The sequence below is a fragment of the Corynebacterium sp. sy039 genome (genome assembly GCF_007904105.1).
Classification (GTDB): Bacteria; Actinomycetota; Actinomycetes; order Mycobacteriales; family Mycobacteriaceae; genus Corynebacterium.
On the sequence record NZ_CP042325.1, the window covers coordinates 634,383 to 865,068 of the forward strand.

215 protein-coding genes, 2 tRNA genes and 3 pseudogenes (2 of these 220 only partly in view) are annotated in these 230,686 nt (G+C 47.0%); 138 read left to right on the forward strand and 82 right to left on the reverse strand.

Features of this window, described 5'->3' with window-relative positions:
- Nucleotides 1–766, forward strand: the 3' portion of a protein-coding gene (locus FQV43_RS02835) for a hypothetical protein (RefSeq protein ID WP_146338744.1). It extends 305 nt beyond the left edge of the window; 766 of the gene's 1,071 nt are visible here — the last part of the coding sequence; its start codon lies beyond the left edge, outside the window; its stop codon occupies nt 764–766.
- Here the strand turns inward: FQV43_RS02835 and FQV43_RS02840 are convergent.
- Both FQV43_RS02840 and FQV43_RS02845 read right to left on the reverse strand, forming a co-directional pair.
- Nucleotides 763–1,332: a DNA-3-methyladenine glycosylase gene (locus FQV43_RS02840; RefSeq protein WP_146338746.1), complete on the reverse strand. Its 570-nt coding sequence runs from the start codon at nt 1,330–1,332 to the stop codon at nt 763–765. The genes FQV43_RS02835 and FQV43_RS02840 overlap by 4 nt on opposite strands.
- A complete protein-coding gene (locus tag FQV43_RS02845) occupies nt 1,325–2,617 on the reverse strand; it encodes a dicarboxylate/amino acid:cation symporter (RefSeq protein ID WP_146338749.1) in 1,293 nt (430 codons plus the stop codon). Before FQV43_RS02845 ends, FQV43_RS02840 begins: the two co-directional genes overlap by 8 nt.
- Nucleotides 2,618–2,824: 207 nt before the next feature.
- On the opposite strand from FQV43_RS02845, the gene FQV43_RS02850 reads away from it, so the two are divergent.
- Nucleotides 2,825–3,523, forward strand: coding sequence for a hemolysin III family protein (locus tag FQV43_RS02850; RefSeq protein ID WP_146338751.1), 699 nt, complete (start codon nt 2,825–2,827; stop codon nt 3,521–3,523).
- Between the two features lie 86 nt (nt 3,524–3,609).
- A complete protein-coding gene (locus tag FQV43_RS02855) occupies nt 3,610–4,407 on the forward strand; it encodes an SDR family oxidoreductase (protein WP_144274275.1) in 798 nt (265 codons plus the stop codon).
- A 127-nt stretch (nt 4,408–4,534) separates the two neighbouring features.
- Here FQV43_RS02855 and pgi read toward each other — a convergent pair whose 3' ends face one another.
- Nucleotides 4,535–6,187: a glucose-6-phosphate isomerase gene (gene pgi, locus FQV43_RS02860; RefSeq protein WP_144274277.1), complete on the reverse strand. Its 1,653-nt coding sequence runs from the start codon at nt 6,185–6,187 to the stop codon at nt 4,535–4,537.
- A 61-nt stretch (nt 6,188–6,248) separates the two neighbouring features.
- On the reverse strand, nt 6,249–6,554 hold the full coding sequence (locus FQV43_RS02865) for a chorismate mutase (RefSeq protein WP_144274279.1): 306 nt from the start codon (nt 6,552–6,554) through the stop codon (nt 6,249–6,251).
- Nucleotides 6,555–6,698: 144 nt separating this feature from the next.
- Here FQV43_RS02865 and pcrA point away from each other — a divergent pair, with 144 nt between their 5' ends.
- Complete coding sequence (pcrA, locus tag FQV43_RS02870) at nt 6,699–9,131, forward strand: DNA helicase PcrA (protein WP_146338754.1); 2,433 nt, start codon at nt 6,699–6,701, stop codon at nt 9,129–9,131.
- A 78-nt stretch (nt 9,132–9,209) separates the two neighbouring features.
- Here the strand turns inward: pcrA and FQV43_RS02875 are convergent, their stop codons facing one another.
- The gene (locus FQV43_RS02875; protein ID WP_146338756.1) at nt 9,210–9,938 is read right to left on the reverse strand and encodes a M23 family metallopeptidase; all 729 of its coding nucleotides are present in this window, start codon (nt 9,936–9,938) and stop codon (nt 9,210–9,212) included.
- A 420-nt stretch (nt 9,939–10,358) separates the two neighbouring features.
- Between FQV43_RS02875 and FQV43_RS02880 the strand changes: the two genes are divergently transcribed.
- The 4 genes from FQV43_RS02880 (at nt 10,359) to FQV43_RS02895 (ending at nt 15,270) form a co-directional block, all read left to right on the forward strand.
- On the forward strand, nt 10,359–12,089 hold the full coding sequence (locus FQV43_RS02880) for a DUF6350 family protein (RefSeq protein ID WP_146338759.1): 1,731 nt from the start codon (nt 10,359–10,361) through the stop codon (nt 12,087–12,089).
- A 32-nt stretch (nt 12,090–12,121) separates the two neighbouring features.
- Nucleotides 12,122–12,757, forward strand: a complete 636-nt coding sequence (purN, locus tag FQV43_RS02885; RefSeq protein WP_146338763.1) for a phosphoribosylglycinamide formyltransferase — start codon at nt 12,122–12,124, stop codon at nt 12,755–12,757.
- Nucleotides 12,754–14,322, forward strand: a complete 1,569-nt coding sequence (purH, locus tag FQV43_RS02890) for a bifunctional phosphoribosylaminoimidazolecarboxamide formyltransferase/IMP cyclohydrolase (protein WP_144274289.1) — start codon at nt 12,754–12,756, stop codon at nt 14,320–14,322. The genes purN and purH overlap by 4 nt, the downstream gene beginning before the upstream one ends.
- A gap of 126 nt (nt 14,323–14,448) precedes the next feature.
- A complete protein-coding gene (locus FQV43_RS02895) occupies nt 14,449–15,270 on the forward strand; it encodes a CoA ester lyase (protein WP_144274291.1) in 822 nt (273 codons plus the stop codon).
- Between the two features lie 18 nt (nt 15,271–15,288).
- On the opposite strand, the gene FQV43_RS02900 is transcribed toward FQV43_RS02895, so the two are convergent.
- The 6 genes from FQV43_RS02900 to rpmB all read right to left on the reverse strand — a co-directional run bounded on the left by FQV43_RS02900 (nt 15,289) and on the right by rpmB (nt 18,170).
- Nucleotides 15,289–15,966 carry a TetR/AcrR family transcriptional regulator gene (locus FQV43_RS02900; protein WP_146338767.1) on the reverse strand — a complete coding sequence of 226 codons (678 nt, stop codon included), beginning with the start codon at nt 15,964–15,966 and terminating at the stop codon, nt 15,289–15,291.
- Between the two features lie 144 nt (nt 15,967–16,110).
- Complete coding sequence (locus tag FQV43_RS02905) at nt 16,111–17,058, reverse strand: putative nucleotidyltransferase substrate binding domain-containing protein (protein WP_246846943.1); 948 nt, start codon at nt 17,056–17,058, stop codon at nt 16,111–16,113.
- A 134-nt stretch (nt 17,059–17,192) separates the two neighbouring features.
- A complete protein-coding gene (rpsR, locus tag FQV43_RS02910; protein ID WP_144274297.1) occupies nt 17,193–17,441 on the reverse strand; it encodes a 30S ribosomal protein S18 in 249 nt (82 codons plus the stop codon).
- A gap of 16 nt (nt 17,442–17,457) precedes the next feature.
- Nucleotides 17,458–17,763, reverse strand: coding sequence for a 30S ribosomal protein S14 (gene rpsN / locus FQV43_RS02915; RefSeq protein ID WP_144274299.1), 306 nt, complete (start codon nt 17,761–17,763; stop codon nt 17,458–17,460).
- Nucleotides 17,764–17,766: 3 nt separating this feature from the next.
- A complete protein-coding gene (rpmG, locus tag FQV43_RS02920; protein WP_144274301.1) occupies nt 17,767–17,931 on the reverse strand; it encodes a 50S ribosomal protein L33 in 165 nt (54 codons plus the stop codon).
- Between the two features lie 2 nt (nt 17,932–17,933).
- Entirely contained in the window at nt 17,934–18,170 is a 237-nt protein-coding gene (rpmB, locus tag FQV43_RS02925; protein ID WP_144274303.1) for a 50S ribosomal protein L28, read from the reverse strand.
- A gap of 440 nt (nt 18,171–18,610) precedes the next feature.
- Here rpmB and FQV43_RS02930 point away from each other — a divergent pair, with 440 nt between their 5' ends.
- From FQV43_RS02930 to FQV43_RS02960, 7 genes are all read left to right on the forward strand, one after another.
- Entirely contained in the window at nt 18,611–18,883 is a 273-nt protein-coding gene (locus FQV43_RS02930; RefSeq protein WP_144274305.1) for a type B 50S ribosomal protein L31, read from the forward strand.
- Nucleotides 18,884–18,904: 21 nt separating this feature from the next.
- On the forward strand, nt 18,905–19,078 hold the full coding sequence (gene rpmF, locus FQV43_RS02935) for a 50S ribosomal protein L32 (protein ID WP_144274307.1): 174 nt from the start codon (nt 18,905–18,907) through the stop codon (nt 19,076–19,078).
- Between the two features lie 220 nt (nt 19,079–19,298).
- On the forward strand, nt 19,299–19,997 hold the full coding sequence (locus FQV43_RS02940; RefSeq protein ID WP_144274309.1) for a response regulator transcription factor: 699 nt from the start codon (nt 19,299–19,301) through the stop codon (nt 19,995–19,997).
- Complete coding sequence (locus FQV43_RS02945) at nt 19,994–21,460, forward strand: HAMP domain-containing sensor histidine kinase (protein ID WP_246846944.1); 1,467 nt, start codon at nt 19,994–19,996, stop codon at nt 21,458–21,460. The genes FQV43_RS02940 and FQV43_RS02945 overlap by 4 nt, the downstream gene beginning before the upstream one ends.
- A 102-nt stretch (nt 21,461–21,562) precedes the next feature.
- Complete coding sequence (locus FQV43_RS02950; RefSeq protein WP_146338772.1) at nt 21,563–22,984, forward strand: S1C family serine protease; 1,422 nt, start codon at nt 21,563–21,565, stop codon at nt 22,982–22,984.
- Nucleotides 22,985–23,038: 54 nt separating this feature from the next.
- Complete coding sequence (locus tag FQV43_RS02955; protein ID WP_144274313.1) at nt 23,039–23,647, forward strand: molybdenum cofactor biosynthesis protein B; 609 nt, start codon at nt 23,039–23,041, stop codon at nt 23,645–23,647.
- Nucleotides 23,648–23,671: 24 nt separating this feature from the next.
- Nucleotides 23,672–23,887 carry a hypothetical protein gene (locus FQV43_RS02960; RefSeq protein WP_144274315.1) on the forward strand — a complete coding sequence of 72 codons (216 nt, stop codon included), beginning with the start codon at nt 23,672–23,674 and terminating at the stop codon, nt 23,885–23,887.
- A 101-nt stretch (nt 23,888–23,988) separates the two neighbouring features.
- On the opposite strand, the gene FQV43_RS02965 is transcribed toward FQV43_RS02960, so the two are convergent.
- The 5 genes from FQV43_RS02965 to FQV43_RS02985 all read right to left on the reverse strand — a co-directional run bounded on the left by FQV43_RS02965 (nt 23,989) and on the right by FQV43_RS02985 (nt 29,052).
- The gene (locus FQV43_RS02965) at nt 23,989–24,924 is read right to left on the reverse strand and encodes a GDSL-type esterase/lipase family protein (RefSeq protein ID WP_146338775.1); all 936 of its coding nucleotides are present in this window, start codon (nt 24,922–24,924) and stop codon (nt 23,989–23,991) included.
- A 147-nt stretch (nt 24,925–25,071) separates the two neighbouring features.
- Nucleotides 25,072–26,928, reverse strand: a complete 1,857-nt coding sequence (locus FQV43_RS02970) for a siderophore-interacting protein (RefSeq protein ID WP_146338778.1) — start codon at nt 26,926–26,928, stop codon at nt 25,072–25,074.
- 96 nt (nt 26,929–27,024) lie between these two features.
- Nucleotides 27,025–27,432, reverse strand: a complete 408-nt coding sequence (gene mscL, locus FQV43_RS02975; RefSeq protein WP_144274321.1) for a large conductance mechanosensitive channel protein MscL — start codon at nt 27,430–27,432, stop codon at nt 27,025–27,027.
- 265 nt (nt 27,433–27,697) lie between these two features.
- The gene (locus tag FQV43_RS02980; RefSeq protein WP_146338781.1) at nt 27,698–28,426 is read right to left on the reverse strand and encodes an SAF domain-containing protein; all 729 of its coding nucleotides are present in this window, start codon (nt 28,424–28,426) and stop codon (nt 27,698–27,700) included.
- Between the two features lie 53 nt (nt 28,427–28,479).
- Entirely contained in the window at nt 28,480–29,052 is a 573-nt protein-coding gene (locus FQV43_RS02985) for a 5-formyltetrahydrofolate cyclo-ligase (RefSeq protein ID WP_146338784.1), read from the reverse strand.
- A 143-nt stretch (nt 29,053–29,195) separates the two neighbouring features.
- Here FQV43_RS02985 and FQV43_RS02990 point away from each other — a divergent pair, with 143 nt between their 5' ends.
- From FQV43_RS02990 to FQV43_RS03015, 6 genes are all read left to right on the forward strand, one after another.
- Nucleotides 29,196–30,119 (forward strand): UTP--glucose-1-phosphate uridylyltransferase, encoded by a 924-nt coding sequence (locus FQV43_RS02990; protein ID WP_146338787.1) that lies wholly within the window; start codon nt 29,196–29,198, stop codon nt 30,117–30,119.
- A 128-nt stretch (nt 30,120–30,247) separates the two neighbouring features.
- Nucleotides 30,248–31,519 carry a gephyrin-like molybdotransferase Glp gene (glp, locus tag FQV43_RS02995; RefSeq protein WP_144274330.1) on the forward strand — a complete coding sequence of 424 codons (1,272 nt, stop codon included), beginning with the start codon at nt 30,248–30,250 and terminating at the stop codon, nt 31,517–31,519.
- Between the two features lie 47 nt (nt 31,520–31,566).
- Nucleotides 31,567–32,250, forward strand: coding sequence for a GNAT family N-acetyltransferase (locus FQV43_RS03000; protein ID WP_146338790.1), 684 nt, complete (start codon nt 31,567–31,569; stop codon nt 32,248–32,250).
- Between the two features lie 94 nt (nt 32,251–32,344).
- Nucleotides 32,345–33,484, forward strand: a complete 1,140-nt coding sequence (gene glpR, locus FQV43_RS03005) for a gephyrin-like molybdotransferase receptor GlpR (RefSeq protein WP_146338793.1) — start codon at nt 32,345–32,347, stop codon at nt 33,482–33,484.
- Nucleotides 33,485–33,525: 41 nt separating this feature from the next.
- Nucleotides 33,526–33,939, forward strand: coding sequence for a DoxX family protein (locus FQV43_RS03010; protein WP_144274336.1), 414 nt, complete (start codon nt 33,526–33,528; stop codon nt 33,937–33,939).
- Entirely contained in the window at nt 33,926–34,630 is a 705-nt protein-coding gene (locus FQV43_RS03015) for a zf-HC2 domain-containing protein (RefSeq protein ID WP_168195028.1), read from the forward strand. Before FQV43_RS03010 ends, FQV43_RS03015 begins: the two co-directional genes overlap by 14 nt.
- Here the strand turns inward: FQV43_RS03015 and FQV43_RS03020 are convergent.
- Nucleotides 34,627–36,165: a dolichyl-phosphate-mannose--protein mannosyltransferase gene (locus FQV43_RS03020; protein WP_146340363.1), complete on the reverse strand. Its 1,539-nt coding sequence runs from the start codon at nt 36,163–36,165 to the stop codon at nt 34,627–34,629. The two genes, FQV43_RS03015 and FQV43_RS03020, sit on opposite strands and share 4 nt — an antisense overlap.
- 221 nt (nt 36,166–36,386) lie before the next feature.
- Between FQV43_RS03020 and rsmI the strand changes: the two genes are divergently transcribed.
- From rsmI to ppk2, 9 genes are all read left to right on the forward strand, one after another.
- A complete protein-coding gene (gene rsmI, locus FQV43_RS03025; protein WP_146338799.1) occupies nt 36,387–37,271 on the forward strand; it encodes a 16S rRNA (cytidine(1402)-2'-O)-methyltransferase in 885 nt (294 codons plus the stop codon).
- A gap of 13 nt (nt 37,272–37,284) precedes the next feature.
- Nucleotides 37,285–39,111, forward strand: a complete 1,827-nt coding sequence (gene metG / locus FQV43_RS03030) for a methionine--tRNA ligase (RefSeq protein ID WP_146338802.1) — start codon at nt 37,285–37,287, stop codon at nt 39,109–39,111.
- Nucleotides 39,112–39,119: 8 nt separating this feature from the next.
- Nucleotides 39,120–39,965, forward strand: coding sequence for a TatD family hydrolase (locus FQV43_RS03035; RefSeq protein ID WP_146338805.1), 846 nt, complete (start codon nt 39,120–39,122; stop codon nt 39,963–39,965).
- Nucleotides 39,966–40,191: 226 nt separating this feature from the next.
- Nucleotides 40,192–41,382 carry a resuscitation-promoting factor gene (locus FQV43_RS03040; RefSeq protein ID WP_146338809.1) on the forward strand — a complete coding sequence of 397 codons (1,191 nt, stop codon included), beginning with the start codon at nt 40,192–40,194 and terminating at the stop codon, nt 41,380–41,382.
- Between the two features lie 143 nt (nt 41,383–41,525).
- Entirely contained in the window at nt 41,526–42,437 is a 912-nt protein-coding gene (gene rsmA / locus FQV43_RS03045) for a 16S rRNA (adenine(1518)-N(6)/adenine(1519)-N(6))-dimethyltransferase RsmA (protein WP_144274347.1), read from the forward strand.
- Nucleotides 42,430–43,401 (forward strand): 4-(cytidine 5'-diphospho)-2-C-methyl-D-erythritol kinase, encoded by a 972-nt coding sequence (locus FQV43_RS03050; protein ID WP_146338812.1) that lies wholly within the window; start codon nt 42,430–42,432, stop codon nt 43,399–43,401. The genes rsmA and FQV43_RS03050 overlap by 8 nt, the downstream gene beginning before the upstream one ends.
- A gap of 85 nt (nt 43,402–43,486) precedes the next feature.
- Nucleotides 43,487–45,292, forward strand: coding sequence for an ABC-F family ATP-binding cassette domain-containing protein (locus tag FQV43_RS03055; RefSeq protein ID WP_146338815.1), 1,806 nt, complete (start codon nt 43,487–43,489; stop codon nt 45,290–45,292).
- Between the two features lie 56 nt (nt 45,293–45,348).
- Nucleotides 45,349–45,675 (forward strand): putative quinol monooxygenase, encoded by a 327-nt coding sequence (locus FQV43_RS03060; RefSeq protein ID WP_144274353.1) that lies wholly within the window; start codon nt 45,349–45,351, stop codon nt 45,673–45,675.
- A gap of 41 nt (nt 45,676–45,716) precedes the next feature.
- A complete protein-coding gene (ppk2, locus tag FQV43_RS03065) occupies nt 45,717–46,616 on the forward strand; it encodes a polyphosphate kinase 2 (protein WP_144274355.1) in 900 nt (299 codons plus the stop codon).
- Nucleotides 46,617–46,644: 28 nt separating this feature from the next.
- On the opposite strand, the gene FQV43_RS03070 is transcribed toward ppk2, so the two are convergent.
- Nucleotides 46,645–47,514, reverse strand: a complete 870-nt coding sequence (locus FQV43_RS03070) for a Cof-type HAD-IIB family hydrolase (protein WP_246846945.1) — start codon at nt 47,512–47,514, stop codon at nt 46,645–46,647.
- Between the two features lie 105 nt (nt 47,515–47,619).
- Here FQV43_RS03070 and FQV43_RS03075 point away from each other — a divergent pair, with 105 nt between their 5' ends.
- The gene (locus FQV43_RS03075; RefSeq protein WP_371710930.1) at nt 47,620–48,684 is read left to right on the forward strand and encodes an enoyl-CoA hydratase/isomerase family protein; all 1,065 of its coding nucleotides are present in this window, start codon (nt 47,620–47,622) and stop codon (nt 48,682–48,684) included.
- A 90-nt stretch (nt 48,685–48,774) separates the two neighbouring features.
- Here the strand turns inward: FQV43_RS03075 and FQV43_RS03080 are convergent, their stop codons facing one another.
- Together FQV43_RS03080 and FQV43_RS03085 are read right to left on the reverse strand one after the other, a co-directional pair.
- On the reverse strand, nt 48,775–50,076 hold the full coding sequence (locus FQV43_RS03080; protein WP_146338821.1) for a DUF6882 domain-containing protein: 1,302 nt from the start codon (nt 50,074–50,076) through the stop codon (nt 48,775–48,777).
- 106 nt (nt 50,077–50,182) lie between these two features.
- Nucleotides 50,183–51,610, reverse strand: coding sequence for a glyceraldehyde-3-phosphate dehydrogenase (locus FQV43_RS03085; RefSeq protein ID WP_146340367.1), 1,428 nt, complete (start codon nt 51,608–51,610; stop codon nt 50,183–50,185).
- Nucleotides 51,611–51,963: 353 nt separating this feature from the next.
- On the opposite strand from FQV43_RS03085, the gene FQV43_RS03090 reads away from it, so the two are divergent.
- The gene (locus tag FQV43_RS03090) at nt 51,964–52,617 is read left to right on the forward strand and encodes a hypothetical protein (RefSeq protein ID WP_146340369.1); all 654 of its coding nucleotides are present in this window, start codon (nt 51,964–51,966) and stop codon (nt 52,615–52,617) included.
- A 35-nt stretch (nt 52,618–52,652) separates the two neighbouring features.
- Here the strand turns inward: FQV43_RS03090 and FQV43_RS03095 are convergent, their stop codons facing one another.
- Together FQV43_RS03095 and pth (FQV43_RS03100) are read right to left on the reverse strand one after the other, a co-directional pair.
- Nucleotides 52,653–54,290, reverse strand: coding sequence for a peptide chain release factor 3 (locus FQV43_RS03095; RefSeq protein ID WP_144274363.1), 1,638 nt, complete (start codon nt 54,288–54,290; stop codon nt 52,653–52,655).
- A gap of 116 nt (nt 54,291–54,406) precedes the next feature.
- Nucleotides 54,407–55,051, reverse strand: a complete 645-nt coding sequence (gene pth / locus FQV43_RS03100; RefSeq protein WP_246846946.1) for an aminoacyl-tRNA hydrolase — start codon at nt 55,049–55,051, stop codon at nt 54,407–54,409.
- Nucleotides 55,052–55,100: 49 nt separating this feature from the next.
- On the opposite strand from pth (FQV43_RS03100), the gene FQV43_RS03105 reads away from it, so the two are divergent.
- Together FQV43_RS03105 and FQV43_RS03110 are read left to right on the forward strand one after the other, a co-directional pair.
- Nucleotides 55,101–56,204: a nitronate monooxygenase gene (locus FQV43_RS03105; protein WP_246846947.1), complete on the forward strand. Its 1,104-nt coding sequence runs from the start codon at nt 55,101–55,103 to the stop codon at nt 56,202–56,204.
- Between the two features lie 25 nt (nt 56,205–56,229).
- A complete protein-coding gene (locus FQV43_RS03110) occupies nt 56,230–56,514 on the forward strand; it encodes a hypothetical protein (protein ID WP_146338823.1) in 285 nt (94 codons plus the stop codon).
- A 6-nt stretch (nt 56,515–56,520) separates the two neighbouring features.
- On the opposite strand, the gene pth (FQV43_RS03115) is transcribed toward FQV43_RS03110, so the two are convergent.
- From pth (FQV43_RS03115) to FQV43_RS03130, 4 genes are all read right to left on the reverse strand, one after another.
- Nucleotides 56,521–57,084, reverse strand: coding sequence for an aminoacyl-tRNA hydrolase (pth, locus tag FQV43_RS03115; protein ID WP_146338825.1), 564 nt, complete (start codon nt 57,082–57,084; stop codon nt 56,521–56,523).
- Nucleotides 57,085–57,122: 38 nt separating this feature from the next.
- The gene (locus FQV43_RS03120; protein ID WP_146338827.1) at nt 57,123–58,388 is read right to left on the reverse strand and encodes an MFS transporter; all 1,266 of its coding nucleotides are present in this window, start codon (nt 58,386–58,388) and stop codon (nt 57,123–57,125) included.
- Nucleotides 58,389–58,572: 184 nt separating this feature from the next.
- Nucleotides 58,573–59,202 (reverse strand): 50S ribosomal protein L25/general stress protein Ctc, encoded by a 630-nt coding sequence (locus FQV43_RS03125; protein WP_146338829.1) that lies wholly within the window; start codon nt 59,200–59,202, stop codon nt 58,573–58,575.
- Between the two features lie 255 nt (nt 59,203–59,457).
- Nucleotides 59,458–60,126 (reverse strand): DNA alkylation repair protein, encoded by a 669-nt coding sequence (locus FQV43_RS03130; RefSeq protein WP_246846948.1) that lies wholly within the window; start codon nt 60,124–60,126, stop codon nt 59,458–59,460.
- A gap of 246 nt (nt 60,127–60,372) precedes the next feature.
- On the opposite strand from FQV43_RS03130, the gene FQV43_RS03135 reads away from it, so the two are divergent.
- On the forward strand, nt 60,373–62,049 hold the full coding sequence (locus FQV43_RS03135) for an AMP-binding protein (protein WP_146338832.1): 1,677 nt from the start codon (nt 60,373–60,375) through the stop codon (nt 62,047–62,049).
- A 92-nt stretch (nt 62,050–62,141) separates the two neighbouring features.
- On the opposite strand, the gene FQV43_RS03140 is transcribed toward FQV43_RS03135, so the two are convergent.
- The 3 genes from FQV43_RS03140 to FQV43_RS03150 all read right to left on the reverse strand — a co-directional run bounded on the left by FQV43_RS03140 (nt 62,142) and on the right by FQV43_RS03150 (nt 66,369).
- Nucleotides 62,142–63,122, reverse strand: coding sequence for a ribose-phosphate diphosphokinase (locus tag FQV43_RS03140; protein ID WP_144274375.1), 981 nt, complete (start codon nt 63,120–63,122; stop codon nt 62,142–62,144).
- Nucleotides 63,123–63,272: 150 nt separating this feature from the next.
- Nucleotides 63,273–64,748 carry a bifunctional UDP-N-acetylglucosamine diphosphorylase/glucosamine-1-phosphate N-acetyltransferase GlmU gene (glmU, locus tag FQV43_RS03145; RefSeq protein WP_146338834.1) on the reverse strand — a complete coding sequence of 492 codons (1,476 nt, stop codon included), beginning with the start codon at nt 64,746–64,748 and terminating at the stop codon, nt 63,273–63,275.
- A 118-nt stretch (nt 64,749–64,866) separates the two neighbouring features.
- Complete coding sequence (locus FQV43_RS03150; RefSeq protein ID WP_144274379.1) at nt 64,867–66,369, reverse strand: amino acid permease; 1,503 nt, start codon at nt 66,367–66,369, stop codon at nt 64,867–64,869.
- A gap of 331 nt (nt 66,370–66,700) precedes the next feature.
- Between FQV43_RS03150 and FQV43_RS03160 the strand changes: the two genes are divergently transcribed.
- The 13 genes from FQV43_RS03160 to FQV43_RS03220 all read left to right on the forward strand — a co-directional run bounded on the left by FQV43_RS03160 (nt 66,701) and on the right by FQV43_RS03220 (nt 80,667).
- Entirely contained in the window at nt 66,701–67,375 is a 675-nt protein-coding gene (locus FQV43_RS03160) for a TetR/AcrR family transcriptional regulator (RefSeq protein WP_146338836.1), read from the forward strand.
- 91 nt (nt 67,376–67,466) lie between these two features.
- On the forward strand, nt 67,467–71,168 hold the full coding sequence (gene mfd / locus FQV43_RS03165) for a transcription-repair coupling factor (RefSeq protein ID WP_146340376.1): 3,702 nt from the start codon (nt 67,467–67,469) through the stop codon (nt 71,166–71,168).
- An 83-nt stretch (nt 71,169–71,251) separates the two neighbouring features.
- Nucleotides 71,252–71,872: a MazG nucleotide pyrophosphohydrolase domain-containing protein gene (locus FQV43_RS03170; protein WP_144274381.1), complete on the forward strand. Its 621-nt coding sequence runs from the start codon at nt 71,252–71,254 to the stop codon at nt 71,870–71,872.
- A gap of 144 nt (nt 71,873–72,016) precedes the next feature.
- The gene (locus FQV43_RS03175) at nt 72,017–72,709 is read left to right on the forward strand and encodes a lytic transglycosylase domain-containing protein (protein WP_144274954.1); all 693 of its coding nucleotides are present in this window, start codon (nt 72,017–72,019) and stop codon (nt 72,707–72,709) included.
- Nucleotides 72,710–72,836: 127 nt separating this feature from the next.
- On the forward strand, nt 72,837–74,114 hold the full coding sequence (eno, locus tag FQV43_RS03180) for a phosphopyruvate hydratase (protein ID WP_144274383.1): 1,278 nt from the start codon (nt 72,837–72,839) through the stop codon (nt 74,112–74,114).
- A 169-nt stretch (nt 74,115–74,283) separates the two neighbouring features.
- Nucleotides 74,284–74,802: a septum formation initiator family protein gene (locus FQV43_RS03185; protein WP_144274385.1), complete on the forward strand. Its 519-nt coding sequence runs from the start codon at nt 74,284–74,286 to the stop codon at nt 74,800–74,802.
- A 49-nt stretch (nt 74,803–74,851) separates the two neighbouring features.
- Nucleotides 74,852–75,397 carry a DUF501 domain-containing protein gene (locus tag FQV43_RS03190; RefSeq protein ID WP_144274387.1) on the forward strand — a complete coding sequence of 182 codons (546 nt, stop codon included), beginning with the start codon at nt 74,852–74,854 and terminating at the stop codon, nt 75,395–75,397.
- Nucleotides 75,398–75,415: 18 nt separating this feature from the next.
- A complete protein-coding gene (locus FQV43_RS03195) occupies nt 75,416–76,369 on the forward strand; it encodes a Ppx/GppA phosphatase family protein (protein WP_146338838.1) in 954 nt (317 codons plus the stop codon).
- Between the two features lie 69 nt (nt 76,370–76,438).
- Nucleotides 76,439–76,515 (forward strand) — tRNA-Leu (locus tag FQV43_RS03200).
- Nucleotides 76,516–76,809: 294 nt separating this feature from the next.
- On the forward strand, nt 76,810–78,066 hold the full coding sequence (locus FQV43_RS03205; RefSeq protein ID WP_146338840.1) for a VaFE repeat-containing surface-anchored protein: 1,257 nt from the start codon (nt 76,810–76,812) through the stop codon (nt 78,064–78,066).
- Complete coding sequence (locus FQV43_RS03210) at nt 78,027–78,320, forward strand: hypothetical protein (RefSeq protein WP_146338842.1); 294 nt, start codon at nt 78,027–78,029, stop codon at nt 78,318–78,320. The genes FQV43_RS03205 and FQV43_RS03210 overlap by 40 nt, the downstream gene beginning before the upstream one ends.
- 265 nt (nt 78,321–78,585) lie before the next feature.
- Nucleotides 78,586–79,698 (forward strand): helix-turn-helix transcriptional regulator, encoded by a 1,113-nt coding sequence (locus tag FQV43_RS03215; RefSeq protein ID WP_246846949.1) that lies wholly within the window; start codon nt 78,586–78,588, stop codon nt 79,696–79,698.
- Nucleotides 79,699–79,848: 150 nt separating this feature from the next.
- On the forward strand, nt 79,849–80,667 hold the full coding sequence (locus tag FQV43_RS03220) for a Bax inhibitor-1/YccA family protein (protein WP_144274395.1): 819 nt from the start codon (nt 79,849–79,851) through the stop codon (nt 80,665–80,667).
- An 83-nt stretch (nt 80,668–80,750) separates the two neighbouring features.
- Here the strand turns inward: FQV43_RS03220 and greA are convergent, their stop codons facing one another.
- Nucleotides 80,751–81,272, reverse strand: a complete 522-nt coding sequence (gene greA, locus FQV43_RS03225) for a transcription elongation factor GreA (protein WP_144274397.1) — start codon at nt 81,270–81,272, stop codon at nt 80,751–80,753.
- 116 nt (nt 81,273–81,388) lie between these two features.
- Nucleotides 81,389–81,835: a DUF4307 domain-containing protein gene (locus tag FQV43_RS03230; RefSeq protein ID WP_246846950.1), complete on the reverse strand. Its 447-nt coding sequence runs from the start codon at nt 81,833–81,835 to the stop codon at nt 81,389–81,391.
- A 95-nt stretch (nt 81,836–81,930) separates the two neighbouring features.
- On the opposite strand from FQV43_RS03230, the gene mca reads away from it, so the two are divergent.
- The 3 genes from mca to FQV43_RS03245 all read left to right on the forward strand — a co-directional run bounded on the left by mca (nt 81,931) and on the right by FQV43_RS03245 (nt 84,022).
- Nucleotides 81,931–82,800 carry a mycothiol conjugate amidase Mca gene (mca, locus tag FQV43_RS03235; RefSeq protein ID WP_146338844.1) on the forward strand — a complete coding sequence of 290 codons (870 nt, stop codon included), beginning with the start codon at nt 81,931–81,933 and terminating at the stop codon, nt 82,798–82,800.
- Between the two features lie 77 nt (nt 82,801–82,877).
- A complete protein-coding gene (locus FQV43_RS03240) occupies nt 82,878–83,168 on the forward strand; it encodes a hypothetical protein (protein ID WP_144274403.1) in 291 nt (96 codons plus the stop codon).
- A 74-nt stretch (nt 83,169–83,242) separates the two neighbouring features.
- Nucleotides 83,243–84,022, forward strand: coding sequence for an isoprenyl transferase (locus tag FQV43_RS03245; protein ID WP_144274956.1), 780 nt, complete (start codon nt 83,243–83,245; stop codon nt 84,020–84,022).
- Between the two features lie 25 nt (nt 84,023–84,047).
- Here FQV43_RS03245 and coaA read toward each other — a convergent pair whose 3' ends face one another.
- Nucleotides 84,048–84,974 (reverse strand): type I pantothenate kinase, encoded by a 927-nt coding sequence (gene coaA, locus FQV43_RS03250; protein WP_144274405.1) that lies wholly within the window; start codon nt 84,972–84,974, stop codon nt 84,048–84,050.
- Between the two features lie 133 nt (nt 84,975–85,107).
- Here coaA and glyA point away from each other — a divergent pair, with 133 nt between their 5' ends.
- Entirely contained in the window at nt 85,108–86,397 is a 1,290-nt protein-coding gene (gene glyA, locus FQV43_RS03255) for a serine hydroxymethyltransferase (protein ID WP_146338846.1), read from the forward strand.
- A gap of 110 nt (nt 86,398–86,507) precedes the next feature.
- On the opposite strand, the gene FQV43_RS03260 is transcribed toward glyA, so the two are convergent.
- Entirely contained in the window at nt 86,508–86,888 is a 381-nt protein-coding gene (locus FQV43_RS03260; RefSeq protein WP_144274409.1) for a DUF5997 family protein, read from the reverse strand.
- Nucleotides 86,889–86,906: 18 nt separating this feature from the next.
- Between FQV43_RS03260 and FQV43_RS03265 the strand changes: the two genes are divergently transcribed.
- From FQV43_RS03265 to FQV43_RS03275, 3 genes are all read left to right on the forward strand, one after another.
- Nucleotides 86,907–87,638 (forward strand): LysR family transcriptional regulator substrate-binding protein, encoded by a 732-nt coding sequence (locus tag FQV43_RS03265; RefSeq protein ID WP_144274411.1) that lies wholly within the window; start codon nt 86,907–86,909, stop codon nt 87,636–87,638.
- 168 nt (nt 87,639–87,806) lie between these two features.
- Nucleotides 87,807–88,427, forward strand: coding sequence for a hypothetical protein (locus tag FQV43_RS03270; RefSeq protein WP_146338848.1), 621 nt, complete (start codon nt 87,807–87,809; stop codon nt 88,425–88,427).
- 128 nt (nt 88,428–88,555) lie between these two features.
- On the forward strand, nt 88,556–89,080 hold the full coding sequence (locus FQV43_RS03275; RefSeq protein ID WP_144274415.1) for a GNAT family N-acetyltransferase: 525 nt from the start codon (nt 88,556–88,558) through the stop codon (nt 89,078–89,080).
- A 54-nt stretch (nt 89,081–89,134) separates the two neighbouring features.
- Here FQV43_RS03275 and FQV43_RS03280 read toward each other — a convergent pair whose 3' ends face one another.
- The 8 genes from FQV43_RS03280 to glpX form a co-directional block, all read right to left on the reverse strand.
- The gene (locus tag FQV43_RS03280; protein ID WP_146338850.1) at nt 89,135–90,736 is read right to left on the reverse strand and encodes an MDR family MFS transporter; all 1,602 of its coding nucleotides are present in this window, start codon (nt 90,734–90,736) and stop codon (nt 89,135–89,137) included.
- On the reverse strand, nt 90,733–91,386 hold the full coding sequence (locus FQV43_RS03285) for a TetR/AcrR family transcriptional regulator (protein ID WP_168195029.1): 654 nt from the start codon (nt 91,384–91,386) through the stop codon (nt 90,733–90,735). The genes FQV43_RS03280 and FQV43_RS03285 overlap by 4 nt, the downstream gene beginning before the upstream one ends.
- 62 nt (nt 91,387–91,448) lie before the next feature.
- A complete protein-coding gene (locus FQV43_RS03290; protein ID WP_146338854.1) occupies nt 91,449–92,348 on the reverse strand; it encodes a biotin-dependent carboxyltransferase family protein in 900 nt (299 codons plus the stop codon).
- Nucleotides 92,349–93,017 carry an allophanate hydrolase subunit 1 gene (locus FQV43_RS03295; protein WP_146338856.1) on the reverse strand — a complete coding sequence of 223 codons (669 nt, stop codon included), beginning with the start codon at nt 93,015–93,017 and terminating at the stop codon, nt 92,349–92,351.
- Nucleotides 93,014–93,805, reverse strand: a complete 792-nt coding sequence (locus FQV43_RS03300) for a LamB/YcsF family protein (protein WP_146338858.1) — start codon at nt 93,803–93,805, stop codon at nt 93,014–93,016. Before FQV43_RS03300 ends, FQV43_RS03295 begins: the two co-directional genes overlap by 4 nt.
- 25 nt (nt 93,806–93,830) lie before the next feature.
- Complete coding sequence (locus tag FQV43_RS03305) at nt 93,831–95,087, reverse strand: NRAMP family divalent metal transporter (RefSeq protein ID WP_146338860.1); 1,257 nt, start codon at nt 95,085–95,087, stop codon at nt 93,831–93,833.
- A 169-nt stretch (nt 95,088–95,256) separates the two neighbouring features.
- Nucleotides 95,257–96,654, reverse strand: a complete 1,398-nt coding sequence (locus FQV43_RS03310) for a class II fumarate hydratase (protein ID WP_146338862.1) — start codon at nt 96,652–96,654, stop codon at nt 95,257–95,259.
- A gap of 181 nt (nt 96,655–96,835) precedes the next feature.
- Complete coding sequence (gene glpX / locus FQV43_RS03315) at nt 96,836–97,837, reverse strand: class II fructose-bisphosphatase (protein ID WP_144274431.1); 1,002 nt, start codon at nt 97,835–97,837, stop codon at nt 96,836–96,838.
- Between the two features lie 300 nt (nt 97,838–98,137).
- On the opposite strand from glpX, the gene FQV43_RS03320 reads away from it, so the two are divergent.
- Nucleotides 98,138–98,719 (forward strand): DUF4245 domain-containing protein, encoded by a 582-nt coding sequence (locus FQV43_RS03320; RefSeq protein ID WP_246846951.1) that lies wholly within the window; start codon nt 98,138–98,140, stop codon nt 98,717–98,719.
- Nucleotides 98,720–98,741: 22 nt separating this feature from the next.
- Here FQV43_RS03320 and FQV43_RS03325 read toward each other — a convergent pair whose 3' ends face one another.
- Together FQV43_RS03325 and xseA are read right to left on the reverse strand one after the other, a co-directional pair.
- Nucleotides 98,742–99,014 (reverse strand): exodeoxyribonuclease VII small subunit, encoded by a 273-nt coding sequence (locus FQV43_RS03325; protein ID WP_144274959.1) that lies wholly within the window; start codon nt 99,012–99,014, stop codon nt 98,742–98,744.
- A 59-nt stretch (nt 99,015–99,073) separates the two neighbouring features.
- Entirely contained in the window at nt 99,074–100,315 is a 1,242-nt protein-coding gene (gene xseA / locus FQV43_RS03330; RefSeq protein WP_146338864.1) for an exodeoxyribonuclease VII large subunit, read from the reverse strand.
- A 130-nt stretch (nt 100,316–100,445) separates the two neighbouring features.
- Between xseA and FQV43_RS03335 the strand changes: the two genes are divergently transcribed.
- Nucleotides 100,446–101,462: a 4-hydroxy-3-methylbut-2-enyl diphosphate reductase gene (locus tag FQV43_RS03335; RefSeq protein ID WP_144274435.1), complete on the forward strand. Its 1,017-nt coding sequence runs from the start codon at nt 100,446–100,448 to the stop codon at nt 101,460–101,462.
- A gap of 83 nt (nt 101,463–101,545) precedes the next feature.
- On the opposite strand, the gene FQV43_RS03340 is transcribed toward FQV43_RS03335, so the two are convergent.
- The 4 genes from FQV43_RS03340 to FQV43_RS03355 all read right to left on the reverse strand — a co-directional run bounded on the left by FQV43_RS03340 (nt 101,546) and on the right by FQV43_RS03355 (nt 105,967).
- Entirely contained in the window at nt 101,546–102,460 is a 915-nt protein-coding gene (locus FQV43_RS03340) for a DUF6542 domain-containing protein (RefSeq protein ID WP_168195030.1), read from the reverse strand.
- 92 nt (nt 102,461–102,552) lie between these two features.
- On the reverse strand, nt 102,553–103,992 hold the full coding sequence (locus tag FQV43_RS03345; protein ID WP_144274960.1) for an AI-2E family transporter: 1,440 nt from the start codon (nt 103,990–103,992) through the stop codon (nt 102,553–102,555).
- A 155-nt stretch (nt 103,993–104,147) separates the two neighbouring features.
- A complete protein-coding gene (gene metS, locus FQV43_RS03350; protein ID WP_144274439.1) occupies nt 104,148–104,315 on the reverse strand; it encodes a methionine/alanine import NSS transporter subunit MetS in 168 nt (55 codons plus the stop codon).
- Entirely contained in the window at nt 104,312–105,967 is a 1,656-nt protein-coding gene (locus FQV43_RS03355; RefSeq protein ID WP_146338868.1) for a sodium-dependent transporter, read from the reverse strand. Before FQV43_RS03355 ends, metS begins: the two co-directional genes overlap by 4 nt.
- Nucleotides 105,968–106,275: 308 nt before the next feature.
- Between FQV43_RS03355 and ychF the strand changes: the two genes are divergently transcribed.
- From ychF to FQV43_RS03370, 3 genes are all read left to right on the forward strand, one after another.
- A complete protein-coding gene (ychF, locus tag FQV43_RS03360; RefSeq protein WP_144274443.1) occupies nt 106,276–107,361 on the forward strand; it encodes a redox-regulated ATPase YchF in 1,086 nt (361 codons plus the stop codon).
- A 55-nt stretch (nt 107,362–107,416) separates the two neighbouring features.
- Nucleotides 107,417–109,372 carry a BCCT family transporter gene (locus FQV43_RS03365; protein ID WP_146338870.1) on the forward strand — a complete coding sequence of 652 codons (1,956 nt, stop codon included), beginning with the start codon at nt 107,417–107,419 and terminating at the stop codon, nt 109,370–109,372.
- A 90-nt stretch (nt 109,373–109,462) separates the two neighbouring features.
- Nucleotides 109,463–110,845 (forward strand): amidase family protein, encoded by a 1,383-nt coding sequence (locus tag FQV43_RS03370; RefSeq protein ID WP_146338872.1) that lies wholly within the window; start codon nt 109,463–109,465, stop codon nt 110,843–110,845.
- Between the two features lie 72 nt (nt 110,846–110,917).
- On the opposite strand, the gene FQV43_RS03375 is transcribed toward FQV43_RS03370, so the two are convergent.
- Nucleotides 110,918–111,349: a DUF2938 family protein gene (locus FQV43_RS03375; protein WP_210415254.1), complete on the reverse strand. Its 432-nt coding sequence runs from the start codon at nt 111,347–111,349 to the stop codon at nt 110,918–110,920.
- 231 nt (nt 111,350–111,580) lie between these two features.
- Between FQV43_RS03375 and FQV43_RS03380 the strand changes: the two genes are divergently transcribed.
- Nucleotides 111,581–112,534, forward strand: coding sequence for a hypothetical protein (locus FQV43_RS03380; RefSeq protein ID WP_144274451.1), 954 nt, complete (start codon nt 111,581–111,583; stop codon nt 112,532–112,534).
- Between the two features lie 113 nt (nt 112,535–112,647).
- Here the strand turns inward: FQV43_RS03380 and FQV43_RS03385 are convergent, their stop codons facing one another.
- The 4 genes from FQV43_RS03385 to FQV43_RS03400 all read right to left on the reverse strand — a co-directional run bounded on the left by FQV43_RS03385 (nt 112,648) and on the right by FQV43_RS03400 (nt 117,317).
- Nucleotides 112,648–113,676 carry an ornithine cyclodeaminase gene (locus FQV43_RS03385; RefSeq protein ID WP_146338874.1) on the reverse strand — a complete coding sequence of 343 codons (1,029 nt, stop codon included), beginning with the start codon at nt 113,674–113,676 and terminating at the stop codon, nt 112,648–112,650.
- Nucleotides 113,677–113,826: 150 nt separating this feature from the next.
- A complete protein-coding gene (locus FQV43_RS03390) occupies nt 113,827–115,326 on the reverse strand; it encodes an amino acid permease (RefSeq protein WP_146338876.1) in 1,500 nt (499 codons plus the stop codon).
- Between the two features lie 136 nt (nt 115,327–115,462).
- Nucleotides 115,463–116,380 carry a DUF808 domain-containing protein gene (locus FQV43_RS03395; RefSeq protein WP_144274457.1) on the reverse strand — a complete coding sequence of 306 codons (918 nt, stop codon included), beginning with the start codon at nt 116,378–116,380 and terminating at the stop codon, nt 115,463–115,465.
- Between the two features lie 64 nt (nt 116,381–116,444).
- Entirely contained in the window at nt 116,445–117,317 is an 873-nt protein-coding gene (locus tag FQV43_RS03400) for a patatin family protein (protein ID WP_146338878.1), read from the reverse strand.
- A gap of 97 nt (nt 117,318–117,414) precedes the next feature.
- On the opposite strand from FQV43_RS03400, the gene FQV43_RS03405 reads away from it, so the two are divergent.
- The 5 genes from FQV43_RS03405 (at nt 117,415) to FQV43_RS03425 (ending at nt 123,394) form a co-directional block, all read left to right on the forward strand.
- Entirely contained in the window at nt 117,415–117,846 is a 432-nt protein-coding gene (locus FQV43_RS03405; RefSeq protein ID WP_146338880.1) for an NUDIX domain-containing protein, read from the forward strand.
- 245 nt (nt 117,847–118,091) lie between these two features.
- Complete coding sequence (locus FQV43_RS03410) at nt 118,092–119,669, forward strand: ABC transporter substrate-binding protein (protein ID WP_144274463.1); 1,578 nt, start codon at nt 118,092–118,094, stop codon at nt 119,667–119,669.
- A gap of 115 nt (nt 119,670–119,784) precedes the next feature.
- Nucleotides 119,785–120,711 carry an ABC transporter permease gene (locus FQV43_RS03415; protein ID WP_146338882.1) on the forward strand — a complete coding sequence of 309 codons (927 nt, stop codon included), beginning with the start codon at nt 119,785–119,787 and terminating at the stop codon, nt 120,709–120,711.
- A complete protein-coding gene (locus FQV43_RS03420; protein ID WP_146338884.1) occupies nt 120,704–121,699 on the forward strand; it encodes an ABC transporter permease in 996 nt (331 codons plus the stop codon). Before FQV43_RS03415 ends, FQV43_RS03420 begins: the two co-directional genes overlap by 8 nt.
- A 15-nt stretch (nt 121,700–121,714) precedes the next feature.
- Nucleotides 121,715–123,394 (forward strand): ABC transporter ATP-binding protein, encoded by a 1,680-nt coding sequence (locus FQV43_RS03425; RefSeq protein WP_146338886.1) that lies wholly within the window; start codon nt 121,715–121,717, stop codon nt 123,392–123,394.
- Between the two features lie 69 nt (nt 123,395–123,463).
- Here the strand turns inward: FQV43_RS03425 and FQV43_RS03430 are convergent, their stop codons facing one another.
- Nucleotides 123,464–123,997 carry a DUF402 domain-containing protein gene (locus tag FQV43_RS03430; protein ID WP_146340382.1) on the reverse strand — a complete coding sequence of 178 codons (534 nt, stop codon included), beginning with the start codon at nt 123,995–123,997 and terminating at the stop codon, nt 123,464–123,466.
- A 221-nt stretch (nt 123,998–124,218) separates the two neighbouring features.
- Here FQV43_RS03430 and typA point away from each other — a divergent pair, with 221 nt between their 5' ends.
- The 9 genes from typA (at nt 124,219) to FQV43_RS03475 (ending at nt 132,995) form a co-directional block, all read left to right on the forward strand.
- Nucleotides 124,219–126,132, forward strand: a complete 1,914-nt coding sequence (gene typA, locus FQV43_RS03435; protein ID WP_144274472.1) for a translational GTPase TypA — start codon at nt 124,219–124,221, stop codon at nt 126,130–126,132.
- 93 nt (nt 126,133–126,225) lie between these two features.
- Entirely contained in the window at nt 126,226–127,968 is a 1,743-nt protein-coding gene (locus FQV43_RS03440) for an ABC transporter family substrate-binding protein (RefSeq protein ID WP_146338888.1), read from the forward strand.
- 37 nt (nt 127,969–128,005) lie between these two features.
- Nucleotides 128,006–128,884, forward strand: coding sequence for an N-acetyl-1-D-myo-inositol-2-amino-2-deoxy-alpha-D-glucopyranoside deacetylase (mshB, locus tag FQV43_RS03445; RefSeq protein ID WP_146340384.1), 879 nt, complete (start codon nt 128,006–128,008; stop codon nt 128,882–128,884).
- 1 nt (nt 128,885) lies between these two features.
- On the forward strand, nt 128,886–129,293 hold the full coding sequence (locus FQV43_RS03450) for a hypothetical protein (protein ID WP_144274476.1): 408 nt from the start codon (nt 128,886–128,888) through the stop codon (nt 129,291–129,293).
- A gap of 87 nt (nt 129,294–129,380) precedes the next feature.
- Nucleotides 129,381–129,698 carry a ferredoxin gene (gene fdxA / locus FQV43_RS03455; RefSeq protein ID WP_144274478.1) on the forward strand — a complete coding sequence of 106 codons (318 nt, stop codon included), beginning with the start codon at nt 129,381–129,383 and terminating at the stop codon, nt 129,696–129,698.
- A 26-nt stretch (nt 129,699–129,724) separates the two neighbouring features.
- On the forward strand, nt 129,725–130,825 hold the full coding sequence (gene dapC / locus FQV43_RS03460) for a succinyldiaminopimelate transaminase (RefSeq protein WP_146338890.1): 1,101 nt from the start codon (nt 129,725–129,727) through the stop codon (nt 130,823–130,825).
- A 99-nt stretch (nt 130,826–130,924) separates the two neighbouring features.
- Entirely contained in the window at nt 130,925–131,500 is a 576-nt protein-coding gene (locus FQV43_RS03465; protein WP_246846953.1) for a GtrA family protein, read from the forward strand.
- A 4-nt stretch (nt 131,501–131,504) separates the two neighbouring features.
- Nucleotides 131,505–132,584 carry an ACR3 family arsenite efflux transporter gene (gene arsB, locus FQV43_RS03470; RefSeq protein WP_146338894.1) on the forward strand — a complete coding sequence of 360 codons (1,080 nt, stop codon included), beginning with the start codon at nt 131,505–131,507 and terminating at the stop codon, nt 132,582–132,584.
- A gap of 3 nt (nt 132,585–132,587) precedes the next feature.
- On the forward strand, nt 132,588–132,995 hold the full coding sequence (locus FQV43_RS03475; protein ID WP_144274486.1) for a low molecular weight phosphatase family protein: 408 nt from the start codon (nt 132,588–132,590) through the stop codon (nt 132,993–132,995).
- Nucleotides 132,996–133,014: 19 nt separating this feature from the next.
- Here the strand turns inward: FQV43_RS03475 and dapD are convergent, their stop codons facing one another.
- The gene (gene dapD, locus FQV43_RS03480; RefSeq protein WP_146338896.1) at nt 133,015–133,998 is read right to left on the reverse strand and encodes a 2,3,4,5-tetrahydropyridine-2,6-dicarboxylate N-succinyltransferase; all 984 of its coding nucleotides are present in this window, start codon (nt 133,996–133,998) and stop codon (nt 133,015–133,017) included.
- 51 nt (nt 133,999–134,049) lie between these two features.
- The gene (locus tag FQV43_RS03485) at nt 134,050–135,366 is read right to left on the reverse strand and encodes an amino acid permease (protein ID WP_246846989.1); all 1,317 of its coding nucleotides are present in this window, start codon (nt 135,364–135,366) and stop codon (nt 134,050–134,052) included.
- 271 nt (nt 135,367–135,637) lie between these two features.
- On the opposite strand from FQV43_RS03485, the gene dapE reads away from it, so the two are divergent.
- From dapE to FQV43_RS03520, 7 genes are all read left to right on the forward strand, one after another.
- A complete protein-coding gene (gene dapE / locus FQV43_RS03490) occupies nt 135,638–136,756 on the forward strand; it encodes a succinyl-diaminopimelate desuccinylase (RefSeq protein ID WP_146338899.1) in 1,119 nt (372 codons plus the stop codon).
- A gap of 196 nt (nt 136,757–136,952) precedes the next feature.
- A complete protein-coding gene (locus tag FQV43_RS03495; protein ID WP_246846954.1) occupies nt 136,953–137,762 on the forward strand; it encodes a TIGR00730 family Rossman fold protein in 810 nt (269 codons plus the stop codon).
- A gap of 1 nt (nt 137,763) precedes the next feature.
- Nucleotides 137,764–138,621, forward strand: a complete 858-nt coding sequence (folP, locus tag FQV43_RS03500) for a dihydropteroate synthase (RefSeq protein WP_146338901.1) — start codon at nt 137,764–137,766, stop codon at nt 138,619–138,621.
- The gene (locus FQV43_RS03505) at nt 138,618–139,409 is read left to right on the forward strand and encodes a glucosyl-3-phosphoglycerate synthase (RefSeq protein WP_144274496.1); all 792 of its coding nucleotides are present in this window, start codon (nt 138,618–138,620) and stop codon (nt 139,407–139,409) included. The genes folP and FQV43_RS03505 overlap by 4 nt, the downstream gene beginning before the upstream one ends.
- Nucleotides 139,410–139,727, forward strand: coding sequence for a hypothetical protein (locus FQV43_RS03510; protein ID WP_146338903.1), 318 nt, complete (start codon nt 139,410–139,412; stop codon nt 139,725–139,727).
- A gap of 178 nt (nt 139,728–139,905) precedes the next feature.
- Complete coding sequence (locus tag FQV43_RS03515; RefSeq protein WP_144274500.1) at nt 139,906–140,073, forward strand: DUF3117 domain-containing protein; 168 nt, start codon at nt 139,906–139,908, stop codon at nt 140,071–140,073.
- 64 nt (nt 140,074–140,137) lie between these two features.
- Nucleotides 140,138–141,007: a methyltransferase domain-containing protein gene (locus tag FQV43_RS03520; protein ID WP_144274502.1), complete on the forward strand. Its 870-nt coding sequence runs from the start codon at nt 140,138–140,140 to the stop codon at nt 141,005–141,007.
- Here the strand turns inward: FQV43_RS03520 and glgA are convergent.
- On the reverse strand, nt 141,004–142,176 hold the full coding sequence (gene glgA / locus FQV43_RS03525; protein ID WP_146338905.1) for a glycogen synthase: 1,173 nt from the start codon (nt 142,174–142,176) through the stop codon (nt 141,004–141,006). The two genes, FQV43_RS03520 and glgA, sit on opposite strands and share 4 nt — an antisense overlap.
- Nucleotides 142,177–142,303: 127 nt before the next feature.
- Between glgA and glgC the strand changes: the two genes are divergently transcribed.
- Entirely contained in the window at nt 142,304–143,533 is a 1,230-nt protein-coding gene (glgC, locus tag FQV43_RS03530; RefSeq protein ID WP_144274506.1) for a glucose-1-phosphate adenylyltransferase, read from the forward strand.
- Nucleotides 143,534–143,591: 58 nt separating this feature from the next.
- Here the strand turns inward: glgC and FQV43_RS03535 are convergent, their stop codons facing one another.
- On the reverse strand, nt 143,592–144,227 hold the full coding sequence (locus FQV43_RS03535; RefSeq protein WP_146338907.1) for an O-methyltransferase: 636 nt from the start codon (nt 144,225–144,227) through the stop codon (nt 143,592–143,594).
- 255 nt (nt 144,228–144,482) lie between these two features.
- Between FQV43_RS03535 and sigE the strand changes: the two genes are divergently transcribed.
- From sigE to tatB, 3 genes are all read left to right on the forward strand, one after another.
- A complete protein-coding gene (gene sigE / locus FQV43_RS03540) occupies nt 144,483–145,115 on the forward strand; it encodes an RNA polymerase sigma factor SigE (protein ID WP_146340388.1) in 633 nt (210 codons plus the stop codon).
- A 143-nt stretch (nt 145,116–145,258) separates the two neighbouring features.
- Entirely contained in the window at nt 145,259–145,822 is a 564-nt protein-coding gene (locus FQV43_RS03545; protein WP_246846955.1) for an anti-sigma factor, read from the forward strand.
- Nucleotides 145,823–145,831: 9 nt separating this feature from the next.
- Nucleotides 145,832–146,275 (forward strand): twin-arginine translocase subunit TatB, encoded by a 444-nt coding sequence (tatB, locus tag FQV43_RS03550; protein WP_146338909.1) that lies wholly within the window; start codon nt 145,832–145,834, stop codon nt 146,273–146,275.
- A 6-nt stretch (nt 146,276–146,281) separates the two neighbouring features.
- On the opposite strand, the gene FQV43_RS03555 is transcribed toward tatB, so the two are convergent.
- Genes FQV43_RS03555 through FQV43_RS03565 form a run of 3 tightly spaced genes read right to left on the reverse strand, consistent with a single transcriptional unit; the run spans nt 146,282 to nt 149,355 of the window.
- Nucleotides 146,282–147,421: an Mrp/NBP35 family ATP-binding protein gene (locus tag FQV43_RS03555; protein WP_146338911.1), complete on the reverse strand. Its 1,140-nt coding sequence runs from the start codon at nt 147,419–147,421 to the stop codon at nt 146,282–146,284.
- A 17-nt stretch (nt 147,422–147,438) separates the two neighbouring features.
- Entirely contained in the window at nt 147,439–148,047 is a 609-nt protein-coding gene (locus FQV43_RS03560) for a DUF1003 domain-containing protein (protein WP_144274513.1), read from the reverse strand.
- 9 nt (nt 148,048–148,056) lie between these two features.
- The gene (locus tag FQV43_RS03565; protein ID WP_144274515.1) at nt 148,057–149,355 is read right to left on the reverse strand and encodes a magnesium transporter MgtE N-terminal domain-containing protein; all 1,299 of its coding nucleotides are present in this window, start codon (nt 149,353–149,355) and stop codon (nt 148,057–148,059) included.
- A 97-nt stretch (nt 149,356–149,452) separates the two neighbouring features.
- Between FQV43_RS03565 and FQV43_RS03570 the strand changes: the two genes are divergently transcribed.
- Nucleotides 149,453–150,007: a general stress protein gene (locus tag FQV43_RS03570; RefSeq protein ID WP_144274517.1), complete on the forward strand. Its 555-nt coding sequence runs from the start codon at nt 149,453–149,455 to the stop codon at nt 150,005–150,007.
- Between the two features lie 52 nt (nt 150,008–150,059).
- Nucleotides 150,060–150,722 carry a hypothetical protein gene (locus FQV43_RS03575; RefSeq protein WP_144274519.1) on the forward strand — a complete coding sequence of 221 codons (663 nt, stop codon included), beginning with the start codon at nt 150,060–150,062 and terminating at the stop codon, nt 150,720–150,722.
- Between the two features lie 166 nt (nt 150,723–150,888).
- On the opposite strand, the gene FQV43_RS03580 is transcribed toward FQV43_RS03575, so the two are convergent.
- Nucleotides 150,889–154,572 carry a multifunctional oxoglutarate decarboxylase/oxoglutarate dehydrogenase thiamine pyrophosphate-binding subunit/dihydrolipoyllysine-residue succinyltransferase subunit gene (locus FQV43_RS03580; protein WP_146338913.1) on the reverse strand — a complete coding sequence of 1,228 codons (3,684 nt, stop codon included), beginning with the start codon at nt 154,570–154,572 and terminating at the stop codon, nt 150,889–150,891.
- A 582-nt stretch (nt 154,573–155,154) separates the two neighbouring features.
- On the opposite strand from FQV43_RS03580, the gene FQV43_RS03585 reads away from it, so the two are divergent.
- A complete protein-coding gene (locus FQV43_RS03585; RefSeq protein ID WP_246846956.1) occupies nt 155,155–155,442 on the forward strand; it encodes a hypothetical protein in 288 nt (95 codons plus the stop codon).
- A gap of 19 nt (nt 155,443–155,461) precedes the next feature.
- Nucleotides 155,462–155,971 carry a MarR family winged helix-turn-helix transcriptional regulator gene (locus FQV43_RS03590; RefSeq protein WP_146338914.1) on the forward strand — a complete coding sequence of 170 codons (510 nt, stop codon included), beginning with the start codon at nt 155,462–155,464 and terminating at the stop codon, nt 155,969–155,971.
- Here FQV43_RS03590 and FQV43_RS03595 read toward each other — a convergent pair.
- Complete coding sequence (locus FQV43_RS03595; protein WP_371710931.1) at nt 155,960–156,757, reverse strand: hypothetical protein; 798 nt, start codon at nt 156,755–156,757, stop codon at nt 155,960–155,962. The genes FQV43_RS03590 and FQV43_RS03595 overlap by 12 nt on opposite strands.
- Nucleotides 156,758–156,772: 15 nt before the next feature.
- Nucleotides 156,773–157,589: pseudogene (locus FQV43_RS03600) on the reverse strand (shikimate 5-dehydrogenase).
- Nucleotides 157,590–157,796: 207 nt separating this feature from the next.
- On the opposite strand from FQV43_RS03600, the gene FQV43_RS03605 reads away from it, so the two are divergent.
- The 7 genes from FQV43_RS03605 (at nt 157,797) to FQV43_RS03635 (ending at nt 164,843) form a co-directional block, all read left to right on the forward strand.
- Complete coding sequence (locus FQV43_RS03605; RefSeq protein ID WP_144274527.1) at nt 157,797–159,356, forward strand: carboxylesterase/lipase family protein; 1,560 nt, start codon at nt 157,797–157,799, stop codon at nt 159,354–159,356.
- A complete protein-coding gene (locus tag FQV43_RS03610; RefSeq protein ID WP_168195031.1) occupies nt 159,353–160,153 on the forward strand; it encodes a (2Fe-2S)-binding protein in 801 nt (266 codons plus the stop codon). The genes FQV43_RS03605 and FQV43_RS03610 overlap by 4 nt, the downstream gene beginning before the upstream one ends.
- A 102-nt stretch (nt 160,154–160,255) precedes the next feature.
- Nucleotides 160,256–161,083 carry a hypothetical protein gene (locus FQV43_RS03615; RefSeq protein ID WP_144274531.1) on the forward strand — a complete coding sequence of 276 codons (828 nt, stop codon included), beginning with the start codon at nt 160,256–160,258 and terminating at the stop codon, nt 161,081–161,083.
- A gap of 6 nt (nt 161,084–161,089) precedes the next feature.
- Complete coding sequence (locus FQV43_RS03620) at nt 161,090–162,085, forward strand: nucleoside hydrolase (protein WP_246846958.1); 996 nt, start codon at nt 161,090–161,092, stop codon at nt 162,083–162,085.
- Nucleotides 162,086–162,180: 95 nt separating this feature from the next.
- Nucleotides 162,181–162,951: an ECF transporter S component gene (locus FQV43_RS03625; RefSeq protein ID WP_146338918.1), complete on the forward strand. Its 771-nt coding sequence runs from the start codon at nt 162,181–162,183 to the stop codon at nt 162,949–162,951.
- Between the two features lie 20 nt (nt 162,952–162,971).
- The gene (locus FQV43_RS03630; RefSeq protein ID WP_146338920.1) at nt 162,972–163,673 is read left to right on the forward strand and encodes an energy-coupling factor transporter transmembrane protein EcfT; all 702 of its coding nucleotides are present in this window, start codon (nt 162,972–162,974) and stop codon (nt 163,671–163,673) included.
- A gap of 3 nt (nt 163,674–163,676) precedes the next feature.
- Nucleotides 163,677–164,843, forward strand: a complete 1,167-nt coding sequence (locus FQV43_RS03635; protein ID WP_146338922.1) for an ATP-binding cassette domain-containing protein — start codon at nt 163,677–163,679, stop codon at nt 164,841–164,843.
- On the opposite strand, the gene FQV43_RS03640 is transcribed toward FQV43_RS03635, so the two are convergent.
- Complete coding sequence (locus FQV43_RS03640; protein WP_146338924.1) at nt 164,840–165,343, reverse strand: hypothetical protein; 504 nt, start codon at nt 165,341–165,343, stop codon at nt 164,840–164,842. The two genes, FQV43_RS03635 and FQV43_RS03640, sit on opposite strands and share 4 nt — an antisense overlap.
- 107 nt (nt 165,344–165,450) lie before the next feature.
- On the opposite strand from FQV43_RS03640, the gene FQV43_RS03645 reads away from it, so the two are divergent.
- On the forward strand, nt 165,451–166,362 hold the full coding sequence (locus tag FQV43_RS03645; protein ID WP_146338926.1) for an aldose 1-epimerase family protein: 912 nt from the start codon (nt 165,451–165,453) through the stop codon (nt 166,360–166,362).
- A 98-nt stretch (nt 166,363–166,460) separates the two neighbouring features.
- The gene (locus FQV43_RS03650; protein ID WP_146338928.1) at nt 166,461–168,461 is read left to right on the forward strand and encodes a DEAD/DEAH box helicase; all 2,001 of its coding nucleotides are present in this window, start codon (nt 166,461–166,463) and stop codon (nt 168,459–168,461) included.
- A 44-nt stretch (nt 168,462–168,505) separates the two neighbouring features.
- Here the strand turns inward: FQV43_RS03650 and FQV43_RS03655 are convergent, their stop codons facing one another.
- The 3 genes from FQV43_RS03655 to putP are packed head-to-tail and all read right to left on the reverse strand — an operon-like array spanning nt 168,506 to nt 171,234.
- Nucleotides 168,506–168,967: a DUF2269 domain-containing protein gene (locus tag FQV43_RS03655; protein WP_146338930.1), complete on the reverse strand. Its 462-nt coding sequence runs from the start codon at nt 168,965–168,967 to the stop codon at nt 168,506–168,508.
- 28 nt (nt 168,968–168,995) lie between these two features.
- On the reverse strand, nt 168,996–169,622 hold the full coding sequence (locus tag FQV43_RS03660) for an HNH endonuclease family protein (protein WP_146338932.1): 627 nt from the start codon (nt 169,620–169,622) through the stop codon (nt 168,996–168,998).
- A gap of 40 nt (nt 169,623–169,662) precedes the next feature.
- Nucleotides 169,663–171,234 carry a sodium/proline symporter PutP gene (gene putP, locus FQV43_RS03665; protein ID WP_144274549.1) on the reverse strand — a complete coding sequence of 524 codons (1,572 nt, stop codon included), beginning with the start codon at nt 171,232–171,234 and terminating at the stop codon, nt 169,663–169,665.
- Nucleotides 171,235–171,349: 115 nt separating this feature from the next.
- On the opposite strand from putP, the gene FQV43_RS03670 reads away from it, so the two are divergent.
- From FQV43_RS03670 to FQV43_RS03690, 5 genes are all read left to right on the forward strand, one after another.
- Nucleotides 171,350–174,436, forward strand: coding sequence for a DEAD/DEAH box helicase (locus FQV43_RS03670; protein WP_146338934.1), 3,087 nt, complete (start codon nt 171,350–171,352; stop codon nt 174,434–174,436).
- Nucleotides 174,429–175,208 (forward strand): SWIM zinc finger family protein, encoded by a 780-nt coding sequence (locus FQV43_RS03675; RefSeq protein ID WP_146338936.1) that lies wholly within the window; start codon nt 174,429–174,431, stop codon nt 175,206–175,208. Before FQV43_RS03670 ends, FQV43_RS03675 begins: the two co-directional genes overlap by 8 nt.
- A gap of 75 nt (nt 175,209–175,283) precedes the next feature.
- Nucleotides 175,284–176,522: a metallophosphoesterase gene (locus FQV43_RS03680; RefSeq protein ID WP_146338939.1), complete on the forward strand. Its 1,239-nt coding sequence runs from the start codon at nt 175,284–175,286 to the stop codon at nt 176,520–176,522.
- 8 nt (nt 176,523–176,530) lie between these two features.
- Nucleotides 176,531–179,167: an AAA family ATPase gene (locus FQV43_RS03685; protein WP_146338940.1), complete on the forward strand. Its 2,637-nt coding sequence runs from the start codon at nt 176,531–176,533 to the stop codon at nt 179,165–179,167.
- A 25-nt stretch (nt 179,168–179,192) separates the two neighbouring features.
- Complete coding sequence (locus tag FQV43_RS03690) at nt 179,193–179,663, forward strand: MarR family winged helix-turn-helix transcriptional regulator (RefSeq protein WP_144274558.1); 471 nt, start codon at nt 179,193–179,195, stop codon at nt 179,661–179,663.
- A gap of 34 nt (nt 179,664–179,697) precedes the next feature.
- Here FQV43_RS03690 and FQV43_RS03695 read toward each other — a convergent pair whose 3' ends face one another.
- The 7 genes from FQV43_RS03695 to FQV43_RS10105 all read right to left on the reverse strand — a co-directional run bounded on the left by FQV43_RS03695 (nt 179,698) and on the right by FQV43_RS10105 (nt 184,498).
- Nucleotides 179,698–180,687 (reverse strand): HNH endonuclease signature motif containing protein, encoded by a 990-nt coding sequence (locus FQV43_RS03695; protein WP_168195032.1) that lies wholly within the window; start codon nt 180,685–180,687, stop codon nt 179,698–179,700.
- 92 nt (nt 180,688–180,779) lie between these two features.
- Nucleotides 180,780–180,852: transfer RNA gene (locus FQV43_RS03700), tRNA-Arg, on the reverse strand.
- Between the two features lie 68 nt (nt 180,853–180,920).
- Complete coding sequence (locus tag FQV43_RS03705; protein ID WP_146338944.1) at nt 180,921–181,544, reverse strand: LUD domain-containing protein; 624 nt, start codon at nt 181,542–181,544, stop codon at nt 180,921–180,923.
- Nucleotides 181,544–183,046 carry a LutB/LldF family L-lactate oxidation iron-sulfur protein gene (locus FQV43_RS03710; protein ID WP_146338946.1) on the reverse strand — a complete coding sequence of 501 codons (1,503 nt, stop codon included), beginning with the start codon at nt 183,044–183,046 and terminating at the stop codon, nt 181,544–181,546. The genes FQV43_RS03705 and FQV43_RS03710 overlap by 1 nt, the downstream gene beginning before the upstream one ends.
- Nucleotides 183,043–183,828, reverse strand: a complete 786-nt coding sequence (locus FQV43_RS03715; RefSeq protein WP_146338948.1) for a (Fe-S)-binding protein — start codon at nt 183,826–183,828, stop codon at nt 183,043–183,045. The genes FQV43_RS03710 and FQV43_RS03715 overlap by 4 nt, the downstream gene beginning before the upstream one ends.
- 22 nt (nt 183,829–183,850) lie before the next feature.
- Nucleotides 183,851–184,306 (reverse strand): hypothetical protein, encoded by a 456-nt coding sequence (locus FQV43_RS03720; RefSeq protein WP_146338950.1) that lies wholly within the window; start codon nt 184,304–184,306, stop codon nt 183,851–183,853.
- Between the two features lie 21 nt (nt 184,307–184,327).
- Nucleotides 184,328–184,498: a hypothetical protein gene (locus FQV43_RS10105; protein ID WP_168195033.1), complete on the reverse strand. Its 171-nt coding sequence runs from the start codon at nt 184,496–184,498 to the stop codon at nt 184,328–184,330.
- 141 nt (nt 184,499–184,639) lie between these two features.
- Here FQV43_RS10105 and argS point away from each other — a divergent pair, with 141 nt between their 5' ends.
- The 4 genes from argS to thrB are packed head-to-tail and all read left to right on the forward strand — an operon-like array spanning nt 184,640 to nt 189,971.
- Complete coding sequence (argS, locus tag FQV43_RS03725) at nt 184,640–186,301, forward strand: arginine--tRNA ligase (protein ID WP_146338952.1); 1,662 nt, start codon at nt 184,640–184,642, stop codon at nt 186,299–186,301.
- 3 nt (nt 186,302–186,304) lie between these two features.
- Nucleotides 186,305–187,636: a diaminopimelate decarboxylase gene (gene lysA / locus FQV43_RS03730; protein ID WP_146338954.1), complete on the forward strand. Its 1,332-nt coding sequence runs from the start codon at nt 186,305–186,307 to the stop codon at nt 187,634–187,636.
- Nucleotides 187,637–187,695: 59 nt separating this feature from the next.
- Nucleotides 187,696–189,033: a homoserine dehydrogenase gene (locus tag FQV43_RS03735; RefSeq protein WP_146338956.1), complete on the forward strand. Its 1,338-nt coding sequence runs from the start codon at nt 187,696–187,698 to the stop codon at nt 189,031–189,033.
- An 11-nt stretch (nt 189,034–189,044) separates the two neighbouring features.
- The gene (gene thrB / locus FQV43_RS03740; protein WP_146338958.1) at nt 189,045–189,971 is read left to right on the forward strand and encodes a homoserine kinase; all 927 of its coding nucleotides are present in this window, start codon (nt 189,045–189,047) and stop codon (nt 189,969–189,971) included.
- On the opposite strand, the gene FQV43_RS03745 is transcribed toward thrB, so the two are convergent.
- Entirely contained in the window at nt 189,968–191,701 is a 1,734-nt protein-coding gene (locus FQV43_RS03745) for a long-chain fatty-acid--CoA ligase (protein ID WP_146338960.1), read from the reverse strand. The genes thrB and FQV43_RS03745 overlap by 4 nt on opposite strands.
- Nucleotides 191,702–192,104: 403 nt before the next feature.
- Here FQV43_RS03745 and rho point away from each other — a divergent pair, with 403 nt between their 5' ends.
- The 17 genes and pseudogenes from rho to FQV43_RS03830 all read left to right on the forward strand — a co-directional run bounded on the left by rho (nt 192,105) and on the right by FQV43_RS03830 (nt 207,667).
- On the forward strand, nt 192,105–194,003 hold the full coding sequence (rho, locus tag FQV43_RS03750; protein ID WP_146338962.1) for a transcription termination factor Rho: 1,899 nt from the start codon (nt 192,105–192,107) through the stop codon (nt 194,001–194,003).
- Nucleotides 194,004–195,077: a peptide chain release factor 1 gene (gene prfA, locus FQV43_RS03755; protein WP_144274582.1), complete on the forward strand. Its 1,074-nt coding sequence runs from the start codon at nt 194,004–194,006 to the stop codon at nt 195,075–195,077.
- A gap of 72 nt (nt 195,078–195,149) precedes the next feature.
- Nucleotides 195,150–196,013 carry a peptide chain release factor N(5)-glutamine methyltransferase gene (prmC, locus tag FQV43_RS03760; RefSeq protein ID WP_146338965.1) on the forward strand — a complete coding sequence of 288 codons (864 nt, stop codon included), beginning with the start codon at nt 195,150–195,152 and terminating at the stop codon, nt 196,011–196,013.
- 114 nt (nt 196,014–196,127) lie between these two features.
- Nucleotides 196,128–196,778, forward strand: coding sequence for an L-threonylcarbamoyladenylate synthase (locus tag FQV43_RS03765; RefSeq protein ID WP_146338967.1), 651 nt, complete (start codon nt 196,128–196,130; stop codon nt 196,776–196,778).
- Nucleotides 196,779–197,934, forward strand: a pseudogene (locus FQV43_RS03770) (MraY family glycosyltransferase).
- 24 nt (nt 197,935–197,958) lie between these two features.
- Nucleotides 197,959–198,414, forward strand: a complete 456-nt coding sequence (locus FQV43_RS03775; protein ID WP_144274590.1) for a hypothetical protein — start codon at nt 197,959–197,961, stop codon at nt 198,412–198,414.
- Between the two features lie 401 nt (nt 198,415–198,815).
- Nucleotides 198,816–199,601, forward strand: a complete 786-nt coding sequence (gene atpB / locus FQV43_RS03780; protein ID WP_144274592.1) for a F0F1 ATP synthase subunit A — start codon at nt 198,816–198,818, stop codon at nt 199,599–199,601.
- Nucleotides 199,602–199,697: 96 nt separating this feature from the next.
- On the forward strand, nt 199,698–199,940 hold the full coding sequence (atpE, locus tag FQV43_RS03785) for an ATP synthase F0 subunit C (RefSeq protein ID WP_144274594.1): 243 nt from the start codon (nt 199,698–199,700) through the stop codon (nt 199,938–199,940).
- A 27-nt stretch (nt 199,941–199,967) separates the two neighbouring features.
- Entirely contained in the window at nt 199,968–200,519 is a 552-nt protein-coding gene (locus FQV43_RS03790) for a F0F1 ATP synthase subunit B (protein ID WP_144274596.1), read from the forward strand.
- Between the two features lie 5 nt (nt 200,520–200,524).
- A complete protein-coding gene (locus FQV43_RS03795) occupies nt 200,525–201,343 on the forward strand; it encodes a F0F1 ATP synthase subunit delta (protein WP_146338970.1) in 819 nt (272 codons plus the stop codon).
- A 65-nt stretch (nt 201,344–201,408) separates the two neighbouring features.
- On the forward strand, nt 201,409–203,037 hold the full coding sequence (atpA, locus tag FQV43_RS03800) for a F0F1 ATP synthase subunit alpha (RefSeq protein WP_144274600.1): 1,629 nt from the start codon (nt 201,409–201,411) through the stop codon (nt 203,035–203,037).
- Between the two features lie 57 nt (nt 203,038–203,094).
- Complete coding sequence (locus tag FQV43_RS03805; protein WP_144274602.1) at nt 203,095–204,078, forward strand: F0F1 ATP synthase subunit gamma; 984 nt, start codon at nt 203,095–203,097, stop codon at nt 204,076–204,078.
- Nucleotides 204,079–204,081: 3 nt separating this feature from the next.
- The gene (atpD, locus tag FQV43_RS03810; protein ID WP_144274604.1) at nt 204,082–205,527 is read left to right on the forward strand and encodes a F0F1 ATP synthase subunit beta; all 1,446 of its coding nucleotides are present in this window, start codon (nt 204,082–204,084) and stop codon (nt 205,525–205,527) included.
- A 13-nt stretch (nt 205,528–205,540) separates the two neighbouring features.
- Nucleotides 205,541–205,912 carry a F0F1 ATP synthase subunit epsilon gene (locus FQV43_RS03815; protein ID WP_146338972.1) on the forward strand — a complete coding sequence of 124 codons (372 nt, stop codon included), beginning with the start codon at nt 205,541–205,543 and terminating at the stop codon, nt 205,910–205,912.
- Between the two features lie 221 nt (nt 205,913–206,133).
- A complete protein-coding gene (locus FQV43_RS03820; RefSeq protein WP_144274609.1) occupies nt 206,134–206,595 on the forward strand; it encodes a DUF2550 domain-containing protein in 462 nt (153 codons plus the stop codon).
- Between the two features lie 62 nt (nt 206,596–206,657).
- Nucleotides 206,658–207,380 carry an endonuclease NucS gene (gene nucS, locus FQV43_RS03825; RefSeq protein ID WP_146338974.1) on the forward strand — a complete coding sequence of 241 codons (723 nt, stop codon included), beginning with the start codon at nt 206,658–206,660 and terminating at the stop codon, nt 207,378–207,380.
- Nucleotides 207,381–207,382: 2 nt separating this feature from the next.
- Nucleotides 207,383–207,667 carry a hypothetical protein gene (locus tag FQV43_RS03830; RefSeq protein ID WP_144274613.1) on the forward strand — a complete coding sequence of 95 codons (285 nt, stop codon included), beginning with the start codon at nt 207,383–207,385 and terminating at the stop codon, nt 207,665–207,667.
- A gap of 9 nt (nt 207,668–207,676) precedes the next feature.
- Here the strand turns inward: FQV43_RS03830 and mce are convergent, their stop codons facing one another.
- Nucleotides 207,677–208,132 (reverse strand): methylmalonyl-CoA epimerase, encoded by a 456-nt coding sequence (gene mce / locus FQV43_RS03835; protein ID WP_146338976.1) that lies wholly within the window; start codon nt 208,130–208,132, stop codon nt 207,677–207,679.
- Between the two features lie 49 nt (nt 208,133–208,181).
- Between mce and FQV43_RS03840 the strand changes: the two genes are divergently transcribed.
- Both FQV43_RS03840 and FQV43_RS03845 read left to right on the forward strand, forming a co-directional pair.
- Nucleotides 208,182–208,487, forward strand: a complete 306-nt coding sequence (locus FQV43_RS03840; protein ID WP_144274617.1) for a thiamine-binding protein — start codon at nt 208,182–208,184, stop codon at nt 208,485–208,487.
- Nucleotides 208,488–208,504: 17 nt separating this feature from the next.
- Complete coding sequence (locus tag FQV43_RS03845; RefSeq protein WP_144274619.1) at nt 208,505–209,401, forward strand: tetratricopeptide repeat protein; 897 nt, start codon at nt 208,505–208,507, stop codon at nt 209,399–209,401.
- Nucleotides 209,402–209,423: 22 nt separating this feature from the next.
- Here FQV43_RS03845 and glgB read toward each other — a convergent pair whose 3' ends face one another.
- Both glgB and FQV43_RS03855 read right to left on the reverse strand, forming a co-directional pair.
- The gene (glgB, locus tag FQV43_RS03850; protein WP_146338978.1) at nt 209,424–211,610 is read right to left on the reverse strand and encodes a 1,4-alpha-glucan branching protein GlgB; all 2,187 of its coding nucleotides are present in this window, start codon (nt 211,608–211,610) and stop codon (nt 209,424–209,426) included.
- 37 nt (nt 211,611–211,647) lie between these two features.
- Nucleotides 211,648–213,714, reverse strand: a complete 2,067-nt coding sequence (locus tag FQV43_RS03855; protein ID WP_146338980.1) for a maltotransferase domain-containing protein — start codon at nt 213,712–213,714, stop codon at nt 211,648–211,650.
- 183 nt (nt 213,715–213,897) lie between these two features.
- On the opposite strand from FQV43_RS03855, the gene FQV43_RS03860 reads away from it, so the two are divergent.
- From FQV43_RS03860 to FQV43_RS03875, 4 genes are all read left to right on the forward strand, one after another.
- Nucleotides 213,898–214,749: an ABC transporter ATP-binding protein gene (locus FQV43_RS03860; protein ID WP_144274976.1), complete on the forward strand. Its 852-nt coding sequence runs from the start codon at nt 213,898–213,900 to the stop codon at nt 214,747–214,749.
- Nucleotides 214,750–214,780: 31 nt separating this feature from the next.
- Nucleotides 214,781–215,578, forward strand: coding sequence for an NUDIX hydrolase (locus FQV43_RS03865; protein WP_144274625.1), 798 nt, complete (start codon nt 214,781–214,783; stop codon nt 215,576–215,578).
- A gap of 96 nt (nt 215,579–215,674) precedes the next feature.
- Nucleotides 215,675–216,469, forward strand: a complete 795-nt coding sequence (locus tag FQV43_RS03870; RefSeq protein ID WP_146338982.1) for an electron transfer flavoprotein subunit beta/FixA family protein — start codon at nt 215,675–215,677, stop codon at nt 216,467–216,469.
- Nucleotides 216,470–216,514: 45 nt separating this feature from the next.
- Nucleotides 216,515–217,480 carry an electron transfer flavoprotein subunit alpha/FixB family protein gene (locus FQV43_RS03875; RefSeq protein ID WP_144274629.1) on the forward strand — a complete coding sequence of 322 codons (966 nt, stop codon included), beginning with the start codon at nt 216,515–216,517 and terminating at the stop codon, nt 217,478–217,480.
- A gap of 59 nt (nt 217,481–217,539) precedes the next feature.
- On the opposite strand, the pseudogene FQV43_RS10275 reads toward FQV43_RS03875, so the two are convergent.
- A pseudogene (locus tag FQV43_RS10275) lies at nt 217,540–219,649 on the reverse strand (prolyl oligopeptidase family protein).
- Nucleotides 219,650–219,992: 343 nt separating this feature from the next.
- Here FQV43_RS10275 and FQV43_RS03885 point away from each other — a divergent pair.
- Nucleotides 219,993–221,126 (forward strand): cysteine desulfurase family protein, encoded by a 1,134-nt coding sequence (locus FQV43_RS03885; protein WP_146338984.1) that lies wholly within the window; start codon nt 219,993–219,995, stop codon nt 221,124–221,126.
- 17 nt (nt 221,127–221,143) lie between these two features.
- Here FQV43_RS03885 and FQV43_RS03890 read toward each other — a convergent pair whose 3' ends face one another.
- Nucleotides 221,144–222,085 (reverse strand): spermidine synthase, encoded by a 942-nt coding sequence (locus FQV43_RS03890; protein WP_168195034.1) that lies wholly within the window; start codon nt 222,083–222,085, stop codon nt 221,144–221,146.
- A gap of 212 nt (nt 222,086–222,297) precedes the next feature.
- On the opposite strand from FQV43_RS03890, the gene mnmA reads away from it, so the two are divergent.
- Nucleotides 222,298–223,407, forward strand: a complete 1,110-nt coding sequence (gene mnmA, locus FQV43_RS03895; RefSeq protein ID WP_146338986.1) for a tRNA 2-thiouridine(34) synthase MnmA — start codon at nt 222,298–222,300, stop codon at nt 223,405–223,407.
- 66 nt (nt 223,408–223,473) lie between these two features.
- Nucleotides 223,474–224,469 carry a hypothetical protein gene (locus FQV43_RS03900; protein WP_144274635.1) on the forward strand — a complete coding sequence of 332 codons (996 nt, stop codon included), beginning with the start codon at nt 223,474–223,476 and terminating at the stop codon, nt 224,467–224,469.
- Between the two features lie 14 nt (nt 224,470–224,483).
- On the opposite strand, the gene FQV43_RS03905 is transcribed toward FQV43_RS03900, so the two are convergent.
- Nucleotides 224,484–225,188: a 3'-5' exonuclease gene (locus FQV43_RS03905; protein ID WP_246846962.1), complete on the reverse strand. Its 705-nt coding sequence runs from the start codon at nt 225,186–225,188 to the stop codon at nt 224,484–224,486.
- 103 nt (nt 225,189–225,291) lie between these two features.
- Between FQV43_RS03905 and ligA the strand changes: the two genes are divergently transcribed.
- Nucleotides 225,292–227,379 (forward strand): NAD-dependent DNA ligase LigA, encoded by a 2,088-nt coding sequence (ligA, locus tag FQV43_RS03910; protein ID WP_144274637.1) that lies wholly within the window; start codon nt 225,292–225,294, stop codon nt 227,377–227,379.
- A gap of 9 nt (nt 227,380–227,388) precedes the next feature.
- On the opposite strand, the gene FQV43_RS03915 is transcribed toward ligA, so the two are convergent.
- Complete coding sequence (locus FQV43_RS03915) at nt 227,389–228,054, reverse strand: amino acid-binding ACT domain protein (RefSeq protein WP_144274639.1); 666 nt, start codon at nt 228,052–228,054, stop codon at nt 227,389–227,391.
- A 257-nt stretch (nt 228,055–228,311) separates the two neighbouring features.
- Between FQV43_RS03915 and gatC the strand changes: the two genes are divergently transcribed.
- The 3 genes from gatC to FQV43_RS03930 all read left to right on the forward strand — a co-directional run.
- On the forward strand, nt 228,312–228,611 hold the full coding sequence (gene gatC / locus FQV43_RS03920) for an Asp-tRNA(Asn)/Glu-tRNA(Gln) amidotransferase subunit GatC (protein ID WP_144274981.1): 300 nt from the start codon (nt 228,312–228,314) through the stop codon (nt 228,609–228,611).
- Entirely contained in the window at nt 228,612–230,096 is a 1,485-nt protein-coding gene (gene gatA / locus FQV43_RS03925; RefSeq protein ID WP_144274641.1) for an Asp-tRNA(Asn)/Glu-tRNA(Gln) amidotransferase subunit GatA, read from the forward strand.
- A 172-nt stretch (nt 230,097–230,268) separates the two neighbouring features.
- Nucleotides 230,269–230,686: the 5' end (the start) of an MFS transporter gene (locus FQV43_RS03930; RefSeq protein WP_146338988.1), read on the forward strand. 980 nt of this gene lie beyond the right edge of the window; only the first 418 of its 1,398 coding nucleotides appear in the window; the start codon lies at nt 230,269–230,271; the stop codon falls past the right edge of the window.

Here is a 230,686-nt window from a genome sequence, read left to right on the forward strand (position 1 = left end):
AGAAGAACTTGATGTAGTAGCAGTAGAACCAGCAGTAGGTTATGGCGATTGCAATGCGCTGAACAAAGTAGAAGATGGCGGCAATCTTATTTTTCAGCATGGTGATTCAATATCACATGGTGAATCTGGTGATACGGTTGTTTCATTTTGTGATGGACAATGGGCGAAGACTGGTCTTTATGCCTCTGATTCTGGTCGGGGGTTACAGCATTGGACGGGAACCGAATGGGAGTATGTTCGTTCTGCCGGAACAACAAGTGGTATGGGCTTGGCAAGGTCATGTTGGGATAAGCAGCAGCTGATCAGCATGGGTATTCCGGGAGAATTATTAGCAGATGTTGTGACGTGCGATGCAGGTGATGTGATAAACAATGCAGCCCCTTCTGCAGGATCTAATTCTGCTGGGGTGAGTAGTTTGGCTGCGTATGAACAACCACAATGTGATGGTCACTATATTCTTATCGTCGATAATGTTATTTTCGCTGAGTCGACGCCATATGAAGCTCAAACTGTTCAAGAGCGTTTGAGTGCATATCCTGGGGCGAAAACAGCAAAACCAGGAGCGTGTCCTTCATTGCGAGCTTGGAAAGATGATTCGCAGGGGCGTTCTCTTAGTGATGCTGGATATGATGGTGGGTATATCATTCCCATTTACTATGATTACGGTTCTGACAAGAGTGCCGTATGCTCTGCTCAGCAGAATTATCCTGGTTCTTATGCTCGTGTTCTGAGTAATCAAGCAGAATACTTAACTCCATGCGGCTAGATGTGAGCTGGTGCGCTGCGCGGTGAGCTAACGGTTTTGTCTCCTGGTATCCAAAAGCGCAGAGGGGCTTCAGTATTTTTAGAAATGCCGATTCGAGGTCCACGAACCCAGTGTGGTTGTTGGGTTCTGGGCGTCAAAATAAAATCCGGACCATGTATGGATGCGCCATTATGAATAAGATCAAGTCCTAGAGCTGAGCCGAGATTTCCTGGCCCTTGTGCCAGACGTGCAAAGGGGATAGAGTTGCCACGGCGTTGACGTGCCAGTTCAACCCCTTCGACTATTTCACCTGCACGTAGGAGACAGCCTTGTCCTACTCCTTGAGGTGCGCAGACAATATTTCCTGCTCGGTGGATACCATAAGAGACGTAGACGTACATGCAGCCACCAGTAGAAAACATTGCACGATTACGTGGTGTTGGTCCGCGGTACGTATGTGAGGCAGCATCCTCAGTTCCCAGATAGGCTTCTATTTCAGTTAATCGAATAGAAACACCGGCATGATGCAGTACGCAGCCTAAAAGCTGTGGCGCTACTACATCAGCTGGTTCTGAAAAATTAATCATGGTTCCATACTTGTTCGTTGAGAATACCTGCGCGTTTAGACACTACAGCTGCTACTAAAGCCTGACCGGTGACGTTGACTGCGGTACGTCCCATATCGATGATAGGTTCAACGGCAAGTAATAAGCCTACACCTGCTAATGGCAAACCAAGTGTAGAAAGTGTCAAAGTAAGCATAACAGTGGCACCAGTGGTGCCTGCTGTGGCAGCGGAACCAATTACTGAGACGAAGATAATCAACAAATAATCTGTGAAGTCGAGTGATACACCATAGAATTGTGAAACGAAAATAGCGGCCACAGCAGGGTAAACAGCAGCACAACCATCCATTTTTGTTGTTGCACCTAGTGGAATGGCGAAAGACGCATATTCGCGAGGAACACCAAGAGCTTGTTCAGATACTCGCTGTGTTACTGGCATTACGCCCATGGAAGATCGAGTAACAAAGCCAAGCGACGTGACCGGAGCGATGCGTCGATAGAATCCAATGACTGGGATACGTGCAAAACGTAGTACAGCTGGGTAAATAATGCCGAGTACCAGCGCTAAACCAAGATAAACAGCGATAACAAATTTACCTAGTGAACCAAGTGCTTCCCAACCATAGCTAGCGATTGCGTGAGCAATGAGTGCAGCTGTGCCAACGGGGGCGAGACGGATGATCCACCATAAAACTTTCTGAATGATGGCTAGCAAAGATTCGTTAAAAGCAAAGAAAGGCTCGGCTGCCTTACCGCTTTGGATTGCGGCAATGCCAATTGCTAAAGAAAGAATGAGGATTTGTAGCACATTGAAATTTATGTTGATTGCCCCAGAATCGGTAGCGCTAGCGCTTAACCCGAGAAAGTTTACTGGCACTATGGATTCTAAAAATCCGAACCAACTTCCTACCTTGGAAGGATCGGCGGCATTACTCGGGTCGATTGTGGTATTTTCTCCTGGTTTTATGAGCAGGGCGACGATAATGCCAGCCACTACAGAGAAGAATGCCGTAATAGCAAACCACATGAGCGTCGAGACTGCTAGTCGTGCTGCATTGGTTACTTTACGCAAATTAGCGATGGAAGTGACAACGGCGGTGAAGACAAGGAGCGGAATGAGTAATTTAAGTAGCTGCACATAAGTGTCGCCGATTGCTTCGAGTGCATTGGTGAGCCAGTCATTATTTTTATTATTCTTTCGGGCAATAAAGCCGAGTACAAGACCGACAATCAGGCCGATAATGACTTGAACACCGAAGTTGCTTATCCATGTGGTGCGTTTACGGGTGGGGTGGGGTGTAGTCATGTATTTCCTTTTCTAGTTTGCTTGTTCTTCCATATGCTTGATGAATCATATTCATGCTCGTCATGGTTCAACGCATAAGTGATGATTTTATGCCGCGTGAGGGGCTATTCGACGAATAATGTGAGCAAATTAACAGACTGGTATATTTTGTATAGACAGGGCTGTCTATCTTTTCTGTATTATCTTCCTGGACTAAGCTGGATTGTTATGACCCAACAGCAACACGAAGACCTCATTGCGCGAACCCGCTATGTGTGGAATCGTGGTCCAAGACCAAGCGGGCGTGGCAAAGTGCACTTTATCGGTGCGGTACTAAGTCTTGTGTCTGGTACCGTTCTTTCTACCTATGCCTGGATGACGCTGCCGTGGTGGCAAGCTATGGGAGTATGCGTATATGCGGTGGGACTATGTGCGCTATTTGGTGTTTCTGCTGCCTATCACCTAGGACCGTGGCGTCATAAGAAAACCGTGCAATGGTGGCGTAGGGCAGATCATGCCATGATCGCTGTGTTTATTGCTGCCACCTACACGCCATTGAGTCTGATAATTTTGTCGCGGCAACAAACAATATGGTTGCTCGGTACTGTATGGGTTGGAGCAGTGCTAGGTGTTGTGCTCAACCTTGTATGGATCAATCACCCACGCTGGTTAGATGTAGTGGTGTACTTGGTTTTGGGATGGTTGATTGTGCCGTTGATGTCCCAGCTATGGGTCAAGGCCGGTGCAGCGGTGGTCTGGCTGATTCTCGCTGGTGGAATTGTCTATTCGCTTGGGGCGGTGATGTATGGTTTTCGTTGGCCAGGTAGGCAAGCGCGTCATTATGGTTTTCATGAGCATTTTCATACCGCTACAGTTGTAGCAGCTATTTTGCACCTGATAGCTATGTGGTTTGTGGTGGTTCCATAAGATTTTTAACCCCTTGATAGGGGCTATGCAAGAAAAAGATGAGAAAATGCTTTCTGAAGACTAAGTAGAAGTTCTAATATAGGTATATGGCTTCAACAGTATTTATTTCGGGCGCTGCCCGCGGAATTGGACGTTCAACAGCACTAGAGTTGGCTCGACGTGGTTGGACAGTAGGCGTATATGACATAGTTGATGATTTTGGGTGGATCGAAACCGAAGATCTTGGCTCAGGAAAAATCTATTCAGGGCATTTGGACGTGACTGATCCACAGTCATGGGAAGAAGCACTCAAAGACTTTGCTGGTCATACCGGTGGCGAAATTAAAGTCGTTGTTAATAACGCTGGTGTCCTTTATGCGGGACCTTTTATGGAAGAAGGTTCCTACGAGCGTGATGAGTTCTTAGTGAATGTCAATGTCAAAGGAGTGCTCAACGGTTCACGTGCAGCATATCCGTATCTTAAAGCAGCACATGATGCCAAGCTGGTAAACCTTGCATCTGCATCAGCTATCTATGGTACCCCTGATATGGCAGTTTATTCTGCAACAAAATTTGCGGTACGCGGTATTACTGAAGCGCTTAATCTTGAGTGGGAACAGGACGGCATCACAGTATCATCACTGTGGCCCCTCTACGTAAACACAGGAATGCTCGATGGAGTATCTACCAGTGGTACTAAAAAGATGGGTGTGCGTCTAGGACCAGATGATATTGCACAAGCTGTCGCTGACATGGTACAAAGCGAACGCGGTAAGATCGCTAAGGTACATCAGCCAGTAGGTCTGCAAACAAAAGTGATGTATGCCTTCTCTCATTTTTCTCCTGCTTGGCTTACACGCTTTATCAACGCAAAGCTCACTACAGACCGTCCGGTGCGCCCATAACATCCATTAGTTGAAGTGCCTAAAAGTGCTTCAACATCACGTATCGCTCACAAAGCGCCCCTATAGTTAACCCCGGTGTTTGGGGTTCTCCTATAGGGGCTTGTTCTATCATGTAGCTAGCTTGTGCTTAGTTGGTCTGCTCATCACGATGTTTTCGATACCATCCAATAAGCGCATCAGTAGAACTATCGCCAGATTGTGCTTTTTCTTTTCCGCTTACAGCAGCTGCTAAATCATTGGCTTGTTGTTTTCCGAGTTCGACCCCCCATTGGTCAAAGGAATTGATATCCCATATTGCGCCCTCGACGAACACAATATGCTCATATAGAGCAATTAACGTTCCCAGAGCATAAGGATTCAGTTCTGGTGCCAAAATGGTAGTGGTAGGGCGGTTACCTGGCATGACCTTGTGTGGTACTAATGCGGGATCTACGCCATCAGCAGTAATTGCTGCTGCGGTCTTACCAAAGGCAAGTACCTTTGTTTGTGCAAAAAAATTGCTCATCAGCAAATCATGCATACTGCCATCGCCTGTTGCTGTGGGGATGTCTTGTTGTGGGCGGGCGAAACCGATGAAGTCTGCTGGAATAAGTTTTGTCCCTTGGTGTAGGAGCTGGAAAAAAGCATGCTGACCATTTGTGCCAGGCTCACCCCAGAATATCTCTCCTGTTTGTAGCGTTACTGTCGTTCCATCACGATGCACAGACTTACCGTTGGACTCCATAGTTAGTTGCTGCAAATAGGCAGGGAATCGACCAAGGTCTTGGCTGTAGGGCAGCACTGCGTGGCTTTGCGCACCATAGAAGTTGTTGTACCAGACTCCCAATAGTCCCATAAGTACAGGAACATTATGCGCAAGTTCTGTGTGAGCGAAATGCTCATCCATGTCATGAAAACCATCGAGCAGGCGCATAAAATCTTGTGGACCAATGACTGCCATGAGGGATAAACCAATAGCGGAATCCATGGAATAGCGTCCACCGACCCAGTTCCAAAAACCAAACATATTAGCAGTATCAATACCGAAATCTGCTACTTTTTCGGTGTTGGTAGACACAGCAACAAAATGCTTTGCTACAGCCGCCTCATCTCCTAGTTTCTTGATCAGCCAACGCTTAGCAGCATGAGCATTTGCCAGTGTTTCTTGAGTTGTAAAGGTTTTAGAAGAAACAATAAACACAGTAGATTCAGGATTACATTGCTCAAGCACTGCACTGATGTCTGCAGGGTCGACGTTGGAGACAAAATGTGCCTTAATGCCTGCCGTGGCATAACTGCGTAGTGCTCGCGTGGCCATAGCAGGCCCCAGGTCGGAACCTCCGATGCCAATGTTGACTACTGTATCAATGCGCTGACCTGTGAAACCGCGCCAAGTGCCAGTTCTAAGCGCAGTGGCAAAGTTACGCATTTTCTCTAGCACTTCGTGCACATCAGCGACAACGTTTTGCTTATCGACGACCAACTCAGCATCTTTGGGCAGGCGCAAGGCGGTATGGAGCACTGCGCGATCTTCAGTATTGTTGATATGTTTTCCAGCAAACATATCAGCGATTTTTTGAGATAATCCTCTTGCCTCGGCTAACTCAATGAGTAATGCAATAGTCGTCTCGTTGATGAGATTTTTAGACAGATCAATATAAAGACCGGCTGCTTCATAGCTAAAGTTTTGTGTACGCTGAGCATCAGCGTCGAAAAGCGCAGATAGAGTTGTATTTTTTATGTCAGTGTAATGATCGGTGAGTCTGTGCCACTGGGGTAGAGAAGTGATGTCAGTGCTCATGTGATGCTCCTTGAGGGGGTTGAGCAAAGGTTTGTATTATCTTCTTCCAAGCTAGCGTTAATTAGCCGAGTTTGCCACGTCCCATGCGCAGTAGTAACTGTGCTAAAGCTGGTCCTTCTTCACCGATTTCTGCTCGGAATTGGTTGATGATTGCTACTTCGCGAGTGTGGACGAGTTTTGTGCCACCAGAACCTAAGCGTGTTTTGCCAATCAATTGTGATATTTCTGCGCGTCGTTTTACTGCGCTGAGGATTTCTCGGTCGAGGCGATCGATCTCTAAGCGATATTTTTGTATTTCCGCATCGGAAAGTGCATCATCAACGCCTGTAGGCATGAGTTTTTCAGATGAACTATCAGCAGTAGACATACTCATTATTGTGCCATGTGCAAGAGGAATTGTTAAAGCCGTGCAAGGTTTTTGCACTGTACTTTCTTGAAGAAAAGGCGAAAAATTCGGTAGGGGTAGGGTGAAGAACCCCCTATGTCGCTAAGACGTTGTAGGTTAGAAACGATGAATGAATACGTAAACAATAATCCTTTTCAGGCAAGAACTACTGACCATACACATCAGGGCTTACCCACTCAGGGCTTAGCAAGTTCTGCTGAGGAGCTTCTCGACGGGCTCAATGAACAGCAGAAGCAAGCGGTGACATATCACGGTGGAGCTTTGCTTATCGTCGCAGGTGCTGGTTCCGGGAAAACAGCTGTGCTTACGAGGCGGATTGCCTATTTAATGCATACAGGAGTGGCACATCCAGGTCAGATTCTTGCTATTACCTTCACTAATAAGGCTGCTGCGGAGATGAAGGAACGCGTAGAGTCTCTTGTTGGACCGATCGCTCAACGTATGTGGGTGGCTACCTTCCATTCAACGTGTGTGCGTATTCTTAGGGAGCAAGCAGGACTGATTCCACAGCTAAACAGTAATTTTACTATCTATGATTCTGATGATTCCAAGCGTCTGCTGGGAATGATTGCCAAAGATCTTGACATAGATGTCAAAAAGTATCCGCCTCGAATGCTTGCAGCGGGAATATCCAAGTATAAAAATGATCTCATCAGTGTTGCTCAAGCACAGGCAGAAGTAACGACAGGTGCGGGTTCTTATGAAGCCATGGTGGTGCAAGTATATGAGCAGTATCAACGTCGTTTAGCTGATGCTAATGCTGTAGATTTTGATGATCTCATTGCCATAACTGTGTCAATTCTGCAGAATAATCCAGATGTGGCTGCATACTACCGACGTCGTTTCCGCCATGTTTTAGTAGACGAATATCAAGATACAAATCATGCTCAGTATGTCCTATTGCGTACCTTGGTAGGGGAAGGGGAACAGGCAAGCCATCTGTGTGTCGTTGGTGATTCTGATCAGTCTATTTATGCCTTTCGTGGCGCTACGATCCGTAATATCGAAGAATTCGAGCGGGATTTCCCTAGTGCTCAGACTATTGTGTTGGAACAGAATTATCGTTCCACCCAAAATATCCTTAGCGCTGCAAATGCAGTGATTGCGAGAAATAGTCAGCGTAGAAAGAAAAATCTTTGGACTGAGGCAGGATCTGGTGAGAAGATCATTGGCTATGTTGCCGATAATGAACATGATGAGGCACGTTTCATAGCCACTGAAATAGATCACTTGTCTGATCACGGCACAAATTATAATGACATAGCGATCATGTATCGTACGAATAATTCTTCACGTGCAATTGAAGAGATATTTATTCGTTCTGGTATTCCTTATAAGGTTGTTGGTGGGACTCGCTTTTATGAGCGTAAAGAAATTCGGGATATAGTTGCCTATCTGCGCCTCATTGATAATCCCGAAGATGAAGTATCACTGCGTAGAATTATCAATACTCCACGACGCGGCATCGGTGATAAAGCCCTTGCTTTACTGAGCCTTCATGCGCAGAATAATCGCATCAGTCTTTATCAGGCTCTGCTGGATGCCTGCGCTGATAAAGTCTCATTGCTAGGTACTCGTGCGGTTCGGGCAATAAGTGGTTTTGTGGAATTACTCACTGGGATACAGCAACGAGCTACAGAGAATCTACATGAACTTACACAGCTTCCTGATATCGCTGCTATGGTTTCCGATATTCTCGACAGTACCGGCTATAAGAGCGAACTAGAGCAATCGAATGATCCACAAGATGCAGCTCGTCTAGATAATCTCAACGAACTTGTGTCTGTTGCAAGAGAGTTTTGTGCAGAAGCTGCTAATCAATTGGCATATGTTGAGCAGGAAAGTATTGCAGATATATCTGAGGCTCAGGCTGTTCCTGGCAGTTTGCAGGCATTTCTAGAGAAAGTGTCATTGGTTGCTGATAGCGATCAACTTCCTGATGAGCAACAAGATGTTGTGACACTAATGACTCTGCACACAGCTAAAGGTCTGGAGTTTCCGATTGTCTTTTTAATAGGTTGGGAAGACGGACAATTCCCGCATATGCGTGCCTTAGGGGATCCAAAAGAACTGGCAGAGGAGCGTCGTTTAGCTTATGTAGGTATAACACGTGCGCGTCGGAAGTTATATCTGTCTCGTGCGATTATGCGTAGTTCTTGGGGAAATGCTCAAATGAATCCGCAATCTCGTTTCCTTGATGAGATACCTGGTGATCTTTTAGAGTGGCGTAGAACAGAACCAGACGGAATGCGTAGTGGTTGGTATGAGTCATATGGTCAACCAAACACGCCACGAACGCAGAATACGTATGGGTCGTATGGAAATATGAGATCGCATAGACCGAATACTGCGCGCACTACTAAAACAAGCCAGTTGCATGTGGTGGTGGGAGATCGCGTTAATCATGAGAAATACGGGTTGGGCACGGTGACTGCCGTTGATGGTATGGGGCAGTATATGTCAGCAACAATTGATTTTGGTTCCTCAGGAGTGGTGCGTCTCATGCTCATTGGTAATGTGCCAATGGAAAAACTCTGAGTCCATACATTGAAGAAATGCGTGTGATAACGCAAAAGGAGCAGTACAACTGTACTGCTCCTTTTTGTATGAAAAGGTTTAGAAAGAAACGCCGTGTTCCTCTAACCATGCAATAGGATCTGCTGGGGTGGATCCATCAGGGTGGATCTCAAAGTGCAAATGTGGTCCAGTAGAGAATCCAAGGCTGCCCATGCCAGCGATTTGCTGTCCAGCAACTACGCGCTCGCCTACGGAGACGTCGAGAGTTTCCATATGGCCATATACAGAGATGGAACCATCATCGTGGCGAATACGAATCCACTGACCATAACCAGAAGCTGGACCGGAATCAATAACAGTACCATCCATGACTGCGTAGATAGGTGTGCCGGAGGCATTAGCAATATCAATGCCAGTGTGGAAAGCACCCCAACGGAACTCAAAGAGGGTAGTGAGGATACCATCAGCAGGTTTAGCGATGGTGACTTTTGGAATGCGGATTAGTTCATCAATTACAGCTCGTTCTTCACTGTACTGTACTGCTTTGGTGAGCTGGTTGCTTAAGTTGGTGTTTGGCTTAAACTCGGCAATAGAGAGGATCTGTGGTGAAGTTTCTTCCTCGGCAACAACCTCTCCTTCGTGAGCAGCAAGAGCGATTTTCGCATCTTTGTCTGTAGTTTTAGTGTGAGATTGTGCAATCGCCGCGCCAGTAGCACCAGAAATAGAAAGAGCACTGGCTACCAAAGTCATAAGGGAAATACGATTTTTGAGGCTAGAGGTGTTTTGTTTGCGGTGTTTTCCGCCAGTAGTCCGTTGTGCAGACTGCATAAAACTTCACTTTCCTTCTAGTAGCATATGGCAATGTGATTTATTGCTTCGTATAAGCCGAAATGCTGAGTCTCAAAAGCCCGATTCAGCAAGAGATTACGAAGGTTAATCATATTGTAACCAACTTGTTATCGTTCGAGATGTAACGATAGCGCTTTCTAACTTATTGGGCAAGCTCTTCTTGTTGAAAAAACAAATTTCTTTTTATCTTTTTGTTAAAAACATCAATGAGCTTGGACAATGCTTAGAAAAAATTTTCCACATCAAACCCCCATCAAGTGTAGTGTATTTTAACTTTTGTTAATAATTGTTATCTAAAGTTGCTAAAAGTGTGTGGAGGTAAGTTTTCTTAAGTTTCTCCCCCATGGTTGCCGTCGTGTAATCGACCGTCATCTCTGAATGCGTGGCACAGTTGAAGGCATGAGCAAGAAATCTTCTGCACGACAATACTCTGAGCCGGTGCGTCGTCCGCGTAGCGAAAGTAAACCAACTGTTAGTAGTCTTGGCGGTCGCGGTAATAAGAAAGCGCAGAAGATTTCCTCCACCCGTCCAAGTGGTAGGGTTCGTTCTTTTGATTTTCGTAATACTCAGCCGAAACAGGTTCAGGTTGATCCCACATTCTTATCACGAGTGCGTGGTTTCTTTCCGATTATTATGGTGCCCAGCCTCAGCGTTGTTCTTGGGGCAATTATCTTTACCACAATTGCTCTGTTGGCTACTTCGACTTCGATGAGTGCTTTCCCTAGTACAGTCGCTCAATTTTGGTTGGTAGTCAATGCCGGACCGGTTGTTGGCCGTGGACAAATGATTGAATATCTGCCTTTGTTGCCGACTTTGGCGCTGATGTGGGCAGTCTCGCGTGCGGTGCATCGCATTGTGAAAGACCGAGTAAGTATCGCAGATCTTGGTGTGCTCACTCTATGTGTTTTCGGTATTCCGTTACTGATAACTTTAACTGCGTGTGCCATGCTTTTCGACGCCGCTGCGGTCTATGATCTGAGTAGTCCACCAGTATTGCTGGTAGTGCTTCGTACTGTTCTTGTACATTTCATTGCTATGACATGGGGCATGGGCACGAGGCTCTGGCGTGCTCTGATGCGTCGGTTCGGTTTACCTGAAGAAATTGTTGATGCATTTGTTCTCGCTGTAAAAGTGCTGCTTCGTTTGTGTCTTGCTGCGGCAATTGTGTATGCGATCAGCCTTGGGGCGCATTATGCCTCGGTTGGTGACACGCTCGCATTGTATCCCACAGCACCTGGAAAAATTGCTGCAATTGGTATCAGTATTCTTTATTTACCCAATGTACTTATTGCAACAATGGCTGTGTTGTGTGGTTCCGAAGTAGTATTTGGGCAGGCAACCTTGTCGTTATTCGGACTTAATTTAGTTCCGCTTCCACCACTGCCTCTCCTTAGTGCTATCCCTGCTGCCATTCCGGATTGGGCAGTAGCACTCATGGTTATTCCTTTCTTTGCCTCAATAATGAGTATTTATAAAAATATCCCTAACTTTAGGCAAGCTGGATTCATCATTATTTTTAGTGCGTTTAATTTCCTCATATTCAGTTATCTTGCTAGCGGACAACTAGGTGTCTATGAATTCGTTGGTCCTCGTTTATGGCTGAGTACAGGATTAGTAACCCTGTGGATAGGCGTTATTGCTTTGATCGCAGCGACCATACGGTTTGTGAGAAGTCGTCACAGCGTTTCTGATATACACGATGAGCCTGGTACTCAGGATGAGGAGGTGGAACCAGGTGTAGCAGCTACAGATATAACAGATAGAGAAGACACAGAAGATATAGCTCAGAGTGTGGACGATGATATATCTGGTGGCGACAATGATGGCAATGATGTCAATGATGGCAGCAACGATAGCGACGGCAGCGATGTCAATGATGCTAATGACGACAGTGCCACGTCTGCAATAGATGCTGAAGATAGAGCAGATACAACAGATACCGAAAATGATCTTGCTAAGGAAATAGAGAACACAGAGGAAACAGCAGAAACTGACAATACTGAGAACACTGAGAACGCTGAGAACGCTGAGGCGATTGCTGCCCATGAACATGAGCAGGACGTCGAAAAGCACGCGGAGGCTTTACCTGAACAAACACCGGTAGAGCAGACACCAGAATCACAAAAGTGACCTTAGCCAATCAACAAGTTACAATACACAGAGTGACGAGCACTGAAAAAACCTCCCAGAATGAGCACAAAATACCGATAGTGGTACTCGCCTCAGGATCTGGCACACTTCTGCAAGCGCTTATCGACGCTCAACCCCAAGGAACATATCGCATAGTTGGTGTTGTTAGTGATGTTCCTTGTACCGCGCTCACCAGGGCTAAAGACGCTAGTATCCCTACAGCCTGCGTAGCATTAGCACACGGGGCTGATAGGGAAGAATGGAATAGTGAACTTGCTGCTGTCGTAGCAGCTTTTGATCCTGTCTTGGTTGTCTGTGCAGGTTTTATGAAAATCCTGGGAGCAAACTTTCTTGCGCAGTTTGGTGGCCGCATTATCAATACTCACCCCGCTCTTTTGCCGGCATTCCCAGGTGCTCATGCGGTAAGAGATGCCTTGGCGTATGGCGTAAAAGTGACCGGTTCTACAGTGCATTTTGTTGATGATGGGGTAGATACGGGTGAAATTATCGCGCAAGAAGCAGTGAATATCGTTGCTGGTGAGGACGAGCACACACTCCATGAGCGAATTAAACAAGTAGAGCGTAGACTCATTGTGTCAGTATTAAACTCTGCAGTCGTGGTCATGGGTGCAGAGAATGAGATAGAAGAGGTGTCGTTTCACGTATGAGTGATGGCATGAGAGCAATCAAACGCGCTTTGGTGAGCGTATATGACAAAACAGGTTTGGCTGATTTAGCACAAGCCTTGGATAAAGCAGGGGTAGAAATCGTTTCTACCGGATCCACTGCTGCCAAAATTGCGGAACTAGGCATTGCAGTAACTCGAGTAGAAGAGCTGACTGGTTTTCCTGAATGCCTCGAAGGACGAGTAAAAACACTACATCCGCGAGTACACGCTGGTATTTTGGCAGACACTCGTAAAAGCGAGCACCTAGCCCAACTAGAAGAACTTGGGGTATCGCCATTTGAGCTCGTTGTAGTCAATCTTTATCCTTTTACAGAAACTGTTGCCTCAGGTGCAGATTTTGACGCTTGTGTTGAGCAAATAGATATTGGTGGCCCATCTATGGTGCGTGCGGCTGCAAAGAATCACCCATCTGTTGGTGTGGTTGTGGATCCAGCTCGTTATGATCTGGTGCAAGAAGCATTAACTCATGGTGGTTTTACTCTGGAGCAACGTCGTATGCTTGCGGTAGAGGCATATCGACACACAGCATCCTATGATGTTGCAGTGGCAACATGGATGAGCAGCCAGGTAGACACAACTAATGAAGAATATCCGGAATGGATTGGTAGTTCTTATAAGCGCGCTCATCAACTGCGTTATGGGGAAAACCCTCACCAAAGTGCAGCACTATACAGTGATGGCACTGGTTTAGCTGGCGCTAAACAATTCCACGGTAAAGAGATGTCGTATAACAATTACACTGATTCCGATGCTGCTTGGCGTGCTGCTTGGGACCATGAGCAACCGTGTGTAGCAATCATTAAGCATGCTAATCCTTGTGGTATCGCTATCTCGGATGAGTCTATTGCTGCGGCACATCGCAATGCGCACGCTTGTGATCCAGTTTCTGCTTTTGGTGGCGTTATTGCTGCTAATCGTGAAGTCACCGTGGAGATGGCACAGCAAGTAGCAGAGATTTTTACTGAGGTTATTGTTGCTCCTTCTTATGAGCAAGGTGCAATTGACGTGTTGTCCCAGAAGAAAAATATCCGCATCCTACAAGCACCACAGCCAGAAAAAATTGGTGTCGAACGGCGGGAAATTTCCGGTGGTGTCCTGGTGCAGCAGCGTGATCTTATCGACGCGCCGGGTGACGCACCAGATCAGTGGACTCTTGCAGCTGGGGAGCCTGCAGATGAGGCGCTACTGCGCGAACTAGAGTTTGCATGGCGTGCAGTGCGTGCGGTGAAGTCTAATGCCATTTTGTTAGCCAAAGATGGGGCAACTGTTGGCGTTGGTATGGGGCAGGTTAATCGTGTTGATGCGGCTAAACTTGCTGTGGAGCGCGCTAATTCCCTAGCAGGAGACGCAGAACGCGCTAACGGAGCCGTTGCCGCTTCTGATGCTTTCTTCCCATTTGCTGATGGTTTCCAAGTGCTTGCCGACGCAGGAGTAACGGCAGTGGTGCAGCCAGGTGGATCTATTCGTGATGCTGAGGTTATTGAGGCAGCTAATGCCGCTGGTATCACCATGTATCTCACTGGGTCACGCCACTTTGCACACTAATTCCTAAGAAAAAACAGACACTCCCCAAATTTGAGAGCGCATAGTATAACTCTCGACGTTGGGGAGTGTTTTATTTTCACAGAAAACCAAGCGAAGCTGCCGACGACCTCACTAGAGTTAGAGGGTATGAGTAGATATGTACCTGGTGTAGCTTTTTTATTCGCTCCTGCTAATCGTGCTGATATTATCCCCAAAGCCGCAGAGCGTGCTGACGTAGTGATTCTTGATCTTGAAGATGGTGCTGGTGATATTGATCGTCCGCGTGCCTATCAAAATATCCGTGACGCACAATTAGATCCTGAGCGTACGTTCATCCGTATTGTTGGTCCTCAAGACGACAATCACAAAGATGATCTCGATTTTGTGCGCACTACGCGGTACACAAAAATTATTGTGCCAAAAATTCGTGAAGCACTTCCAGAGACGCTAGGCGAGGGGCTAGAGATCGTCCCTATTATTGAGACGCCCCAAGCAATTCTCAACATTGGCACTATTGCGGCAGATCCTCGTGTGATTGGTTTATATTGGGGTGCTGATGATCTCACCATTGAACTTGGTGGACTGCATTCGAGGTATAAAAATGATGAATCACACACTGGTATGTACCGTGACACGATGACATATGCTAGGGTGCAGACGCTTATGTATGCAGCAGCTTACGATAAATTTGCTCTTGACGCGGTTTATCAAGACTTTTCTGATGATGAGGGACTCTATCGTGAAGCTCTCGATTCAGCACGAAGCGGATTCAATGCATTTCCGTGCATTCATCCACGTCAAGTACCTATTGTGCGTAAGGCATTTGCCCCGTCACCAGAACGGGTAGCATGGGCACAACGCGTAGTAGCTGAATCGAAGCAGCATCCTGGCGCATTTCAGCTTGATGGAGAAATGGTTGATGCGCCATTGATTAAACAGGCGCATATACTGCTCAGCCGCATGCAATAAACAGATACTATGCTGCTGCTATTGTTGTTTTTCTGCCATTTGCGCAATGAGATCAAGAGTGCGCGATACACGGTTTTCTGGCAGTGGTGCTCCCAAAACATTGAGAACAGCGTCGGCAAGCATGATGGAAGTATCAGGTAGCGAGTCTTCTAAAAGCTGTTCTGGGATGGTGCCATCGTTATTGCGCATTTCAATTACTGAAAGGGCGATGTGGAAAGGCAAATCTACCCGCGGATCCTCATCACCGACGATCTCAACTGCTAGATCACGGAAAATCTGCTGCAACTGTGCGCGCAAAGCATGGTAGTCCGCAAACTCAGGCGAGGCAGCAACTGGGAGTTGATAGAGCCTACCGACGTTCCACCGAGTAGAAAGCAACAGCCTAGATTCAGCTGCTGTGAGAGCCCATAATCGCAGTGGTGCATTTGCTTCTGCTTCTCCGAGCCACTCAGCTAGTTCTGTGGAAGGCAAGACTGTGGAATTAAGCAGAGTGAGGAAAATCTCAGTCTTTGATGGAAAATGATAGTAGAGTGATGCCTGGCGAATGCCGACAGCATCAGCGATTTGATGGGTGGAAGTGCTCGCGAAACCTTGGGTAGTAAATAGTTCTGCTGATGCATCCAATATCTCTTCACGTGCGGTATTACCACGACGTCGAGGGCTTTTCTTTCGAGGACGACCTACTGCTCCCGCCATAGGTTTCTGGCACCTCTTTTCTGTTTGATTGAGTACGGATACACGCGGTATGGCTGATTATACAAAGTGTTATACAGAATAACCACGTTATTTTATCTAAGGACAGTTGTAAAATGATTCAGATTTCTGTGTTCGATTCCTGAGTCAGATTTCAATGTTATGCTCATGAGCAAGTGACCGAGCAACATCAGCTACCAAGCGAGATGCAGCACCAAAGGTACTGCGTTGAATGGCTGATAATGCCTCAGGAGTAGTGGCATTGTTATGCACTCTGTTAGCCCAGCGGTTCATTTGCAATTGCAAACCTGCGTGCCATGCTTCACGAAGATAATCAGATTGCAGGTCAGAGAGCACTCCGGCTGCTCTTGCATCATCAATACGATTAAGTGTTGCAGTATGTGGGCTTTGCGCGGCCATTCCTGCCCAACGTGCAAGCGCAATGATGACGTGGAGTAGATCCTTGCGAATATCAATATAAGTATCTTTGTCAGGAAGACCCGTAAGCGTTTTGCTCAAGGCTGGTGGGCGCTGAGAAATAGCATCAACGAGGAGAATACGTGGGTCGATATGTTGCTGTGCGTGTTGTAGTAACCAATCACCAGCATCGCAATAATAAGCTAATTCGTGAGCCTGGATATTGTTTTTATTCTTCTCGATATAGTTTTCCCATTGTTGCTGGGATAAGAATTCCGTTGCGCCTTTTGTCTTTTTAAGAGAGCCAACCTGTAGCTCAGCTTCTTTGAGTAAAGAACGCAGTTGCTTTTGCTTATTTGCCTGTGTGCCATTAGTTTCTTGGGCCACATTGAGCCAGATAATCTCAGAAGAGGGCAGTGCGTCGCCTCTGCTTATGGCACCAGTGAATAAGATATTTGCTTTGCTATCACCGTTATTGCTGAGATTACGAATTGCTGGTGAACGGAAAATATCCTTGATAAGTGAAGAAAACCACTGAGTGAGTTCTTGGGGGGCTTCGCCATGTTCAATGGCATTACGCATCAGTTCTTGTGACTCTGCTAGAACACCACGAACGGTGGGTATGTCATTGCACAAGGGGGCTTGTGTAGCTAATTCGAGCAATGAAGGGTGTAACACGATATTGCTTTCTGCGAGGTAAGTGAAGATCTACAAAAATATACAGCGCCTATTCCTTTGCAGAATAAGCGCTGTACGCTGTTATCGCCAGTCAGAAATAGAAAAACTGACAGCGGGATGTTCACCCCGTTGAATTAACGGCTGGTGAACGGCAGGAGAGCCATCTCGCGAGCGTTCTTAACGGCGGTTGCTACCTGACGCTGCTGCTGCGGGGTCAGACCAGTAACACGACGAGAACGGATCTTGTGGCGGTCAGAAATGAATTGACGAAGAGTGTTGATGTCTTTGTAATCAACCTTGTCGATTCCTGCAGCCTTGAGAGGGTTCTTCTTAGGGCGACGGGATTGTTCAATCCGCGCCTTCTTGACATTAGTGCGTTTCATTGAAAACTCCTAAGAATTACCAGCTTGATTTACGAACGCCAGGAAGCTCACCACGGTGAGCCATCTCGCGCATACGGACACGGGAAACACCGAACTTACGAAGATAACCGCGAGGACGTCCATCATGGGAGTCACGGTTACGAACGCGAACAGGTGATGCATTGCGTGGCTGGCGATTCAGCTCGAACTGAGCATCGAGGCGATCTTCGTCAGAAGTGTTTGGGTTTTTAATGATTGCCTTGAGCTCGTTACGACGCTGCGCATAGCGTGCGACGATTTCCTTACGTTGCTCGTTCTTGGCGATTTTAGACTTTTTAGCCATAGATTATCGCTCCTCGCGGAATTCGACGTGCTTGCGTACCACTGGATCGTATTTCTTCAGAGTGATGCGATCTGGGTTGTTACGCTTATTCTTACGGGTCACATAGGTGTAACCGGTGCCCGCAGTGGACTTCAATTTGATAATTGGACGAACATCATTACGTGCCATCTTTAGATCTTCTCCCCGCGTGCACGGATCTTTGCGACAACAGCTTCAATGCCATCGCGGTCAATAACCTTAAGACCCTTGGTGGATACATTCAGAGTGATGGTACGTCCCTCAGATGGGAGGTAAAACTTCCGACGCTGCACGTTGGGATTCCAACGGCGTGAAGTACGTCGGTGCGAGTGTGAGACAGACTTGCCGTAAGACGGCTGACGTCCCGTTACCTGGCAAATAGCCGACATGGGTTTCTTTCTCCTAGCCGCCCACGTTCATGCTAGTTAGACTAGATACATCTGCGAAAAGTATATGGACACGTAGTGCCTTGTTGAATGCAGATTTACAGTCACGCCAGCTGACGGAGCGATATACGAACATTTTTCGACAACAGCAATGGACAACCATACCTGTTTTTTGTAAAAAAACCTAATCGTGCTCTTTGACGGTCTTTTTCTCTAATAGTTTCTTAATGGCAATGCTTGCTTATTTTTATTTTTCTTCCTTTTGGTGTAATGTCTTTGGGGTTGTCATAAAAGCGCTGACTTAAAGTTGTTGATTCAGCTTTGGTGCAGGCTATGGCTAAGTTTTAAGAAATATCCGAGCCCAACTTAGGCACGATCACCGATTTTGCTGTTGCTATTGAGGTGAAGCGACCTAAAGTGTCAATCCTGAGGGAATCGAGTTTATGAAAAAGGACATTCATCCTGACTACCATCCAGTAGTCTTCCGTGATGCAGGTACTGGTTATCAGTTCCTCACCCGTTCTACTGCTACCTCTAAGCGTACTGTTGAGTGGGAAGACGGCAATGAGTACCCATTGATCGTTGTTGATGTTACAAGCGAGTCTCATCCATTCTGGTCTGGTGCACAGCGTGTTATGGATACCGCTGGTCGCGTTGAGAAGTTCCAGCGTCGTTTCGGTGGCATGGCTCGTCGCAAGAAGAAGACACAGGCTTAAAGAAACTAAGGAGGAACAGACATGGCAGTACCAAAGCGTCGTATGTCCCGTGCAAACACTCATGCTCGTCGTTCACAGTGGAAAGCAGATAACCCTGCTTTGCAAGAAGTGACTATCGACGGTCAGACTGTGCGCATTCCACGTCGTCTTGTTAAAGCAGCTCGCCTTGGTCTTGTAGAGGTTGAGCAGTTCTAATCCTATGCAGGGATAGACGATTAATTACGGGGCTTATAGAACCTATGAGGTTCTATAAGCCTTTTTTCATGAACGCGGTTGTATCATGGTAATGAATACAGTTTCCACTACACCCATTTGGTAGTTATTTTCCCAGGAAAAACAAGCGAAATATATATTCACATTATTTTCATATACTCTGCTAAGCAACGATAAAGGAAAACAAGGCAGTATTGGTGACATGAAAATTGTTGTAGTAGATGATGAACAGGCAGTGCGTGAATCACTGAGACGTTCTTTAGCTTTTAACGGCTATGATGTCTTTCTTGCCGAAGATGGGCAAGAGGCACTCAGCGTGATCGAAAAAGAGCAACCAGGTCTTGTTATTCTTGACGTGATGATGCCTCGCATGGATGGGCTGGAAGTATGTCGTACTCTACGCAGCAGAGGCAATGATCGTCCGATTCTTATGCTCACAGCGCGTGATGGCGTTGCTGATAGAGTTGCAGGATTAGATGCTGGGGCAGATGATTATCTGCCTAAGCCTTTTGCTCTGGAAGAATTACTTGCTCGTGTACGCTCGCTTTTGCGTCGTGCAGCAGCAGATTCTTTGGACACACCTGCTGAAGAATTTCACTTTAAGGGCTTATATCTCAATACGGCGACTAGGGAAGTTCGTCGAGAAGGCCGTAGCATTGATTTGACCCGCACTGAGTTTGCATTGTTGCAGCTTCTCCTTGAAAATCCGGAAACAGTGCTGTCTCGGGCAAAAATTTTAGAAGAAGTATGGGGATACGACTTTTCTGCCACTGGGAATGCACTCGAGGTTTATATTGGTTATCTGCGCAAAAAAACAGAAGCTAAAGATGAACCACGTTTGATTCATACTGTGCGCGGTGTGGGATACGTCCTGAGGGATATGAGAGACACTGTATCGTGATACTCCGACGCCCAGCACACCATGTGGCTTTCCCCGGCGGGAAGCTAGGAGATGCTTTATCTGTCAAAGATAAAGCCTTTGATAATCGTGGTTCGCTGCGTTGGCGTATTACAGTGCTCACTGCTGCTATGGTGGCAGTGGTTGTTGGTGGTATGACTGTTGTCGCCTATTGGACTATTTCAGCAGCTCTGAAAGATTCGGTGGATAAGGATCTTGAGCAAAGCGCGCAGGCACTATTACAGCAGACAATTGATCCTTATCTATATGCCAATGTGCAAGATAAAATAGATGTTTTCCGCGAATATAATTCCGATATTCGCGTTTCAATCATCATGCCTGGTTCTAACTTTGCTGTTGGCGACGATATTCCACAGTTATCTGAGAAAAACAGAACTGATAAAGGATATTTAGTCGCCACTGTTAATGGTGAACGTGTGTTATCACAGACAAATGCTACCGGTGCTACAGTCATTATTGCGCGTGATATGTCAAGTACAAATCAACTCATTACCTTATTAGGTTTTTCATTACTGATCGTTGGTTTAGTTGGGGTTTTCTTTGCGATTATCATCGGTAGAATCGTTGCTACTTCTGGTTTACGTCCAGTGCGTAGATTACATATGGCGGTTAATCGAGTGCGCAAGACAGATGAGCTAACTCCTATCGAAGTGGTGGGAAACGACGAGCTCGCCATGCTTACCCATAGTTTTAATGATATGTTGCATGCTTTAGAGCAGTCACGACGTCGACAAGCTGAATTGGTAGCAAATGCAGGCCATGAACTCAAAACTCCCTTGACCTCTATGCGAACCAATATCGAGCTGTTGATGATGATGCAACGCTCAGGTAGCGCACAGCATATGAGCGCAGAAGATAGAGCTGCAATTGAACATGACGTGATGGCGCAGATGGAAGAATTATCTACGCTTATTGGCGATCTCGTAGATCTTGCGCGTGATGATGCACCGCCAACAGTGTTGGAAGAAGTGGAAATGTCACGTGTGATTGATCGTGCATTGGATAGAGTACGCAGACGCCGACCAGACATCGAGTTCACTGTGAATACCATTAAATGGTATCTAGACGGTGATTCTCATGGTCTAGAGCGTGCAATCCTCAACCTCATGGATAATGCTGCAAAATGGTCACCACAGGATGGTTGTGTTCGTATTGCTATGACACCAGTGTCTGCGCACAGTGTGGAGATTACGGTATCTGATTCTGGGCCAGGCATCCCAGTGGAAGACAGAGAAAAAGTATTCGAGCGTTTTTTCCGTTCTGTTCAAGCACGTTCGACGCCAGGCTCAGGGTTGGGGTTGGCAATTGTGAAGCAGGCGATTCTACGGCATGGGGGCACAATTAGTGCAATGGAATCAGAAGACGGCGGAACGAAGATGAGCGTTATCCTGCCGGGGGCACAGACTGCAGCTCAATTGGAGAAAATAAGTCAAGCAAAGCGTTAATAGTATGCATGCCTGGGACACTCAGCAAACTCCCAGTTTTTCACATGAAATTGACAGACGAAATATAGATATAACTCAGTGTAAAGGAGCATAGTAATTGTCATGAACGAAAATAATTCTCCTTTTTTCTCAGGGCACAATACCAATGACACTAATACTGCTGCCCAAAATGGTAATGCTCATCCAACATCCACTACATCACCAAATGCACAAGGAAACATAGGTGCAGAGGAAACACAAAGTTTTAGCACATATCCAGGTGCGCATACCACAAGCTCTTTTCAACCTCCACAAGCGGGGCAAGCAACTCAGTCCAGTCAAAATCCAACAACAAGTTTCTACACAACGCGTTCATCTTGGTATGACAACCAACACGCTCAGCAATTTTCTCAAACACCAGCAATGGCTTCTGAGCCTAAGAAAAAACGCTCAGTAGGACTTACCACTGCATTGGCTCTCTCGCTTGTCGCAGCTATTTCTGCTGGTACTATCACTGGGGTTTATGTTGCGCACAATACCCAAAGCTCAGATGACCACAGTAATGTTGTCGCTAATCTAAAACAATCATCAGATACAAAAGACGCTAAGCAAGTATCTGCGAATGCCACACCTGGTTCCGTTGAAGCGGTATCAGCAAAAGTATTGCCTTCGGTGGTATCAATCCGCGTTACTACCCAAAACCAAATGGGTGAGGGATCAGGTTCTATCATTTCTGAAGATGGTTATGTATTAACCAATAACCATGTGATTGATGCTGCTAAAAATACTCAAGCAAAAATTACTGTTTCCCTTAATGATGGCACAGAATATGACGCAGAATTAGTTGCAGGCGACCCAAATACAGATGTCGCAGTCATCAAAATGAAAGATGCCTCTGGCTTGCCAACAATTAGCTTTGGCGACTCTGATTCTGTTGCCGTCGGGCAGGAAGTGGTTGCTGTCGGATCGCCACTAGGACTATCCGCTACGGTTACCTCAGGCATTGTGTCAGCGCTTAACCGACCAGTACGTGCCGGCGGAACTGAAACTGGACAATCATCGCTTATCGACGCAATCCAAACCGACGCAGCCATCAATATGGGTAACTCAGGTGGTCCTCTGGTGGATATGAATGGCAATATCATTGGGATGAACTCGGTCATTGCTTCTACAAGTACGGCAAGCAATGAAGCAGGTTCAATTGGTATTGGTTTTGCTATTCCTGCTAATTTTGCGCGACGAGTAGCAACGCAATTAATTGAAACTGGCCAGGCGACACAACCAATGATTGGTATTCAGGTATTGCCTAATTCGCCTGTTGCTGGTGCAGTTATTGCTGAGGTAAGTAGCGGTGGGCCAGGTGAGAAAGCAAAATTGAAGGCTGGCGAAATTATTACCGCGATGAATGGTAAGCGGATAGACAGTGCAGATGCGCTTATCGCTGCAGTGCGTAGTAGCGATTTTGGTGAAAAAATTACTCTTACAGTTGCTGATGAGCAAGGAAATAATCCTCGTGATGTGGAGCTTACTCTTACAAGCGAGTAGATTGGCATACAAAGACTAAAAGTATCCCTCGCTGAGCAACTGAGAAGGAATCAGATGAGTATCCGCGCCAATAATGATGATTCGCATGATCTTCGTACCACAGAATCTTATTTAGCTAATTTGGAGGAACAAGAGCCAGACGCTTCATTCTTCCAAACTAATGAAGCACAACAAGATGCTGTAGTAACTCCACGTCGAGCCTTAGTGGTGTTAGTGAGCGATCACATTATTGGCTCGGGGAAAGACACCGATCGGGTCTGTGCTGAATTACTAGCAGAAGGCGGATTCGTCGTCGACGGAACAGTGATGGTCAAGAATAAGCGTTCTCAAATCAGAAAAGCAATTGAAACAGCTGTGATTGGAGGAGTGGATCTTGTCCTGACTGTTGGTGGTACCGGCGTAGGGCCTAGGGACAAAACTCCACAAGTAACTCAAGAATTACTCGATCACGATGTTCCAGGCATTGCTCAGGCATTGCGCTCATCGGGATTAGCCTGTGGGGCAGTAGACGCTTGTACCTCAAGAGGCGTGTCAGGAGTCTCTGGATCGACTGTCGTTGTGAATCTTGCTGCTTCACGTGCTGCTATTCGTGATGGTATGGCAACGCTTATGCCACTGGTACACCATCTCATTGACCAATTACGCTATTCGACGATGGACTGATGCGCAGTAGAAACCAGAAAATTTATGAATAAGCATGGTACACATAAGCGACGTAGGGTAGTTCGTCTGGCAGACAGTGATTATGATCGTCAAGCTGACGATACACAGGTGAGTGTTGATGACTATGACAGTAGGCGGTATGTCGCATTAGACGATGCTTATGATGGCGAATCTGCTGCAGAGGGTGCCCCACACAGCATCGATTTTTATCGTAGAGAACAACCGCCTCATTATGAGTAGTGTTCTTATGACGAATCAGTGTTCGTTAGTTGGCTAGGGTGCTGAAATAAAAAGAAGATCCCAGAGAAACTCTGGGATCATTTTAGTTGAATCTTAAAAGATTAGCGGTAAAGCTCTTTAGCGATAATCTTTCCGATCTCAATTCCACCAACTACGGTTGGGTGAGCAGGCATGGTAGAAGGAGCGCCTGGATCGAAAGTACCAGCAACATAACGTTGGTTTGGATCTGGGTTACAGGTGCCATGTCCACGAGTTAGCTCAAGAGTATCAATGAACTGTAGACCATTAACCTGAGCAGCATGCTTGAGAGAGTTACGGAGACCATTCTGAATTTGGTCGCCACCTGGAGCTGGAAGAGGAATTGGGTTATGTGGATCTGGGTTTACTAAGCAGAGTTTATCGTTTGTTACGAACTCTGGGTATGCTGCAACAACAACCTGTGCACCTGGTGCAGCTTGAGCAATGCGGTTCTTGATTGCGCCATACATTCTGGTGAATTCAGATTCCGGAATGTTTCCTGCAGCTTGAAGACCAGCAGCAACATCAACCCATTGGACAGCATCCATACCGCCGTACATGAAAACAACCTTCTCAGTACCAGGTCCGATGTTTCCTGCTGCAATAGCCTGCTCTACATATGCCTGAACCTCAAAGATGGGAATCATGCCGCCGGTACCATTGCAAGACCAGTCTGCAAGAGACTTGCCTGCAGCTGCAGCAGCTGAGTGAGGCCAGTTACGAACATCTTTAGCACAGGTTGGCTTGAACTGGTAGCCTTTTTCAGTCTGTGGAGCTTGTCCAGGGACAGTACCACCAGTAGCGGTGAAAGAATCACCAAAAGTAACAATCTGCTGAGCACCAGCTGGAGGGGTGCTTGAATTAGGAAGCATACCTGCTAGCTGAGAGACGCTAGGAACAGGTAGCTGTGGGGCAGGGTTAGCAGAAACAACAGGAGCACTTGAAAGTGTGAGACCGAAACCAACTAGAGCTGCAGCACCAAGAGAAGATGCTTTGCGTAGGAAACTAGACTTGTTCATGTCTAATGACCTTATACCAAACTTTCTTTTTATCAAACTGTGATTATAGGAATAATAAAATTTTTTCCCAAAAACCTGTGTGAAAAATAGCAATTAGCTTGATGTTTTCTTCGCGAAACGAATTTAGAAAAAAATGTTTATTTTTATTCATTTTTGCACTTTTAGTGCGTGGCTACTCCAACCAATGGGCTGAGAGTGTGTTATGTCCCAACCATGAGTGGTAAGTAGATTCGTGATGTCAGCATGTGTTGGTACTCGCGTGCCTTCAGTGGACAGACGAATGAGATCTTCTTCATATTGGTGCTCCTCGCTGTCATTGTGGGTCATAATGTCTGTGATGATCCACGCATGGTGAAGGTGGCGTTGCAGCTGCCTAAACATTTCTTGTGCATCAGGCATAGCAAAAGGATCTACCAAGATAACTGCAGTAGTTTCTGCGTTCAACTCTAATTGAGATAGATGAGCGTCGAAAAGCTCTACTTCATCAGGACTGTATGCCAAGAAAGTGCATTGTTGCTCTTGAAACTGAGTGCTTTGGCGACGCATGAATGTAATTTCGCTGGGAGCTCCGATCAAGGTTGCACGTATATTTGGTGTGGCGCGTAAAAACTCATCAGCAAAAATATGGGCGCTTGAACCACAGATAACTACTGTGGAGAGGGAATGTGGGGGGAAGAGTTGTGCGATCGCAGGAGCTAACCAATGCGCTCGTTCAGCAAGGTGCTGGAGGTAATCGTCATGAGTGAGTGGGTTGTTGGCTTTCGCTACCTCCCAAGGGGAAATCTGCGTTGGCATACCAGTGCGCAGTGTATCTTCAAGATTGAGTAACGACAGCGCACGTAAGTGTGCCGGACCGCGTAAATGCTTTGTTAAATGAGAATCAACATCAGCTAGTTCTCGGCTAAGTGCAGTTAATTTTACGGTTTGCTGAGTAGGATCATCGTTGTCGGATAGCTCCAATAAATCTAATGAGCCTAAATACCTAAAGAAACGCCAGGCGCTATCAAGATGGGTGCCTGCTGCATTGCTTAGTGCACTAACAGAAATTTCCTGCGACTTTTGTTGCCCAATAATAGTGAAGATATCTAAATTAAGTGCAGCGCGTAATGCAAAGGCAGGTGCCAGCTCCGATAGTTCATGGAGCTTTTCCATAATACTGTATCCGCCGCCTTCGACGATGCCCTCATCATTTTTCTGCGCATCGCTATATCGCCAATAACCAGTGAAATCTTGGTGTTCTTTTGGCGCATCAAAATTCTTGGCCAGAGTACGTAGTTCTCTCAGTTTGCTGGTTTCGCCGGCGGCCCAGATATACGGCACTCCTTTAGGAAAAATGTCATCGTCGAGAGCCTGTGCTAGTATGCTGGCGCAGTTTTGTTCTTGGTCACGAATTGCCCATTGAAGATGAACATCAGCATTACTTTCTAGGGTAAGGATGTGTTCTTCTGTTGCTACTTCAATGAATACCCAGGTTGGATGCCCGTCGGGAAGCTCTGCTAAGCAACGAGAGATGGCTGGCAACGCAGTTTCATCACCAATGAGTAATAGCCAGTCGGTGTGGCAAGGAAGTGACATACTGTTTTTGGGGCCAGCAACCCAGAGCTTATCTCCTGGGGTTGCTTGTTGTGACCACTCTTGTGCCAACCCCATTGAATGATGGGCAAAATCAATGCTTAATTCTTGTGCCTCGGGATCCCAATGCTGGACGGTGTATGTACGGAATAGGTCTTTTACCTGAGCGTCCCATTGCAACCGACCATCTGCATCGGGTTCTGGTCTGGGGCGTTCACCAGTTGTAGGGTGTGGAAAAATAAGGCGAACATCATCATCGAAACCTGTGCTCTTGAGAGCAGGAACTAAGAAATTTCGATAAGTATGTTCGCCTAATTGTGATCCGCCAAAAATAATGCGCCGCATACCTGTGGTGAGGTCTTCAATGCGAAGAACCTCCAGCTCGCGTACGCTAATGGGGGAAATATCTATCTGACGACTATTACGTGGCATGGTAATCTCCGGAAGTTTCACTAATTTTTCACAATTGTAGTTGAAAAATTAATGAAAACTGCTCCGAAGAAATAGCGTCGATAGATTGAGCAGAGATTACTGCAATTTTTGCTCTTTGAGCATATCGCGAATCTCAGTCAAGAGTTCTGCCTCAATAGAAGCAGGAGCTGCTTTGTCTTCTTCTACGCCTTTGCGTTTTGCCTGTAGCGCAGCAAGTTTATTCATTGGAGCAACAAGAATGAAGTAAACGACTGCTGCGATGATGAGGAAATTAATTGCAGCAGTGATAACTGCACCGAAGTCTAGGAAAGTTGCATCGTTACCAGCACGGATAGCAAAACCAAGACCGCTGACATCTGCACCACCGAATGACGCAATGAGTGGGTTGATGAGGTTCTCAGTAAAGGCGTTAACGATTGCTGTGAAAGCAGAACCAATAACAACAGCAACTGCTAGCTCAATAACATTACCGCGAAGGATAAAGTCCTTAAATCCTTTTAACATGAAAGTCCCTTTCAATATGAGTTTTCTTAATCCTTGACTGTTCCTTAATATATTCCTGCCATGCATTATTTTTGCACCTGCTAGGGCAGCAAAAATGTGCTTAGTCTTAAGGAAATTAGGCGAACAGAAAGAGTATGGTAAACAATTATCCGCAGTGAGCGGAATAATGTGCGAGAAAATCTTAACTAAAAGATTAGGTTTTAGCTAGTTAAAGCCAAAAATCTGATTCTAAAACCCTGTGTAGGACAACAGGCAACCCCTAGAATTACGAAAGCTGTGCGCGTTCACCAGTAACAATAAGCGTCAGCGGGCTAGCTAAAGAGGCAGCTGCTACAGTTTGTGCTTCTTGCTCGGGTAACGCGATCAAGACTGTACCGGGTTGGGCGAATTTTTTGTCACTTTGTGCATTGGCACTGAAGATTACCTTGGCGCCAGTTGCAATAACTTTTTCTTCGTGTGCTCCATTATCAGTGCTCACACTAATCACGGAGACAGTATCGCCATGTACAAGCAGTCCTGCCACAGTTGGGTCAGCAAGATTAATCGGAACCATGTTATATCTCTCATCAAATTGCTCGATTTCCTCAGCACTTTCAGCACCTTCCGCACTCTCAGTATCTGCGTCGACAGTATGTTTCTTACTTATGTGAGCGGTCAGATCAGAGGAGATGAAATTAAATTGGGAAATCATACTGCCCTTGGGGAGTGCGTGCGCGCTAATTCGCCCGAGGGCTTCAGTTGGAAGAGACAATGCATTGTCCGGGAGAAACTCATGTGGTATGTGTATTTGCGTTATATCTCTGGCTGATAGGCTATGACCAGCCTCTATTTCTCTAGTGGTAATGATAACTGTTGCTTTATCATCACGATTTTCTTGTATGGCAAAACATAGTGCTAGTACAACAAGGCTGCATGCTAATAGCCGTCGAAGCGCCATAGAGCGGCGATAACCAGGGTTGCGTAAATCCTCAAAAAATCGAAAATGCAGATTCATACTTTATAAGGGACGCTTACCATGGCGTGTTGGTTCCTCTGCGTTACGCTACTTTAAGCTGAAATGATTTTTTTAATGCAAATGTCGTGATCTGCAATGGGAATATCAGATCGTATTTCCGAGGCGAATAGCAGCATGACTTGTGGGGTGGATATGTTTTTCATTGCACGATCATAGTAGCCACCACCTTGACCAAGCCGGTGCCCGTGAGGAGTGGCGCCAAGAGCTGGAACGATGATGAGATCTAACGCATGAAGAATCTCACTGGAGAAACTTTTTCCCATTGGCTCATAGATATTATGCTTACCTACACGCAGGTACTCACTGCCTTGGTATAGTGCCCATTCTAATTGGAACTGTGACCGCGAGAGCGGTAACCAGAGCTCGTCGACATATGTGTCGAGGTTTTTTAGTAACTCAACTCCACCAGGTTCTTTTTCTCCGGGGCAATACGCGGCAATACGCGTGTAATTGTTGCGAGTGATTAGTGTGCATAATTGCTCGATGATACGTGCATTGGCAATCGCACGAACGATCGGAGACATGGTTTTTCTCTTGATACGCAATTCAGTTCGCAGGGCTTTTTTAGCAGTATCAATAGTTGTATCGGATAGTGGGGAAGTCATAGAAAGTCCGTGGTGTTTCTTGCTGTAGGTATCTTTCCGGGCAGTATGTCGGGTAGTAGTGTGATGAAGCAAATAAAATAATTATTGCCATAATACTGTGTTTGCTCATTTTTTACTTGGGTCTACCAGGTAGACTCGTGCGCATGATTATGCCTGAATCGGAAAAGCAACACGCTGTTAAAACAGTAATTGTGCCAGCTGCTGGTATGGGAACTCGGTTCCTACCAGCGACAAAGACTGTGCCAAAGGAGTTGCTACCAGTTGTTGATACCCCAGGTATTGAACTCATTGCAGAAGAAGCGGCTCAGCTAGGTGCACAGCGTCTGGCTGTCATTACAGCACCAAATAAGCAAGAAGTGCTTGAGCATTTCAAGTCTTTCCCCGAACTTGAGCGCACCTTGGATGAACGAGGTAAAGTTGAACAACTTGCCAAGGTCAGGAGGGCAAAAGAACTTATTGAGCCAGTATCGGTGTTGCAAGAAAAACCTTTAGGGTTAGGTCATGCAGTGAGCTTGGCGGAAAGTATCCTTGACGATGACGAAGATGTTGTTGCAGTTATGCTTCCCGATGATCTCGTTTTGCCGTTTGGCGTGGTAGAGAAAATGGCTGAGGTGCGTAAAGAGCTAGGCGGCAGCGTACTATGCGCTTTTGAGGTGCCTAAAGAAGATGTCTATAACTATGGCGTGTTTGACGTCGAATCTGCTGGTTATGATGGTCCGTTAACTGTAAAACGTGTATGCGGTATGGTAGAAAAGCCTGCGGTCAAGGACGCTCCGTCTAACTTTGTAGCGACTGGACGTTACCTTCTTGATCGTTGTATTTTTGATGCTTTACGACGTATCACCCCTGGTGCCGGTGGTGAATTGCAGCTTACCGACGCAATTGCTTTGCTTATCGAACAAGGACATCCTGTGCATATTGTGGTTCACGACGGAAAGCGTCATGACCTGGGTAATCCTGGTGGTTATATTCCTGCGGTAGTGGATTTTGGTTTGTCCCACCCCATATATGGTGATCACTTGAAGAAAACATTGCGGGATTTATTGGTGGAGCATGAGGCACTATAAGTAGTGATTACTCTCGGCTAGAATTTTCTAAGTTCTAGGTGTTTTACTAACCTAGATTTAGTTCATACGTTATTGTCAATACGAGTGGCGAAAGCATATTGAGCATTCGTCGGTGAGGAGGTAAAGCCGTGCGCTCAGTTGAGCAACAGCTAGCCTTAGTTACCGAAGCAGCTATTGTACCGGAACCAGTGCGTATTGCAATAGCAGAAGCTCTGGGACTTATGTGCGCAGAGGAAGTTCAAGCAACAAAACCATTGCCGGGATTCGATCAAGCTGTCATTGATGGTTATGCTGTTCGAGCCGTCGACGTTGGGGGAGAACGCGGTCTTGGCGCTACTAGCCAAGAATCGCCGAATATGCTACCTCGGGAAACGTCATTACCAGTTGTAGGCGAAGTTGCTGCTGGTTCTCAACGGCCATTGCGTTTACAACCAAAGCAAGCAGTGCGAGTGCATACTGGTGCTCCTTTGCCTACATTGGCAGATGCGGTGCTGCCATTGGAGTGGACGGATCGTGGTCGACGGAGAGTTATTGCGGCGCGTCCTGTGCGTTCTGGCGATTTTGTGCGTCGCAGTGGTGATGATATTCGACCAGGTGATGTTGCGGTAAGTACGGGAGCAATACTGAGTCCGGCGCATATTGGTTTATTAGCAGCCGTCGGTCGTAACAAAGTATTGGTATATCCACGTCCTCGGGTATCAATTCTTTCTGTTGGTAAGGAATTGGTTGATATTGATAGGGATCCCGGTCTTGGTCAGGTACTTGATGTTAATTCCTATTCTCTTGCTGCAGCGGCACGAGATGCAGGTGCGGATGTGCACCGTGTGGGTATTGCAGCAGGGGAGCCGCGTCGCCTGAAAGAAATTGTGGAATCGCAAATGTTGCGCAGCGAGATTATTGTGATTTCCGGTGCTGTTGGTGGGTCTAGCTCTGAAGCTATCCGAGCAGTATTGCGCGAACTTGGCGATATTGATACCACTCGTGTGGCTATGCACCCAGGTTCTGTTCAAGGATTTGGCACTTTGGGGGAAAAGAAAGTGCCAGTCTTTTTACTTCCTAGCAATCCAGTTTCTGCGCTTGTTATTTTTGAGATGTTTATTCGTCCCATGATTCGGTTGTGCCTGGGCAAGGGGGCGCATAAGCGTCGTGCAGTGCGAGCGAGGGCGCTTAACCATGTCACTTCTCGGAATGGGCGACGCGGTTATGTGCGGGCGCGATTAATGCGCGATGCGCAGACACAAGATTATTTAGTCGAAGGTTTGGGGGGTGCTAATGGTGCTCCGGCTCATCTTCTTGCGGGATTGTCAGATGCAAATGCAATGATCAAGATCCCTGAAGAAGTTACTGAAATTCGTCCTGGTGATATTGTGGAAGTGCTGTTCCTGACCCAAGGACGCTAAGGGATAGTCATATGCTTAAGACGCTGAGCGCTGTGTTTCCTAGGATAATGGGGCAGGTGAAACCGAGTGCGCCTGCTTATGGTCGTCCTCATGCTATCCATCCAGGGTGGGGGGAGCATACCCAGACATTATCCTTGCCTTGTGGTGAGACGATTCGATTACGTCCACTGTACTATCAAGACGGTGTGCTTTGGCGCGAGCAGCGAATGACAGATCAATACTCTTTGCAGGAAGTTGAGCCAACATCTGTGCATAGTTGGGCGCAGGCACATAGTCATTCTGGTTGGCGTGAGTATTTCTTCAATGCAAAACAATCTGCAGACTCTGGTTTTCTTGTTCCGCTGGTTATTGAAGTAAGCGGTGAGTTTGCTGGACAAATAGTTCTTGGCAATATCCAACACGGAACAACAAGTGATTGTTGGGTTGGGTATTGGGTCTATAGCGCGTATCGGGGGCGTGGCATAGCGACAGCAGCCTGTGCTTTGGCTACCGATCATGCTTTTTCCAGAGTGGGGTTGCACCGGGTGTATGCTACGTATTTGCCGGGTAATATCGCCTCACAAGCAGTGCTGGAAAATAATGGGTTCCGCAGTGAAGGCTTGTTACGCCAGAATTTGCATATCAATGGTCAATGGCGTGACCATGTTCTATCAGCGCAAACGTTGCAGGACTATCCTGATACTTGTGTAGAAAGATTAATCTCTGCTGGTCGTGCTGCGGCGTGGCAGTAATAAAAATAACTGTTTTTCACATATTCTTGTAGCACTTACAGCAAAAGCGGTAGGCAGCGATAGCTGAGGGTATTTACTTGAGAGGTTTTCACCGGTGTCTGGAACTATAGCGATTGGTTTGATTGTAGTTGTCTGGCTTTTTGTGTTAGCTCCGGTACTACTACGCAGACAAAAACCGATGAATAACCAGATGGACGGTATCGACGAGACACGCGTGGTCTATGAGGGGGGTCGTGAAAACCGCGTTGCCATGGGTCCTCGACCACGAGTAAGTTCTGCAGATGTTCATGCGTGGCGATCAGATGATGGTACTGAACTAGTGCACGTTACAGCGGAAACATCACCAGTGCGACCTAGTGATGCGGATACAGAAGAAATTTTGATTGATGATGAGTCTTCTGAGCGCATGGAACACGTGTTTGCTGCGGTAAAGCATAAAATTATTCCTGAGCGCAAACCACAGGATGTCATTGATGGTGAGGTAATCGACCAGGATCACAGCGCTACTGATACTCAACCGCAATTGGTTGAGCAGAATATGGATACTACCGACGAGGTAGATGAGCTAGATGATGCTTGGTATGAAGAAGATGAAGCATACGTTTATGATGATGCTTATCTTTCCCCTGCTGATCTTTTGCATGGTGAGGCCATCTCTGAAGAGTCACCTGAATCAGGTACTGTGGTAGAGCTTGACGCACAGCACTCTCAGGATCACATAGCTGAAGAAGATGATTTAACAGCAGAAGAACTAGAATTCGCTGTGCGACGTCGTGGTCGTGGCGGTTGGGATCCTGAAGCTGATCAACAAGCTAGTGCGAGCAGATTCCAGCGTCGTAAGCGTACTTTATTGGGATTAGCTGGTTTCTTTGTGCTTTCTCTTGCGTTAGCTTTGATACTTGGTAAAACATTGTGGATTTTCTTTGGTGCTGTCCTGGTGCTCAGCGTGGTTTACCTTATTGCGTTGCGTCGTCAAGTGCAGGCTGAGCAGCGTTTGCGCCATCGACGCATAATGCAATTGCGTCGAGCGCGTCTTGGTGTGCGCAATGAGCATGATGAAGCTCTAGGCATTCCGCAGCGGTTACGTCGTCCTGGTGCAGTAGTGCTTGAAATTGATGATGAAAGCCCAGATTTTGTTGAGTTAGATGTGATTGATATTCATGAGCAACAAGGTGGTTCTTATGAGTATCCTGATACATATGAGTCAGATCAGGCTCATCGACGTGTCAGCTAATATCGATATTGCTGGGTAATTTCAACTCAAAAGGAAGATAAATGGATCAGCCAATTGTTCGTGATGCTGCATTGGCACTTTTGCGAATTGTGCTTGGCAGCATTTTTGTTGCACATGGTTTTGACCGTTTATTTATCACTGGAATTACTGAAACCACGGGGCAATTTAGTGCCTTGGGGGTGCCGCAACCAAAATTATCTGCATACATCGTGTCCAGTGCTGAATTACTAGGTGGAGCACTATTAGTAGTGGGGTTGCTTACTACCTTTATTGCTGGTGCCCTTGCGTTATTGATGATGGCTGCTATTTATTTTGTGCACCTTGAGTCTGGTTTATTTGCCAGTGATGGAGGCATGGAATATCCATTGGTACTGATAGTGTCGCTACTGATGATTGTGGTTTTCGGTGCTGGGCGCGCCAGCTTGGATGGAGTTTTTAGTCGTGCTCAATTGTGATTGTGATCAGATTCAGACTGCAATCTCTGCGCGTTTGGATGGTGAAGACAATCGTAGTGGTTTGGCCGATGACGTTATTGATGCTCATATTGCCGGTTGTGCATCATGCAGTGCGTTTTTAGAACAAGCAGCTCAAGTAAAACGGACCCTCAATTTTTCTATTCCCGAGCATGATTTTGTGACCCCAGATCTTTCTGACGTAATTCTTGCTGGTGTGGAATCTCAATGGCATAAGAATACGAGTAGCCAAGTATTATCGCGCGTTCTATCTCGATTACTCTTGTGCATAAGCGGTGGATTATGGTTTCTGATGGCTTTTCTTATCCTCGCACAATCTCAGGTTACCCAGCAGCAGGAGATCAGCGATATTGATGTTGCAGCACAGGAATTCACCGCAATGGCTTTTCATCTAGCAGCATTGCGGTGTAGCTTGGGCATTGGTTTGCTCTTTAGCGCATGGAAACCGCAACTTTCTGCAGGTATTGCGCCGGTATTTTTCGCTTTGTGGATGTTTAGTTTTGGTGTGTATGCAAAAGATATAGTCCTAGGCGAGCTTGCTGTGAACCAATTTTTATATTTGGCATTATTGCTTCTTAGCGTGGTAGCTATTCTGTGGGCATGGTTAAGCGTACGTGGGTTGTCGCTTATTGGTCAGTTCAGAGCAGCCCTTTCTGCTAAGCCTAGTGATTAGCGCCAGCTATTAAACCACATGAGTCCATTGTAGAACTCATTGGGGATGGTGTAGCCATAAAAGAGTGGGCTGAAATAACAAAACATTGCGACGACCAGCACAAGATAACAAGCCACAATTGCGTGTCCTCTCGTGGTAATACCCACCTTGCTTAGTGCTTGGTATCGCTTGGACAATGTTGCTCCTGTGCGGGCTATGGATCCGAGTGCTAGGGAAATCATCACAATGCTGAAGGGGATAAGTGCTGTGGCGTAGAAGAAATACATTTGTCGGTCAAAGGTGATAAGCCACGGTACAAAGCCAGCGAGGAAGCTGATGAATGGGATCATGTAGCGGAAATCTCGTGCAATTACTAAAGACCACAATGCCCATAGCAATACTGGGATTGTTAACCACCAAATAACAGGGGTGCCAAATAGATAGACTGCTTGGTGGCATTTTCCAGCCGCGCACTCGACGTCGTTAGCGGAGTAATAGAGAACTGGGCGTGCTGCAACTAACCATGCCCAGGGTTTAGAGTCCCATGGATGGCTATGTCCGCCAGAAGAAGTAAGTGATGCATGAAACTCTAACACTGAAGAGTGATAATAAAACCAGCTAGCAAGGGTATCTGGTAAAGAATTCAACCATGAGTCGGCTGGAATTGTGCCATCGGTTGCAGCATGGCGATATACTGCAGTTTCTGAGGCGAACCAGCCACGCCAACTCCACGCATATAAGGCGATAGGCAAAATCACGATAGAAGCAAAAGCACTGATGCTGTCGCGTATTAGTGCACCGAGGATAGGGCGTTGGACTTGGTATTGCATACGCAGATGAGCGTCGAGAGCTACTGTGAGTAGTCCAAAGAAAGCAATGTAATAAAGACCAGACCATTTCACCGATAGGGCTAGGCCAAGGAATACACCCATAGTAAAGCGCCACCAGCGAAAACCAAGACGAGGTCCTAAGGAGGTGGTGAATGCCTTGGTGTTCTGGAAGTTTTCGTAGAGATTATGCATTCGTAGGCGCATTTGTTCTCTATCACGTGCACAAGCCCAAGCGGCGGCAACGATGAAGAAAACTTGGAAAATATCGAGCATTCCATAGCGTGAACTGACCAGGAGCACACCGTCGAAAAGCGCGAGAATACCAGCGAAAGTTGCTACTGCGCTGCTGTGACTAATGCGTCGGGCAAGAGCCATGGTAAGCATGACGGTACCTACACCAAATAAGGCGGTCATAACGCGCCACCCTAGAGGTGTATAGCCGAACAAAAATTCTCCATAAGCCTCAATTTGTTTCGCTAAAGGTGGGTGTACCACAAGTCCATAACCAGGATTGCTTTCAATACCACCGAGTATCGGATTCATCCAGGAGCGAACCATATCCCAGGCTTGAGGAACATAGTGCTTTTCGTCAAAAACAGGAGTGTGTGCATCCGTAATGGTGGATAATCCGACAAAGCGCGTAAAAAAGGCGAGGAAGGCAACGAGTGCTGTGCTATATGTATCTGCTTTTGTCCATACATAAGCACGTGGTGGATGAGGGAGCATTTTGGTCTTAAACCGCCCCTGCGAAGATTGCGTGGAGCTAACTTTGTTGGCCGATGTCGCGCTTATGGTGTTAGTGGTCACGGGCTATAGTGTAGACACTCAGGTGAGATTGGACAATCAACAAAGCAACTTAACTCGTGTCTAGGTATAGGTTTGTATAGCTCTAAAAAGCATTTTTTATGTTATTGGTCAGATATGCGTAGCTGTGTCACACTAGAGATATGACTTGGCACCCTGTTGATATAGGCGGAAAACCACTAGCTGATTTGCCCCGTGGCATTATTATTGTCGCAACTCCTTTAGGCAATGTTGCTGATGCTACCCCGCGTTTAGCTCAGGCTCTGGCTCAGGCAGATTATATTGCTGCTGAAGATACTCGCCGTACTCGTTCTTTGGCTCAAAGTCTTGGGGTGGATATTCGTGGTCGGGTGATGAGTAACTTTGACCATAATGAGCAAGCGCGGGTAGCGCAGTTGCTTGGTTTTGCCAGAAGCGGCACGGTAGTCATTGTGACTGATGCGGGTATGCCTATTGTCTCCGACCCAGGGTTTCCGTTGGTGGCAGCTGCTCATGATGAGGGCATACCGGTTACGTGTTTTCCTGGACCTTCTGCGGTACTGACTGCACTTGCTCTTTCTGGATTGCACGTCGGTAAATTTGCTTTCGACGGATTTGCGCCGCGCAAAACAAGACAGCGACGTACGTGGCTTGAAGGATTAAAAAAAGAGACTCGAGCTGTGTGTTTTTTTGAGTCGCCACATCGAATTGCGGCAACACTTGCTGATGCAGTGGAGATTTTAGGGGAGCAACGTCGTGTAGCAGTAGCGCGTGAATTGACCAAGACTTATGAAGAAGTAAAACGTGGTTGTCTTGGCGAGATTGCCCAGTGGGCTGAGCAGGGAATACGTGGCGAAATTACTGTGGTGTTGGAAGGAGTGCAAGAAGTTATTACCGAGCATGATAAAGATGCTCTGGTAGCTCAGGTGCTTGCATACTGTGACGAGGGGATGCGCTTAAAAGAGGCGTGTGCCCTGGTGGCGCAGCGTAGTGGTGCAAGTAAAAAGGAACTTTATAATGCTGTTCTCGAGTCCCGTGATGGAGCCTGATAGAGTAAGAACCATGAATAATGTGCTCGTCTCAGTTGCTTGGCCTTATGCAAATGGACCACGCCATATTGGTCATGTGGCTGGTTTTGGTGTTCCATCTGATGTTTTTGCTCGTTTTCAGCGAATGCGTGGAGCACATGTGCTCATGGTTTCTGGTACAGATGAGCACGGTACGCCACTTCTTGTTCAAGCTGATAAAGAGGGAGTGTCAGTCAAGGAATTAGCAGATCGCTATAATCGTCAAATTGTTTCCGACCTTGCCGGACTAGGGCTGTCCTATGACTTATTTACGCGTACGACCACCCGTAATCATTATGCAATTGTGCAAGAGCTCTTTAGAGGCCTCTATGACAATGGCTATATGATCAAACAAACTGCATTGGGAGCTATTTCACCTTCTACAGGTCGTACTCTTCCTGACCGCTATATTGAGGGCACCTGTCCTATCTGTAGTGCTCCGGATGCGCGCGGTGACCAATGCGATAATTGCGGCAATCAGCTCGATCCTGCTGATCTGCTCAATCCAGTATCGAAAATCAATGGCGAGACACCTCAGTTCATTGAAACGGAACATTTTTTGTTAGATCTACCAGCGCTGGCGCACTCTTTGGAGCAATGGTTACAAGAACGCAAAGATTGGCGTCCTAATGTCATCAAGTTCAGCCTTAATTTGTTAGAAGATTTACGTCCACGTGCTATGACACGTGATATTGACTGGGGTATTCCAGTTCCTGTAGAAGATTGGGCAGATAACCCATCGAAGAAACTGTATGTTTGGTTTGATGCAGTGGTGGGTTATCTATCTGCTTCTATTGAGTGGGCATATCGTAGTGGGCAGCCAGAAAAATGGCGTGATTGGTGGACTAATCCGCAGGCGCAGTCGTTCTATTTCATGGGCAAAGATAACATCACGTTCCATTCACAAATTTGGCCTGCTGAATTGCTTGGTTACCAGGGCAAAGGCGATAAAGCTGGCGTTGTGCATGCATTGGGCGAACTCAATTTGCCTACTGAGGTGGTGTCTTCAGAGTTCTTAACCATGTCGGGTTCTAAGTTTTCTTCCTCCAAAGGCGTGGTCATTTATGTTAAGGACTTCCTTGCTGAGTTTGGTCCTGATCCACTGCGTTATTTCATTGCCGTTGCTGGTCCAGAGAATAATGATACTGATTTTACGTGGGATGAGTTTGTCCGCAGAATCAATAATGAGCTGGCAAATGGTTGGGGTAACTTAGTCAATCGCACTGTCTCTATGGCGTATAAGAACTTTGGCCAGGTGCCACAGCCAAGTGCATTATTGCCTGTCGACGAGGCGATTTTGGCTCTTGCTGCACAAACGATGGATAATGTGGCTCAAGCGCTGTCACATTCTCATTTCAAGCAAGGCATTACTGCTATTATGCACGTCGTCGGTGAGGCGAATGCGTATATTGCAGAGCAAGAACCATGGAAGTTGGCTAAAGATCCTGAGCAGCGTGATCGTTTAGCGACTGTCCTATGGACAGCCTTGCAAGTTATCTCCGATTGCAATGTGATGTTTACGCCTTACTTACCGCATACTGCGCAGAAAGTACATGAGACTCTTGGGCGCACTGGGGTGTGGGCAGCTCAACCTCGTGTAGAAGAAGTCGTCGATGATCAGCCGCTTGATCTTGTCGGTGTGGGGTTGCCGGAGCATGGTCAGACTTATCCTATTATTACTGGGGATTATGAGGCACAGGCTGCTAAATGGGAGCGGATTCCCATGGAGCCAGGTGTGGTGCTTGCTAAGCCGCAGCCAATTATCAATAAGTTGGATCCAGAATTAGCTACCACTGGTCCACAGTGGGCGCCGGTGTCTTAGAGGAAATAATGGGAAAGAAAAAACCTCGTCCAATTCCGGTTCCTGCACCAAGAATTGATGAGCTTATCGACGCTCATACCCATCTTTCCTCTTGCGCAAAGCATAAGGGTACTGAGGATATTGGTGCCTTTGTTCACCGAGCTCAGGAAGCCGGAGTGACAAAAATATGTACAGTGGGTGATGGGCTTGCTGAAGCGGAATTAGCTTTAGCCGCAGCAAGAGAATATGAGAATGTATATGCTGCGTGTGCTATTCATCCCACTCGCGCACAGGAGCTTGATGAGCAAGCGAAGGTTCGTTTAGAGCAGATGGCGGCAGATCAGCACTGTGTTGCTATTGGCGAGACAGGGCTGGATACCTATTGGATCAAACATGATCCAGATAATACTGCTGCTTTTGAGGTTCAAGAAGAAGCATTGCGGTGGCATATTGATGTGGCAGTGCGCTATGGCAAAGCATTGATGATTCACAATCGTGAAGCAGATAAGGAACTATTGAGGATTCTCGATGATGCGCCAAAGCCGGTGCATACAATTTTGCATTGTTTTTCTTCTCCGCTAGATATCGCACAGGAAGCAATAGACAGAGGATATGTCTTAAGTTTTGCGGGCAATGTTACGTTTAAGCGTAATGATTTTTTGCGTGAAGCTGCTCGCATTGTGCCAGGTGAGCAGTTATTGGTTGAAACTGATGCGCCTTTTATGACTCCAGAACCGTATCGCGGTGCTAAGAATGAGCCAGCATTGATTGGGCATACTGCACATTGCATTGCTGAGTTACGCGGTATTAGTGTGACTGAATTGGCGCAAGTGGTACGAGGTAATTTCGATCGAGTCTATTCTTGTGATTCTTAAGTGCTAAAGCATACAAAAATTATGGGAAATATGTGACTAATGATAGTTCTGTAATTCCTTGTGGTGACTTAAAGGTTAAAGTGGGATTTTTTCTCCATAATTAATCGACTTTATCGCTTTGTTACCGTATTGTAATAAAAGCAAAGGCGCATACAGTGCCATACTGGATTGTTTCAGTGATGGTTTCTTGCGATGTGCAATAGTAATTCTTAAAGAAAGTAGTTCAGTGCGGACACATCAGAAAACGCGAATTGATAAGACAGATAACAAGTTGCCAATGCGTCTCGCTATAGGCGGAGTTGTTGCTTCTCTCAGCGCTGTGGCAGGTGTGGGAGTTGTGGTTACAAACCACAAAAATATCATCGTTGATTATAACGGTGAAGAAATCGAGCTGAGTACAATGTCTAGCACCGTTGAAGGGGCGCTAGAAAAAGCTGGTGTTACTGTCACAGAAAAGGATATTGTTTCGCCAGCGTTAGAAGAAAAAATTAGTGATGATGACAGCATCACTGTGAAAACTTCCAAGCAGGTTTCCCTCGTTGTTGATGGTCAAGAACAGACTGTTGATACCACAGCAACTACCGTGGGCGAGCTCATGGAACAGATTAACAGTATTCCAGCTGCGATAAATGCAGTGGAAATGAATGTTGATGCTGATGAAAAAATACCTGAAGAAGGTATGAATGTTGATATCGTGACACCAAAATTCATCACCATTGATGATGGCGGTAAACTCGTACACACAAAAATTGCTGCAGCGACCGTAGGGGATGTTCTCAAAGAGCGCGGCATTGTGCTTGATGCTGATGATCGCGTATTCCCTCCTGTGGAGACACCAATAACTCCCAATCTTCGTATGGTGATTGAGCGTATCGAAGTATTCGAGACGGAAGTTACTGAGGCCTTTGAGCTACCACCAGTTTATACTGATGATCCTGACCTCTATAAGGGTGAGGAAGAGCTTATTACACCTGCTACACCTGGTGAAAAGAAAGTGGTTCGTAAAATCACCAAGATCAATGGTGTAGAGCGCGAGAATCAACCAATCCGTGAAGAAGAAATCCGTCCTGCCATTGCGGCTGCCATTGCGCGCGGTATCAAGGAAAACTCCACTGTCACTGTGAGCTTTAGCAGTGCGAATACTGGTGCGGCTGCGCCAGCTGTAGCTGATGGTTCAGTTTGGGATCAACTAGCGCAATGTGAATCTGGTGGCGATTGGTCGATAAACACTGGAAACGGTTTTTCTGGTGGGTTGCAGTTCACTCCTTCTACATGGAGTGGCTATGGCGGTGAAGAATACGCTCCAGCAGCACACTTAGCGACGCGTGAACAACAGATTGCTGTTGCAGAGCGTGTGCAGGCTTCCCAAGGTTGGGGCGCATGGCCTGCTTGTACTGCAAAGCTAGGCATTCGCTAAAAGTGTAAAAAGTTGAGTAATACAACCTCCTCAAGATCGATACGTGCTTTTTCGTCTTGAGGAGGTTTTACTATGGAATATGCATATCCATTTTGGGCTTGTGCATAGAGAAAATAATGCGGAATTAGGTAGATTAAATAATTATGGAAGATCAGCGCGTGCAACTTCTCGGTCCGCAAGAAATAAGAGCTTTAGCGCAACAAGTAGGTATTGTTCCAACCAAAAAACTCGGACAAAACTTTGTTCATGATCCTAATACCGTGCGGATGATTATTGCCGCAGCACAATTGAGCCCCGAGGATCATGTGGTTGAGATCGGACCTGGTCTTGGCTCATTAACACTTGGATTATTAGATACTGTGCGTACAGTAACCGCAGTAGAGATAGATCCACGCTTAGCAGCGCAACTTCCACATACCGTCGCTCAGTATGCACCGGCAGTCCGCGATAATTTACAGCTCATTCATCAGGATGCACTAAGCATTCAAGCTCAAGACATTGACCAGCCCACGGCCTTAGTTGCCAATCTTCCTTATAATGTTTCTGTCCCTGTGTTACTGCACTTTCTGGAGATTTTCCCCAGTATCAAACGAGTGCTCGTCATGGTGCAAGCAGAAGTTGCTGATAGATTGTCGGCAGCACCAGGCTCAAAAATATATGGGGTACCAAGTGTCAAAGCAGCCTATTATGGTCGCGTGAAAAGAGCTGGCTCTATTGGGAAGAAGATTTTTTGGCCGGCGCCCAAAATTGATTCAGGACTTGTACGCATTGATGTCTATGATGATCAAGAATGCGCATGGCCGAGAGACGCGCATACTCGCCAGACAGTATTCCAATTAGTAGATCAGGCTTTTGCCCAGCGCAGAAAAACACTCCGGGCTGCATTATCCGGGCTGTGCGGTGGCGGGGAGTACGCAGAAAACATTTTGCGAGCAGCAGATATTGATCCGACGTTACGTGGCGAAAAACTAGGCGTGCAAGAATATGTGCGCCTAGCACAGGCATATGTAGCGCATGAGCATGAGAGTGTGGCTCGAAAGAATGAAAATGCATAATCGCAGTGAAGAAAAACAGACATCGGGACGCACTGTTATAGCTCATGCTCATGCCAAGGTAAATCTCCACCTAGGAGTAGGGGAATTACGTGCTGATGGCTACCATGACCTCGTGAGCGTTTTTCAATCTTTGAGCTTATACGACGAACTGGTCATAGAATCTGCTCATGGTGCCTCACCCTGCGACAACACAAGTATCATCAGTTCCTTTGAGGTAGAAAACCTTAGTCAGGGCACTGTTGCTAATGCGGAAGTACCGCGTGATGGTCGTAATTTAGCATGGCAGGCCGTCGAAAAGCTATATCATTGGCACCGTGACAATGGTGGAGACGCTTTACAACCTGTTTGCATAACCCTAAGAAAAGGAATACCTACTGCAGGCGGTATGGCAGGTGGTTCTGCTGACGCAGCAGCAGCATTGCGGGCATTTAATACTTTTTTGCCAACTCCGGCAACAGAACAACAATTGCTAGCACTCGCCGCAACTCTTGGCTCTGATGTGCCATTTACCTTATTAGGGCATACGCAATTAGGCACAGGGCGCGGTGAAGAACTGACCCCAATACTTACCCGAGGAACGTATCACTGGGCGTTGGCGTTTTCCGACACTGGATTATCCACCCCAAAGGTATTTGCCAAACTCGATTCGATGCAACGAAAACCCCATCTTGACACTCAACAACTTTCAGCTGCTTTGAGCGCTGGCAAGATAACAGAAGTGGCGCAATGTCTGCATAATGATTTACAAGCTGCAGCACTCTCATTACAACCAAAGCTAAGGCGCACACTAGAAATTGGCAAAGATGCAGGTGCATTAGCGGGAATCGTATCAGGGTCAGGACCAACCTGTGCTTTTCTCTGCGCTGATGAACAGACTGCTCGGGAAGTAGCTGATGAGTTACGCCTCTTTGGTGCAGCGACTGTGGCAACAGGAGCAGCCTCAGGGGCGCACCTGCTCAGCTAATGCAGCTAGTGAGTGCAGTTAGTGCACCGCTAACATGGCAGAAAAGAAAAAGAAATAGACAACTGTAATCGTAAAGGAATATGCTGTGGCAACGCCATTATTAGGTGCTGAAGCAATTTATCTTGAATACCCTACCCACGTCGTCTTTGATTCTTTGACCCTCGGCATTGAAGAAGGCGATCGCATTGGTATTGTTGGGCGCAATGGGGAAGGAAAAACCAGCTTATTATCGTTGTTATCTGGTCATGTGCAGCCGCAATCAGGTCGAATAACCAAGCGCAATGGAATGCGCCTTGGCGTTTTGACTCAAAAAGATGAGCTCGATGATCACCTGAGCGTTCAAGAAGCCATTGTTGGTTCGCGCCCAGAACATGAGTGGGCATCTGATGCACGCATACGAGATATTATTGCTGGGTTAGTGTCGGATATTGCATGGGATGCGCGCATTGGTCACTTATCTGGAGGGCAACGTCGTCGAGTAGCTCTTGCCGCATTGCTTATCGACGACTGGGACATGATTGCCCTTGATGAGCCAACAAATCACCTTGATGTGGAAGGTATTACGTGGCTTGCTGAGCACTTGAATACCCGCTGGGCAAAAAATTCTGGTGGTCTGTTGGTTATCACGCACGACAGGTGGTTTCTTGACGCAGTATGCAATAAGACCTGGGAAGTCCATGATGGTATCGTGGAGCCTTTTGAGGGCGGATATGCGGCCTATATTTTGCAGCGGGTAGAGCGCGATCGTATCAATGCAGCTGCAGAGCGTAAGCGCCAAAATTTGATGCGCAAGGAACTGGCGTGGTTGCGTCGTGGTGCCCCTGCACGAACCTCAAAGCCAAAGTTTCGTATTGAAGCCGCTAATCAGCTTATCGCTGATGTGCCACCTGTACGCGATAGCATTGAGCTTAAGCGACTAGCGGTAGCGCGCTTGGGTAAAGATGTTGTTGATCTAGAAAATGTTAGTGTTTGTTTTGGCAATCAGGAAGTATTGCGTGATGTTACTTGGAGAATAGCACCGGGGGAGCGTACTGGAATTGTTGGTGCTAATGGTGCAGGTAAATCCACACTATTGCGCTTGCTCTCTGGTGAGCTTGCCCCGAGTACAGGTCGGGTAAAGCATGGGAAAACTGTGCGCTTTGGTTTGCTCGATCAGCAGTTTTCCCAGTTAGCAGACATTGGTCAGGATCGGGTACGTGAGGTACTGGCGCGGACAAAAACAAGTTTTAATGTTGATGGCAAAGAGCTGACACCTGCGCAATTATTGGAGCGCTTAGGGTTTAAGAAAGAGCATCTTTCTTCTTCGGTGAGCGAGCTTTCTGGTGGACAGAAGCGTCGATTGCAGTTGTTGTTATTATTGTTGGCGCAGCCTAATGTTATTGCCTTAGACGAACCAACTAATGATGTTGATGCAGAGATGTTGACTGCCCTTGAGGATCTTTTAGATTCTTGGCCTGGAACGCTCATTGTTATTTCCCATGATCGTTATCTCTTAGAGCGGGTTACCGATCAGCAGTATGCAATTATTGATTCCACATTGCGTCATATTCCTGGTGGGATTGATCAATATCTGGCATTGCAGCGGGATAAAACGCAACAAAGCAGCATAGATACCAAAGCACATAGTGCTGATAAATCCAGTAAGCCTGCATCTGCTGGCGCTGAGCTTTCTGGAGCAGCTCGGCATATGATGAAAAAAGAAATCTCTTCGTTAGAGAGACATATGAACAAACTCCTTGACCGTAAAAAAGAACTTCATATGCTTATGGCTGATCATGACCCCAGTGATTATGTGGGACTGAATGAGTTAAATGAGCAGGTTAGCGTGGTCGACGAACAACTAGCTGAATGTGAGATGCAGTGGTTAGAATTATCGGAACAATTGGAATGACACCAAAGTAAAAGTCATATTATTATGCAGGGCGATTCTCGCCTAAACTTATAGCTATGATTCTCATCAATGTGCGCTATAACGTTCGGCCAGAATTTGTTGATACTTTCCTCGAAGAGATTGCCTGGTTCACTGAGGCAACGCGAGCTGAAGAAGGAAATATCTTCTTTGAGTGGTATCAAGATCCACATAATCCAGCGCAATTCTTACTCATTGAATCTTTCCACGATGACGCAGATGTTGCTCATGTGCAAAGCGAGCATTTCCAGCGTGCGTGCAAGGAATTGCCTCGATACTTTGTGGAGACACCCAAGGTTATCAACACCACAATACCGGGTAAAACTGAGTGGGATAAGTTAGTGGAGTTTGCCGTCGAAGGCTAAAACTAAAGCAAAACTGACAGTGTTCAAGAAAGAAAGCACGTATGAGTAAAGAGACAAAAAACAAAGATAAGCAGAGCAAAAAACCACCTGAGCTAGACACAAAGGCGTATGAGAAAGAGCTTAAGCGCTTGCAAGCAGAGCTGGTGGATATGCAGCAGTGGGTGGTAGAAACTGGTGCTCGTGTTGTGGTGATTATGGAGGGGCGTGATGCAGCTGGTAAGGGTTCTGCTATTAAACGCATCACTCAGTATCTGAATCCTCGCACGTGTCGTATTGAAGCATTACCTGCGCCTAATTCTAGGGAACAAGGGCAGTGGTATTTCCAGCGTTACGTCGAAAAGCTACCGACGGCTGGCGAGATCGTTATTTTTGATCGCTCGTGGTATAACCGTGCAGGTGTAGAACGCGTGATGGGCTTTTGTACTTCTCAAGAGTATCGACGTTTCTTGCACCAAGCACCAATTTTTGAGCGACTTTTAGTTGAAGATGGCATTATCCTGCGTAAATACTGGTTCTCTGTGTCTGATGAGGAGCAGCTCGAACGCTTTAAGGCACGTCGCAATGATCCATTGCGTAGGTGGAAACTCTCGCCAATGGATTTTCAATCTATTACTCGTTGGGAAGACTATTCGCGAGCAAAAGATGAGATGTTTGTGCATACCGATATCCCATCTGCGCCGTGGTATACCGTGGAGTCTGAAGACAAAAAGCGTTCTCGTATCAACGTTATTAGCCATCTGCTGTCGACGATTCCCTATGAGAAAATCGAGCGGGAACTACCGAAAATACCAGAACGGCCCAAATCTCATCATGATGATTATGAACGACCACCACGTTCTGATTTCCGCTATGTTCCTGATGTAGCAGCTAAGTTAGAGAAGCCAAAGAAAAAAGCTGATGCGAAGAAAGAGAAGAAAGACAAGGAAAAGAAAAAGAAATAGTCGCTTATTGGTTGAGCTTTACTAGCTTTTAGCAAGCCTGAGTCAATACTTGTTCAAGCACCTGTATCACACCTTCTTCTGTGTGTGCGGGTGCTTGATGTGTTGCTATTGCAAGTAGCTCAGGATGAGCATTTGCCATAGCATAAGAGCGGCCAACAGTGCGTAATAATTCAAGATCATTGAGATAATCACCAAAAGCGATGGTGTTGTCCAGCGTAATGTCAAGACGTTTGGCAAGAGTGGCAACCGCATTACCCTTATGCGCGGCAGGATTCATAAAATCTATCCAGTTTCCACTAGATACAATGGGAAGTAAACCAGCTGTTTTTCCAGATAATGCGGTGGTCGCGGCAGGTCTGGACCCTTGAAAACAATAGATAGCTACTTTGACTACCTGATCATTGATATATTCTGATAGCTCAGGAACAACGGTCAATTTCTTATAATACGGTGTGCATTGTTGTATAAAAGCCTGATCAGAGCGAGAAATAAAGGCACCATCTGCACGGCATACTACAGCACCCCAGTCAAGTTCTTGATTGCTTGCCACAGTGTGCACAATGGTGTGAACTGCTGCTGTATTCATTGTGACAAGCGAGATTATTTCTCCCTCGTAGGAGACTACAGCGCCATTTTCGGCAATGATGGGCAGTTGAGGATAGGCGGAAAATTGTTCTTGTAAGGTAAAAAGTTGCCTACCACTTGCGGGTGCAAAATATATTCCACGCTCGTGCATTGTGTTGAGTAAGGGCCAAAAGCGAGGTGGTATGCAGTGATTCTCATCTAATAAGGTGCCGTCCATATCGCTTACTATTAGCTGAACATTCACAAGAGCCCTCTTCTTTGTTTTCTTAGGTTGTTTTGGTTTTTCTTTCTCGAAAGTATTGTAGTTGGGCATGATGTTACCTGCCACGTTCACCTAATGTGGTGTAGTGCGCTAAAACTTCCTAGTTTTAACTAACATTTTTTATCGTGATGTGCGACACTGTAGAACATGACTGATTTGGTAGGTAACACAGAAGAACCATTGGTAAAAGTTTCTGTTCGCGGTAATACTGGTTTACTGGAACTCAACCGTCCACGCGCTCTGAACTCGCTCAATGTTGAAATGGTCACCATCATCGACCACGCACTCAAGCAGTGGAAAGAAGACAGCAATATCAAACAAGTAGTCCTCAGCTCATTGAGCCCTAAAGGTTTTTGCGCAGGCGGAGATGTACGTTTTGCCCGTGAAGGCGCACTAGCCAACGAACATGATCATGTTGATGATTTCTTCGCCCAAGAGTACATCCTCAACGGCGACATAGCTGAGTACCCTAAGCCATATATTTCGCTTATCGACGGTGTGGTGATGGGCGGCGGACTCGGCATTTCTGCACACGGATCCCATAGAATCGTGACGGAGAAAGCCTTTGGGGCAATGCCTGAAATGGCTATTGGTTTTATTCCTGATGTGGGTGTGCCATATATGTTTGAGAATATGGTGGCGCGCAATGGACGTAGTTCTCATGCACTAGCAGTATTTTTAGTTGTTACTGGCTGGCGGTTATCCCCAGCAGATATGCTCTTTAGTGGTTTGGCAACTCATTTTGTGCCCAGTGAAAAACTCGACCAATTGCGGGAAAAAATCATTGAGGATTCTCTTGATGCGGCATTAGCTGAGTTCGCGCAAGAGCCAAGTGAGCCGTCGCAATTAGAGGCGTTGTATCCAGACATTGAAGCGGTATTTGGTTTTGATTCATGGAAATCTATTGCGCACGCATTAAAAGAACATTCTAATGAAGAATTTTGCAATGTCGTCGAGCAGCATATTGCTCATGCAAACCCTGCATCGATTGTGGCAGCAGTAGAGCTAATGGCAGTTGTTGCTCGCTGTGAGGATATTCGCCAAGAGCTTGAATGTGAACGAGTTTTAGGAATGCATTTTAGACGTGATCCTAATTTTGCTGAAGGAGTACGTGCAGTGCTTGTCGATAAAGACCGCACGCCACATTTCCATCCAGATAATGTCGAGGATGTAGATGTATCTGTGTATCGTGCCCTATTGACTACAGCACTTGATCAGTAAGAATTTACTGCGTTTTATTGCTCCATTGCTTTATTGAAAGCAGCCAGTGCTTATTGCACCGGCTGCTTTTTGCATAGCGTTGAGTGATATTTAGGATACAAGACGCAAGCCATCGCTAAAATCTACGGTAACTGCACCATTGGTAGTGATCAGTCTTGCCTGGCGCGTATGTGGTTGCGCTGGTATATCGGTGGTTTCTGCATGATGAGCATAAGAATGTGTATCGAAATCTAGAGCGATATTCCGAGCCTTGGCATAAGATTCTAGAGCTAAACGTGTATCGCGCATGGGGTAATCACTGGCTGCATTGATAGTAGCCTGGACAGCATGCACTGTTGGTTGTGGGAGAGAAAGAATATGTGCACAATCAACTAACAATACTCCGCGAGTATGCTCGTCGAGATTAACAATAATATGCGTCCACAATCCTAGGATCTGCTTTCCGATTATCTCATAATGCTGTGCACGAGCTTGGGCTATGTCTATTTCCGGCGCGAGGAAAATAGAAACATTGTGGTCAAGACCATACTTCTTGAGACCAATAGCCGGTAAAGCTATCTGATAGTGTGCAAATTGTGCGTCATTATATGACCAGCGCCAAGTATTATCTCGGATAGTGGCAATGAGTGCCGCACGTAAATGAAGTGGAGCTTTGTGCTGTGGCGTAAATAATTCAATACCGGGTTGGTCAGAAACGCAACGTGCATTTGCCTGGGAAAAAGTTGCCTCAAATAGGAATTGTGACTCGATAGAAAGCAGAGCACTGGCAGCAAGTAAGTCGGTAGTATTTTTCTGCTCGGATACTAATTCTCCCGTATGGGTATCAACCACACTGCCGTTGTTGAGATGTATCTGCTGTCCATTAGTGTGAGCAGCTAAACCGAAGGTACGTGCAAAAGAATGTACGGTACGTGCTATCACTGCTGGTTCCTTGGGTAAGGAAGAATGCTTAATCCTTGCTAAGCCCAGTGCTAATGCATAGTGTGGATTACTCAGAGGAAGGGCGCTTGTAATAATAACGGCATGATAGTGCCCTGATTTTCCGGGAATAGGAGTGAAAAAGAGTAATTTTCCTCCGAACACACTACGCGCTAAATCAATGATGTCTTGAGTGAATTCTACGTCACCGTGTAATGGGGCATGGGGGAGTTCATTGTGATGTAACCAATGCCAGACATTATTTTCTATTTCCGCAATAACAATACCATCAAGTGTTACGGTTTCTTGTGGCTTCATAGTGGTGATCTGTACTTGATAACCGTCGGAAGTGGGGTTGAACTTTATGCTTGGTTGACTGCCGCACAGCATGAAGAAGGATTCATCATAAGCTGCTTGGTTGATGATGGTGTCGATGCGTAGCTCTTCTAATGTTGGGGAGGTGTATTGCTCCATGGTTTCCTTTGCGATAAGCGATTACTATGCCACCAGTGTAATAGAAAACCAGCACTCGTTATATGAATAATGAGTGCTGGTGGTATATGTGAGGGGTATGCAGGTATTAGAGATCTTTTTGATCAATGCGTTCTGGTAGCACGATTGGACGAGCGCCCGCAATATGCTCCACAATGCGAATAACTTGGTTAGAGTAGCCAAACTCATTGTCGTACCATACGTAGAGCACAAGATGTTTTCCACTAGCAATAGTAGCTAGCCCATCGACGATTCCCGCATGGGTAGAACCAACAAAATCAGTAGAAACTACCTCGGGCGATTGGATGTAGGCAATCTGCTGACGCAAATTAGAGTGCAATGCCACTTGATCCATGAGGTTATTGACTTCGTCGCGAGTGACTTCTTTTTCTAAAGAAAGATTAAGCACTGCCATAGACACATCAGGGGTTGGAACACGAATGGCGTTACCCGTGAGCTTTCCTTCTAATTCAGGTAGTGCTTTTGCCACTGCTTTTGCTGCACCTGTTTCGGTGAGCACCATGTTCAGTCCAGCGGCTCGACCACGACGTGAGCCTTTGTGGAAATTATCAATGAGATTTTGGTCATTGGTAAAGGAATGGACGGTTTCTACGTGACCATGAACGACACCATAGTGATCATTGAGTACCTTGAGCACCGGAGTAATACCATTGGTGGTGCATGACGCAGCAGTGACAATATCATCATCAGCATAGTCATCATGGTTGATTCCGTAGACGATATTTTTAAGATCGCCTTTACCAGGTGCGGTAAGCACAACACGCTTAACACCTTTGCTGTGCAGGTGCTGGCTTAGTCCGGCACGGTCACGCCATCTACCTGTGTTATCTACGACGATGGCGTCGTTGATACCATAGGCAGTGTAATCCACGCTGGCTGGATCATTGGAGTAAATGACCTGAATCTGTGCCCCATTTGCCCAGATGATGTCATTTTCCTCATCCACGGTAATCGTGCCATTGAACGCGCCATGAACACTATCACGGCGCAATAGTGATGCACGCTTGATAAGGTCTTGTTCTCCATTTTTGCGTACGACGATAGCTCGCAGGCGAACACCACCATAGGCAGCCTCACGGGCAATAAGAATACGCGCCAAGAGGCGGCCAATACGACCAAAACCATAAAGTACAACGTCTTGAGATGGCATAGCATGAGCAGTGCCGATTGCTGGTGCTAACTCTGCTTGCAGGAATTGGTCAAGATCTCCACCAGTTTCTTGATATTTCACTGCTAGTCGACCAAGGTCAATGGAGGCAGTGCCTAAATCAAGTTTGCTGATTGCTTCCAAGATAGGCAAAGTATCTGCTGGGGTGAGTTCAGTAGGAGTAGCCAGACGAGAATAGCGATGAGCTTTGACGATGTCAATGTCGGTGACGTCGATAAGCAAACGACCGAAAATGGAAGTGACTACATTGTTATTGCGGTGCAGCTTTCCAATAAGTGCAAGCATATGTTGCGCTGATTCGATTTTTTCATTCCAATGCTGTGGCATGGCGTTACTCATTATTCCCTTCATTCATGGGGCCAAAATAATGGTGACATAGGTAGTTCAGTAGCACACACTATGTGTATAGTGCGTATATGCTACGGATGCTTAAGCCACCACGTATGATAACTACACCCGATAGTCTAACTGAATGACGTGTAAAAATGGGGAAATTGGGGGTATCTTCAGGGTGAAAAGAATAACTTTCTTATACTCACCCTCCCTGCAGTTATTGATGAGTTTTTCTACCAGTGAGGAACACGATTCCTGCCTGCTATAGTGGTGTGGCAGATGAGAAACCCTAAACCTCTCACTCTCATCCCTTTGGCAAAGAGCACAAGAAAGATCAGGTGGCAGATATGTGGCATGCAGTGAGTTTTGCATTAGCGGACTCGCTTAATGTGCTGCTTATTGGCTTAATAATTATCGTTGCAGTCATTGTGCCTTCAGATAAGCCTTTTGGGCGCATAGTGTCGCTGCTGATCGCAGGGGATTGGCTGGGAGTATTCTTGTTATCCCTGATGACTATGTATGTTTTTGATGGTTTGGAATCAGGCGTAAAAGCAGTTATTTCCTCACCAGTTTTTGGCATTATCCTGATTGGGGTGGGGGTTCTCGGCGCGATTATGACCTGGCGTGGTGGCGATAATTCCCAGCTTATTGCCAAACTCATGCCGCCTCTAGAAAAACCAACAGTAAAAACCTTTGCCCTAGGATTGGTACTAGGGCTAGTTCAGTCGTTAACGTCCATCCCATTTTTTGCTGGTATCGCAGTATTAAGTGTGGGGGAGTTTTCTACCACAATTCGCTACGTTGGGATGTTTTTTTATGCCACTCTCGCCCTATCGTTGCCCATAGTCGTAGCAGCACTAGCTACAGCTCTACGACGCTCCCCCCAAAAGCCTGCTAAAGGAGCATTAATCTGGCTAGATCAGAATCGTCGGCAAGCAGGTGTCTGGGCAGGGTATTGTGTAGCGCTGGTACTAATCCTTATGGGTGTGGCACACCTTTAGGCGAGTGTCATAGTGTGACCTTGAGTGTGTTTACTTTAGTCGGCGACCATAGGGAAAAGCTCAAACTCTGGATGCTCTTTTTCGATAAAGGAAAGTTTCCACTTATCGCCAAATAACGCGACTAACTCGCCGTCGGTACGAGTGAAAACTTCTACACCTCGTTGTTTTGCTAATTCTGTAGCTGTGGCGGCAGTAGTTCTTCTAGCAACGGAATAAGGAATGGGATCTGCTACGGTTTCTACGTTATATTCATTTTCCATTCGCGCTTGCATAACCTCGAACTGCATCGGACCCACCGCAGCCATAACAGGTGCCGCGTCACCACGAGCATCATTGCGCAAAATCTGAACCACGCCTTCAGCGGCTAATTGATCAAGAGCTTTGCGGAATTGCTTATATTTTCCTAAGCTCTTAGCTCGCAGCGTGCGGAAATGCTCTGGTGCGAACTGAGGCATAGGTGGATATTGTACTTTTCTACCTGCATAGATAGTGTCGCCTGGGGCAAGGGATCCAGCATTGACCAGGCCAACAATATCGCCAGGAAACGCTGTTTCCACAGTAGAGCGGGTGCGACCAAATACAGTCAGTGCGTATTTAGTGGAGAAACTACGCCCAGATTGGGCATGAGTTACTTGCATACCACGGTCAAATTCGCCAGATACCACACGCATGAATGCAAGGGAGTCTCGGTGATTCTTATCCATTCCAGCTTGTACCTTGAAGATCACACCAGAGAACTCGTCGTCAATGTTGCGGCGTTCGTCGATAGCACTTGTGGCAGCAGCAATGGCCTTCTCATCACTAGTTCTTGCGGCCGGCTCAGGGGCAAGTGCACACAGAGTATCTAAAATTTGGTGCACACCAAAGTTCAGCATTGCTGAGGCGAAGATAAGTGGGGAAGTAGTGCATTCTAAGAACAGTTCTTGATTATGCAGGGCGCCGTCGGCAGCGAGTAATTCTACTTCTTCTACCGCACTATCCCACACTTCTTGTTCTTTTTCTTGTGCCTGTTGTGGTGCATAGTGTTCTTCAGGGGCAATAGTAGAACCACCAGCAGTACGCAAGAAATGAATATACTGTTGCGCTTGACCATCTGCGTCGATACGCGCAAGACCACGAAAATCACCAGCCTCGCCTACTGGCCAATAAAGGGGGGTAGGTTGAAGATCAATCTCTTGCACAATCTCGTCAACCAGTTCCAGCGGGCTCCTACCTGGTCGATCCCATTTATTGATCACCGTGATAATGGGCAGTCCACGGGCTTTACACACCTTAAAGAGCTTTAAGGTTTGGGGTTCTAGGCCTTTCGCTGCGTCGATAAGCATAACTGCAGCATCCACAGCGGTAAGGACGCGGTAGGTATCCTCGGAAAAGTCAGCGTGACCAGGGGTATCCACCAAATTAATCATGAATGGTTCGCCCTGATGATCTGCAGGAGCATACTCAAACTGCAGAGCCGAGGAGGCAATGGAAATACCACGGTCTTTTTCCATATCCATCCAGTCAGACACAGTGGCTTTGCGCCCAGCTTTACCATGCACGGCACCTGCCTCGGCGATAACGTGTGCGTGCAGTGCTAATGCCTCGGTCAGAGTGGATTTACCAGCATCGGGGTGGGCAATAACAGCAAAGGTACGGCGGCGTTTCGCTTGCGCTAAAGTGTCTGAACTCATAAAGAACAAGGATAGCTCGTGTCTTACCACTGTGGCGAATCAATCCTCAACAACAGCTCAACGCTGCTTTTTGGTTCTATATCTTGGGTCTATATCTTCGCCTTTTCCGCTAGCTTTTACTGGGAGTGAATATCATTTTGTGCTTGTGCGATACCCTCGCTAATTACTGCACGCACCCCACGAGCTGCCAAAGTTGCCATTTGCTCTACTTGTTTATTGTCGTGATATTCCTCAAGTACATAATCAACTACGCTTGTGCCGCGCTCTGGTCTGCCAATGCCCATTTTTATCCGCACATAGTCGCGGGTGCCTAGCAGCTGCGAAATAGATTTTAAGCCATTATGCCCATTTTCACCGCCACCTTTTTTAATGCGCACCACACCTGCAGCTATATCCAGTTCATCATGAACCGCAATGATATGGTCAGCCGCAATATCATAGTGATGAGCCAGCGCTGTCACTGCTTTACCGGAGTCATTCATATATGTTGTAGAACGAACGAGCAGCACGGGAGTGTCGGCTACCATGAGTTGCGCTGTCCACGCTGGCGCATTCTTGTGCTTTTCTAGCCCAAGTCCCTCTTTTTCCAAGAGCTTATCGACGCACAGGTAGCCCATATTATGCCTGGTTGTCTCATATTCTTCACCAGGGTTACCCAAGCCAATCACTAACCACTCAGGTCGGCGCTGCTTAGCATCCGTGGTGGCAGGGCGAAATAGTTTCTGTAAAAATTGTGTTAAGGATTGGCGAGAAAACATCATTCCATAATCGCATATTTTTTATTAAAGGGTTTGCTGAGGGTGATTGATAGTGCATACAACAGCTGCATCGTTTTTAGAGCAAGTAGGTGGCAATGAGACGGCACGCATTATTGCTGCACCAATGGCAGGTGGTCCGTCCACTCCACATTTAGTACATAGCGTTACCCAAGCAGGCGCACTCGGCTTTCTTGCTTCAGGAAATATCAGTGCTGCGCAGCTGGTAGCTAATATGCAACAATTGCGTGAGCTAAGCCAAGGAACCCCAGGGCATTATGGGGTCAATTTCTTCTGCCGCCAAGAACAAGAGGTCAGTGCACATACTATTGCAGCTCTTGCTCCTGTGCTTGCCGACGCTTATGCCCATGCGCATAGCACTTGCACAGACGATGACGATACTGAGTATGTAGTACCCACGCCGCGTGCTCTTGACTATTCCAATGAATTTGACGATAAGTTCGCCGCAGTGCTTGATGCCCGCGCCCAGGGCTATGGTCCTCGTATTGTCTCTAGTAGCTTTGGTAGTTTCACACCGAGCGAAATTGCACAGCTTCATGAGGTAGGTATTTATGCTTGGGTATCAGTGACTAGCCCGCAAGAAGCACGCCAAGCGCAAGAAAATGGTGCTGACGCTCTTATTGTGCAAGGCAAAGAAGCAGGTGGGCATCAATTAACGTGGTCGATGACAGCAGAACCAGCTTTTATGCCTGTGGCTGAATTGCTCCCGGCAGTAGCGGAGATAACCAATGCGACAATCCCACTGATTGCCGCAGGTGGGGTGCGCAATGCTTGCGATGTTGCTCGGCTATGCGCTTTTAACGCGGTGCAGGCAGTATCGTGTGGTTCCGTATTTCTCCTTGCTACCGAGGCTGGAACGAGTGCCGACAACCGAGCACTGCTGGAAAAAGGTGGGGAAACCATACTCAGCAGAGCTTTTTCTGGTCGCTATGCCAGGGGGTTGGCTACTACTTTTAGTCGCAGTCAGCTGCAGTTGCCACCGAGTTATCCTTATCTTTCTGTTATGCTCAAGCCTTTGCGTTCACACCCTGATTTTTCCTATTGCCTTGTCGGCGAGGACGTGCATTCATTGGCTGCGCAAGATGCAGCAGGGATCGTCGCAGAATTAAGCCAGGGATTAGCGCAGTTATCTTTTTAGCCTAGGGTAAGCTAAGATCAGGGTCATGGGTCATAAGGTTAACACAAAGCGTAAAGCGTACAATCCTTATAAAGACCTATACAAAAGTGGGCATAAAAAGAAAAAACATAAGAAGAATAAAAAGCACAGTGAGCTGCTCAAAGTACGTACTTTGTTGAGTGGTGCACCAGCATTAAAAAAGAAATGCTGCCGCTCATGTCCACGGTGTAGTACCTGCCCAGCAGTGTTGCGCTATTTACAGAAGAATAATGCCCTGACCCTTGATGATGCAGCACTGCAAAGCATGCTCTTAGAAGCACGCTTGCGCTAAGTCGGCCTAGGTGTTCCTGAGATAACTTTCGACGCTATCCGCAGCATCAGCACACAGAATAGGTAACTGCGCTGTTTCTTGTTTGCTAAAGTTTTGCAGCACAAAGCGCGACACTTCCATGCGCCCTGGTGGTCTACCAATGCCAAGACCGACTCGCACATAGTCCTTAGTGCCGAGTGCTTTACTAATAGAGCGCAAACCATTGTGGCCATGATCGCCACCGCCCAGCCGTATCCTGTGCTGGGCAAAATCCAGCTCTAGGTCGTCGAAAAGCACAATAATGTGTTCAGGGGGAATACTAAAGAATGCAGCAAGGCTGTGTAGCGGGGTGCCAGAGAGGTTCATGGCGCTACGAGTTTTGGCAAGAATAACGCGCTGACCACTCAAGCTAGTTTGCGCAATAAGGGTATTCGAGCGCTTATGCAAGGATAATTGCGCTGTTGGCGTGGTGCGCTCGAGGAGCTCCTCGAGAAGCATTATCCCAGCATTATGCCTGGTTCGTGCGTATTTTTCCCCAGGATTACCAAGACCTAGGATAAGGAAAGGAGAAGATGAGGCAGGAGCATTCATATCACTTATTGTGCCAAGGACACTCTCAGATGCAAAAGCTAGTCATAAGTATTGGAATAAGTCTGAGCCCAAGAACGTGCGACCCAGGGGTGTGGTATATGTGCAGCATGAGTTTTAGCCTTGCGTGTGAACTGAATTCGGGTGATGATCAGCGCACAGATCGTTGCGGTAACGGTGCACACTATGCAAGAAAGGATGAAAGTATGTGAGCTATGTTCACTAAAAATAAATAATGCAAGGTACGCGCTGGCGATTCCGGCTTGTTCGCAGCAGGAAGAAAAAGAAGAAACAGTGCCAAGAATTGGGCGTGGTATGCCGTCGATGATTGCGCTTTGCCCATAGATAATTGTGAAATCAAAAAGGATGCCGGCAAGAAAAGCACTGATAAAAAATAGTGGTAGGGCGTGTGTGCCATAAAAAAGAGTGAGTGGTAGTGCTAATAATCCAGGAAAAACGAGAGCCCAGAAAATATCATTTTTTAGCTTGAGATATTGTGCCAGTACACTTCCCAGGAGTAGCCCCACATTAAAAGTAGAGAGTATGTATCCCCATAATTGTGGTGAGTGAAAAGCGCTGAGGAAGTAGTCCGCTGTGGCTAATCGAAAACCTGCAAGCCATGCACCAGCTTGGACAGCGGAGGTGATTGCAAGAATAACAAACCATGTTGCATAGCGAAGATACGCTATCGACGCGCGAAAAGTGCTTTTGTTCTCCTTTGCGTTTTGCGTAGGTCTTTGTAGTTCATTGTGGGAAACAAGGCATACGAGTATGCCTGAGCAGCAGTAGAGTGCGCTAAAAATATAAAAGAAAAATTGGGTTGATAAAGCCGTGAGAATGAGACTTGCGCAACCGGGTGCGATTGCCCGAGCAATGTTAATCAAGAGTCTTGTTCGAGCAATTTTTTGTGCCCTGCCTGCGGAATCGGTGATATGGGCAAGAACAACTTGTTGATTAGGGGAGGCGAATGCCCCTAGCGCACCCGTAGCGACGGCTAGTATATGAAGAACCGTCGTGAGTGGAGTCTGATTTCCAAGACAAAGGGCATAAGCTACGCATATCAGCGCGTCACAGATTGAGATGCCTAAGAAACATAATCGAGCGTTGAATCTGTCGCTCAACAAGCCGCCAAGTGGTGCAACACATAATGTAATGATCGCTATGAGAGCCGTGTTAAGGACTGCTTGTGAGAAACTTGTTTCTATTAAAAGCACAAGTAGCACACCGGTGCTTATGCTGCGGCTCGCAAAAGCGTTGAGGGCAAGTCCGATTGCGGTGCGGTAAAAATTATGTGCGTGATTTGTCATGGGCCGCCTATCTAGAACGATAATAACTATAGTCTAATTGGTATTGCTTTCTATGTCCATCATTGTCCATCATTGCTAGAGACTGTCCCATTAACCTATTAAGAAAACAAAACCTCCCCGCACAGTCTTCCTGAATTGTGCGGGGAGGTAAGCGTTGCGCAAGCGTAAACGCAAAAGGAAAATTTTACTCTTCGCCTTGTTCTTCGCCGGCTTCTTCTGTCTCTGCGCCTTCTGCTTCAGCATCTTCGTCGGCAGGTTCCTCAGCGACCTCTTCGTGGTTGATGGACGCGATAAGAGTCTCAGGATCTGCGACAAGAGTAGTGTTTGCTGGCATGGTGAGGTCGGCAGCAGTTACCTTGCTGTCTACGTCCATGCCTTCAACAGAGAAAGTAATCTCATCTGGGATAGAGAGTACGTCAGCTTCAACGAGGATAACGTCAGCATCCTGAACAAGCATTGCACCTGCGGCAACTTCACCCTCGATAACAACTGGAACTTCAACCTCAACTTTTTCGCCACGCTTAATGGTAAGCAAATCGACGTGATCAACGTTGAAGGTCAATACGTTTTGATCCACACTCTTGACCATGGTGAGGTATTTTTCACCTTCGACGTCGAGCTCAAGAACAGCATTAACGCCCTGAGCACGAAGCAAAGCGTGAAGCTCGAGAATGTCGACTGCGAAGTGAACGGGTTGCTCTACCTCTGATCCGTAGATAACACCTGGTACGAAACCTGCGCGGCGGAGGCGTCGGGAAGCGCCTTTACCAAATTCATTACGCGCTTTAGCGCTGATAGTAGGGTACTGAGCCATTTTTAACTCCTATAAACTTCTATGACTATAAGTTTCAAGAGTCTCATAAGGATTGCGCTCGATGCTATAAGCCGAGAAACAAGAAAAACCTACGAATGAGACTATCTAGACATCTGTCTTGGCTGAGTCTTCGCAGGTATTGCAAAGGAAAATACAATCGCGTCGATAACGGCTAAAATAATTCAGCCCTCGCCGAGACTGTGTAAATATAGCATTCTTAGCTCTAAAACTCAAAATAGTACCTGCTAGAGATATTCACAGATATTTGCTTGCCTCACGCAGTGATAGCGTGGCAAGTTCTTCCTGATAAGTGTCAAGGAAACTGCGTACCCAATCAGGGTTATGTCTGGCATAATCGCGCAGTGCCCAACCAATTGCTTTATTGATAAAGAACTCGGTGCTGCCCAATGATTGTTCAATGCAAAAAGCAAGAAGTGCGGTGTCTGTGTGTTCTTTGCGTCCTAGTTGATGAATGATTGCTACACGACGTAGCCAGGTATTTTCTTCTTGTGCCCACTGTTGCATTTGCTTAGCTGTGGCGTATGTTCCGATAATACCAGCGAGCGCATCGACGCTATCCCACCAGGATTTGGTGGTGACGATATCGGCTAGCCAGTCGATGTCGCTAGTGCCCAGTGGGGCTTTTCTTAGATAATCGCAGGCAACATAGCTAAACTCTCGTTCTTCTTGGGCAAAACATAGTTCGACAAAGTTTCGGTCTATGCCGGCCTGGTGCGCTGTTTGGGTAAGTTCTGTGAGGAAGTTTTTTGTTGCTGCTCTGCGTTGTGGCGTTTTGATGCCGAAAAATGCAAATTGTTCCCGCATATAGGTGTGCATGGTGAGGGCATTATCCTCGTTGCGTAGATCGCTGAGGATATGGCGCAGGGTGGTGAGATTTTTGTGTGGTGTTGGTTTGGTTGTCACTGCGTTTTCTTTTCTGTGCTAGTGGTGCGTGGTCATCAGGGTATTATTCACATGATTTAAGCTATTTTTGTTGAAGAAAGTATTTTATAGTATTTTTCTTAATGTTATGTCATTAAAATTATTCATTTATGTTTGCAAAAGTTAATATAGTGAATAATGTTATTTCTGTTAAAATTGTTATCTTGGTGTAACTTAAGAATTAACACATACCCATAGTGCAGAATAAGCAAGGGGAAAGGAACAAGATTGAATCCATTAAACGTGGTAAAACGCATTGCAACTGTGCCACGAGACTTAGTTGACATTGCCAAAGCCATACCAGTTTTATGGTCATCCGGTGTTTTAGGTGCACAAGATGGTCCTCAAGCATTAGGAAAACTCGTTCTTGATTTCTGTCGCTGGGGCTTTACTTCAGCACGCCAGCTAGAAACTTCTGCTTTTTCTAGCGGCAATCGCATTGCACTCATTGACGATGACGGAGAACTAACCTACAGCCAATTGCGCGATGACGTACGTGCCATAGCACGCACACTCTATTGCAAAGGAATTGATAAAAACTCCCGCATCGCCCTTATGGCGCGCAATAGTCGCGGTTTCTTATACACGCTGGTCCCCAAAGGACTCATCGGTTATAACACATATCTATTCAATGTTGGCTCCTCACCAAAACAGCTCCTCGACAGCCTCAAAGAGCACAAGATCGATATGCTCTTTATCGACGAGGAGTTCGAGTCGCGCCTACCAGAGGATTTTGACGACATTGAAGTGGTCCTTACTTGGACCCAAGACGGCAAACGACTCCCACATAGAGATTGGGCACATATCTCCGAGCTTATCGACGACGCACCAAACGAAAAGGCAGTGAAGTTCCCATTACGTCCACGCCAGGGGCGTATTGTGCTTATGTCTTCCGGTACTTCCGGCACTCCTAAAGGCGTTGTACTGCATGAACCACGATTCCCAGTGGCATTAGTTTCTAGTATTTTGAGCAGTGGACCGTGGAAACCACGAATGCGTATGCAAATGACTGCATCAATGTTCCATGTGTGGGGATGGGCTTGTATTAACCTATGCCTGGCCACCCGCGCAACTATTATTACTCAGCGTGTTTTTGAGCCCGAAGTAGTCATGCGCACCATTGAAAAACACAAGGTACAAGGTGTGCTTACCTCTGCAGTGTTCATGAAGGCTATGGTCGAATTGCCTGATGTGCAGAAATATGATGTTTCTTCTGTGCAATTTTTAACTAATGCTGGAAATGCGCTCACCGTAAATCTAGTGGAAAAGATCCACGATCTTTTTGGCCCGATCCTATCTAATATCTATGGTTCCACTGAGGTTACTGCAGTTTCTGTGGCTAAACCAGAAGATCTTGTTGCTAATCCACTATGTGCTGGACATACTCCGCATGGCACGATTACCAAGATCCTGGATGAAGCAGGCAATGAAGTAAAAGACGGCGAAATTGGCATCATCCACGCGCGCAATGCCATGACATTAGTGGGATACGCTAATAAACGCGATAAAATCACCTACCGCCACGGACTTGTCGATCTTGGCGATTTAGGATACCGCGATGAAGGTGGCCGCCTACAAGTGCTTGGTCGCAATAACGATATGATCATCGTCGGTGGCGAAAATGTGTATCCAATGTCTGTTATTGATTGTCTGACCAGTATGCCAGGCATCTCCGACGTCTACTGCAAAGGCGTAGAAGACGATAAAACATTCCAAAGAATTGCAGCTTATGTGGTTCGGGAAGAATCACCAGCTGGATTAGCATTGACAGAAAACTCTGTGCAGGAGTGGGTACGACAAAACCTTGCAGAACACTCTGTTCCTCGTGATGTGCATTGGCTGGCAGAATTGCCACGCAATGCTACTGGAAAAGTGGTAGCGCGAGAACTGCCTTCTGCTACATAGCAAGCGCTTAACATCCGATAACAATTAAACGGCATAAAGATGATGAATCTTTATGCCGTTTTCGCACTACTGGGCTATGGGGAAGAAAACTGTTATGCCTGACCCTCAAAAAGATTAGTTACAGAACCATTCTCAAAAATCTCATGGATAGTCTTAGCTAGTAGCGGTGCGATGGACAATACTGTGAGATTATCCCAACCCTCGGTTGATTGTGGCAAAGTATCCGTGGTGATTACTTCCTTAGCACCACATTGAGAAAGACGTTGTTTAGCAGGGTCGGAGAAAACACCATGAGTACAAGCAATGATAACGTCTTCTGCACCGGCATCGCGCAGTACCCCTACAGCGCCAGCAATAGTTCCGCCTGTGTCAATCATGTCGTCGATGAGCACTGCTGTCTTACCAGAAACATCACCAACAACGCGGTTCGCAACAACTTGATTAGCAACATCGGTAGAACGAGTCTTATGCACAAAAGCCATAGGCGCATCCCCAAGGGTATTTGCCCATTTCTCAGCAACTTTTACGCGTCCTGCGTCGGGGGAAACCACAACGATATTATCGAGGGAATACTTCTGCTTGATGTAATCAGTCAGAATAGGCATAGCGTGCATATGATCAACAGGACCATCGAAGAATCCCTGAATCTGATCAGTGTGGAGATCCACTGCCACAATACGATCAGCTCCAGCAGTGCGGAGCAAATCAGCAACGAGTCGAGCAGAGATAGGCTCACGACCACGGTGCTTTTTATCTTGGCGCGCATAAGGATAAAACGGCAAAATTGCGGTAATGCGCTTAGCGGAGCCACGTTTGAGCGCGTCAATCATGATGAGCTGTTCCATGAGCCATTTATTCAAGGGCTGGGTGTGTGACTGCAACACAAAGGCGTCAGAGCCACGGACAGATTCCTCAAAACGAACGAAAATCTCACCATTAGCAAAATCCCGCGCGGTGGTCGGGGTCAAAGCAACCCCAAGCTCACGAGCCACTGCCTCGCCAAGCTCAGGATGTGCTCTACCAGAGAACAGCATGAGATTCTTGTGGTTCTCAGTCCAGTTATTGCTGGTCATGTGCGAAAGATACCTTTCCTAATGTGGAACCCACGCCAGATTCGTAGATTCCAGTGGGATACATTGTGTGAGTTTCAAGCACAACTATTTCTAACCTTATACTGCCTGCGCTAAGAGAGAAAAACCATAACGCATTTAGTGCAAGGTGTTTTACTGTTTCTCGTCACCTACTTCAGTGAAAATTCCTTTTTCCTGAGCATCTTCAGCGGCACGAGCTGCAGGGGTATCAGGGCGTTTGCGCATGACCCAATTTTCGATATTGCGCTGTTTACCACCAGATACTGCTAGTGCTCCAGGTGGGACATCGTCACGGATAACAGTTCCAGCGCCAGAATAAGCCCCATCACCAACTGTTACTGGGGCGATAAACATGGTGTCTGAACCAGTACGTACGTGATTGCCAATAACAGTGTGGTGCTTATTGACGCCGTCGTAATTGACAAAGACACTAGAGGCACCAATGTTTGATTCTTCACCCACAGTCGCATCACCGATATAGGTAAGATGCGGTACTTTAGATCCAGCCCCAATGCAAGCATTCTTCGCTTCGACGAATCCGCCAAGTTTTCCACGTTCCCCAAGGGTAGTGCCTGGTCGAATATAGGTAAAAGGACCTACCTGTGCATGGGCACCGATGTGTGAATCTAGACCATGAGTGCGGATAACCTGCGCACCAGTCTCTACAGTCATGTTGTGCAATGTAGTATCTGGACCGATTTCAGCCTCATCACCAATCACACTATTGCCAAGTATTTGGGTACCAGGATAAATAGTGACATCGCTACCAATTGTTGCCGTTACATCAATCCACGTCGATTCTGGATCGACAATAGTTGCTCCGCCACGCATTACAGCAGCGAGGGTACGGCGATTCAATTCCTTTGCTGCATGCGCAAGCTGTAGCCGATCATTAACACCAGCGAGTTCTTTATGGTCAGGTGCACAGAATGCGCTCACAGTTTTGTGTTGTTGGCGTGCAATAGAAAGAACATCTGTGAGGTACAACTCGCCTTGAGCATTATCAGTGGTGAGGTGTTGTAGATTTTCTCGCAATACATCAGCGTCGAAAGCGAAAACACCAGAGTTGACTTCTTTAATGGCGCGGGTGGCTTCATCGGCGTCTTTTTGTTCCACGATAGCGCTCACAGTGCCGTCGTTGGTGCGAATGATTCTGCCATAGCCAGTGGGATCCTCAACGTGCATACTCATCACGGTTACTGCGCTGTGCGTAGTGGTGTGATGGGTCAGGCAATCCTGGAGTGTTTCAGAACGTAGTAGCGGAACATCTGCGTTAGTTACCATGATGGTGCCGTGGAAGTCAGCTAAGAGTTCCATTGCGCATTGCACTGCATGACCAGTGCCGTGTTGTTGTTCCTGAATGGCAGTATGAATATGGATGTCTAGCTCAGTGGAAATATCGTCGATCGCGGGTGCCACTTGCTCTCGACGATGCCCAATAACTGTAATAATGCGCTCAGGGTGTATCCCCGCCGCCGCATACAATGAATGTGCTAATAAGCTACGACCACCAATGCTATGCAGTGTTTTTTGTGTTTTTGACTTCATACGGGTGCCGGCACCGGCAGCAAGTACGATAACAGCACAAGGCGAATTACTCACGAGTATAAAACTCCTATATTGTGATTAGACTACGTGGCACCAGTGTAATCTCAAATCCATTCTTAGTGCTTATCGACGCTCAAGCAGTACCGTATAGTCTGCAATAGTCTGCGTACGGCTTCGGTTAAAGATAGAGAGAACCAGTGTATAAGCCGATCACAGCAATCAGACCAGCAATGATGATAATTGCGACGATGATCCATTCGAAGAGATTAAAAATCTGTTCTTTTCGATAAATCCTCGTCCACACATAAGGGATAAGACCAGGTAATACTGCAACTGCACCAAAAAGAACATACTTGGGATCAGCTGCATAAATGAGCCATAAAGAATAGGCAAAAGCAATAGTGCCAATGAGCAGATGACGCTTATTATCCTGAGCGGTCATACGCGGACCCGAATCATCAAAACGGGTACCAGCGTGAGGGTGTGTAAAACCTTTACCTCGTACTGCAAGCAAAATGAGATAGAGTGCAGAGAAAATGTAAGGCAACAGGTACATGATGGTAGCAAGTTGCACCATAGAAATATAGGTAGTCTCATTGCAGAAGAAAACAATCACCCAGATCTGAATGGTGATAGTAGAAATCAACTGGGCTACCCACGGCGAACCATTAGGATTAGTTTTACCTAATTTACGTGGCAGAAGCCCGTCGTGAGCCATGAGTACGATTGGCTCAGCACATAACATTTGCCAAGACACATAAGCACCTAGCACGCTCAGACACAGTCCCAAAGAAATAAGTGCGCCACCCCACGGACCAATTACTGCCTCTAGCACTGCTGCCATGGAATTATCTGGTAGTGCAGCTAGCTGCTGTTGAGAAAGTACCCCAAAAGACAAAGTAGCAATGCTGACCAGTAACACCAATACCGTAAAGAACCCAATGAAAGTGGCTTTACCGACGTCAGCGCGAGTACGAGCTTGTTTGGAATAAACGCTAGCGCCTTCCACACCGATAAACACCCACACTGTAAAAAGCATAATTCCTTTGACTTGGTGGAATACATCGGTGCCAGAAGCCTTACCCCAGAAATCCAGGGTGAAGGTGTCCCAGGAAAAACCCAAGAATGCAACGAAGATGATGAAGCAGAAAATAGGAAGAAGTTTTGCAATAGTTGTGATGGCATTCATCATGGCAGCCTGTTTAATGCCACGAGTAAGACCGAAGAAAATAACCCAGGTGAGAATAGACACTGCAATTGCTTGGGAGAAAAGATGATCCTCGTCAAACAAAGGAATGTAATGCCCAATTGTGGAAAAGAATAGGGTGGCATAACCAACCTGTGCGATAACGCTGCCTAGCCAATAACCCCAACCAGAGACAAAACCAATAAAATCACCAAGACCGGCACGCACATAGGAATAAACCCCAGAATCAAGGTGCGGTTTACGATAAGCAAGAATGTGGAATACGAAAGCAACAGAGAGCATTCCAATACCTGCAATAAACCAACCAATGAGCATTGCTCCTGGTGCAGCGACAGAAGCGATGTTCTGTGGGAGCGAGAAAATACCTGCACCAATGCAGGAACCAATAATAATGCCCACAAGTGACCACATTTTTACTGTGTGTGACCGTGGGGCAGTAGCGTCGTGTGCTTCAATTCCTGCAGTAGTTACCATTATTAAAAGATAGCGTGAGTAAGTGGATTGAACAAAAAATTTTCCGTATTTTTGTGGTCTTTACAGGTATTTTCGCAAAGTACGAGTCTGTGTTGTATGCTAGTGACCTGTTGAAGAACTTTAGTTAGCACGTAACTATAGCTACCTAATCGCATCTTCAATTTTTCCCTGTGGTGTAATCGGCAACACTACGGTTTTTGGTACCGTCATTCTAGGTTCGAGTCCTGGCAGGGAAGCCCGAAAGCAGACTTTCTTACTTGTGTAGCATATATACACGTAAGAAGGTCTGTATTTTTGTTTTAAGGTGCCCGTGGCAGCGTGAGGGGTAAAGATGTGTTCACATAAAATGACCGGCAAACAACGTCGGGAGCAATTAATCGGTATTGGGCGAGAACTTTTTGCAGAACGCGGTTTCGACGGCACAAGCGTAGAAGAAATCGCTGCTCGTGCTGGCATATCCAAACCAATTGTCTATGAACATTTTGGTGGCAAAGAAGGCCTTTACGCGGTAATCGTCGACCGTGAATTATTACATCTAGAAACAATTATCACCGAGTCACTTAGCCAAGGGCGCTCACGCGAACGCATCGAAAAAGCAGCATTAGCATTATTGAGCTACGTGGAAACTGACACAGATGGATTCCAGATCCTAGCGCGCGATATGGGGCTACACGCTGAACGACGATACTCCACCCTCCTGAATGAAGCAGTTGCACAAACATCTTACTTATTAGCCAAATCCTTTGAGCGTTCTGGTCTTAACCCTGACTATGCGCCACTGTATAGCCAAGCATTAGTGGGCATGGTTGCGATGACAGCACAATGGTGGCTTGATGAACGCCTCAACGACGATGCCCCTTCCAAAGAAGACGTAGCAGCACATATCGTGAACTTATGTTGGCGCGGACTATCCGGGCTAGAAGCACAACCTACACTCAGCCTCAATGAACTCAAAACCCCTCAAGCTGATGAGGATGGGACGCAATCGGTTAAATCGAGCTCATAAAACTCGAACAGACTCATAAGCTCAATAGAGAATCTATTAGGTAGATAATCGCGTACAAGGGAGATCTATTTTCGTGTCCACATCACCTGCTATGCTCGCTGGTTTACTTGAAGTGGCAGCAACAGATGCCAAAATACAAGGTTTGCTCAGTCAAACCCACCTTTCCTCACTCCATATCACAGCTATTGATCAAGTACGTCCGTGGGCTTTGGCAGCACTAGCTCAAGAAAATCCCATTCTGGTCCTTACCGCCACTGGACGTGAAGCCCAGGATCTTGCTGCAGAACTAGCAGCAATGGTAGGAGAAAACGTTGCATTATTCCCTGCATGGGAGACACTACCGCATGAACGCCTTAGCCCTGGGGTAGATATCATAGGGCAACGAGCACAGGTACTCGATAAACTACACAACTATCAGATTGTAGTGAGCTCGGCACGAGCCCTAAGCCAACCGGTTCTTAATGACCCCGCTTGCTACCAGGCAGTAGTCATTGAACAAGAGAAAGAATATGACTTTGCCAGCTTAACTGAGCAATTGACCTATGCAGCCTATAAGCACGTTGATCTAGTTGCGAAAAAAGGTGAATTCGCAACGCGAGGCGGCATCATTGATGTCTTTCCCACTACAAGCGATTACCCTCTACGCATTGAGTTCTGGGGTGATGAAGTTACTGACATTCGTGCTTTCTCAGTGGCAGATCAGCGCACTCTTGAAGAAATTACCCCGTGCAAGGTAGAGATTTATCCCGCACGTGCTTTGCTACTTGATGATCATATTGCCCAGCGTGCGGAAGAGTTAGCGCGCACATATTCGTCCAATCCCACACTGGTAGAACTCTTGGACAAGATAGCTGCCAAAATACCTGTGGAAGGCATGGAACCACTGATACCAGCCTTAACAGAGGCTCCTTTGGTTTCGCTCATTGAGCTCATGGCAGCAGAAACACATATCATTGCTGTGCACCCAGAAAAAATCCGTCGACGTATCGAAGATCTTAAAAATACAGACGAGGAGTTTCTCGCAGCAGGATGGGAAGCAGCGGCAATGGGAGCGGATGCCCCACTGGCAGCAGATAACCTTGACTTATCAGCGAGTAGTTATCTGTCCTATGCTGCTTTGACGCATATAGCCGAGCAAGGAAAAAAGAAATGGTGGACGTTTGCGTCGCCTGGAATGTTAGAGGCTGCAGAAGAGCACACACTCCCGCTTGACTTTACTCCGGCACCTGCTCCTCGAGGAGAACTCGCCAAAATCGACGAGATGATGAGTCTATTGCTGGCACACACCACAGCGGGAGGTCGAGCAGCTTTTATTGCTCCCGCACAGGGCGTAATCAAGCGCATGAAGGAGCGATTTGCGCAAAAAGGAATTCCAACCAGAATCGCTCATGCTGGCGAGCAGCCGCGCCCAGGAGAAGTGACCCTTTATCAAGCGCTTAGCCATGCAGGAGTGGTGTTTTCGCGGATTGCTAGTGTTGAGTCTGCGCAGCAAGAGATGCCAGAACAGTCATTGCCTTTGGTTGTTATTACTGAGACAGATGTCACGGGTAATCGAGTGGGGGATATTGCAGGGGCTAAGCGTCGTCCAGCAAAGAAACGCAACCGAGTTGATCCATTAGCATTGCAGACCGGGGATTATGTGGTGCATGAGACACACGGTATTGGGCGTTTTCTCAAAATGACTGAGCGCACTATTAACACCGGCGAGACGAGCTCTCGACGTGAATATATTGTGTTGGAGTATGCGCCTAGTAAACGCGGGCAACCAGCAGATCAACTGTATGTTCCCATGGATTCCTTGGATATGCTCAGTAAATATGTTGGTGGAGAACAGCCCTCACTATCAAAAATGGGTGGTGCAGATTGGAAGAATACCAAGAAAAAAGCTCGTGCTGCAGTACGAGAAATCGCTGGTGAGTTGATTGAGCTTTATGCTAAGCGACAAGCCGCACCAGGGCATTCCTATAGTCAAGATTCGCCGTGGCAACGAGAACTAGAAGATAATTTTCCCTATGTAGAAACCGAAGATCAGATGTTGGCCATTGAGGCGGTGAAAGCCGATATGGAAAAACCTGCACCTATGGATCGAGTGATCGTGGGGGATGTGGGGTATGGCAAGACTGAAGTTGCGGTGCGTGCAGCTTTTAAGGCAGTGCAAGACGCCAAGCAAGTGGCAGTTTTGGTTCCTACTACATTGCTTGCGCAGCAACATTTAGTGACCTTTAGCGAGCGTATGGCGGGTTTTCCTGTGTCAATAAAGGGATTATCGCGGTTTAGCTCTGATAAAGAAGCTAAAGAGATTATTGCTGGGCTTGCCGACGGTAGTGTCGATATTGTCATCGGTACTCATAGGCTATTGCAGGTAGGGGTGCGGTGGAAAGATCTGGGCTTAATCATTGTTGATGAGGAGCAGCGCTTTGGTGTGGAGCATAAAGAGCACATTAAAGCGATGCGTACGCACGTTGATGTGCTGACTATGTCGGCAACCCCCATTCCTCGTACTTTGGAGATGTCTATGGCTGGCATTAGAGAAATGTCTACCATTTTGACCCCTCCTGAGGATCGTCATCCCATTCTTACCTATGTTGGTGCCCAAGAGGATAAACAGATTGCGGCAGCAATTCGACGCGAACTGTTGCGTGATGGTCAAGTATTTTATGTGCACAATAAAGTTGCCGATATTGAGAAAACTGCTCGTTATTTGCGTGAGTTAGTTCCTGAAGCACGCATTGTGATTGCGCATGGGCAAATGAGTGAAGAACTCCTGGAGCAAACAGTCCAAGGGTTCTGGAATCGTGAGTTTGATGTTTTAGTGTGTACGACCATTGTGGAAACTGGTCTTGATATTGCCAATGCTAATACTCTCATCGTAGAGAATGCGCACCATATGGGTCTTTCTCAGTTGCATCAGTTGCGTGGGCGTGTTGGGCGTTCTAGGCAGCGAGGATACGCATATTTTCTCTACCCTAAAGGACATACGCTCAGCGAAACCTCCTATGATCGCTTATCGACGATTGCCCAAAATAATGATTTAGGCGCAGGTATGGCTGTGGCAATGAAAGATCTAGAAATGCGTGGTGCTGGCAATGTTCTTGGCGCACAGCAATCAGGGCATATTGCAGGGGTTGGCTTTGATCTGTATATGCGTCTTGTTGGCGAGGCAGTAGAAGCATATCGTGGCCTATTATCAGGTAAAGCCATTGATGCTACTGATAATGCGCCGAAAGAGATCCGCATTGATCTTCCAGTGGATGCTCATATTCCAGAATCGTATATCGACGCTGAGCGTTTGCGATTGGAGGTATATCGGAAATGTGCTTTTGCCCATCACGAAGATGATATTCGCGGCGTTATTGAGGAAATGACTGACCGCTATGGTCCGCTTGTTCCAGAGGTAAAGCGTCTATTAGAAGTTGCTCGATTACGTCTTTTGGCTAGAAAAGCAGGAATCAGTGATATTGGCGTACAAGGTGGACGGATAAAAATACACTCAGTGGAACTTGCAGATTCTAAACAAGTGCGTCTCAAACGCCTGTATCCTTCGGCTAATTATCGTTCGGTGGCAAAGGTTATCAATATAGCTATTCCTCGGGCAGGCTCCACTATTACTGCACCTCATGTGCGTGATAGTGAGCTAGTGCAGTGGGTGGCTGATTTCTTGTCGACGATGTTTGATATGGAAAAGATTGATGTGAGAAGTGGCGAAAGCCGAGCAGTAACATCTGGTGACCATACTGACGATAGTGTTTTAGCGAAAAGATCTAAGAGGATTATTAGCGCGCGACAGCGTTAAGTGATAGCCCCTGTCAGGGGCACTGTGTGATCTTTCTTTTCACTTTTACTCCTGCAGCTTATTCAATGGTTAGGATAGTACCTATGATTGTTCTGCTTCTTGATCCGCGTTGGCCAACGATGATTCCTTATTCGGTCATTGCACAGTTACGTGGAAAAGTACAGTTCACTACGGAAGTTCCAGTGAAAGTTCGGTGGGATTTCGATGAGTTTTTGCACAAAGATATTTATTATTCTGATTTGGGTACTCTGCTCGTGAGCACTGATGAGTGGGCACCTGAGGTGCGTGCAGCTCTTGCACAAGGGGCCCAGCTTATTGAAGTACCAAGTCGTGCAGATAGTATCGGACAAGCAGTTGCGGCTATGGAAAGAGCCGTCAAAATAGGTGAGTGGGAGCAGGAACAGACCCATGAGTCTCTTATTCCTTTTCTAGAAGAAGAAACTCAAGAAGTCATTGAAGCTATTAGGCATCGCAGCAGTGACCAGCAATTGTGCCAAGAACTTGGTGACATCTTGCTCCAGGTATTATTTCATGCAGAGATTGCGGCTCGTCGAGGTGCGTTTTCTTTTGCTGATGTTGCAGCTAGCTATGTGGAAAAAATGCGTTCACGTGCTCCTTATTTATTTGACGGCACCGATACCCTTGTTCCCGAGTCGGAGCAACACAGGTTATGGGCTGCTGGGAAAGCATCTGAGAAATCTTAATCGGGTAGGTATCAGTACGGGTAGATATTAGGTAAGCGTCAGGGAAAGATAAGGAGCAGTGTGCGTCGCGTAGTTGGGTTTGGAGTAATATCGATTCTTGCTGTCATCGTGGTTATCTCTTTTGTTGGTTGGTCATTGTCTTTTATGAAAGGCGAAGCACCCATCAGGCAATTACAACCAGTCCCAGAAGATGTGCCCCCTGCGCGAGGTAGCGAAGTTCCTGAGATTGACGTTGAAGCACCAGGTCGTACCTCTGATAAATTAGGTTTTTGGGCTGATCCATTAGCTGCTGAGACTTCAATTCCCACTGCCGCTTTGCGTGCTTATGCTAATGCTGAACTTATTGCTGCGCAATCTTGGCCAGAGTGTCATATTAGTTGGAATACTTTGGCAGCAATTGGCTATGTGGAAACTCGACATGGAACCTATTCTGGTGAGTTGTTCAATAATCGCTCTATTGATGAGAATGGCTATGTACTACCACCGATTATTGGCGTGCCGCTCGACGGTTCACCAGGTTTTGCTTCAGTGGCAGACACCGATGGCGGTGAACTAGATGGTGATAGTGAATATGACCGTGCAGTAGGTCCTATGCAATTTATTCCTGAGTCATGGCAACGCTATGGTCGTGATGCCAATGGTGATGGAGTTGCTGATCCTAATCAGATTGATGATGCTGCATTAGGCGCTGCATATTTGTTGTGCGACAATCGTGATTTATCCACTGCTCAAGGATGGGTAAGTGCAGTTCAGTCTTATAATATGTCTGAGGAATACCTGATTAAGGTGCGTAATGCTGCTGCTGCGTATGCTCTAGCGCAACCAGCAACATCATGATGATTGTAGTTATCGCTCGATAGACCACGCTGTGCCATAAGTACGTCTAAAATAGATGAGGGTGCTTTCATGCTGTAGCTTATGCTGTTGTGTGAGAGTGAATATACAAAATTTAAGGAGATAACTTATGGCAGAGATTATGCATATTTTTGCGCGAGAAATCATGGATTCTCGTGGTAACCCAACTGTTGAAGCTGAGGTATTCCTTGACGACGGTTCTCATGGTGTTGCTGGTGTTCCATCAGGTGCGTCGACTGGTGTGCATGAGGCACATGAGTTGCGTGATGGTGGGCAGCGCTATCAGGGGAAAGGCGTATTGGGCGCAGTAGAGAATGTCAATGAGAAAATCGCTGATGAGCTTGCAGGGGTTGAGGCAGATGATCAGCGCGTGATTGACCGTCTCATGATTGAGCTTGATGGCACTGAGAATAAATCAAACCTGGGTGCTAATGCTATTTTGGGTGTCTCGATGGCTGTAGCTAAAGCAGCAGCTGATAGTGCTGCATTGCCACTTTACCGCTATATTGGTGGTCCTAATGCTCATATTTTGCCTGTGCCGATGATGAATATCGTCAATGGTGGTGCTCATGCCGATTCAGGTGTTGATGTGCAGGAGTTTATGATTGCTCCTATTGGTGCTGAGTCTTTTGCGGAAGCATTGCGTATGGGTGCAGAGGTGTACCACAGCTTAAAGTCTGTTATCAAAGCACAGGGACTATCTACTGGTTTGGGTGATGAGGGTGGTTTTGCCCCTTCTGTTGATTCCACAAAAGCAGCCCTTGACCTCATTATGGAGGCAATTAAGAAAGCTGGTTTTGAGCCAGGCAAAGATATTGCCCTTGCTCTCGACGTCGCGTCGTCGGAATTTTACCGCGATGGTAAATATCACTTCGAGGGTGGAGAGCACAGTGCTGAGGAAATGTCGGCAGTATATGCACAACTTATTGAGCAATATCCAATCGTGTCTATCGAAGATCCACTTCAAGAAGATGATTGGGAAGGCTACACCGCCCTTACTGCAGCCATTGGCGACAAAGTACAGATTGTCGGTGATGATTTCTTCGTGACCAATCCTGCGCGTTTACAAGAGGGAATTGATAAAAAAGCTGCCAATGCTTTGCTTGTGAAAGTAAATCAGATTGGTACATTGAGTGAAACTTTTGATGCTGTTGATCTTGCGCATCGCAATGGTTATCGCACAATGATGTCGCACCGCTCTGGTGAAACCGAAGATACCACCATTGCAGATTTAGCAGTGGCTCTTGGTTGCGGTCAGATTAAAACTGGTGCGCCTGCTCGTTCCGAGCGCGTAGCAAAATACAACCAGCTTCTTCGTATTGAACAAGAGCTTGGTGACGCGGCTGTATATGCAGGTCGTTCAGCTTTCCCACGGTTCCAAGGGTAAAACTCTACAGGTAAAGCTGGCGGAATAATGTTATATGGAGCACCACACTGGTGATCCATATAACTAAAACAAACGCAATAACGCCTTGAGAGTTCCTCGATTTTCTTAGTGCGAGGTCTTAGGCGTTGTTGCGTGACATCATGGTGTTAATCAGTAGAATAGAAAATCTATGGCAAGAAATTCACGGCGAGTTGTTCCAGTGGTCAATCGCTCTACCCGCAAAAACAGAGCTAAAGTGGCTTTGCCCAAAGTGAAGCTTTCTGTGCGTGAATTAATCATCCTTGGTGTCGTTTCTATCATTGTTCTTTTCTTAATTTTTAGTCCGCTACGTAATCATCTACAGCAGAAAGCAGAGATTGCGCGCGTAAGTGCTGCTATTGAGCGAAAAGAAGAGCAGAAAAAACAGCTCATCGAGCAGATAGAAAAATATCAGTCTGAGGCTTATATTCGTGAGCAAGCTCGCACCCAACTTGGTGTCATTGCCCCTGGGGAAACTGCTTTTAGGGTTATTGAACCTCCTCAGGCACAGAATCAAGATCAAAAAGTGGGCACAGAACACGCTGATGCAACTCAACCGTGGTACGAGCTGTTATGGGATAGCGTTACCGTTCCAGAAAAACATCAGCCGCAGGAAGAAACTGCCACAGAACCAATGAACTTGCCAATTATGCCTACTGAGACGCCTTGATTCCTAGCCGAATAGAATTAGCGCTGCTACTCATGACACAATGGCAGCTATGAGTGTAAGTCCACATGATTTAGATATTGTCGCGCAGCAATTAGGCAGAACTCCTCGAGGCGTACTCGATATTTCTTATCGGACTCCCGACGGACAACCAGCGGTCGTAAAAACAGCTCCCAAGCTAGACGACGGTACCCCATTCCCAACGCTGTATTACCTCACTGATCCACGTTTAACTGCTGAAGCCTCACGCTTAGAGGTCGCCGGTGTCATGGTATGGATGACCCAGCGTTTGGCGGAAGATACAGATTTGGCAGCTGATTATCGTCGTGCGCATGAGTTTTTTCTTGAAAAACGCAATGCCATAGCAGATTTGGGTACTACTTTCTCTGGGGGAGGAATGCCTGATCGCGTGAAATGCCTCCATGTTCTTATTGCCTATGCACTTGCTGAGGGGCCGGAGCATTTTAGACTCGGTACGGAGGCGGTGGCACTTGCTGCTGATCATGGTCAATTGCGTGGCAGTGCTATTGATGAGCAATGGCCTAGCTGCGCTGAGTTAGGTATTGATCTGGCACAATTTGATTTTAGCCACGCATAGAGCATAGAGGTAGAGAAGATGACGCGATTAGCAGCAGTAGATTGTGGTACTAATTCTATTCGTCTCCTCATCGCTGAGGTTGATGAAAATGGTGTCCATGAGGTGTTTCGGACAATGCGCATTGTGCGTCTTGGGCAAGGGGTGGATGCGAGCGGAAAATTATCCTCAGATGCGCTTGAACGTACTCGTGAAGCATTAAGCGAGTACGTAGAGATCATGAAGCGAGAGAATGTGCAAAAAGTGCGCATGGTAGCAACATCAGCGACACGGGATGCAAGCAATCGCGATGAGTTTTTCGCTATGACCAGACAACTCCTATCTGAAATTGATGATGGTTCCTGTGCAGAAGTAATTAGCGGTGAAGAAGAGGCACAGCTTTCTTTTCAAGGAGCTGTTGCAGATCTTGACGCACAAGATGGGCCGTTTTGTGTCATTGATTTAGGTGGTGGTTCCACTGAGTTTATCGTCGGGACTGCTAGCGGTGATATTCTTGGCGCTTATTCTGCCCAAATGGGTTGTGTGCGTTTGACTGAAAGAATTATGCGTAGTGATCCACCAACTGAGACTGAAGTGGAAATAGCTGCTGAATATGTGCAGGAGCAGTTAGAAAAAGTAGTTGAGGTGGTGCCTATTGCGCAGGCACGTACTTTTGTTGGTTGTGCAGGTACTTTTACTACTTTGAGTGCTATTGCAATGGGCTTAGAAGAATATGATGCGCGAGCTATCCATGATTCACGATTGGGGTTGGACGGATTGCGTGTAATTACTACGCAGCTTATTGCAGAGACTAATACACAGCGTGCGACCCATCCGGTGATTCATCCTGGAAGGGCGGATGTTATTGCTGGTGGGAGCGTGGTTATCAATGGGATCATTGAGCTAATAAAACAGCGTACTCAGGTTTCTCAGATTGTTATCTCGGAAAAAGATATTTTGGACGGTATCATTGCGCAGCTTGCGCATTCAGTTTAGTGAGAAACAAGGTTATGACCTGCTGTTTAGGGTTTGAGGGCGCAATCTACTAAACTAGGTTGCGCGAAAGCCCCCATAGCCCAATCGGCAGAGGCAGTGGACTTAAAATCCATTCAGTGTGAGTTCGAGTCTCACTGGGGGCACCACTACTAGCATAAACGCTGGAAAATAGAGGCATGGGACCTTAAGGGCGTGCCCAAAATATCCAAATAAAAATGATACGACGCTAGGGCATCACCAAGATTAAAACCTCTTATTCTCGTATAGGGGGGTATTAACCCGATATTTGGGGTGATTAAGCAAACTTTTTTGTTCTTAGCGATTGACAAGCGGGGGAGAGTCGGTAAGTTTTTACTTGCGACGGTGCGGATTAGTGCTGTGGGCATAAGTAAAATGCAGGACTTATTTTGTGTGCAAGAAGCACAACGAGGAGCTTGTTAATGATGTCGGAATCGAAACGCGTTACAAAGCGCTTGGTTTATGGTGCAACAGCTAGCGTTCTAGCTTTTTCGGGCTTGACCTTTGCTGCTGGTGTGCCAGCAAAAGCAGCTACGAACCCTCTGACTGGTGCAGTTTTGGCTTGGTATGATGCAGATGGAGATGGTCAGTTCGATAGGGTAAATACTGCGAGCACTGACCATGTACTAGCTTTGCCTGGAGTGAAAGTTGATCTCTACAAAGCTGGTGCTGAAGGGCAAGAACCTGAGAAGATCGACACTGTTACCACAGGTAATGGTGGAGTGTGGTCATACAATGATGATTCCATTGCTGATACTGACACGATTATTGCGTCGGTAACTAATCCTAATCCAGAAATTTATACGGGATTTGACTTTGCATATGCTTGGAATGACGAAAGAGAAATTAATGGTACAACCGAGGCAAAGATCATTAGACCAGCGGCACAATGGGATGGCAGCAATGACAGAATCCTATTGAAAATTGCTGATGAGGAAACTTTCAAGAGCCTAGAATCGCCAGAGAGTCGCAATGTGTCCGCGCCTACTTTCAAGGCAGCTGCTTCTTTCAACGATGAGCAGGATAAATGCATTGAGACAGGACAAAACATTGTCGAGACGATCACATATGAAAATCTCATTCCTAATAAGATCTACAGGATCGACGCGAAATTGGTGAATGAGAAAGACGAGACAGTTCTTGGTACTGCTTCACATCCATTTACTCCTACCGAGTCCTCAGGTACAGCAAATGTAGTAATTCCGGTTGATCCAGACGTAAAGGACATCGAAAAAGCAGTAGTGGTTGCCTCTGTTATTTCCAAGCAGGTGGATAAAGAGGGTGTTTACGCACCACGAGGTGAGCAAGACGCAAATATCATCGCTGATGCTGAGGAGCTAGCTAGTGCCGATCAGGTTCTCACATCGGTGTGCGAGCAACCTGCACCGGTAGCCCAGCAACCTCCTGCTGGATCGGAGAGTGAGACTGAGTCAGCAGAGGATAATTCTGAGTCTGCGACCGCAACAACTACCACCACGACGACCAGACTACCACCACGACGACCAGTGCGGCTAAGGAGGAAGAGTCTGAGTCTGCGACCACGACCACCACACCAGCACCTGAACCTAAGCCTTCTGCTGATAATGAATCAAATGATTCCGATAGTGATAAAGCTGAAAGCGCTGACCAAGCCCATGTTTTGCCAAAGCCTGAGGTTACGGTTACTACCACCACGGTAAAAGAAGAATCTAAAGAAACTGTAAAGGCAGTTGAGTCTCAGGAGCCAAAGGCAGAATCAAAGAAGGAAGCGAAAGCTGCACAAGGCAAAGAGCCTGCTGTTTCAGTGACAACTGTGAAGACCAAGGCTAAAACTAGCGGAACTGAAGCAAAAACCTCTCGTAGTTCCGAGGTAGCTGGAACGAAAGAGCGCAAAAAGATTAAGTCTGTTCCTTCTGGTTCGATAGTTGCAGGTGTGCCAGCATATATTGCCTAAGCTACAAGTAGTGCAATGTGATAATTCGTTTTTCCATATGATGGTGGAACAATAAAATCGAATTCAATTGTCTACATGGATGGCAGATTGTAGTCAAGAACCATATGTACCACAGCGGTGCATATGGTTTCTTTTTGCGGAAATCAAAAATTTTAAGGTTAGCCTTAGTTTATGTTATGCTGGGCAAAATTAGGCATAGCACAAGTATGTACTTCGGCATGGCATCGAGCTCAATAATGGTGAACTGCTGGAGGAAAAGACGGTGGTGAGCGAGCGAATGATAGACACAAAAACAACAGGGGAAAAAACGAAATGCCCTGGTTCGATTAGAGGTGGCGTCGGGAGTATTCTCGTGTGGTGCCACGAAGGTAACGCCACAGTTAATGCTCCTGATCGTGTGTTGCAGATACAAGCAGGTGATTTAGTCATTGCGCCGCAAGGTGCTTTTATTTCTGGGCAAGGTGTTACTTTAGAAATCCCATACCACCATACTTTGCATAATGAGCATGAGATTTGGGCACAAACAACGCATTGCATTTCCCTGGGTGTGCAGTGGTCTGCACGGCTTATCTTCGAGTATTCGTTGAGCCTATTGGGTAGTCACAATATATCTGCTGAGTTCGCTGACTTTTTGCGACAACAGCTACCGATGCCAACGGTATCCGCTCCTGCTATGCCGCATGCAGCAGTTGCCCGTACAGTAGCTGAGGCCTTGGTGAGCAATCCTGCAGAACATACTTCTTTGCTTGAATTTGCACAAAAGCTACAGGTAAGCACTCGTACTGTGCAGCGTCAATTCCAAGCAGATACCGGAATGGTTTTTAGTGAATGGCGGGCTGCGTATCGAGTACATATTGCGGCTAAATTGCTGGCACACGACTTCACTGTTGCGGATGTGTCTGACATGGTGGGTTTTGATGCTACAAGCTCACTCATTCGTGCTTTTCGACGACACACAGGTATGACACCACGCTCTTTTAGTTCGCGTGCGCGAACAACTATGAAAAACTATGACGCCATGCAAGAAAAAACCTTGGCGCATAAAATTCCTGCTTCTACCGTTTTTGCGCGTTGCGACTACGACCAACTCCTATGGATTTATCAAGGAACCGCGACAGTTACCACCAAAGGGTATTGTCGATTCGTAGGTACTGGTGAAACAATTACCGTTCCTGCGGGAACTACCACCAGAGTAGATATCGCAGCAGGTTCTATTGCAATTCCTGTTCCTGGCGTTGTTGCACAAGACATTAGCTCCTTAGCAGAAGCAATAACTGCAATTAAACAAGTAAATTATGATCAGCAACGCGGTTTCCATGCATTAGAAAAAGCTGAGCTCACAGTAGCGCAGCAACAGTTGCAACCGATGTTTCTTTAGTAGTCTGTGTCATGCGCATTGATATTTTTTTTGCAGGTCTTATAGGGATCTATGCGAAAATCGTGATGATTGGGAACTAATTAAGGGCTTGTGCAGTTATTGGTTATGTAATAACTAATAAAACCAGTCATATAACGGGAAGGTATCGCAATGCGTAGTAGCAATCCTGTGTTGAGCTCATTAGAAAAAAGCTCAGCTAAACGTGCTCAAGAGCAAAACTCATTATCGCCTGAGCTACAGCAGGCTCCATATAACCAATTTCCTAGTGCAGATGCTGATCAACGTCCTATGACCGTTGATGATGTTGTTTCTAAAACTGGTATCACTCTAGGAGTTATTATTGCGTTTGCCGCTGCCAATATGGTTCTTGCGCAATTTAACCCAAGTGTTTCTATGATTCTTGCTTTGGTGGGAGCAATTGGTGCTTTTGTTACTGTCCTGGTTTCCAGTTTCTCTAAGAAATATGGTTCTGCGGCAGTTACTCTTATCTACGCTGGTTTTGAGGGGCTCGCACTTGGCGGTTTCTCTCTCATTCTTTCAGGAATGCTTGTTGGCTCTGCAAATGCTGGTGCCCTTATTGGTCAAGCGATCCTTGGCACAATCGGTGTATTCCTTGGAATGCTTTATGTGTATAAAACAGGTGCAGTCAAAGTAACACCAAAATTTAACCGCATTCTTACTGCATGTATGGTTGGTGTGCTTGTTCTGATCCTTGGTAATTTTATTCTTTCTATGCTTGGTATCAGCAATGTATTGCGTGACGGTGGCCCAATTGCCATCATCTTCTCTCTAGTGTGCATTGGACTTGGTGCCATGAGCTTCTTACAAGACTTTGATGTTGCTGATCGTCTTATTCGTCGCGGTGCACCAGCACATATGGCTTGGGGCGTAGCACTTGGTTTGGCAGTGACCCTTGTCTGGCTCTATACCGAGATTCTGCGTTTGCTGAGTTACTTCCAGCAACGCTAACTGCTAGATTTTCTGTGTACCTGCCATAGTGCCAAAAATGTCCTGGATGAGATAATCATCCAGGACATTTTTTATGCTACAGATTATGAACGACGCGGGGTAGCGGCTTTGTTAGAATCATAAGGTTCAGCAGAAACAATTGTTACGCTGATTGTTTTACCACTTGGTGTAGAGTATTCACGGGTTTCACCTTCTTGAGCACCAATGATAGCGGCACCAAGTGGGGATTGCTCAGAATAAGTTTCTAAATCTTTGTTATCAGAAGCAGCAGCACGAGTACCAATCAGGAAAGTCTCTTTATCTGATTTATCGCCGTTGTAATAAACGTGTACCACTGAACCAACGTGTGCTACACCTTCAACAACGCCAGTACGTTCAGTAGTGGAGTTAGCGAGAATCTCAGAGATTTGTTTAATACGAGCCTCTTCTTGATCCTGCATTTCACGAGCGGCATCATAACCCGCATTTTCTTTGAGGTCACCTTCTTCACGGCGCTCATTAATTTCAGCCGCTACCACTGGACGGTGCGCAATCAGGGCATTGAGTTCTTCCTCAAGTTTTGCCTTTGTTTCTGGGGTAATGTACTGCTTTTGGTTATCACTCATTGATGAAAAACCTCTCTGAACTTTATTTTTATCTGGAAATGATTATGTAGCTAACAGCAGCATATCTTAGCACACACTACTGGGCTACAGCAGGATCTCAAAGGGAGCAATGCTACCTAGCGGCTAGGAATATCAAGATAGAATGGGATATTCTCTGAACAACCATAGACTGTAGCTGAAACCGCAGGTTCTGTAGTAGTAATGTCCACATTGACCCGCTCTAGCTTTTTTCCTCCTGCCGGAATCACTACTTCTCTGCGTCCAACCTCAGCCATATCATAATTAAGTGCTTTGACGATGCAATAAGTTGGTTCATTGAGCTTAGTGCGGGTGATATCTGCTCCAAGACGAAAAGTGCGATCATCAATACGCTCTACAGTTCCAGTTTTCCCTTGGACTGTTGCATCTCCACGAGCCTGAAAGAATCGCACAGCGGCAATCACAATGCAGAACACAATGACCACGATCAAAATGGCAAAAATTTTCCCAGAAAAATTTGAGTGCTTATCTGCAGCGTGGCTATATCGTTGCCTGGTTGTCGCACGAACTTGAGGAGAAGTCATGCCACTTATTATAGGCACTAAAAACACAAGATGAACAAAGGGGTATAGAATACGTCGCAAAGCATTTTCTATAGCAGAAGGCGAGGCCGGTAGTAGTGAAGCGGAGACTTTTGGCGATTCATGCCCATCCAGACGATGAGTCGAGTAAAGGTGCTGCCACAATGGCGCGTTATAGTGCAGAGGGACACCGCGTTAAAGTTATTACGTGTACTGGGGGAGAACGTGGAGATATCCTCAATCCAGCAATGGACACAGTCGAGAATGCACACAATATCGCTGCTATTCGACGTCAAGAAATGGAAAAAGCTGCTGCCGCCTTAGGGGTAGAGCATATGTGGCTTGGGTATGTTGATTCTGGCTTGCCAGAAGGACAGCCGCTACCTGAATTACCTTCTGGTTGCTTTGCCTTGGCAGATACAGCAGAGATTGTAGAAAAACTGGTGCGTGAGATTCGATTATTTCGTCCGCACGTCATTATCACCTATGACGAAAATGGTGGGTATCCGCATCCAGATCATCTTAAAGTGCATGAGGTATCGCTGCTGGCATGGGAAAAAGCAGGTGATCCCCATTATCTACCTGAATGTGAACCGTGGACACCACTCAAGTTGTACTATACGCATGGCTTTATTCGCGAAAGAATTGAATTATTACATACGTCTTTGGTCAATGATGGCGCGCAGTCGCCTTTTGCAGAAATTTTAGCTCAGTGGCCACAAGATGGGGCAGATATTATGGCTAGGGTAACTACCCGTGTAGCGGCAGCAGCTTTTTTTGACAAACGCGATGCAGCACTATTAGCACATGCTACTCAAATTGATCCAGAGGGAATGTTTTTGGCAGTACCTACTGATAAACAGCGATTATTGTGGCCAACTGAGGAGTTTGAGCTTGCGCGTACCCGTGTTCCAGTAACTATGCCGGAAAATGATTTATTCCACGGGCTTGTGGATACCACTGAGTAGGTTAATGTGGCAGATACGCATACAATGTAACTGGATAACTTGAGTAACCTAACAGAACAAGAAAATGAGGAAGAACAATGACAACGGCTATTGCTGATGTATCCGCAGTGGTTTTTTGGGCACAACAAGGACCAGGGCCAGAAGGATCTGAGTTTGGTAAAGCCTCGCCCATTGGTTGGCTTGTGCTCATTGTCTTGGTTTGTTTAGTGCTCTATATTGGTTGGGCTTTTCATCGTCGGTATAGCCGAATGAACCGACGTCGCCTATTTGCAGAAGAACATGGCATTAACTTGTTTGATGAGCAGGAATTAGATAAGGCAATGGCTGAGGCAGGAGTATTGGATCAGCGTAAGAAACATTGGTTCTAACAGGGCATTTGCAATAAGAGGAAAGGGGAATCGTGAATATCGACAGCGTAGCAACGGTAGTTGAGAAAACCTCAATGCGCTTGCGCAATGCAATGCTAGAGACAGTGTACCCTTTCTATGAGCGTCGCCTGCTCAAAGAATTAGCTGATGCGGCTCAGCCTAAGCACGTTGCAGTAATGTGCGATGGGAATCGTCGTTGGGCAAAAGAAGCGGGCTTTAGCGACGTAACGCATGGTCACAGAGTTGGCGCACGTAAAATTGGCGAGTTAGTGCGTTGGTGTCAGTCAACCACAGTTGAGCTGGTCACGATATATCTGCTATCCACTGAAAATCTTTCCCGTAGCGACGTAGAATTGCAGCTCTTATTTGATATCATTGCGGATGTTGTGGATGAACTCGCTGCCTTAGAAACAAAATGCAGGGTGCGTTTGGTAGGGCACTTGGATCTATTGCCGGATCAATTTCGTCAGAGGGTAGAGCGCGCTGCGCAAGCTACCGACAAGCACCAGGGAATTACAGTCAATGTTGCTGTTGGTTACGGGGGGCGCCAAGAGATTGTTGATGCAGTAAGGACACTAATCAATACTGAAATTGCAGCCCAAACCCAGCCTGAACAACTCGCAAACGCAATTTCCGTGGATTCAATCTCGGCGCATCTTTATACTTCTGGGCAACCAGACCCAGATCTTGTGATCCGTACCAGTGGCGAGCAGCGCTTATCGGGATTTTTATTATGGCAGTCAGCCTATTCTGAAATATGGTTCACCGATACGTATTGGCCAGCTTTTCGACGTATAGACTTTTTGCGCGCTCTGCGTGATTATTCTAAACGTAGCCGTCGGTTTGGTAAGTGATCGGCTCTTATCTGTTATCGGTCGATTAGATTTTGCGCATTCTTACGCGTTTAATGCTGTGGTCTGTTCCTTTGCTGAGCACTAAAGAAGCCCGTACTCGGGTAGGCAAAATGTTTTCTACGAGGTTAGGCAAATTAATCGTTTGCCATATATTGCGAGCCTCAGCTATTGCTTGCTCATCTGACATATCTGCATAATGCGAAAAATGCGCGTCTGGTTGTCGAAAGGCGGAATGGCGTAGTTGAAGAAAACGCTCAATATACCAGCGTTCGATGTCGTGAGTTTTAGCATCGACGTACACAGAAAAATCGAAAAGATCACTGATTGTGAGAGTTGGTCCGGTTTGGAGTACATTAAGCCCTTCAACAATCAAAATGTCGGGACGATCGACGTCGATAGTTTCATCGGGAATGCGGTCATAGCGAGTATGTGAATATACAGGTGCTTGGACGTGTGCTTTGCCTGATTTTACGTCAGTAACAAAACGAAGGAGAGCACGTTGATCATAGCTTTCTGGATAACCTTTGCGCTCCATAATTCCACGCTTATCTAGTTCAGCAGCGGGGAAAAGAAACCCGTCGGTAGTGACAAGGTCAACCCGTGGATGAGAATCCCAGCGTTGCAAGAGCACTTGCAATAAACGTGCAGTGGTGGATTTTCCTACAGCAACTGAGCCTGCAACACCGATGACAAACGGCACATGACTAAAGCGATCACCCAAGAATGTTTCAGTAGCCGCAGTAAGTTCTTGGCGTGCTTGCACCTGAAGATGAATAAGACGCGAAAGTGGTAGGTAAACCTCTGTTACTTCGGTGAGGTCAACATTTTCACCGACACCACGTAGTGCCACCACTTCTTCTTCGGTAAGAACTTGAGGCATAGACTTTCGGAGATGACGCCAGCTTTCTCGATCAAAGTCGAGATAAGGACTGGAATCTTTTGGGCGAGCCATAGACCCTATTGTGTAGTGTGGCTAGCACAATATCAAGTAAGATAGGGGAAAGAATATAGTTCTTGAGCAAAAGTCCCAGATAGATTGGGAAAATAACTGGTTTTACCAACCATAATGAAAGGCACTGAGGTTAATGACTAACGATATTCGCTATCAGTCGCTTGCAGAGTTCGACCCAGAAGTTGCAGCAGCTATTTCCGGTGAGCTTGATCGCCAGCGCTCTACCCTAGAAATGATTGCTTCGGAAAACTTTGTGCCGCGTGCAGTGCTCCAAGCACAAGGATCTGTCTTTACTAATAAGTATGCAGAAGGTTATCCAGGTCGTCGGTATTATGGGGGCTGCGAACACGCGGATATTGTTGAAGATCTTGCACGTCAGCGCGCAAAAGAGCTCTTTGGTGCTGAGTTTGCTAACGTGCAGCCACACGCAGGTGCACAAGCAAATGCAGCAGTATTGATGGCATTGGCAAATCCTGGCGATAAAATTCTTGGTCTATCTTTAGCGCATGGTGGGCATCTTACACACGGAATGCACTTGAACTTTTCTGGAAAACTGTATCAAGCCTGTGCCTATGAAGTTGATCCAGAAACATTCCGAATCGACATGGATAAAATCCGCCAGCAAGCGCTGAAAGAGAAACCTGCGGTCATTATTGCCGGTTGGTCTGCTTATCCACGCCAGCAAGATTTTGCTGCATTCCGTGCGATTGCTGATGAAGTAGGTGCAAAACTCTGGGTTGATATGGCACACTTTGCAGGTCTTGTAGCTGCTGGATTACATCCTTCGCCTGTTCCTTATGCAGATGTAGTTTCGACTACTGTGCACAAGACTCTAGGCGGACCACGCTCCGGTATGATTCTGGCTAAACAAGAGTGGGCAAAGAAACTCAACTCGGCAGTATTTCCTGGTCAGCAGGGCGGACCATTGATGCACGCTGTCGCAGCTAAAGCAGTGGCGATGAAAGCAGCAGCCACAGATGAGTTCAAGGATCGTCAAGCTCGTACAATTGAGGGCGCGCAGATTCTAGCGGATCGTTTAATTGCCTCCGACGCTCAGGCAGCAGGTATTGACGTACTTACTGGTGGTACTGATGTGCACTTGGTTTTGGTTGATCTGCGCAATTCTCAGATGGATGGTCAACAAGCAGAAGATTTATTGCACAAAGTTGGTATCACGGTAAATCGTAACGCTGTTCCGTTTGATCCACGCCCACCAATGGTTACCTCTGGGTTGCGTATCGGAACTCCTGCTTTGGCAACTCGTGGCTTTGACTCAGCTGCGTTTAGTGAGGTAGCGGACATCATTGCTCAAGCTCTTGTAGCTGGTGACGGTGCAGATATACCAGCATTGCGCGCCAGGGTACAAAAACTGGTAGAGCAGTATCCACTCTATGAAGGCTTAGAAGACTGGAAACTACTCTAGAGATAAAACTTCCCCTACAGGTATGCTCTGCAGGGGAAGAATTTTTTGCGTACGGAACCGTACTGAGAATGCACTAAGTCACTAAGTCCTGAGGACGCGGATACGTTATTTTACTCAGACTTCTTCTGTTTTTCTTCACGCGATTGTGCAAGTTCGGTACGTGCTTCGCGTAACCACTGTGGCTGATCTGCAAGTAACGCCTTGATCTGCGCTGTAGTAAGTGGTTTATCCATATCATTGCGTTTGAGCGCTGCAATAGTAATACCAAGTTTTTGCGCCACAATGGGGCGAGGATGTGGTCCTTCTTTGCGCAATTGCTGAAGCCACTGAGGTGGTTCTTTAAGCAGTAGAGCCAGTTCTTGATGGGTAATTGCCCCAGACTGAAATTCTTGTGGCGTTGCTGGTAAGTAAATACCTAATTTTTTCGCAGCAGTTTGAGGGCGCATAGCAGTGCCCGATGGCTGTAATCCAGATTCTTCATTCACACTTATAACGGTAGCATTAGTTTTATGTTGACTTTAAGTTTCGTTACCGGTACCGAACCAGAAAAATGGTTCCATCGTTTCAACGAGCGTACCAAAGATGAGACACTCCATACTTTTTCCAGTGATGATCCTCTGGAATCATTATTAGCAGCCCAGGATCAGCTGGGCTTAGCCAAAGACCAAGATATTCCTAGTGCTGATCTGGCTCTAGTGCGTTTGCCTGACGCTCGGCTAGATGAGTTAGGCGATCACGTGCATATTGTGCAACTTTATGCAGAACAACCAGGAATTGCTTTTTCTAAAGAGCATACGTTGAGTCTTTATGAGACAGTTTCCCAAGAAGAACTAGCAGGGGAAATCATCAATTACCGCTGGTTATCTGGGCAGAAGCTGGATATAGCGCAAATAAGAACTGGGTTGAGTGTGGCCGCCGCAAATGTTGGTGTGGTACTTGCACCTCGTCCCATTCTGAAAGTGCTAGCGAAAAAAGAAGTAGTACATCGGGGGTTCATTGGGGATAGTCCAGAAAGTAGCATCGCTTTAGTGTGGTATAAAGACCGCGATTGCGCTGCGATTCAAGATTTTGTGGGGATAGCTAAGGGCAGGACCGCCAATTCTTCCAGGCAGGCTCTGCCAAAGCGTTCGGCAAGGCAAAAGACACTTGATAAACAAAAGCGCAAAGCGCAACAGTCGACTCCACGGTTTGCGAAGGCTAAAAATAGTCAGATTGGACGTCGAAAGAAAAAGCGCAGGTAATGGTGTTTTCGCTATGGGAAAGGACACGATTAGGTAACTATCTCATGTCTAAACCTTAACGATTTTGCTGATTATTTGCGTCCTGCTGATAAACCAGGCAAGGTGGAAAGCGGTGTAGAAATACTCCGTTTACTTTTAATTAATTATTTACTTATGAAAGGTAAGAAAATGTCTAACCGTCTAGTTCGTGGTCTTGTCGCAGGTGTTGCTGGTTTGACTCTTAGTGCAGGTCTTGTTGCTTGCTCTGGTGAGGATGCACAAAAGGCAAAAGACGCTGCAGTGAGCGTAAAGAATGAAGCAGGCGATTCTGCGGATAATGCTTTGGATAAAGCGAAAGAAGCTGGTTCTAACGCTGTATCTGAGGTAAAAGAAGCTGGCGCAAAAGCAACTGAGGCTGCTGGTTCTGCAGTAGATTCAGCCAAGGAAGCTATGGAAACTAAAGAAGTAAAGCTTTCCGACGGCAGCACTGTTGAGGTTCCAGATGCTCTAGCAGATGCAGCTCATGAGGCTGATGAAGCTGTTGCTTATGAAGAAGGCGAAGATGGCACCTACAGCATTGAGCTTTCCGACGGTACCTTCGCTGTGTACAACGCAGAAGGTAAAGTTGTTCCAGTTATTGGTAAAATTGCCGAAACTTGGAAGGCTGAAGGTGGCTTGAAGTCTTCTGTTGGTGCTCCATTGGCTGCTGAAGAAACTGTGGAAAATGGTTGGAACCAGAAATTTGCTCATGGTTCTATCGACTGGGTTGATGAGGGCAATGGCTTTGGTCCAAAGATCAACAACAGCTAAGTAACTCAGTAAAATCTAAGACTCTCTTATCATTTGCGTGATAGAGAGTCTTTTTGTTGGCAAAAGCGCAGATAAAAAGTGTATTGAAAGTTTGCACCAATACGAAAGTTTAGGAATAATCTAAAAACATGACAGCAAAAGACTTCGTGATTCGCCCTATGCGACGCTCTGATTTTAGTCAGGTACAGGAAATATACTTGATGGGCTTAGCGACAGGTCATGCTACCTTCGAGACAGAGGCGCCTACCTGGGAAGAGTTTTCGCAAAAGAAGATCACTGAAACCATGTTGGTTGCAGTGGAAAAGCAGGATGACACAAAAGTTTTAGGCTGGGTTACTGCAGCACCTATTTCTGCGCGGAGTGTGTTTGATGATGTTGTAGAGGATTCAATCTATATACATCAAGATGCACGCGGTCGAGGTGTGGCTGGTGCGCTCATTGATAGTCTTGCTCAAGTGTGTCAAGATTTGGGTAAGAGTGCTATCCATTCGTGGATTTTCCCGGAAAACACAGGTTCGATCAAGCTGCATGAATCTCGTGGCTTTAAGAAAGTAGCGTCTTTTACTCGGTTGGCAAAGATGACCTATGGAGAAATGGCGGGTCAATGGCGCGGTACAGATATTTATGAAAAATTATTGCCTGTAGAAGAGTAGTAAAAAGCTGGTATCAATCGATACCAGCTTTTTTGTATGGGGCTAAGGTGCGTTTTACTTTGTGTGGTTTTCTTTATCGAAAATTGTCGCTGTGCTTAGTTCTTGTTCCTGCACAAAGAATAATGCAATGACGGAAAGAACAGCGAGAGGAATGAGATAGAGGAATACCGGAGTAAGCGCATCATTATAAGAAACTGCAATGGCATCTTGGAATGGCTGCGGTAGAGTTGTTACTGTTGCTGGGGTCAAGCTGCTTGTATCCATGCCACCGCCTGTAGCACCTGCTAGTTGGGACATATCAATACCCATGTGTTGTGCTTTAGCAAGTGCTTGTGGAATAGCAGTGCTTAAGTGATTTTTGAGTCCGGTTAAGAAAATAGAACCGACAAGAGCTGCGCCAAGGCTACCGCCAACTTGGCGGAAAAAGTTATTTGTACCAGTAGCAGTACCCACGTGAGACAAGGAGAAAGAGTTTTGGACAATCAGTACCAAAACTTGCATGGTGGCACCAAGACCAAAACCGAATACTGCTAGGTAAAGTCCTACTTTCATGAGTGAGTCGTCGGCAGACATAGTGCTGAGCAAGAAAAGCGCGAGTGCCATAATGCTTTGCCCTAGAATCGGAAAGAACTTATAGCGTCCTGTCCGGGTAATGATATTGCCAATGGCAGTGGAGGTGATGATCATGCTTGCCATCATTGGAATCATCATTAATCCAGCTCGGGTAGGAGAGAGATGATGAACCATCTGGAAATATGTGGGCAGATAAGCAATAGTTCCGAACATGAAAATTCCAGTAGAGAATCCAGCAGCTGTGCAGAGGATAAAGTTTTTATTCTTAAAAAGCTCAATGGAAATTAATGGATTAGCGACTCTGCTCTCAACGAAGATGAAAATAATGCTGAAAATAATACATACGCAAATAAGCGAAATGATCGTGGTGCTTGTCCAGGCGTAATCACGTCCGCCCCAGGTGATGAAGAGAATAAGGGCAGCTGTTGCAATGGACATGGTGGCTGTACCTAACCAGTCCACCTGGAAGGTTTGTTTTTTAGTAGGTAGTTTTAGCAAAATGCTGATGGCGATGATTGCGATCAGTCCTAGTGGAACGTTAAGCCACATTCCCCAGCGCCAGCCAGGGCCGTCGGTAAACCAACCGCCTGCTAGAGGGCCAAGCACTGAAGCAAAACCAAAAACTGATCCCATGACACCCATGAATTTTCCACGTTCACGAGCACTGGTGACCTCAGCGGTAATAGCTTGGGACAGAATCATCATGGAACCAGCTGCAATACCTTGGATTGCACGACCGATAATAAGGATGGGCATTGATTGTGCAAGAGCACCGAGTATTGAGCCAATGATAAAAGTGATATTTGCCCCAATGAATAATGGTTTTTTATTGAGCTGGTCACCGAGTTTGCCGAAGAACGGCATGGCGATAGTTTGTCCGAGTAAGAAAGCGCTAATAACCCAGGACATATGATCGACGCCGCCAAGCTCACCGACGATCGTCGGTAGTGCGGTGGAGAAAATCATTTGCCCAAGTGCACTCATGAGCATACTGAGCATGAGCGTAGAGATAATTAACCACACACGGGAATTGGTGCTGGTGTCTTTTTTATAATCGGTAGTGGTCGTAGTCGTGTGAGTCATTTTATTCTTTCTGATGCAAGAGTTGATAGTGAGTCAAGATTGTGGTGGCATTTACGCCTTAACGTGGCAAAACTTTCTTTTGGTGAATCTATCCATTCCATAAAGCCGAGATGAACAGCGTAAAAAGCAATTTTTGCAATATGGTTTGCCTCATGCTCCACAGAATGCATGGTCAATATCCTTTGCTCTGGGTAACGCGTGAGATATTGAGTGAGCAATTCATGTAGATTACTAAAGAACTCGTGATGGTTTGCTGAAGAAAGATGGGCTAAACTTGGGTTTTCTCGTCGGATATGCTTACGACGACGTAAAATTTCCGCAGCGGTAGTTTCATCAACAAACTGTGCTGAGATCGTATTGTCAAGATAGAGTTCCATAGTGGCGGCAATGAGATCGCTATGTGGCTGACTGAGGAATTTTTCTTGTTCTTCAGCAGGAATATCTCTTGGCGGGGTGCCAATAATGGCTGCTTCCTTGGACTCGACATAGTTGAATAATGTGCGTCGTGAGATTTGTGCTGCTTGGCAAATATCTTCCACCGTGACGTTATTGAGTCCACGCTCAATGGCGAGCCTGGTGGCATGTTCTTCTATAGCCTGGCGGGTTTGTTGCCGCTTTCTTTCTCTTAGGGAGAGTGGTTCATTAGTCACTAAAATAAACTTAGTATAAAAATGCACGGAGTGCAAAATTAAACTAAGTGTATAAAAGTGTATTACAGTGTGAAGCTCACAGTCTGTCCAGGAACTAATTGTGCACAGCGATCACAAGATTCTCGCGTCAAAACTGCAATCACGGGATACCCGCCAGTAACTGGATGATCAGCACCAAAAATAACAGGATCGCCGCTAGGCGGAATCTGAATACACCCTCGAACCATTCCCTCACTTTGTAGTTCTTCGGTCTTGAGTCGTTCAATCGGCTGTGGAGCCTGTAAGCGGATGCCGATACGATCTGACTCTGAAGTAACGCGATAGCGTTGCTGCAAAAAGGATCTCACCGTAGTGCTACTAAACCAATCATCCCGTGGACCTAAGGTGACGGTAAGTATTTCATGCTGCTTGTGCTGCCATAGTGGTGGCAGTTGGCGTAGCGTGGGATACCAATTGTGCATTGCCAAAAACTCACCTGTGTCATAAGCGCAGTGGGCAGTATCGCCAACAGACAATGGGGCAGGGCCAATGCCGCTGAGTCGATCGCTGGATGCAGATTCTAAAATCGGGGTAACGGCAAACCCGCCACGAATAGCAAAGTAGGTACGTAACCGAGAGTCTGCATGGTCAAGCGTGATGACATCACCAGCCTGAACGTCAATAATGGCTCCGGTATAACTATGCGTTTTTTTGCCAGCAGCAGATGTGATGCTAATGAGTGAATCTGTGCCATAAAAAATGATATGTGCTGCGGCATGAAACCGAACACTCAACCCACCCATGAGTACCTCAATTACTGGTGCATCAACGGTATTGCCGAGTGCTGCATTTGCGCGGGCTGCACAGAAACGATCAAAACTGCCAGAGCTGCTCACACCAAGCTGCGCATAACCCCAGCGACCACGATCTTGGTAGAGGCTGAGTGCACCTGGAGAAAGTACATCAAAAATAGGAAGGGACATTTATTTTTCCTCCACAAAACGCACAGTATCTCCCGGAGAAATCAATGACGGTGCTGCTTTATTAACATCCCAGAGAGTGCTTGTTGTATGACCGATAATTTGCCATCCGCCAGGGGATTGATGCGGATAAACTGCACTAAAATGTCCAGCAAGAGCCACGGAACCGGCAGGTATTTTCGTACGTGGGGTAGCAAGGCGTGGAATAGAAACCGGTCGAGGTGCATGAGCGTGGTGCGTTTGCTCAGCGACGAGATACATAAACCCAGGGGCAAAACCACCAAAAGCAGCATACCAGCGAATCTCGCTATGCCACTGTGCAACCTCATGTTCGGCAATGCCCAAATGATGCGCTACCACACCAAGGTCAGGGCCGTCATAATGAACTGGAATAGTGACAGTTTTCCCGTCATTCATTGTTGCTGGCAGGCAGTGAATATCAATACATTCTAATTTTTTACTCAATGCGCCAGGGGTGAGTCGGGGAGAATCAACTGTAATAACGATGGTTTCTGCAGCAGGCACAATATCAACAACATCACGTGAATACTCAGCATTGATGTGGGCATACATTGCAAGGACACAATCGAGGATACGAGGATGGGTGGCGGTAGTGTCTTGTCGCTCAAATGTAAGGATCAGAGCGCTATCGCCATACGGTTGTATAATCATGCGCTAATTTGTACACCTGCACTAGATAGTTCTTTTTTAATCTGTTGTACGAGCAATAATGCTTGAGGATTATCGCCATGCACACAGATTGAATCTGCTTGAATGAGCAAAGAGGAACCGTCACTGGTTTGTACTGGCTGTTGCGTTGCTAGGGCTAATGCTTGTGCAATAACTACATCAGCATTGGTATGCACTGCGCCTTGCTGAGAGCGCGGCACTAATGTGCCTTGATTCGTATAGGCGCGGTCAGCAAAAGCCTCTTGGATAACCTGAAGACCTGTCTTTTGAGCCCAGTGAACAATCTGAGAACCTGCTAAAGCCATGAGCTTGAGCTGGGGATTAAAATTTATAATTGCATCGATTACCGCACGAGCTTGCTGCTCATCATGCGCAATAGTGTTGTATAGCGCACCATGCGGTTTAACATATTCAAGACGAGCTCCTGTACTGCGTGCTGCTGCGTCGATAGCACCTAATTGATAAATAATTTCTGCATAAAGTTCTGTGTAGCTATAGTCCATACGACGACGACCAAAGCCGGCTAAATCACGATATCCCGGATGGGCGCCAATGCGAACACCATTGTCATGTGCATTCTTTACTGTGCGCAGTAAGGTGATTGGATCGCCTGCATGAAAACCACAGGCGATATTGGCACTGGAGATGAGCGTCAAGAGGTCATCATCACAACCTAAGTGGTAGTTACCAAAGCTCTCGCCAAGATCAGCGTTGAGATCTATCTGGAAAGTTTGAGTGGACTTTGGTTGTGCGTCGGAAGAAAAAGACATGGATTATCCAATCAATAAGTAAGTGTTAGTGAAGTAGCTCAAAAACTCCGCCGAAAGAGCGCCATGCAAGGAACCAGGCGATAACCACGGCAATCATGCCGATGACGATAAGCCAACGTGGATAGCGATAACCATGCAATATACTGTGCGAACGGAAACAAGCGACAAAGATAATCACACTAAAGCCAATGGGGAGCACTAAACCATTGAATGCGCCGGCAAATACTAGAAGTAGCGCAGGGGCAGTACCTACAATAATGAACGCAACACTAGAAATAGTGATGAACACAATGGTGACGATATTTTGTATCCGCACATTATCTGCTTTATTAGGTACAAGGAACGTAGCTGACGTGTAGCTTGCCCCAATCACTGAACTCAATGAAGCGGCCCAGAGCACAAAACCAAAAATGCGCAGTCCGATTTCGCCTGCTGCAACTTGGAATGCGTAACCAGCTGGATTTGCTGCATCGGTTAAGGAAACACCAGCGCTAACTACACCGAGAACCGCAAGGAAGAGCACGATACGCATAATACCGGTCAAAATAATGCCAGTTATTGATGATTTGCTCAGTGCAGAAACTTTCTCTACCCCAATATGACCTGAGTCGAGCATACGGTGTGCGCCAGCATAAGTGATATAACCACCGACGGTACCGCCAACCAAGGTGGTGATGGTGAGCCAGTCGATTGTTTCAGGTAAGACTGTGTTGCGCAATGCTTGCCCAACGGGTGGGTGGGAGACAAAAGCAACGTAGCAGGTCAATACCATCATGGAAATACCTAGCACGACGAGGATTTTGTCAAGGGCGGCACCTAAGTGCTTGAAAATAAAAATAGCAATAGCTAATGCTGCAGTGATGATACCACCAATTTTTGGATCTAGGCCGATCATAGAATTAAGCCCAAGCCCGCCACCAGCTATATTTCCGATATTAAAGACAAATCCGCCTATGGCAATAAGAGCCGACAACAACCAGCCTAAACCTGGTACAACACGATTGCCAAGTTCTTGTGCGCGTAGACCAGAGACTCCAATGACGCGCCATACATTAAGCTGAATGGCAATATCGAGCAGAATGGATACGACAATTGCGAATGCGAAAGCAGCGCCTAACTTATTGGTAAAGGTGGCTGTTTGGGTCAAAAACCCTGGCCCGATGGCACTGGTGGCCATGAGAAATACTGCACCCATAATGCTGCCGCGTGTTGTTGCAGTAGCAATTGCTTGTTGTGCGTTGGGCTGTGGGGATGATGACTGTGATTGTGCAGGTGTAGCCATGTCTGCTCCTTTGCAAGGAAAGTACAGGGAAGTACAAAGTACACGGAATAGAGTTGTTAAAAGTATAGTCAACTCCCCGCTACGTAAAGACAAAAAGTAGCGGGGAGCTATGTGATACTGGATATGGCCAGTATTTATAGGTGATTCACATCACGAAATGTGTGCGTGCTTATTTATCGCGGTCAGTATTTGCCATGGAAAGCACGTCGAGACGCTTATCAAGTTCTTCCTCGGTAAGTTTCTCACCATCAACAAAGCCCAAATCAATGACCGTTTGGCGAATAGTCTTACCTTCTTTGAGCGCTGTCTTTGCTACTTTCGCTGCATTCTCGTAGCCGATAGCAGAGTTAAGTGGGGTAACAATAGAAGGAGAAGACTCAGCCAAAGTGCGCATATGCTCTACATTTGGCTCGATACCATCAACAAGACGCTCAGCAAAAACACGAGCTGTATTAGCAAGCAAACGCGCTGACTCAAGTACGTTACGTGCCATGAGAGGAATATACACATTAAGCTCAAATGCGCCTTGGGAACCACCAAATGCAACAGCTGCATCATTACCAATTACCTGGGCAGCCACTTGGGTTGCAGTCTCGCACAGCACTGGATTAACCTTGCCTGGCATGATAGAAGAACCAGGCTGAAGGTCAGGAAGACGAATCTCGCCCAGGCCGGTAAGTGGTCCAGAACCCATCCAGCGGATATCATTAGCGATTTTGTTGAGTGAAATAGCAATAGTACGCATTGCGCCGGAGAACTCTACAAGCGCATCACGATTTGCCTGTGCCTCAAAGTGATTGACGCATTCACGCAAGTCTGATAATCCAGTCAGATTAACGAGCTCAGCAGTAACTTTTTCGCCGAAGTCTGCTGGTGTATTCAGACCGGTTCCTACAGCAGTACCACCGATAGGCAATTCGCCCAAGCGTGGTAGCGTTGCCTCTACGCGCTCAATTCCTGCTTCAATTTGGCGAGCATAGCCAGAAAATTCTTGTCCAAGTGTTACTGGAACTGCATCCATGAGGTGAGTGCGACCAGACTTAACGACGGTTTCCCATGCCTTTGCTTTAGCAGCTAAAGACTGGTGTAACACCTTAAGACCTGGGATGAGATCTTTAACAGCTGCTTCTGTGGCGGCAACATGAGTTGCAGTAGGGAAAGTGTCATTAGAGGACTGTCCCATATTGACATGGTCATTAGGGTGTACCTCTACGCCATTATTTTTAGCAATGGAAGCAATGACCTCGTTGGTGTTCATATTAGATGATGTACCAGAACCGGTTTGGAACACGTCGATAGGGAACTCTGCATCATGTTTACCATCGGCAATTTCTTGAGCTGCGCTAATGATTGCGTCTGCTTGTTGCGCGTCGAGTAAACCACGATCTTTATTAACTTTGGCGCAGGCTGCTTTGAGTAGCCCCATCGCGCGAATCTGTGCAGATTCTAGACCTTGACCAGAGATAGGGAAGTTTTCAACAGCACGTTGTGTTTGGGCACGCCATAGTGCATTAACTGGGACTTTTACTTCACCCATTGTGTCGTGTTCGATACGATACTCAGTCATTTTTCATCACTTTCTGTATATGTGTTCGGATATGAAGTCTTATAGTCAGATACTCTGGGCAAACCTGCTTAGAATTGCTTAGCATACAGAGCAACACCACAAGTATGGACTATTTTTTCTTTTCTTGATAGCTCTGGGGTATCTCTGGGGGCACCAAAGACATAGCAGATCTATATCTGTTTTATTCTGCGTAGTCGACAACAGAGTATTCAGCAAGTTTTGGCAGCTTATGCACAGATTCAATATAGCGAATTGTTCCGGAGCGAGATCGCATAACTAATGAACGTGTGGTGGCTCCGTTTTTGCGATAAGACACTCCACGCAGCATATCGCCATTAGTGACACCAGTAGCAGCAAAGAAACAGTTATCAGATCGTACGAGATCATTAGTTGTGAGAACTTGGCTCAAATCATGCCCTGCCGCACGTGCTTTCGCAGCCTCTGCCTCATCTTTTGGTGCAAGCATTCCTTGAATTTCGCCATCCATGCACTTCATAGCGCAGGCAGCGATAATTCCTTCTGGTGTGCCACCAATGCCCATCATAAGATCCACGGAATTAGAATCTTGTGCAGCAGATACGGCACCGGCGACGTCACCATCACGAATAAGTCGCACTTTTGCTCCTGCTTCACGGATTTCTTTGATCAAAGTGATATGGCGTGGACGATCAAGAACCACAACAGTAACGTCGCTAGGCGAAATACCTTTAGCCTGAGCCACAGCCTTGATGTTGTATTCTGTAGGAGCAGTAATGTCGATTTTACCTGCAGCTTCACTGCCTACTGCGATTTTTTTCATATAAAACACTGCAGAGGGATCATACATGGAACCACGTTCTGCAGCAGCAATAACAGAGATCGCATTAGGGCGTCCCTCAGCCATGAGCGTAGTGCCATCAATGGGGTCGACAGCAATATCAACCTCAGCACCTACTCCAGTACCAACTTTTTCACCATTGAAGAGCATAGGTGCTTCGTCTTTTTCGCCTTCACCGATGACGACGACACCATTCATCTCTACCGAGTTGATGAGCTTGCGCATTGCATCAACGGCAGCGCCATCACCTTCGTTTTTCATTCCACGACCAACCCAGCGACCAGATGCTAATGCGGCAGCTTCGGTAACTCGAACCAACTCGAGTGCGAGATTACGATCTGGTGTCTCGGTAAGATGAACGTTCATGAACGTATGCCTCCTGTGGCAAAAAGGAATCTAGAATGTCAATTATTCTTAACACACGGATAATTTTTTGCTTCCTTATCCGTTTTTAATTCTTCCATTCTTTCTTTTGTTTTTGTGGTACCACTACACCCGTATAAGGGCAATATAGTGGTTATTGCGTCTAAAATATCCTCTTCCTTGCTTTCGACGCACGGAAAGTCCTGATAGCGGGTGGAAATTTTATGGCGAAAAGTGTTTGTTAGATATGCCACGCTGTTTATGAGCTAACGCTTAAAAAGCGAAACGTGCCATACTGGATTTGTGGCTGAAGAAAAACCGAAAATCTTTCAAGACGGACGCGATATGTTTTACTCAGTAGGAGTAATTGTTGTCGTTATGGTTGCGCTTGTAGCTTTTACAGGTATGTGTAGTTTTGATCGTAAAAGTGCAGAGCACGTTCCGGTCACAAAGATTGATGCTCCCGCCTTTTTTTCTTTAGAAGCACGAGCAGCTACTTTTCCAGTGCGTTTGCCAGATATGCCGCAGGATTGGACAGTTAATTCGGCGCGACGTGCTGATATAGCGGGTTCGCCAGCTCCTGTCGTGGGATGGGTTTTTTCAGAGAACGATAAAGATGGTTATGTGCAATTAGTGCAAACAGATTTATCTGTGGCAGAAATCGTAGAAAAATATGATGAGAATGTTCGAGAGATTGCGCGAACCTATGAACTTGATGGTGAGACTGTCCAGGTAGCTGCTGCGTCAGATAAGAAGGTTCGTGAGCTACGCATTATCGATTTAGCGGACGTACGATTAGTGGTTACTGGTGCTGCTACTGAGGCACAGTTTAACGAGGTGCTGCGCCAAACAATGCGCGCACAACCATTAGATACTGCAATGTAGCCCATTGATAATAGGCAGGGGGCTATTCGGCTGTTTCGTTTTGCGTCGGATGTTGTGCTAGTACGTTCTCAACCTTATTTTTTGCACCGGCAAGGTGCTGTTCGCAGCATTTTGCTAGTGCTTCACCACGTTCCCAGTATTTTAATGATTCGTCGAGGCTCATTTGTCCAAGCTCTAGTATTTTTACAACTTCAATGAGTTCAGCACGAGCTTGTTCATAGGAAAGTGTTTCGACAGCAGCAAAATCTGCATCATGTGTACCGCTACCGATTACATCTGGGTTCTGGGAATTCATAGTATTCATGCTAATGGATCCTTTGGTTAGTATGCATAAAGATAGGAATGAGAGTGGGATTAGTCTGCTTTATGGGTTTGCATAGCAGCTGCACTGATTGAGCCATCGCTGACTCTGATCCGTAGTTGGCTACCGGGAGGTGCTTGTTCAATAGAGGTAAGCACTTCAGCTGCATTGCTATTGCGTGAGATAACTTGTGCAATTGCATAACCACGAGCAAGTGTTGCTGAAGGTCCGAGAGTGCTTACTTGATTACGAAGATTAGTAATGGTTGTTATTTCATTGCCGAGTAAAATTTGTATTTCTCTGCGTAATCTAGAGTGTGCTTGGATGAGTTCTTCTTCTCGGTTTCTAATGAGTGCATAAGGGTCTTTGAGCACTGGTCTATTCGATAAGACATGGAGATGATGCAACTCATTATGTACCCAATTGCGTAGTGCACCGGCGCTACGGTTACGCAGTTGAGTGATAAGTTCTTGTTCGGCGTGTGCATCGGGGACGACGCGCTTGGCGGCATCAGTAGGAGTTGCAGCGCGCACATCAGCAACATTATCCAGCACAGGGTTATCTGGTTCGTGCCCAATCGCCGAAACGACAGGTGTAGTTGCTTGTGCAACAGCGCGCTGGAGTGCCTCTTCTGAAAACGGTAATAAATCTTCAACGGAACCTCCGCCGCGGGCAATAATAATCACGTCGATGTCAGGGTCGGCGTCGAGTTCCCCCAAAGCTGCAATGACTTCCGGGACGGTTCGAGGACCTTGCACTGCAGTATTGATGACGCGAAAATCGACGTTGCTCCATCGCGCTTGGGCAACGGAGATTACATCTCTTTCTGCTGCAGAACCACGACCAGTGATAAGACCAATTTTTCTTGGCAAGAGCGGTAAAGCGCGTTTGCGTGCTGGGTCGAATAGACCTTCGTCGGCAAGCTGCTTGCGTAAGCGCTCAATTTTTGCGAGCAATTCACCAATGCCAACAGGACGAATATCGGAGATGAGCAGTGAGAATGTACCACGACCTTCATAGAAATTGGGTTTGCCAAAAACGACCACTCGATCTCCGTCCTGGGGTCGGGTGGGTAATGTCTTTAACAATTGGGTAGGGCAAGTGAGGGAAATACTTGCTTCTACCTGAGGATCTCGCAGTGTTATATAGCTCATTTTCCAGTTGGGTTTGGAATTAAGCTGTGTAATTTGTCCTTCAACCCAAATAGAACCCAAACGCTCAATCCAGCTTTTGACTTTTGCGTTTACTTCACGCACTGGCCACGCATTTTCTGGACTAGGTGATTGCTGAGTCATGCGAGCCCTCCTTCATTGCTGATTGTCTTGAGATGTATGTTCTATATTAATAACTTCATGCGACATATCGGGAAATAGGTATTGAACAGTGCAGATGAAGAAAATGAATCTGTAGTTTAAGCTGGTTGCTATGGTTTTGCCGACAACTGCCACTTCCGCTACTTTTTCAGCTACGCATAGCATGGGAGATGATATGCCGTCACAAGGAAAAAAAATCTTGCTCGCAGCGCCGCGTGGTTATTGTGCGGGGGTGGATCGAGCCGTAGAAACTGTGGAACGCGCATTGGAGAAATACGGTGCTCCGGTATATGTTCGCAAAGAAATTGTGCATAATCGCTATGTCGTCGATACTTTAGCAGAGCGCGGGGCTATTTTTGTTAATGAAACTGATGAGGTTCCTGAGGGAGCAAACCTGGTGTTTTCTGCGCACGGTGTCAGCCCTGCGGTACATGAAGAAGCACGCGAGCTTAAGCTAAAGACTCTTGATGCTACGTGCCCACTGGTGACTAAAGTCCATAATGAGGTTAAGCGCTTTGCTCGCGACGGCTACCATATCCTTTTGGTTGGCCATGAAGGTCATGAAGAAGTGGAGGGGACTGCAGGGGAAGCTCCAGAAATTACGCACCTTGTAGATGGCGTTGCTGGAGTGGATAAACTTCCTGAGTTCTTGCATAACGAAAAGCTTGTGTGGCTTTCTCAAACCACACTTTCTGTTGATGAGACAATGGTTATTGTGCAGAAGCTCCATGAACGTTTTGATAATCTGCAGGATCCGCCTAGCGATGATATTTGTTATGCCACACAAAATCGGCAAGTTGCTGTCAAAGCTATCGCTGAGCAAGCGCAGTTGGTAATTGTGGTGGGTTCTCAGAACTCTTCCAACTCAAAGCGCCTGGTGGAGGTGGCTTTACAAGCAGGTGCTGATCATTCTTATCTTGTTGATTATGCGCACCAGATTGATCCAGCTTGGCTAGAAGGCGTGGAAGTAGTAGGAGTAACCTCAGGAGCATCAGTGCCGGAGATTCTGGTTCGTGATGTTGTCTCATTCTTGAATGAACGTGGTTATGGTGAGGTGGAAGAGGTATTAACAGCTGCTGAGAAAATTACTTTCTCGCTGCCACGTGATCTACGCCCGCCTCGAGCATAAAACCGCCGCGCGTACATTAAAGCGACCACTGCAGCTTGTGAGTGGTCGCGCTAGATTATGCTTTGGCACTTCCTAGCAAGTATCTAGCTGTATAAATCTCGGTTGAACGAACGACGTTTTTCTTGACGAATACGAGAAGATGTGTGTTGCGGAGGAACCTGAGAGTTCTCATCATGCGGCGAGTTTATTACCTGTGGAGTGCGGATATTCTCACGTGAGCGAAGTGGGCGTTCACTATGGGGGTGCGCCTTGTTGCCTGTAGTATTTTCTGCTGTGCTGTGAGTTGTAACATCACGTTGGGTATGCTGCTGTGTGCGTTGTGGACGTGGAGCGTAGGTACGTGCTTGACGTCGTTGTGGATCACGCACAGTGGTAGTTTTTGCTGTTCTTGAGCGATTTTTCTTGCGCAAAAGTTCTTCTACAGTCACTGCGTTAGCATTTTTTGCATGACGACGTACCCGTTGCGTCTGTGAACGAGCTTTTTGTGCGGTAGCGACATTCCGCTGGTTTTGGTGCTTTTGTACGATGCGATGCTCTTGGGCATGAGCAGCACTACGCTTTGCACTAAGCTGCAATAATCGGATACGCAGAAAAGCAATAATGATGACTGCTACGGTGATAATGGAAAAAATGGGGAAGTGCTGGGCAAGTGGATAGACAGCGGTAATAATACGGGTTTTGCTTATCCCCTCGGCGCTATTTGTTGTGGAAGCGGAAACGACCCACCATCCAGTGAGGATGGTGAATATGCCAAAAATGATCGGAATGCTCGAGACTGTAAGGAAAAGATCCTGTGGCCTGGTAACAAGTGCAATTCCTATTGCTGCGATTACAAAAAGAACAAAGTAAGGCACTCCGATTGCTGCACTATGAACACTGATAAATAGCCCAATGAGTAAGGCACCAGAGAAAATGAGTAGTGAACACCATAATGGAATGCCAAAGAATGGCGTAGTACCTTGATTCTTCAAGCCACTCGGCGCCCGATGTTTTTGCATAGAATGGTACGTCACAAATGACTATAGTACCTGTTCGCGGCTTATTTCGTACACATATAGGCAACGTGTCGGTATGAAACTCTTGGTATGCGCTATTTTTTGTCTGGATCAATGATCGAAGATAGTTTCTGCAACGCACGGTAGGTATAGCTTGATCGACGTCGTGAGCTTATCGCACTATCTGTTTTGTGATCATGCACATCCTCATGATCTTCTTTCTGGGGATCTTCTGGATCGCTTTGTGGTTCGCTACCTACTGTATTAGTTGTGTGGTTACCGCTTAAATTAGCGAGGAATTGGAGACGGAATTTTCGTCCCAGTTCTTCTCCTTCTTTTGCAGTAAGTGTTCCTGCCGTAGTAACAAAATTGATTTGCTCAGCAGTTTTCTCGCCAGAACGCAATGCGATCATATCCTCTATGTAATGCAAGAATACAGCAATAGTTGCAGCAACTGGTACCGCTAAAAACGCACCAACGATATCAAAAAGGCTGCTGCCAATAGTTACTGAAAGCAAAATAATTGCAGGGTGCAGGTTCATAGCGCGCGATTGCAAAATAGGGGACAATACATTGCCTTCTAATTGTTGAACTGCCAGCACAATGATCAAGGTAATAATTGCTTTTGTCAGCCCCAAGGAAACCAATGCCACCAATACTGCCAAAGCACCGGCAACAACAGCACCCAAAATAGGAATGAAACCAGCAATAAAAGTAAGCACTGTCAGGGTAAAAGCCATAGGTACCCCAAGGATGTATAATCCAAGCCCAATGAAGAACGCATCGACTAATGAGACTATTGCTTGGGCGCGAATGAATCCACTTAGGGTGTTCCACACACGGAATAATACTTCTGTCAAATGCCAGCCAACGCGTTGACCGGTGATTCTTCTGAGCCAGGGGAGGAATTTATCGCCGTCTTTGAGGAAGAAGAATGTTAAGACGAGGACAATACCGGCCGTGATGAGCACTGAAGTGGCAATACCAATTCCTGAATAAATTTCGCTGGCTATTTTGCCTGATTTATTTTGCAGCCACTGTATTGCGGAGTTGAGCCGTTCTGCCATTTTGTCATCGTCAAGGTTGAACGGGGGACCTTGGAGCCATGATTGAGCACGCTGAATTCCCTCAAATGCTTGATGATAAACAATTTGTGATTGGCGGACAACGTCGGGTGCGATGAAATAAATAATCCCGCCCAAAAATGCAATGCTGGATAGAATAACGGAAAAAGCAGCAAATCCTGCAGGTAAACCTATCTTCCGTAATGCTGCAACGGGTGGCCATAGGACTGTGCAAATAATGAGGGCGAGAATGATCGGGAGAACACCCTCCCATACTTTTTTCAGCAAAAACCAACTCACATAGGCTGCGGCACAAATCAAGAGCAACCGCAATGACCATTGCGCGAGTCTGCGAACCCCATCAACAATGACAACAGAACGGTCAATAGGGTGTTTGTCGGCTGGGCTGAGCTGCTCAAACACTGTTTCTGCGTCATGTGCTGGTGGAGCAGAAACATCGACACTATTCATGTTTTCTTGCGTGTTATTGCTTTCGACGTTATGCGTTGGTTTTTCGCTTGTGCTCACGATGTATATTCTGCCTTATAACTGTCAGCGGTGGTAGTAAAGCTGCCTGATTATGAAGAAAAACTTTCATAATCAGGCAGCTAGGGCACATGAACTATTTAGCGATATTCTTGGGAGATAAGCACCTCGTCGGTAGCTTTTTCTGAATTTCCTAAAATGCCGGAGCTTTCATCGGGATTGCGCTGCAAGTGCACAAGACTGAGGATCAGTCCACCCCAAATAACCACGATGAATAGCACTAACATGATAATGGCAATGGTACTCATCGTAATTCCTCTCGGTTGTATTGTTCGATGGCGAAACCAGCGATACGTGGTTTTTCTGGGTCATATTGTTGCGGTGTCGTAGGAGTACGCGCAATTTCTGGAGCAATACCAAAATCAGAGCCAGGAGGACCGTCGACAGGCAGATTCTTTGGCCAGCTGACGATACTCATCACGATAGATGCTATTGCGATAATGCCGAGAACACCCCATCCGTAGAGGGCGACCTGGGTGCTGGAATAACCACCATAGGGTTCTTTTGCCAAACTGATGAGTTCTTGCAGCAAAGTGTATCCCAGCACCAGGGAGGTGAGATTGACCACGCATATACGCCAGATGGTGCCTACTTGGAATGAAGATACTTGATTGAGATGTGCAGAGAACTCACCAATACGGCGCAAGATCCAGTCCACGACAACGATGATAATTAATGCGATAAGCACAATGCCGACGTTGTTGGTGAATTTATCCATAATGTCGAGTGTGCCCAGACCAGAGGTGGTGGAAAACAGCACGATAGAGATGACAGCCATGATAATGCCAATGGTGACTGCAGTAGGAGTGCGTTTTGTTCCCAGTTTGTCCTTAAAAGCTGAAACAACTGGCTCGAATAGGGAAAATAGTGAGGTAAAGCCAGCTATGGTCAGTGAACCAAAGAAGAATACACCGAAAATTGCGCCCATAGGCATTTGGTTGATTACGGTTGGGAAAGCAATGAAAGCCAGTCCAATGCCAGATTGCGCAACCTGATCAACACCTGTGTTTTGCGCAGCTGCCATAAATCCTAGGGTGGCAAACACACCAATACCTGCTAAAACCTCAAAGGAAGAGTTGGCGAATGCGGTCACCAGGCCAGTGCCAGTGAGGTTGGTGCGTGGTTTGAGGTAGGAGGAGTAGGTCATCATAATGCCGAAACTCACTGAGAGGGAGAAGAAAATCTGTCCATAGGCAGCAACCCATACTTTGGTGTCACTGAGTGCTTCCCAGTTTGGGGTGAAGAACGCATTAAGACCATTGGCGGCACCATTGAGGAACAGCGAGCGAATAACAACGATCAAAAATAGGATGGTGAGTACGGGCATGAAAATCTTTGAGATTCTGCCGATACCAGCATCGACTCCCATTGCGACGACGATGATTGCCGCGACCCATACGACAATCATGGCAAGGAGGATCTGTGGTACGAATTCACCGGTGAAAGAGGAAGCCGTATCTGCATGAAGAAAGTCGTTCATGAAATAGGTTTCCGTGTCCTTGCCCCATGCTTGGTTAAAGGATTTTATGGTGTAGAGCAATGCCCAGCCGATGATGGCGGCATAGTAAATGGTGATAAAGAAGCAGATTCCAACTTGAATCCAACCCACTGGTTCTGTCCACTTCTTGAAGCGACGGAAGATGAGTGGATCGGAACCGCGGTAGCGGTGTCCCATTGCGTAGTCAAGGAAGAGCAGTGGAATTCCGGCGGTAATCAGCGCGATCATGTAGGGGATTAAGAAAGCGCCGCCACCATTTTCATATGCGACATAGGGGAAACGCCAGATATTACCGAGTCCTACAGCAGAGCCGATAGCAGCAAGCAAAAATACCCAGCGGCTAGAGAATGTCTCTCGACGTGTCCCTTGAGTTTGTTGGGGACTGTTGGGTGAATCAGTCATGATCACAACCTTTTCGACGAATATGTGTGGCACAAGTAGCGGATATGCAACCACACAAATAACTATAATTTAATAGAATTAAATAGCAGAAGATAATGAAATATACAAGAACTAACCTAGGGGTGGGGCATATGCTCTTGGAATCTAAGCGACGATATCGGGTAGATCGTTGCTGAATAGTAGGTATCTTAAACGCTTGAATGGTCATCGAGAAAATTACCGAGAAAATGGCCAAGCGTGAGCCAAGTCTGGGGCAAGTCTAGGGTCATTATCATCTCGATTGTGAATGGGTGTTACTATGGCTTGTTGTGAGCCTTACTCTTGGAATTGTCGGATTGCCTAATGTGGGCAAGTCCACTCTTTTTAATGCCTTAACTAGAAATGATGTTTTAGCAGCTAACTATCCATTTGCCACAATTGAGCCAAATGTTGGTTTAGTGGAGTTGCCGGATCAACGCCTCAATCGTCTGGCGGAGATTTTCTCCTCAGAGCGTATTTTGCCAGCGACTGTTTCTTTTGTTGATATTGCAGGTATCGTCAAAGGCGCTGCAGACGGTGAAGGAATGGGTAATGCTTTTCTGGCAAACATTCGAGAAGCGGATGCTATTTGTCAGGTCGTTCGTGCCTTTGCCGACGACGATGTTATCCACGTTGATGGAAAAGTAGAGCCAAGTGCAGATATTGAGGTTATCAATACCGAGCTCGTGCTTGCAGATTTGCAGACTATCGAAAAAGCACTACCACGTTTAGAAAAAGAAGCGCGCAAGAACAAAGAACTTGCACAAACGGTAGCTGAAGTAAAGAAAGCACAAAGTGTTTTAGAAGACGGTCGCACGCTATTTGTGGCTGCTAAACAAGGAGAAATTGAGTTATCCCTCCTACGTGAGCTGCATTTGATGACTGCAAAACCTTTCCTTTATGTCTTTAACTCAGATGAGGAAGTGCTCAGCGACGAAGATCGCAAAGCGCAGTTAAGAGAATTAGTTGCTCCTGCTGATTGCGTATTTTTGGATGCAAAAACCGAAACTGAACTTTTTGAGTTAGATGAAGAAGAAGCACTAGAGCTGCTTAATTCTGTGGGACAGGATGAACCTGGACTACACACTTTGGCTAAAGCTGGTTTCGCTACTCTTGGTTTGCAGACCTATCTGACAGCTGGACCTAAAGAAGCACGTGCGTGGACTATTCCACAGGGAGCCACTGCGCCGCAGGCAGCAGGGGTTATCCACTCTGATTTTGAGCGTGGTTTTATTAAAGCTGAAATTGTCTCCTTTGAGGATTTGGATGCTGCTGGTTCTATGGCAGAGGCCAAAGCCCGCGGACGGGTGCGCCAAGAAGGAAAAGACTACATCATGGCTGACGGCGATGTGGTTGAGTTCCGTTTTAATGTCTAGTTTCTAACCACTATTAGGGGCGTCGAAAAGCGTTTTCGTTATACTGGGGCACATTATGTCCAGTATTGACGAGAACGCACCTGACAGTAGAGATAGTAAAGACAGTAGTTCGACAAGTACGAAGAGTACGCACGATCATTTTCCCTCTGGGCGTAGTCGTACGTTTTTGCAAGAGGTAACATATCCGCATAGTATTCACCCAGCACTCGTTCCTGGAGTGAGTATCGAAGATCAACGCATCAACTATCGTATTGATAGACCGATAACTTTTATAGTTGGTGTGATTGTTATTGCCTTTGTTATCTGGGGTGTTATTGCTCCAGAACAAGTTTCTTATAGCTCAAGTATCGCCTTGGATTGGGTTATGCGCAATCTTGGTTGGATCTTTACCACGATTGCCATTGGTTTGAGCGTATTTCTCATTGCCCTTGCGCTTTCGCGTTATGGGCGAATTCCACTTGGGCTTGATGACGAAGAACCAGAGTATTCTACTTTATCCTGGTCAGCAATGCTTTTTGCGGCGGGGATTGGTATTGGCATTATCTTCTTTGGGCCATATGAGCCATTGAGCTTTTATCTCAATCCGCGCCCTGGTGCCTATGAACCTGCGTCGGATGAAGCAGTATTAGGAGCACTAGCGCAGTCGGCACTGCATTGGGGACTCAACGCCTGGGCCATTTATGCCATTGTTGGGTTGTCGGTAGGTTATGTTTCTTATCGACGAGGACGCGTGCCATTGATGAGCTCGATTCTTATGCCTCTGTTTGGTAATAAATCTAGCACCTCAGCTCCGGCTCGTATTATTGATGCTTTGGCGATCATCGCTATTCTCTTTGGTACGGCTGCTTCTTTAGGAATCGGTGCAATTCAGATAAGTACAGGTGTAGAACTGGTATCTGGTTGGTCGAGTCAAGGAAATACTTTGGCCATCATTGTTATTGTGCTGCTGACTATTGGCACTATTGCCTCTGCTGTGTCCGGGGTGGCAAAGGGGATTAGATGGCTCTCGAATATCAATCTTGTTCTCGCAATAGCTTTGGCAGTGTTCATTTTTGTACTTGGTCCTACTGCTTTTCTGATGAATATGCTGCCAGGGGTATTGATGACCTACATTGGGCAGATGCCTGAGATGCTTGGAGCTAACATGGGCCAAGGGGAGAAAATGCAAGAATTTCTCTCTAGTTGGACAACTTTCTACTGGGCATGGTGGGTTTCCTGGTCACCTTTTGTTGGAGTATTTGTCGCAAAAATTTCTCGTGGTCGCACCATTAGGCAATTTATTTTTGGCGTATTGTTTATTCCTTCTAGCATTATCATCATTGCCTTTTGCATTTTAGGTGGTACGACTATTTGGCTACAGCGCCAGCATGGCGATATTGCTCCTGGAAATGATCCAGCAGCGATGCCAAGTCCAGAACACACGATCTTTGTGCTACTTGATCATTTGCCTGCGTCGCATTTTGTGTCTTGTGCGGTGGTAGTGATGCTGGCAGTATTTTTTATTACTTCTGCCGATTCGGCGTCGTTGGTGAATTCGCAATTATCGCAGCAGGGAAATCCGCAGCCTCGTCGTATAGTTACTGCTTTTTGGGCATTGTGTATGTCTGGTATTGCTGTGGTTATTTTGCTTTCGGGTGGAAATAATGCGCTTAAAGGATTGCAGAATCTTATTACTATTACTGCTTTGCCCTTCGCGCTGATTTTGATTGCTATGGCAGTAGCGTTGGTGAAGGAACTACGTCATGATCCGACAACCATTCGCCAAGTTTTCCAGCATCGTGCTGTAGAAAATGCGGTAGTGCATGGTGTGCGTGAATATGGTGATAATTTTGCGTTGGCAATTGAGGCAAGCAAAGAAGAAGAGTATGCCACAGGCGCAGATTTTGATTCCACGGCAGAAGAAGTGGTCGAGTGGTATGCCAGAACCGATGAAGAGGGTAATCGTGTGGGCTATGACTACGAAACAGGGGAGTATTTGGCGGAGCCTAATGATGGTCCTAACCAGGGTTGATGAGCCATTTCTGGTGTCTAACATATCGAGTATCTATAGTGTATTAGAAACTACTTCTTTAAGTGAGAGTGTGACACCAACAGGAGGACAATGATGATTGCATGGCACACGTTCGACGCCCACCAATGGCGTGAAGCAGTAGAAAAACACGGGGCGTACGCTGGCATAGAAGCAGCATTAGCACGCCTTGAACAGCATAATCCTACCCTCAACGCTTTTACTGTGGTGCTCAAAGAAGAAGCCCTCGCCAGGGCACAAGAGCTCGACGCTATGCCTGCGAATCAACGTGGAGTTCTCCACGGTGTTCCCGTTGCCATCAAAGATGAAAATGATGTTGCGGGAACTGCGACAACATTTGGCACGAACGCCAATTCCATACCGAAGAAAACAGACTCCCTTACTGTGCAAAGATTACGTGATGCAGGCGCAATTATTATTGGCAAAACCACCATGCCTGCTTTTGGTGCCTTCCCTTTCACAGAGTCTGAGGCTTTTGGGATTACTCGCAATCCACGCAATCATGCGTGCACACCGGGTGGTTCTTCCGGCGGTTCGGCAGCTGCGGTAGCTGCTGGAATTGTTCCTCTTGCTCTCGGCGGTGACGGTGGTGGTTCTATCCGTATTCCTGCTGATCGGTGTGGTTTGGTGGGGCTCAAGCCCGCCCGTGGTGTTGTCCCCACTGCTCCTTATGATCATTTGTGGTATCACCTGGGAGTTGCCGGTCCTATTGTGCGTAGTGTGCGTGATGCGGAATTGATGTTTGATGTCATCACTGGTCGTGTGGACAGCGAAACAACTAGCGAACAAGCACAAGCAACAGTACAGCAACCAAAGAAATTACGTATCGGTGTTAACCTCACGCCGTGTAGCCCACTAGCAAAACTCCCTAAGGATCATCAGCGTGCTGTGGAAAACATTGCTGATCAGTTACGTTCTCTCGGGCATCAGATAGACAGTATTGATCGTCGCCCTGCTGATCCAACATTGCCTTTCGTCGTACAGTTTTTTGCTGGGCTCATTGCAGAAATTAAGGATCTTGACCACCCAGAAAAGGTAGAGAAATTACACAAGTACACCACAAAGCTCGGTTTTTGGGCGCGCGGGCCAGTGCTTCGATGGGCATTAAAGCACAGTGAGCGTTTTGGGGAGCGGATGGAACGCAACTTTGCCCAGTACGACGTGCTGCTCACCCCTACAACAGCTTCTCGTCCAGATAAGATCGGTGTGCTTGAGCGAGGCGGGTTGATTCGGGCAATGATAAAATCCATTCCCTCTATTGCATATGTGATGCCGTGGAATGTTTCTGGGCACCCTGCTTTGGCTTTGCCCGTTGCGGTGGGGCAGGATAGTTTGCCTGTATCCGTGCAATTTATTGCTGGAAAAACTCATCCTGGTGAGGGAGAAAAACTCTTGTGCCAGCTAGGAAAGCAGTTAGAGGATGCGGGGTTATTGGTTCATGAGTTTGGCGTTTAGTTCTTGTGGGCTTTATTGAGTAGGCGAGCACCTGTGTAGAGTCCTATACCATAAAAGGTATGTGCTCTCAGGCTACGGTATGCAGCCACCGCCGGTTGTGGTGTTTTTTGATGCCATGAAACCTAAACCGAAAGCCGGCTGCATGAGAAACCATGGCGCAATTGTGGTTGATACGCCAGCAGCAATGGAACCGATGAGTCTTGGGTTGCGTGACCACTGTGGCAGCGCACTATCAAAGAGTCCAGCAAATCCAATACCGATTAAATAATGCGCGGCGATCCCTACTGCCTGTTCGTGAGGAATAGACGGTGATTGTGCAATAGACTCATGTACAAATTTTCCATCTTTCATGCCTAAAACCCAGCGTCCCACGAAGTCTAAGTTCAGCGGTGGTACACCTGTTGTTTTTCGTACAATTTCAGACGCAATATCCATTACCGCTGTTGCTGTGCTACCGATGATAAGTGCTCGAGCAATTGTTGTGCTAAAAGTTTTTCTGTTCATTTTTTTCATGGTAATGAGAAAGAGCGGGGGGGGGGCAAGTTTTATGCTCTTTCATTAAGCAGCTTCGTCTTAAGATTTTATTTTCTATATCTGATAAAAAATTATGTGTTACTTAGCGTGTGTTTAGAAGGAAATAATGCTAGCATTTTTTGCTGTAATACCCTTTGAGAAAACATAGGGTTCTTTGGCAGTTTTCTTCAGGAAAATAAGATACAGATTAAGGTTTGTGAAATGACCAAGTTGAAACGCATCTTAGTGTGCACCGTTGCAGGTGTAGCTGGTTTATCATTAGCGGCGTGTTCCTCTGACTCAGAGAAGAGCGATTCTAGTGCCGCTACTTCAAGCAGTGCAACTAAGAGTTCTAGCACCAAAAAAACCACCACCAGTGCTAAGAAAACAACTTCTCAGCGCACCACAACACGAAAAGCAACAAGCACCAAGAAAGCAGCGACAGCTACTCGCAAAGCAACAACTGCCAAACGAGCTGCTGGTGCTCCTGCAGGCGCTAACAGCGCAGGTACACGCAGTGGTAATTCGGCGGGATCTGCTGGTTCAGGATCTTCAGGAGCTGGGGCTGCTTCGCGTGTTACTCGTGAACAGCAACAAGCAGCACCAGTAGTGGTTCCTGGAGCTGGACAGAATGGTTTTTCTGAAGAAACCGTTACTGAGCCACGTACAAGTGCTCAAGCTACAGATGCATCTCAGGTAACAGCTACGAATACTGCTCAGCCAGAGAACACATTTGTTGATGTTAACTCTGAAGATTTCACTAAGGCTGAGAACGGGTATGCGTTCAGCTTCGATAATGCTGATGACACCACAAGCTATTGCATCATTGCTGAGGACGCTGTTTCTTGTTTAGCTCAAGCTAGTGATCCAGCTGAAGCTGATAGCAATGCTATTAAAGCTGATCCTGAAGGCTATGATTGGGTAACGATCTCTGCCCCTACCGATACAAAGAAATTAGAAAACAACCAGCGCATCAGAGTTGGCAATAACGTATGCACTAAAGACAATTCTATGTTGGATTGTGCAATCGGTACTGAAGGCGTAATTTTGCGCGTACAAGGGGATGGCACAGTTGAGACAGCTAAAGTAGTAGATTCTGAACCTGTGTCTACTGCAGCACCTACCCCTGACGTCGAGAGTGACTCTGAAGAAGTAGCTACGGAAGAGCAATCATAGGTAGTGCATTAACTGCATTGTTAAAAGATTACCGCTAAAAAATCACCAGTTCGATGTGAACTGGTGATTTTTGTATTTTCTGCAATCTACATGGATAAGATTTTAGATCAGAGTTAGATCAAAGACGGAACATGGGCAACAAGTGAAAAGAGATCCTTAGGATCCTCAGGATCAGCAACAATGTCGATATCTACCTCAAGTTCACTGCCTTTTACGCTATCGCGTAGGTAACGTAGTGCGGAGAAATCATTAATTGCGAAACCAACAGAGTCGAATAGGGTAATTTGATCCTCGGAATCACGACCACTTTCTGCACCAGTGAGCACTTTCCAGAATTCAACAACAGAAAAATCTTCAGGTTTTTGCTGGATTTCGCCTTCAATGCGTGTTTGCTCAGGGAATTCAACGAAAACCTTTGCGCGATCGAGAATTTCAGATGCTAGCTCAGTTTTACCTGGGCAGTCACCACCAACTGCGTTAAGATGCACACCAGGCGCAACATGGTGATCAGCCAAAATCTGATTTTGTGCCTTGTCTGCAGTACACGTGGTGATAATATCAGCGCCTGCTACTGCTTCTTCAGTGCTGTTGCATACTGTGATATTAAAACCGAGTGGTTCCATGTTTCGCTTGAACTTTTCAATGGCTGCGGGATCAACGTCGTAAATAGCGATATCTTCGATTCCCATCACGCCGCGGAAACCAAGAGCCTGAAATTCTGATTGAGAACCTGCACCGATCATTGCCATACGACGAGAATCCTTGCGTGCAAGATGACGAGCCACCATGCAAGAGGTTGCCGCAGTGCGCAATGCGGTGAGAAGGGTCATTTCCGCGAAGAATGTTGGATAACCATTATCCACATCAGCAAGCACACCAAAAGCAGTGACAGTCTGGAAGCCGCGTGCTGGATTAGAAGGGTGCCCATTAACGTACTTGAAAGAGTATTCTTCACTATCAGAAGTAGGCATAAGCTCAATGACGCCAAAAGGGGTATGGCTAGCGACGCGGGGAATCTTGTGGAATTTCTCCCAACGCTTATAGTCGCGTTCCAAATAATCGACCATATTAACGATGATATTTTCTACACCATCGCGTTGGATCCACCGAGCCATATTAGGTACATCAACGAACTTAACCATTGTTTCCTTTCTCAATTTTTATGTCTTGTGAACGTATGAAACATAACAATGCTCTGGTTGAGCAATCTCCATACTACGCTAAAAAGAAGGTATCCTGCAGCATAGTGAGAACGGCATATGCTGCAGGATGAGTATTGTATGAATAGTCAGTTATTTACGATGCAAATCACTTTGTGGTGATGCTTGGAACGTCGAAGTGCTCAGATGCTGTTCCTTGCGTTGACGTGCAATCTCTTTAATTCTTCCCCGCCAGCTGTACCACATGATCATAAAAATTGGAATCAGTAATACTGATGATAAAAGGGTATAAGTGCCAATGGGGTAATCGAATGCCATAAGTACAATGACGAGAAGCAAAAATGCAATTGTGAGCCAGTCGCCAACGATACCAAACGGAGAACGATATTGCGGTCTGGTGTATTTGCCTTCCTGAGAAAGGCGCACAAATTTTTGGTGAGCAATCACGATTGCAGCCCAGCTTGCCATTGTTCCTAGTGCGGCGAGGTTAAGCACAATCTCAAATGCCATTTCTGGCACAACATAGTTCAAGAAAACACCTGTCAAGCCAACGCCTGCTGCCATCACAATACCGCCATATGGTACGCCTGTTTTTGACATCCGGGCACCAAATTTGGGGCCAGAGCCTGCTGTGGACATATTGTACATAATGCGTCCTGTGGAATAGAGGCCAGCATTGAGTGAGGAGATTGCTGCAGTAATGACGACAAGCTGGAAAATTGGTGCCGCTGCACTCAAGCCCAGAGAGTCAAAGAAAGTAACAAAAGGTGATACATCTGCTACGTAGGTGGTGTAGGGCAGTACCAGAGTCAACAGCAATACCGAACCGAAGTAGAAGATGAGGATACGGAATAGCACACTGTTAATTGCTTTAGGAATGAGCTTTTCGACGTTTTTTGTCTCGCCTGAGGTAGTGCCAACTAACTCGATACCTGCATAGGCAAAAACTACACCTTGAATTACGACGATAGCTGCTAATAAACCATTTGGTGTCCAACCACCAGCTTCGCCAATGAGTGAGAACCCTACTGCTGATCCACTGGGGTGTCCGAAGATGATTACTCCAATTGCTACCAGCATAAAAATGAGGAGCGCAACTACTTTAATGAGGGAGAACCAGAACTCAAGCTCACCAAATATCTTTACGGAGAGCATATTGAAAAATAGAATCGCACAAATAACGAATAAAGCGAGTGCCCATTGTGGAACGGCATCAAGCCACGATGTGTATTGCGAGAACCACTTAATATAAATTGCTACGGCAGTGGAGTCTGCAACGAGCGTCATAGCCCAGTTTCCCCAGTATAACCAGCCGGTGATGAATGCTGATTTCTCGCCATAAAATTCTCGCGCATAGGAGACAAAGGATCCGGAACTTGGTCGGTAAATAATCAACTCACCGAGTGAACGTAGGATGATATAGCCAAAGAATCCGCAGATAAGATAAAGAATCGCAAGGAAAGGCCCAGCTTGTGAAAGTCTGGAGCCAGTACCTAGTAACAAGCCGGTACCGATGGCGGAACCAATGGCAATCATTTGTAGCTGTCTGGCACCCATGCCCTTTTGGAGTCCAGTGTCCTCCGCGGCAAAAATGTCGCGAGAACTCTCATGGGGTGAAGTTTTTTCACTCATATTGATGTAAAACCCTCTTTCGTGCATTAAGTGTCACTTGTCACACTCGTTAGCAGTCTACATCTAGAGCGATAAGATAAGCGAATAAAACTGTTATCTTGTGATTTTACTCATAAAGCCGCTTAGGGAGCAGACTCTAAGCGTGCTTCTTGTGAAACAGCTGCATAATCACAGCAATAATGCCACCGACAACAGTGCCAAAAACGAGGGAGAGGAAAGTCTCGACCAACCAATGCCATAGACCACCGTTGGGGGCTATTGCGTGCAAAACATGCTCAACTAAGTCATGGAATAGTGGGAATCCTAGTTCTGCCAATCCTGTAATGAGGATATGCCCACCTACCCAGAGCATTGCGAACATTCCGACTATTGATATGACATTGAGGATTTTTGGCATTGCGACAACAAGTGCTCGTCCAATTTTCTGAGTGCTTTCGTTATCTTTTTTGCCTAGTGCAAGGCCGAAATCATCAATTTTTACCAGCAGTCCCACAGCACCATAGACCAAGAGGGTAACTACGAAAGCCACCATGATTAGCACACTAGCTTCCATCCATAAGGGTTGGTTAGCTACCTCATTAAGGGAAATCACCATGATTTCTGCAGATAAAATGAGATCAGTGGTGATTGCGCCACGCACAAGTGTCTTTTCATCTTTGGGTTGGGCAGAGTCTGCTTGACTATCCTCATGAGAGGAATGGGAGAACATCTCAATAATTTTTTCTGCTCCCTCAAAGCAGAGATAAGCACCACCAACCATAAGGATGGGGGTCAACGCCCAGGGGGCGATGGCATTGAGCAGCAACGCAATCGGCAAGATAATAATGAGTTTGTTAAATAAAGAGCCTCGGGCAATACGCCAAATAATAGGCAGTTCCCTTGCTGGGGTAACTCCTTCCACAAAACGTGGGGTAACAGCAGTATCGTCTATAACTACTCCGGCAGCTTTTGCACTTGTTTTTGCAGCTTGGGCCGCTACGTCGTCTATGCTTGCTGCGGCAGTTTTTGCGATGAGCGCTACGTCGTCAAGTAATGCTGCGAGTCCACCAGCCATGAAAATCCTCCACTTATTTTATCTGCGTGCTATGTCTTTTTTAGCACGCATGACGCTGATGTGTTTAGCTGGCAAAAAATTTAAGCCATGATTGCCACTCTCGTTTGGTTTGTGCCAAGCCAAGTTCGTAGGAGCTTTTGAGTTTCTGATAATCCAATTCACGGGAGCTAACGGGCATTGTCTCTGGGAAGAATAATTGTGCCCTGCCTTGTTTTTCTAGCTCGAAGAGCAATTCTTTGGTGGCATTGTAGTATTTTGGACGTTGAATCATTGCTTCTGCAACAGCCGGCCATTTTCTTAAAGCACGTCTGAGGGCTTTGGGGTGAGCTACTTCAGGGCGTTTGTAATCGCGTGGTCTGGTTAGCAATACGAGGAATTTCTCAAAACCGTCTGCTTGGGCTGCGTCGATAGCTATACCACCAGAGCGCCCTAGTGCACCATCGACGTAGGGGATATTATCAATCCAGGTAATTGGCATAAAAAGCGGCATTGTCGAGCTGGCGCGTACTTGTTTGATCAATGTTGGAGCATCGGTGCTATCTTCTCGACCGAAATAAAAACTTTCTCCGGTATCGGCACGGGTGACGCCAATGCGCAGCGCAGTGGTGCTTTCCTGGTAGCGGGTATAGTCAAAGAACAGATCGGTGTTGTGGGCACTTGATTGTTGTTCGATGTATTCGGAATTGAAGTAGCCTCGGCCTCGAATGAAAGAGTGCCAACCTCCTGCTTGTGAATCCTGTGCGATGTCTACGAAATTTGCCTTTGTGCGGTGTGTATCTTTCGACAAGAAGTTAATTGCATGGGAGGCACCTGCAGAAATGCCGCCTACCCAACCGAAATTGATGTCATTATTTATTAATTCGCAGATACAAGCAGCAGAGTAAGAGTTCCTCATGCCGCCGCCTTCACATACTAGGGCAGTATCCTCAACGATCATGAACAAGTATTGTAAGTGCTAGGTGCGATAAACGCACATGGGGTAGTATTATGCATTACCCAAAAGGGTTATGATATTGCAGGAAGGGAGCATAATAATGCTTAACGACGCTGATCTAGATCAGGAAAAAGTTATTCGCATCGCTGCTGTTGTCCTCCGTAATGTTCAAGGGCAAGTGTTGAGCGTCCGCAAAAATAATACGGCGTCTTTTATGCTCCCAGGTGGTAAGCGGGAACAACATGAGAGTGCTCAAGAAACTGCAATTCGTGAGATCTGGGAAGAATTGCGTCTCGAACTAGATCCATCGAGACTGCAGGCTTTAGGAAGTTTTTGTGCGCCGGCAGCAAATGAAGATGGCTATGTGGTGCAATGTGAACTTTTTGATTATTCTCCGGCTGTTGCTGTGACAGAAGTTTTTGCTGAACTGGCTGAGTTTTGTTGGTTTGACTTGGCGTCGGAGGCTGCTTATTCCCAAAGTGTGGCGCCTTTGTCGAAAGATGTTGTGTTTCCCTTTTTGACACAGCTGTGACATAGTAGCGCTGGCTACCTGGATAGGGGATCGAAGGGGTAGCTGCTTATTATTTCTTGTTCAGGATATCTGCACTCTACCTCGTAATATCTATAATTAAATAGTTTTAGTGACTTAAGTCTATAAAATAACTAAATGAGTCCTAGAACTTTATGCTAGGCTTACCGCTTAATTACTGCTTCGGTTGTCTCTACGCATACTGCAGTGGTAGTGATCTCGTGCATTAAATTTGGAAGGTGTATTTGATGAAGTTAAGAAAAGCCATTGTAGCTACTTCCTCACTAGCGCTTATTGCCGGACTTGCGGCGTGTTCTTCTGACTCCACAAGTGGCGGTGAAGACGGCTATGTCGTTGCCAACAACTCAGAGCCACAAAATCCCTTAATCCCAGCCAATACTAATGAGACTTCCGGTGGCAAGATGATTGACTTGCTCTATGCAGGTCTTGTTTATTATGACGCTGAAGGCACGCCGCACAATGACATGGCAGAGTCCATTGAACTTGAAGGTGACAAAACCTACAAGGTGGTACTCAAAGACGGCATTACTTTTGCCGACGGTAGCCCAGTGAAAGCAGAAAACTTTGTCAAAGCATGGAACTATGCGGTAGAAAATAACCAGCTTGCAGCGCAATTCTTCGAGCCAATTTTAGGCTATGCAGAAGGCGTAAAAGAACTCGAAGGCCTGAAGGTCATTGATGACAAAACCTTCACCATTGAACTAAAAGCACCACAATCCGAGTTTACCCTTCAACTAGGGCACACTGCTTTCTATCCACTGCCCGATGAGGCTTTCGACGATATGGCTACCTTTGGTGAGAAACCAAATGGTAATGGCCCTTATAAGTTAGAGAGCTGGGATCACAACTCTCAGGCAATTCTAGTGCCAAATGAGAACTATAAGGGAGATCGTAAGGCAGAAAACAGCGGAATAAAGTTCGTTTTCTATCCTTCGCAAGATGCTGCCTACTCCGATTTGCTATCCAATAACCTCGACGTACTCGATGCAGTACCAGATTCAGCTTTTAGCACCTTTGAGTCTGAACTAGGTGATCGAGCAGTCAACCAGCCAGCAGCTATCTACCAAGGCTTTACGATCCCATCGAAACTTGAACATTTCTCAGGTGAAGAAGGGCAGTTGCGTCGTCAAGCAATCGCTATGGCGATTAACCGTGAAGAAATCACTAAGACCATTTTCCAAGGCACACGTACTCCAGCAACTGATTTCACCTCTCCAGTAGTTGCGGGTTACAACGATAAAATCCCTGGCGCAGAAGTGCTTGCCTATAACCCAGATAAAGCTAAAGAACTATGGGCAAAAGCGGATGCTATCTCGCCATTTACCGGTGAATTCAGCATCGGCTACAACGCCGACGGTGGACACCAAGCATGGGTAGACGCAGTTGCCAACCAAATCAAGAACACTCTTGGTATTGATGCAGTAGGAAACCCATACCCTGATTTCAAGTCATTGCGCGATGACATACATTCGCGCACCATCCAAGGCGCATTCCGTACTGGTTGGCAAGCAGACTATCCAAGCCAAGGTTCATTCTTGATCTCTGTCTACCACACTGGGGCTGGTTCTAACGACGGCGATTACTCCAACCCAAAGGTAGATGACCTTCTACGCAAAGCTCAAGAAGCAAAGACTCCTGAAGAAGCACAAGAGTTCTACACCCAAGTACAAGAAATTCTGCTCACAGAATTGCCAGGTATCCCATTGTGGTACTCAAATGTGACCGGTGGCTATTCGGAAAATGTTTCTAATGTGACTTACGGCTGGAACTCGGTTCCGCAATACTACAAGATCACCAAGAAATAAAAAGTCATATACAGATGAAACAGCATAATTACCCACTTCATGTGCATAATCGCAAGATGGAGTGGGGTTGCTGTGTTTCATAGAGGACAGAGAAGAAAAAGGGGTTAGGAACCTTATGCTGCGCTATATTGGGCGTCGACTGCTCCAGATGATCCCCGTGTTCTTTGGGGCAACATTCTTACTATATGCACTGGTGTTTTTTATGCCGGGTGATCCTGTTGCGGCTCTTGGCGGCGATCGTGCTTTATCTCCCGCAGCAGAAGCACGAATCAGAGCTGAATATAACTTGGACAAACCATTTATCGTGCAATATTTGCTCTATATTAAGGGTACTTTTCAATTAGACTTCGGCACTACTTTCTCCGGAAGACCAGTAGCAGAAGCAATGGCTAATGCCTTTCCCGTGACCATCAAGTTAGCACTTATGGCATTAGTTTTTGAGGCCATTTTTGGGGTGTTCTTCGGCGTAATTGCTGGAATGCGTCGTGGCGGTATTTTTGATTCCACAGTGCTAGTAATCTCCCTTATCGTCATTGCTGTGCCTTCCTTTGTGGTGGGTTTTGTATTCCAATTTCTCATTGGAGTTAAGTGGGAATTATTGCCAGTAACAGTTGGTTCTAATAAATCATTAACAGCATTGCTCATGCCTGCATTAGTGCTAGGGCTATTGTCCTTTGCCTATGTGGTGCGCTTGACTCGGCAGTCAGTGAGTGAAAATATCCGGGCAGATTATGTGCGCACAGCGAGAGCAAAGGGATTAAAAGAAAAAGATGTAGTGTCCAGACATATTTTGCGTAACTCTCTGATTCCCGTGGTTACTTTCTTGGGATCTGATTTGGGAGCGCTTATGGGAGGGGCAATTATCACCGAGGGTATTTTCGGTATTAACGGTGTTGGTGGTGCCATTTACCAAGCAATTCTTAAAGGAGAGCCAACAACTGTAGTGTCGTTTACCACCGTGTTGGTCATCGTGTATATCGTTGCCAATTTGCTTGTTGATTTGCTCTATGCCGTGCTAGATCCAAGGATTCGCTATGCCTAATATACCTCATACCTCTTATGAAAAAGACCTTCCTACCTCAGATAATGCTCATACATTGCCAGGGCAAGAGCGTTTTGTTGCCGATACAGATGAAACAGGACTAGGGGCAGTAGACGCAGTTGTCGATGACAGTGCACCACGTTCAATGTGGGCAGAAGCATGGCGCTACTTACGACGTCGTCCGCTGTTTTGGATATCAGCAATACTTATCTTTATTGCCATTGTCATGGCATTATTCCCACAGGTATTTTCCCGAACCGACCCAACATTCTGTGAACTTGCAAACTCACTCGACGCGCCACGTTCCGGACACCCCTTTGGCTTTGATCGCCAAGGCTGCGACATTTACGCTCGGACAATTTATGGTGCACGCGCATCTGTTTTGGTCGGAATCCTCACCACAGTAGCAGTAGTGTGTATCGGCACTATCATTGGGGCACTAGCCGGTTTCTTTGGCGGCGTTATCGACTCTGTGTTGTCTCGGATAGTCGATATTTTCTATGCCGTACCCCTGGTGCTTGCAGCAATCGTCGTAATGCAAATGTTTAAGGAACACCGCACCATTATCACAGTGGTCGTCGTGTTAGCGCTTTTTGGATGGACAAGTATCGCTCGTATTACTCGTGGCGCAGTGATGAGTGTAAAAAATGAAGAATTTGTTACCGCAGCTAAAGCCGTAGGAGCATCCCCGCTGCGTAGACTCTGCAGCCACATTCTGCCCAATGCTGCCGCTCCTATTATTGTGTACGCAACAGTCGCACTAGGAACTTTTATTGTGGCAGAAGCTACCTTGTCATTCTTGGGCATTGGTTTGCCACCTACCATTGTGTCCTGGGGTGCAGATATTTCTAAGGCACAATCGTCGTTACGCAGTCAGCCAATGGTGTTGTTCTATCCAGCAGTGGCACTGGGGCTTACTGTATTGAGCTTCATCATGATGGGTGATGTCGTTCGAGATGCACTTGATCCGAAGAGCCGAAAGAAATAACCGAGGAGGATAACCATGACACAACCTTTAGTTGAGCTTAAAGACCTCCATATTTCTTTTAGCTCTACCACTGGAACCGTAGAAGCAGTACGAGGGGTAAACCTAAGCATTTACCCTGGTCAGTCCATTGCAATTGTGGGAGAATCTGGTTCAGGTAAATCCACAACTGCCATGTCAATCATTGGTTTATTACCTGGAACAGGCAAAGTCACCAGTGGCGAGATCTGCTATGAAGGAAAAAATATCGCCCACCTCTCCAATAAAGAAATGATTGCTTATCGTGGTTCTCATATCGGACTTGTCCCTCAAGACCCAATGAGTAACCTCAACCCAGTATGGCGCATTGGTACGCAGATCAAGGAAGCACTCACTGCTAATGAAGTAGTGCCACGTGAGCAGATGAACCAACGCGTGCTTGAACTCTTAGACCAGGCAGGACTACCTGATGCTCAGCGTCGGGCGAAGCAATATCCACATGAATTCTCTGGAGGTATGCGCCAACGCTCCCTCATAGCCATGGGACTTGCAGCTCATCCCAAGCTGCTCATTGCCGACGAACCGACATCAGCACTTGATGTGACAGTGCAGCGTCGTATCCTCGACCACTTGGATACTTTGACCAAAGAAATGGGTACAGCAGTGCTGTTTATTACTCATGATCTTGGTTTGGCGGCAGAACGTGCGGAACATCTTGTGGTAATGCACCGCGGACGAATAGTGGAGTCGGGGCCAAGTCTAGAAATTCTGCGCAATCCACAACATCCATATACTCAGCGTTTGGTACAAGCTGCCCCTTCCTTGGCTTCTGCTCGTATCCAAGCAGCACAGACGCAAGGTGTGCAAACCACAGAGCTTTTGCGTAGCGATAGCACAGAAGAAACCGAGGAAGTTATCCGCGTGGAAAACCTCAGCAAAACTTTCCACGTGCGTGGTCAACGTGGTGATAAGGCAGAACTCAAAGCTGTCGACAACGTCAGTTTTTCATTGCATAAATCTAGCACTTTGGCATTGGTTGGTGAGTCGGGCTCTGGTAAATCAACAGTAGCGAATATGGTGCTCAACCTTATCGATCCCACCTCGGGTAAAGTTTTTTATCATGGAACTGATTTGTCTACCTTAGGCAAAAAAGAACTCTTTGATATGCGTCGTAAGTTACAAGTGGTATTCCAAAATCCTTATGGTTCCCTTGATCCGATGTATTCGATTTATCGCTGTATCGAGGAACCACTTGTGGTACACAAAGTTGGCTCGCGTAAGGAACGAGAAAAGCGGGTTGCTGAACTTTTAGATATGGTTGCCATGCCGCGTTCGACGATGCGCCGATTCCCGAATGAGCTTTCCGGCGGACAACGCCAGCGTATCGCTATTGCGCGTGCTTTGGCCCTAAAACCAGAAGTAGTTGTGCTTGATGAGGCAGTATCAGCATTGGACGTATTGGTGCAGAACCAGATTCTGCAGTTACTTGCTGATTTACAAAGCGAACTAGGATTGAGCTACCTCTTTATTACGCATGATCTGGCGGTTGTGCGTCAGACTGCTGACCATGTGGTCGTCATGCAAAAAGGTGCTGTCGTAGAGCAGGCGAGTGCGGATGAGCTCTTTAGCGCGCCGCGGCAAGACTACACGCGTGATTTGATTAATTCAGTCCCCGGTTTAGGCATTGAATTAGGTACCGGTATGGTTGAGAACTCTTGACCCTAGAGCCGTAAAGCATTGCGCATATATGGAGATTATGATCGTCGCGTTCTCGTGACGGTCATACTTTTATTGAGCAGGCATGAGTGTGACATCTTGTGCCCAGCTCACATTAAAACCGATGGCACTCAGCCAGCGCAAAGGATCATCATCATTTCTGGCTATGCCGTCGACGGCACTCAAGGCATTATTGATTGCCTTCTCTGCTTCAACGGCATCGATGAACCCGGCTGCTATTGCTGCCATGAGTTCATCAACATCGTCGATGCGCACAGGATTACCACGAGTCCATAACAGATCGAGGTAAAGATCGCGGGTCTGCCAGATTCCCTCATGCTCAGTTATGCTCACTAAGTCAAAATATAGGTCTTCACGTCGGACAATGTTTGGTCGATAGTGAAAGATATTGGCTCGTAAGCCAACGCGTGGCAATAACCAACTCTCTAAGTAGCCGAATTGCGGGTGATTTGCCCCGCGTGCCATATAGAGTCCGTCGTTTGTGTTGCGGAAAATATCAACTTGGCGTTCGATGCCTTTAGGGTCGATATTGATGAGTGTAGTAGTGTCAAAAATTTCTTTTTTAATAGGGTGCAGGTCAGTCATTGGTGCCACATCTTTTTCTTCTGAGTTTTCTTCTGGATACATAAGAGTTCTCGTTTAACAATAGGGGTATATATGAGCGTGTCAAGGGGGTGCACTCTGGGCTTTATTGCTTTTCAATGTGCACAAACCCTATTGCGTAGAGTATCGTTAAAACGCTGTAGAGCCTTATCTATTATCAAAAAAATTGCGGTTTGTACCGCGCTGAGAATCAGGAGATACCTTTGACTCTTCCAGAGTTTCGTAATGTGGCAATCGTTGCACACGTAGATCACGGCAAAACCACATTAGTTAATGCAATGCTTGAACAATCTGGTGCCTTTGGTGAGCACGGTGAAATCACAGATCGTGTGATGGATTCCGGAGACTTGGAAAAGGAAAAAGGAATTACCATTCTTGCGAAAAATACTGCCATCAGAAGAAAAGGCGCTGGTAAAGACGGTAATGACCTCATTATTAACGTCATTGATACCCCAGGTCACGCTGATTTCGGTGGTGAGGTAGAGCGTGGTCTATCCATGGTTGATGGCGTGGTATTGCTTATCGACGCTTCTGAAGGTCCACTACCACAAACCCGTTTCGTACTCGGTAAAGCACTTGCTGCGAAGATGCCAGTGATTATTGTGGTTAATAAGACTGATCGTCCTGATGCACGCATTGATGAGGTTGTTGAAGAAGCTCAAGATCTCTTGTTAGAACTTGCTTCCTCGCTTGAAGATCCAGAAGCAGCAGAAGCTGCAGAGCAGCTCCTTGACCTGCCAGTTCTTTATGCATCTGGTCGTGAGGGTAAAGCGTCAACAACTAATCCGGGTAATGGAAATGTGCCAGATTCCCCAGACCTGCAGCCGCTATTTGAGGTGATTTATGATGTTCTTCCTGAGCCATCTGCAACGGTAGATGCTCCACTGCAGGCGCATGTAACGAACTTGGATTCCTCCTCTTTCCTTGGTCGTATTGCACTTGTGCGTATCCACGCGGGGCAGTTGAAAAAAGGCCAGCAAGTTGCATGGATTCACTATGATGAAGAAGGTAACCAACAGGTTAAGAATGTAAAAATCGCTGAGTTGCTGCGCACTGTGGGCGTTGAACGCGAGTCAACTAATGATGCCATGATCGCAGGTGATATTGCGGCTATTTCTGGTATCGAAGACATTATGATTGGCGATACTCTTGCTGATATTGAGCATCCTGTTGCATTGCCACGTATTAGTGTTGATGAACCAGCAATTTCGATGACTATTGGTGTGAATACTTCACCTTTAGCCGGACGTGGCGGTGGGGATAAACTTACCGCACGTATGGTGAAAGCGCGATTGGATCAAGAACTCATTGGTAATGTGTCGATTCGAGTATTGCCTACTGAACGCCCAGATGCTTGGGAGGTCCAAGGTCGTGGTGAAATGGCATTGTCTGTTTTGGTAGAGACAATGCGTCGTGAAGGCTTTGAGCTTACTGTAGGTAAGCCACAGGTAGTGACACATGAAGTAGATGGTAAAGTACATGAGCCTTATGAGCACTTGGTGATTGATACTCCGAGTGAGTTCCAGGGAGCAGTTACTCAGTTACTTGCTGCGCGTAAAGGCCAAATGACCGCGATGGCTAATCTTTCTGGTGACTGGGTACGCATGGAATTTGATGTTCCTGCTCGTGGTTTGATTGGGTTTAGAACAACATTCCTAACTGAAACTCGTGGTGCTGGTATTGCAAACTCCTATTCCATTGAGGCTCGTCCATGGGCTGGCGAGATCAAAGACCGTGCATCTGGTTCATTGGTGGCGGATCGTTCTGGTCAAATCACGGCGTATGCGCTACAGCAATTGGCTGATCGAGGTAACTTCTTCGTTGAACCAGGTATGGAAGCCTATGAAGGTATGGTCGTGGGTGCTAATAACCGTGATGAAGACATGGATATTAACATTACGAAAGAAAAGAAGCTCACTAATATGCGTTCTGCTACTGCAGATGCCACTGTGACCTTGGCCAAGGCGCACGTTTTGTCTTTGGATGAGGCGATGGAATTCTGTGGTCAAGATGAGTGCGTTGAGGTTACGCCAGATGCATTGCGCGTGCGTAAAGTTATTCTCAATGCTACAGATCGTGCTCGTGCTCGCTCACGTGAAAAAGCTCGCAATAAGTAACAGTAAGCAGTAAGCACAAAACTGAAACAAAACTAGCTTGATGCAATACAAATAGTATTGGCAGCAAGCTAGTTTTTTCTGTGATGGGTTACTATGGTCAGTATGACTGCTGGTGCTCAGGCTGTATCTTCTTCGCTATCGTCGATTGTGGCATTATGTCTTAGTGCTATGCTGCTGGTATCTTGTGCAGCTAATCCTGGTGCGGCACCCATTGAACCTAATGGGCCTGGTGGTGATGATACTGCAACAAGTCAGCTGCCAAGCACCAGCAATGCGACGAGCACTGCTCAGGCTGCGCGCAGCAAATCAGATAAAGAACAGAGCACGGAACTTACTATCGGAATTGATCCAGTTTTTCATGGATTCAATCCGCATTTGGCTGCCGATGATAGTTATTTCACTCGCCTTTTGGGTTCTTTAGTATTACCTAGTGTTTTTCAAGATGGAGTAATGAATCGCGATGTTGTGCGCTCAGCTGATGTCATTGCGCCTCAACAAGACGATCAAGGTAATCCTTTTGCCATGACAGTGCAGTACCGGATACAACCAGAGGCACAGTGGAGTGATGGTACTCCCATTACAGTTTCTGATTTTCAATATCTGGCACGTCGTATCACCAATGCACCGTCCGCCCTTGATTCGGCGTTATATCGAGAAATCGCAGATATTCGTTCTGCTGATGGGGGTAAGACGGTTATTGTGAGTTTTCATCATCGGGTCGAGAATTGGCAGCGTCTTTTTGCTCAACTATTGCCTTCGCATATTTTACGAGGCAAGACTTTTAGTGAAGCACTTGCGAGTACGATTCCTGTTTCGGCAGGTCGGTACCTGATCCGTGACGTCGATAGGCAGCGTGGCGTGATTATTCTCAACCGTAATGATCGCTTTTGGGGAGAAAACCCAGCACAGGTAGAAAAACTAATTTTCCGTGAGATTCGCTTAGAGAATCAAGCCACTGAACTTGTGCAGTCAAAGCAAATCGCTTATCTCAATGTAACACCTACGCAAACTTTGGCGGATTCCTTGGCGTTAGTTCCTGGGGCACAGCTTAATACATACACTACTGACTTAGAGCTTAGCATTAGCGCAAATGCTGCTTTGACAGCTCAAACGCGCAGAGAGCTTTTTTCGCTTATCGACGTTGAGCTATTAGCAAAAATTGCCGCAGGTAGAACCGATTATCTGGACATAAGCAGCAATGATTATGCCGATGAGGTACAACAAACACAACTGGCTCCAGAATTAGCTGAATTGGCCTCTGGTATTCGCATTGGGGTCGATCCAGAAGATCCTGTAGCGGAGCGTAGCGCTAATACTCTCAAGAATATGTATCTTGCTCGAGGATATACTGCCACGGTGATAACCACAGATACGGCAACACTCCTAGAAGACTATATCCCGCAGCATAAAGTAGATCTCGTTGTCGGTTGGCGGAACTTTGATATGTTGAGCAGGTATCAGTGTGCTTTTCAGGCGCAGCCATCACAACTTTTTCCTGAGTACAACTCTAAGGAAGAGGAACAAAAAGAATCAGTAGTTGAAGACTCAGCGCAAACTAATGCAATTTTGGGGACAAATTTTAGTAATTTTTGCGATTCTAGTGCTCAAGAGTTCATTACGAACGCGATAGTCGGTGAGCGTAGTGCAGAAGAAATAACGCAATGGGCGCATCAAGTAGAACAAGAACAAGCATTGTCGATAAGTATTATGCGCGATACACGGGTAAGTGCTCGTGAACAAGAGTTTGTGGCTGCGCATACAGATGCAGCACCCGATACCGAGTTGTGGCAGCGCAATAGTCAAACTCTGGACACAATTTTAGCGAATGTGCATTAGATCTATAAGTAATGGTGCAAAAAGAACAGGAGTGATGATGGGGGATCTTGACGGAAAGAAAGTAGTAGCAGTACATGCGCACCCTGATGATGAGGCGATCTGGACAGGCGGCTTATTAGCGCAATTAGTGCGGCGTGGTGCTGATGTCTTGGTGGTTACTTGTACTCTTGGCGAACAAGGGGAAGTGTTTGGGGAAAAATATGGTCAGTTAGTAGCAGAGCATGCTGACCAATTAGGCGGTTTTCGCATTCATGAGCTCCATCGTTCTCTGGAAATCCTGGGGGTACGTGGTCAATTTTTAGGTGCCCCGGGGCAGTGGCGTGATTCGGGTATGCAGGGTGATCCAGCTAATGACCATCCACGTGCTTTTATCAATTCTGGGGCGGATGCTGTGCAACAATTGTGTGAGATTTTCCAGTATGAACAGCCAGATTTGGTTGTCACATATGGTCCTGATGGCGGCTATGGACACCCCGATCATATTCGTGCTCACCACATTACGCATGAGGCGGCTCAAGTAGTAACCATTCCTCGTATCTTGTGGGCAGTAACTGGTAGAACTGAACTGGACTTAGCTTTGAGAGCTTTCGACGCTCCTGATGGCTGGCATAAACCTGATATAGAAGAATTAGCAAGTGTATCGCAGTATGATATTTCTGTTGCACTGACGCATAGCGATGTGGCAAAGAAAATCGCTGCAATGCGTTCTCACGCCACACAATTAGCCATCGCAGATGGTAAGAGCAATGATGTTCATGATACTGTCTATCAAGCAAGAATTCATGATCACGCACTTGTAGCTGAAGTTTTTGCGCTCACAAATCGTCTGGCGCGGCCAATTATGCGTACAGAGGAATACCAAATTGGGGCGCAAATAAATGATTATCCATGCACTGATGTTATGGCAGGATTATAGAATGGCTGAGCAAGCGTCGGAAAGCATAAAAGTAACTGAAAAGCATACCTATAGTGGTTTTAGCCGCGGGGAACAGGTGATGGGCTTATTGTGGCTATGCCTTGGTTCATTGCTTTCTGCATTATTAGAAATAGTGTATCTCGGTGTGCATATCGCTGGGATTCCAGCACCATTTATGATTCTTGTTGCTTATTTTTTTAATGCAGTATTGACTCGGACAGCGTTGTTATGGACGAAAACTAAAGCGCTAGCTTTATTACCACTATATGTGTGGGTAGCGGCATTTTGTGTGTTGAGTATCTGTGGAGAAGTCAGCGGTGATCAACTTGTTGCTTCTAGCTTACGTAGCGTCGTGCTGCTTTTATGTGGTGTTCTTGGTGGTAGTTCGCCGCTGACGTACAAGAGATGACATAATGGATGTAGCGTAAAAACTAGATTTGCTATATTAGTGATGATAATTATCCCTTAGCAGTGTGAACTGGAGATTTAATAGCCAATGACGTACACAATCGCACAGCCCTGTGTTGATGTTATGGATAAGGCCTGCGTAGAAGAATGCCCTGTCGATTGCATTTATGAAGGAAAACGTTCCCTCTATATTCACCCAGATGAATGTGTCGACTGCGGGGCGTGTGAGCCAGCGTGTCCTACAGAAGCCATTTTCTATGAAGATGATGTTCCAGATGAATGGCTTGATTACAATGATGCGAATGCAGCGTTTTTCGACGATCTAGGATCACCGGGTGGCGCGGCAAAACTAGGTCCACAAGATTTTGACCCACCATTGGTAGCGCAGCTACCGCCGCAAGCGTAAAACACCTAAAGAAAAGGCAAGGCAGCATGGCACGCACACAACTTGGTTCTCTTCTTCCAGATTTCCCCTGGAACTCCTTAGAACCAATAAAGGCGCAAGCACAAGCACATCCAGATGGGCTTATTAACCTTTCAGTTGGTTCTCCCATAGATGAGGTTGCGCCAGGTATTCAACTTGCCTTGAGCCAAGCTGCTGCAGCACCAGGTTATCCGCAAACGATTGGCACCCCTCAATTACGCCAGGCCATTATTAAAGCATTGGAACGACGATTTCATTGCCCACAAGTAAAAGGGGTTCTGCCGGTCATTGGTACCAAAGAAGCAATCGCGTTATTACCTACTTTACTGGGAATACGTGGGCACGTTCTCATTCCCAGCATTGCATATCCTACCTATGAGGTCGCAGTGCTCATGGCTGGGGCAACCCCAGTCCGTTGCGATGATCCTAGCGAGTTGCCGGAAGATATTGCACGCGACGTAGATTTGATTTTCATTAACTCACCGGCCAATCCTACGGGTGAGATAATTGCGCTTAACAAATTGCAACAGCTTATTGCTTGGGCACGTGAGCATAACGCCATCATTGCCTCTGATGAATGCTATCTTGGTCTTGTCTGGGAAGGAGAAGCATTCTCTGTTTTAGATGAGCGAGTATGCGCAGGTAATCACGATAACATTCTTGCAATTCATTCCCTTTCTAAAACATCTAATCTTGCTGCTTATCGTGCTGGTTTCTTCGCTGGCGACGAGCAACTTATCGCTGAGCTAACAGAAGTACGCAAGCATGCTGGGTTGATGATGCCTGGTCCTAACCAAGCAGCAATGGCAGCAGCTCTCGATGATGACTTGCAGGAACAACTGCAGAAAATGCGTTATCAGAAGCGTCGTGAAGCCCTGCTTGAGGCGTTGACTCAAGCAGGTTTTCGGATTGAGTATTCTGAAGCGGGGCTATATTTGTGGGCAACTCGTGACGAGAACTGCTGGGATACCGTACGGTGGTTTGCACAGCATGGTATCGTCGTAGCGCCAGGTTCTTTTTATGGTGAGCAGGCAGAGAACTTTGTTCGTATTGCGCTGACTGGTTCTGATGAGGATATTGCTCAGGTAGTGCAGCGATTAGGTTCCTAATCATATAATTCCTGTGTATATTGCGTGTGATTGGCTTGAATGTGCCTTGAGCGAGTAAAGTTTCCTGGGTTACTTTATTCGTGTGGAAGGATGATACATTTGACCGATCTGGATCTGTCACGATTTGTGCGTAATTTTCGACAGCTCATCCAATTCGGGATTGTGGGCGGTTCAGGCGTATTCGTCAATGTTGCTGTAGTGATTGTAGTCAGAAAACTACTGCAATGGGGCTGGGGTATTTCTGAATATGACTCCTTCTTTAATATCTTTGGTACACCTTTCAACGTCCGTTGGTATCACGTTTTTATGGCATGTGCCTTTTTGATCGCAAATACATGGAATTATCAACTCAACAGAATGTGGACGTTCAATGATAGAACGCTGCGTAGTTGGTGGCGTGGTTTCTTTCCATTCCTTTTGACCGGATTTACCGCTTTTATCGTCAGCACTGCTGTGGCGACGCTACTGATGAATGCACAATCGCCAATATCTTTACCGGATCATATTTTTGATGATTCCACCGGTTTTAGAACAAAAGTATATTGGGCTAATGCCATAGGCACGATGATTGCCATGCCAGTCAACTTTATCATCAACAAATTGTGGACTTTTAGAAAACCACAAAACCAGGTGGCAATGGATAAAACTATAGAAGAAAGCCCACAGGTAATCTAAAAATATGTCTTTGCGATCACAAACACAACCAATAGCAGCGCAACTTTCCACATTAGATCGCTTTTTGCCTCTCTGGATTGGCCTAGCCATGCTCGCAGGTCTGCTCTTAGGGCATTATATTCCTGGGCTACCGCATGCGCTTGAGATAATAAAAATTGGCGAAGTTTCTTTGCCCATTGCAGTGGGACTTTTAGTGATGATGTACCCTGTGCTGGCAAAAGTTCGCTATGACAAAGCTCATCAGGTGTTGGCTGATAAAAAACTCATGCTCACCAGCATTATTCTTAATTGGTTCGTTTCGCCAGCTTTTATGTTTGCGCTCGGGTGGATTTTCCTTGCCGATTTACCCGAATATCGCACCGGGTTAATTATCGTTGGGTTAGCACGATGCATTGCAATGGTGATGATTTGGAATGATCTAGCCTGTGGTGATCGTGAATCTGCAGCGGTGCTTGTTTTTATTAATTCTCTTTTTCAGGTTATTGCTTTTGGAATACTTGGGTGGTTTTATCTTCAGATTCTTCCATCATGGCTGGGACTTCCAACCACAAGCGCGCAATTTTCTTTCTGGTCAGTGACCAGTTCCGTATTATTCTTCCTTGGGGTGCCGCTCATCGCAGGATTTATTACACGAGTGATGGGGGAGAAAACTAAAGGAAAAGACTGGTACGAGCATATTTTTCTACCTCGACTTAGCCCCTGGGCTCTCTACGGATTGCTGTTTACAATCGTCATCTTGTTTGCACTACAAGGCCGTAGCATCACAGATAGGCCTTTCGACGTTGCCCGCATTGCCATTCCACTATTGATTTATTTTATTGTCACTTTTTGCGCAGGAATGTTTATTGGGTGGCTGCTCAAACTTGGTTATGCCAAAACCACGACGCTTGCTTTCACCGCAGCTGGCAATAACTTTGAGCTAGCTATTGCCGTAGCAATCGGTACATATGGTGTGGCCAGTGGTCAAGCATTGGCAGGAGTGGTGGGACCGCTTATTGAAGTGCCAGTGTTAGTCGCGTTAGTGTATGTAGCCTTATGGTTGCAACCTCGGTTTACTGCAGCACAGGGCAGTGAGGTGGAATAAAATATGTCAAAAATTGTCTTTGTATGCCAGCGCAATGCTGGAAAATCTCAAATGGCAGCAGCCGTTATGCGCACTTTATCGCCTGAAATAGAGGTGGTTTCTGCAGGGGTTAAACCTGGCGTAGCGTTGAATGAACTTTCAATGCAGGTGCTTAGGCAACGAGGATATGAAACAGAAGGCGAACACCCAAAATCGCTCAGGGCAGAACTCCTCGACCACGCAGATATGGTGGTCTTTTTAGGCAATGAAGCACATTATGATGTTCCCTCACATATACCGGTTCAGCGCTGGAACACAGTGGAACCATCTTTAGACGGTATTGAGGGGATTCGCAGAATGAATATGATTCTTGACGATATTGAGCACAGGGTACAACAACTTATCAATGCCCTATCGGAGGTAGGGCATTGATAATCAGGAAAGTACAAAACTAATTTGCGTGAAGAGCTGCATTAAGCTCAACAGCTTGAGATTTCCAAGGTAGTGCTTCAACCACACCAGTAGTAGAGTTACGGCGGAATAGCACATTATTGGAACCTGCCAAGTCAAGCGCCTTGACATATGCGCCATCTTCGCTGCCTAGAGCGTGAGCTACCGCACCACGTACAGCGACTTTTGCACCTGCAGTAACATAAGTACCAGCTTCTATGACACAGTCATCACCAAGCGGGATACCACATCCAGAGTTTGCTCCCAATAAACAGCGTTGACCAAGAGAAATAACTTGTTTTCCGCCACCAGAAAGTGTGCCCATAATGGAGGCGCCACCACCAACATCTGAGCCATCGCCGACGACGACCCCAGCAGAAATTCTGCCCTCCACCATAGAATTACCCAAAGTACCAGCATTGAAGTTGACGAATCCTTCATGCATAACAGTGGTGCCTTCTGCAAGATAGGCGCCAAGACGTACGCGGTCAGCATCACCAATACGCACGCCTGAAGGAACAACATAATCAACCATGCGAGGGAATTTATCTACTGAATAAACAGTAACTGTGCCGCGTCGTGATAATCGCGCTCGGGTAAGCTCAAAGTCTACCGGAGAGCATGGACCAAAATTAGTCCATACTACATTAGCGAGTAGTCCGAAAATACCGTCAAGGTTTTGTCCATGTGGACGAACGAGACGGTGGGATAGTAGATGGAGGCGTAGGTATGCGTCGTACGCATCAGTAGGTGCCGCGTCAAGATCGGCAATAGTTGTAGCAATGGCGACGCGAGTAACTAACCGATCGGAATCTTTCCCGACAAGCTCGCGAAAATGCTCTGGAATGGCTGAGCCTTCGAGCGTTTCGGTGTTTGTGTGAGCAGTAGCTTCGGATGCGTTAAGTTCTGGCTGTGGATACCACGCATCCAAAACAGTGCCGTCATGAATAACAGTTGCAATACCAAGTGCATAAGCAGAAGTCATAGTGACTACTCTAGCCAAAACCACGCCAAAGCGGCGTGATAGACATATTCTTTAGGCTTCTTTAGCAGATGTATTTTTCCTGCTGAGGAGTGAGAGCAGCACAATAGTCCCAAATACAATAGCTACTGCGACAACTTGTTGGCGAGCGCCTTCGTCGCTAAGCATCAGTAATGTCAAAGCACTTAATGCCACCAACGTGAATATCGATAACCAAGGGTAGAGCCACATACGAACTGTAGTTATTTCATTATTGCGCTCTAGCTCAGGATGAAGTTTTAAGTAACTTGCGCTAATGAAAAACCATAAAACAAGCAAACAACCGCCTACTGCATTAAGGAGGAAAGTTAATAGTCCTTCTGGGTTCCAGTATTGCAGCCCGACGGACAAAAAGGCGAATAAAATCGACAAGAGCACCGCATTTGTCGGCACATTCTCTTTATTGGTTTTGGCAAAAAATGCTGGTGCATTATTGCGTTGAGCGAGAGAGAATACAAACCGTGAGGTTGCATAAATCTGGGCATTAAAGGCAGATAGCAGAGCAAGAACAATGACTACTTCCATCACACCTGCGGCACCGGGAATTTTAGCAAGACGCAAAATATCTGCAAAAGGAGATTGCGCTGCCGAACCGGAGCTTTGGATGCTGGAATACGGCATCAAGAAAGTGATAATGAGCACGGAACCCATATAGAACAAGGAAATGCGCCAGATAATAGAACGTACAGCAACGGCAATGGATTCCTTAGGCTTTTCTGATTCTGCAGCAGCAATAGCAATAATCTCAATGCCGCCAAAAGCAAAGGCTACAGCTAAAAGTCCGGTAGCAATACCTGCTATGCCATGCGGCATAAAACCAGCGCTGAGGAAATTTTTTGTACCAATGAATTCATGTCCTGGTAGTAACCCAAAAATCAGTAGCGTACCAATAACAAGGAAGAAAATAAGAACAGCTACCTTAATAAAAGCAAACCAGAACTCAAATTCACCAAAGCCTCCGACGCGCGCCAAGTTGATTATGGTGAAAAAGACGACGCACACCAGCGCAGGTATCCACGGGTCGCATCCGAACCATGTGGACATAATTGCCGAAGCGCCAGTCATTTCTGCACCGATAACCATGATGAGCATGAACCAGTACAGCCAACCAACGGAGAAACCAGCCCAACGTCCAAAGGCCTGTTCAGCATAGACGGAAAAAGAGCCAGATACAGGACGTGCTGCGGTGAGTTCACCAAGCATTTGCATGACGAATACCACGATAATGCCAGCGAGGATATAAGCAATGAGAATTGCCGGACCTGCTGCTTTAATTCCTACACCTGCACCTAGGAATAATCCAGAACCGATTGCAGAACCAAGTCCCATCATGGTGAGGTGACGAGTCTTAAGACCTGCGCCAAGTTCAGAACTATCTTTGGCATTAGTCAGTGTGGTGCTTATTGGCTGTGCGTTACCAGCATGCACTTCGTTATTGTTACTCATACCTATTGAGAATAAACCGATATACGGTAAAAAAACTATTTTTACGTAGTTTATCTGCATTATGTTTATAAAATACTGTGAGTAAAAGCGAGCAACTCTGCATTAACATTCCTGGTAGTGCCTAAAGTGGTGCTCAAAACCGCTACACTAGATAGACGTGTCTACTTCTTCTAATGCTGCACTTGATCTTTATTCATCACCTATTGATTTGACTCGTCAACTTGTGGATGTGGAAAGCCCATCGCATCATGAGAAAAACATTGCTGATCTTATTGAAGCTGCATTGCGGTCAATCAATGACATACGGGTTGATCGGCATGGCAATACGATTGTGGCAAGAACACAACGCGGCTTGAGTAAGCGTGTTCTCTTAGCCGGACATATTGATACTGTGCCCATTGCGGATAATGTACCTTCTACTCTTGGCGTCGATAAGCAAGGGCGTGAAGTTATTTTTGGTTGCGGCAGTGTGGATATGAAGTCTGGATTAGCAGTGTATCTGCACACTTTTGCCAAGCTTGCCCATAGCGATACTCTGACAAAAGACCTCACCTTAGTATGTTATGAAGGTGAGGAAGTATCCAGTGAGTTCAATGGGTTAGGGCACATCGAGGCTGCTCATCCGCAATGGTTGGAGGCAGATGTTGCACTCTTGGGAGAACCGACCGGTTCTGTTATTGAGGCTGGTTGTCAGGGATCGATCCGGCTGAAAGTGATTGCTCATGGTGAGCGCGCCCATTCTGCACGTTCGTGGCTGGGGACAAATGCAATGCACGTGTTGGCACCAGTGATTAGTAATATCGCTCACTATCAGCAGACACGTGATCAAGAAATAGAAGTAGATGGTTGTCTCTATCATGAGGGGCTTAACATTGTGCACATGGAATCAGGAGTGGCTACGAATACTATTCCAGACCATGCATGGATGTTTGTTAATTTTCGTTTTGCGCCTCACCGCAGTGTTGATGAAGCTCTAGAGCATATGCTCAGTGTGCTAGATCTGCCACAAGGGGTCGAATATCTGATTGATGATGCAGTTCCTGGTGCGCGTCCTGGGCTTGACCAGCCGGTAGTGGCAGAGCTCATTAACCAAACTGGTGGTGTTTTCCGTGCGAAATACGGTTGGACTGATGTGGCACGTTTTTCCGCACTAAAAATTCCTGCAGTCAATTTTGGGCCAGGTGATCCAGCTTTTTGCCATAAGAAAGATGAGCAGTGCCCGGTGGCAATGATTGATGAGGTGGCCACCGTACTGAGCGCATATCTTACTTCCTAGCAGCTCCTGAGTTATGTGGTCGCTAGGAACTGTATCGTACGAGATGCATAAGGTGCATGGGCATATGCGGTATGTAGGTATGAGCAATAATGCGCCTTCATATTCTGTTTACTTTGACCTAGTAGAAAGAAATTGATTGTGCACTGCGCATTGTGATGCATAGCCGTGTATCTGTGCGCTATTAAATAAAGAAGTTATGAGCGATAGAATCGATAGAACAAAGAAGACTGATATGACAGAGATCCCCCAAGAACAAAAGCGTATGCTTCGTGGACCATTACTTGTTCGACAATCATCACAGCCACATGAATCTACTTATGACCAGCGACTTCTCGAATTAGGTGCGGATCATGATTGGTTACATGCAGATCCGTGGCGTGTGCTGAGAATCCAAAGCGAGTTTGTTACTGGATTTGATTCCCTTGCGCAGCTGCCGACGGCAGTAACAGTGTTTGGTTCTGCCCGCGTGGCGGAAGGCACCAAATACTATCAGCTCGGACAAGAGCTGGGTAAGAAACTCGTCGAAGCGGACTATGCTGTGATTACTGGTGGTGGTCCAGGACTTATGGAAGCCTGTAACCGTGGTGCGCATGAGGCAGGGGGGCTTTCTGTTGGGTTAGGTATTGAAATACCGCATGAGCAAGGACTTAACCAATATGTTGATGTAGGACTCAATTTCCGTTATTTCTTTGCACGCAAAACTATGTTCCTCAAGTATTCCCAGGCTTTTATGTGCTTACCAGGTGGTTTTGGTACCTTAGATGAGCTTTGTGAAGTCTTGTGCATGGTGCAGACTAAAAAAGTTACTAATTACCCCATTGTGCTCCTTGGTACTGAGTTTTGGTCTGGAATGCTCGATTGGCTGCGTGATCGCTTAGTTGCAGAAGGTATGATCAACGAGTCTGATTTGGATCTCTTTCTTTGTACTGATAGTCCTGAGGAAGCTGTAGCACATATCGTAAACATACATCGAACCATGCTTGATGAGCACGAAGACCAGGGATAATATGGTTTCTTCTGCTTTTCTTGATCCTGATGGTCTTGCCTCAGTGATGGCGATTATTAATCGCACACCAGATTCTTTCTATGACAAAGGCGCAACACAGACTTTCGACGCTGCTCTAGAACGTGCGCACGCTGTGATCACTGCCGGAGCTCGTATTGTTGATATTGGTGGCGTAAAGGCAGGACCAGGGCAAGAAGTGAGCGTGGCAGAAGAGATTGACCGTGTGGTTCCGCTTATCAGTGCAATTCATCAACGCTTTCCTCAGATAACCATTTCTGTCGATACATGGCGCTCGTCTGTCGCTGAGCGTGCGATTAATGCTGGGGCAACATTGGTCAATGACACGTGGGCAGGGCATGATCCAGAGCTTTCTGCGGTGGCGGGGCATTACAGAGTAGGTTATGTGTGCTCGCATACTGGTGGGGTCATACCGCGCACACGCCCGTATCGGGTGCATTTTGATGATATTGTCGCCAGCGTTATAGAAGAAACAACACGTCAAGCAGAATGCGCTATTAACCGAGGTGTGCCTGAGGAAAAAATCCTCATTGATCCAACGCATGACTTTGGTAAGAATACTTTTCATGGTTTGACTTTATTGCGTCATATTGATCAGATTGTTGCTACTGGTTTTCCCGTGTTAATGGCATTGTCTAATAAAGACTTTGTTGGAGAAACACTTAATCGTCCAGTTCAAGAGCGTGTTGCCGGTACTTTGGCTGCTACTGCATGGGCAGCGCATCATGGTGTTGCGTGTTTTCGAGCTCATCAGGTGCAAGAAACAATTGATACTATTGCTATGACCGCAGCAATTCAGGGAAAAATTGCGCCGCGTGCTACTACTCGGGGGTTGGCATGAAGTTGAGTATTGTTATTCCAGCGCTCAATGAAGAAAAAACTATTGCTCAAGTAATAGTTTGTGTTCAAGAGAGTATTGCTGCGAGTTCTTTTGCGCAATCGGATGTTGAACTATTAGTTATCGACGCTGATTCAACTGACAACACGTATCATGAAGCAGCAGCAACTGGCGCTTGTGTGCTCAATTGGCGTGAGATCATACCTCATATTCCACCGCGAACTGGCAAAGGGGAATCGTTATGGCGAGGCGTATATGCTGCTCGTGGTGAGATAGTTATGTTTATTGATGCGGATCTAGAGACTGTCGACCCGATGATTGTCTCCAAGTTAACCGCCCCTTTTAGCAATCCACAGATCCATTTAGTTAAAGCAGACTATCGACGTGCTTTCCAAGGACAACCAACTGGAGGTGGCAGAGTTACCCAGTTATCTGCTAAGCCGTTATTGCGTGCGTTTTTTCCCGAACTTGCATCCATTAACCAGCCTCTTGCAGGGGAATATGCTATTCGACGTTCCACTGCGCTTTCTTTGGCTTTCGTCGAGGGCTATGGTGTAGAAATAGGATTGCTTATCGATATATATCGTCGCTATGGCATCACTGCTATTGCCCAAGCACAGCTGGTTGATAAGTATCATCGTAACCGCACTTTAACGGAATTGAGTGCAATGTCTGATATTGTTATTGCAACTATTTTGGATCGTGTGGGCATCGTAAATGAGCTTGGTATCAACCAACGTATGCCAATTGATGCTATAAGCAGCCAAGCCAATCTAGGAGAGGGAAAATAAGTGTTATCGTGGTTGTTGCTTACTGTTGTCGTCGCGTTTTTTGCGCTTATCATTGCACTGATTATGGGAACACTCTCTGGTTCAGGCGAGCGGCAGAGTGCCCGGGAGCTCCATCCTCGGGCTGAGCTTATGCAAGGCAACCGCAATGCTGTTGCTACCCATGACGTCGATGCCGTACATCTTGAGTTAGCGTTGCGCGGTTATCGACAAGATCAAGTTGATGATCTCATCGAGGCGCTTTTTGCTCGTATTGATTATCTGGAACAACAAGTGCAAGGTGCTGGAAAGACTAGGGAAGTAAGCGCGCATACTGAGTAGCGAGTTAGGTGGTACTAACAGGTATTCTTGCTTTCTCTAATAGATCGCAGTATTTTTTCTAGCAATGTATGATAAGAAGAGTTGGTATCTGCGCCACAAGCCATTATCTTTTATTTTTCATAATGATGCTTATGTCTTATTATCAATGTAATTTTCAACTGAGGAAGCGGTAAAACAAGTGGCAGCTATGAAGCCTCGTACAGGTAACGGCCCAATGGAAGTAGTGATTGAGTCTCGTAAAATCGTTATGCGTATTCCTACTGATGGCGGTGGGCGGTTGGTTATTGAGCTCAATAAGGAAGAAGCTACCCAGTTGAGTACCTTATTGAGCGATGTTGCGCAGTGATAGACTTCGCGTTGTTATTCCCTAGCCGTATTAGCCTCTTATTAGCCAAGGAGAATGTGTCGTCGTGCTTTCCCATGTGATAGATCTACTTGCTGATCCTATAGATTTGACTCCTCTAGAACTGGCAGATGATTCTTCTCGACTCATTTCTGATTCTGGTCATAGCTATGATATTGCACGTCAAGGTTATGTCACTCTTGCAGGTGGTGCTGGACTACGCTATGCCGGTGATAATACTGAGATGATCCAAGATCGAGAGACTTTTCTCTCTCGTGGTCATTATGCGCCTTTTGTAGAAGCAGTGTCGCATAAAGCAATAGAAGCAATCAACGATGCACATATCCCTGATGATGCAGAACCTGCATTATTAGAAGTTGGTGCAGGTACGGGCTACTATCTTTCGCATCTTTTAGATTCCATTGACGGCTCGCGCGGTATTGGTTTGGACGTATCGGTTCCTTCTGCAAAATTATTGGCAAAATGTCATCCGCGTGTTGGTGCTGTTGTAGCTGATGCGTGGGCAAGACTTCCCATCCGAGATGAGTCTATCGACGTTATTGCGGTTGTTTTTGCCCCACGAAATGCTAGCGAGTTTGCGCGAGTACTTAAACCTCAAGGCGAGGTGGTCGTGCTGACAGCAGATAGCGGTCATCTAGATGAATTACGCGAACCACTAGGCATCATTGGTGTGGAACAGGGTAAAGTTGAACGTATGACTGCTCAAGCTGCTGGGCATCTGGTACCACACGGACAGTCAGAATCAGTGGAGTTCCGGATGCAACTTGATCAGGATTCGATTGCTGCACAGATTGGCATGAGTCCCTCGGCACGGCATATCCATCCTGACATTCTGGCACAGCGCATTGCGACATTGCCCGATACTATGTCAGTCACTGCACGGGCAAAAATTACGCGATTTAGGAAAATTGCTTAAACAAGTTTGTGGTATAGATCCACAGTTTGTGCAGCGATTGTTTCCCAAGAAAAATCATTCATTGCTCGTTGCCGACCAGCGATACCATAGTTTTTTACTCGCGTAGCATCACTGATGAGTGCGTTTACCGCATGAGCTAGATCTTGTACGAAACTATTCGTATCAGCTGGATCATAATGCACAAGTGTGCCAGTAACTCCATCGGCTACCACCTCAGGAATACCACCAACGTCGGAAGCGACAACTGCTGTTGCACAGGCCATCGCTTCCAGATTGACAATACCTAGTGGCTCATAAATTGATGGACAGACAAAGACATCGGCGGCACTGAGGATCTCTTGAATATCTGCTTGCGGTAACATTGTTTCTACCCAGATAACCCCAGTACGTTGTGCTTGCAGTTGGTGTACCAATTGCGCTGTGTGCTTGGCGATTTCTGGAGTATCCGGAGCACCTGCACACAGGATCAATTGCGCATCAGGAGAGAAAAGGTGTGCTGCTTTGATAAGATACTCAACGCCTTTTTGCCTGGTAATGCGTCCGACAAAAGCAATAATAGGGCGTTGTGGATCAACACCTAGTGAATGAAGAATTGAGTGCTGTGCTTGATCAAAAGTCGGCCGCGGTTGCCATAGCTGAGTGTCGATACCATTGAGAATGACATGGACTTTATCAGCATCAATACGTGGATAGGCATGTAAAATCGTCTGTTTCATCTTGGCAGAGACGGCGATAATAGCATCAGCATATTCCATTGCATTGCGCTCTGACCAGGAGGATATATTATAACCACCGCCTAATTGTTCTTTTTTCCACGGACGGTCTGGCTCAAGAGAATGTGCAGTAACCACATGCGGAATAGAGTGCAGTTGTGCACTTAAATGCCCGCCTAGTCCGGAGTACCAGGTATGCGAATGAACAATATCTGCATTGTGTGTTGCATGAGCCATACGTAACCCGGTCGAAAGAGTGCGCAATGCGGGATTGGCATTTTCTAATGCAGGATCGACGCTGTGCACATAGACATCATGTTCTGAGCGTTCTTGTCCCATGCAGTGCACATCGACTGGCACTATGTTGCGCATGAAACGGGTTAGCTCGGTAACATGAACACCTGCGCCACCGTAGATCTCAGGTGGATACTCTTTGGTTAGCATTGCTACTCTCATACTCCACAGGGTAGTGCTTTTGAGTGAGTTATGTATTATCTTCTTGAATTAGTTTTAGTGAAGTATCTGTCAATTACGATAACAATTACAATAAAAGCCGAGAAAAAGTTGCTGGCAGCATATACCATTGGGTTTTGTGAGAACCCAACATAATGTTCTGGCCATTGTACTCGCTGGCGGTGAAGGAAAGCGGCTGTTCCCACTGACCGAAGACCGGGCAAAACCTGCTGTGCCTTTTGGTGGCACATACCGTCTAATTGACTTTGTATTATCAAATTTGGTTAATGCTGGGTATATGAAAATATGCGTGCTGACCCAGTACAAATCTCATTCTCTTGATCGTCATATTTCGCAATCATGGAATGTGAGTGGTCCTACGCGTAATCAATACATTGCTTCTGTGCCAGCACAGCAGCGTTTAGGAAAGCGTTGGTATCAAGGCTCAGCGGATGCGATTTTGCAGTCGTTGAATCTCATTTACGATGAAAACCCAGATTATGTCATTGTGTTTGGTGCCGATCACGTATATCGCATGGATCCTGCACAAATGGTTGCAGAACATATTGATTCAGGTGCAGCAGTATCGGTGGCTGGTATTAGGGTTCCTCGAGCAGAAGCTAGTGCGTTTGGCTGCATACAAGCTGATGAAAATGGGCTTATTACAGAGTTCCTAGAAAAACCGGCGGAGCCTCCAGGGACACCAGATGATCCGAATATGTCCTATGCGTCGATGGGAAATTATGTGTTCAGTACACAAGAGCTTATTCGTGCTCTGAAAGAAGACGAAGAAAATCCAGATTCTGCGCATGATATGGGAGGCGATATTATCCCATATTTTGTCGCACGCGGGAAAGCTCATGTTTATGATTTCAATAATAATGTCGTTCCAGGTTCTACCGACCGTGATCGTGCTTATTGGCGTGATGTAGGAACAATCGACGCTTTTTATGAAGCGCATATGGATCTTATTTCTGTGCACCCGATTTTCAACTTATATAACCAAAAATGGCCTATTCGCTCCACTGATTTAGGTGAGTTACCGCCAGCAAAGTTTGTTCAGGGAGGTATTGCGCAATCGTCCATGGTGGCTCAAGGATCTATTATTTCTGCGGCAACAGTGCGTAATTCCGTCTTATCCACCGACGTCATGATAGAAGAGGGAGCTACTGTAGAAGGTTCAGTGCTGATGCCAGGGGTACGCATTGGCAAGGGTGCTGTTGTACGCCACGCTATTCTTGACAAAAACGTAGTTGTTACCGATGGCACTCTCATTGGCGTCGACCGGGAGCGTGATAGTCAGAAATTCTCTATTAGCGCTGGTGGGGTTGTTGTGGTTGGGAAAAACACTGTTGTGTAACCAACAAAGAACTGTGGAGATAACCCCACGCTATTCGTAAAATCTATAAAAGCAATGCTTAGCGTTTTTTGCTAATAAGAGTCATGCCGGAACCAAGAGGTAGGCGTGTAACGAGAACATTGTCTAAAGACGCAATATATTCTTCTGCCTCACGTGCACTGATAGTTTCGCGATCCTTGCGCGACACATCGCTGATAGTGCCGTCGAGGAGGCAATCTGCCAAAATAAGGGTGCCGCCTGGTGCAAGGAGGGGAAGGCCTGCCTTAATAAAAGCAGTGAACTCTAGCGCAGAAATATCTGCATAGATGATGTCATAGGATGCGGTGGCAAGACGAGACATGACATCGAGTGGGCGAGAAGGTAAAAATCGTATTCGGCTAGCTGGGTATCCAGCCTGAGCAAAAGCCGTCTTTGCTTGTTTTTGGTGCTCTGGTTCAGGATCAATGCAGCTAAGTACCGCATGGTCGTTGAGTCCTTCAAGGAGATACAATCCCACGACACTTGCTGCAGGACTTACCGCAATGGCTGCTTGTGCATTGCTTGCAGTTGCAAGGGTGCTGAGTAATTTTCCAGTTGCGGCGTCAGGAGTGATAAGCCCAAATTCATGTGCTGCTTCTTGTGCAGCACTCAATGCCTCAGATAAGACAGTAACGTGCTCGATATAGTCATTGAGAGATGCTGAAGTATTGCTCACGTGTATTATTCTATGCCGCTTGTGTACCGAGTGTTTTCTAACGCGCCTGTGGTGAAAATATATTGGAAAACTGTACTGAACTTCATGTTTAAGTTGTTATCTAATGATTGAGAAAATACTGAAAGATACTAAAGTGACAATTGGGAATAAGGGGAGAGCTGCATTTTCTATAACAAAATGACAACTTTTTCTATTGCCAGGCTTTTCCCAGATTCTTGGCTGGTTTTCTTGAACAAAGTCAGGCACAATAGTGCCATGACATCTTCAGTAGCTAAGAATGCAGCAACTACTCCTGATCAACAAAGCAATGATCTACAAGGAACTGCTGCTTTCGATGCTGGTATTGGTGCAATGCCCTCTTGGGGTGAACTTGTATCTGAACACGCCGATAGCGTCTATCGCCTTGCCTATAGATTGTCTGGTAATCAGCATGACGCAGAAGACCTCACCCAAGAAACATTTATGCGTGTTTTCCGTTCCCTAAAAAATTACCAACCAGGAACATTTGAGGGGTGGCTACACCGTATCACCACCAACCTATTCTTGGATATGGTGCGTCATCGCAGCAAAATTCGGATGGAAGCACTGCCTGAAGATTATGAGCGAGTACCTGGAACTGATATGACTCCCGAACAAGCATATTCGGTAGCACACCTTGATCCGGCACTCCAAAAAGCTCTCGACGCACTAAGCCCAGATTTTCGCGTTGCAGTCGTTTTATGCGATGTTGTTGGAATGAGCTATGACGAGATAGCTGACACCTTAGGCGTGAAAATGGGTACGGTACGTTCTCGCATTCACCGAGGGCGCTCGCAACTTCGCGCAACCCTAGAAGCGGCAGCAGAATCTGACGCAGAAGCAAAAATGCTCATCCCAATACAACACTAGGTACATATTCCCAACGCTAGGTTCATATATTCCCATATGACCTGGCGCTTTCTTTTTGTGGGAACTCAATTTTGTACTTAAGCGTTTTCTCTATTGGACAGGTAACTTCTATCCCAAGCAGACAATAAGAGAAGGGCGGTCAGATGGATACCGAGCATAACCCTCAAGACCAAAACCAGCCCTCAAAAGATGAACATACTAAATCAACAGAAGAAGCTACCGTTACCCACTGGATTCGTTTTGATCGCCAAGCCATTAAAACAGGAATAGCGCAAGTACGTCGTATGAGCCAAAGCTATCAACGCAACACTCGCGTTTTTGCCTCAGTTGACCACCTCAATCCCGAGGCTGTTGCTGCTTTCGTTGATGGTGAACTCACACCTAGTGCTGCACATCGTGCCCGGATACATCTTGTGCATTGCTATGAATGTCGTGAAGAAATCAAACGGCAGCAAAAAGCATCTGAGCGTTTGCGTTTGGCTAATAACGAGAATATGTGTGCTCCTTCTGAGCTGATTACTCGGTTATGCCAGATTGCTCAACAAATACCGCATGAGCCTTCCGAGGAAACTAAGTCGTCATACTCTCAAAATTTCATTGCAAAAATTGATCAGGTATCAAAAACGATTATCAACATTCATAATGCCCATCGTTCGCATTATGAAAAGCGATCACAAGAAAAAGACAATGGGGCGTCGAAAGGCTAAAGTAAAACTGTGTTTTCTTCAATCGGTTGGCCGGAAATTTTCGCCATTGTCATCATCGGCATTATTATCGTCGGTCCAGAGCGTATGCCTCGGGTAGTAGAAGACGTGCGCGCAGCAGTTTTTGCTGCTCGGAAAGCAATTAGAAATGCAAAAGCAGAATTAAACGGTGAGTTTGAGGAGTTTGAGGAGCTTAAACGTCCCATTAGCCAACTGGCTTCAGTGCGGCGCATGGGACCACGCGGTGTGATTAGCAAAGCGCTTTTCGACGACGATGAAGAGTTTTTGGATAGCTTTAATCCACGCAAACTCATGGAAGATGAAAGTTCTGCACAACCTGCGCGGACAGATATGCCAGCACACGCTAGCGATTCCGCCTCGCCAAAGAACCCTGCTGCTAGCTTCAGTTATGCAGATATTTATAAAAAACACACCAACAATGATGATGTGCTTTAAGCCCGGTTATTGTTTCTTTACACCTAAGCCAAGAGGCTTGCCCGCAAGTGATTCTTTGCGTACTACTAATTGATCTGCAATTTCTGCGATTGCACGTGCAGTAGGCGACTGTGGTTGGGCAATGCTAATCGGATGAGCAGTATCGCCGCCTTGTCTAAGCGCAGGGTCAAGAGGAACGCTACCAAGTAACGAAACAGGCGAGCCTGTGATGGCGCTCAGTCGTGAGGCAACAGCTTGACCGCCACCAGAACCGAAGACATCCATTGTGGTGCCGTCGGGAAGCGTGAGTGCAGACATATTTTCAATCACACCAGCAATTTTTTGGCGTGTTTGCATAGCAATAGAGCCTGCACGTTCTGCCACCTCAGCAGCGGCAGTCTGCGGAGTAGTCACAATCAACAACTGCGCATTAGGGACAAGCTGCGCCACAGAAATAGCAATATCACCTGTTCCTGGTGGTAAATCTAGCAAGAGAATATCAAGATCTCCCCAGAATACGTCGGCAAGAAATTGTTGTACTGCTCGGTGCAACATAGGACCACGCCACACCACAGGTGCGTTGTCTTCCACAAAATGCCCGATGGAAATGTGCTTTACTCCATGCGCCTGAGGCGGCATGATCATGTCATCAACAGCATGGGGCTTTTCAGTAGATCCGAGCATGCCAGGAATGGAATGACCATAAATATCGGCATCAAGTACACCTACTTTTAGGCCACGGGCAGCAAGGGTAGTGGCAAGGTTGACCGTCATAGAGGATTTTCCTACACCACCTTTACCGGAGGCAATGGCAAAGACCCGGGTTGTGGATTGTGGTTGTGCAAAAGGGATGACTGGTTCACTCGCAGAACCCCGAAGTTGGGTGCGCAGTTGTTGCCGCTGCTGATCGTTCATTACATCGGTACTTACCGTTACAGTACCAACCCCCTCAAGCTCCTCTAATACTGCACGAGAGTTATTGGTTAGGGTTGATTTCATCGGACAGCCAGCAATGGTGAGATAGATTTCAACAGCAACATTATTGTGCTCGTCTATATCAATGCTTTTGACCATACCTAGCTCAGTAATCGGCTTGCCGATTTCTGGGTCATCAACGCGAGAGAGGGCTTCGCGTACACGTGATTCTGTGATTACTGCATTACTCATTATTGTTTAGAATACGCTCATTTCTTTTTCTTTGTATCAGGGCTGTCGTTGCCCACAACATCTCCTTGAATAGGATCAGAGAGCTCTTGGATACCGCGATCATGCAATTCATGTTGGAGAGCGATACGGGCTGCGGCTTCGTCGTCAAGCTTTGCTTCAATGCGCTCAAGCATATTTTGCAGGTCTTCAAGCTCATGACGTAAGTAATCACGCGACACCATCTCTCCCACAGCGAGGCGCAAACCAGCAAGTTCTCGGGTAATAAACTCGGTGTCTGCTTTAGTTTCTAGTGCACGTCGACGATCTTCGTTCAGTGAGATACGGTCGCGGTCTTCTTGACGGTTTTGCGCTAACAGAATCAGCGGAGCAGCATAAGCTGCCTGCGTGGAAAAAGCAAGGTTGAGCAAGATGAATGGATATTCATCCCAACTAAACCACCAGCCGCCGACGTTGAGCAGAATCCAGACAGTCACAAAGACTGTTTGCCACATCAGGTAACTACCTGTGCCAAAAAAACGCGCTACTTTTTCTGCATAAGCGCCGACAGTATCATCATCAATCTTAAAAAACTTCCGACGCTTCTTCAGATAAGGAGTGTCAAGCTCAGAACGATTATAGTCAGCCATAAAAACTCCTTATTGCTGTGAAGAACGAGAGGTACGAGTTTCAGGACGAATGCCGGTATCACGCCAGTTGTCAGGCAACAAATGGTCAAGCAAGTCGTCGATGGCAACTGCCCCGAGCAAGTGCCCGTCATCATCAATAACTGGACCACATACAAGGTTATAGGTCGCAAAATAACGTGCTGCTGTTTCTTGCAAATCATCGGCATACAGTGGTGGCAAATCTGGATCAAGAATGCCTGATACTAATGCTGAGGGCGGTTCTCGTAGGAGTTTTTGCAAATGCACGCAGCCCAGATATTTACCGGTAGGCGTTGCCGTTGGCGGACGCACCACAAACACTAATGATGCAAGCGAAGTGGGCAAATCAGGATTACGCGCCAACGCGAGTGCTTCGGCAACAGTGGTCTGAGGAGCAAGAATAAGCGGTTCGGGAGTCATGAGGGCACCAACAGTATCAGGGCTAAAACTCATCAGACGCCGCACTGGTGCTGATTCTTCCGGATCCATGAGCTCTAGGAGTACATCTGCTTTGGCATCATCTAATTCACCCAGCAAGTCTGCGGCATCATCAGGATCCATTTCTTCTAGAACGTCGGCAGCACGCTCAATATCCAACGTCTCCAGCAGCTCGGCCTGACGTTCCTCAGGCATTTCCTGCAATACATCTGCCAGGCGTTCGTCGTCGAGCTCACTGGCGACGTTAATGCGTTGTTTTACTGGCAAATCATGGAGCACGGAAGCAACGTCGGCAGGGCGCATATCCTCAAAACCTGCAATAAGCTCTGCGGCAGCATCAGGAATCCCCGTGCCCGAGGCATAAAGACCATGAACGTGATTCCACCGGACAGTGTGCAATATAGGGCGCCGACCAAATTTTGGACGCTGACCAATAACTGCAACTTTGCTGATTTCCCAGTCACGAGTACGGGTACGCTCTAATTCAATATCAGCAATTTCTACGGCGTGCGAATGAAGATGATCTAATTCTGGATCATCAACGTGTACTTTTGCGCCAATGAGCTCACCCAGAACTGCGACTTCACCACTGCGTGCCTTAAAACCACGTAAAGAAACCGAACCAGAAACAAGGGTAATTTCTAGGGGTTCAATTGTTGCAATGCGCAGCATTGGTAGAAAGATGCGGCGTTTATTCGTCATCTCGACTACAAGTCCAAGCACACGCGAAGAATGACCAGCAGGGCGCACATTGACAATGACATCACGAACTCTGCCAATAATGTCTGTATCTGGTCCGCGCACTACCATACCTGATAGGCGACCAGCATATACTCGTGTCACTTCGCTCATAAAAAGACAGTTTACGGTACTTGGGAACAGTGCATAAAACACAGCCGTTAAATATAAGAGAAATATAGAAAGAGTTGAGGAAAGATTAGATATAGCTATGGACAACCCACACAATGCAAATTATACGTCTGAGCGTTTATCCTCTTCGATGGAGCGCAAAAGACCAGAAGGCTGGCCAGTAGGTAGTTTTGATTCTTATGCTCAGGCACAAGCTGCGGTAGATATGCTATCGGATAATAATTTTCCAGTGGAAGAACTTACCATCGTCGGTGTCGATTTGATGGAAGTGGAAAAAGTAACCGGACGGCTTACCTGGGCAAAAGTGATTATTCGTGGTGTACTTTCTGGAGCATGGCTGGGGGTATTTTTTGCAATTCTGTTAGGCGCTACTGGAGCAAACTGGGGCAATGCACTAGCAATAGGTATTGGACTGGGCATTATTTGTGGTGTGGTTATGGTCACGGTACCGTATGCCATGCAAGGTGGGCGTCGTGATTTTTCCTCTGAAACACAGATCGTAGCCGGTCGTTATGACGTATTGTGTAATCCACAAAAGGCGCGTGAAGCACGTGATCGTATTGCGACGTTCACTCAAGAAACTGCACGTGGATTTGCTCCTGCACGGCAACAGTCACCACAAGAGCAGAACTAATACACTGTGTGTTAGGTGCTAGGTACAAAAGTAATCCGGAAAGGCAAAGCCTATGGGGAAGAAAAAACAAGTAGGCACGGCAATACTTATTGCTGCATTGGGGTTGGCAGGCTGCACAATTATGGAGCCTCACGCAGATCCTGTTCCCGAGTCTACCCAGGTAGTTCGTGTTCTGGTTAACGGTGATTCTTTTGAGCAAATAATTTTAGGCGAGCTATATCGTCAAATACTTGACCGTAATGGTCGAGAAGCACATATTAGGGTTGTCACAGAAGAAGTAGATCCGTATGCAGAGCTGTTAGCTCACAACAGTGATGTGTATATCGGTTGTGCTGGTTCCTTGCTCAGTCATTATGACGCGATGAAAGCGAGAGAACTAGAAGAAAAATATGGGCAGAAACAACAGTTGAGTCCTACCGAGCAGGCAGAACAACGTGAGGATACCTATTATGGTGTGGTTGGATCCCTGGACGAGGGGCTTGCGGCTTCTGATCCGTCTAATGCTAAATGCGCATCTCGTGAGGGAATAGCGCTGCCAGAAAATCTAGTTCCTATTTATCGCACTCCTGTGTTAGCGCGTGCTGGGCGATTAGCGCTCAATGAAGTAAGTGGCTCGATATCTTCTGAAGAATTAGCTGAGCTTGTGGAAAAAGCACGAAAAGGAGAACCAGCAGAGGTAGTTGCTGCCGAATTTTTAGACTCTAAATCGCTGTAGCTAAGCTAACTCACACTCACTAAACTGCGTGCAAGCGGTACCCAACAAAAAGTTCCTTTTCCCTGTGCTACTAGACGAGCACGAGAAAAGGAACTTTATTTGTCTGGTGTTCTATGGTGTTTCTTTGCCACTAAGAGGGCAAACACCCAACACCAGCTCTTGGCATTTAAGCATCAGCAGCAAAAGCGGCATCAACGAGTGCTTGCTGTTCAATTGCATGGACTTTAGAAAGACCAGTTGCAGTAGAAGCCTGAGCACGTCGTGAAATGCGTTTCATTGGCAGCAGACCTGGAATGAGCTGTGGTAAGTGCTCATTGAGGAATGACCATGCACCTTGGTTTGCTGGCTCATCCTGGCAGTAACGGATTTCCGTTGCATTTGGATAGAGCGCAAATGCCTCTTTGAGACGGTTGAACGGAATAGGATGTAGCATTTCGATCCGGACAATAGCGACATCATCACGTTTATCTTTTTGGGCACGCTTTGCTAGTTCATAGTAGAGCTTGCCAGAAACGAGCATGATTGTCGTTACCTTATTGACATCACCAATGACATTGCCCTGACCGTCGACAAAGCGTGGATCGTTGATAACCGACTTGAACTTCTGAGTTTGGGTGAACTCTTCTACCGCAGAGGTCGCAGCTTTCATACGGAGCATTGACTTTGGCGTGAACACAACGAGTGGACGCTTAAGATTACCAAGAGCATGGCGACGCAATAGGTGGAAGTAGTTAGCCGGGGTAGTAGGCTGAGCAACAGTCATGGTTCCTTCAGCACATAGCTGCAAATAACGCTCGATACGTGCTGAGGAGTGGTCAGGACCTTGACCTTCATAACCATGTGGCAGAAGCAAGATGACAGAGGATGTTTGACCCCATTTTGCCTCGCCAGAAGAAACATATTCGTCAATGATGGTTTGAGCACCATTAGCGAAGTCACCGAACTGTGCCTCCCAAGCTACTACCGCGTCTTGGTTTCCGACAGAATAACCGTACTCGAATCCCATACCGGCGTATTCGGTCAACGCAGAGTTATAGACGAGGAACTTACCGCCATTGCCTTTTTGTTCAGCAAGCTGGTTAAGACCATTGAACTCTGCACCTGTGCGAGGATCATACACAACCGCATGGCGCTGAGTGAATGTACCGCGGCGAGAATCTTCACCCGCAAGACGAACCAACTTACCGGAATTAGCAAGTGAGGAGAAAGCAATGAGCTCAGCCCAACCCCAGTCAATGCCACCTTCGCGTACCGATTCCAGACGCTTTTGTGCAACAGGTGCAACACGCTGGTGGAACTCGAAACCTTCAGGTTTATTAGCGTATGCCTGACCAATTTCTGCCAATTCTTCAGCGGTGATATTGGTGTGCAAACCATGAGGGAGTTCTTGAGAACTGGTGATGCCTTCTTGTGGGCTAAAGGCTTTCTTCTCAGTCTCTTTGACCTCGTTGAACACAGATTCCATCTGATCGTGGAAATCACGTGCTACTTTCTCTGCGTCTTCTGGTGATAGTTCACCACGACCAAGTAGATCCTCTGCGTATTGCGCACGAACCGTTGGACGACCGTCGATAAGTTCGTACATCTTTGGCTGAGTCATTGAAGGATCATCAGCTTCGTTGTGCCCACGGCGGCGATAAGAAATGAGGTCAATAAATACATCTTTACCGAACTGACGACGGTACTCTGTAGCAAGCTGACCTACCCACACAACAGCTTCTGGATCATCGCCATTGACGTGGAACACCGGGCAGCCGTATGCCTTAGCGAGGTCGGTGGAATAGTGGCTAGAGCGACCTGAATCTGGAGTGGTAGTAAAGCCAATCTGGTTGTTAACCACAATGTGCACAGTGCCGCCAACAGTGTACCCACGTAGCTGTGCTAAGTTAATGGTTTCGGGCACAATACCAAGACCGGCAAAAGCTGCATCGCCGTGCAAAAGAATTGGCATAACAGTATAGCCATCTTCGCCTTTGTCTAGTAGATCTTGTTTTGCGCGAACAATACCTTCCATCACGGGGTTTACTGCCTCAAGGTGGGAAGGGTTAGCGGTGAGCGACACTTTGATTTCGCCATCGCCGAACATTTGTAGGTGATTGCCTTCAGCACCGAGGTGGTACTTAACGTCACCAGAACCACCTGCTGCTTTTGACTCGATATTGCCCTCGAACTCGTTAAAGATAGTAGCCAGCGGCTTACCAACGATATTGAACAGTACGTTCAAGCGACCACGGTGTGGCATACCAATGACAACCTCATCGAGCCCTTGACCAGCAGCAGTATCAATTGCGGAATCCATCAGTGGGATGAGTGATTCGCTACCTTCCAAGGAGAAACGCTTTTGTCCAACATATTTGGTCTGTAGGAAGTTCTCGAAGGCTTCTGCTGCATTGAGCTTTTGCAAGATGTACTTTTGCTCTGCCTGAGTTGGTTTTGGCATACCAGCTTCTAGGCGATCCTGTAGCCATGTGCGCTCATCATGGTCAAGGATGTGCGTGTACTCAGAGCCAACTTTCAAGGTATAAGCACTGCGAAGACGGGAAAGAAGTTCACGAAGAGTCATGGATTCTTTACCAGCAAAGCCGCCGACGTGGAAGCTACGGTCTAGATCCCACAGGGTTAAACCATGTGTCTCAATGTCTAGATCGCGGTGATCCGGAATGGGCATACCTGGTTGTACCCACTTGAGGGGGTTAGTATCTGCAATAAGATGACCACGAGAACGGTATGCCTCGATAAGTTGCATAACACGTGTGTTCTTATCAAGACCGGTATTAGGTAGATCCTGTGCCCAGCGCATAGGGGAGTAAGGGATCTGCATTGAGGTGAAAATATCATCCCAGAAAGCGTCATCGACAAACAGACGGCTCATGGTGCGTAAGAACTCGCCTGATTCTGCGCCCTGGATAATGCGGTGATCATAAGTTGAGGTGATGGTGACTAGCTTTCCTACGCCTAGCTCTGCAAGACGATCGACGGAAGCACCAGCAAATTCCGCCGGATAATCCATAGAACCAACACCAATGATTGTGCCTTGTCCCTTGGTAAGACGAGGTACAGAGTGACGAGTACCAATGCCACCTGGGTTGGTCAGCGAAATGGTTACACCGGAATAGTCGTCCATAGTGAGCTTGCCTTGGCGACCACGTGCCACAATATCTTCATACTTTTCAACGAACTGCGCGAAGTCGAGTGTTTCACATTCTTTAATTGCGGCAACAACCAAAGCACGCGAACCATCTTTTTGGGGCAGATCGATAGCAAGACCCAAGTTAATGTGTTCCGGAGTGATAACAGTAGGCTTTCCATCAATAACTGCATAGTTATTGTTCATGTCAGGATGAGCCATCACACCTTTGACTAAGGCATAACCAATGATGTGCGTGAACGATACCTTGCCGCCGTGGGTGCGCTGCAAATGTTCATTGATAATCGCACGATTCTCAAACATTAGCTTGACTGGCATATCGCGCACAGAAGTAGCGGTAGGAATCTCAAGAGACTCATCCATATTCTTTGCGATTGCCTTAAAGATACCTTTTAGCTGTTTGGAGCCAGCTTCAGGGAGAGCTTTAGCAGGTGCAGGTGCAGGGGTAGGCTGCTTTTCTTGCGCTGCTGGTTTCTTTGTTTCAGTTGGTGTTGCACTGGCTGAAACAGATTTTTGGGGTGCTGCCGTAGCGCTGGTTTGTGGTTTTTTAGCAGCAGGGCTAGGGGCTGTGGTGGTTTGTGGTTGCTGCTTAGCAAACAATTCACGCCATTCGGGATCAACAGATTGTGGATCCTTTTGGAATTGTTGGAACATCTCGTCCACTAACCACTGGTTTTGTCCGAATGTATTAGCGCCACTCACTACAGGGATCGCCTCATTTCTTTGTGAGATATTTGTGATACGCAATAGTATATTTTTCTTCTATACACAATAGCCTTAAATAGGCTAACGCGTCATAGTCTTATTATGGAAAAACTCAGTATTGAATGTCGCATTGAATGTTGCGTCGTGAGAAAAGGGAAATATATTAAGAACTTCCTAGTCAAAGCTCTTTTTTGTAAAAGAGTTGCTTTGTTTTTCTTATTGCTGCTCAATGTGGGCACCCCCAAAAGTAAGTAGTGCGTTCCGGCTGTTGCTGTGTGATTCCTTTGTGATTATTGAGAAAGTTTATTAAATATTTTTCTCAATGTGTGTGATGTGATACGTGAATTGGAGCATGGTTCCCCATATAAAAGGCGTATCATGTATATGTTTTATTCTTGCATTTTCCCATTTATAGAGTGGTATTTATAGATTTTGGGCGGAAAAACTGATATATTGCATTACGTGTCATATATATCTTCCTTTTCTGCCCAACGATTCCTTCAATACACGCCGTCATCTATTAAAAAGGTACTACTCGATGCCCAAACTCTCCCACAATGGAATCCCGCATTCAGTAGGGTGGGGACAACGCAGCAGCCAGGTGTCTATTCTCTCACGGTGCATCATTTCTTATCCGGGAAACTGTGCTATATAGAAATAGATAATCCTATTACCCTTGAAATATCCATCCCCGGTTTGATTGAGCACAGTAATTTTTTCTTGTCTGCCACTTCAGCGGGAACCTTGGTAAAGCATAGTGTCCAGCAGAAAGGACGCCTTGCTTCTATTATCGGTCAGCGTGAGGCTAGTTTGGTACCAGCAAAGCGGCTGAATAGGCTTGAACTATTCCTAACCCAAGCAGCATAAGGCAGAAAGTGAAAGTAGATTGTCTTCAGAATTACCATCCCAAACAGCTCAATCCCTCGCTGAATACCCACAAGAGTTTCGTTATGTAATCCTTGCCCTCCAACGCCAAGGAAATCGCCAGTTGAATAAGGTCTTTTCTGAACTAAAACTTACAAACTCCCAGGCAGAAGCGATTGAGGTGGTGGGTGCACTCGGTCCACTAACCACTAAAGAAGTAGGGCAGAATCTCATTTGTGAAACTGGCAGCCCTAGTAGACTTCTGAGCACTCTGGCGCATAAGGGGTTAACCGTAACCTCACAGCCTGCACAGGATAAAAGAGCAACACTGCACGCCTTATCACCTGAAGGGCGTCGGGTGCTGAAGAAAATCCTGCAGCAGCGTACTAGCTTTGAGAACAATCTCGCTGACGCATTAGCCACAGCTGCAAAGGCTCACCCTGGGGATACCCTAAAACAATTGGTGAGCCTTCTGACAGAGCCTGAACTCAAAGGCGCGGTATCTCGTCGGTTCCCGCACCTATTTACTTGATTGCTGCTCGGTTTCAGCAGATTCAGTTGCTTGAGCTATCGCTTCATTCTTTGCTGCAGCTTGTTCTGCCTGCGCAAAAGTTGCCGGTAGTGGTCCAAGAGAGCTGCGTACACGCTCAGTGACCTTTGTGGCAATTTTGCGATTGGCAAATAGCCCAATAACTGCACCAATACCCAACGGCATAATTTTTCCGAGCCACGCTGCTTTGACACTTCGATTAATGCGTTTAAGCGCAAGTTTAATCAAGCGATTATTCACGTCACCCATATTGCGTACAGAAAGCCGAGAAAGCATAGCAACTGGAGAACCCGCCCCAATAGAAGCGTCGATAAGGGCTGTCCCTGCTGAGCCAGTGACAGCAATAAGCACTAATGCTTGTCGACGTTCCGGCTTAGTAATATCAGCGCCCCGTAAGTATGCGGATGCAAGAACATACATTGTTGCCGCATCCAGGAACGCCAAAGATTCTGCCCCAACTGCTAGAGCACCGAGAAAAAAACCGACACCAGGAATAGCTGCTGTGGCTCCTGCTCCGGCACCTGTGCTTGTAGAGATATTGATAAAGTGCTTATCAAGTTTTTTCTGCAACTCGGCAGGAGTGGCATGAGGATTTTGTTTGCGCAACCAGTCAATATACTTAACGACGATTCCTTTTTGCGCACCTGCAGCCTTTTCTATCACATAAACTAATGCTTTACCTGCGGCACCCGATTCGTCGAGAAGCTTTTGTGGATCAGAAGACTCAAAGTCGATAATGTCTTCATCGCGTGATTTCTTTCTAAAAATATACCCATAATTTCCTTAAACTTGTTGTGCATAATGTTCTGCTGCGGCAATATCTTCTGATGTGAGCTCTACTCCAGTGTAGAGAGTAAATTGCCGTGCAGCTTGTAACGCTACGACTTCACCACCGGTGATAACTATTTTTGATTGTGCCTGTGCAGCTTGAATCAAAGGTGTATCAACCGGAATATGCCACCACATCGAACACCACCTCAGCGCTACTAATGGCAGTATCACTAAAGGCTTGAACATCCTCATAATCACCATACATACCCAGCGGAGTGACATTAACTAGAATCTGAGTTTGCGGCGGAACCTCCCTGGAATAATTCCATTGATAACGCTGCGCGAGTTCACTGCCGGTGTATTCATTGCGCGCTACCACTGTACCGCCAGTAAAACCATAATCGCTCAGTGCTGCGACAACCGCGTAGGCCATACCACCGGAGCCAAGTACAGCAATTGACGCCTGCGGATCCAACTTCTTTTCTTGCGCTAGTTCCCGTACTGCAAGATAGTCGGTGTTATATCCTTTAAGCACCCCGTCAGTATTAACGATGGTGTTAACCGCATGGATTCTACGCGCTGATGGATCTAACTCATCAAGCAGAGCAATAACATCTTGTTTATAAGGCATTGATACCCCGGCACCACGGATACCTAAGCCACGGATTCCCGCGACGGCAGCGTGAATGTCGTGTGGCGCAACAGCCTTATACACATAATTAAGCCCCAGGCGATCATAGAGCCAATTATGGAACCGTACTCCATGATGAGAGGGCTTCGCTGCCAGCGAAATGCACAAAATTGTATCGCGGTCGATGATATTGATCATGCTTTACCACTGTAGCGTAAGCAAGCATTGCTAGTGCAGATCATGGTGAGTCTTGTGATTGTGCAAACACATATCAGGCGATAGCTAAGCCAAAAACAAACACGGCAATGCGAGATAAAACTTTGTAAGATGAAAACGTCGTGCCTATGGTGCGTTAGCGTTGTTTTTGCTTTAGTTTTGTCTAGGTTTTGTCTGGATCTTGTATCTATGAAGATTATTTCTCGTGGTCCCGTTGCTCAGTTACGGCAAGGAAAAATTGAGGGAGTGATTATTGATCGCGTGCGTACCTGGCGCGGTGTTGCCTATGGACAAACTACAGCAAAGAAACGTCGCTTTCTTGCGCCTGTTCCAGTGCAACCCTGGCAAGGTATTAAGACTGCTTATGACTATGGCAAAGTTGCACCCCAACCAACATATGGTCTTAACGACGCTGTTATTGGGTCACAGGATTGTCTTAACCTAGATATTGTACGACCAGATACTGACGACGTATTGCCCGTGGTTGTTTATTTTCATGGTGGCTCATTTATCTATGGTTCCTCGCACCAACAGTTATTGCGTGGACACGGTTTTGCTCGAGATCTTAACGTGGTGTACGTATCAATCAATTTTCGCTTAGGGGTGCTTGGTTACCTGGATATGCGTTCTCTTGGTGATGATTGCGTTGCCAATCCTGCAGTTCTCGACCAAGTTTTGGCATTACAGTGGATCCGAGAAAATATCGCTGCTTTTGGTGGCGATCCACATAATGTCACCTTGATGGGCGAGTCTGCGGGTGGTGCTGCAGTATTAACGCTGATGTGCGTGCCAGCTACCCAAGGATTATTTCACCGAGCTATTGCCCAATCACCACCAATTTCTGTTGTGCATTCTGCTGCACAGTCGCGTTTTTGGACAAAACAGTTGGTGCGTCGATTAGCGAAAAATTACGGTCACCATGCGTTGCGTACTGCCAATTCTGAGTCTTCGCTATTGGCATATCTGCGTAAGATACCTACAAAAGACCTCATCCGTGCTGGGCAATCTATGTTGTGGCGCAGTCGAGAATTGTTTTATCTCAACTCCTGCTATGCGCCAACTGTAGATAAAACCACTCTGCCTTCGCACCCTCTTCATGTTTTTTCGCAGGGAAAACAGCATAAAGTTCCTCTGCTGATCGGAACGAACTCTGATGAAGTAGCTTTAGCTCAAGGTTTCTATATTCGGCAAAAGTCAAGAATCAAAGCAGCCACCCGGATGCTGGAAGATTTCGATCCTCAAGGCGCACCTGCTGTATTAGCGACCTATGGTGGAGCGCAACTGCGCAGAGATTTTGCCTTTTTGCTTGCCGACGCTCTTTTTTGGGCACCAGCGATGCAGGCTGCGCATTCTCATTGCACTCATGCAGATACGTGGATGTATCGTTTTGATTTTTCTCCTGCTCTACTTAAAAAACTTGGTTTAGGTGCTATGCATGCTATGGAATTGACCCCAGTTTTTGGTGATTTAACCGGCTCTAAAGTGTCTGCACTGCATAAGTTGGCTGGGAAAAATAATTTACTTGAGCTCAAAGAACAAATGCAGTACCACTGGGCTCACTTTATTCATCATGGTAATCCGGGGCATCACTGGCCTCGCTATGTAGCGCCTAATGATATTTTTCCAGGTAGAGCAACGAAAATTTTTGATCGTCATAGTCATGTGATTTATGATCCACAGCGTAATCGTCGTCAAGCATGGCAAAATTATGACATGACCGAATGGGGAATAGGGCGACCAGAAGTATGACACAAAACCTAGCCCAAGAGCTTGATCGTCTGGTATTGGATTATCCGCGGTTTAGTCCCTGCCTTGTTGTATCAGAGTCCTCTCAGATAATTAGTGCTCAGCAATTGCTCAGTAGTGAAGCCTTAGCTGATATCGCCACAGCATGCGCCGATATTTTCCACCTTGAGCAGTTGAAGCATCAGCTACATCTGTGGCTTTATACTTTTCTCAATGATGTGCTAAGCCCAGCACTGTATGTGATGATTCGCTCTGAGATAATCCCAGCAATAGACTTTTCCGATGACGCACACTCAGCAGCCTTGCTTTTTCGTCGAGATGCGCAAGGGTTTTGGTTTGGGCTACGACCACAGGCTCAAGCTCGTGACTATGAAGATATGGGTATGGGGATTGCTCGCAGTTTTGCTCCGATTATCGCTAAGATATGCGAGCACAGTGGAATGCGACCAGCACCTTTATGGGCACTCGTCGCTGATGCCGTGGTGCAGTCGTCGATTGCTAGCGCCAATGAAGAACTAGAAACCGCAAAAGCTCTGCGCGCTATCCCGCAAATTTTGGCAGGAATACAACGACACAGTGCCTGGCCATTGCCTACACCGCGATTCGCCGAGCTTATCGACGACACCATAGTGGAACTTGCAGAGACTCATGATGTGGCGGCAGCGCCAGATGTGCTCGTGGCACATCGCTCTAGCTGCTGCATGATTTATCATTCGCCAGAGATTGCGAAATGCGTCTCGTGCCCGCATCAAGAAAAACAGCAGCGGTATGCTCGGATTATTGCGGCTTATGAGTATTAGTACGAAAATATCCAGCACGAAAGCCACAGAAGTATTAGGCTGGTGCCTGGATCATAAAAATGGTCTAGTTTCATCTCATGCCGAGGGCGAGGAGCCACAACAATGAGTTTTTTTGAGGACATCGCAACTAGCCTTGATAACGCTGGTATTGAATCGCGGGTCAATGATGATGTGATGTTTGTGCCAATTACTTCTGGCATTGAAATCCAATTCATTGAAATAGATGCAGATTTGCCAGCGGCAAATGTTTATATCGCTAATGCTGTTGCCGATGATGAAGAAGAACTATTTGATTCCGCACTGGTTTCTGTGGTGTTTTCTGTTGACGACGCAGTAAAAACAGTATTAGGGCATATCGCAACCGACCAAGTAGTCACGGTACTTCAAGATCTTCTTGATGGTACTGATGAGCGCATTGCTGACTTAGAGTTTTTCCATGATCCTTTTGACGCTCGTGTGGTATATGCAGGGGTAACACATACCTCTGTGATACGTGTGTGCGTGGAAAGCGAAGAAACAACCCCGACAGCGTCTGTAGTATTTATTGCTTTGGGGGAAGAACTAGCTTCTTATGCCAATGAGCGTGATGAAGTCCTGGCATCTTTGCATAATATCGACGGTGCAACCAAACGACAGCAGCAAAAACTCCTCTACGATATTGCATCGCATCCTGAGGACAATGAGGTGTTAGAGCTAGGCACCTTCGACGATTGGGACAAGCTTTTCGACGTCTTATCTCTTGCTGCAGATCAAGGAGCTGATTGGGAATCGCAATTAGTGCCTTTTGATGAATATGATGACGATTACTCAGAGTATGAGGTTTTTGATATATCGGATTACGACGAGATAGAGATAGACGACATAGATGAAATAGCTGAGATGGATGAATACGCAGATGACCTTGAAGATTTTGAGGATACGGACGAATAACTCAGCGTGATATCGAACAACTTGCGACCATTACCAGTATTACTAGATTGTGATACTGGTATCGATGATGCTATTGCATTGATATATCTTGCTGCTTTGCACCACAAAGGCGACATCATTCTCACCGGCGTGAGTACAAGCGCTGGAAATGTTAGTGCTCAGCAATGCGCCTGGAATTCTCGCTATATTCTAGATCTATGCGAGCTGGCAACTATTCCAGTGTCTCAGGGATCCATGAATCCTTTGGTGGTGCCTCTCGTGACTACTCCTGAGACACATGGCGAAAGTGGTCTGGGCTATGTCCAGGTGACGGAAACAATGCTCACAAGCACCCCGCACAATAATTGGCAGGAGCTATGGACGCAGGTGCTTAGCACTACACCACAGGCTCATCTTATTGTTACCGGGCCGACCACTAATCTAGCTCGATGGATGGAGACTCATGGGCTGCCCCATAATGTGAGCATTATGGGGGGTAGTTTCCTTTACCCTGGCAACACCACGCCGACAGCGGAATGGAATTGTTGGGTGGATCCTCACGCTGCACAAAAGGTTTTTCAAGCTGCGCATTCTGCGCATCCTCTTAGATTGTGTTCGTTATCTGTCACCGAGAAAATGCTTATCACTCCAGAAGATGTGACAAGACTTCGTGCGATATTTTCTGATCATATCCTTGCCGAGCTTATCGACGATGCCTTGCGGTTTTATTTCGAGTTTCATGAGCAACAAGGTGAAGGCTATCAAGCACAGATCCATGATCTATTAACGTGCATGATTGCCCTTGGGCGCGTTAAAACACACGTACGTCGTGTGACTGTTGATGTAGAAACAGAGTCAACGCTTATGCGTGGTACCACAGTTGCCGATTATAAGAATCACTGGGATAGTGCTGCTTCACATCGTGACTCGGTGGCACTGGTAATTGACGTGGATTTTGAGCAGGCTTATGCCGATTTTTTTAACGCAATGCAGTTTTTGGCTTCACACTTAGCAAGCAAATAGGCTAGTATCCAACGTGAAAAGCTGTTTTTCGAGGTGACATAGAAAAGCAGTGTTCTTTGCTGCGCTCAAATTTTATCTGGAGAGAAAGAGACATAATGTCACAGTCACAGACTCAATCTAATTTTACGCCAACCCAGCGTGGGCTGGTACTTGCCGGTACGCTGCTTATCGTTGCCACATGGCTTTATTTGGTTATTACTCGTCCATCCGACTGGGAATCAGTTGGTGGGTCGTCGGCAGCTCTTATTACATTATTCGGTTATGTAGTTGGGGCGTTGCTATTGCTTGCTGGTACCTTGCCGACACTGCCTGCACGTACAATTGCGATAGTTCCTGTTGCTTTGGTGCTCAACATCGTGGTTGGGCAAATCATCGGTTCTATTGGTGTGCCGCTATACCTTGACTCAGTGGGGACAGTGCTCGTTGCTGCCTTGGCTGGTCCTGTTGCTGGCTTAGCGACGGGAACCTTAAGCTCTGTGGTGTGGGGATTGCTTACACCAGCAGCATTGCCTTTTGCTGCGGTAAGCGCATCTATCGGTGCGTTTTCTGGTTGGCTCATTAAAAAAGGAGCCTTCAGAAATATCTTCACTGTGATTATCGCTGGGGCGATCTTGGGGATTGTATGTGGTTCACTATCTTCACCGGTTGCTGCGTTTGTTTATGGTGGTACTGCTGGAGTAGGAACTGGTGCTGTAGTATCTGCGCTACGAGAAATGGGCAATTCCTTGCTGGCTTCGGTAACGCTGCAATCGTTTATTTCCGATCCGCTTGATAAAGCTATCGTCATGCTCATTGTATGGGTGACGGTTAAATCGTTGCCGAAACGTACTTTGGCTGCTCTAGCTCCTAAGAAACGTAAAGAATGATTGAGTGACGAGGAGGTACCATGAAAGCTATTAACCCATTAACGGCTTTAGTATGTGGTTTTTCTTCTTGGATTCTTATTCTTGGTATCAATCATTTTGCGCTCTCACTTGTCGTTATAGCGAGTGCATGGATCATTGGCGTGGCAGCGACGCGTAATTTTTCGGTGGTGTTTAGCTCTTTGATGTTATCGCTGCCCTTTGCTTTTTCCGTGCTCATCATCCATGCTCCTTATGGTGAGTATCATATCCTTCCGTTTGTGACCAGTGATGGTTTACTGGTCAGTGCTCAGTTGAGTCTGCGTTTTTGTGCACTTATGGCAGCAGTATTGTCTGCAATGACGTTCAGCAGCGTGCCGCTTTTAGTCAAGGCGATCCAGGCAACGAATATCAATCACAAATTGTCTTATATTCTCGGGGCAACATTGCAATTTTTGCCGCAGGCAACTCAAGCTGTTCAAGCTATGAAAGAAGCGCGTATTCTTGCTGGTTATAAATCGAAAATCAGTATTTACATCGGAATGTTAATCCCTGTGATTGTTTATGTGCTTAGTCAAGGTGCTCAGCGAACATTAGCACTTGATCTTGCTGGTGTGGATAGGCCTGGTCCGCGTACTATATTGCGACCAGTTCCAGATACGAAAGGGCAGCAGATTGCCCGATTGCTGATCCCGATTATTGCTGTGGTCATTGTTGTAGCGGTTAAAGTGTTGCTTAGGGGATAGAAGATGATTGATTATTCGGCGGGGACACGTAGCGTTATTATTGGTGATTCTGGTTCTGGGCTGAGCCGCTTTGCACAGGAAACGTATGAGGCAGATCCGGAAAATGTGGCGATTGCTAGTCAGAAAGCTGACAACAACATTACTTTCTTGCGCGATACTGTTATTGAAGAAGTGGTATTCGGCTTAGAGCAGCGTGGTATCGCTTCCGACGATATGCATCGTCGCGCACGGCACATTCTGACCCAGCTGGGGCTATGGCAGTTGAGTGAAGCAAACCCGGCGCAATTATCTGGTGGACAAACAAAACGACTTTCTATTGCTGAAGTAGCAATTCTCGAGCATAAAGTTTTATTTCTTGATAGCCCTTTTGCTGGTCTGGATCAACAGTCCATCCAGGCGGTTATTGATTTCATCGCGGGTTATCCAGGGGCAGTGATTTTGTTACTTACTGAAGATCATGAATTGTTAGATGATTCTTTTCATCGCTTCTACCTATACGATGATTCTTTAACCACCCAAAAACCTGAGGAAAAACCATTTGAGATTCCTGAACGCGTAGCATCTTCGGATGGTATTCGACGAGAAATTCCCATCGGAACTGTGCAGGCGGTGCGTGGGGTAAAGAAACGAAAGTTTTGGCAATTCCGTGCCCCGCAGCAGCGCGTTTTTAGGAGTGAAGAAATTTCTTTACCCTTGTTCCAAGGCGAAATAACATGGTTGCGCGGAGCTAACGGTGCAGGAAAAACTTCCTTAATGCGTGCCATGGTAGGTTTTGATGGTGCAGAGGGGCTCGATGTATCCGTTACGATGCAAACCCAGCAGGCAACGGATCAAGTTTTTAGCACGACTATGTCGCAATTTGTTGGTAATGATGAGTTATTGGCACAGTGGGGGATTGACCCTGAGATGCATCCTTATGATGTGCCTCAGGCACATCTGCGTCTTGGGCAAGTAGCAGCAGTATTGGGGAGAAAAACCCAAGTAGTGCTGCTTGATGAGCCTGATGTTGGACTTGATAGACATTCGCGGCAGTATTTTCATCACCTTCTAGCAGCAGCACTTCGGCAAGGTCAAGCAATGGTTCTTACTTGCCATGATGCACGCGTGATATCAGAAATGCGTCAGTACTGTACAGTCAATGAGGTCTTTTTGCCTTCTCCTGTTGCTTAAGCTGCTTGGCTCGTGTTCTCAAAAAGAGATGCAGGGGAAGGAATCGGTGTGAAATCTTTGTCCACGAGCCAGGCAAACGTAGGGGTACTTTCATGCACAAACTCATGAATACAGTGGCTATATTTAGCGCCAGCTATTGCAGTAACCCAAGCATACGCAGTATCTTGCGCAACATAACCACTGTGCGGATCACTTATCCTCATGCTCACGACATATGCCGGAGTAGCTGTTGCTCCATAACCTGTCATTCTTGCTTGAATCCGCATACCAACTCGGTGACGACTCAGTGCGAGTACAAGTTTCTCGCCCCGTGGTGTGACAGGAAGTTTTTTCCGCAGCGGGCGCCAGTGTGGCATTGGGCGCGCAAGCGAACGTGGATGTTTGAGCATGGTATGAATCTGCGCAATGGTTTCCGGATGGGTCGCAGAAATAGTATGTGCAGATAATGAACGACGACGAAGATGACGTTGTGCAGAGGGGAAGTTGATTACTTTTTTCATGGTGGTAGACCTTAATTTTTATCGGCGACATAATCTCAAAAAAGGATAGAACATATTTTCGATTTTGTCTATGGTGTAAATCGCTGTTTTCTGGAAAAATTTTCCTTATGACTCCTTCTGGAAACGCATATACAGTAATCAAGCTGGGCTACCAAGATTACGAGGCGGAAATTTCCACTTATGGTGGCGGTATTAAAGCCCTGACCTACAAGGGGAAAAACTTAGTTGAACCATATCCTGACTCCATGACTCCGCCTATGGCATCGGGTGTGGTACTCGCCCCGTGGCCCAATCGGATTGAAGATGGTCGCTACCAGTTTCAAGGAAAAAGTTACCAGCTGCCGATAACGGAGCCTGAGCGTGCTAATGCCATTCATGGTTTAGTTTTGGATCGAATATGGCAGGTTATTCAAGCACATCCGCACTCTGTGGAATTAGGGATTTCGTGTGGACCGGAGCTTGGTTTTCCTTGGCAAATAGATATTCGGGCACGATATGTACTAGACGGGCATGGGCTTCATGCTGATTTTATTGCGCGAACACCATATCGAGCAGCACCTTATGCTTTTGGCTTGCATACATACCTTTGTGCTCAGGATATAGATCCGGCACAATGTGTGCTGCAGGTGAGCGTCGATAAGCAACTTGCGTTGAGTGATCAAAGAAAACTGCCACAAGGGATCGTAAAAGCTACACGACGAGCAGCCGACTTGGCGGCAGGGATAGCATTGCGCGGTCAATTTTTTGATGACTGCTTCTACTGGTCTGGTTCTGGTGGGGTTCGTGCCCAATTAGAACACAATGGTTGTGGGGTGGAGATGTTGTGCAGTCCGAATTTGCGGTGGCAACAGATTTTTACGCCTCATGATTTTCCAACGTCTCCTACTGGGCGGGCAGTGGCGATCGAGCCAATGAGTGCTCCTCCCAATGCTTTCGTGACTGGCACAGATCTTGTGGTACTGACGGCTGAGAACTCTGTGGAGCATAAAATACTCATCAGGGCACTAGAAAATAGCTGAGTGATAAGTTACACATATATTTTTCTCGTGTGTAAGTGTCACTAAATGAATGTTTGAGTAGGTAAAACAAGCGCCCATAGCGTAGGTTTGTAAGAGAGATGAGTATTACCGATAACGCCACCAGCGGCGAGAACGAGCTGGACGTGAATTTATTGTCGGAATCTCAGGATAATTCGCAGGTAGATGCTCCCTATTCTTTGGAAGATATAGTGGGAGAAGAAGAAAATGCCAGGGTTGCGAACACTTCTGAGGACGCCGGCTCCGCGCAAGAAGCGGACACTAATGAACAAGTACAACAAAAGCGCGACTCAGACAGTGATGATACACACCATGATCCTGAATCTGAGCAGAAAGACAGCAAGACTGCGCAGACAGGGTTCGAGGATCTTGGGTTAGCGCCTGCAGTTCTGCAAGCTGTGCAGAGAGTCGGGTTTGAGGTTCCTTCGCCTATCCAGGCGCAGACCATACCCGTACTCATGGAAGGGCATGATGTTCTTGGCTTAGCACAAACAGGAACAGGTAAGACTGCAGCTTTTGCATTGCCGATTTTGTCGCGCATTGATAAGAAAGTGCGTCATCCGCAGGCACTTATCTTGGCACCGACTCGTGAACTAGCACTGCAAGTTGCTGATTCTTTCCAGTCTTTTGCGGATCACTTAGGCGATATCCATATTCTGCCTATCTATGGTGGGCAGGCTTATGGTATTCAGCTTTCCGGTTTGCGTCGGGGAGCCCAGATTATTGTGGGTACGCCTGGTCGTGTTATTGACCACCTGGAAAAAGGCTCTTTGGATATTTCTGCTTTGCGTTTCTTGGTGCTTGATGAGGCAGATGAAATGCTCAACATGGGCTTCCAAGAAGATGTTGAGCGCATTTTGGAAGACACACCTGAAGACAAGCAAGTTGCACTCTTCTCTGCGACCATGCCTAATGGCATTCGACGTATCTCCAAGCAATACATGAATGATCCGCGTGAGATTCAAGTAAAGAGTCAAACGCGTACCAACACTAACATCACCCAACGCTACCTTAGCGTTGCCCACCGCAATAAACTTGACGCACTAACTCGTATTCTTGAGGTTACTGAGTTTGAGGCAATGATCATGTTTGTGCGCACGAAGCATGAAACTGAAGAGCTTGCTGAGAAGCTGCGTGCACGTGGATTTTCCGCTGCAGCGATCAATGGTGATATTGCTCAGGCACAGCGTGAACGCACCGTCGATCAGCTCAAAGATGGTCGCTTGGATATTTTGGTGGCCACCGACGTTGCAGCCCGTGGTTTGGACGTAGATCGTATCACTCACGTATTCAACTACGACATCCCTAACGACACTGAAAGCTATGTGCACCGCATTGGTCGAACGGGTCGTGCTGGTCGAAGCGGTGAAGCGATCTTGTTCGTCACTCCTCGCGAACGTCGTATGCTGCGCTCTATTGAGCGAGCAACAAATGCTCGTCTCGAAGAAATGGACTTGCCTACGGTCGATGAGGTCAATGAATCTCGCAAAGAAAAGTTCGCAGACTCCATTACGGAATCGCTAGAAGACAAGCAAATCGACGTATTCCGTTCTTTAGTCAAAGCCTATGCAGAACAACACGACGTCCCATTAGAAGACGTTGCTGCGGCACTTGCCACCCAAGCGCGTGCAGGTGAGTTCTTCATGAAAGAACCTCCGGCAGATAAAAGACGCGATCGACGCGAACGCGATCGACGTGAGCGCTTTGACCGCGAGGATCGTGGCTATGGTCGAGAGCGTCGTCGTGATCGTGACCGTGGCTCTCGTTTCGAGCGCAATGACAAAGACATGGAAACATACCGCCTAGCAGTAGGTAAGCGCCAACACGTGCGTCCTGGTTCTATTGTGGGTGCCCTAGCCAATGAAGGTGGCTTGAGCCACAGAGACTTTGGTCGCATTACCATTGGGGCAGATCACACCTTGGTGGATTTGCCGAAAAACTTGCCGCACTCCGTTTTTGAGAGACTGCGTGACACTCGTATCTCTGGTCAGTTAATTCATATCGAAAAAGATACTGGTCCTCGTCGAGGTGGTTATGGTCGGGAGCGTCGTCGTGATCGCGAGCGTCGTTGGCGTGACTAAGAAATGACAAATGGCATACCCCATCGGGTATGCCATTTTTTTAGCTAAAGAATCATCAAAACTGCAATGATAACCCAGAGCAGAGAGAAAATACCGCCGAACATTGACAAGTGATTCTTGGCCTTCTCCCAAGAAAAAGAAGCGGAATCGAACTCTGCAGCCCCTTCGCTAATGTTGAGCGCATCAGCCATGCGCTGCTGAATGGGCAGGATAAGGAAATAGAGAATACCCCAGGCAAAAACTGACAACATGATAGAGATATGGAACTTACCCTCGGACCAATAGTCACCCGTAAACATGATGGCGAACCCGATGAGGGGGACCAGCACCGACAAAATTCCATACGTACGAGTGATTTTATACAGCACCGCTGCAGAACCACGAGCAAGTTCATCACCATTGTGAGCGGCAAAAGCACGCACATGGAACGTCGACACGGCAAAAGTGACTGGGCCGAGGAAAAGAATGGCCGCTATGACATGGAGCAAAACGAGGAGAGAACCCACAGTAACCTTTCAACTTAGAAAATATAATTCAACCTCTAAGCCTATCCCACCACATGATAATTTTCCCAGCGCATTGTCTACGCATCACCGCAATATCCTTCCTGGGCAGCGCCAACTGGTAGCGCACGGCAACTTGAGCCACCCGACCCACGTACCAACAGCGATTTTTCGCTTTCGACGGTAACCACTGCGACGGTAATTGATCTGATTTCTCTTGATTCTGCTGCTTCGATACCGCAATGAGATTAAGCGGATCATTGGCGAACTCTTTGCGCTGGGCAGCCGTCCACCGATATGCCCCCAAATCCCAAGCAGCCGACAGCGGGATTACATGATCAATCTCGATTGGTTCACCATGACCACGAGGGCCGATGAGACGGCCAGAATAAGGATCGCTAAATGTAGCATTGGCCAGTTTGCAGTTCTGATCTCGCTTGTTTTGCGCTGCCTGGATGACAACCATGCGCATTGAACACGAACTATGAGCTGCAGTGGCCCAACCACCACCAAATTCTTCCCGACTATAACCTGGAACTTTTACGCGAGCAGCTCCAGCGCTTAGTTCATATAATGCTGGGTGAGGTCGCTCTTTGGGCAATGAATAACACAGTAGCGCTATGCTAAGCGCGCTAAGAAATACAAAAAGACGTCGCATGGATTCTTAGACTCCACACGACGCCACACGGTTCCCAAGATTAGGACTTTAGTGCTGTTTCAGTGATATCAGCGATATCAGTATGTGGGTTTTGAGCTGCAACCGTACTGACCCGTACTGCAGTATCAAAAGTATCAGTGACTTCGCTTCGTGGAGGAGCCGTAAGCAACGAAACAGCAACGGTAACAACAGTAGCGGAAAGGAAACCAGGAACCATCGCATAAAGGTCATCAGCAAGAGCAGAAGATCCCCACGCATACGATACGACTGCGCCAGTAAGCATACCTGCTACAGCACCTGGGGTATTGAGGCGGCGCCAATAGAGCATAAACAGCACCAGTGGTCCAAAAGCAGAACCAAAACCTGCCCAGGCGAAACTCACAAGACCCAGGATGGAATCAGACGGGTGGAGGGCAAGAACACCCGCTACCACAGCGACCGCAACAACCGCAGTACGCGAAAGGTTAATCAGGACATTTTCTTTAAGTTTTTCTTTCTTAAACAACTTAAAAATATCTTCAATCAATGAGCTTGAAGTAACGAGCAGTTGTGAAGAAATAGTAGACATAATTGCTGCCAACACCGCAGTAAGAATCAAGCCCGCGATAAGTGGGTGGAACAAAATTTTGCCCATGTCGAGGAAGATTGTCTCGAAAGCTGTCTGGTCAGAGATACTGAATTGCTCATTTTGTCCAAAGAACGCCGTACCGACAATTGCGACGAAAATCGCACCAACAATAGACAGCAGCATCCAACCCACGCCGATGAGACGACCTTGCTTAGCGTCGGCAGGCGTGCGCAAAGCCATAAAGCGGACGATAATATGCGGTTGCCCAAAATAGCCCAGACCCCAAGCAAGATTACCAATGATTGTGGCTGCAGAGACACCAGAAATCATGGAAAAATACTGAGGGTTGCCGATGCCTTCGGTATAAGGACCATAGTCATGTTCCGTTGCCCACGTCCAAATGCTGCTGGGGTCGTCGAGATAGAATAAAGCAAACACTGGCACAATAACCAAAGAAATGAACATGAGGCTGCCCTGGACAGCGTCGGTATAGCTCACGGCAAGGAAACCACCAATAAACGTATATGCAACGGTAATGACCGCCACAATGAGCATACCGTCGATGTAATTGGCACCAAATGTGGACTCAAAATACTTTCCGCCCGACACCATGCCAGAGGAAACATAGAACGTAAAGAACACAATAATGATAACCGAACTGGCAATACGCAGAATATGCGAATTGTCCTTAAGCCTGTTCTCGAAGAAACTAGGGATAGTGATGGAGTCGTCAGCAACCTCGGAATAGGCGCGCAACCGTGGCGCAACCCACTTCCAGTTAGCCCAACAACCAATAAGCAACCCAATAGCAATCCAGAGTTCTGACATACCGGTCACAAAAAGCGCACCAGGTAGCCCCATGAGGAGCCATCCTGACATATCAGAAGCACCTGCTGATAGTGCAGCAACAAATGGGTTAAGCCCACGACCAGCTAAGACATAATCATCATATTCACTAGTTTGGCGGTAGCTCCAGTAACCTATGGCGAGCATCGTCGCCATATAAATGATGATGGCCACGATGAACCAGGTGTGTTCGCTCATGTGCCCTCCTTCTTAAAAATGAACAACAGTGTTCTTTGGAGCCTAACAAAACCGTGCGACCTTGTGAAGTTTGTCGCTGTAGCGGCGTAGTATGCGCTGAGCTAAAGTGATAAGAATGACTTCTCACCTTATTCATGGGCTATGGCGCAGAGATAGCGGTATGCATTTATGGATAGAACAGGTGGAAGGACATCGCATTGTGGCACCTGCTGATGTACCAGACGGAGTATTATCACCAGTCCTCGCAGCTGCACTATCGGGGCGTAAGTTTAACCACCGGGTTCCTATGGAACTGATGACCCCCAAAGGGCGAATGGTGAAATTACACGTTCCTACTATTGCTTATGCGCCGCAGCAAGCTGTGGAAATTTTGTCCCAATTAGAGCCACAGTGGGCGAGTATCGCGTCGGATTTGCGGTGGATGATTCATCTTTACCGCGGTACGCGTCAATTCGTGCGTGCAGGTCGACTAAGTTTACGACTATCTTTTCATGACACTCGATGGTTTCCCATGTGGCAGCTTACTACGGGACTCAAAGAAAACGCTTGGCTAGTCCAAATGAATACGGCAGCCCCAGGTGTACTATTACGCAACTCAAGCACAGATTTAGCTCACGAGATGGCCCAGGAACTAAGTCATTGGATCGCGAACTCATTTTTGACGCCTTTTGCACAAAAAACACGTGCGACGCCGCTGCATAATTTTACCAAAGCCCTGTTAGAGTCCAAGCCAATATCATTGAGCACCGTGTCAGTGGTATCAGCCCTAAACGCATGGCGGGATTCCATTACTGCCTCTGATGCCCAATTAGTCGTTATAGCCGAAGAACCGCCCAAAGATAGCGAGCAGTTCCAACACTGCGACCCACAAGATATGGTGTGGGCTATTCGACTACGCGTGCGCTCCGGCACTGATACACCCATTCCTATTGATCTAAGCGCTGTGGATCGACTCACTAGGGAGCGGCTTCATGCTCTCAAGCAAGAATTATTCATTGCTGCACCCACTCTCGCCAGCGACGCAACACTGTCTGAACCTGCTCAACATATGCGCGACGAATTAGCCTCCCTGGACGGTGCCGGGCAATGGGATTGCTACCTCAGCATGGAGCAGATGGGGCAATTCCTTGCTCACGACGTCGCCCAGCTACGAAAACGTGGTTTTAGTGTCCTGCTGCCTAAGGCATGGTCTATGGGGCAGACGAAAGCAGCAATTTCAGTAAAAACTGCAGATAATGTTGCCCAATCCCAGATTGGGCTGGACAAGATCATCGAGTATGACTGGAAAATATCCATCGACGATATCAACCTCGATGAAATGCAGATGCGCCAATTAATCAACTCTAAATCGGGTTTGATTGAGCTACAAGGAAAATGGGTGGTAGCAGATACTGCCACTGTCAAAAAGATCAACCAATATATGCAGCAATTGGCGCAAAGCTCTAAGAAAAAATTGCTTGCCGATCTAGCAGAAGCAAAGATGCACGCTGAGCTAGCGGCTCCCGGTAGCGCTGAGCAGCAGCATTGGGCTGGTGTCGTTGCTCAACTCGAGCAACAATTAGCGCAGTCCAATGAGCGCGCTGGGGCAGTAACAATTGCGGATTTGCGTGAGGTGTCTTTGCGTAGCGAGCAGCCCATTGCCTTTAGTGGTGACCAATGGGCAGTGCAACTTGCTGGTGGCGTAGCAGCTTTTGATACCCCCGCGCCGGTGAGAGTACCGATCCCTGACATTGTGCAGGCAGATTTGCGTGATTATCAGCGTCGAGGGGTTGACTGGTTGCATTGGATGAGCGCGAATAATCTTGGAGCGATTCTGGCTGATGATATGGGGCTGGGAAAAACACTGCAGCTATTGGCGCTTGAGGCGGTGGAGCGTTGTGCAAAAGCGAGGCAGGAGCGTCGCCCGACGCTTATTATTGCCCCGACATCGGTAGTGGGTAATTGGCAGCGTGAAGTGCACAAGTTCGTTCCTGAGTTTCGCGTGGTAGTACAGCATGGTGCCTCGCGTAAACGAGATGAGGAGTTTATCGATCAGGCGTCGAATGTTGATTTGGTGATTAGCAGCTATGGCACAGTTACTCGAGATTATGCGCAATTTGCGCAGATTGAGTGGGAGCGGGTGGTCGTCGATGAAGCGCAGCAGATTAAAAACTCGAGTACGAAAGTAGCACGTGCTGTGCGCGCCATACCAGCACGACATCGCATAGCTTTAACGGGTACACCGATTGAAAACAAACTCACTGAATTACGATCCATTTTAGATTTCTGCAACCCAGGAATTTTGGGGTCAGCGTCGTTTTTCATCAATCACTTTGCGCGTGCGATCGAACGCCATCACGACGAAGTTATGACGCAACGCTTAAAAGCCTTGACGGCACCGTTTATTTTGCGCAGATTAAAAACAGATACCGCCATTATTAGTGACCTTCCGGAGAAATCAGAGATTGTGCTGAGCGTGAAAATGACCGCTGAGCAAACTGCACTCTATACCTCGTATGTTGAGCAAATCAAGAAACTATTACAGGAGTCTGAAGGGATTGCGCGTCGCGGGGTAGTGTTGTCAGCTTTGACCAGGATCAAACAAATTTGTAACCATCCGGCACATTTTTTGGGTGACAATTCAAGTTTTATGCTGCGCGCCCAGCATCGTTCTGGAAAGACTGCTGAGCTTATGCGCTTGGTGTCGATGGCACAAGAAACACAGCAGCGAGTGTTGATTTTTACCCAATACCGTGCTTTTGGCGATATCCTCGCCTCCTACCTCAGTGATTATTTCGATCAACCGATTCCTTTTCTACACGGTGGGGTGAGCAAAATAGGTCGTGATCGGCTGTTGGAAAACTTCCAGCGGGACGACGGACCACCAGTGATGGTGCTATCGCTCAAAGCTGGTGGCACGGGGCTAAACTTAACCGCTGCGTCCATGGTAATTCATATGGATCGCTGGTGGAATCCAGCGGTGGAAAATCAGGCTACTGACCGTGCCTTTCGGATCGGACAACGCAAAAATGTCACGGTTTATAAGATGGTGACCGTAGGGACTTTAGAAGAATCAATCCAAGACATTATTGAAGGCAAAATGCAGCTTGCTGGTGCTGTCGTGGGCGAAGGGGAAGGCTGGCTCACTGAGCTGTCTACTCAAGAACTAGAAATGCTCATAAGTTATCGCGATAGTGCACAAGCAGAGGAGAACGATGGCTAAGAAAACCAAGCGAGTAAGCGTGGGCAATGTCATCTATGCGAACTTTGGTGCTCCCAAAGACACCCCCGAGTCAGCTCAACCAACACGCGTGCACCAGGAAGACACACAAACCATTGGTAGTTTTGTCAATTCTCTTATCACACAACTGACAGATTCGCGAAGGGTGGCGCGTGGACGCACATATGCTCGCCAGGGCAGTGTGCTGAGTATGCAAGCACAGCGTGGTGCGATTAGTGCTCAGGTGATAGGATCGCAAAACATTCCTTTTACAGTGCATATTCGCTTCCCTCAGCGTCATGCGCAAGATAGAGCACGCATAAGCGAAATTATGCAGGAAAGACTACGAAAAACGAGTCGTCTGCCTCGCGAGATGTTAGAACTCATGTTGTGTCGTGATGACGAAAACATGGCTCTGAGTTGCGATTGCCCCGATAAGAGTTATTGCTGTAAGCACATTATCGCTGTGCTGCACACCATTACCCAAACATGGGAAACAGACCTTAAACGGTTTCTGGAATTCCGTGAGGTATCTATTGTGGAGCAATCCACGCCGAAGAAAACTGATACCCCAGAGGTGAATGACAGCTTTTGGTCTGGGCATGAACTACCTGAACTGCCGCAGCCAAAAAGTGCACCTGCACTGAATGATTCTGACCTTAGCCTCCTACATAAAGCAATGCGCATGCTCTCTTACACCAGCATCGATGAGTTACGTGCCGTGGCAGATATCGAAGATATGTATGATTTTCTTGTGCACGACGTCGAAGACTGAGTATTTTTGCTCATTTCGCTCATATTTTCTATTCTCGCATAGCTGGGGACGTAGTTGTGTGTTAGACCTTAAACCATGAGTATAAGGTTTTTACACACATCAGATTTTCAGATTGGCATGACACGTTGGTTTCTAGAAGGCGAAGCCCAAGCGCGATTCGACGGTGATCGTGTCGAGGCCATTCGTCGTTTAGGCAAAGTGGCAAAAGAACATGACTGCGATTTCATTATCGCTGCCGGCGACATTTTCGACGGGAATGCGTTGAGCGAACAAACCTTTAGCCGTGCAGCTGAGGAGCTTTATCGGGTAGCCAAGGACACCCCGATTTATCTTTTAGCAGGTAACCATGATCCTTTAGATGCGCATTCTTATTTTCCGCACTTGGCTGAAAACAGTGCCAACATTTATATTCTCGAAGCAGGGAAACCACTAGAAGCCACAGCTGCGAGTGGTGAAAAAGTAGAGATCATTGGTGCGCCTTTATATGCCAAGGAAGCAACGAGGGATTTAGTGGCTGAGGCTTTGGCGCCTTTGGAGCCTGTTGATTATGTCAGGATTGCGGTGGGGCATGGGCAGCCACCGGGCTACCAAGGGCATGATGATTTGGATGCTATTGACTTAGATAATGTCAACAGCAAAATTGCTGCTGGTGTGATTGATTATCTAGGTTTGGGGGATACCCACTCCACAAAACAGCTTGATAAAGCAGGTAGGGTATGGTTTTCAGGTTCGCCAGAAACAACGGATTTCCACAAAATTGATACAGATGGTGGGGAGAATAATTCCGGCAATGTGCTTGTGGTCAGCGTCGATAAGCAGCATATAGAGGTGGAGACTATCCCAGTGGGGGTATGGTTTTTTGAGCAACTTCGGGCAGAGATTAACTCGCTAGGAGATGCTCAGGAGTTTATCGCTAGGCTGGAGGCGTATCCAGAGAAAAAGAACACTGTGATTAAGTATGCGCTGGTGGGGGTAGCTGACTCGCAGACAAAGGCTTATCTCGAGGCGGAACTTGCCGCGCTTGAACCGGTTTTTGCAGCGTTGATGAAGCATAATCGCTTGATGAATCTTGTGGTGAAACCTGATTTGGATGCGCTTGGGCTTAGTGGTTTCGTCTACACCAGTTTTCAAGAATTAGTGGAGCGCAGTCAACAACTTCCTCGGAAAGAAAAAGATGACGTGGAAGAAGAAAGCACAGAAGACGAAGAGATTGCTGAGTTGAATCCGCAAGACTTAGACCAAGCGCAAACTATCGACGATGCCTTAAACCTGTTCTACCGTTATGCCATGAGCGACAAAAATAAGAGGAATTAAGAGAAACAATGAAAATACATAGCATTGAGATCAAAAATTACCGTGGTATTGAACACGCGCAGCTCGACGATTTACCTGAGCGGGGTGTCATTCTCATCAGCGGTGAAAATGAGATGGGTAAATCAACCATTATGGAAGCCGTCCGCAATGTACTGAACCTGAAACATGGCGCGAATACCCAAGACATCAAAGCAACACAACCAAAACTTAAAGACGTGGGGCCGGAAGTAGAACTGCACTGCAGCATTGGTAGCTATGAGTTGAAGGTCAGAAAGCGTTGGCTGAAAGGTAAATCCTCTCACCTCGATATTCTTGCGCCGAAGAAAGAACAGCTTACGGGCCGTGATGCTGACGCTCGTCTAGAAGAAATTATCAATGACAATCTTGACAAATCCTTATATGGCACTTTGTTTATCGAGCAGGGCGCAGAATTATTTGTGAGTTCGGAGTTTGGGGCAAAGCAGAAAACTGATTTTTCCAAGCTGGGAATTGGCGATATTAAAGCAGTAGAGTCAGCTCTCGACACAGTATCCGGCAGCATAGACACCGATTTAGGCAGTGACCTCATAGCGCAGGTGGAACAAGACTATTCCCACTATTTCAATGCCCTTGGGAAATACTCCACGTCCAAAAACAGTCCTTTCCATCGAGTGACTCATGCGAAAGAAGAAGCGGTTTCTCGTTATGAAGAAGCCCAGAAAAAGTACCAGGAATATGAGCATACACTGAAAGAGTACGCAAAAATTGAACAGCGTATTCTGGAAATAGAAAAGGAATTACCACAAAAAAGACAGTCGCTCACGCAGTTACAGAAGCAATGGGAAGAGGTAGAAACAGCTCAAGCAGAATATGGTCAGGTGCAAGAGCAGCATCACGACCTAGAGGAAGCGCTTGACAATGCCAAAGAGCGCGAGGACAAGCGTCGAGAGCAGATACAAGAAATCGAAGAAAAGCAACAGCAGCTTCTCAAAGAAAAACAAGAGATCGAACCCTTGGTGCCTAAGTTAGCGCAGCTGCAACAAGAACAAGAGCAGCTCAAAGAAGAACTAGGGTCATGTCGTGCTCAACGCAATGAGCTCAGGAAACGCATACAACTCGTGGGGAAAATACAGGCTGGTCGTGAGCTGACTGAGGTGCAGCAAGACCTAGCACAGATGGCGAAGTTGGATGAGCAATTACAGCAGCAACAACCATCACGCACAATGAGTGCCACCGATTTTGATCGAGTGCAGCAGGCACGTCGCGATGTGGAGATGGCAGAGCTTGTTTTTGCTAGTAAAGCCACATCGGTGAGTATCAGTGCTGCTCACGATACCTTGATTCAGGTGGATGATGAGCAGCAGCAAATTGGGGCACAGCCGACGACCATAACTCTGAAAGAAGAAAAAACTTTCACGATTGCTGATGTGTCGTTGAGCGTGAAACCTGGAGCAGCAGATGCTCTCGACGCTCTAGAGCAGGCACAACAAAAACTCCACAGGGTTGTGCAGGAACTTGAATGTCATAGTTGGGAAGAAGCCGAGCAGATACGCGAAGCAACGATTGCATGGGAGAAAACCAAGACTGATCTGACACAACAACGCGACAAAGTGCTTGGTAAGCGCAAAGTGGACGAGCTTACTCAGCGTGTGTGGCAATTAGAAAAAGAAAGCCAAATGCAGCAGTTTTCTGCCGACGAAATAGCTCAGGCTGAAGTTGACGACCTTGAGCAACTCAGGGCTGCAGAAGAAGAATGCTTACGTAGAGAAGAAAAACTGCAAGGCGAGATATCGAGTAAGGACGCTGTCATTGCGCTTGGCAATGACATTGCTCGCAAGCAAGTGCTCATTGATTCTTTGACACAGCAGTTAGAACGTGAATGCGCAAAGTTGGCGCGAAGTCGCGAAACTGTGAGTGATGAAGAGCTCGCTAAGCGTCGAATAAAAGCTGAGGAGAGCGTCGAGAAGCATGCTGTGCGGTTGCAAGAATTAGCGCAACAGCTTGAAAAGTTGGATATCGAGTCCTTGAATTTTGAGTTGCAGGCCGCGCAGAACATTGTTGCTAATGCAGAAAAATCGCTTAACGACGCGGACAGCAAACTCAAGGAGCTCAAAGGAATTATTGCTTTTGCTGAAGGCGTTTCGGAAAAGCTTAACGATGCTTTTGCACAAAAGAACCGGGCAATGATGAGCTATAACGCAGTGGTGCAGCGGGCAGAAGCCATACGGCTGCTCTACACTACGCTTAAAACGCATCGCGAAGCGGCGCAGAAGAAATATCAAGAGCCTTTGCTCAAACAGCTTGTGCAGTTGGCGAAACCAATTTTTGGCAAAGACGTGTCCTTTGAGATCAACGAAGGCCTACAAATACAAGGGCGCGTACTTGGCGGCACGGTCATTGGCTCCAAGGAACTATCCGGCGGTGCGCAAGAACAGCTAGCGCTTATTATGCGTTTTGCCATAGCTCAGCTGGCAGCCGAGGAAGAAACCCCAATTTTCATGGATGACCTCCTCGGAGCTTCTGACGCTCAACGCCTTAAGGCCATGGGCGTGGTTATTTCCGAGGTCGCAAAGAACACCCAAGTCTTTATCCTGACCTGTATGCCTGATCGCTTTGCTAGCGTAGCGAATCGGAAAGAATATCCGATGGAGGATATTTTGTGCTAAAACTTTCAAGGACTACAGTAAAAGGGTGAATACGAGCCTTTCTGATTATCCTTTCGAGCCACGTTGGCTAAGCGACGACGAGCAAAAGTTTTGGCGGTTGCTTTTGGCCGCCAACAACAAAATCGAGCGCACGATAGATGCGTCACTTCAGGAATCAGAAGGGCTTAGCTCTGCAGAGTATGCTGTGCTCGTGTGCCTATCTGAAGCCCCTGGGGAGTCGCTACGGCTACGCGAACTATGCGATATTTTGGGATGGGATCGCAGTCGTGCTTCTCATCAGGTAACGCGAATGGAGCGCAAAGGTTTGCTCTCAAAACACAAATGCGAAAAAGACGCCAGAGGAATTTGCATTGTGTTGGAAGAAAATGGAAAGAGAAGACTCATCCGTGCTGTTCCTGAGCATGTCGAAACTGTGCGACGCCTCGTATTTGACCGTTTAGAGCGCAAAGACCAGGAGGCGATCAGCAATTTTCTCAGCGCAATTGTGCATGCGTGAGAGACTCTTGCAGTTTTATGCAGAGTCTGTGAGGTCAGTTTCTTGTTATGGTTTGGGGCGGGCTCCAGGTCGGTTTTCCTTTGTATTTGGTTACCCAACCGCGTCTAGTGGAGATTGAGTTGTGGGCCGCTGCATAGTCGTCGTTGATTCCGTTGTGATACGGACATAGCGGCACAAGGTTATCTATGTTGGTGTTGCCACCGTATTTCCATGCCACGATGTGATGGGGTTGGCACTTGTCGATGGGCTTTCGACATCCTGGCCAAGCACAGCTGTGCGATTGTGCTTGGAGCATGATGCGTTGCTTTGTTGATGCGAATCTGCGGGTACGGTAAAGATTTATTGCGCCTTGCACTGGCGATACCAGAGTGGCGAAACCTTCATCTTCTAGTGTTCGCTGTACGAATTCTGCCCCAGTCATGGTAGCGCCGTGGGAAGTATGCACGATAACGTCATTATCGCCCTGTGTAACTTTGTCTAGTTTGTCTAGTGGGATAATGATATGGGTTTGTGTCTGTGGGCGTACTGCATTACCGGATAGCAGTGCATTGAGTGAAGCGATGGGTTGATCAGCATCAAGTGCGCTGACAAAGTCCGACAGAATGGTGGATGCCCCGGTCAGTGACACTGTCATGGGCGCTCCATTATCTCTGCGTCTAATCCTTATACCTTCTTTGGGCGTGGTAGAGGGCATGTATTGCTTTGCCACGTGTGCAATATGCTGCTCTGGGGTCTGGCAGAGTTTTACGCGCAGTACCCATTGATTCCGTGTGGTTTTTATCCTTGATACGTAACGTTCGATGGCGAGTAGGGTGGTTAGATTGTGGCTAGTGCCAATGCACTGGGTTTGGTACTGGCTAAAGGACGTATCGCCGAAATAGATTTTGGCCAGTGCAAGCAAGTTTTTGGTGGTGGTGGGATCTGCCCCCAGGGCGGTTAAGTCTTTTTCTTCTAGCTGTGATGCTGCTTCAACCAGGGCTATGCCTTGGGCATGAGCCTGGAGGTAAGTATGCAACAGCGTCATGGGCATACTGTAACTGATTGGCGTATTCAATAAAAGAGCCTCAACACAAGGCTGTGGACAACTCGCATTCGTACTCGAGTTATCCACATCGGTGTCCCCGACAGGATTCGAACCTGCGACCCTTGGTACCGGAAACCAATACTCTATCCACTGAGCTACGGAGACGGGCGTTATCAAAGAATAACGCCGGTTATTCTATCACCTTGCTGTAGCAGAAACATAAACGCTTAGCTCTAGTCGACAATGATGCAGATGAGAGTACGCGGCCCATGCACACCTTCGACGCGGTTGAGTTCAATATCTGAGGTAGCCGATGGTCCAGAAATCATGGTGTTAGGCACATTGGGGTTGAGTCGACTGAGTAATTCGGGAACACCATAAACCACATTGTCCATGCGCACGATGCATATGTGGCAGTCGGGAACTAAGGTCAGTGCTCGCCTGCCGCAGACGGAGCCTGATTCTAAGCAGATTGTGCCTGTTTGCGCTGAGGCTGAATGCGAGTCGGTGACCACTGCATCTACGTCGTTAAGCAAACGTGGATCTGTGGCGGGGTCATCGGGCTTGGCGACGCCATCAAAGTCTGCAAAAAGCGTTGGGTCTAGTCCTGGTGCGTAGCGTATGTTGTGTGCATTGCGTTCGTGAAGCAGGCGCGTAAGGTGCTGTGGGAGCTTGTCGACGCTGCTGCGAACAATTTGTGCTTTATAGTCTACGAGTCGCTCGATGAGTAGTTCGCGTAATTGTTCACTAGGCAGCGTACTGCTATGAGTATAGTTACGCGCGATAGTTGTCGGTTGGGCATGGGCGAGTGCGTTGGCATTGCGTATTCGCTGCAAAATTTCGGTTTTGGCATCCATTATGCTTCCTTTGTTTCAGTACGCAGTAGCTCTTGGGCTTGTTGAGTCTCGAACCATTGTCGGAATGTGGCGCGTGGGGGTAATGCAACGTCTCTGTTATCGGTCCAGCCGGATAGAAAACTGGGGAGGTGTGTTATTTTCTGTGAGCGCCAGCCGAGAATTCGCCCGAGCGAAACCATGCGGGAGACAGCGTCCCATGCTTTGGCATTTCCCCAAGTTAGTTGCATGATGCCCATGAGTGAACCTTCAATTTTTGGTTTGTCTTTTTCGATTTTTTGGTGCCGGAGTTCTAATAGGATGTCTGTGAACGGAATTTTCACTGGGCATACTTCATTGCAGCGTCCGCATAGGGATGATGCGTAGGGTAGGTAGGCGCTGGGATCATGTTTATCGTGTATGCCAGTCAGTTGTGGGGTGAGGATGGCTCCAATTGGACCTGGGTAGGTAGAGCCATAGGCGTGCCCACCTGCGCGTTCATAGACTGGGCAGACGTTGAGGCAGGCGGAGCAGCGTATGCATTTGAGTGCTTCGCGCCCGATTTCATCTGCTAGTACGGCAGTTCGACCGTTGTCAACAAGAACAATGTGAAAGTTTTGTGGTCCGTCGCCTTTGGTTACGCCTGACCATGTGGAAACATAGGGTGCTTGTCTTTCGCCCGTCGACGAGCGGGGGAGCAATTGCAAAAATACTTCAAGGTCGCGGAAAGTGGGTACGATTTTTTCGATTCCCATGACTGTGATGAGTGTTTCTGGCAGGGTCAAGCACATTCGACCGTTGCCTTCGGATTCCATGATGGTGATGGTTCCGGTTTCTGCTACGCCAAAGTTTGCGCCAGAGATGGCTACTTTGGCTTTCATGAATTGTTCTCTTAAGAACACTCGTGATGCTTCGGCTAGATCAGTCGGGTTGGTGGATAAGGAGTCGTCAGTGTGTGGCATTTTCTTTAGGAAGATGTCACGTATTTCTGCGCGGTTGCGGTGTATGGCTGGTACGAGAATATGTGAGGGTTTATCGTCGCCAAGTTGTACGATGAGTTCTGCCAGATCGGTTTCTTGGGCGCTAATTCCTGCTTGTTCGAGGTGCGAGTTAAGTCCAATTTCCATTGTGGCCATTGACTTAATTTTCACGACGTCGCGTTGACCGGTTTCTTGCACTAAGCGTGTGATAATCTCGCAGGCTTCTTGCCCATCCCGTGCCCAGTGTACGTGCCCGCCTCGTTGGGTAACGGCATGCTCGAATTGGAGGAGTAGTTCGTCTAAGCGTGCTCCAACATCACGTTTAATATCCGAGCCAGCTTGGCGAAGTTGCTCCCAATCTTCTTTTTCATTGGTGACGCGCAGGCGCTTATCGCGAATAGTCGTGGTGGCTTTCTTGAGGTTTGCTCGTTGTGTAGCATTGCTCAAACCAGTTTGTGCCGCATATACAAAGTTGTGTTCGGAGCGTAGTTCACTGTTTTCAGAGGCACGTGGTGGCATGGTGGGTGAGCCGAGGGAGATTTTCATAGCATATCCTCTTTGCTATAGATGGCAGAAGTGGGGCTGAGCGGGTGTTTTTTGGTTGAGGCTAAAATTTCTGCGATATGCACTGCGCGAATTCCTGCACGTTTGCGTGAGAGTGCTCCGGCGATATTCATGAGGCAGGAGGAGTCGCCCCCAGTAATATATTCAGCTCCGGTGCTTTCGATATTTCTGGTTTTATCTGTGACCATTGCTGCTGAGGTTGCTGCATTTTTGAGGGCGAATGTGCCGCCAAAACCGCAACATTCTTCGCTATTGGGCAAGTCGATGAGTTCTAAGCCTTCGACGTTCTTTAGTAGTCGATAGGGGCGATCTCCTAGTTTGATAAACCGTAATCCATGGCAGGAGGGGTGGTAGGTGACTTTGTGTGGGAAGAATGCGCCGAGTTGGTCAGTTTCTAAAACATCTATTAGAAATTCAGGCAAATCATATGTTTTCGCGCTTGTGGTTTTCGCACCGTCGGCTAAGGCTTGAGTACCATAACGACGGGCAACGCGTTCATGTTGTTCTCTGATTGTTCCGACGCAGGATCCGGAGGGTGCTACGACATAATCAATGGAGTTATCGGAAAACGCTTCGACATAGTTTTTAATGAATGCTGTGGTTTCTTTTTGATAGCCTGAATTGATATGCATTTGTCCGCAGCAGGTTTGTTCTTGCGGGAAAATTACTTCACAGCCGAGTCTTGATAAAATCACTGCAGTGGCTTTGGACGCGTCGGGGAAGAGTGCGTCTCCAATGCACGTAGAAAAGAGTGCAACTTTCATGGGCGAGTTCCTTGGGTAGAGTTTATGTCTCTTTAATGACGGAGATAATAAGAAAAGATAGCATTAGAAGAGAGACTGTTACCTGAATTACTCGTATTATTGCGATAATGTGCAGCTCGGCATGGAAACTTAGGTAGATAAACCCTCCGACGGAAACAATGCTGTATCCCATCATCACGAGTGTGCGATATTTTTCATGGTGGAGCAGGAAGCGTTTGAGATATAAAAAGGAACCAACCCAACCTAGGGCTGCTAAAAATCTCAATACTAATGCTGCGAAGACGATTCTGTGTGTGATTGTTTTATCGTCAATGTTATGGAATGAATCTGGGTGTGTAGCGGCAAAAGCGTCGGCATAGGATTGAAAATTGGCAATGCTGTAGATGAGACAGACAGCAGAAAGGGAAAGCAGGGCGACGACGAAATAGAGAAAGATTGTGATGATGGGTTTTCGCGATTTGTGTAGTTTATGCGCCACAATCTTTAACCTTTAGTGGTTTTAATGAGAAAAGTGGTCGGTTTTCCACCAGAACCAGCCTGCGAGGGCACCGAGGATAAGTGGTAGCCATGCCATAGAGTAGTCATGCACCCATAGCACAAGCAAAAATGATGTAATAGCAAAGACTGTTATTACGATTGCTTTGGTTTTTTCGATCTCGGAGCGCTTCATGTTTTCTCCTAGGTGATCTGAGTCGTTGAAGATCTATTTGATGAAAACCCTATGTATCCTTGTATAGCACAACTTTTATCTTGACGCTTGGGCAGGTATCAAGATAGGTATCACTGTCAATATCAGCTAAACTGTTGTGTCATGACACCAGCAGAATTATCTACTTTGATTAAAGACACAGCCACTACTGTTTTAACTGATAAAGGTTTAGACACGGCTGCATTGCCTGAGCAGGTTACGGTTGAGCGTCCGCGTAATGCTGCGCATGGTGATTATGCTACGAATCTTGCTTTGCAGGTGGCAAAGAAAGTGGGTCTGCCACCACGTGATTTTGCTACTTTACTTGCCGACGCACTGTCAGGGCATTCAGCAATCGATACAGTAGAGATTGCTGGTCCTGGTTTTATTAATATCTGTTTGGCTGCTGGAGCACAGGCTCAAATCGTGACGCAGATTCTTGAGTATAAGGATAACTATGGATCAAGTGATCTTTATGCTGGTCAGCGTGTTAATCTAGAGTTTGTTTCCGCTAACCCTACAGGGCCTATTCATCTTGGTGGGGCGCGATGGGCTGCTGCTGGTGATTCCTTGGGGCGTATTCTTGCTGCTAGTGGTGCGAAAGTTACGCGTGAGTATTATTTTAATGATCATGGTCGCCAAATCGATCGCTTTGTGTTTTCACTCATTGCTGCTGCTCAGGGCGAGCCAACCCCTGAGGATGGTTATGGTGGCGAGTATATTCACGATATTGCCCGTGAGATTGTGCAGTGCAATCCGCAGGTTCTTGAACAGCAGCCGCAGGAAAAGCATGAGTCGTTCCGCGCACTTGGTGTGGAGATGATGTTTGCGCATATTAAAGAGTCATTGCATGAGTTTGGTACTGACTTTGATGTGTTCTTCCATGAGAACTCATTATTTGAGTCGGGTGCCGTCGATAAGGCGGTACAGAAGCTCAAGGATACGGACAAGTTGTATCTTAAAGATGGTGCATGGTGGCTGCGTTCTACTGAGTATGGTGACGATAAAGACCGCGTGGTCATTAAATCTGATGGTGATGCTGCTTATATTGCAGGTGATATTGCCTATGTGGCGGATAAGTTCGAGCGTGGTCATGATTTGTGCATTTATATGCTCGGCGCTGATCATCATGGATATATTTCCCGCTTGCGTGCTGGAGCTGCAGCTATGGGCTATAACCCTGAGCAGGTTGAGGTACTGATTGGCCAGTTGGTCAATCTGCTCAAGGACGGCTCACCGGTGCGTATGTCTAAGCGTGCGGGTACTGTTGTTACTCTCGACGATCTTGTCGAGGCAATTGGTATTGACGCAGCACGGTATTCTTTGGTGCGTTCTTCTGTGGATACATCTATCGACATTGACCTAGGGCAATGGGCAGCGCAGACTAATGAGAACCCTGTTTATTATGTGCAATATGCCCACGCGCGCTTATGTTCGATTGCGCGTAAAGCTGCCGATATCGGGGTGACTCAGGCTGAAGGTACAGTATCTGACCTCTCTGTCCTTACTCATGAGCGTGAGGGCGATCTTATTCGTACCTTAGGGGAGTTCCCGGCAATTGTGAAAGCAGCTGCCCAGTTGCGTGAGCCGCATCGTATTGCTCGGTATGCTGAAGATCTTGCTGGTACATTCCATCGTTTTTATGATTCTTGCCAGATTTTGCCTAAGCAGGACGAGCAAACTCAGGATATTCATTATGCGCGTTTGCAATTAGCAGCAGCAACCCGTCAGGTGCTGGCTAATGCTTTGGGGCTCATAGGGGTTTCTGCGCCAGAGAGGATGTAACTTATGGGCGATTTCAATGCTTTACCTGCTCATGTGTGGCCGCGTAATGCTCGTCGTGAAGCTGATGGCAGTGTGAGCATTGCGGGTGTCTCGTTGCCTGAACTTGCCAAAGAATATGGCACGGTGCTCATGGTGATTGACGAACAGGATTTTCGTTCCCGGTGTCAAGACATGGCTCGTGCTTTTGGCGCAAGCAATGTGCACTATGCGTCGAAGGCTTTTATTTCTACAACAATTGCTCGGTGGGTTCATGAGGAGGGACTGCATATTGATGTTGCTTCTCAGGGAGAATTAGAAGTGGCATTACATGCTGATTTTCCGCCAGAGGATATTACTGCACACGGTAATAACAAAAGCGATGAGTTTTTGCGTAGGTGCGTTAGTCTAGGCGTAGGCACAATTGTCGTTGATTCTTATTATGAATTACAGCGCTTAGATGAGATTGCTGCAGAATGTGGCCGTACCCAGGATGTGCTAATTCGAGTAAAGCCTGGAATTGAGGCGCATACCCATGAGTTCATTGCGACGAGTCACGAAGATCAAAAGTTTGGTTTTTCCTTGGCATCTGGTTCTGCATATCAGGCAGCAGTGCAAGCCCATGAGGCACAGAATCTGGTTTTGTGCGGCTTACATTGTCATATCGGAAGCCAGATTTTTGATGCAGAAGGATTTAAGTTAGCAGCTGAGCGTGTTTTGCAGCTTTATCAGCAGCTCTCCTTGGTAATTGGTGCCGATGTCTTGAAGGTGCTCGATCTTGGCGGCGGTTTTGGCATTGCGTACCAGGCGCAGGAGGCGCCTTTTGATGTCGCTGCGATTGCACGCGAGCTTATCGACGTGGTGGCATATACGGCTCAGCGCTTAGGCGTGAAGCCACCACGTGTTATGGTGGAGCCGGGGCGGTCAATAGTAGGACCGAGTGCCGTGAGTATTTACACGGTGGGGACTATCAAAGATGTTTCAGTAGCGGAGAAAAATAAACGCCGTTATATTGCCGTCGACGGTGGTATGTCTGATAACGTGCGTCCACTGTTGTATGAAGCAGAATATGATGTTCGTGCGATTGATGGTTTTTGCTCTGGGGAACTTGTAGATTCACGGATAGTGGGATCACATTGTGAATCAGGGGATATTTTGGTGCGTAACCGCAAGCTGCCTGATGATATTACACCAGGGCAATATATCGCTTTTGCTGCTACTGGTGCTTATTGTTATGCCTTATCGAGTAGATACAATATGTTCATGCGCCCAGCAGTGCTTTCCGTCAAAGATGGGCAAGCAACTGTAATGCTGCGCAGGGAAACCGTTGATGATTTCTTTGCTCTTGAAGTCTCGTGATTATGCCTATCAGGTTTTATTTGTGCCTTTGTGGATTAAACAGATTAAACTAAATCACCATGACACAACAAGCGCAGTTTAATCCTGGAAAAGGTGCAGGAGAGTCGGTAGGTGTTGCATTACTTGGCTACGGTACGGTTGGTAGCCAAGTGCTTCGTCTTATGCAGGAAAATGCAGATGAGTTTGCACATCGGGCTGGCGGTCCTTTAGAGGTTAAAGGTGTTGCGGTAAGTAACATGGAAAAACACCGTGATTCCTTTGCCGCTTCCTTAGGATTGCTTACCGACGACGCTCGCTCCTTGGTGTCTCGTGATGATGTCGATATTGTGGTCGAGGTTATTGGCGGCATTGACTACCCACGAGAGTTGGTTCTTCAAGCATTGCGCAGTGGTAAATCTGTTGTTACTGCCAATAAAGCGCTTGTAGCGGCACATTCTGCAGAATTAGCGCAAGCTGCTGATGAGGCAGGGGTGGACTTGTACTTTGAGGCTGCCGTTGCCGCGGCAATTCCTGTGGTAGGTCCGTTGCGTCGTTCTTTAGCGGGTGACCAAGTGCAGTCTGTGGCTGGTATTGTCAATGGCACCACGAACTTTATTTTGGATGCTATGGATTCTACCGGTGCCTCCTATGACGATATGCTTGCTGAGGCAATGAGACTTGGCTATGCAGAGGCAGATCCTACTGCAGATGTTGAGGGCTATGATGCTGCGAGCAAAGCGGCGATTTTGGCATCCTTAGCATTCCATACCCGGGTTACTTCCGATGATGTGTACTGTGAGGGTATTAGTAAAATATCGGCTGAGGACATCCTGGCAGCGAAACAAGCAGGCAATATCATTAAGCTGTTGGCTATTTGTGAGCGTCTTGTTGATGAGGAAGGTAATGAGTCCATTTCGGCCAGAGTGCATCCAACTCTGATTCCACGTTCTCATCCTTTGGCAAGCGTCGATAAGTCTTTCAATGCAGTCTTTGTGGAGGCAGAAGCTGCTGGTCGACTCATGTTCTATGGTAATGGTGCTGGTGGCAATCCTACAGCGTCAGCGGTATTGGGCGATATTGTTGGTGCGGCGCGCAATAAAGTGTTTGGGGGGCGTGCGCCAGGGGAGTCAACATATGCGAATTTGCCTATCGCAAGTTTTGGTGATGTTCCTACCTGCTATCACATTGATATGGAAGTTGAAGATCGTATTGGTGTGTTGGCGCTGCTTACAAAGATTTTTGCGGAGCACTCTATTTCTTTACGTACAGTACGCCAGGAAGAAAAGTCGGGTAGTTCAAGGCTGATTCTTGTCACGCATACTGCTCGGGAAGCTGATTTGGCACATACTGTAGCCTTGGTGGAACAGCTTGAACCGGTAAAGAAGATCAACAGCGTTATTCGCCTTGTGACCCAGTGAAAGAGCATAAAATGCCCATTGAGATACCTGTAGGCACAAAAGTTCGTGTGCGTGTTCCAGCTTCCTCTGCCAATTTAGGTCCTGGATTCGATACCTTAGGGTTAGCCCTGACACTGTATGACACCGTGGAAGTGGAGGTCATAGCGCAAGGGCTGGAAGTAGTAGTTTCTGGTGAGGGAGAAGGAGAACTACCTCTTGATGATTCTCACCTTGTAGTCAAAGCAATTCGTTCTGGTTTACGTTGTGCCCAGGCACAGGTGCCAGGTCTTAAAGTGGTTTGCCATAATTCTATTCCGCAGTCCAGGGGGCTTGGTTCTTCAGCTGCTGCAGCAGTGGCTGGGGTGAGTGCAGCTAATGGTTTGGCTGGTTTTCCTTTGACACAGCAGCAGCTTGTGCAGCTTTCTTCGGCTTTTGAGGGGCACCCGGATAATGCAGCGGCATCGGTATTGGGTGCTGCAGTTGTATCGTGGACAGAAGTTCCGGTAGATGGTCGTACGCAACCGCAATATCATGCAGTTACTATCGACGTTCACCCAAAAATTAAAGCAACAGCATTGGTGCCAGATTTTCATGCTTCTACTGAGGCTGTGCGTCGAGTGCTGCCTAGTGATGTGACCCATGTTGATGCTCGGTTTAATGTATCGCGCTGTGCAGTGATGACTGTGGCCTTGCAAAAACACCCTGAATTATTGTGGGAGGGGACCAGGGATCGTTTGCACCAGCCGTATCGCGCTGATGTTTTGCCAGTTACCGCTGAATGGGTGAATCGCCTACGCAATAAAGGCTATGCTGCATATTTATCTGGTGCAGGACCAACCATCATGGTGCTTTCTACTACACCAATAGATGAGAAAATTTTAGATCAAGCACGTGATGAGGGCTTGCGGGTTCTGTCTTTAGACGTAGCAGAGCCAGTGAGCGTGGAGCGGCTTTCTTAACTTTTATTCCCAGCTTTATACCCTGGACCAGGCAACGCAATGACCTGGAAATCACCATCATTGAGATGTTTGCGTAGGTCTATTTTGTCGAATTTTCCTACTGAGGTCTTGTCGATGGAGTCCACAAAAGTCCAGTATTCCGGGAGCATCCACGCTGGGAATGCATTACGCATTTTATCGCGTAGCAGAGCAGCAGTTTCGGCATTGGCATCGATTCCTTTGGCTAAGACTGTTACTGCCAATGGGCGTTCCATCCATTTTTCGTCTGGGTGGCCAATGACTGCGCACTCTACGACCTCTGGCGCTGCCATAATTTCGTTCTCCAGTAGCGTCGAATAGATCCATTCACCACCAGAGCGAATAACGTCTCGTGCTCGGTCGTGGATTGTTAAAAATCCGTCTGAGGTTACTGAACCGACATCTCCGGTGCGTAGCCAACCGTCGAGAGTGAATTGTTCAGGACCATCGTCGACAGGTTCATTCCTGAATAATGCAGCAATGCCATCAGCGTCTGTGGTGGGTGAGTGATAATAACTGCCAGTAACCCAATTCCCTCGGACTTGAATCTCACCCTGGTGCCGGTCGGTGGAGCTTACGATTTCTCCATCGTTAACCACGCGATATTCGATAGACGCGGGGAATCGCCCTTGGCTTTCTCGATAGGTCAGGCGTGTTTGTCCGGATACTCCAGAAGGCGGTCGCGCAACAGTGATTGCTGTAGAGGTTTCTGTCATTCCCCACACATGAACAACATCCACACCATAATGTTCTTCCCACAATGTGATAAGCATGGGTGGCACAGCCGAACCACCTGCGAAAATCTCTTGTAAGCTCATGCGCTCTGGTGGATTATGCATGTAGTGCACCATGAGCTGAATCCAGATTGTTGGCACCCCATGCGCAGAACGTGGGTGAGTAGCAGCAATGACCTTTGCCAATGATGCCGGGGAAACATTGACACTGGGAAAGACGAGCGGGGTGCCAGACATGAAAGCTGCAATAGGCACTCCCCAAGATAAAACATGGTAGATAGGTACGCAGCATAGGAATGATTGCCCGTGCGTGATAGCCATGGAATCTGTGGTACGCAGACTTAATGATTGCAAGTATAAGGAGCGATGAGAGTAAGCAACTCCTTTTGGTGCACCGCTAGAACCAGTGGAATAACATAATGCAGCAGCGGTATTTTCATCAAGCACTGGCCATTTATAGTCTGTGGATCTGCCGTCGAGAAGAGCCTCATAGGAATAGCAGATGATATTTTCTGGAATATGCGCTACAGCAGCACTGATATCATTGCTGCCGATGAATACTACATATTTCACAGTGGGGCATCCTTGCGCCAGGATGGTGCCCAATTGTTTTGCCATGCGCTGGTCGGCAATAATGACCTGATCCTGTGCGTGGTTAATGATATGCCGTATCTGGTCATTCATGAGTTGCTTATTGAGTGGATTAAATACGGCTCCCATACAGGCAACTGCAAAAAGGGTTTCTAAATGTTCAGCGCAGTTATACATTAAGGTGCCCACACGTTGATCTGCGTCGATACCCAATTCATCTCTGAGTGCATGTGCTAATGCAGCAGCCCGAGCGCCGATGTGGGCAAAGGTAGTTTCGTGGGTTGTGTCATTTTCCCACGTGGTGACTTTTGTCTCGCCCAGCAGGGTGGAACCATGTGTCAAGATTCGAGAAAGGTTCAACGGGAGATCTTGCATTGTGGACAGCATATTTACCTAGTTTAGTGAGAAAGGCAGGCATTAGCTTATCGACGCACAGGTGGTGAATTATCTTCTCGTCATCCCGTGTCGAACGCAATAGTTCTTTGTTTTTCTGAATGTTTCTCGCTTGGAGCGTGAATATGTGTTACACTGCCAAGCGGTGAGATAAGTCAGAAGTTTTTCTGGTGGGTATATCAGTTTTCTTACCGCCAATTCTTCGCCATTATGACTTTCTCTTTTCCACAGCTTTGACTTTCCATGTCAAACGATCGACTAAATATTTCCCTAAAATGCTACTGCCATAGGTCTGGGCGGTGTGGGGGCTCGTGTGGAATCATGGAACCCATGTATTTCGCCGAAAATAATGCCGCGACAACCTCTCAGCATGGCGTGAGCACATGAAAGGACATCTGTGACTGGTACAGATAATGGCGCGCAGCGCAACTTAGCGGCAATGCGTCTTCCAGAGCTACGTAAAATTGCTGCTGAAATGGGACTTAAAGGAGTTTCAGCACTGCGTAAAGGTGATCTTATCGCCGCGATTAATGGTGCACAGGGGGCTGGTACTGCGGCAAAGGCTACGCAAGAAGTAAAAGAAGAATCACAACCGCAAACACCGCCAACACAGCAGCGTGGTCGCCGTCGAGTGGCAAAAAACACTGCACAAATAAATGACAGCACTGAATCAGAAAGTGCGCCAGCTCAGGATACTCAAGATGCTGGTGAACAACCACGTAAAGCAACTTCTCGCCGTCGTGCAGTGCGTGCTAAAGCAGAAGAAACAGCTGATCATTCTGCTCACGATGTGGAAACTACAGATGTAGCAGAAAAAGCAGATGAGAATGCACAAAACTCTGACTCAGAAGAGCCACGGTATGAATCACGTTCTGCTGCACGACGAGCACGTCGAAACCGGGCACGTCGAGAGCATCGTGAAATAAAGGCTCAGCGTGAGGCAGATAATTCTGCTGAGCCAACTGAGGAGAAGGAAGCAGCACAGCAGCAGGAGAATGCGTCACACGATAATGCTGCTGAGGAGCGTCAGGAGCGCCGTCGAGAGCGTGGTGAGCGTCGTAACCGCAGGAATCGTCGTGGACGTGATCGTGACCGTGACACCGACACGAACGAGACACGTGAAGATGAAGTATTACAAAATGTTGCCGGTATCCTCGACATCATCGACAACAATGTTGCTTTCTTACGTACCACTGATTACCATGCAGGGCCTGCTGATGCTTATGTAAGTACACAGGTTATTCGCCGTTTTGGTTTGCGTGCTGGTGACGCAGTAACTGGGCAGGTACGCGTTCATAATGATAATCATCAGGGTGGACGTGGACGTAGTCGCCAAAAATATAATCCATTGGTTAACGTGGATACTATTAATGGAGTTAGTGTTGAAGAAGCGAAAGCTCGCCCAGAGTTTGCTAAATTGACTCCGCTTTATCCAAATCAACGCTTACGTTTGGAAACAGAAAAACATATTCTTACCACACGTGTGATTGATTTGATTATGCCAATCGGTAAAGGGCAGCGTGCTTTGATTGTTTCCCCACCTAAAGCGGGTAAAACAACTATTTTGCAAAATATCGCGAATGCGATTAAGACAAATAATCCAGAGTGCTATCTCATGGTTGTGCTTGTCGACGAGCGTCCTGAGGAAGTTACTGACATGAAACGCAATGTTAAAGGTGAAGAAGTTATTGCTTCTACCTTTGACCGTCCACCTAGCGAACACACCGCTGTTGCCGAATTGGCTATTGAGCGCGCAAAGCGTTTGGTGGAGCAAGGTCGTGACGTTGTCGTACTTCTTGATTCGATTACTCGTTTGGGACGTGCTTACAATAATTCCTCGCCTGCTTCTGGTCGTATTTTGTCTGGTGGCGTGGATTCTAATGCCCTTTATCCACCAAAGCGATTCTTGGGAGCGGCGCGCAATATCGAAAATGGTGGTTCGCTCACCATCATCGCCACTGCAATGGTAGAAACTGGTTCTGCTGGTGACACAGTCATTTTCGAGGAGTTCAAGGGTACTGGTAATGCGGAACTGAAACTCGATCGTAAAATTTCCGAGCGTCGGGTGTTCCCAGCGGTGGATGTTAATCCTTCTGGTACTCGTAAGGATGAGTTGCTTTTGGCACCAGAAGAAGCACGCATTATGCACAAATTGCGTCGTATTCTCTCTGCTCTTGAGCCACAGCAAGCTATTGATTTGCTGATTAAGCAACTCAAGAAGACGAAGAATAATGGCGAGTTCCTCATGCAAGTTGCTACCTCAACTCCAATGGCTGAAGATAACGAGGAGGACTAAGTGGCAGCTCAGGTTTCTGCAGTTGATGACATAGTTTCTGAGTATCAAGGCATTGAAGCCCAAATGGCAGATCCAGAAACTATGGGGGATCAACAACTCTTCCGCAAGCTGTCAAAACGCTATTCAGAGCTCCAGCCTATTATCAAAGTCAATGATGTTCTTGTGCAGGCGCGTGCAGATCTAGCAGATGCCAAAGAAATGGCACATGAGGATCATGAGTTTGCTGAAGAAGTTACGCGTTTGGAGCAGTTGGTCGTCGAAAGCGAAGAAAAGCTGGCTGATCTCTTGGCTCCTCGTGACCCCCATGATGGTGATGACATTTTTATGGAGGTAAAAGCTGGAGCTGGTGGTGAGGAGGCAGCACTTTTTGCTGGCGACTTAGTACGAATGTATCAGCGTTATGCTGAAAAACATGGGTTTAGCACTGAGATTTTAGATCTCTCAGAATCGGATCTGGGGGGTGTCAAAGACCTCACGATGTCTATTCGCTCAAAGCAACCTTCACGTGATGGCGCATGGAGCGTATTTAAGTTTGAGGGCGGGGTGCACCGTGTACAGCGTGTTCCTGTGACAGAATCTCAAGGTCGCATCCAGACTTCAGCCGCTGGTGTGTTGGTTTATCCAGAGCCCGATGAGGTCGGGGAAGTTGAGATCAATGAAAAAGATTTACGCATTGATGTTTATCGCTCATCAGGTAAGGGTGGTCAAGGTGTTAACACTACTGACTCAGCTGTGCGTATTACGCATTTACCTACTGGAATTGTGGTGACCTGTCAAAAGGAACGCTCACAGATTCAGAATAAAGCACGTGCTATGCAGGTATTATCTGCGCGATTGCAAGCAATGGCTGAGGCTGAAGCTGATGCACAGGCAGCGGAAGGTCGAGCAGCACAGATTCGTACTATTGATCGTTCCGAGCGTATCCGCACTTACAATTGGCCGGAGAATCGTATTGCCGATCATCGCATTGGTTATAAAGCAAATAACCTTGATTCTGTGCTTGGCGGCGATTTGGATGATTTATTTACTGCACTACAGGCTGATGAACGAGCACAACGTTTGGAAGCGGAATAATAACCGATCCAATGAGGTACTGGGCACTAATGCTCAGTACCTTTTGTGTTGGGATAGGGGTTGATAGTGAAAATGGTTGGGTCGCACATACCGGATACGGTTTTGACTTCCGGCTCGAATGTGGCACAAGCTCTCAAAGAAGCCATAGCAGTATTTACTCGAGCTGGTATTGAAACTCCTGAGCAGGATGCACTTATTTTTGCTGCTGAGGCATTGGGGTGTGCTGTTTTAGAAGTAAGACTCCATGCAACAGCGCTTATGCCGACACAGTTTTTTGCTCATGTTGCCCAGCGTGCTCAGCGCATTCCTGTGCAGCATATTCTAGGAACAGCATGGTTTGGTCCGCTCAGTCTTGCTGTTGGTCCAGGGGTTTTTATTCCGCGACCGGAGACAGAGGTATTGGCAGATTGGGCTGTGCGCCAGATTGGCAATAAGCACATGAAAGTTGCTGATTTGTGTACTGGCTCTGGAGCTTTGTCGGCCTACATTGCGCATTATTGTCCGAATGTAAGTATTGTGGCAGTCGATAAAGATGAGCGAGCCTTAAAGTGGGCACGGAAAAATGTGCCAGAACACGTTAGTTTGTGTCATGCAGATGTCTGTGATCCAGAATTACTAAAAGGTCAAGACTCTACCTTTGACCTCATCGTGAGTAATCCGCCTTATGTACCAGAAAGCAACTGTCTACAACCAGAGGTCTATCACGACCCATATCATGCCGTTTTTTCCGGTGCAGATGGCATGACCGTGATTAACGGCATGGTCATGCGTATGATGCAGCTACTGAAACCAGGTGGATTATGCGGTATTGAACATGACGACACTACTAGTGCAGCAGTACAGGAATGTGTGAGTGCTACTGGGTTGTCTCAGGACATACGTGTGCTCAAGGATTTAGCAGGTATTGATCGCTTTATTCTGGCTAAGCGTAGTTGAGTGCATTGTTAAGTCAGGTCAAACTGTTATGATAAGCAGATAGACCAATATGAATCAGACGTGAGCATTGTTCAGGTCTTAAGTGTTGAAAGCAATAATTGGGTACAAAACGTTATGAGTAGAGTTTATGATTGTGCTGATGCACAAACTCGTGCAACTGGTATTAGAACAGCAGTAAGCGCCGTGAAAAGTGGGCGGTTGATCGTTATGCCTACCGATACACTTTATGGTTTGGGCTGTGATGCTTTCGACAATGATGCTGTCGCAAAACTACTCAGTACTAAACGACGTGGGCCTGATATGCCTGTGCCAGTGCTTATTGGCAGCTGGGATACTGTGCGTGGTTTGGTCGCTCATTATGATGAGCAGCTAGAAACATTAGTGGAAGCATTTTGGCCAGGTGGCCTGTCTCTAGTGGTGCCACAAGCTCCTAGTCTACCGTGGAATCTGGGCGATACCCGTGGCACGGTCATGCTCCGTATGCCTTTGCACCCAGTGGCCATAGAAGTGTTGCGTGAGACTGGACCAATGGCAGTGTCGAGTGCAAATGTGTCTGGGCAAAAACCAGCGACAACCGTCGAAGAAGCTCAGCAACAACTTGGGGCAGCGGTCAATGTTTATCTTGATGGTGGTACTACTCCGGTGGGAGTTGCCTCCACTATTGTCGACTTATCTGGTGACCACCCTGTTATTTTGCGTGAGGGAGCTATTAGTAAGCAGCGCATTACCCAAGTGCTCAATCGTGATCCGGAGAGTCTGACCTAAATGGGATCGGGTGTTGCTGGTGTGCCAATGCGTGAGCTTGCTCTCGTTCTATTAGTGGCAGCAGCTTTGACGTATCTTGCTACTGGCATAATTAGATATGTCATGGTCAGGTACGGCATTCTCAATGAGATCAGAGAACGTGATGCGCATGAACAGCCTAAGCCGCGTTTAGGTGGGGTTGCCATGTTTTCTGGTTTTATTGGTGCAGTGTTTTTGGCGCAACAATTGCCAGCTCTTACTCGTGGTTTCCAACCGATTACCCCAGAAATGAGTGCAGTGCTTTGGTCTGCTTTTGTCATTGTTGTCGTTGGTGTCTTGGACGATTTATGGGATCTTGATGCGTTGACAAAGCTGGTGGGGCAACTATTGGGTGCACTTATCATGAGTTTGCTTGGTCTGACCTGGACTTTGCTCTATATCCCCATTGGTGGCGGTACCACGGTACTTTTGGATCAATTTTTTTCCACAATTATCACAGTGCTTTTTACTGTTACGTTGATCAACGCCATCAATTTCATTGACGGACTTGATGGTCTTGCGGCTGGTTTGGGAATGATAGCCGGGCTTGCTATTTTAGTTTTTTCTATGATTATTCTCCACGACCAAGGAGGCATGGTTTCTGCCTATCCACCAGCAATCATTGCTGCTGCCTTGGTGGGAATTTGTGCAGGATTTTTGCCACATAATTTTGAGCCTTCTCGCATTTTCATGGGAGATTCAGGTGCGATGCTCATTGGTTTGTTGCTGGCAGCAGCAGCTACATCGGCCAGTGGGAAGATCAATATGGGGCTCTATGGCACCGCAGATTTAATTGCGTTGATGTCGCCCATTATCGTAGTGATAGCAGCAGTGTTTGTTCCTATGTTGGATCTGGTCATGGCAGTGGTTCGTCGAGTAGGCAAGGGGCAATCGCCGTTTATGCCAGATAAGAAGCACTTGCACCATCGTTTGCTTTCTTTGGGGCATACACATAGGCGAGTGGCGTTGTTGCTTTTACTTGTGGGTTTCGGTTGCTGCTTTTGGTGCGGTGTCCTTTTCGATCGTGCCGCCTTTTTATGCAGTCGGTGCCATTGTTATTGCTATCGCCGTCGCTATTTTCTTTACCTGGTATCCCGTACATATTCGACAAAAACAAGCTGCTAAAAATACATCGTGACCTTTGGTCTGTAAGATAGTCTTTGTGTCTCAAGAAAATACAGAATCTATCCTTTCTTCAGCTGCTGCACGATTATCGCCTTACGACGACCAACGCAAGCCATATGCCATGGCGGTTCGTCGAGGGCTTATAGCTTTAGCGGGCATTATTGTCCTTTCTTTGATCGTGTGGGGAATTGCTGCAGGTATGCCAGGCGTGTGGGCTGTGCTTATCGGTGGTGCCATTGGTGGCGGCTTTACCCTTTTTACGATGCTGAGTGGTTGGGTGAGTGCTTATGTTGCACCGCAGCTTAGTGTGGGCATTATCCTCGGTAGTTGGTTGCTGAAAATGGTGCTTCTCTTTGTTGTTATGGTACTTATCCGTGATCTGACCTTTTATCATCGGGGTGCTTTTGTGACTACTACCTTCATTGCTTTGGCAGTGACATTAGGTGTAGAAGTCATGTCGATTTTGCGTTCCAAGACTACCTATACACAGTGAGTTTCCTTATCGGCGCTATCGCGGCGGGGGGATGATGCGGGGGTAAGTGACTCTATTCTTATTGCTGTGATTGAACTTACAGTCATACGTTTTCCCCGCTAAAGGCTAATTGTGATGCCAGCTAAAGGTTTTGCTCCAAAAAGTCCTGGCATGGAATAGATATTTAACTAAAATGCCTGCTAATCTAATCGATGGACTACTCAGGGTTTTTGTAGGTCTGCTGTGTGTACTCCATGCTTGCAGGTGAGTAAAAAGGGCTCTGGGAAGTGTCCCTGTTGTTACCGTGCTGATGTGCGACGGAATCCATGGTGATGACAGTGAGATTTTAGACGTCCATCGCACCGTGAAATTTTTTCACGGCCCGAACACGGGAGAGAACGCTGAGCGTTATAACACTGTCGATGAAGGGTGAATTTCATACACCCAACATTGATCACGAATTTTTCCCGGATGCCTTCTGGTTTACTGATGTGGCTGGCGGTTGGTTCCAGATCGACCGCTTGATGTTTGTCCGTCTGCTGATGGCAGTGGTTTTGGGCGCTTTTTTTGCTATAGCAATGCGCAATCCAAAGCTTGTTCCTTCTGGTTTGCAGAATCTAGCCGAGTTTTTCTTGGATTTTGTACGTATTCACATTGCGGAAGATATTTTAGGTAAGAAAGAAGGACGTCGTTTCCTTCCGGTAATTGCCACCATTTTCTTCATTGTGTTTATTATGAATATCCCTTCGGTTATTCCATTCCTTAACATTTCGCCTAATGCTCGTATTGGTATGCCAATTGTGCTGGCGGCATTTGGATATATAGCTTTCATTTATGCCGGAGTTAAACGATACGGTTTCTTCAAGTACATACGATCATCAGTGGTAATTCCGCATTTGCCATTCCTGGTCTATTTTCTTGTTATTCCACTGGAGTTCATATCTACATTTATTGTTCGTCCAGTATCGTTAGCTATTCGTCTTATGGTTAATATGCTCGCAGGACACGTCATCCTCGTGCTTATTTTCTCTGCGACAAATTTCTTCTTCTGGCAGTTAAATGGCTGGACTGCAATGTCCGCAGTAACCATTGTTTTTGGTGTACTTATGACACTCTTTGAGTGTCTAGTGATCTTCTTGCAGGCGTATATTTTCGCCTTGTTGGTCGCTGTGTACATTGAATTATCGCTTCATGCAGATGAACACTGATGAGCAACCAGTGCATCCCTTGCGGATCACAAATCTCTATAGTATTGAAGTATTTGTCAGGTAAATATCTGACTTATAGAAAGGGAACTTTTTCTCATGAATGAAATCATTTTGGCAGCAGGAAACGCTGGTGGAATTGAAGGTAGCATCGCTGGTATCGGTTTCGGTCTTTCTGCCATTGGTCCTGGTATCGGTATCGGTATCATCGGTGGTAAAACTGTTGAGGGTATGGCACGCCAGCCTGAGATGGTTGGTCAGCTTCGTACCGCTATGATTTTGGCTATCGCTTTCGCCGAGGTTTTGGGTCTTTTGGGCTTCATCGGCGCTTTTATCTTCTAATCATTACAACACGAAAGCTACAGATACATGACGAACGTCATTCAATTTCTAGCCGCAGAAGAAGGCTCAAATAGTGTTCTTCTACCTGCTACTTACGACATCGTCTGGTCTATCGTTGTGCTTATTGTCCTAGGGGCACTATTCACTTACTTCGTGTTACCGAAGTTTAAGGAAGTTCTTTCCGAACGTGAGGACCGGATCGCAGGTGGTATTCAGCGTGCTGAAGTAGCACAAGCTGAGGCGAAAGCGGCTCTTGAGAAGTACAATGCTCAACTTGCTGATGCACGCGCTGAGGCAGCTGAAATTCGTGATGAAGCCCGTGCGCGGGGTAAGCAAATTGAAGCTGAATACAAAGCGAAAGCTATCGAAGAGAGCAACCGAATTATTGAATCTGGCGAAAAGCAACTTGCTGCTCAGCGTGAGCAGGTTGTTGCAGAGCTACGTCGTGAAATGGGTCAGAACTCGATTTCTTTGGCTGAGCGTTTGCTCGGAGAACAACTCTCTGACGACGTAAAACGTTCAGGAACCATTGATCAGTTCTTGTCTGGTCTAGACACCGTTAGCGCAACAGGAAAGTGAGCACAATGCATACAGCGAGCCGTGAGGCACTAGCTCAGGTTTCTTCCCATATTGATACTGCATTGCAGGGGAATGAAAATGCTGTAGCTATTGCCGCCCAGACTGGCGCTGAGCTTTTTGATGTTGTTGATGTTTTGGAAGGCGATCGTCGTTTACGCATTGCCGTTGCAGATTCATCACGCATAGCTCAGCAACGTTCGGGTCTCATCTCTGCTGTGTTTGCCGGTAAAGTCTCACAGACTACTCTTGAAGTGCTCATCACTGCAGCAAGTCTCGAGTGGTCTACTCCTCGCGAGTTCCGTGCTGGTTTGGTCGAATTAGGTCGCCATGCACTATTGCGATCAGCAGAAGTTCAAGGGCAGATTGGGCAAGTAGAAGAAGAGCTCTTCCGTTTGTCTCGTCTCTTGGGCAAAGAAGCACAATTGACTCTTCTGCTTGATGATCGCAGCGCAGATCCACAACGAAAGAGTGCGTTATTTGCAAGTGTTCTTTATGGCAAGGTTACTGCGGTAACTGAAGCACTTGCTTTGCAGGTAACGCGTCGCACTGAGCACAATGTTATTGATGATATCAATGCATTATCGAAGAAAGCTGCTGCATTGCAGGGGCGCGATGTTGCTTTTGTGGTGTCTGCTACAGAACTCAGTGGTGCACAAAATGACTCATTGGCGAATAAGCTAGAGCAGATTTATGGTCGTGCGATGAACATCCACTCTGAGGTTGATCCCAGCCTCCTCGGTGGCATGATTATCCGAGTTGGCGATGAAGTAATAGATGGATCAACTTCTGGAAAGATTGAACGTCTACGTGCGAATTTTGTCTAACACGACAACACACTAATAGTTAAGAATAGAAATTGCTGGAAGAAACAACCGAGAGCAGGAAGAACATGGCGGAGCTTACGATCTCCTCCGACGAGATCCGTAGCGCGATTGCGAACTACACCTCGAGCTACTCCGCGGAGGCCTCCCGTGAGGAGGTTGGCGTGGTGATTTCGGCAGCCGATGGTATTGCCCAGGTATCTGGCCTTCCATCTGTTATGGCGAATGAGCTGCTTGAGTTCCCAGGTGGCGTAATTGGCGTCGCTCAGAACCTCGATACCGATCGCGTTGGTGTCGTAGTCTTGGGCAACTATGAAAGCCTTAAAGAAGGCGATGAAGTTAAGCGGACTGGAGAAGTCCTTTCGATTCCGGTCGGGGATAATTTCCTTGGTCGTGTTATCAACCCTTTGGGTCAGGTCATTGACGGGCTTGGTGCTGTTGAAGCTGAAGAAAACCGTGTGCTTGAGTTGCAGGCACCAACTGTTTTGCAGCGTCAGCCAGTGGAAGAGCCAATGCAGACCGGTATCAAAGCTATTGACGCAATGACCCCTATTGGTCGTGGTCAGCGTCAGTTGATCATTGGTGACCGTAAGACTGGTAAGACTGCTGTATGCATCGATACCATCTTGAACCAGAAGGCTAACTGGGAGTCTGGCGACAAGAACAAACAAGTTCGTTGTATTTATGTTGCTATTGGTCAAAAAGGCTCAACAATTGCCGCTGTCCGTAAAACCCTAGAAGAGCATGGTGCATTGGAGTACACCACAATTGTGGCAGCACCTGCTTCTGATTCTGCTGGTTTCAAGTGGCTTGCGCCTTTCGCAGGTGCAGCATTGGGACAGCACTGGATGTACCAGGGCAATCACGTATTGGTCATCTATGATGATTTGACTAAGCAGGCTGAGGCATACCGTGCTATCTCCTTGCTTCTTCGTCGCCCACCAGGACGTGAAGCATACCCAGGTGACGTTTTCTACTTGCACTCTCGTTTGCTAGAACGTGCAGCTAAGCTCTCCGACGATATGGGAGCTGGTTCTATGACCGCGCTGCCAATCATTGAAACCAAAGCGAACGACGTATCTGCCTTCATTCCTACCAACGTAATTTCTATTACTGATGGTCAGGTATTCCTTGAGTCCGATCTCTTTAACCAGGGTGTTCGTCCTGCGATTAACGTTGGTGTGTCGGTTTCTCGTGTTGGTGGTGCTGCACAGACAAAGGGCATGAAGAAAGTTTCTGGTTCCTTGCGTCTTGATCTTGCTGCATATCGTGATCTTGAGGCTTTCGCTACTTTCGCGTCTGACCTTGATCCTGCGTCGAAAGCTCAGCTTGATCGTGGTGCTCGTCTCGTGGAATTGCTCAAGCAATCTGAGAACTCACCACAGACTGTTGAACATCAAATTGTGTCAATCTGGCTTGCTGGTAATGGACACTTCGATTCTGTTCCCGTCGAAGACATCCGTCGCTTTGAGTCAGAGTTGATTGAGAATCTTCACTCCACAACACCTGAAGTTTTCGAGCAAATCGCTGGTGGTGCACAGCTTTCTGAGGACTCTCAGAATGCTCTGGTTGCTGCTACCGATAAGTTCAAGCGTTCTTTCCAGACCACTGATGGCACTGTTGTTATCAATGAACCTGAGGTTGATGCGCTTGCTGCAGGTGACGTACAAAAGAACCAGCTAAAGGTGAAGAAGTAAAGTTTTAAGACTTTATTTTAGAGCCATCAATTAGGAAAGAAGGGAGGCGAAAGATCCATGGCAAATCTTCGAGAATTGCGTGACCGAATTAAATCGGTGAACTCAACAAAGAAGATTACTAAAGCGCAAGAGCTTATTGCGACATCTCGCATTACTAAAGCGCAGGCACGGGTCGAGGCTTCATTGCCTTACGCCACCGAGATCCACAATGTGATGGAGCGTTTGGCCTCAGCTAGTTCTTTGGATCATCCGATGCTACGTGAACGAGAAGGCGGTAACCGCGCAGCTATTCTTGTAGTATCGAGTGATCGCGGCATGGCTGGTGGGTACAACTACAATGTCTTCAAGAAAGCTGCTGAGTTGCAGAAATTGCTTGAAGAAACCGGCTATGAGGTTGTCCGCTACGTCACAGGAAATAAGGGAGTTGCTTATTATAAGTTCCGCGGCGAAGAAGTCGCAGGTGCTTGGACAGGTTTCTCCCAGGATCCGACGTGGAGTGGTACTCACGACGTTCGCCATCATCTCATTGATGGATTCACTGCAACGTCTGAGGGAACCACACAGTGGTGCGAGGGCTTAACTGCTGAAGAAGGAAACGGCATTAAAGGCTTTGACCAAGTTCATGTGGTCTACACTGAGTTTGAGTCAATGCTTACCCAAACCCCTCGTGCTTTCCAACTGCTGCCCATCGAACCAGTTATTGAGACGAGCGATCACACAGATAGTGCAATCGATCGTCACGATAAGACATCTGGTACACCAGAGTCAGATGTAGAGTTTGAGCCTGATGCGGATACTTTGTTGTCTGCATTATTGCCACAGTATGTATCCCGCAGCTTGTATGCAATGTTCTTAGAAGCATCTGCTTCGGAATCTGCATCTCGTCGTAATGCGATGAAATCTGCGACCGATAATGCTACTGCATTGGTTAAGGATCTTTCACGTGTGGCTAACCAGGCTCGTCAGGCACAAATTACCCAGGAAATCACAGAGATTGTCGGTGGCGCTGGTGCGCTCGCCGAAAGCGCAGAAAGTGACTAGATTATGACCACAGCTCTTACAGAGCAGAACACGCAAACCGCGTCTGTCGCGGGTCGCGTTGTGCGCGTCATCGGTCCGGTCGTCGACGTGGAATTCCCACGCGGCGAGCTGCCGGCACTGTATAACGCGCTGACTGTCGAGGTAACTCTCGAGGCAGTTGCAAAGACCATTACGCTTGAGGTAGCCCAGCACTTGGGTGACAACCTCGTGCGTACCATTTCCATGGCGCCTACCGACGGACTTGTCCGCGGCGCTGAGGTAACTGATTCTGGTAAGCCAATTTCCGTGCCAGTTGGTGACGTTGTGAAAGGACACGTTTTCAACGCGCTAGGTGATTGTCTTGACCAGCCAGGTCTAGGCCGTGATGGTGAGCAGTGGGGTATCCACCGCGATCCACCACCATTCGACCAGCTCGAAGGTAAAACCGAAATCCTGGAAACCGGCATTAAGGTGATCGACCTTCTCACCCCATACGTAAAGGGTGGAAAGATTGGTCTGTTCGGTGGTGCAGGTGTGGGTAAGACCGTTCTTATCCAGGAGATGATTACCCGTATCGCTCGTGAGTTCTCCGGTACATCTGTATTCGCAGGTGTTGGTGAGCGTACTCGTGAGGGTACTGACCTCTTCCTTGAAATGGAAGAAATGGGTGTGCTTCAGGATACCGCCTTGGTATTCGGTCAGATGGACGAGCCACCAGGAGTTCGTATGCGTGTAGCTCTTTCTGGTCTGACAATGGCGGAGTACTTCCGCGATGTTCAGCACCAGGACGTGCTGTTGTTCATCGACAACATCTTCCGTTTCACCCAGGCAGGTTCTGAGGTATCTACCTTGCTAGGCCGTATGCCTTCTGCTGTGGGTTACCAGCCAACCTTGGCTGATGAGATGGGTGTTCTACAGGAGCGCATTACTTCTACAAAGGGTAAGTCCATTACCTCTTTGCAGGCTGTGTATGTTCCTGCTGATGACTACACCGACCCAGCCCCAGCAACCACATTCGCTCACTTGGATGCAACCACAGAGCTTGACCGTTCTATTGCTTCCAAGGGTATTTACCCAGCGGTGAACCCACTAACATCTACCTCTCGTATTCTTGAGCCAGGTATCGTTGGTGAGCGTCACTACGAGGTTGCGCAGCGAGTTATCCACATCTTGCAGAAGAACAAAGAACTTCAGGACATCATCGCCATTCTTGGTATGGATGAGCTTTCTGAAGAGGATAAGATCACTGTTCAGCGTGCTCGTCGCCTTGAGCGTTTCTTGGGTCAGAACTTCTTCGTTGCAGAGAAGTTCACTGGTATCCCAGGTTCTTATGTGCCGCTTTCTCATACCATCGACGCTTTCGAGCGTATTTGCAATGGCGATTTCGATCACTACCCTGAGCAGGCCTTTAACGGTCTAGGTGGTTTGGACGACGTCGAAGCTGCATACAAGAAATTGACTGAGAAGTAGGGGAGGAACGGACATGGCTGACATCACCGTTGAAATAGTCTCTGTGGAACGTGTGTTGTGGAGCGGACACGCTAGCATTGTTACCGCACAAACCACAGAAGGCGAACTCGGCGTGCAGCCTGGTCACGTGCCATTTCTAGGGCAACTAGCCGAAAATGGCATTGTGACGGTTACTCCTGTGGATGGCAGCAAACTTGTTGCTGCTGTTCAAGGTGGCTTCATCTCTGTTTCTGCAGATAAAATCACTGTGCTTGCCGAATACGCTATTTGGTCTAATGAGGTTGACACCACATCAGCAGAAGCGAATTTGCAGTCTAGTGATGCACTATCTAAAGCTCGTGCTGAAGCTGAACTAAAAGCTGTCCGTCGAAGCGCAGGAGTATAACCTACACCTGCGACAGTGTTCACGTAGTTCATGTATTGGCGGCATGATTTCTCTTATGGGAGTCATGCCGCCTTTGCTTTTTCAGGTCATTCTAGCTGGATAGTGATACGTTCCACATTTTTAGAAAGTAATTCTGTTTTTTAGAAGGCGAAGTAGTATTATGGATTAAAATCTGAACACATCACCCATCAGTCCCTCTGTGTTAAGGATGCGTTTCGCCTGTGAAGTACGTATTTATTGCATTGGGTATTATCGCCCTATTTTTTGTAGTATTTGCCGCATGGCGTTTCTTAACTTTGCGTTCTAAAGGTACACCAGTTATTTTGCGTCGCCTTCCTGCCACTGGTACGCATGGCTGGCGTCATGGTCTTTTTCGCTATCATGGGGATAGCTTGCACTATTTCATGTTGCGCTCTATCGCACCGCTAGCAGATATGCTTTTTGAGCGTACGCATGTAGTTATTAAGGGTCATCGTGATGTAACTAATCGTGAGGACTCTTTTTTATTTGGTGATAAAATTGTTCAGTTTTCACACCACGGACAAGACTATGAATTAGTATGCAGTCCCCATGCAGAAATGGCTTTCACCGCTTGGGTAGAGGCGGCACCCAGTTCGCGTATGGATAAAATGAATCCTAAAGATTTACTTCGTAGAATCGGTAAAGATAATACGCAAAAGTAATCCTGTGCCAAGTTCAGCGTGGGGTGCGCTATATTTGCTTATCTGCAGTTAAGGTCTAAAGAATGCGTTTAGTCATTGCTCGTTGTTCAGTGGATTATGTCGGTCGTCTTGAAGCACACCTGCCGATGGCTGATCGGCTTATCATGATTAAAGCTGATGGTTCAGTTTCAATCCATGCAGATGATCGTGCGTATAAACCACTCAACTGGATGACACCGCCATGTACTCTCACAGAAACAGAAGTACCAGTAGCAGAGCTTGAAGATGCACAAGTAAAAGCACAGATGGACGCGCAGACAACGGTGGCATTATGGATCGTAGAAAATAAAAAAGGTGAGCAGCTAAGAATCACAGTTGAAGCCATCCACTCTGATTTGTCTTACAATCTTGGTGAAGATCCTGGATTGATTAAAGACGGCGTCGAGGCGCATTTACAAGAATTATTAGCCGAGCATATTGATACTTTAGGGGAAGGGCATTCGCTTATTCGACGTGAATATCCCACTGCTATCGGACCAGTAGACATTTTGTGCCGCAATGAGCAAGGGCAGACTGTAGCGGTCGAGATTAAACGACGTGGTGGTATTGATGGCGTTGAGCAGCTTTCTCGTTATCTAGAACTATTAAACAGAGATGAGCTATTGGCTCCAGTGCAGGGAGTGTTTGCTGCGCAAGAAATTAAACCGCAGGCACGTACTTTGGCCAATGACCGAGGGATTCGCTGCGTCACTCTTGATTATGATGCGCTCCGTGGCATTGAGTCTACGGAATTGCGTTTGTTCTAATCATGGGAAGAAAGAATAGGCGAGCGCCGTCGAAGCAGCCGTCTCGTCCTCTCGACGCTGCTACCTTGTGGGGTACGCAAAGCATGGAAGGACCTGCATGGACGCAGGGCGAAATTTACCATGTGCGAAGGATGAGTGCTTCTGCTGCAACCAAAAGATATATTTGCCCAGGGTGCAACCAAGATATTATGCCAGCGGTGGCGCATATTGTGGCGTGGCCTCGTGATTATGGGCGCGGAATAGAAGATCGCCGTCACTGGCACACTGGATGCTGGCAACGGCGGTAGTCTTGAAAATTACTGGATGGGTTGTGTGAGCTCTAGCAGGACACCACCTGCATCTTTGGGATGTACAAAGTTAATTTTTGCCCCTCCGGTACCAATTTTAGGTTCCGGATAGAGCAAACGAATACCTTGGTCGGTTAAATGTTTGCTCAGCGCCACAATATCATTGGTGCGCAAGCACATTTGCTGTAATCCTGGCCCTTTTTTGTCGAGAAACTTTGCAATGGTTGATTCCTCATTGAGTGGGGCAAGCAGCTGGATCATTCCATCAGTGGTGCCGAGATTTTTAGGACCAATCATTGCTTCTACAACGCCTTGTTCCTCATTGGTTTCTTGGTGATGGTTTACCCAACCAAATGCAGAGCGATAGAATTCCACAGCAGCGTCGAGATCAGCAACTGCAATACCTACATGGTCAAGGCAATCAACAAGTTCGTGGGGGATAGTGATATCAGAAAAAGAACTCATGGTTATGTAGTCTAATAGGTAACGATGAACTTAGGCAGGTACTTTTATCATGATTATTGCTTTTTCTGTTGCTCCTACCGAGGTAGCTAATGCACAAGCCGAAATGGCAGATATCGTCGCGGCAGCCATTAAGGTGGTACGAGAATCTGGACTTCCTAATGAGACAAATGCCATGTTTACCCTCATTGAAGGCGAATGGGAGGAAGTCATGGCAGTGGTAAAGAAAGCAACAGATGTGGTTCTTGAACTTTCTCCGCGTGCATCTTTAGTGATTAAGGCAGATATTCGTCCCGGGTATAGTGGACAGCTAAAGTCAAAAGTAGAATCAGTTGAGCGTCGTTTAGCTCAAGAATAACAAGAGAAGGAAGAGCAATGACTACTCCACAGCGTTTTGTCGCTGGCGCAATAGATTTAGCTGAAGTAAAGGCACGAGCGGAACAACGTGCACAAGCGCTGGCACAACCTGCAACATCTCAACCAGCAGCCACAGTTACATTAACTATGGACAATGTTGAGCAAGAGCTGATTAAGCGCTCTGCTGAAGTGCCGGTGGTCGTGCTGATCGGTACGCCGCGCAGCCCTGATTCAGAACAACTCAAAGCTGATTTATCTGCGCTGGCACAAGAGGCTGCACTGCAGTTTATTTTTGGCTATATCGACGCTGATGCCACTCCTGAGGTTGCTCGTATGTTTGGCATCCAAGGCTTGCCGACGGTTGTCGCCATTGCTGCTGGGCAGCCTATTGCTAATTTCGAGGGTGGGCAACCGCGCCAAGCACTAGAGCAATGGATCAATGCGGTTATCAAGGCTGTCGCTGGGCAATTAACTGGTTTAGCTCAACAAGAAACACCCGAAGATCCTCAATTTGCTGCGGCTACTCAGGCGCTTAACAATGGTGATTTCCTTGCAGCAATTGAGGTCTACGACACGATCTTGGCAAAAGAGCCTAAGAATCAGCAGGCGCTTCAAGCTCGTGATAACGCAAAATTCCTCTATCGGTTGCAGCAGAATAAGGATCAGCCAGATCCCATTGCCTATGCGCGTATGCATCCCGACGATATCGATGCGGCATTCCAAGCAGCTGATGCATATATTGCGGCTTCGCAACCTGAAGAAGCCTTCTCTTTGCTACTTGATTTATTAGAGACAAAGACCGGAGATGATAAGGCCACGATCAAAGATCGTCTGGTGGAATTATTTGCGCTTTATGAGGCTCATGATCCTCGAGTGCTCAAAGCACGAGCCCGAATGGCTAGTGCTCTATTCTAATGAGGTCACCATACCGGGAATCTCAGCCTGCCCAGCGATAGAGCTGCGCGCTCATTGCTGGGATATGCAGATTGACAGAGTAGGGATAATTATCCCATTCTTTGCCACTGCACACCGTGCTCGGCAGCAGATTATTTGCCCCTTGGTAGATCCCTGCATCACTATTAAATACGCATTCCCAGGTACCAGCCTCGGGAACGCCAAGGCGATAATGAGTATGGCTGACACCGCTAAAATTAAAGACGCACAGCATTTTTTCTCCAGTGGCGCTATAGCGAATAAACGCCAGGATATTATGCTGCGCTTCATCTGCTTTCACCCAGCTAAACCCCGATTCTTCATTGTCGAGGCTAAAAAGTTCAGGGCTGCGTCGATAAAGCATATTGAGGTCATGGGTTAAACGGCTAATACCAGCGTGATAGTGATCTTCTTGGTTAATATCCTCCCAGTCTAAGCTGCGGTCATGAGCCCATTCTCTTTCTTGCCCAAACTCCTGACCTTGGAAGAGCAGTTTTTTCCCGGGATGAGCATACATATAGGTAAGCAAAGCACGTAGACCAGCTGCTTTATTCCACTTGTCACCTGGAATTTTTCTCCATAGTGAACCTTTACCATGTACTACTTCATCGTGACTGAACGGAAGAATGAATTTTTCTGAATACGCATATACCAGCGAAAAAGTGATTTTGTTATGGTGATATTGGCGGTGAATGGGATCTTCCTGGAAATAGGCCAAGGTATCATTCATCCACCCCATATTCCATTTCATCGAAAAACCTAATCCGCCCTGCGTCGTAGGAGAGGTAACTCCTGGCCAGGAAGTCGATTCCTCAGCAATAGTGAGTACCCCACGATGATGTTTATGCACAGTGGCGTTGAGTTCTTGCAAAAATTGCACTGCTTCTATGTGCTCTCTGCCTCCGTATTCATTGGGCAACCATTCGTTTTCGCCTCGTGAATAGTCCAAATAGAGCATTGACGCTACCGCATCGACGCGCAGTCCATCGATATGGAACTCTTCACACCAATAGAGCGCATTGGCAATAAGGAAATTGCGTACGTGATTCAGACCATAATTAAAGACAAAAGTTCCCCAATCCTTTTGCTCACCACGTCGCCAGTCTGGATGCTCATAGAGAGCTTGACCATCAAAGCGTCCTAGGGCAAAGGAATCTTTAGGGAAATGCGCTGGAACCCAGTCCATAATGACACCAATACCGGCATTGTGGAAGGCGTCGATAAGCGCTTTAAGCTCATTTGGGCTCCCCCAAGCAGAGTAGGGCGCATAATAACCAGACACCTGATACCCCCACGAACCGCCGAAAGGATGCTGTGCTACTGGCAAAAATTCAACGTGCGTATAGCCCATTGTGTGGACATAATCGACTAATTCAGTGGCAAGGTCATGATAGCTACGTCCTTGTTTCCAAGAACCAAGGTGAACCTCGTAAATACTCATGGGTGCATTATCTGCGCAGTAGTGTTTGCGCTGTTCAAGCCAAGCAGCATCCTGCCATTGGTAGTTTGTTCCAGACACAATCGACGCTGTCTCTGGTGGTTTTTGCGCCAGCTGAGCTAACGGATCTGCTTTATCTAAGCGAGTGCCATCAGCAGTATAGATAGCATATTTATACACTGCACCTGCGCTTACTGTGGGAATGAAAATTTCCCACACGCCTGAATCTCCAAGGAGACGCATAGGATGTTGATCAGGGTTCCAACCATTAAAATCCCCAATGACAGCAACACCAGCGGCATGAGGCGCCCATACTGCAAAAGACGTACCAGAAACCTGACCGAGTTCTGTGGTGTACTCGCGCACATGGGCACCAAGAACCTCCCACAGACGTTCATGCCGCCCCTCGCCAATAAGATGCAAGTCCAGCTCGCCTAGAGTGGGCGAAAAAGAGTAAGGATCTGCACATTCTGCGACAAGCCCACTAGCCCAGGTGATGTGCAAGCGATAATCACTATCAGCAGGCTGTGCGACGATAGCTCCAAAGAAATCATGATCGAGTTTTTCTAAGGGAAAACTGCGTTGTCCACAGTGCAGTTCTACCTTTTGCGCCCCAATACACCGAGTGAGAAAACGGCTATGACTCGCGTCAAGAGTATGCAAGCCATAAATTGCGTGTGGATCAGTGCAAGCATGAGTGAGCAGAGAATACTCATCATGGTGGTGTAGCTGTAGTGAAGAAAAAGTAGACATGAAAGGTTCCTAGGATCTAAAAACTATAGTCCGAGTATTAGTTATGATAATTGGCTGGTCTATGCGTTATGACCCCAGTTCTTAGGTGTTTGGGTACAGGTGCGATGCTAAGAATATGTGCGACATCGCAGAATGGGTCGAGTCGGATGTAGTTATGCGCACTCCAAGTGAAATGCTGCTTGGTCACTAGATCGTAGACCGCAAAACTGTGGTCCTTATTCTCTGGTTGACCAAGCGCTGATAGATCAAGGCTTAGGGTGGTTTCTTGTGCGTGGTGTGGATCGAGATTCACTACCACGATAATCGCGTTTCCTGTGACAGGATCGACTTTAGAATACGCCAGGATATTGTCATTATCGGTGTGGTGGAAGTGCAATACCCGAAGTTGTTGCAATGCTGGGTGGTCACGTCGAATCTGGTTCAGTAATTGAATGAATGGTTCTAGTGAATCCCCGTTGCGTCGTGCAGTGGCAAAATCACGTGGGCGTAGCTCAAATTTTTCGCTGTCAAGATATTCTTCACTACCCGGAGCAACAGCGGTGTGTTCATAAAGCTCATAACCAGAATACACACCCCATAATGGTGATAATGTTGCTGCTAAGACTGCTCGAATAGCAAATATAGCTCGACCGCCATGCTGTAAGCTTGCATGTAAAATATCTGGTGTGTTCACAAAAAGATGAGGACGTGATACATCAGCCATTGCCGTTATCTCTCGAGCAAATTGCTCTACCTCGGCTTTTGTTACTTTCCAGGTGAAATATGTATAAGACTGTGAGAATCCTGCTTTTGCTAAACCATACAGGCGTGCTGGTCTGGTAAAGGCTTCAGCAAGGAAAATGACCTCAGGGTTGTTGCGATGAATCCGCGAAATCAGCCATGCCCAAAAGTTAGTTGGTTTAGTATGAGGATTATCTACTCGGAAAGTACGCACCCCACGATCAACCCAGAATTGTACGATGCGCAGCAATTCTTCATAAATTGCTGTTGGTGCGTTATCAAAATTCAGGGGATAAATGTCTTGGTATTTCTTAGGTGGATTTTCTGCGTAGGCAATCGTTCCGTCGGCAAGAATAGTGAAAAATTCCGGGTGGGTTTGTGCCCACGGGTGATCGGGTGCAGCTTGGAACGCGAGATCAAGAGCAATCTCTAATCCAAGTGATGTGGCAGTATCGAGTAAAAATTGAAAATCCTCAAGGGTTCCCAGTTCCGGATGCACGCTATCATGCCCGCCGGCAACAGAACCAATTGCCCACGGGGATCCCACATCTGTTGGCTGTGCGACGAGCGTATTATTTTTTCCTTTACGATTGACCGCACCAATAGGGTGAATCGGCGGAAAATAAACAGTATCAAAACCCATATCTGCTACGCGCTTGAGTGCTTGAGCAGTGCTACGGAAGGTGCCATGAATGGGGTTTCCTTGATCATCCCAACCCCCAGTAGAGCGAGGAAAAAGCTCATACCAGGAGCTAAAAAGCGCTTTTTTGCGTTCGACGAGCACCTGTTGGCTTGGTGCGGCAGATACTAAATCCCGCAGAGGATAGGCACGAATAAGCTCAAGAATTGGTTGGGCGAGTGCAACGGATAGTTTCTCAGCTACGGGTTGTGCGGAAAGGAGAAGTTGTGCGACGGAAAGGAGCGTGTCTTTTTCCTGTGCTGTGTGGGTTAATTGTGCAGTGCGTTGAAAAAGTTGAGCCCCTGTTGCCCAGTCATTGGCTAGTTCTTCGTTGTTTTGTCTTGCTTGCGCTTTTTTAGTTATGGCATTGCGCCAGGTTGCCATTGGATCTGACCATGCTTCTATCTGAAAAGACCAGATACCCATGACATCTGGAACAAAGCCACTATGCATTCGATCAACATCGACAGGATCACGATAAAAACTTTGAGTAAGTTCTGTGCTATCACGTGTTGAATCTGCAGGAGGAGTAATGCGCAGTGTGGCATTGATACAGTCATGTCCTTCACGCCAGATAAGAGCACTGATAGGAATATACTCACCAACCACGGCTTTTGCTGCAACTGTGCCGTGGGCGATAGTGGGGTGGATGTCGTCGATAGCAAGGCGGGGAAAAGAGGTGAGGCTTGGAGACTGAGTGGACAAGTTGGTGGCTCCTCATCATAGATTGCTTTGTCACTAAGTTTACCTGTGTCACTCACACAGATGCAGTACTTTATCCACAATGATTAGAGATAGATGCGTTAGCGTGCTGGATAAGCCAGAATGGAAGAGGAAGACGCAATGCCAGAACAGTCACAACAGTCAGAAATGTCGGGGATAGTGGGAATGTATAAGCACGATACAGATAATGAGCACAGCGATCGTAATCCAGACTTGCTTATAGACTTTGAGAATGTATCTTTTATCCGTTCTGGCAAGGCTCTGTTGGAATCGGTGACCTGGCAGGTAGAACTCGATGAACGCTGGGTTATCCTCGGGCCAAATGGCGCTGGTAAAACTACGCTTATTCGCTTGGCAGCAGCAGAAGAATTTCCTTCAGCTGGTCGGGCATGGCTGATGGGGGAGCGTATCGGCAAAACTGATATGCGTGATCTACGTACGATGATTGGGCTTTCTTCTGCTGCAGTCGCCAGTCGGATAGCGCCGGAAGAAAAAGTCACTGATCTGGTTATTTCTGCAGGTTATGCCATTCTTGGTCGGTGGCGTGAAGAGTATAGTGAACCAGATTTTGCGCAAACCCTCCAGGTGCTAGAGCGTGTTGGCGCTTTGCATTTGGTCGATCGCAATTGGGGAACACTTAGCGAAGGAGAGCGCAAGCGTGTGCTTGTAGCACGTGCCTTGATGACTAACCCAGAATTATTGCTTCTCGACGAACCGGCTTCGGGTATGGATCTGGGGGGTCGTGAGGATCTGGTGGGATACCTCAGCGAACTTGCTCTTGATCCTGATGCACCAGCAATGGTGATGATTACTCATCATGTGGAAGAAATACCTGATGGTTTTACCCACGCCCTTTTGCTTGATGAAGGCACTGTAGTGGCACAAGGTTTGATAGATGATGTGCTCACTGATGAGAATCTTTCTCGTGCGTTTCATCAGCAGATGAGGATCGATAAGATTGATGGGCGCTATTTCGCGCGCCGAGCGCGACAAGGTGGTTCACATCGGGCTGTTTAGGAATTAGGAAAGGAAGAAGGGGCACGGCATTATGCCTCCGATAGTTGAGGGTCTTGGCGGTAGAAAACTTGCGGTTACCGTGTTGATACTTCGTGATACCGCAGCAGGGTTAGAGGTTTTTGTCCAAGAGCGTGTCTCATCTATGCCTACTTTTCCTAATACTACGGTATTTCCTGGTGGCGGTGTAGATCCTCGTGACTTAGAAGAACCTATGGATCAGGTGCATAATACGTGGGGCGGTCCGGATCTAGATTTTTGGTCCCAGTCACTTAAAGTCGATAAGCGGATGGCGCGAGGCTTAGTATGTGGTGCTGCACGTGAACTTTTTGAGGAAACAGGAACCTTATTGGCTGGTCATGTGGGTGGTGCACCGGTACAAGATGCTACTCCGTATCATCCACAGCGGCTTGCTTTAGAAAGTCATCGGCTTTCTTTATCTCAGGTTTTGGCACGTAATCAACTGGTACTGCGCACTGATTTGCTATATCCCTTTGCGCGATGGGTGAGTGCTCCGACGGATGAGCATCAATTTGATGTCTATAGTTTTTTGGCGACGGCACCTGATGGGCAAGAACCTGATGGAAATACCCGAGAAGCTGCGTCGACTGGCTGGTTTACTCCTGATCTTATCCTTGATGGGTGGCGTGCAGGATTATTGCAGTTGGTGATTCCAACGTGGGCACAATTGCTCCACTTAAGCCATTTTCATAGTGTAGAAGAAGCGTTTGAGGCAGCCAAAGAGATTGATATTGCTCCTGTGATTGGTGATCCTGTTGATGATCCTCGGTATTATGAGTTTTTTCATGTCAAGCCGCCTAAACGCTTCTGAAGTGGCGTCGTTAGTGCGCTCTCACTGCCCAAGGGAAAATTAGGTTAGACTAAAAAGAAGAAAATATAAAGAGAAACGATTAGGAAAAGGAAATATATGCCCGCAATTGTGGTTTTGGTAAAAAATGTTCCTGATACGTGGTCTACGCGAACTCTTGAGGATGATTTCACCCTCAATCGCAGTGATGTTGATGAGACAATCGACGAAATCAATGAGTTCGCTGTGGAACAAGCCTTAAGAGTCCGAGAATCAAACCCTGATGCTGGGTACACTGTGGTGACATTATCTGCAGGTGGCGCATCCGCAGAAGAAGCATTGCGCAAAGCATTGGCGATGGGGGCAGATTCTGCAGTATTGCTTAACGACGAACAGCTTGCCGGTTCAGATATTTTAGGTACCGCATGGGCGCTATCCAATGCGCTCAATACCATTGCCGATATTGAGCTTATCGTGTGCGGTGCAGCATCTTCTGATGGGGCTGCGGGTGCTTTGCCAGGTATTTTGGCAGAATATCGACAGCAACCGGCACTTACTCATCTGCGTCAGATGAGCGTGCATAATGGCGTTATCACAGCTGTGCGTAACACTAATGATGGCGACTATGAATTAGAAGCACCATTACCAGCTATTGTCTCTATTACTGACAAAGCAGATAAGCCACGATTCCCGAACTTCAAGGGCATTTTGGCTGCGAAAAAAGCAGAAATAACGCACCTTGATCTGGCAAGCATTGGTGTGGCTGCCCAACAGGTTGGATTGGCTCATTCTGCAACTGTGGTCACTGCTGCCAATACACGTCCGCAACGCCAAGGTGGTGAGCTGATTCGAGGCAATGCTCAAGAGCTTGCGAATAGAATTGCTGATTATTTAGAGGCAGAAAAACTCATTTAAGACATTCGTATTGTATTAGCTCTTACCAATAAATAAGGATTGATTATGTCTTTTGCATATGTTCTCGTCGAACAGCATAATGGCGCTCTTGCACCAACTACTGCTGAACTTATTAGCCAGGCTAAGGTATTTGGCAGTGTCAGTGCCGTAGTACTTGGCAACGCTACTATCGCGCCCGAGCTGGTTGCGGAACTTGGTGCACTTGGTGCCGATAGCGTAATGGGTGCGATTGTTCCGGATCTTGATTCTCGTTTGATCGTGCCACAGGTGAACGCACTTCACGCACTGGCTGCGCAAACCCCAGCTCCAATCATTCTTTCCGCCGGCGCAGATACTAATGAAATCGCTGGTAGACTTGCTGCTCGTCTTGCCTCAGGCGTGCTTTTCGACGTTGTCGCTATCAATGCTGATCGCAGTGCGAGCATGTCTATTTTTGGAGATACTATTGCCGTTTCAGCAGCAGTGGGTGGCAATAGCCCTATCTATACTCTTCGCCCTGGTACTCAGGATTTGGCAGCAACGACCGTGGCTGCCGGTGCTGCAGTTTATAACGAGTTCGAGCTGCCACCAGCACAGAATACAGAAGTAACCGTGAAGTCTTATACCCCGGCTGTGCATGGGGATCGCCCTGAGCTTACTCAAGCTAAGGTGGTCGTCGCAGGTGGACGAGGTATGGACAGTGCAGAAAATTTTGGTGCTATCGTAGAACCGCTTGCCGACGTGCTGGGAGGCGCAGTAGGGGCCACCCGTGATGCAGTTGATTTGGGATATTATCCTGCCACATTCCAAGTTGGGCAGACTGGTGTGAGTGTATCACCTGATCTTTATATTGGGTTAGGAATTTCTGGTGCTATTCAACATACCTCGGGTATGCAGACCGCGAAGAAAATTATTGTTATCAACAATGATGAAGAAGCTCCTTTCTTTGCGATCGCTGATCTAGGCGTTGTAGGAGATGCACAAGAAATTGCTCCTTTGCTTACGGAAGAATTAGCAAAGCGCAAAGGCTAAAACAGTATAAAAGCGGTAGCAAGTCAGCTACCGCTTTTATTATGATTGCAGCTTAAACGCTAGTCGCTATCAGATTTGCGCAATTGTTCATCGAGCCAGGTGTATTCCATAGCATCAATGTGGGCACTTTGGGTATAGTCTGCTGCACCGTTATGGCCTCCCTCTACATTTTCATAATATGTAACAGGCTGACCAGCATCTTCTAGTGCCGCTGCGAAGAGACGAGCATGGCCTGGGTGTACTCGATCGTCTTTTGTGGAGCTCGTGATAAACGCTGGTGGGTATGCACGTTTTTCTCTAGCTACGACATGGTGGACGGGGGAGTATTTCTCCAGTACGGCACGTTCTTCTGGTTTATCGGGGTCGCCATATTCAGCAATCCAGCTATTACCTGCTAGCCAGGTGTGGTAGCGCAGCATATCTGTTAGTGGTACTTCGATAAGCGCAGCGCCAAAAGTCTCTGGGTACTGAGTAAGGGCAGTTGCTGTTAGTAGACCACCATTAGAACCACCTTGAATACCCACTTGATCTTTGGTGGCATAACCGCGCGCCACGATATCTTCTAGCACGGCTTTGTGATCCTCAAAGGCTTTATTGCGATTTGTTTTTGCTGCATTACTATGCCAGTCGGGACCAAACTCGCCTCCGCCACGGATATTTGCCAAAACATAGAGATTGCCTTTTTCTAACCAAGCTCGACCTCGGTAGGAGCTGTATTCAGGAGTATAGGCCACCTCAAATCCACCATAGGCATACACCAAGGTTGGTACCGGTTTATCAGTGAACTTACCTGTGATGAAGTAGGGAACCTTAGTGCCATCAGCGCTTGTTGCCCAGTGCTGTCGAGTTTCCATTCCTTGAGCATCAAAAAGTTTATCCTGGTGCTTAAGCGGCTTATTAGGGTCATAATCCGAGGATCCGTTATCTACTTCTTTTGAGATCTAGTCGGAAGAATGAATTAGGAGTAAGGAAGTTGCTGCTGCTTAACCACACTTCATCGGTGTCGTCGGTTGTAGCATACACACTGCTTGTGGATTTCTCAGGTAGTTTGAGTTGCTTTAGTTGTGCAGTAGGGTCGTCAAGCGGAGCGTACTCGATGGCAGTAGAAACATCAGTTAAATGGGTGATGAGGAGATAGTTTTTGGTGAAGCTGATGTCTTCGAGGCTGCTTCGTTCGTCGGGAGCATAAATAAGTTTGGGTGTTGCTGTTCCTGCCATGACGTCGTCAAATTTCGCTACTCCGAGTGCGCCACCGGGAATACCTTTGTACTCGCTGCGAGGTTTGATGAATAACCATTCATTTACTATCCATGTGTCGGCGTCGGTAGGCACGGGAACTTGCTTGAAATCGCCGCTTTGATCATCAGAGGTATCGTAGAACGTTTCTGAATTGTAGAAGTCTATGCTCCGATAAGCAAAGGTGCGTTCATAGCCAGGGGTGGCGTCGTGATATGCGTGGGTAGAAAGATCCTCGGTATCGATGGAGTAGTATTCTTGAGCATCCTCCATGCGTTGTCCGCGTTTCCAGATAAAGGTTTTAGCTGGATAACCTGATAATGTCGTAGAGTTTTCGAGTTGATCGGTGCCAAAGAAAATCGTATCTTTGTCAATCCACGATACTGAGGTTTTTCCTTCTGGGATGTTAAAAGGACTATCAGTAACAAACTCTTTTTTCTCCAGGTCGTATTCTTTGATAACCACCGCGTCTGATCCACCTGGGGATAATTTAATTAGAGCGCGGTCATAGGTGGGGTAACGTACTTCAGCACCTTTCCATACCCATGACATATTATCTTTTTCCGCCAGCTTATCGACGTCAATCAGCACTTCCCATTTTGGTGAATCGCTGGTATAACTTTCCAGGGTTGTGGTGCGCCAAATGCCGCGAGGGTGGTTGTCATCTGTCCAGAAGTTATAGAGTTTATCGCCACGACGAACAACATAAGGAATCTGTGAGTCATTTTTAGAAACATCGAGGAGTTTTTCTTTTGTTTCACTAAACTCTTTGGAATGTGTGAGCGCATCTTCTGTCTTTTTATTATGCGCTTGGACCCATTCCAATGCTTGAGGGGATTCGATGTCGGTGAGGTACTCTTGGTTTGGCTGTGGGTAAGGACCGGTTTCTGCATTCCATAATGGAGTGTAATCCGCAGGGGTGGGTTCATTCATTTTTTCTGCTTTAGTTGCTTCATCTGTTGTAGTGGGGCTAGCAGCATGAGTGGAATCTTTTTGACCAGGTGGACTGCACGCACTAAGACCAAGTCCCAGGCATAATGCTGTTGCTGTTGCAATGAGGGGACGCGAGATAGCGCCCGTAATTAGTTTCTGCATAGAGGCTCCTTCGCATGAAGAACAACATCAATGGTGAAGATAAGTTTAACACTGTTTCTATAGTTTTATAGATAATTGGTAAAATTATTTCATAATTGAGTTACAAGAAATAAGCTGTGTATCCTAAATTCGCAGATCTCAATGAGACAAAAATGAAAGCGACAAAGGGGTTACTCGAGCAATGTCACATTACTTCGACCATGCAGCAACATCACCCATGCGTGAGGTCGCAAAGCAAGCATGGCTTGAGGCAGCAAGCGCAGTTAATCCAGCAAGCCAATACACTTCCGGACGCAAGGCACGCAGTATCGTCGATAATGCTCGGGAAGACATTGCAGCTGTACTCGGTTGTGAACCAATTGAAGTCATTTTTACTGCTTCAGGAACGGAAGCCAACAATATCGGTGTAATAGGACAATGGCTTGCTCGCACAGGCGGACAAGGTGGCAGAATAATTACCAGTGCCATAGAACATCCAGCCGTACTGACGAGTGCACAATATGCCCAGAAATTCGGAGCTATTCATGAAGAACTCGCGGTATCTCCACACGGCATTGTTACTCACTTCGACGCTCTGGATACCCCAGCTGATGTAGCTGCTTGTATGTGGGCAAATAATGAAACCGGTGCACTACAGCCCGTAGCAGAAGTAATCGAGCGAGCACAGCAAACCAATACACCCGTGCACATTGACGCAGTGCAGGTAGCGGGAAAAATCCCCATTAACTTTCAGGAATTAGGGGCGACAACACTTGCTGCTAGTGGTCATAAATTCGGTGGTCCACGCAGTGGTGGCATTTTGCTCGCTCGACGTTCCCCAGCGCCAGCTGCCATTATTCATGGTGGCGGACAAGAACGCGGGATACGATCAGGGACAGTGGATGCAGCTACTGCTAGCGCACTCGCTGCAGCTTTGATTGAAGCAACTCAAGAGATCGACGTGCAGCATAGACATCTGAGTGCATTGCGTACGCAACTAAAAGAAGCCATCACTACTCAGATTGATGACGTCATTTTCCATACTCCAGAAAATTCATTGGCGTCGCATCTGTATATGTCTTTTCCCGGTGCAGAAGGCGATAGCTTAATTATGTTGCTGGATGCACAAGGAATTGAAGCCTCTACTGGATCGGCGTGCCATAACGGAGTAAATAGACCAAGCTCAGTGCTACTTGCAGCAGGGATAGATCCTGCGACAGCACGATCCACCCTACGTCTGACCATGGGCTACACCACGACACAAGCCGATATTCACGCGCTCATTGCTGTGCTACCTGATATTGTTGCGCGCGCTCGACGCGCTGGCATGGCATAAGAACTGCTCGATAATTCTTATGTGCTGGGGGTGCTGGGAGCGCTGGAGGTACCAGGAATATCGTGGTAGCCGTACTCGGCATCAGAGAGAATGCGACCTTGTGCGCTAAAGTCTTGCACCCAATTATTGTCGTGATAGTGTGCTGGAACCGCGCCGCCCAGCAAGGCTTTGCGCAATGGTGCTGCGTGTTCTTGATCAGCGAGAGGCACATGCGCCCCCAATAAAATGATATTGCCCCTACGGCGTCCCTTGAACATAGGTGGATCAGCAATAGCAGCACAATGTGCAAACACGCTACGCATTGTGTGGAGTTCTGATTTAGCTAGAGAAAGTGAATGGTCATCACCGCAATTAGCAATGTAGAGTCCGTGAGCGGATAAACTGCGGGCACATTCTTCATAGAACTCACGGGTTGCTAAATATGCGGGAGTATGGGAACCAGTAAAAACATCACGGATGATAATATCGCGGCTATCGGGAACAAAAGCTCTGGTTGCAGCCCTGGCATCAGCTTGTCTAATTTTTAGCCGAGGAGCTCGTGGCAAATCAAACCAGGTGCGTACGAGGCGTGCTAATTCTGCATCTAATTCAATGACAGTATTACGTGATTGAGGATATCGGTGCGCAAAATAACGAGCAAGAGTACACGCACCACCACCAAGGTGAGTTATCCGAAGTTGCTCGGGGGATAACGCCGCATGGTGCTGAATATGAAACTCAGTAGCAGCAGCTATCCATCGCATATATTCATACTCGAGAACCAATGGATCATACGCAATATGACTTGAGGGAACACCATTGACAAAAATTTCATAGCCACCAGGAGAATATGGGTCGGTCTTTATCTCTACACAACCCGTACTTGTCTGATAAACACCAGGTAGCGACGGTATTCCCTTGGTGTTACTGTCATTATTGCCATCACTGCGCGAATGTTTGTGCAAGCGTTTTCTTCCCATAAGTATCTTTCTTGTGTAGTTATCGCGTAGTTATATTGCTATATCATGGTCCGGCATGGTCTGGAATGAGGTGGAATAAAATAGTACCTCGCTATGTTGATCTCTACGGATTATACGGGTATTCGTCATGTGCATAATGCGCACGTGCTGAAGTATTCTAAAGCCTGCATATTTTCCTAACTTCTCAACTTTCCAACACAGAAAGGTTTTTCATGCGAGTCTTGGCAGCAATGAGTGGCGGCGTTGATTCTGCAGTAGCTGCTGCACGGGCTGTAGCAGCAGGGCACGAAGTAGTAGGCGTGCATTTAGCGCTGAGCCAAGATCCGCAAACTGTACGAGAGTCTGCCCGTGGTTGTTGCTCATTAGAAGATTCTGCCGACGCACGTCGCGTATGTGATAAGCTCGGCATTCCGTTTTATGTCTGGGATTTTTCTGAACGCTTTAAGGAAGAAGTCATTGATGATTTCGTAGAATCCTATGAACGCGGTGAAACACCCAACCCATGCCTGCGCTGTAATGAAAAGATCAAGTTCACCGCATTGCTAGAACGTGGCATCGCATTAGGCTTTGATGCAGTAGTGACTGGGCACTATGCCAGGCTTACCCAACCAGAAGATGGCGGCGATGGATTCCTACGCCGTGGCGTGGATCCTCATAAAGACCAGTCATATGTGCTTGGTGTGTTGGGCGCACAAGAAATTGCACACTGTATGTTTCCTGTGGGCGACACGATCAAACCAGATATTAGGAAAGAAGCTGCTGAGTATGGTTTTTCTGTAGCTAAAAAACCAGATTCTTACGATATTTGCTTCATTCCTGATGGCAATACCCAAGCATTTTTAGGCGCCAAAATCGGACTACGCCCTGGCATGATCGTCGATAAGCAAGGCAATGAACTCAAAGAACATGATGGTGCTTGGAACTATACGATTGGCCAGCGTAAGGGACTCAACATTAAGCAACCAGCTGCCGACGGCAAGCCACGTTATGTTACCGACATCAATGCTCGGACTGGGCAAGTCACTGTGGGCTCACGCGAAGATCTGGATATCTTGCGTATTCGTGCTGATCGGCTTAAATTTCTTCATCCTGCCATGACTGGAACATTTGAGGCACAGGTGCAGGTGCGTGCGCATGGCAGTGTGGTGTCCTGTACTGTACACGTCAATCAGGAGCACGACTATATGGATATTGAGCTACACCAGCCCCTCAGCGGAGTAGCACGCGGTCAAGCAGCAGTGATTTATCTCCCTGATGAAGCTGGTGATATTGTTTTGGGTTCAGGTACTATTTGCGCTACGCATAGTGCACTGGATTCATAGCTGTCTGTGCTGTCTGTTCATAGTGCATGGCGTGTGTAAGAGAAACACAATGGAGCACACACAATAATGACTCTGAGTTTTAACCTTGGTGCCTTGCCTGGCAATGACTTCCACGCCGGAATGGACGTGATAGCCGGTGAAACTCCTTTGCGCACATTAGTGCACGTACCGCAGCGGGGTTTTATGTATGATCATATGGCAACGACCTTGGCTATATTGCATAATCTGCCAGTAGAAAAAGGACCACGCTCATGGCGGTTGAGTACGCGGGCGCAAATAATCAGCAGAAGACTATGGGATAAGAAAGAACGCGAACTAGATGCCATAGAACAACACTGGTCCGGGGCAGAGCAATTGCAAGTCTCTTGTGTTGGACCGTGGTCACTGAGCACCCAATTAGAGCTTGCCGACGGTCATCGCGCCTTAACCGATAGCGGCGCGTTAAAAGACATCGTTGACATTTTTCTTGCCAATCTCATCGACTATGCGCAACAGCTGAAGAAAAGATGCCATGCTGAATGCGATATTATCCTTGACGAGTTTGCTTTGGATAATTTGATAAAAGGTAGAGTCAAAGGAACACATGATTTTGATATTCTGCCTGCTTATCATCCTAAGGAATTAGCTGAGTTACTTGCGCATATTATTTCGACGTTGCAGCAACACTACCGTCATGTACGGCTTGCCATGCTAGGACAAGAACCCAATTTCTTCCTTGCTCAGTTGGCTCAGCCAGATTCTTTTCTCATCAGCCAGGATACAATCAAGGGAACTCATCTTTATGATGATCTTGCCCAGGCGCTCTCAGAAGGATTGGGTATTGGTTTTGGGTGCGTTGGCATAGGCGATTATGTTGATACAGATAAGAGCATTCCGCGTGATAAAGCTCGACGCATTGCAAAACTATTTGATGAATTGTCGATAAGCCGCGAGCAATTAGCAGATATTGAGATACATCCTCGTCAGCATCTTGACCAGGGGAGGCTTATCGACGCTGCACATGCCTTGGCATGTGCTCGAGTGTGTGCCGAAATCGTACAGCGTGATGGCCGAGAGCTTTAGCTCTGGTTGATATCTCAACCTAGTGGTGCCAATGGCCATGAGGTATTGACACTAGAGGCATCTTTACCTTGACCGCTGAGATATTTGGCAAAGCTATGTTGGGATTCGTAATACTTTACTGCTTGAAATTCCATGAGTTCATTAAGGTTGAGCTGTGCTATTTCTTCTCGGTATTGCTTCTTGGCCTGCACCCATGCAATACGTGCTGCAGCTAATGCGTCAGCAGTGGCTTCGTGAGCATTATCAATGCGTACTGCGTAATGTTGGCACAGATCGCTTAACGTACGTTTGCCTTTGCGCCACGGATCGAGTGCTTTATCGATGGTAAATGGATCAAATACAGGTCCGGAGACAATAAAATCAGTATCAAGGTTTTTTAGGACACTCAGATCAAATGGAGCATTATAAACAATGAGAGTGTAGCCATCTTCCCATGCTTGATAGATATTTTTGATTGTTGTTTTTACCACTGTGTCATGATCTTGCCCATTGGCGCGGGCGTATTCAGTGGTAATGCCATGAACCGCAGTAGCTTCTGCAGGGATATCGATACCAGGATCAGCAAGTAGCTCTTGGGCGGATACACCTTGGTGATCAATGCGTACTAATGCGGAGGTAACGATGCGAGCAGTGCGAGGATCTGCAGAAGTGGTTTCTAGATCGAAACTGAGCACTTTCTGCGGATCAAAGGTCATGGAATCAAAGCGAGGAGTATTCATGTCTTTAACCTTAGTAAAAGATGGCGACCTAACACATCATAAGAAATAAAACCAGCTCATGCTTAGTGCCAGCTATAGGCTATGCCTAGTAGACTGTATAACTATGACTGAGCGACTCACTGCAGAAAATACACAGCCGCATGATGGACAATATCAAGGAGTAGATGCAGATACTCGTCGGCAATGGAATGAGCTTGTCGAGCAAATCCGCCAGCACCGTCATGCCTACTACAATGAGACTCCTCTCATTAGCGATGCACAGTTCGACGCACTCTTTAGGCAATTAGAGCAGTTAGAAGAAAAATATCCAGAACTTGCTGTTCCTGAAAGTCCAACGATGAATGTTGGCGCTCCCATTGCAAAACAATCGAGTTTTGCCAATGTGGAACATATTGAAAGAATGTTGAGCCTTGATAATGCGTTTAGCAAAGCAGAGTTGCAAGAATGGTGCGCCCGTACTCCGGCGAGCCGATATCTTATTGAATTAAAAATTGATGGACTTTCCCTTGATTTGGTGTATCGCAATGGAAAATTAGAACGCGCCGCGACGAGGGGGGATGGCAGAATTGGCGAGGATGTCACAGAAAACGCCAAGGTCATTGAGAGCATTCCGCATGAGCTGGTTGAGTCGTCAGATTATGTTATCCCAGAGCTGTTAGAAGTACGTGGCGAAGTGTTCATCGCTGTTGCAGACTTCGCAGCTGTTAATGAACAACGTCAGCGCGAAGGGGGTAAGCCTTTTGCCAATCCAAGAAATGCTGCTGCAGGTTCGATTCGGCAAAAAGATGTGCAAGCAGTGAAAAAACGGAAATTGCGCATGGTCTGTCATGGTATTGGTGCATTAGAAGGCATCCAATTATCATCACAGCATGATGCGTATAAGGCATTGGCGGCATGGGGGTTGCCGGTGTCGGAACATACGCAACTCGTCGATAGTCCAGAAGCAATAGTAGACCAGGTGGATTATTGGGCAAAACATCGTCATGAGGCTATTTACGAAATGGATGGTCTTGTGATCAAAGTTGATGATATTGCTGCTCAACGCAGTCTCGGTGCTACTGCACGTGCGCCGAGATGGGCTATTGCGTATAAATATCCGCCTGAGGAAGTCACCACAAAGTTACTTGATATTCAAGTTGGTGTTGGGCGTACTGGCAGAGTTACTCCTTTTGCTGTGATGGAACCAGTTTTTGTTGCTGGATCTACGGTTGCTATGGCTACACTGCATAATCAGACAGAGGTGAAACGTAAGGGGATACTCATCGGCGATACCATTGTGATTCGTAAAGCCGGAGAGATCATCCCAGAAGTGCTAGGGCCTGTCGTCGAAAAGCGTGATGGTAGTGAACGAGCTTTTGTCTTTCCACAACATTGTCCTTCGTGTGGGGCGGTTCTTGCGCCGCAAAAAGAAGATGATGCGGATTGGCGTTGTCCGAATGCTCGCTCTTGTCCAGCACAGTTGAGTGCGCGTTTGACCTATTTAGCTGGTCGTGGTGCCTTTGATATTGAGGCATTGGGGGAGAAGGGGGCGCAAGATCTTATTGCATCCAAGGTGCTTGATAATGAAGCTGGATTATTCAATTTGACCGAGGATGATCTGCTTAAAACCAAGGTGTATACCACGAAAGCAGGAGAGGTTAATGCCACAGGAAAGAAGCTGCTGAAAAATCTTGAAGAAGTAAAAAAGGTGGAGTTGTGGCGCGTTATTGTGGCGTTGTCAATTAGGCATGTGGGACCTACTGCTGCTCGCGCGTTGGCACATAAGTTTCAATCTTTGCCTGCAGCACGCCAGGCGCAGGTGAATGAGTTAGCTGATACTGACGGGGTGGGTGAGATTATTGCCCAGAGTTTCAAGGAATGGTTCAGTATCGATTGGCATCAGGATATTGTCACGCAATGGGAACGCGCAGGTGTGACGATGGAAACTGATAGTAGTCAGCGTCTAGCACAAACACTCAGTGGTAAGAGCATTGTGGTCACTGGTACGTTGCAGCACTTCACTCGAGATTCAGCGAAGGAGGCAATTATTGCTCGCGGTGCTAAGGCAGTGGGTTCGGTATCCAAGAAAACTGATTATGTGGTGGTTGGAGATAATGCTGGCTCTAAAGCGCAAAAAGCACAGGATCTGGGCATAACAATACTGGATGAAGATGCTTTCATTGCGCTCTTAGAGACAGGTTCGACTGCCTAGCGTATGGGGCTAGGCGTGTAGGAGGGTGCCCAAAATTTTTCCTAAATTGCCCAGGTGCTCTACTTCACTTGGGAGATAGTCAGGACCGCCAACTCGACCAAGAATTAACACTAGATTATCGGTGTTAAGCGGTGCGACGCTCAGCGCTGTGTCAAGTAGAGCCCAGGATTGTGGTATCCATGTCTCGTTTTCTGGGTGCAGAATACGTGCTTTGTCGATAGCGACGTTTGTGGGGGAGCTGCCATCATCTGCTGGCGCTGCGGGTGACGCAGTGACTCGCTCTAGTCCAGCAGGGGTGATCTTGAGTAAAATGGCCCAGCTTGATGTCAAGACACGAGGTATTTCGTCTACTAATTTGGCAAGCGATTCTGAATGTGTACTTGCACCTGCTACTTCTGCGAGCATATGTATTTGCCCTCGACGGTCAACTGTGCCGCTAAACGGACGAATAGAATCTACTTCTACGCCTTCTACTTCGTGAGCGGCAGTGATAAGGGAATCTGCCATAACGCTTTGTGGCAGTGAGACGACTAAATCATCCATGACTGTGCCATTATTGAATGCTTCGACCACGTCGACTGATTGAATATCGCCACCGATAAAACCAATGGCGTCGGCAAGTCTTCCCAGGCTACCTGGGGTATCGGGTAATAAAATGCGGATGATATATGACATAGAAAACCTTAGTGTTGAAAGTGCTATTAGCTATAGTAGCGTGAAATGGAACCAAAAGAAAATATATTCATAAATGGTAATAATATGTATTTTTGGTGTTCTATATCGTCAAAGATATCCCCAAGAAAGTTGTGATTCCCTCTAACAGTATCCGGCGGCTTGCCGTATCTGTCATTGATTCTGTCATTGATATAGAAATAGCATTATACTGTGGTGCTGAGGATAACTATAAAGACGAAAATGTAAAGGATCATTACGTGCCTGAGATTTCGCGCGACGAGGTCGCCCATTTAGCTCATTTAGCCCGCTTAGCGCTGAGCGAGGAAGAACTTGACCGTTTTGCGCAGCAAATTGATGGAATTGTGGGAAATGTAAGCGCAGTTCAACAAGTAGATACTCAAGGTGTAGAGCCAATGAGTCACCCACATTCCATTGCAACCACCATGCGTGAAGATGTCGTTGAGCAGATTCTTACGCCACAGCAGGCACTCGACCAGGCTCCAGCTGTAGAGCAACAACGATTCCAGGTTCCTCAGATTCTTGGAGAGGGAAGCTAAATGACCAACTATCTTGTACCAGATTCTGGTCTTGTCAGCCTTAGCGCTGCCGAGCTCGCAGAAAAGATTCATAGCCGTGAAGTCAGTTCACAAGAAGTAACACAGGCACATCTTGATCGAATCGAACACGTTGATTCCGAGATCGCAGCATTCTTGCACGTTGGTGCGCAAGAAGCTCTTGCTGCTGCTAAAGCCGTCGACGAAGCTCTCGACGCAGGTCAGGCGCCAGCATCCCCTCTGGCCGGAGTGCCCCTTGCGCTTAAAGATGTGTTTGTCACTACTGATGCACCAACAACCTGTGCCTCTAAAATGCTCGATGGCTATATGTCGCCTTATGATGCAACAGTGACCCAAAAAATTCGCCAAGCTGGTATTCCGATTCTAGGAAAAACCAATATGGATGAATTTGCTATGGGGTCTTCTACAGAAAACTCAGCCTATGGCCCAACCCATAACCCTTGGGATATCGAGCGCACTCCTGGTGGTTCTGGTGGTGGTACCTCTGCAGCATTAGCATCAGGTCAAGCACCGTTGGGAATTGGTACTGATACTGGCGGTTCGATTCGTCAGCCAGCAGCGCTAACCAATACCGTTGGTGTCAAGCCAACTTATGGCACAGTGTCTCGTTATGGTTTGGTTGCCTGCGCATCTTCGTTAGATCAAGGTGGACCAACTGCTCGCACTGTACTAGATACCGCATTGCTGCACGAGGTTATTGCTGGCTACGATAAATACGATGCCACCAGCGTTGACCGTCCTGTTGCTCCTGTGGTTGAGGCAGCGAAACAAGGTGCGCATGGCGATCTTAAAGGTGTACGCGTAGGTGTCGTAAAGCAATTTAATCGTGATGGCTATCAAGCAGGTGTTTTGGAACAATTCCGAAAAGCCGTCGATCAGCTAGTGGCACAAGGCGCAGAAATTGTGGAAGTAGATTGCCCGCACTTTGATGACGCTTTAGCAGCCTATTATCTCATCTTGCCTTGTGAAGTATCTTCCAACCTCGCCCGTTTCGATGGTATGCGCTATGGATTGCGCGTAGGTGATGATGGTACCCATTCTGCAAATGAAGTCATGGCACTTAGTCGAGCGCAAGGTTTTGGTCCTGAAGTGAAGCGACGCATTATTCTTGGTACTTATGCGTTGTCTGTGGGGTACTATGATGCCTATTATTTGCAGGCACAGCGAGTACGTACCCTCATTGCACAGGATTTTGCCAAGGCTTATGAAAAAGCTGATGTGCTTATTTCACCTACTACGCCTACTACAGCATTCAAGCTGGGGGAGAAGCTCTCCGATCCATTGGCTATGTATAACTTCGATCTGTGTACCTTGCCCCTCAATCTTGCAGGCCTGTGTGGTATGTCTGTGCCGTCAGGACTGGCAAGTGATACACAGTTGCCAACTGGATTACAGATTATGGCGCCAGCCTTTGCAGATGATCGCCTATACCGAGTAGGTGCTGCCTTTGAGGCAGGACGTGCCTGAACTATCTGAGCTGTTACGCAATACGTTAACTGCTGAGATAAGCATAACGACCGCATATACGCTTATGCCATAAAAGCACAAGTGATAGTGCTGATTGTATCCATAGCACTGATACAGTGCCGTATATGTGGTCATAAGGATTATGAGCATCGGGCAGAGATAAGTAGGGGTTATGAGACACAAGGCTTGCTCCCAACGGGAAATACCAGCATTACCGTTGCCAGAAAAACAAGCCTGGCATGCCTTGATTGCCCTGTGCATTGGGTTCTTCATGATCCTGTTAGATCAATCTATTGTTGCTGTTGCTACTGCAACGCTACAAAAAGAATTAGATGCTGACTACAACGAGATCATCTGGGTCACTTCAGCATATTTACTTAGTTTCGCAGTTCCACTTCTTATGACCGGCAGACTAGGAGATCGGTACGGTCCAAAGAACATCTATATCCTTGGCATGGTCATCTTCACCATAAGCTCATGCGTATGTGGTTTATCGTCTAGTATGCTCATGCTGATCATTGCTCGAGCGATGCAAGGAATCGGTGCTGCACTATTAACACCGCAAACAATGAGCGTGATCAATCGAGTTT

Bases quoted from the DNA above. Each gene is read 5' to 3' on its own strand.
- FQV43_RS03475 (WP_144274486.1), top strand. From the start codon at position 132,588: ATGTCAAAAATTGTCTTTGTATGCCAGCGCAATGCTGGAAAATCTCAA.
- FQV43_RS03890 (WP_168195034.1), bottom strand. From the start codon at position 222,085: ATGGGAAGAAAACGCTTGCACAAACATTCGCGCAGTGATGGCAATAAT.
- argS (WP_146338952.1), top strand. From the start codon at position 184,640: ATGACACCAGCAGAATTATCTACTTTGATTAAAGACACAGCCACTACT.
- FQV43_RS02845 (WP_146338749.1), bottom strand. From the start codon at position 2,617: ATGACTACACCCCACCCCACCCGTAAACGCACCACATGGATAAGCAAC.
- coaA (WP_144274405.1), bottom strand. From the start codon at position 84,974: ATGGCTCGCCCAAAAGATTCCAGTCCTTATCTCGACTTTGATCGAGAA.
- FQV43_RS03425 (WP_146338886.1), top strand. From the start codon at position 121,715: ATGACACAACCTTTAGTTGAGCTTAAAGACCTCCATATTTCTTTTAGC.
- mshB (WP_146340384.1), top strand. From the start codon at position 128,006: ATGGGGGATCTTGACGGAAAGAAAGTAGTAGCAGTACATGCGCACCCT.
- FQV43_RS03375 (WP_210415254.1), bottom strand. From the start codon at position 111,349: ATGAACAGAAAAACTTTTAGCACAACAATTGCTCGAGCACTTATCATC.
- FQV43_RS03805 (WP_144274602.1), top strand. From the start codon at position 203,095: ATGGCAAATCTTCGAGAATTGCGTGACCGAATTAAATCGGTGAACTCA.
- pgi (WP_144274277.1), bottom strand. From the start codon at position 6,187: ATGAGCACTGACATCACTTCTCTACCCCAGTGGCACAGACTCACCGAT.
- atpA (WP_144274600.1), top strand. From the start codon at position 201,409: ATGGCGGAGCTTACGATCTCCTCCGACGAGATCCGTAGCGCGATTGCG.
- metS (WP_144274439.1), bottom strand. From the start codon at position 104,315: ATGAGTACCATTGCCATTATCATGTTAGTGCTATTCATCGTGGTTATT.
- FQV43_RS03915 (WP_144274639.1), bottom strand. From the start codon at position 228,054: ATGTCATATATCATCCGCATTTTATTACCCGATACCCCAGGTAGCCTG.
- glgB (WP_146338978.1), bottom strand. From the start codon at position 211,610: ATGTCTACTTTTTCTTCACTACAGCTACACCACCATGATGAGTATTCT.
- glpX (WP_144274431.1), bottom strand. From the start codon at position 97,837: ATGAACGTTCATCTTACCGAGACACCAGATCGTAATCTCGCACTCGAG.
- FQV43_RS03365 (WP_146338870.1), top strand. From the start codon at position 107,417: ATGTCCAGTATTGACGAGAACGCACCTGACAGTAGAGATAGTAAAGAC.
- FQV43_RS03310 (WP_146338862.1), bottom strand. From the start codon at position 96,654: ATGACTGAGTATCGTATCGAACACGACACAATGGGTGAAGTAAAAGTC.
- FQV43_RS03385 (WP_146338874.1), bottom strand. From the start codon at position 113,676: ATGGTTAAGTTCGTTGATGTACCTAATATGGCTCGGTGGATCCAACGC.
- FQV43_RS03830 (WP_144274613.1), top strand. From the start codon at position 207,383: ATGGGAAGAAAGAATAGGCGAGCGCCGTCGAAGCAGCCGTCTCGTCCT.
- FQV43_RS03450 (WP_144274476.1), top strand. From the start codon at position 128,886: ATGGCTGAGCAAGCGTCGGAAAGCATAAAAGTAACTGAAAAGCATACC.
- FQV43_RS02950 (WP_146338772.1), top strand. From the start codon at position 21,563: ATGAACGAAAATAATTCTCCTTTTTTCTCAGGGCACAATACCAATGAC.
- mscL (WP_144274321.1), bottom strand. From the start codon at position 27,432: ATGTTAAAAGGATTTAAGGACTTTATCCTTCGCGGTAATGTTATTGAG.
- sigE (WP_146340388.1), top strand. From the start codon at position 144,483: ATGACATCTTCAGTAGCTAAGAATGCAGCAACTACTCCTGATCAACAA.
- FQV43_RS03645 (WP_146338926.1), top strand. From the start codon at position 165,451: ATGACTCCTTCTGGAAACGCATATACAGTAATCAAGCTGGGCTACCAA.
- FQV43_RS03090 (WP_146340369.1), top strand. From the start codon at position 51,964: ATGTGGCATGCAGTGAGTTTTGCATTAGCGGACTCGCTTAATGTGCTG.
- ppk2 (WP_144274355.1), top strand. From the start codon at position 45,717: ATGAGTAAAGAGACAAAAAACAAAGATAAGCAGAGCAAAAAACCACCT.
- FQV43_RS02850 (WP_146338751.1), top strand. From the start codon at position 2,825: ATGACCCAACAGCAACACGAAGACCTCATTGCGCGAACCCGCTATGTG.
- FQV43_RS03660 (WP_146338932.1), bottom strand. From the start codon at position 169,622: ATGCGACGTCTTTTTGTATTTCTTAGCGCGCTTAGCATAGCGCTACTG.
- FQV43_RS03865 (WP_144274625.1), top strand. From the start codon at position 214,781: ATGCCTCCGATAGTTGAGGGTCTTGGCGGTAGAAAACTTGCGGTTACC.
- putP (WP_144274549.1), bottom strand. From the start codon at position 171,234: ATGAGCGAACACACCTGGTTCATCGTGGCCATCATCATTTATATGGCG.
- FQV43_RS03010 (WP_144274336.1), top strand. From the start codon at position 33,526: ATGGATCAGCCAATTGTTCGTGATGCTGCATTGGCACTTTTGCGAATT.
- mce (WP_146338976.1), bottom strand. From the start codon at position 208,132: ATGAGTTCTTTTTCTGATATCACTATCCCCCACGAACTTGTTGATTGC.
- FQV43_RS03150 (WP_144274379.1), bottom strand. From the start codon at position 66,369: ATGGTAACTACTGCAGGAATTGAAGCACACGACGCTACTGCCCCACGG.
- FQV43_RS03675 (WP_146338936.1), top strand. From the start codon at position 174,429: ATGGCTAAGAAAACCAAGCGAGTAAGCGTGGGCAATGTCATCTATGCG.
- lysA (WP_146338954.1), top strand. From the start codon at position 186,305: ATGGGCGATTTCAATGCTTTACCTGCTCATGTGTGGCCGCGTAATGCT.
- FQV43_RS03790 (WP_144274596.1), top strand. From the start codon at position 199,968: ATGACGAACGTCATTCAATTTCTAGCCGCAGAAGAAGGCTCAAATAGT.
- FQV43_RS03685 (WP_146338940.1), top strand. From the start codon at position 176,531: ATGAAAATACATAGCATTGAGATCAAAAATTACCGTGGTATTGAACAC.
- FQV43_RS02970 (WP_146338778.1), bottom strand. From the start codon at position 26,928: ATGCCACGTAATAGTCGTCAGATAGATATTTCCCCCATTAGCGTACGC.
- FQV43_RS03605 (WP_144274527.1), top strand. From the start codon at position 157,797: ATGAAGATTATTTCTCGTGGTCCCGTTGCTCAGTTACGGCAAGGAAAA.
- FQV43_RS02960 (WP_144274315.1), top strand. From the start codon at position 23,672: ATGAATAAGCATGGTACACATAAGCGACGTAGGGTAGTTCGTCTGGCA.
- FQV43_RS03440 (WP_146338888.1), top strand. From the start codon at position 126,226: ATGGTCAGTATGACTGCTGGTGCTCAGGCTGTATCTTCTTCGCTATCG.
- FQV43_RS03220 (WP_144274395.1), top strand. From the start codon at position 79,849: ATGCGTAGTAGCAATCCTGTGTTGAGCTCATTAGAAAAAAGCTCAGCT.
- FQV43_RS03650 (WP_146338928.1), top strand. From the start codon at position 166,461: ATGAGTATTACCGATAACGCCACCAGCGGCGAGAACGAGCTGGACGTG.
- FQV43_RS03705 (WP_146338944.1), bottom strand. From the start codon at position 181,544: ATGGATGCCAAAACCGAAATTTTGCAGCGAATACGCAATGCCAACGCA.
- FQV43_RS03000 (WP_146338790.1), top strand. From the start codon at position 31,567: ATGGGGCAGGTGAAACCGAGTGCGCCTGCTTATGGTCGTCCTCATGCT.
- FQV43_RS03840 (WP_144274617.1), top strand. From the start codon at position 208,182: ATGATTATTGCTTTTTCTGTTGCTCCTACCGAGGTAGCTAATGCACAA.
- FQV43_RS03035 (WP_146338805.1), top strand. From the start codon at position 39,120: ATGGGAAAGAAAAAACCTCGTCCAATTCCGGTTCCTGCACCAAGAATT.
- FQV43_RS02875 (WP_146338756.1), bottom strand. From the start codon at position 9,938: ATGCAGTCTGCACAACGGACTACTGGCGGAAAACACCGCAAACAAAAC.
- FQV43_RS02880 (WP_146338759.1), top strand. From the start codon at position 10,359: ATGAGCAAGAAATCTTCTGCACGACAATACTCTGAGCCGGTGCGTCGT.
- rsmI (WP_146338799.1), top strand. From the start codon at position 36,387: ATGACTTGGCACCCTGTTGATATAGGCGGAAAACCACTAGCTGATTTG.
- atpE (WP_144274594.1), top strand. From the start codon at position 199,698: ATGAATGAAATCATTTTGGCAGCAGGAAACGCTGGTGGAATTGAAGGT.
- FQV43_RS03670 (WP_146338934.1), top strand. From the start codon at position 171,350: ATGACTTCTCACCTTATTCATGGGCTATGGCGCAGAGATAGCGGTATG.
- FQV43_RS02955 (WP_144274313.1), top strand. From the start codon at position 23,039: ATGAGTATCCGCGCCAATAATGATGATTCGCATGATCTTCGTACCACA.
- FQV43_RS03185 (WP_144274385.1), top strand. From the start codon at position 74,284: ATGGCAAGAAATTCACGGCGAGTTGTTCCAGTGGTCAATCGCTCTACC.
- FQV43_RS03430 (WP_146340382.1), bottom strand. From the start codon at position 123,997: ATGACTGACCTGCACCCTATTAAAAAAGAAATTTTTGACACTACTACA.
- FQV43_RS03610 (WP_168195031.1), top strand. From the start codon at position 159,353: ATGACACAAAACCTAGCCCAAGAGCTTGATCGTCTGGTATTGGATTAT.
- nucS (WP_146338974.1), top strand. From the start codon at position 206,658: ATGCGTTTAGTCATTGCTCGTTGTTCAGTGGATTATGTCGGTCGTCTT.
- FQV43_RS03860 (WP_144274976.1), top strand. From the start codon at position 213,898: ATGTATAAGCACGATACAGATAATGAGCACAGCGATCGTAATCCAGAC.
- FQV43_RS03410 (WP_144274463.1), top strand. From the start codon at position 118,092: ATGAAGTTAAGAAAAGCCATTGTAGCTACTTCCTCACTAGCGCTTATT.
- metG (WP_146338802.1), top strand. From the start codon at position 37,285: ATGAATAATGTGCTCGTCTCAGTTGCTTGGCCTTATGCAAATGGACCA.
- rpmB (WP_144274303.1), bottom strand. From the start codon at position 18,170: ATGTCGGCTATTTGCCAGGTAACGGGACGTCAGCCGTCTTACGGCAAG.
- eno (WP_144274383.1), top strand. From the start codon at position 72,837: ATGGCAGAGATTATGCATATTTTTGCGCGAGAAATCATGGATTCTCGT.
- glgA (WP_146338905.1), bottom strand. From the start codon at position 142,176: ATGAGAGTAGCAATGCTAACCAAAGAGTATCCACCTGAGATCTACGGT.
- ligA (WP_144274637.1), top strand. From the start codon at position 225,292: ATGACTGAGCGACTCACTGCAGAAAATACACAGCCGCATGATGGACAA.
- rpmG (WP_144274301.1), bottom strand. From the start codon at position 17,931: ATGGCACGTAATGATGTTCGTCCAATTATCAAATTGAAGTCCACTGCG.
- FQV43_RS03680 (WP_146338939.1), top strand. From the start codon at position 175,284: ATGAGTATAAGGTTTTTACACACATCAGATTTTCAGATTGGCATGACA.
- FQV43_RS03900 (WP_144274635.1), top strand. From the start codon at position 223,474: ATGACTCTGAGTTTTAACCTTGGTGCCTTGCCTGGCAATGACTTCCAC.
- mfd (WP_146340376.1), top strand. From the start codon at position 67,467: ATGCTCGCTGGTTTACTTGAAGTGGCAGCAACAGATGCCAAAATACAA.
- FQV43_RS02930 (WP_144274305.1), top strand. From the start codon at position 18,611: ATGAAAAAGGACATTCATCCTGACTACCATCCAGTAGTCTTCCGTGAT.
- prmC (WP_146338965.1), top strand. From the start codon at position 195,150: ATGGTTGGGTCGCACATACCGGATACGGTTTTGACTTCCGGCTCGAAT.
- FQV43_RS03795 (WP_146338970.1), top strand. From the start codon at position 200,525: ATGCATACAGCGAGCCGTGAGGCACTAGCTCAGGTTTCTTCCCATATT.
- FQV43_RS03380 (WP_144274451.1), top strand. From the start codon at position 111,581: ATGACCAAGTTGAAACGCATCTTAGTGTGCACCGTTGCAGGTGTAGCT.
- gatA (WP_144274641.1), top strand. From the start codon at position 228,612: ATGACCAACTATCTTGTACCAGATTCTGGTCTTGTCAGCCTTAGCGCT.
- pcrA (WP_146338754.1), top strand. From the start codon at position 6,699: ATGAATGAATACGTAAACAATAATCCTTTTCAGGCAAGAACTACTGAC.
- FQV43_RS03290 (WP_146338854.1), bottom strand. From the start codon at position 92,348: ATGTCCCTTCCTATTTTTGATGTACTTTCTCCAGGTGCACTCAGCCTC.
- FQV43_RS03625 (WP_146338918.1), top strand. From the start codon at position 162,181: ATGTCACAGTCACAGACTCAATCTAATTTTACGCCAACCCAGCGTGGG.
- FQV43_RS03560 (WP_144274513.1), bottom strand. From the start codon at position 148,047: ATGGCTGACTATAATCGTTCTGAGCTTGACACTCCTTATCTGAAGAAG.
- FQV43_RS03095 (WP_144274363.1), bottom strand. From the start codon at position 54,290: ATGAGTTCAGACACTTTAGCGCAAGCGAAACGCCGCCGTACCTTTGCT.
- FQV43_RS03630 (WP_146338920.1), top strand. From the start codon at position 162,972: ATGAAAGCTATTAACCCATTAACGGCTTTAGTATGTGGTTTTTCTTCT.
- FQV43_RS03085 (WP_146340367.1), bottom strand. From the start codon at position 51,610: ATGCCACAGCATTGGAATGAAAAAATCGAATCAGCGCAACATATGCTT.
- rpsN (WP_144274299.1), bottom strand. From the start codon at position 17,763: ATGGCTAAAAAGTCTAAAATCGCCAAGAACGAGCAACGTAAGGAAATC.
- thrB (WP_146338958.1), top strand. From the start codon at position 189,045: ATGCCCATTGAGATACCTGTAGGCACAAAAGTTCGTGTGCGTGTTCCA.
- FQV43_RS03355 (WP_146338868.1), bottom strand. From the start codon at position 105,967: ATGACTGATTCACCCAACAGTCCCCAACAAACTCAAGGGACACGTCGA.
- FQV43_RS03405 (WP_146338880.1), top strand. From the start codon at position 117,415: ATGCTTAACGACGCTGATCTAGATCAGGAAAAAGTTATTCGCATCGCT.
- FQV43_RS03190 (WP_144274387.1), top strand. From the start codon at position 74,852: ATGAGTGTAAGTCCACATGATTTAGATATTGTCGCGCAGCAATTAGGC.
- pth (WP_146338825.1), bottom strand. From the start codon at position 57,084: ATGAATGCTCCTGCCTCATCTTCTCCTTTCCTTATCCTAGGTCTTGGT.
- FQV43_RS02865 (WP_144274279.1), bottom strand. From the start codon at position 6,554: ATGTCTACTGCTGATAGTTCATCTGAAAAACTCATGCCTACAGGCGTT.
- FQV43_RS03195 (WP_146338838.1), top strand. From the start codon at position 75,416: ATGACGCGATTAGCAGCAGTAGATTGTGGTACTAATTCTATTCGTCTC.
- FQV43_RS03710 (WP_146338946.1), bottom strand. From the start codon at position 183,046: ATGAAAATCTCCCTCGGCTCACCCACCATGCCACCACGTGCCTCTGAA.
- FQV43_RS03275 (WP_144274415.1), top strand. From the start codon at position 88,556: ATGACAGCAAAAGACTTCGTGATTCGCCCTATGCGACGCTCTGATTTT.
- fdxA (WP_144274478.1), top strand. From the start codon at position 129,381: ATGACGTACACAATCGCACAGCCCTGTGTTGATGTTATGGATAAGGCC.
- FQV43_RS03885 (WP_146338984.1), top strand. From the start codon at position 219,993: ATGTCACATTACTTCGACCATGCAGCAACATCACCCATGCGTGAGGTC.
- FQV43_RS03050 (WP_146338812.1), top strand. From the start codon at position 42,430: ATGCATAATCGCAGTGAAGAAAAACAGACATCGGGACGCACTGTTATA.
- FQV43_RS03640 (WP_146338924.1), bottom strand. From the start codon at position 165,343: ATGAAAAAAGTAATCAACTTCCCCTCTGCACAACGTCATCTTCGTCGT.
- atpB (WP_144274592.1), top strand. From the start codon at position 198,816: ATGAAGGGTGAATTTCATACACCCAACATTGATCACGAATTTTTCCCG.
- FQV43_RS03400 (WP_146338878.1), bottom strand. From the start codon at position 117,317: ATGATCGTTGAGGATACTGCCCTAGTATGTGAAGGCGGCGGCATGAGG.
- FQV43_RS03205 (WP_146338840.1), top strand. From the start codon at position 76,810: ATGATGTCGGAATCGAAACGCGTTACAAAGCGCTTGGTTTATGGTGCA.
- FQV43_RS03875 (WP_144274629.1), top strand. From the start codon at position 216,515: ATGTCTTTTGCATATGTTCTCGTCGAACAGCATAATGGCGCTCTTGCA.
- FQV43_RS03305 (WP_146338860.1), bottom strand. From the start codon at position 95,087: ATGGCTACACCTGCACAATCACAGTCATCATCCCCACAGCCCAACGCA.
- FQV43_RS03575 (WP_144274519.1), top strand. From the start codon at position 150,060: ATGGGGAAGAAAAAACAAGTAGGCACGGCAATACTTATTGCTGCATTG.
- FQV43_RS03815 (WP_146338972.1), top strand. From the start codon at position 205,541: ATGGCTGACATCACCGTTGAAATAGTCTCTGTGGAACGTGTGTTGTGG.
- FQV43_RS03870 (WP_146338982.1), top strand. From the start codon at position 215,675: ATGCCCGCAATTGTGGTTTTGGTAAAAAATGTTCCTGATACGTGGTCT.
- FQV43_RS03245 (WP_144274956.1), top strand. From the start codon at position 83,243: ATGCGCTTGCGCAATGCAATGCTAGAGACAGTGTACCCTTTCTATGAG.
- FQV43_RS02980 (WP_146338781.1), bottom strand. From the start codon at position 28,426: ATGAATCTGCATTTTCGATTTTTTGAGGATTTACGCAACCCTGGTTAT.
- FQV43_RS03635 (WP_146338922.1), top strand. From the start codon at position 163,677: ATGATTGATTATTCGGCGGGGACACGTAGCGTTATTATTGGTGATTCT.
- FQV43_RS03495 (WP_246846954.1), top strand. From the start codon at position 136,953: ATGAGCGATAGAATCGATAGAACAAAGAAGACTGATATGACAGAGATC.
- FQV43_RS03170 (WP_144274381.1), top strand. From the start codon at position 71,252: ATGATTGTTCTGCTTCTTGATCCGCGTTGGCCAACGATGATTCCTTAT.
- FQV43_RS03565 (WP_144274515.1), bottom strand. From the start codon at position 149,355: ATGAGCGAAGTGACACGAGTATATGCTGGTCGCCTATCAGGTATGGTA.
- FQV43_RS03570 (WP_144274517.1), top strand. From the start codon at position 149,453: ATGGACAACCCACACAATGCAAATTATACGTCTGAGCGTTTATCCTCT.
- FQV43_RS03020 (WP_146340363.1), bottom strand. From the start codon at position 36,165: ATGCTCCCTCATCCACCACGTGCTTATGTATGGACAAAAGCAGATACA.
- dapC (WP_146338890.1), top strand. From the start codon at position 129,725: ATGGCACGCACACAACTTGGTTCTCTTCTTCCAGATTTCCCCTGGAAC.
- FQV43_RS03140 (WP_144274375.1), bottom strand. From the start codon at position 63,122: ATGACCAGCAATAACTGGACTGAGAACCACAAGAATCTCATGCTGTTC.
- FQV43_RS03345 (WP_144274960.1), bottom strand. From the start codon at position 103,992: ATGAATAGTGTCGATGTTTCTGCTCCACCAGCACATGACGCAGAAACA.
- FQV43_RS03485 (WP_246846989.1), bottom strand. From the start codon at position 135,366: ATGATGGGACTTGGTTCTGCAATCGGTTCTGGATTATTCCTAGGTGCA.
- rsmA (WP_144274347.1), top strand. From the start codon at position 41,526: ATGGAAGATCAGCGCGTGCAACTTCTCGGTCCGCAAGAAATAAGAGCT.
- FQV43_RS03335 (WP_144274435.1), top strand. From the start codon at position 100,446: ATGGTTTTGCCGACAACTGCCACTTCCGCTACTTTTTCAGCTACGCAT.
- FQV43_RS02990 (WP_146338787.1), top strand. From the start codon at position 29,196: ATGATTATGCCTGAATCGGAAAAGCAACACGCTGTTAAAACAGTAATT.
- FQV43_RS03070 (WP_246846945.1), bottom strand. From the start codon at position 47,514: ATGCCCAACTACAATACTTTCGAGAAAGAAAAACCAAAACAACCTAAG.
- FQV43_RS03905 (WP_246846962.1), bottom strand. From the start codon at position 225,188: ATGAATACTCCTCGCTTTGATTCCATGACCTTTGATCCGCAGAAAGTG.
- FQV43_RS02855 (WP_144274275.1), top strand. From the start codon at position 3,610: ATGGCTTCAACAGTATTTATTTCGGGCGCTGCCCGCGGAATTGGACGT.
- dapD (WP_146338896.1), bottom strand. From the start codon at position 133,998: ATGACTTCTGCTTATGCACTTGGTATTGCAACTGTTATTCATGACGGC.
- arsB (WP_146338894.1), top strand. From the start codon at position 131,505: ATGTCTTTGCGATCACAAACACAACCAATAGCAGCGCAACTTTCCACA.
- FQV43_RS03160 (WP_146338836.1), top strand. From the start codon at position 66,701: ATGTGTTCACATAAAATGACCGGCAAACAACGTCGGGAGCAATTAATC.
- FQV43_RS03395 (WP_144274457.1), bottom strand. From the start codon at position 116,380: ATGGCTGGTGGACTCGCAGCATTACTTGACGACGTAGCGCTCATCGCA.
- FQV43_RS03765 (WP_146338967.1), top strand. From the start codon at position 196,128: ATGAGTAGAGTTTATGATTGTGCTGATGCACAAACTCGTGCAACTGGT.
- FQV43_RS03735 (WP_146338956.1), top strand. From the start codon at position 187,696: ATGACACAACAAGCGCAGTTTAATCCTGGAAAAGGTGCAGGAGAGTCG.
- FQV43_RS03280 (WP_146338850.1), bottom strand. From the start codon at position 90,736: ATGACTCACACGACTACGACCACTACCGATTATAAAAAAGACACCAGC.
- atpD (WP_144274604.1), top strand. From the start codon at position 204,082: ATGACCACAGCTCTTACAGAGCAGAACACGCAAACCGCGTCTGTCGCG.
- FQV43_RS03370 (WP_146338872.1), top strand. From the start codon at position 109,463: ATGATGATTGCATGGCACACGTTCGACGCCCACCAATGGCGTGAAGCA.
- FQV43_RS02940 (WP_144274309.1), top strand. From the start codon at position 19,299: ATGAAAATTGTTGTAGTAGATGATGAACAGGCAGTGCGTGAATCACTG.
- FQV43_RS03615 (WP_144274531.1), top strand. From the start codon at position 160,256: ATGAGTTTTTTTGAGGACATCGCAACTAGCCTTGATAACGCTGGTATT.
- folP (WP_146338901.1), top strand. From the start codon at position 137,764: ATGGTTTCTTCTGCTTTTCTTGATCCTGATGGTCTTGCCTCAGTGATG.
- FQV43_RS03415 (WP_146338882.1), top strand. From the start codon at position 119,785: ATGCTGCGCTATATTGGGCGTCGACTGCTCCAGATGATCCCCGTGTTC.
- FQV43_RS03060 (WP_144274353.1), top strand. From the start codon at position 45,349: ATGATTCTCATCAATGTGCGCTATAACGTTCGGCCAGAATTTGTTGAT.
- FQV43_RS03120 (WP_146338827.1), bottom strand. From the start codon at position 58,388: ATGACAAATCACGCACATAATTTTTACCGCACCGCAATCGGACTTGCC.
- mnmA (WP_146338986.1), top strand. From the start codon at position 222,298: ATGCGAGTCTTGGCAGCAATGAGTGGCGGCGTTGATTCTGCAGTAGCT.
- FQV43_RS02840 (WP_146338746.1), bottom strand. From the start codon at position 1,332: ATGATTAATTTTTCAGAACCAGCTGATGTAGTAGCGCCACAGCTTTTA.
- FQV43_RS03295 (WP_146338856.1), bottom strand. From the start codon at position 93,017: ATGATTATACAACCGTATGGCGATAGCGCTCTGATCCTTACATTTGAG.
- FQV43_RS03270 (WP_146338848.1), top strand. From the start codon at position 87,807: ATGTCTAACCGTCTAGTTCGTGGTCTTGTCGCAGGTGTTGCTGGTTTG.
- pth (WP_246846946.1), bottom strand. From the start codon at position 55,051: ATGATGTTTTCTCGCCAATCCTTAACACAATTTTTACAGAAACTATTT.
- FQV43_RS03080 (WP_146338821.1), bottom strand. From the start codon at position 50,076: ATGGAGCAATACACCTCCCCAACATTAGAAGAGCTACGCATCGACACC.
- FQV43_RS03420 (WP_146338884.1), top strand. From the start codon at position 120,704: ATGCCTAATATACCTCATACCTCTTATGAAAAAGACCTTCCTACCTCA.
- rpsR (WP_144274297.1), bottom strand. From the start codon at position 17,441: ATGAAACGCACTAATGTCAAGAAGGCGCGGATTGAACAATCCCGTCGC.
- FQV43_RS03745 (WP_146338960.1), bottom strand. From the start codon at position 191,701: ATGCTGTCCACAATGCAAGATCTCCCGTTGAACCTTTCTCGAATCTTG.
- FQV43_RS03125 (WP_146338829.1), bottom strand. From the start codon at position 59,202: ATGGCTCAGTACCCTACTATCAGCGCTAAAGCGCGTAATGAATTTGGT.
- FQV43_RS03230 (WP_246846950.1), bottom strand. From the start codon at position 81,835: ATGACTTCTCCTCAAGTTCGTGCGACAACCAGGCAACGATATAGCCAC.
- FQV43_RS03240 (WP_144274403.1), top strand. From the start codon at position 82,878: ATGACAACGGCTATTGCTGATGTATCCGCAGTGGTTTTTTGGGCACAA.
- FQV43_RS02895 (WP_144274291.1), top strand. From the start codon at position 14,449: ATGAGTAGATATGTACCTGGTGTAGCTTTTTTATTCGCTCCTGCTAAT.
- FQV43_RS03340 (WP_168195030.1), bottom strand. From the start codon at position 102,460: ATGCAAAAACATCGGGCGCCGAGTGGCTTGAAGAATCAAGGTACTACG.
- FQV43_RS03265 (WP_144274411.1), top strand. From the start codon at position 86,907: ATGTTGACTTTAAGTTTCGTTACCGGTACCGAACCAGAAAAATGGTTC.
- rpmF (WP_144274307.1), top strand. From the start codon at position 18,905: ATGGCAGTACCAAAGCGTCGTATGTCCCGTGCAAACACTCATGCTCGT.
- FQV43_RS03845 (WP_144274619.1), top strand. From the start codon at position 208,505: ATGACTACTCCACAGCGTTTTGTCGCTGGCGCAATAGATTTAGCTGAA.
- FQV43_RS02965 (WP_146338775.1), bottom strand. From the start codon at position 24,924: ATGAACAAGTCTAGTTTCCTACGCAAAGCATCTTCTCTTGGTGCTGCA.
- FQV43_RS03505 (WP_144274496.1), top strand. From the start codon at position 138,618: ATGAAGTTGAGTATTGTTATTCCAGCGCTCAATGAAGAAAAAACTATT.
- FQV43_RS03325 (WP_144274959.1), bottom strand. From the start codon at position 99,014: ATGAATTCCCAGAACCCAGATGTAATCGGTAGCGGTACACATGATGCA.
- purH (WP_144274289.1), top strand. From the start codon at position 12,754: ATGAGTGATGGCATGAGAGCAATCAAACGCGCTTTGGTGAGCGTATAT.
- FQV43_RS03715 (WP_146338948.1), bottom strand. From the start codon at position 183,828: ATGAAAGTTGCACTCTTTTCTACGTGCATTGGAGACGCACTCTTCCCC.
- FQV43_RS03545 (WP_246846955.1), top strand. From the start codon at position 145,259: ATGGATACCGAGCATAACCCTCAAGACCAAAACCAGCCCTCAAAAGAT.
- greA (WP_144274397.1), bottom strand. From the start codon at position 81,272: ATGAGTGATAACCAAAAGCAGTACATTACCCCAGAAACAAAGGCAAAA.
- FQV43_RS10105 (WP_168195033.1), bottom strand. From the start codon at position 184,498: ATGAAGCGCTCCGAGATCGAAAAAACCAAAGCAATCGTAATAACAGTC.
- FQV43_RS02985 (WP_146338784.1), bottom strand. From the start codon at position 29,052: ATGACTTCCCCACTATCCGATACAACTATTGATACTGCTAAAAAAGCC.
- FQV43_RS03390 (WP_146338876.1), bottom strand. From the start codon at position 115,326: ATGAGTGAAAAAACTTCACCCCATGAGAGTTCTCGCGACATTTTTGCC.
- FQV43_RS03175 (WP_144274954.1), top strand. From the start codon at position 72,017: ATGAAAGGCGAAGCACCCATCAGGCAATTACAACCAGTCCCAGAAGAT.
- glyA (WP_146338846.1), top strand. From the start codon at position 85,108: ATGACTAACGATATTCGCTATCAGTCGCTTGCAGAGTTCGACCCAGAA.
- FQV43_RS02900 (WP_146338767.1), bottom strand. From the start codon at position 15,966: ATGGCGGGAGCAGTAGGTCGTCCTCGAAAGAAAAGCCCTCGACGTCGT.
- FQV43_RS03110 (WP_146338823.1), top strand. From the start codon at position 56,230: ATGGGTCATAAGGTTAACACAAAGCGTAAAGCGTACAATCCTTATAAA.
- FQV43_RS03695 (WP_168195032.1), bottom strand. From the start codon at position 180,687: ATGACGCTGTTGCATACTTACCTCCAGGCTCATGCCCAAGGCATAGCC.
- xseA (WP_146338864.1), bottom strand. From the start codon at position 100,315: ATGACTCAGCAATCACCTAGTCCAGAAAATGCGTGGCCAGTGCGTGAA.
- FQV43_RS03555 (WP_146338911.1), bottom strand. From the start codon at position 147,421: ATGAGTAATGCAGTAATCACAGAATCACGTGTACGCGAAGCCCTCTCT.
- FQV43_RS03300 (WP_146338858.1), bottom strand. From the start codon at position 93,805: ATGTCTTTTTCTTCCGACGCACAACCAAAGTCCACTCAAACTTTCCAG.